The organism is Pedobacter sp. GR22-10, assembly GCF_026239715.1.
In the GTDB taxonomy this organism is placed as follows: Bacteria; Bacteroidota; Bacteroidia; order Sphingobacteriales; family Sphingobacteriaceae; genus Pedobacter.
The window spans coordinates 576,714-807,399 of record NZ_JAPIVR010000003.1 but is presented as its reverse complement, the minus strand read 5'-3'; the positions used below and the strand labels follow the sequence as shown (position 1 = coordinate 807,399).

Annotated in this window: 200 protein-coding genes and 1 tRNA gene (2 of these 201 only partly in view); 100 read left to right on the top strand and 101 right to left on the bottom strand. The window is 38.8% G+C overall.

Features of this window, described 5'->3' with window-relative positions; all coding sequences use genetic code 11:
- Both OQX64_RS16215 and OQX64_RS16210 read right to left on the bottom strand, forming a co-directional pair.
- Nucleotides 1-2,064 carry the 5' portion of a M1 family metallopeptidase gene (locus tag OQX64_RS16215; protein ID WP_265819550.1) on the bottom strand. The gene continues 312 nt to the left of window position 1, outside the view, so the window shows 2,064 of its 2,376 coding nt (coding positions 1-2,064); the start codon lies at nt 2,062-2,064; its stop codon lies off the left edge, out of view.
- A 9-nt stretch (nt 2,065-2,073) separates the two neighbouring features.
- On the bottom strand, nt 2,074-2,658 hold the full coding sequence (locus OQX64_RS16210; RefSeq protein WP_088301066.1) for a HupE/UreJ family protein: 585 nt from the start codon (nt 2,656-2,658) through the stop codon (nt 2,074-2,076).
- Nucleotides 2,659-2,862: 204 nt separating this feature from the next.
- On the opposite strand from OQX64_RS16210, the gene OQX64_RS16205 reads away from it, so the two are divergent.
- The 13 genes from OQX64_RS16205 to OQX64_RS16145 all read left to right on the top strand — a co-directional run bounded on the left by OQX64_RS16205 (nt 2,863) and on the right by OQX64_RS16145 (nt 13,384).
- The gene (locus OQX64_RS16205; RefSeq protein WP_265819549.1) at nt 2,863-3,369 is read left to right on the top strand and encodes a DUF6702 family protein; all 507 of its coding nucleotides are present in this window, start codon (nt 2,863-2,865) and stop codon (nt 3,367-3,369) included.
- Between the two features lie 133 nt (nt 3,370-3,502).
- The gene (locus OQX64_RS16200; RefSeq protein ID WP_265819548.1) at nt 3,503-4,801 is read left to right on the top strand and encodes a DUF7033 domain-containing protein; all 1,299 of its coding nucleotides are present in this window, start codon (nt 3,503-3,505) and stop codon (nt 4,799-4,801) included.
- A gap of 101 nt (nt 4,802-4,902) precedes the next feature.
- A complete protein-coding gene (upp, locus tag OQX64_RS16195) occupies nt 4,903-5,547 on the top strand; it encodes a uracil phosphoribosyltransferase (protein WP_265819547.1) in 645 nt (214 codons plus the stop codon).
- A 33-nt stretch (nt 5,548-5,580) separates the two neighbouring features.
- Complete coding sequence (locus OQX64_RS16190) at nt 5,581-5,898, top strand: low molecular weight protein tyrosine phosphatase family protein (RefSeq protein ID WP_265819546.1); 318 nt, start codon at nt 5,581-5,583, stop codon at nt 5,896-5,898.
- 33 nt (nt 5,899-5,931) lie between these two features.
- A complete protein-coding gene (locus tag OQX64_RS16185) occupies nt 5,932-6,630 on the top strand; it encodes a YjjG family noncanonical pyrimidine nucleotidase (RefSeq protein WP_088301071.1) in 699 nt (232 codons plus the stop codon).
- 21 nt (nt 6,631-6,651) lie between these two features.
- Nucleotides 6,652-7,170 carry a DinB family protein gene (locus OQX64_RS16180; RefSeq protein WP_265819545.1) on the top strand — a complete coding sequence of 173 codons (519 nt, stop codon included), beginning with the start codon at nt 6,652-6,654 and terminating at the stop codon, nt 7,168-7,170.
- 39 nt (nt 7,171-7,209) lie between these two features.
- Nucleotides 7,210-7,893 carry a hypothetical protein gene (locus tag OQX64_RS16175; RefSeq protein ID WP_265819544.1) on the top strand — a complete coding sequence of 228 codons (684 nt, stop codon included), beginning with the start codon at nt 7,210-7,212 and terminating at the stop codon, nt 7,891-7,893.
- A 29-nt stretch (nt 7,894-7,922) separates the two neighbouring features.
- Nucleotides 7,923-9,242: a flippase gene (locus tag OQX64_RS16170; protein ID WP_265819543.1), complete on the top strand. Its 1,320-nt coding sequence runs from the start codon at nt 7,923-7,925 to the stop codon at nt 9,240-9,242.
- Nucleotides 9,239-9,886, top strand: coding sequence for an FkbM family methyltransferase (locus OQX64_RS16165; RefSeq protein WP_265819542.1), 648 nt, complete (start codon nt 9,239-9,241; stop codon nt 9,884-9,886). The genes OQX64_RS16170 and OQX64_RS16165 overlap by 4 nt, the downstream gene beginning before the upstream one ends.
- Before the next feature lie 10 nt (nt 9,887-9,896).
- Nucleotides 9,897-10,658, top strand: coding sequence for a class I SAM-dependent methyltransferase (locus tag OQX64_RS16160; RefSeq protein WP_265819541.1), 762 nt, complete (start codon nt 9,897-9,899; stop codon nt 10,656-10,658).
- 78 nt (nt 10,659-10,736) lie between these two features.
- Nucleotides 10,737-10,883, top strand: a complete 147-nt coding sequence (locus tag OQX64_RS22465) for a GxxExxY protein (protein WP_265819633.1) — start codon at nt 10,737-10,739, stop codon at nt 10,881-10,883.
- Between the two features lie 93 nt (nt 10,884-10,976).
- A complete protein-coding gene (locus OQX64_RS16150) occupies nt 10,977-11,894 on the top strand; it encodes a sugar transferase (protein ID WP_265819540.1) in 918 nt (305 codons plus the stop codon).
- Between the two features lie 38 nt (nt 11,895-11,932).
- A complete protein-coding gene (locus OQX64_RS16145) occupies nt 11,933-13,384 on the top strand; it encodes an alpha-L-fucosidase (RefSeq protein ID WP_265819539.1) in 1,452 nt (483 codons plus the stop codon).
- Here the strand turns inward: OQX64_RS16145 and OQX64_RS16140 are convergent.
- A complete protein-coding gene (locus tag OQX64_RS16140) occupies nt 13,379-14,131 on the bottom strand; it encodes a class I SAM-dependent methyltransferase (RefSeq protein WP_265819538.1) in 753 nt (250 codons plus the stop codon). The two genes, OQX64_RS16145 and OQX64_RS16140, sit on opposite strands and share 6 nt — an antisense overlap.
- Before the next feature lie 135 nt (nt 14,132-14,266).
- Nucleotides 14,267-17,443, bottom strand: coding sequence for a S41 family peptidase (locus OQX64_RS16135; RefSeq protein ID WP_265819537.1), 3,177 nt, complete (start codon nt 17,441-17,443; stop codon nt 14,267-14,269).
- An 83-nt stretch (nt 17,444-17,526) separates the two neighbouring features.
- Here OQX64_RS16135 and OQX64_RS16130 point away from each other — a divergent pair, with 83 nt between their 5' ends.
- The 4 genes from OQX64_RS16130 (at nt 17,527) to OQX64_RS16115 (ending at nt 20,662) form a co-directional block, all read left to right on the top strand.
- Nucleotides 17,527-18,798, top strand: coding sequence for a glycosyltransferase family 4 protein (locus tag OQX64_RS16130; protein ID WP_265819536.1), 1,272 nt, complete (start codon nt 17,527-17,529; stop codon nt 18,796-18,798).
- A gap of 48 nt (nt 18,799-18,846) precedes the next feature.
- Nucleotides 18,847-19,158, top strand: a complete 312-nt coding sequence (locus OQX64_RS16125) for a PDDEXK nuclease domain-containing protein (protein ID WP_265819535.1) — start codon at nt 18,847-18,849, stop codon at nt 19,156-19,158.
- A gap of 1 nt (nt 19,159) precedes the next feature.
- Nucleotides 19,160-19,906, top strand: a complete 747-nt coding sequence (locus OQX64_RS16120) for a glycosyltransferase family 2 protein (RefSeq protein ID WP_265819534.1) — start codon at nt 19,160-19,162, stop codon at nt 19,904-19,906.
- Between the two features lie 195 nt (nt 19,907-20,101).
- Nucleotides 20,102-20,662 carry a type 1 glutamine amidotransferase domain-containing protein gene (locus OQX64_RS16115; protein WP_088301085.1) on the top strand — a complete coding sequence of 187 codons (561 nt, stop codon included), beginning with the start codon at nt 20,102-20,104 and terminating at the stop codon, nt 20,660-20,662.
- A 68-nt stretch (nt 20,663-20,730) separates the two neighbouring features.
- On the opposite strand, the gene OQX64_RS16110 is transcribed toward OQX64_RS16115, so the two are convergent.
- From OQX64_RS16110 to OQX64_RS16100, 3 genes are all read right to left on the bottom strand, one after another.
- The gene (locus tag OQX64_RS16110) at nt 20,731-21,774 is read right to left on the bottom strand and encodes a hypothetical protein (RefSeq protein ID WP_265819533.1); all 1,044 of its coding nucleotides are present in this window, start codon (nt 21,772-21,774) and stop codon (nt 20,731-20,733) included.
- Nucleotides 21,775-21,866: 92 nt separating this feature from the next.
- A complete protein-coding gene (locus tag OQX64_RS16105) occupies nt 21,867-23,060 on the bottom strand; it encodes a serine hydrolase domain-containing protein (protein WP_265819532.1) in 1,194 nt (397 codons plus the stop codon).
- Between the two features lie 72 nt (nt 23,061-23,132).
- Complete coding sequence (locus OQX64_RS16100; protein WP_265819531.1) at nt 23,133-24,008, bottom strand: lysophospholipid acyltransferase family protein; 876 nt, start codon at nt 24,006-24,008, stop codon at nt 23,133-23,135.
- 422 nt (nt 24,009-24,430) lie between these two features.
- Here OQX64_RS16100 and OQX64_RS16095 point away from each other — a divergent pair, with 422 nt between their 5' ends.
- The 5 genes from OQX64_RS16095 (at nt 24,431) to OQX64_RS16075 (ending at nt 30,238) form a co-directional block, all read left to right on the top strand.
- Entirely contained in the window at nt 24,431-26,872 is a 2,442-nt protein-coding gene (locus tag OQX64_RS16095) for a TonB-dependent receptor (RefSeq protein WP_322974970.1), read from the top strand.
- 254 nt (nt 26,873-27,126) lie between these two features.
- On the top strand, nt 27,127-27,756 hold the full coding sequence (locus OQX64_RS16090) for a thiamine phosphate synthase (protein ID WP_265819530.1): 630 nt from the start codon (nt 27,127-27,129) through the stop codon (nt 27,754-27,756).
- 74 nt (nt 27,757-27,830) lie between these two features.
- Entirely contained in the window at nt 27,831-29,123 is a 1,293-nt protein-coding gene (locus OQX64_RS16085; RefSeq protein ID WP_265819529.1) for a hypothetical protein, read from the top strand.
- A gap of 63 nt (nt 29,124-29,186) precedes the next feature.
- Nucleotides 29,187-29,747: a thiamine pyrophosphokinase gene (locus tag OQX64_RS16080; RefSeq protein ID WP_265819528.1), complete on the top strand. Its 561-nt coding sequence runs from the start codon at nt 29,187-29,189 to the stop codon at nt 29,745-29,747.
- Nucleotides 29,744-30,238 (top strand): GNAT family N-acetyltransferase, encoded by a 495-nt coding sequence (locus tag OQX64_RS16075; RefSeq protein WP_265819527.1) that lies wholly within the window; start codon nt 29,744-29,746, stop codon nt 30,236-30,238. Before OQX64_RS16080 ends, OQX64_RS16075 begins: the two co-directional genes overlap by 4 nt.
- A 93-nt stretch (nt 30,239-30,331) precedes the next feature.
- On the opposite strand, the gene OQX64_RS16070 is transcribed toward OQX64_RS16075, so the two are convergent.
- The 3 genes from OQX64_RS16070 to OQX64_RS16060 form a co-directional block, all read right to left on the bottom strand.
- On the bottom strand, nt 30,332-31,636 hold the full coding sequence (locus OQX64_RS16070) for a M20/M25/M40 family metallo-hydrolase (protein ID WP_265819526.1): 1,305 nt from the start codon (nt 31,634-31,636) through the stop codon (nt 30,332-30,334).
- A gap of 18 nt (nt 31,637-31,654) precedes the next feature.
- Nucleotides 31,655-33,487, bottom strand: coding sequence for a M61 family metallopeptidase (locus tag OQX64_RS16065; RefSeq protein ID WP_265819525.1), 1,833 nt, complete (start codon nt 33,485-33,487; stop codon nt 31,655-31,657).
- Nucleotides 33,488-33,566: 79 nt separating this feature from the next.
- Complete coding sequence (locus tag OQX64_RS16060) at nt 33,567-34,691, bottom strand: DUF4407 domain-containing protein (RefSeq protein ID WP_265819524.1); 1,125 nt, start codon at nt 34,689-34,691, stop codon at nt 33,567-33,569.
- A 124-nt stretch (nt 34,692-34,815) separates the two neighbouring features.
- Between OQX64_RS16060 and OQX64_RS16055 the strand changes: the two genes are divergently transcribed.
- Together OQX64_RS16055 and OQX64_RS22460 are read left to right on the top strand one after the other, a co-directional pair.
- Nucleotides 34,816-35,133 (top strand): rhodanese-like domain-containing protein, encoded by a 318-nt coding sequence (locus tag OQX64_RS16055; protein WP_088301097.1) that lies wholly within the window; start codon nt 34,816-34,818, stop codon nt 35,131-35,133.
- Between the two features lie 106 nt (nt 35,134-35,239).
- The gene (locus tag OQX64_RS22460; RefSeq protein WP_029281176.1) at nt 35,240-35,437 is read left to right on the top strand and encodes a DUF6358 family protein; all 198 of its coding nucleotides are present in this window, start codon (nt 35,240-35,242) and stop codon (nt 35,435-35,437) included.
- Here OQX64_RS22460 and OQX64_RS16045 read toward each other — a convergent pair.
- Entirely contained in the window at nt 35,415-36,446 is a 1,032-nt protein-coding gene (locus OQX64_RS16045; protein WP_265819523.1) for a dipeptide epimerase, read from the bottom strand. The two genes, OQX64_RS22460 and OQX64_RS16045, sit on opposite strands and share 23 nt — an antisense overlap.
- Nucleotides 36,447-36,555: 109 nt before the next feature.
- Between OQX64_RS16045 and OQX64_RS16040 the strand changes: the two genes are divergently transcribed.
- Together OQX64_RS16040 and OQX64_RS16035 are read left to right on the top strand one after the other, a co-directional pair.
- Entirely contained in the window at nt 36,556-37,692 is a 1,137-nt protein-coding gene (locus OQX64_RS16040) for a hypothetical protein (protein WP_265819522.1), read from the top strand.
- Between the two features lie 219 nt (nt 37,693-37,911).
- A complete protein-coding gene (locus OQX64_RS16035; protein WP_265819521.1) occupies nt 37,912-38,895 on the top strand; it encodes a hypothetical protein in 984 nt (327 codons plus the stop codon).
- Here OQX64_RS16035 and OQX64_RS16030 read toward each other — a convergent pair.
- The 3 genes from OQX64_RS16030 to OQX64_RS16020 are packed head-to-tail and all read right to left on the bottom strand — an operon-like array spanning nt 38,878 to nt 42,000.
- On the bottom strand, nt 38,878-39,492 hold the full coding sequence (locus OQX64_RS16030) for a rhomboid family intramembrane serine protease (RefSeq protein WP_088301101.1): 615 nt from the start codon (nt 39,490-39,492) through the stop codon (nt 38,878-38,880). The two genes, OQX64_RS16035 and OQX64_RS16030, sit on opposite strands and share 18 nt — an antisense overlap.
- Before the next feature lie 5 nt (nt 39,493-39,497).
- Nucleotides 39,498-41,237: a M14 family metallopeptidase gene (locus OQX64_RS16025; RefSeq protein ID WP_265819520.1), complete on the bottom strand. Its 1,740-nt coding sequence runs from the start codon at nt 41,235-41,237 to the stop codon at nt 39,498-39,500.
- A gap of 31 nt (nt 41,238-41,268) precedes the next feature.
- Nucleotides 41,269-42,000, bottom strand: a complete 732-nt coding sequence (locus OQX64_RS16020; RefSeq protein ID WP_088301103.1) for a hypothetical protein — start codon at nt 41,998-42,000, stop codon at nt 41,269-41,271.
- Nucleotides 42,001-42,059: 59 nt separating this feature from the next.
- Here OQX64_RS16020 and pepT point away from each other — a divergent pair, with 59 nt between their 5' ends.
- The 4 genes from pepT (at nt 42,060) to OQX64_RS16000 (ending at nt 46,155) form a co-directional block, all read left to right on the top strand.
- Nucleotides 42,060-43,313, top strand: coding sequence for a peptidase T (gene pepT, locus OQX64_RS16015; RefSeq protein ID WP_265819519.1), 1,254 nt, complete (start codon nt 42,060-42,062; stop codon nt 43,311-43,313).
- 112 nt (nt 43,314-43,425) lie between these two features.
- A complete protein-coding gene (locus OQX64_RS16010; RefSeq protein ID WP_265819518.1) occupies nt 43,426-44,292 on the top strand; it encodes an aldose 1-epimerase family protein in 867 nt (288 codons plus the stop codon).
- A gap of 149 nt (nt 44,293-44,441) precedes the next feature.
- Nucleotides 44,442-44,867: an ester cyclase gene (locus OQX64_RS16005; protein ID WP_265819517.1), complete on the top strand. Its 426-nt coding sequence runs from the start codon at nt 44,442-44,444 to the stop codon at nt 44,865-44,867.
- A gap of 196 nt (nt 44,868-45,063) precedes the next feature.
- Nucleotides 45,064-46,155: an acyltransferase family protein gene (locus OQX64_RS16000; RefSeq protein ID WP_265819516.1), complete on the top strand. Its 1,092-nt coding sequence runs from the start codon at nt 45,064-45,066 to the stop codon at nt 46,153-46,155.
- On the opposite strand, the gene cysM is transcribed toward OQX64_RS16000, so the two are convergent.
- From cysM to OQX64_RS22570, 4 genes are all read right to left on the bottom strand, one after another.
- Nucleotides 46,144-47,016, bottom strand: a complete 873-nt coding sequence (gene cysM, locus OQX64_RS15995) for a cysteine synthase CysM (RefSeq protein ID WP_265819515.1) — start codon at nt 47,014-47,016, stop codon at nt 46,144-46,146. The genes OQX64_RS16000 and cysM overlap by 12 nt on opposite strands.
- 5 nt (nt 47,017-47,021) lie before the next feature.
- Nucleotides 47,022-47,834 carry a serine acetyltransferase gene (locus OQX64_RS15990; RefSeq protein ID WP_088301109.1) on the bottom strand — a complete coding sequence of 271 codons (813 nt, stop codon included), beginning with the start codon at nt 47,832-47,834 and terminating at the stop codon, nt 47,022-47,024.
- A 290-nt stretch (nt 47,835-48,124) separates the two neighbouring features.
- Complete coding sequence (locus OQX64_RS15985) at nt 48,125-48,466, bottom strand: hypothetical protein (RefSeq protein WP_265819514.1); 342 nt, start codon at nt 48,464-48,466, stop codon at nt 48,125-48,127.
- A gap of 10 nt (nt 48,467-48,476) precedes the next feature.
- Complete coding sequence (locus OQX64_RS22570; protein ID WP_416240475.1) at nt 48,477-48,602, bottom strand: TerD family protein; 126 nt, start codon at nt 48,600-48,602, stop codon at nt 48,477-48,479.
- A 210-nt stretch (nt 48,603-48,812) separates the two neighbouring features.
- Between OQX64_RS22570 and OQX64_RS15980 the strand changes: the two genes are divergently transcribed.
- Both OQX64_RS15980 and OQX64_RS15975 read left to right on the top strand, forming a co-directional pair.
- Nucleotides 48,813-49,382, top strand: a complete 570-nt coding sequence (locus OQX64_RS15980) for a Crp/Fnr family transcriptional regulator (RefSeq protein WP_253249001.1) — start codon at nt 48,813-48,815, stop codon at nt 49,380-49,382.
- 106 nt (nt 49,383-49,488) lie between these two features.
- Nucleotides 49,489-49,878 (top strand): RidA family protein, encoded by a 390-nt coding sequence (locus OQX64_RS15975; protein ID WP_265819513.1) that lies wholly within the window; start codon nt 49,489-49,491, stop codon nt 49,876-49,878.
- A 157-nt stretch (nt 49,879-50,035) separates the two neighbouring features.
- On the opposite strand, the gene OQX64_RS15970 is transcribed toward OQX64_RS15975, so the two are convergent.
- From OQX64_RS15970 to OQX64_RS15960, 3 genes are read right to left on the bottom strand one after another with little or no spacing between them, the layout of a single operon-like run.
- Complete coding sequence (locus tag OQX64_RS15970; RefSeq protein ID WP_265819512.1) at nt 50,036-50,941, bottom strand: DUF4097 family beta strand repeat-containing protein; 906 nt, start codon at nt 50,939-50,941, stop codon at nt 50,036-50,038.
- A 20-nt stretch (nt 50,942-50,961) separates the two neighbouring features.
- Entirely contained in the window at nt 50,962-51,759 is a 798-nt protein-coding gene (locus tag OQX64_RS15965) for a HEAT repeat domain-containing protein (protein ID WP_265819511.1), read from the bottom strand.
- Nucleotides 51,752-52,312 carry an RNA polymerase sigma factor gene (locus OQX64_RS15960; protein WP_265819510.1) on the bottom strand — a complete coding sequence of 187 codons (561 nt, stop codon included), beginning with the start codon at nt 52,310-52,312 and terminating at the stop codon, nt 51,752-51,754. The genes OQX64_RS15965 and OQX64_RS15960 overlap by 8 nt, the downstream gene beginning before the upstream one ends.
- 891 nt (nt 52,313-53,203) lie before the next feature.
- On the opposite strand from OQX64_RS15960, the gene OQX64_RS15955 reads away from it, so the two are divergent.
- Nucleotides 53,204-55,996, top strand: coding sequence for a PAS domain-containing protein (locus OQX64_RS15955; protein WP_265819509.1), 2,793 nt, complete (start codon nt 53,204-53,206; stop codon nt 55,994-55,996).
- 57 nt (nt 55,997-56,053) lie between these two features.
- On the opposite strand, the gene yidD is transcribed toward OQX64_RS15955, so the two are convergent.
- The 11 genes from yidD to OQX64_RS15900 all read right to left on the bottom strand — a co-directional run bounded on the left by yidD (nt 56,054) and on the right by OQX64_RS15900 (nt 71,535).
- Nucleotides 56,054-56,359, bottom strand: coding sequence for a membrane protein insertion efficiency factor YidD (yidD, locus tag OQX64_RS15950; RefSeq protein ID WP_265819508.1), 306 nt, complete (start codon nt 56,357-56,359; stop codon nt 56,054-56,056).
- Entirely contained in the window at nt 56,359-56,595 is a 237-nt protein-coding gene (locus tag OQX64_RS15945) for a hypothetical protein (protein ID WP_088301117.1), read from the bottom strand. The genes yidD and OQX64_RS15945 overlap by 1 nt, the downstream gene beginning before the upstream one ends.
- 220 nt (nt 56,596-56,815) lie before the next feature.
- The gene (locus OQX64_RS15940) at nt 56,816-57,634 is read right to left on the bottom strand and encodes a glycerophosphodiester phosphodiesterase family protein (protein ID WP_265819507.1); all 819 of its coding nucleotides are present in this window, start codon (nt 57,632-57,634) and stop codon (nt 56,816-56,818) included.
- 3 nt (nt 57,635-57,637) lie between these two features.
- The gene (locus tag OQX64_RS15935; protein ID WP_265819506.1) at nt 57,638-58,924 is read right to left on the bottom strand and encodes a purple acid phosphatase family protein; all 1,287 of its coding nucleotides are present in this window, start codon (nt 58,922-58,924) and stop codon (nt 57,638-57,640) included.
- Nucleotides 58,925-58,947: 23 nt separating this feature from the next.
- The gene (locus OQX64_RS15930; RefSeq protein ID WP_265819505.1) at nt 58,948-60,420 is read right to left on the bottom strand and encodes a SusD/RagB family nutrient-binding outer membrane lipoprotein; all 1,473 of its coding nucleotides are present in this window, start codon (nt 60,418-60,420) and stop codon (nt 58,948-58,950) included.
- A 10-nt stretch (nt 60,421-60,430) separates the two neighbouring features.
- Complete coding sequence (locus tag OQX64_RS15925) at nt 60,431-63,883, bottom strand: SusC/RagA family TonB-linked outer membrane protein (RefSeq protein ID WP_265819504.1); 3,453 nt, start codon at nt 63,881-63,883, stop codon at nt 60,431-60,433.
- Nucleotides 63,884-63,980: 97 nt separating this feature from the next.
- Complete coding sequence (locus OQX64_RS15920) at nt 63,981-65,006, bottom strand: FecR family protein (protein WP_265819503.1); 1,026 nt, start codon at nt 65,004-65,006, stop codon at nt 63,981-63,983.
- Between the two features lie 92 nt (nt 65,007-65,098).
- Nucleotides 65,099-65,656, bottom strand: coding sequence for an RNA polymerase sigma-70 factor (locus OQX64_RS15915; protein WP_265819502.1), 558 nt, complete (start codon nt 65,654-65,656; stop codon nt 65,099-65,101).
- A gap of 69 nt (nt 65,657-65,725) precedes the next feature.
- Nucleotides 65,726-66,649: a glycerophosphodiester phosphodiesterase family protein gene (locus OQX64_RS15910; RefSeq protein ID WP_265819501.1), complete on the bottom strand. Its 924-nt coding sequence runs from the start codon at nt 66,647-66,649 to the stop codon at nt 65,726-65,728.
- A 78-nt stretch (nt 66,650-66,727) separates the two neighbouring features.
- Nucleotides 66,728-68,254, bottom strand: coding sequence for a RagB/SusD family nutrient uptake outer membrane protein (locus OQX64_RS15905; protein ID WP_265819500.1), 1,527 nt, complete (start codon nt 68,252-68,254; stop codon nt 66,728-66,730).
- A gap of 11 nt (nt 68,255-68,265) precedes the next feature.
- Entirely contained in the window at nt 68,266-71,535 is a 3,270-nt protein-coding gene (locus tag OQX64_RS15900) for a SusC/RagA family TonB-linked outer membrane protein (protein ID WP_265819499.1), read from the bottom strand.
- Nucleotides 71,536-71,836: 301 nt separating this feature from the next.
- Between OQX64_RS15900 and OQX64_RS15895 the strand changes: the two genes are divergently transcribed.
- The 10 genes from OQX64_RS15895 (at nt 71,837) to OQX64_RS15850 (ending at nt 82,268) form a co-directional block, all read left to right on the top strand.
- The gene (locus tag OQX64_RS15895) at nt 71,837-72,280 is read left to right on the top strand and encodes a hypothetical protein (protein ID WP_265819498.1); all 444 of its coding nucleotides are present in this window, start codon (nt 71,837-71,839) and stop codon (nt 72,278-72,280) included.
- Between the two features lie 8 nt (nt 72,281-72,288).
- Nucleotides 72,289-72,882: a cupin domain-containing protein gene (locus OQX64_RS15890; protein ID WP_172406486.1), complete on the top strand. Its 594-nt coding sequence runs from the start codon at nt 72,289-72,291 to the stop codon at nt 72,880-72,882.
- Nucleotides 72,883-73,007: 125 nt separating this feature from the next.
- Nucleotides 73,008-73,253: a DUF3253 domain-containing protein gene (locus OQX64_RS15885; protein WP_265819497.1), complete on the top strand. Its 246-nt coding sequence runs from the start codon at nt 73,008-73,010 to the stop codon at nt 73,251-73,253.
- 228 nt (nt 73,254-73,481) lie between these two features.
- Nucleotides 73,482-73,625 (top strand): hypothetical protein, encoded by a 144-nt coding sequence (locus OQX64_RS15880; RefSeq protein ID WP_265819496.1) that lies wholly within the window; start codon nt 73,482-73,484, stop codon nt 73,623-73,625.
- A gap of 8 nt (nt 73,626-73,633) precedes the next feature.
- Complete coding sequence (locus tag OQX64_RS15875) at nt 73,634-74,347, top strand: type 1 glutamine amidotransferase domain-containing protein (RefSeq protein ID WP_265819495.1); 714 nt, start codon at nt 73,634-73,636, stop codon at nt 74,345-74,347.
- 279 nt (nt 74,348-74,626) lie between these two features.
- Nucleotides 74,627-75,268, top strand: a complete 642-nt coding sequence (locus tag OQX64_RS15870; protein ID WP_265819494.1) for a hypothetical protein — start codon at nt 74,627-74,629, stop codon at nt 75,266-75,268.
- Nucleotides 75,269-75,913: 645 nt separating this feature from the next.
- Nucleotides 75,914-78,235 (top strand): TonB-dependent receptor, encoded by a 2,322-nt coding sequence (locus tag OQX64_RS15865; protein WP_265819493.1) that lies wholly within the window; start codon nt 75,914-75,916, stop codon nt 78,233-78,235.
- Nucleotides 78,236-78,267: 32 nt separating this feature from the next.
- A complete protein-coding gene (locus tag OQX64_RS15860; protein ID WP_265819492.1) occupies nt 78,268-79,245 on the top strand; it encodes a hypothetical protein in 978 nt (325 codons plus the stop codon).
- Nucleotides 79,246-79,251: 6 nt separating this feature from the next.
- A complete protein-coding gene (locus OQX64_RS15855; protein WP_265819491.1) occupies nt 79,252-81,021 on the top strand; it encodes an IucA/IucC family protein in 1,770 nt (589 codons plus the stop codon).
- Nucleotides 81,021-82,268 (top strand): MFS transporter, encoded by a 1,248-nt coding sequence (locus OQX64_RS15850; protein ID WP_265819490.1) that lies wholly within the window; start codon nt 81,021-81,023, stop codon nt 82,266-82,268. The genes OQX64_RS15855 and OQX64_RS15850 overlap by 1 nt, the downstream gene beginning before the upstream one ends.
- Before the next feature lie 115 nt (nt 82,269-82,383).
- Here the strand turns inward: OQX64_RS15850 and OQX64_RS15845 are convergent, their stop codons facing one another.
- The 5 genes from OQX64_RS15845 to OQX64_RS15825 all read right to left on the bottom strand — a co-directional run bounded on the left by OQX64_RS15845 (nt 82,384) and on the right by OQX64_RS15825 (nt 87,175).
- Nucleotides 82,384-82,995 (bottom strand): GIN domain-containing protein, encoded by a 612-nt coding sequence (locus tag OQX64_RS15845; RefSeq protein WP_265819489.1) that lies wholly within the window; start codon nt 82,993-82,995, stop codon nt 82,384-82,386.
- A 261-nt stretch (nt 82,996-83,256) separates the two neighbouring features.
- The gene (locus tag OQX64_RS15840) at nt 83,257-83,772 is read right to left on the bottom strand and encodes a hypothetical protein (protein ID WP_088301135.1); all 516 of its coding nucleotides are present in this window, start codon (nt 83,770-83,772) and stop codon (nt 83,257-83,259) included.
- 124 nt (nt 83,773-83,896) lie between these two features.
- The gene (locus tag OQX64_RS15835; protein WP_088301136.1) at nt 83,897-84,667 is read right to left on the bottom strand and encodes a glycoside hydrolase family 11 protein; all 771 of its coding nucleotides are present in this window, start codon (nt 84,665-84,667) and stop codon (nt 83,897-83,899) included.
- Nucleotides 84,668-85,242: 575 nt separating this feature from the next.
- A complete protein-coding gene (locus OQX64_RS15830; protein ID WP_265819488.1) occupies nt 85,243-86,403 on the bottom strand; it encodes an FAD-dependent oxidoreductase in 1,161 nt (386 codons plus the stop codon).
- Nucleotides 86,404-86,425: 22 nt separating this feature from the next.
- The gene (locus OQX64_RS15825; protein WP_265819487.1) at nt 86,426-87,175 is read right to left on the bottom strand and encodes a helix-turn-helix domain-containing protein; all 750 of its coding nucleotides are present in this window, start codon (nt 87,173-87,175) and stop codon (nt 86,426-86,428) included.
- A 451-nt stretch (nt 87,176-87,626) separates the two neighbouring features.
- Between OQX64_RS15825 and OQX64_RS15820 the strand changes: the two genes are divergently transcribed.
- Nucleotides 87,627-89,228: a hypothetical protein gene (locus OQX64_RS15820; RefSeq protein ID WP_265819486.1), complete on the top strand. Its 1,602-nt coding sequence runs from the start codon at nt 87,627-87,629 to the stop codon at nt 89,226-89,228.
- Between the two features lie 454 nt (nt 89,229-89,682).
- Here the strand turns inward: OQX64_RS15820 and OQX64_RS15815 are convergent, their stop codons facing one another.
- Entirely contained in the window at nt 89,683-90,837 is a 1,155-nt protein-coding gene (locus tag OQX64_RS15815; RefSeq protein WP_265819485.1) for a hypothetical protein, read from the bottom strand.
- A gap of 367 nt (nt 90,838-91,204) precedes the next feature.
- On the opposite strand from OQX64_RS15815, the gene OQX64_RS15810 reads away from it, so the two are divergent.
- From OQX64_RS15810 to OQX64_RS15765, 10 genes are all read left to right on the top strand, one after another.
- Entirely contained in the window at nt 91,205-91,384 is a 180-nt protein-coding gene (locus OQX64_RS15810) for a hypothetical protein (protein WP_265819484.1), read from the top strand.
- A 408-nt stretch (nt 91,385-91,792) separates the two neighbouring features.
- Complete coding sequence (locus tag OQX64_RS15805) at nt 91,793-93,232, top strand: tetratricopeptide repeat-containing sensor histidine kinase (protein WP_265819483.1); 1,440 nt, start codon at nt 91,793-91,795, stop codon at nt 93,230-93,232.
- Between the two features lie 10 nt (nt 93,233-93,242).
- Nucleotides 93,243-93,908, top strand: coding sequence for a response regulator (locus OQX64_RS15800; protein WP_265819482.1), 666 nt, complete (start codon nt 93,243-93,245; stop codon nt 93,906-93,908).
- A gap of 518 nt (nt 93,909-94,426) precedes the next feature.
- Nucleotides 94,427-94,633, top strand: a complete 207-nt coding sequence (locus OQX64_RS15795) for a hypothetical protein (RefSeq protein WP_265819481.1) — start codon at nt 94,427-94,429, stop codon at nt 94,631-94,633.
- A gap of 224 nt (nt 94,634-94,857) precedes the next feature.
- Nucleotides 94,858-95,967, top strand: a complete 1,110-nt coding sequence (locus OQX64_RS15790; protein WP_265819480.1) for a DUF4236 domain-containing protein — start codon at nt 94,858-94,860, stop codon at nt 95,965-95,967.
- Entirely contained in the window at nt 95,967-96,398 is a 432-nt protein-coding gene (locus tag OQX64_RS15785; RefSeq protein WP_265819479.1) for a DUF6804 family protein, read from the top strand. Before OQX64_RS15790 ends, OQX64_RS15785 begins: the two co-directional genes overlap by 1 nt.
- Nucleotides 96,399-96,419: 21 nt before the next feature.
- Nucleotides 96,420-97,748, top strand: a complete 1,329-nt coding sequence (locus OQX64_RS15780; RefSeq protein ID WP_265819478.1) for a hypothetical protein — start codon at nt 96,420-96,422, stop codon at nt 97,746-97,748.
- Nucleotides 97,749-97,759: 11 nt separating this feature from the next.
- Nucleotides 97,760-98,614, top strand: a complete 855-nt coding sequence (locus OQX64_RS15775; RefSeq protein ID WP_265819477.1) for a hypothetical protein — start codon at nt 97,760-97,762, stop codon at nt 98,612-98,614.
- A gap of 81 nt (nt 98,615-98,695) precedes the next feature.
- Nucleotides 98,696-98,905, top strand: coding sequence for a hypothetical protein (locus OQX64_RS15770; RefSeq protein ID WP_088301148.1), 210 nt, complete (start codon nt 98,696-98,698; stop codon nt 98,903-98,905).
- Nucleotides 98,887-99,414 (top strand): thermonuclease family protein, encoded by a 528-nt coding sequence (locus tag OQX64_RS15765; protein ID WP_265819476.1) that lies wholly within the window; start codon nt 98,887-98,889, stop codon nt 99,412-99,414. The genes OQX64_RS15770 and OQX64_RS15765 overlap by 19 nt, the downstream gene beginning before the upstream one ends.
- A 53-nt stretch (nt 99,415-99,467) precedes the next feature.
- Here OQX64_RS15765 and OQX64_RS15760 read toward each other — a convergent pair whose 3' ends face one another.
- Complete coding sequence (locus OQX64_RS15760) at nt 99,468-100,079, bottom strand: GIN domain-containing protein (protein WP_265819475.1); 612 nt, start codon at nt 100,077-100,079, stop codon at nt 99,468-99,470.
- 790 nt (nt 100,080-100,869) lie between these two features.
- Between OQX64_RS15760 and OQX64_RS15755 the strand changes: the two genes are divergently transcribed.
- The gene (locus OQX64_RS15755) at nt 100,870-102,582 is read left to right on the top strand and encodes an amidohydrolase family protein (protein WP_265819474.1); all 1,713 of its coding nucleotides are present in this window, start codon (nt 100,870-100,872) and stop codon (nt 102,580-102,582) included.
- Between the two features lie 10 nt (nt 102,583-102,592).
- Here the strand turns inward: OQX64_RS15755 and OQX64_RS15750 are convergent, their stop codons facing one another.
- The 3 genes from OQX64_RS15750 to OQX64_RS15740 form a co-directional block, all read right to left on the bottom strand.
- Entirely contained in the window at nt 102,593-102,799 is a 207-nt protein-coding gene (locus OQX64_RS15750) for a hypothetical protein (RefSeq protein ID WP_088301152.1), read from the bottom strand.
- A 378-nt stretch (nt 102,800-103,177) separates the two neighbouring features.
- Nucleotides 103,178-103,339, bottom strand: coding sequence for a hypothetical protein (locus OQX64_RS15745; protein WP_265819473.1), 162 nt, complete (start codon nt 103,337-103,339; stop codon nt 103,178-103,180).
- 267 nt (nt 103,340-103,606) lie between these two features.
- The gene (locus tag OQX64_RS15740) at nt 103,607-105,352 is read right to left on the bottom strand and encodes a diadenylate cyclase (protein WP_265819472.1); all 1,746 of its coding nucleotides are present in this window, start codon (nt 105,350-105,352) and stop codon (nt 103,607-103,609) included.
- A gap of 433 nt (nt 105,353-105,785) precedes the next feature.
- On the opposite strand from OQX64_RS15740, the gene OQX64_RS15735 reads away from it, so the two are divergent.
- The 4 genes from OQX64_RS15735 (at nt 105,786) to OQX64_RS15720 (ending at nt 109,991) form a co-directional block, all read left to right on the top strand.
- Complete coding sequence (locus OQX64_RS15735; RefSeq protein WP_265819471.1) at nt 105,786-106,880, top strand: hypothetical protein; 1,095 nt, start codon at nt 105,786-105,788, stop codon at nt 106,878-106,880.
- A 10-nt stretch (nt 106,881-106,890) separates the two neighbouring features.
- The gene (locus OQX64_RS15730) at nt 106,891-107,655 is read left to right on the top strand and encodes a hypothetical protein (RefSeq protein WP_265819470.1); all 765 of its coding nucleotides are present in this window, start codon (nt 106,891-106,893) and stop codon (nt 107,653-107,655) included.
- The gene (locus tag OQX64_RS15725) at nt 107,652-108,155 is read left to right on the top strand and encodes a hypothetical protein (protein ID WP_265819469.1); all 504 of its coding nucleotides are present in this window, start codon (nt 107,652-107,654) and stop codon (nt 108,153-108,155) included. The genes OQX64_RS15730 and OQX64_RS15725 overlap by 4 nt, the downstream gene beginning before the upstream one ends.
- A 207-nt stretch (nt 108,156-108,362) precedes the next feature.
- Nucleotides 108,363-109,991 (top strand): RNA-directed DNA polymerase, encoded by a 1,629-nt coding sequence (locus OQX64_RS15720; RefSeq protein WP_265819468.1) that lies wholly within the window; start codon nt 108,363-108,365, stop codon nt 109,989-109,991.
- A gap of 318 nt (nt 109,992-110,309) precedes the next feature.
- Here OQX64_RS15720 and OQX64_RS15715 read toward each other — a convergent pair whose 3' ends face one another.
- The 5 genes from OQX64_RS15715 to OQX64_RS15695 form a co-directional block, all read right to left on the bottom strand.
- The gene (locus OQX64_RS15715; RefSeq protein WP_265819467.1) at nt 110,310-110,930 is read right to left on the bottom strand and encodes a hypothetical protein; all 621 of its coding nucleotides are present in this window, start codon (nt 110,928-110,930) and stop codon (nt 110,310-110,312) included.
- 38 nt (nt 110,931-110,968) lie between these two features.
- Nucleotides 110,969-111,991 (bottom strand): hypothetical protein, encoded by a 1,023-nt coding sequence (locus OQX64_RS15710; protein ID WP_265819466.1) that lies wholly within the window; start codon nt 111,989-111,991, stop codon nt 110,969-110,971.
- A gap of 55 nt (nt 111,992-112,046) precedes the next feature.
- On the bottom strand, nt 112,047-114,818 hold the full coding sequence (locus tag OQX64_RS15705) for a P-loop NTPase fold protein (RefSeq protein WP_265819465.1): 2,772 nt from the start codon (nt 114,816-114,818) through the stop codon (nt 112,047-112,049).
- Between the two features lie 291 nt (nt 114,819-115,109).
- Nucleotides 115,110-116,066 carry an SIR2 family protein gene (locus OQX64_RS15700; protein ID WP_265819464.1) on the bottom strand — a complete coding sequence of 319 codons (957 nt, stop codon included), beginning with the start codon at nt 116,064-116,066 and terminating at the stop codon, nt 115,110-115,112.
- A 73-nt stretch (nt 116,067-116,139) separates the two neighbouring features.
- On the bottom strand, nt 116,140-117,519 hold the full coding sequence (locus OQX64_RS15695; protein WP_265819463.1) for a helix-turn-helix domain-containing protein: 1,380 nt from the start codon (nt 117,517-117,519) through the stop codon (nt 116,140-116,142).
- Between the two features lie 587 nt (nt 117,520-118,106).
- Between OQX64_RS15695 and OQX64_RS15690 the strand changes: the two genes are divergently transcribed.
- The 4 genes from OQX64_RS15690 (at nt 118,107) to OQX64_RS15675 (ending at nt 123,253) form a co-directional block, all read left to right on the top strand.
- Nucleotides 118,107-119,336 carry a hypothetical protein gene (locus OQX64_RS15690; protein WP_265819462.1) on the top strand — a complete coding sequence of 410 codons (1,230 nt, stop codon included), beginning with the start codon at nt 118,107-118,109 and terminating at the stop codon, nt 119,334-119,336.
- Between the two features lie 3 nt (nt 119,337-119,339).
- Nucleotides 119,340-120,353 carry a hypothetical protein gene (locus tag OQX64_RS15685; RefSeq protein WP_265819461.1) on the top strand — a complete coding sequence of 338 codons (1,014 nt, stop codon included), beginning with the start codon at nt 119,340-119,342 and terminating at the stop codon, nt 120,351-120,353.
- A 1-nt stretch (nt 120,354) separates the two neighbouring features.
- Nucleotides 120,355-122,175, top strand: a complete 1,821-nt coding sequence (locus tag OQX64_RS15680; RefSeq protein ID WP_265819460.1) for a metallophosphoesterase family protein — start codon at nt 120,355-120,357, stop codon at nt 122,173-122,175.
- A gap of 256 nt (nt 122,176-122,431) precedes the next feature.
- Nucleotides 122,432-123,253 (top strand): hypothetical protein, encoded by an 822-nt coding sequence (locus tag OQX64_RS15675; protein WP_265819459.1) that lies wholly within the window; start codon nt 122,432-122,434, stop codon nt 123,251-123,253.
- Between the two features lie 104 nt (nt 123,254-123,357).
- Here the strand turns inward: OQX64_RS15675 and OQX64_RS15670 are convergent, their stop codons facing one another.
- Both OQX64_RS15670 and OQX64_RS15665 read right to left on the bottom strand, forming a co-directional pair.
- Nucleotides 123,358-124,002, bottom strand: a complete 645-nt coding sequence (locus OQX64_RS15670; RefSeq protein ID WP_265819458.1) for a GIY-YIG nuclease family protein — start codon at nt 124,000-124,002, stop codon at nt 123,358-123,360.
- Nucleotides 124,003-124,455: 453 nt separating this feature from the next.
- Nucleotides 124,456-125,019, bottom strand: a complete 564-nt coding sequence (locus tag OQX64_RS15665) for a hypothetical protein (RefSeq protein ID WP_265819457.1) — start codon at nt 125,017-125,019, stop codon at nt 124,456-124,458.
- A 544-nt stretch (nt 125,020-125,563) separates the two neighbouring features.
- On the opposite strand from OQX64_RS15665, the gene OQX64_RS15660 reads away from it, so the two are divergent.
- The 3 genes from OQX64_RS15660 to OQX64_RS15650 are packed head-to-tail and all read left to right on the top strand — an operon-like array spanning nt 125,564 to nt 131,317.
- Nucleotides 125,564-128,560 carry a SusC/RagA family TonB-linked outer membrane protein gene (locus OQX64_RS15660; RefSeq protein WP_265819456.1) on the top strand — a complete coding sequence of 999 codons (2,997 nt, stop codon included), beginning with the start codon at nt 125,564-125,566 and terminating at the stop codon, nt 128,558-128,560.
- Between the two features lie 2 nt (nt 128,561-128,562).
- A complete protein-coding gene (locus OQX64_RS15655; protein ID WP_265819455.1) occupies nt 128,563-130,008 on the top strand; it encodes a RagB/SusD family nutrient uptake outer membrane protein in 1,446 nt (481 codons plus the stop codon).
- Nucleotides 129,998-131,317 (top strand): DUF3738 domain-containing protein, encoded by a 1,320-nt coding sequence (locus tag OQX64_RS15650; protein ID WP_265819454.1) that lies wholly within the window; start codon nt 129,998-130,000, stop codon nt 131,315-131,317. The genes OQX64_RS15655 and OQX64_RS15650 overlap by 11 nt, the downstream gene beginning before the upstream one ends.
- Nucleotides 131,318-131,341: 24 nt before the next feature.
- Here the strand turns inward: OQX64_RS15650 and OQX64_RS15645 are convergent, their stop codons facing one another.
- The gene (locus tag OQX64_RS15645; RefSeq protein WP_265819453.1) at nt 131,342-131,701 is read right to left on the bottom strand and encodes a hypothetical protein; all 360 of its coding nucleotides are present in this window, start codon (nt 131,699-131,701) and stop codon (nt 131,342-131,344) included.
- Between the two features lie 596 nt (nt 131,702-132,297).
- The gene (locus tag OQX64_RS15640) at nt 132,298-132,654 is read right to left on the bottom strand and encodes a hypothetical protein (protein WP_265819452.1); all 357 of its coding nucleotides are present in this window, start codon (nt 132,652-132,654) and stop codon (nt 132,298-132,300) included.
- Between the two features lie 184 nt (nt 132,655-132,838).
- Between OQX64_RS15640 and OQX64_RS15635 the strand changes: the two genes are divergently transcribed.
- The 3 genes from OQX64_RS15635 (at nt 132,839) to OQX64_RS15625 (ending at nt 134,916) form a co-directional block, all read left to right on the top strand.
- Entirely contained in the window at nt 132,839-133,678 is an 840-nt protein-coding gene (locus tag OQX64_RS15635) for a LytR/AlgR family response regulator transcription factor (protein WP_265819451.1), read from the top strand.
- Nucleotides 133,679-133,775: 97 nt separating this feature from the next.
- Nucleotides 133,776-134,324 (top strand): hypothetical protein, encoded by a 549-nt coding sequence (locus tag OQX64_RS15630; RefSeq protein ID WP_265819450.1) that lies wholly within the window; start codon nt 133,776-133,778, stop codon nt 134,322-134,324.
- A 73-nt stretch (nt 134,325-134,397) separates the two neighbouring features.
- Entirely contained in the window at nt 134,398-134,916 is a 519-nt protein-coding gene (locus OQX64_RS15625) for an SH3 domain-containing protein (RefSeq protein WP_265819449.1), read from the top strand.
- A 193-nt stretch (nt 134,917-135,109) separates the two neighbouring features.
- Here OQX64_RS15625 and OQX64_RS15620 read toward each other — a convergent pair whose 3' ends face one another.
- From OQX64_RS15620 to metG, 18 genes are all read right to left on the bottom strand, one after another.
- A complete protein-coding gene (locus OQX64_RS15620; RefSeq protein ID WP_265819448.1) occupies nt 135,110-136,084 on the bottom strand; it encodes a DUF5712 family protein in 975 nt (324 codons plus the stop codon).
- 2 nt (nt 136,085-136,086) lie between these two features.
- Nucleotides 136,087-136,650 (bottom strand): BfmA/BtgA family mobilization protein, encoded by a 564-nt coding sequence (locus OQX64_RS15615; protein WP_265819447.1) that lies wholly within the window; start codon nt 136,648-136,650, stop codon nt 136,087-136,089.
- 398 nt (nt 136,651-137,048) lie between these two features.
- Nucleotides 137,049-137,369: a hypothetical protein gene (locus OQX64_RS15610; RefSeq protein ID WP_265819446.1), complete on the bottom strand. Its 321-nt coding sequence runs from the start codon at nt 137,367-137,369 to the stop codon at nt 137,049-137,051.
- Nucleotides 137,353-137,670: a helix-turn-helix domain-containing protein gene (locus tag OQX64_RS15605; RefSeq protein WP_265819445.1), complete on the bottom strand. Its 318-nt coding sequence runs from the start codon at nt 137,668-137,670 to the stop codon at nt 137,353-137,355. Before OQX64_RS15605 ends, OQX64_RS15610 begins: the two co-directional genes overlap by 17 nt.
- A 146-nt stretch (nt 137,671-137,816) precedes the next feature.
- Nucleotides 137,817-138,572: a hypothetical protein gene (locus tag OQX64_RS15600; RefSeq protein WP_265819444.1), complete on the bottom strand. Its 756-nt coding sequence runs from the start codon at nt 138,570-138,572 to the stop codon at nt 137,817-137,819.
- 377 nt (nt 138,573-138,949) lie between these two features.
- A complete protein-coding gene (locus OQX64_RS15595) occupies nt 138,950-140,725 on the bottom strand; it encodes a reverse transcriptase domain-containing protein (protein WP_265819443.1) in 1,776 nt (591 codons plus the stop codon).
- 108 nt (nt 140,726-140,833) lie between these two features.
- Nucleotides 140,834-141,862, bottom strand: coding sequence for a BT4734/BF3469 family protein (locus OQX64_RS15590; RefSeq protein WP_265819442.1), 1,029 nt, complete (start codon nt 141,860-141,862; stop codon nt 140,834-140,836).
- Nucleotides 141,863-141,946: 84 nt separating this feature from the next.
- Nucleotides 141,947-142,720 (bottom strand): nucleotidyl transferase AbiEii/AbiGii toxin family protein, encoded by a 774-nt coding sequence (locus tag OQX64_RS15585; RefSeq protein ID WP_265819441.1) that lies wholly within the window; start codon nt 142,718-142,720, stop codon nt 141,947-141,949.
- Nucleotides 142,710-143,726, bottom strand: coding sequence for a type IV toxin-antitoxin system AbiEi family antitoxin (locus OQX64_RS15580; RefSeq protein ID WP_265819440.1), 1,017 nt, complete (start codon nt 143,724-143,726; stop codon nt 142,710-142,712). Before OQX64_RS15580 ends, OQX64_RS15585 begins: the two co-directional genes overlap by 11 nt.
- A gap of 209 nt (nt 143,727-143,935) precedes the next feature.
- Nucleotides 143,936-145,456 carry a hypothetical protein gene (locus OQX64_RS15575; RefSeq protein WP_265819439.1) on the bottom strand — a complete coding sequence of 507 codons (1,521 nt, stop codon included), beginning with the start codon at nt 145,454-145,456 and terminating at the stop codon, nt 143,936-143,938.
- A gap of 3 nt (nt 145,457-145,459) precedes the next feature.
- Nucleotides 145,460-146,506, bottom strand: a complete 1,047-nt coding sequence (locus OQX64_RS15570; RefSeq protein WP_265819438.1) for a nucleoid-associated protein — start codon at nt 146,504-146,506, stop codon at nt 145,460-145,462.
- A 583-nt stretch (nt 146,507-147,089) separates the two neighbouring features.
- Nucleotides 147,090-147,701 (bottom strand): GIN domain-containing protein, encoded by a 612-nt coding sequence (locus OQX64_RS15565; protein ID WP_265819437.1) that lies wholly within the window; start codon nt 147,699-147,701, stop codon nt 147,090-147,092.
- 145 nt (nt 147,702-147,846) lie between these two features.
- Nucleotides 147,847-148,611, bottom strand: coding sequence for a metallophosphoesterase (locus OQX64_RS15560; RefSeq protein ID WP_265819436.1), 765 nt, complete (start codon nt 148,609-148,611; stop codon nt 147,847-147,849).
- Nucleotides 148,612-148,946: 335 nt separating this feature from the next.
- Nucleotides 148,947-149,948, bottom strand: a complete 1,002-nt coding sequence (locus tag OQX64_RS15555; RefSeq protein ID WP_265819435.1) for a nucleotidyl transferase AbiEii/AbiGii toxin family protein — start codon at nt 149,946-149,948, stop codon at nt 148,947-148,949.
- Nucleotides 149,932-150,555: a DUF6088 family protein gene (locus OQX64_RS15550; RefSeq protein WP_265819434.1), complete on the bottom strand. Its 624-nt coding sequence runs from the start codon at nt 150,553-150,555 to the stop codon at nt 149,932-149,934. Before OQX64_RS15550 ends, OQX64_RS15555 begins: the two co-directional genes overlap by 17 nt.
- Nucleotides 150,556-151,369: 814 nt before the next feature.
- Nucleotides 151,370-152,641, bottom strand: a complete 1,272-nt coding sequence (locus tag OQX64_RS15545) for a site-specific integrase (protein ID WP_265819433.1) — start codon at nt 152,639-152,641, stop codon at nt 151,370-151,372.
- Nucleotides 152,642-152,953: 312 nt separating this feature from the next.
- Nucleotides 152,954-153,025: transfer RNA gene (locus tag OQX64_RS15540), tRNA-Arg, on the bottom strand.
- A 72-nt stretch (nt 153,026-153,097) separates the two neighbouring features.
- A complete protein-coding gene (gene metG, locus OQX64_RS15535) occupies nt 153,098-155,206 on the bottom strand; it encodes a methionine--tRNA ligase (RefSeq protein WP_265819432.1) in 2,109 nt (702 codons plus the stop codon).
- A gap of 40 nt (nt 155,207-155,246) precedes the next feature.
- Between metG and OQX64_RS15530 the strand changes: the two genes are divergently transcribed.
- Entirely contained in the window at nt 155,247-156,146 is a 900-nt protein-coding gene (locus OQX64_RS15530) for a S66 peptidase family protein (protein WP_265819431.1), read from the top strand.
- Between the two features lies 1 nt (nt 156,147).
- Nucleotides 156,148-156,555 (top strand): DoxX family protein, encoded by a 408-nt coding sequence (locus OQX64_RS15525; RefSeq protein ID WP_265819430.1) that lies wholly within the window; start codon nt 156,148-156,150, stop codon nt 156,553-156,555.
- 194 nt (nt 156,556-156,749) lie between these two features.
- Here the strand turns inward: OQX64_RS15525 and OQX64_RS15520 are convergent, their stop codons facing one another.
- From OQX64_RS15520 to OQX64_RS15475, 10 genes are all read right to left on the bottom strand, one after another.
- On the bottom strand, nt 156,750-158,240 hold the full coding sequence (locus OQX64_RS15520; protein ID WP_265819429.1) for a RagB/SusD family nutrient uptake outer membrane protein: 1,491 nt from the start codon (nt 158,238-158,240) through the stop codon (nt 156,750-156,752).
- A gap of 18 nt (nt 158,241-158,258) precedes the next feature.
- Nucleotides 158,259-161,426: a SusC/RagA family TonB-linked outer membrane protein gene (locus tag OQX64_RS15515; protein ID WP_088301204.1), complete on the bottom strand. Its 3,168-nt coding sequence runs from the start codon at nt 161,424-161,426 to the stop codon at nt 158,259-158,261.
- 1,087 nt (nt 161,427-162,513) lie between these two features.
- Complete coding sequence (locus OQX64_RS15510; RefSeq protein WP_265819428.1) at nt 162,514-163,881, bottom strand: RagB/SusD family nutrient uptake outer membrane protein; 1,368 nt, start codon at nt 163,879-163,881, stop codon at nt 162,514-162,516.
- Nucleotides 163,882-163,891: 10 nt separating this feature from the next.
- Nucleotides 163,892-166,897, bottom strand: coding sequence for a SusC/RagA family TonB-linked outer membrane protein (locus OQX64_RS15505; RefSeq protein ID WP_265819427.1), 3,006 nt, complete (start codon nt 166,895-166,897; stop codon nt 163,892-163,894).
- Nucleotides 166,898-167,152: 255 nt separating this feature from the next.
- Complete coding sequence (locus OQX64_RS15500; RefSeq protein WP_265819426.1) at nt 167,153-168,565, bottom strand: RagB/SusD family nutrient uptake outer membrane protein; 1,413 nt, start codon at nt 168,563-168,565, stop codon at nt 167,153-167,155.
- 11 nt (nt 168,566-168,576) lie between these two features.
- Nucleotides 168,577-171,552 (bottom strand): SusC/RagA family TonB-linked outer membrane protein, encoded by a 2,976-nt coding sequence (locus tag OQX64_RS15495; RefSeq protein WP_265819425.1) that lies wholly within the window; start codon nt 171,550-171,552, stop codon nt 168,577-168,579.
- A gap of 484 nt (nt 171,553-172,036) precedes the next feature.
- The gene (locus OQX64_RS15490; RefSeq protein WP_265819424.1) at nt 172,037-172,720 is read right to left on the bottom strand and encodes a hypothetical protein; all 684 of its coding nucleotides are present in this window, start codon (nt 172,718-172,720) and stop codon (nt 172,037-172,039) included.
- A gap of 64 nt (nt 172,721-172,784) precedes the next feature.
- Entirely contained in the window at nt 172,785-174,296 is a 1,512-nt protein-coding gene (locus tag OQX64_RS15485; RefSeq protein ID WP_265819423.1) for a SusD/RagB family nutrient-binding outer membrane lipoprotein, read from the bottom strand.
- Between the two features lie 11 nt (nt 174,297-174,307).
- Nucleotides 174,308-177,475 carry a SusC/RagA family TonB-linked outer membrane protein gene (locus OQX64_RS15480; protein WP_265819422.1) on the bottom strand — a complete coding sequence of 1,056 codons (3,168 nt, stop codon included), beginning with the start codon at nt 177,473-177,475 and terminating at the stop codon, nt 174,308-174,310.
- Nucleotides 177,476-177,886: 411 nt separating this feature from the next.
- Nucleotides 177,887-180,382 carry a M14 metallopeptidase family protein gene (locus OQX64_RS15475; protein ID WP_265819421.1) on the bottom strand — a complete coding sequence of 832 codons (2,496 nt, stop codon included), beginning with the start codon at nt 180,380-180,382 and terminating at the stop codon, nt 177,887-177,889.
- 83 nt (nt 180,383-180,465) lie between these two features.
- On the opposite strand from OQX64_RS15475, the gene OQX64_RS15470 reads away from it, so the two are divergent.
- On the top strand, nt 180,466-181,764 hold the full coding sequence (locus tag OQX64_RS15470) for a UDP-N-acetylmuramoyl-tripeptide--D-alanyl-D-alanine ligase (protein WP_265819631.1): 1,299 nt from the start codon (nt 180,466-180,468) through the stop codon (nt 181,762-181,764).
- Nucleotides 181,765-181,819: 55 nt separating this feature from the next.
- Here OQX64_RS15470 and OQX64_RS15465 read toward each other — a convergent pair whose 3' ends face one another.
- Genes OQX64_RS15465 through OQX64_RS15455 form a run of 3 tightly spaced genes read right to left on the bottom strand, consistent with a single transcriptional unit; the run spans nt 181,820 to nt 184,945 of the window.
- Nucleotides 181,820-182,314, bottom strand: a complete 495-nt coding sequence (locus OQX64_RS15465; RefSeq protein ID WP_088301213.1) for a gliding motility lipoprotein GldH — start codon at nt 182,312-182,314, stop codon at nt 181,820-181,822.
- The gene (gene ricT, locus OQX64_RS15460) at nt 182,283-183,794 is read right to left on the bottom strand and encodes a regulatory iron-sulfur-containing complex subunit RicT (protein ID WP_265819420.1); all 1,512 of its coding nucleotides are present in this window, start codon (nt 183,792-183,794) and stop codon (nt 182,283-182,285) included. The genes OQX64_RS15465 and ricT overlap by 32 nt, the downstream gene beginning before the upstream one ends.
- Nucleotides 183,795-183,796: 2 nt before the next feature.
- Nucleotides 183,797-184,945, bottom strand: a complete 1,149-nt coding sequence (locus tag OQX64_RS15455) for an ATP-binding protein (protein WP_088301215.1) — start codon at nt 184,943-184,945, stop codon at nt 183,797-183,799.
- Between the two features lie 196 nt (nt 184,946-185,141).
- On the opposite strand from OQX64_RS15455, the gene ruvX reads away from it, so the two are divergent.
- The 7 genes from ruvX to OQX64_RS15420 all read left to right on the top strand — a co-directional run bounded on the left by ruvX (nt 185,142) and on the right by OQX64_RS15420 (nt 190,071).
- On the top strand, nt 185,142-185,558 hold the full coding sequence (ruvX, locus tag OQX64_RS15450) for a Holliday junction resolvase RuvX (RefSeq protein ID WP_088301216.1): 417 nt from the start codon (nt 185,142-185,144) through the stop codon (nt 185,556-185,558).
- Nucleotides 185,559-185,566: 8 nt separating this feature from the next.
- Entirely contained in the window at nt 185,567-186,205 is a 639-nt protein-coding gene (locus OQX64_RS15445; protein ID WP_265819419.1) for an O-methyltransferase, read from the top strand.
- A gap of 64 nt (nt 186,206-186,269) precedes the next feature.
- Nucleotides 186,270-186,944 carry a glucosaminidase domain-containing protein gene (locus OQX64_RS15440; protein WP_265819418.1) on the top strand — a complete coding sequence of 225 codons (675 nt, stop codon included), beginning with the start codon at nt 186,270-186,272 and terminating at the stop codon, nt 186,942-186,944.
- 48 nt (nt 186,945-186,992) lie between these two features.
- Nucleotides 186,993-187,829, top strand: a complete 837-nt coding sequence (locus OQX64_RS15435) for a glucosaminidase domain-containing protein (protein ID WP_088301219.1) — start codon at nt 186,993-186,995, stop codon at nt 187,827-187,829.
- A 47-nt stretch (nt 187,830-187,876) separates the two neighbouring features.
- Entirely contained in the window at nt 187,877-188,635 is a 759-nt protein-coding gene (locus OQX64_RS15430) for a hypothetical protein (protein ID WP_265819417.1), read from the top strand.
- A complete protein-coding gene (locus tag OQX64_RS15425; RefSeq protein WP_253249003.1) occupies nt 188,632-188,955 on the top strand; it encodes a hypothetical protein in 324 nt (107 codons plus the stop codon). Before OQX64_RS15430 ends, OQX64_RS15425 begins: the two co-directional genes overlap by 4 nt.
- A gap of 93 nt (nt 188,956-189,048) precedes the next feature.
- Entirely contained in the window at nt 189,049-190,071 is a 1,023-nt protein-coding gene (locus OQX64_RS15420) for a DUF3078 domain-containing protein (protein ID WP_088301221.1), read from the top strand.
- On the opposite strand, the gene OQX64_RS15415 is transcribed toward OQX64_RS15420, so the two are convergent.
- Complete coding sequence (locus tag OQX64_RS15415) at nt 190,072-190,800, bottom strand: siderophore-interacting protein (protein ID WP_265819416.1); 729 nt, start codon at nt 190,798-190,800, stop codon at nt 190,072-190,074. It lies immediately after the preceding gene.
- Nucleotides 190,801-190,895: 95 nt separating this feature from the next.
- Here OQX64_RS15415 and OQX64_RS15410 point away from each other — a divergent pair, with 95 nt between their 5' ends.
- Nucleotides 190,896-191,885, top strand: a complete 990-nt coding sequence (locus tag OQX64_RS15410) for a helix-turn-helix transcriptional regulator (protein ID WP_088301223.1) — start codon at nt 190,896-190,898, stop codon at nt 191,883-191,885.
- A gap of 62 nt (nt 191,886-191,947) precedes the next feature.
- On the opposite strand, the gene OQX64_RS15405 is transcribed toward OQX64_RS15410, so the two are convergent.
- A complete protein-coding gene (locus OQX64_RS15405; protein WP_265819415.1) occupies nt 191,948-194,371 on the bottom strand; it encodes a DUF5916 domain-containing protein in 2,424 nt (807 codons plus the stop codon).
- A gap of 604 nt (nt 194,372-194,975) precedes the next feature.
- On the opposite strand from OQX64_RS15405, the gene ffh reads away from it, so the two are divergent.
- The 7 genes from ffh to OQX64_RS15370 all read left to right on the top strand — a co-directional run bounded on the left by ffh (nt 194,976) and on the right by OQX64_RS15370 (nt 202,017).
- Complete coding sequence (ffh, locus tag OQX64_RS15400; protein WP_265819414.1) at nt 194,976-196,316, top strand: signal recognition particle protein; 1,341 nt, start codon at nt 194,976-194,978, stop codon at nt 196,314-196,316.
- Between the two features lie 212 nt (nt 196,317-196,528).
- A complete protein-coding gene (locus OQX64_RS15395) occupies nt 196,529-198,067 on the top strand; it encodes a YifB family Mg chelatase-like AAA ATPase (protein WP_265819413.1) in 1,539 nt (512 codons plus the stop codon).
- Nucleotides 198,068-198,513: 446 nt separating this feature from the next.
- Nucleotides 198,514-198,924 carry a GxxExxY protein gene (locus OQX64_RS15390; protein WP_265819412.1) on the top strand — a complete coding sequence of 137 codons (411 nt, stop codon included), beginning with the start codon at nt 198,514-198,516 and terminating at the stop codon, nt 198,922-198,924.
- 278 nt (nt 198,925-199,202) lie between these two features.
- Nucleotides 199,203-199,538, top strand: a complete 336-nt coding sequence (locus OQX64_RS15385; RefSeq protein WP_265819411.1) for a hypothetical protein — start codon at nt 199,203-199,205, stop codon at nt 199,536-199,538.
- A 661-nt stretch (nt 199,539-200,199) separates the two neighbouring features.
- Nucleotides 200,200-200,571, top strand: a complete 372-nt coding sequence (locus tag OQX64_RS15380; protein ID WP_088301372.1) for a hypothetical protein — start codon at nt 200,200-200,202, stop codon at nt 200,569-200,571.
- Between the two features lie 113 nt (nt 200,572-200,684).
- The gene (locus OQX64_RS15375) at nt 200,685-201,254 is read left to right on the top strand and encodes a Crp/Fnr family transcriptional regulator (protein ID WP_088301229.1); all 570 of its coding nucleotides are present in this window, start codon (nt 200,685-200,687) and stop codon (nt 201,252-201,254) included.
- 85 nt (nt 201,255-201,339) lie between these two features.
- A complete protein-coding gene (locus OQX64_RS15370) occupies nt 201,340-202,017 on the top strand; it encodes a type 1 glutamine amidotransferase domain-containing protein (RefSeq protein ID WP_265819410.1) in 678 nt (225 codons plus the stop codon).
- A 62-nt stretch (nt 202,018-202,079) separates the two neighbouring features.
- On the opposite strand, the gene OQX64_RS15365 is transcribed toward OQX64_RS15370, so the two are convergent.
- Nucleotides 202,080-202,328 (bottom strand): hypothetical protein, encoded by a 249-nt coding sequence (locus tag OQX64_RS15365; RefSeq protein WP_088301231.1) that lies wholly within the window; start codon nt 202,326-202,328, stop codon nt 202,080-202,082.
- Between the two features lie 275 nt (nt 202,329-202,603).
- Between OQX64_RS15365 and OQX64_RS15360 the strand changes: the two genes are divergently transcribed.
- Entirely contained in the window at nt 202,604-203,986 is a 1,383-nt protein-coding gene (locus OQX64_RS15360) for an MBL fold metallo-hydrolase RNA specificity domain-containing protein (RefSeq protein WP_265819409.1), read from the top strand.
- 75 nt (nt 203,987-204,061) lie between these two features.
- Here OQX64_RS15360 and OQX64_RS15355 read toward each other — a convergent pair whose 3' ends face one another.
- Together OQX64_RS15355 and proB are read right to left on the bottom strand one after the other, a co-directional pair.
- Nucleotides 204,062-205,309, bottom strand: coding sequence for a glutamate-5-semialdehyde dehydrogenase (locus OQX64_RS15355; RefSeq protein ID WP_265819408.1), 1,248 nt, complete (start codon nt 205,307-205,309; stop codon nt 204,062-204,064).
- Nucleotides 205,310-205,414: 105 nt separating this feature from the next.
- Nucleotides 205,415-206,494: a glutamate 5-kinase gene (gene proB, locus OQX64_RS15350; RefSeq protein ID WP_265819407.1), complete on the bottom strand. Its 1,080-nt coding sequence runs from the start codon at nt 206,492-206,494 to the stop codon at nt 205,415-205,417.
- Between the two features lie 211 nt (nt 206,495-206,705).
- Here proB and OQX64_RS15345 point away from each other — a divergent pair, with 211 nt between their 5' ends.
- The 4 genes from OQX64_RS15345 to def all read left to right on the top strand — a co-directional run bounded on the left by OQX64_RS15345 (nt 206,706) and on the right by def (nt 211,371).
- Nucleotides 206,706-208,856 (top strand): S9 family peptidase, encoded by a 2,151-nt coding sequence (locus tag OQX64_RS15345; protein WP_265819406.1) that lies wholly within the window; start codon nt 206,706-206,708, stop codon nt 208,854-208,856.
- A 91-nt stretch (nt 208,857-208,947) separates the two neighbouring features.
- Entirely contained in the window at nt 208,948-209,400 is a 453-nt protein-coding gene (locus tag OQX64_RS15340; protein ID WP_265819405.1) for a hypothetical protein, read from the top strand.
- Nucleotides 209,401-209,425: 25 nt separating this feature from the next.
- Nucleotides 209,426-210,658, top strand: a complete 1,233-nt coding sequence (locus OQX64_RS15335; protein ID WP_265819404.1) for a M16 family metallopeptidase — start codon at nt 209,426-209,428, stop codon at nt 210,656-210,658.
- Nucleotides 210,659-210,810: 152 nt separating this feature from the next.
- The gene (gene def, locus OQX64_RS15330) at nt 210,811-211,371 is read left to right on the top strand and encodes a peptide deformylase (protein WP_265819403.1); all 561 of its coding nucleotides are present in this window, start codon (nt 210,811-210,813) and stop codon (nt 211,369-211,371) included.
- Between the two features lie 181 nt (nt 211,372-211,552).
- On the opposite strand, the gene OQX64_RS15325 is transcribed toward def, so the two are convergent.
- Genes OQX64_RS15325 through OQX64_RS15315 form a run of 3 tightly spaced genes read right to left on the bottom strand, consistent with a single transcriptional unit; the run spans nt 211,553 to nt 213,601 of the window.
- Nucleotides 211,553-212,191, bottom strand: a complete 639-nt coding sequence (locus OQX64_RS15325; RefSeq protein ID WP_088301238.1) for a hypothetical protein — start codon at nt 212,189-212,191, stop codon at nt 211,553-211,555.
- 52 nt (nt 212,192-212,243) lie between these two features.
- Nucleotides 212,244-212,489, bottom strand: coding sequence for a NifU family protein (locus tag OQX64_RS15320; RefSeq protein WP_088301239.1), 246 nt, complete (start codon nt 212,487-212,489; stop codon nt 212,244-212,246).
- A 35-nt stretch (nt 212,490-212,524) separates the two neighbouring features.
- Nucleotides 212,525-213,601: an Mrp/NBP35 family ATP-binding protein gene (locus OQX64_RS15315; RefSeq protein WP_265819402.1), complete on the bottom strand. Its 1,077-nt coding sequence runs from the start codon at nt 213,599-213,601 to the stop codon at nt 212,525-212,527.
- 131 nt (nt 213,602-213,732) lie between these two features.
- Here OQX64_RS15315 and OQX64_RS15310 point away from each other — a divergent pair, with 131 nt between their 5' ends.
- Genes OQX64_RS15310 through OQX64_RS15300 form a run of 3 tightly spaced genes read left to right on the top strand, consistent with a single transcriptional unit; the run spans nt 213,733 to nt 217,191 of the window.
- The gene (locus OQX64_RS15310) at nt 213,733-215,880 is read left to right on the top strand and encodes a transglycosylase domain-containing protein (RefSeq protein ID WP_265819401.1); all 2,148 of its coding nucleotides are present in this window, start codon (nt 213,733-213,735) and stop codon (nt 215,878-215,880) included.
- 57 nt (nt 215,881-215,937) lie between these two features.
- Nucleotides 215,938-216,486 (top strand): hypoxanthine phosphoribosyltransferase, encoded by a 549-nt coding sequence (gene hpt, locus OQX64_RS15305; protein WP_265819400.1) that lies wholly within the window; start codon nt 215,938-215,940, stop codon nt 216,484-216,486.
- 45 nt (nt 216,487-216,531) lie between these two features.
- Nucleotides 216,532-217,191 (top strand): phosphatidylserine decarboxylase family protein, encoded by a 660-nt coding sequence (locus OQX64_RS15300; protein WP_265819399.1) that lies wholly within the window; start codon nt 216,532-216,534, stop codon nt 217,189-217,191.
- Between the two features lie 82 nt (nt 217,192-217,273).
- Here the strand turns inward: OQX64_RS15300 and OQX64_RS15295 are convergent, their stop codons facing one another.
- The 6 genes from OQX64_RS15295 to OQX64_RS15270 form a co-directional block, all read right to left on the bottom strand.
- Nucleotides 217,274-218,452, bottom strand: coding sequence for a mechanosensitive ion channel family protein (locus OQX64_RS15295; RefSeq protein ID WP_265819398.1), 1,179 nt, complete (start codon nt 218,450-218,452; stop codon nt 217,274-217,276).
- Nucleotides 218,453-218,578: 126 nt separating this feature from the next.
- Nucleotides 218,579-218,926, bottom strand: coding sequence for a 50S ribosomal protein L19 (rplS, locus tag OQX64_RS15290; RefSeq protein WP_010600018.1), 348 nt, complete (start codon nt 218,924-218,926; stop codon nt 218,579-218,581).
- Nucleotides 218,927-219,063: 137 nt separating this feature from the next.
- A complete protein-coding gene (gene trmD, locus OQX64_RS15285) occupies nt 219,064-219,738 on the bottom strand; it encodes a tRNA (guanosine(37)-N1)-methyltransferase TrmD (RefSeq protein ID WP_088301245.1) in 675 nt (224 codons plus the stop codon).
- Nucleotides 219,739-219,785: 47 nt separating this feature from the next.
- Nucleotides 219,786-220,397, bottom strand: a complete 612-nt coding sequence (locus OQX64_RS15280) for a hypothetical protein (RefSeq protein WP_265819397.1) — start codon at nt 220,395-220,397, stop codon at nt 219,786-219,788.
- A 44-nt stretch (nt 220,398-220,441) separates the two neighbouring features.
- Nucleotides 220,442-220,969, bottom strand: coding sequence for a ribosome maturation factor RimM (rimM, locus tag OQX64_RS15275; protein WP_265819396.1), 528 nt, complete (start codon nt 220,967-220,969; stop codon nt 220,442-220,444).
- 128 nt (nt 220,970-221,097) lie between these two features.
- Nucleotides 221,098-221,658, bottom strand: a complete 561-nt coding sequence (locus tag OQX64_RS15270; protein ID WP_088301248.1) for a 30S ribosomal protein S16 — start codon at nt 221,656-221,658, stop codon at nt 221,098-221,100.
- A gap of 144 nt (nt 221,659-221,802) precedes the next feature.
- Between OQX64_RS15270 and OQX64_RS15265 the strand changes: the two genes are divergently transcribed.
- Nucleotides 221,803-222,324 carry a 5' nucleotidase, NT5C type gene (locus OQX64_RS15265; protein ID WP_265819395.1) on the top strand — a complete coding sequence of 174 codons (522 nt, stop codon included), beginning with the start codon at nt 221,803-221,805 and terminating at the stop codon, nt 222,322-222,324.
- An 83-nt stretch (nt 222,325-222,407) separates the two neighbouring features.
- Nucleotides 222,408-222,731, top strand: a complete 324-nt coding sequence (locus tag OQX64_RS15260; RefSeq protein ID WP_088301249.1) for a heavy metal-binding domain-containing protein — start codon at nt 222,408-222,410, stop codon at nt 222,729-222,731.
- Nucleotides 222,732-222,815: 84 nt separating this feature from the next.
- Here OQX64_RS15260 and pfkA read toward each other — a convergent pair whose 3' ends face one another.
- The 4 genes from pfkA to OQX64_RS15240 all read right to left on the bottom strand — a co-directional run bounded on the left by pfkA (nt 222,816) and on the right by OQX64_RS15240 (nt 226,863).
- Entirely contained in the window at nt 222,816-223,799 is a 984-nt protein-coding gene (gene pfkA, locus OQX64_RS15255) for a 6-phosphofructokinase (protein ID WP_088301250.1), read from the bottom strand.
- Nucleotides 223,796-225,484: a protein-disulfide reductase DsbD family protein gene (locus tag OQX64_RS15250; RefSeq protein WP_265819394.1), complete on the bottom strand. Its 1,689-nt coding sequence runs from the start codon at nt 225,482-225,484 to the stop codon at nt 223,796-223,798. Before OQX64_RS15250 ends, pfkA begins: the two co-directional genes overlap by 4 nt.
- A 144-nt stretch (nt 225,485-225,628) precedes the next feature.
- Nucleotides 225,629-226,078: a protein-disulfide reductase DsbD N-terminal domain-containing protein gene (locus OQX64_RS15245; protein WP_088301252.1), complete on the bottom strand. Its 450-nt coding sequence runs from the start codon at nt 226,076-226,078 to the stop codon at nt 225,629-225,631.
- Nucleotides 226,079-226,086: 8 nt separating this feature from the next.
- Complete coding sequence (locus tag OQX64_RS15240; RefSeq protein ID WP_265819393.1) at nt 226,087-226,863, bottom strand: biotin--[acetyl-CoA-carboxylase] ligase; 777 nt, start codon at nt 226,861-226,863, stop codon at nt 226,087-226,089.
- Nucleotides 226,864-226,907: 44 nt separating this feature from the next.
- Between OQX64_RS15240 and rsfS the strand changes: the two genes are divergently transcribed.
- From rsfS to OQX64_RS15225, 3 genes are all read left to right on the top strand, one after another.
- Nucleotides 226,908-227,282 carry a ribosome silencing factor gene (rsfS, locus tag OQX64_RS15235; RefSeq protein ID WP_088301254.1) on the top strand — a complete coding sequence of 125 codons (375 nt, stop codon included), beginning with the start codon at nt 226,908-226,910 and terminating at the stop codon, nt 227,280-227,282.
- Between the two features lie 27 nt (nt 227,283-227,309).
- Nucleotides 227,310-229,418, top strand: coding sequence for an ATP-dependent zinc metalloprotease FtsH (gene ftsH / locus OQX64_RS15230; RefSeq protein WP_265819392.1), 2,109 nt, complete (start codon nt 227,310-227,312; stop codon nt 229,416-229,418).
- Between the two features lie 94 nt (nt 229,419-229,512).
- On the top strand, nt 229,513-230,157 hold the full coding sequence (locus OQX64_RS15225; RefSeq protein WP_265819391.1) for a LutC/YkgG family protein: 645 nt from the start codon (nt 229,513-229,515) through the stop codon (nt 230,155-230,157).
- A gap of 1 nt (nt 230,158) precedes the next feature.
- On the opposite strand, the gene OQX64_RS15220 is transcribed toward OQX64_RS15225, so the two are convergent.
- A protein-coding gene (locus tag OQX64_RS15220) for a hypothetical protein (protein ID WP_265819390.1) crosses the window boundary here: on the bottom strand, nt 230,159-230,686 show its 3' portion. Its footprint extends 273 nt past the window's final position; the window shows 528 of its 801 coding nt (coding positions 274-801); its start codon lies beyond the right edge, outside the window; it ends in the stop codon at nt 230,159-230,161.

Here is a 230,686-nt window from a genome sequence, read left to right as displayed (position 1 = left end):
ATTACTAAAACTCAATTCGTATAAAAACTTGTTTTTATACTGGTCCTGCTCGGCTTCCGGTACGGTTGCCAAAGGCATTCCGGTTTCTACTTTGTTGGTAATTGTGGTATCTATACTCACCAAACCCCTGTCATACTTATAATAAAAATCTTGTGCCGCAGGGTTTTTATCCACATAGAAATTATTTTTTTTCTCTTCACGGTTTCTGATTTTGGAAATATCCTCAAAAGCATTTACAGCAGGTTTATCAATCTTCAACATGCGTGACCTTGCCGCCGGAACATCATTCGGAAAATCGGCCTTTGCAAATTTTACCGTATCGAGTGAGATGTCGCAAGGATCAGTTCCGTAGAACCAGCCTCTCCAGAACCAGTCCAGGTCTTCGCCACTGGCATCTTCCATCGTGCGGAACAAATCAGCTGGTTCAGGATGCTTAAAAGCCCATCTCCTGGCGTATTCTTTAAAAGCATAATCAAATAATTCTCTGCCCATAATCGTTTCACGGAGGATATTTAAACCCGTGGCCGGCTTAGAATAAGCATTGGGACCAAAACGGGCAATGTTCTCTGAATTCGTCATAATGGGTTCCAGCTCATCCTTAGGTAGTTTCATGTAATCTACAATCGTATATGCCGGACCTTTTTTACTTGGAAATTTGTTATCCCAGAGTTCTTCTGTTAAGTATTCCACAAAAGAGTTCAGTCCTTCGTCCATCCAGGTCCACTGGCGCTCATCACTATTGACAATCATTGGAAAGAAGTTGTGCCCAACCTCATGGATAATTACCCCAAGCATACCATTTTTAGTGCTTTCGCTATAGGTTCCGTCAGCATCTGTGCGACCGTAATTAAAACAAATCATTGGATATTCCATTCCGTTTGCAGCTTCAATACTTTGTGCAACGGGATATGGATATGGAATGGTAAAATCAGAATAAGTTTTTATGGTATGCGCTACGGCCCGCGTTGAAAATTTACTATATAAACCGTAGGCTTCCTTACCATAGAAACTCATACACATCACAGTATTATTATTGGCCTGAATTTTTTGCGGCATGGCATCCCAGATGAATTTACGGGAAGCAGTCCAGGCAAAATCACGGACATTATTTGCATTAAACACCCAGGTTTTTTTAGCAGTAGATTTTTTGGTTTCGGCCGTTTTGGCTTCAGCAAGTGTTTGAATTTCTACCGGAGCGGTGGCCGTTTTAGCGGCATTGTACCTGCTTAATTGCGCAGGAGATAACACCGCGCTGTAATTGATACATTCACCAGTAGCTCCTACTAAGTGATCTGCAGGAACAGTCATTTGCACTTTAAAATCACCGAACGTTAATGCAAACTCACCCCGGCCGGTAAACTGGTGGTTTTGCCAGCCCTGGAAATCGCTGTATACACATAAACGCGGGTACCATTGCGTCATGGTGAACAAATAGTTGCCATCTGCCGGAAAATATTCATAACCACCTCGACCGCCAACACTCATTCTATCTGTTATTTTATAATTCCAGTTGATGTTGAAAATAAACTTTTGTCCGGTTTTTAAAGCCACTGGCAAATCAACCCGCATCATGGTTTTATTGACCGTATACTTTAAATTTTTACCCAGGGCATCAGTCAGTTTGGTGATGTTAATGCCATCGCCGTTATCGGCCTGATTACTCAGCCGGTCTAAAGTTTGTGTTGTTCCGTAAGCCGGCATTTTAGTGGCATCCTGATAATTGGCACTTTTACTGGTGCTATGCTCATTTTCATCCAACTGCAACCAGATATAGGTGAGGGGATCAGGCGAATTATTCGTATAAGTAATGGTCTCTGCGCCCGTTAACAACAGGTTTTTTTCATCCAACTCACATTTAATATTGTAATCGGCACGTTGTTGCCAGTATTTTACACCAGGCGCACCACTTGCCGTACGCTGCTCATTCGGTGTAGGTAAAATAGTACCCAATTGCTCAAACTTATTTCCGTGATTACTTCCCGGATTGTTCTGAATGTTTTGAGCAATAGCCAGGCTTCCTGAAAAAAGCAACAGGCCAGATAATGTGAATAGTTTATTAATCATTCTTTTTAGTTAAAAGGGAATTCTCTCTAAAGCCATTTTTAAAGCCAGGCTAAACACGGCTGCTGATATAAACAGAACCCAGCTGATTCTCTTTATTTTGGTATAATTAAAAACGATAAAAGTAGCGGCCAGTATGATTAATACCATAAAAACCTGACCAGCTTCCAACCCGACGTTAAAGCCAAATAAACCCCAGCCAATCTGCTGATCTTTAGCCAGCATCATCCTGATGGAATTGGCAAAACCCATTCCATGCACAAGACCGAAACCCAATGCCAGAAAATAATTGATCCTTACCGCTTCCATTTTAAAATTCCTCCGGAATAAATTACTTAGCGCAGTAATCACAATGGTACAGGGAATTAAAAACTCTACCCATTTGCTTTCAAACCGGATCATATCCAATACACTTAACAGCAGGGTTGCAGAATGGCCAATGGTAAAGGCCGTAACCAGAATTAAAACCTGCTTAATATTGGTATAACTGTAAATGGCTACCAGGGCTAAAATAAAAAGCTGATGATCCAGTGCATCAAGGCTTATAATATGCGCCCAGCCCAACTTAAAGTAAAAGATAAAATCCTGTAACGGCATGAATAACTGGTTAATTATCGGAGCAGTATCATTAAAAATATAAAATTATCTTTTTTACGGCATAAATACATATTAAATACAGAAATTTAGATACCAAATTTGTTACGAACATGATTTGGCACATCAAATACAATAGCGATGATTTGATTAAACACATTATACCGTAACTTTGACTTTAATCATTTGTAATTTAAGATCATTTTCATGCTCAAATTGAAATACTACCTGTTCATGTTATGCTGTATTTGCATCAGTATGGGGGCAGGGTTGAAGCATCCGCTCCATGTGAGTACAACAGAAGTGAATTTTAACCCGAAAGAAAAATCACTGGAAGTTAGCTGCCGCATTTTTACAGATGATTTTGAATCCGTTTTAGCCAAACTCTACCACCAGAAAACAGATCTTTCCGCTCCTGCCATGAAAACAAAAATGGATGATGTGGTGAAGAAATATCTTTTAAGCCACCTTCAAATCAAGGTGAACAATAAACCTGCAGCTTTGCAATATATTGGTTTTGAAATTGACCATGAAGCGACCAATATTTACCTGGAGGTGAACAATCTCTCATCTTTCAAAACGGCTGAGGTAAACAACACTATCCTATACGATCAGTTTGATGATCAGATGAGTATTATCCATATAATCAATGGAAAAACACGTAAAAGCACAAGAGTATTATACCCTGATAAGACTTTTCAGGTAAACTTTTAATGGTATTTTTTGTATTCAATATTAAATAAACGTTAAATTACGTTAACTTTAATATCCCGTTTACATGATTTGTTACTGTGGGAAACACTATTAATAATCTTAATTACACATTATTCAATTTGTTTAAATAAGTATGCATTTAATCGTTTTCTCTGCAGTGCTGACGCCCCGGATAAAATATATCTTTAATTTTATATTTAAGGATATCCTCAGGGCCGAGGTTGAATTTACCGGAAACAGTCAGCATTTTCTGGATAGTGCCCATGCTAAAATCAGCTATGGCCAGGCACCACTTGCTGACGAATTATTTTTCAGTAGTTCTCATTTACTTTTTTCTAATAAAGTAGAAGAATTTAAAATGAAGACAGTGCAGTTTGGTCCATACCAGGTACCCTTTCCTGTAGAAAATTCACTTTTACCCTTTGATGTATTTGCCGCTTCCTTTTTTATCCTGAGCAGATATGAAGAATACCTTTATCAAAAGAAAACCACAGATGATTTCGGGGCCAACAAAAGTTATCAGTTTAAATGGAAAATGCTGGAACGTCCGGTGATAGATGAATGGTCGCTGATGTTAAAAAATATTATCCAGACCAGGTATCCGCAGTTTAAATTTTTTGAAAAGCAGTTTATACAACAGCCCACTATTAATTTTACTGTTCCAGTGAAGATTCCCAGGGGCTTTATTAACAAAACCAGATTTTTTATCAATAGCATTTCCAACAAGGAGAATACGTATCTAAGTGCCGGATTTGATCGTTTAACCGGCCTGGATGTTAACATTAAGCAGGTATTGCCAGAAATTGACATGCATTTGGCGTCAAAATATATTTCGCCTGTTTACTTTATCAGTTTCCCCAATATCCCTGATGATTATATCGGGATAAGTGATCTTTCCAAAATCCTGAACAACGGCACAGTGGGCTTATTAGGGCCCTGCAGCAATAATCAGCAGAAAGTTAGCAACGTTAAGGCAGGTGTATCCAGGCTCAAAAAAATGCTACCGGAGCAAATTAACCTGAGTAGTCAGCAACTGGAAGTACTCAAATTTCCGATATGTTATCTGAACCTCTTAAATAGTGCCGTCATTTCAGATTATTCTATGGGGTATGCAGAAACGCCAGGATTTAGGGCCGGTACCTGCACACCCTTTAGCTGGTACGATCTGCAACTGGAAAAAGTAACCGCCCTAAACGTAAAGTCATATTGCATTACGGATACGGCCCTTGATCAGTTGAACACGGATGAGATTAAAGAAATCATCGGAAACCTTGCCGAATCCGTAAAACTGGTTAAAGGAACACTTTTAAGCAGCTGGAAGCTACGTAGTCTTTCCAATCATCTGAAATATCAGAAACTGAACAAGGGTTTCAGATATTTATTGGAATTTGCCGGCAATCAGGCTCCTGCTTTATTTCAGCAGAAATCATAAATAATCAACTCCAAAAAACAATCAAACGCCTGGTTGGTATCTATAAAAGAGAAATTGATAAATTAGACAGCGATTACCCACGCTTAAATAAACAACCTTCTATGATTTTTGACCTCAGTAAAACTAAATCAGTAGCCAACACCTTTATAGCCGAACTAAGGGACGAAAATATCCAGAAAGATTCCATGCGTTTCCGGAAAAACCTGGAGCGTGTCGGAGAATTTTTTGCTTATGAGATCAGCAAATCGCTGAATTACGTGAGCAGGGAAGTGACCACCCCACTAGGCGTATCGCAATGCGACGTTTTAGCGCAACAACCTGTACTGGCTACCATTTTAAGGGCTGGACTACCTTTGCAACAGGGCTTGTTAAATATCTTCGACCAGGCAGAATGCTGTTTTATATCTGCCTACAGGAAAGTTGAAAAAAGCGGTGATTTTGTCATCCAGATGGACTATATTTCCTCTCCTGATTTAGATGGACGGGTACTGATTATGGCTGACCCTATGTTAGCCACCGGGCAGAGTATGGTGATGTGTTGTAAAGAACTGATCAACCGCTATAAAATTTCGGAACTACATATTGTGGCCGCCATTGCCAGTGCAGAAGGAGTGATGCATGTACGTGCGCACCTCCCGAAGGCCAGACTCTGGCTCGGTGCTATTGATGAAGAAATGACCAGTAAATCTTATATTGTGCCGGGGCTGGGCGATGCAGGAGACCTGGCTTATGGCGAAAAGATTTAATTTTTTAATGTTTCCGGCTTTAAATAAATTCTATTGAATATCTTTTTTGTTTGCAGTAGAAATAAATGGAGAAGTTTAACTGCAGAAACCATTTTTAAAAACCATTCTGATCACCAGATAAAATCTGCCGGAACTGAGCCTTCAGCCAGAATTAAAATCAATGCAAAACTGATTATTTGGGCAGATCTGATCTTTGTGATGGAAAAAAAGCATCGACAAAGGATGAGCGAACGTTTTCCCGAAGAAACGGATGGAAAAGAAATAATCATTTTAAGTATCCCGGATGACTATCAATATATGGATGAAGATTTAATTGAAGAACTGACCAGCAAAGTTTCAGATTATTTATAAACCAGATGATAAGTCCTACCTTTATTAATAATTATGCATCATCACAAAAAACACATCTTCTTCGACCTTGACCATACCATTTGGGATTTTGACCGCAATGCCGAAGAAACACTGAACGAATTGTACGAGACTTATGATTTAAAAGGTTTAGGCCTTCATTCCTGTGCTGATTTCATCCTCACCTATACCGAAAACAACCACAAACTCTGGACGGATTATCATCTGGGGAAAATCACTAAAGATTTTCTGAGGGCTGAGCGTTTTAGTAAAACTTTTATCCAACTGGGAATCAGTCCGGATGTAGTGCCGCATCAGTTTGAAGAGGATTATGTAAGTATTTCACCTACTAAAACCAATTTATTTGATGGTGCAGCAGATGTTTTAACCTACCTGAAAGAAAAATATACGCTACATATTATCTCAAACGGGTTCAAAGAAACTACGCTGACGAAGATGAAGCTTTCTAACCTTAATCCTTATTTTGAAAACGTTATTATTTCGGAGGATGTTGGGGTCAATAAACCAAACCCCCGCATTTTCGAATATGCATTAGAAAGGGCAAAAGCAAAAAAAGAAGAAAGTATCATGATTGGCGACAGTATAGAAGCAGATATTTATGGTGCTTTAAATTTTGGTATGGAGGCTATCTTTTTTAATCCCTTGGCAAAGGAAAAACCTGAAGATGTAAAGAAAGAAATTACGCACTTAAAGGACCTGGTTCATCTATTTTAGGGCTATTAAAGTAAATTAAATATGAATACAGCAAAAGTTAGGGTTTCTTTAAATCACATTATTGCCTCCTATATATCTAAATTATCTTCCTATACTGATGATATTTTTCAGCTTACACCACCTATTAGCGGCTGGAGTTACAGTGAAGTATATGTGCATATTTTCGATGCCAGCTTACTTTCTTTAATTGCGATGGACAATAGCATTACAGGAAAGGGCAAAAAGCAAGCCACCCATTTTATGGTGAAATTAATTCTGCTACTGGGCTCACTGCCACCGGCGAAGAAATATGAAGCACCCAAAATACTGGCAGATAGGGTAAGGAAAATTAGTAAAACTGAAGCCATGGATTTCATTATGGAATTTGAGACGGCCTTAGAGAAATACTACCCTAAAATAGCCACTGCAGATTTACAGCTGAAAACCAAACACCCGCGTTTAGGTTATCTGAATGCAAAACAATGGTTTAGATTTATAGAAATACACCTTAAACATCATCTCAAACAACTGGAACGAATAGAAAAGAGTTTTAAAGGTTAAGATATTTTAGCATATTTGATTAACCATAAAACGCTCACAATGAAGAACTTTGTTTACCTATCAGTAATTATTATTTTTTGCTCATGCAGTAATAAGCAAAAAGAAAGTAATCACACCATTGTTCAAACGCCTAATGGCCTGGAAGGCCTTCAAAAGAATGTTTCTTCACCTGCTGTACAGTCTGCCAAAACTAACTTAATCTATAATCCACCGCATGGCAAACCCGGCCATACCTGCACACTGGCTGTCGGGGCTCCACTTCAACAAACTGCAGTGGCACAGCCTCAAAAATCTATCAACAATACATCACCTGTAACCATTTCGACGCCTATAGCTGTAAATACTTCCGGAAAGAAATTAAATCCCAAACATGGCGAAACCGGCCACCGATGTGATATTGCAGTGGGTGCACCTTTGGATTCAAAACCAGCGGCAATTGCAAAGACAACAAATACCACCTCAACAATAAGCTCGTCAGCGCCAATAAAAGTAGCTAAAGGCATGAATCCACCGCATAGTCAGCCCAATCACAGGTGTGACATTGCCGTTGGTGCGCCTTTAAGTTCACAAGTTGTTCGGCCTCCGGCGGCAATAAAAACTTCTGAAGTTCAGCCAACTGAAAGTAAAATGATGGAAACCAGCCAGAGCGATGTTAAACTTAATCCCAAACATGGCGATCCCGGTCACCGATGTGATATCGCCGTTGGTGCACCACTCACCTAGTTAACGCTTTTTTTTACATCTTTGCGCTAATGAAATTACCTAGCATAAAAGGTTTTGATGAAGAGGCGTTTAACAAGTATTTAAAAAATACGGGTTGGTTGATGTTTGGTAAAGCATTAAGTTTGATTGTAAATCTATTAATCGCCCGGTATTTAGGTCCAATTTTATTTGGAGATTTAAGTTTCGGTTTATCTTTAGTTGCTATTCTGGCCGCCATAGGGGGATTAGGGCTAGATACCTTTATTATCCGCGAAATTATTCAGGAACCTTCCAGAAGAGATGAAATTTTAGGTACCTCTCTTGGATTACGCATGATCACCAATGGTGTATTAATTCCGGTTGCCATCGGTATTTATTTAATCAGTCATCATTTTTCTAAAAATCCGGGCGAACCCTTAACCTTGCTGATTGCCTTACTTGCTTTCGCCTCTTTCTTCAAATCGTTTAATGTAATTGATTCTTATTTTCAATCACAGGTACAATCCAAGTATGTAGTTCAGGTACAGAATGTAAGTCTCATCCTGACTTCAATTTTTAAAATCCTGATTGTAACGATGGGATTACCTTTAATTTATATTGTTTCTGCTTATATCTTAGATGCCGTGATTTTGGCGATAGGATTAATCATGACTTATCAGAAACGCGGGTTGAAAATATTAAACTGGCAATTTAATAAACAAAGGGCAAAATCATTGCTCATTCAATCTTCGCCATTAATACTTTCAGCCGTAATGGTTACCATTTATATGAAAATAGATGTGGTGATGTTAAAAAGTGTGGGCAGTAAAGCAGTAGGGATTTATAGCAGTGCTCAAAACCTAAGTGAGGCATGGTACTTTATTCCAAGTGCAATTGTTACTTCTGTATTTCCCGCACTGCTGAATGCCAGAAAAACAGATTTTTCACGTTACCAGAAACGGCTGGAGAATTTATATGATTTATTAGTTTACATCAATATTCCAATAGCAATATTCATCAGCTTTTTTGGTGCGGATATTATTCACATAGCCTATAGCGGTAAATACGATGGTGCCGGACCAATGCTTTCTATTCATATCTGGTCAGGTATATTTGTATTTTTAGGGATGGCAAGCTCTCAATATCTTATTGCAGAAGGGTATACCAAAATCTCTTTTTACCGTACCGCAGCCGGAGCAACGGCAAACATTCTGTTAAATTTATGGCTTATCCCTAAATTTGCAGGTGTAGGAGCATCAATAGCGACACTGATCGCCTGTTTTATTTCAACTTTTTATGTTTTATTAATTCCTAAAACGCGCCAACAGGGGATAATGATGTTAAAATCATTATTTTTGATCACCGCATTTCAAAAAATATTTAAATCTTGAGCACTTTAAAAGCATTAGCAGTACTATTGGCGAAGCCGAACAGGCTGAAAGCATTACTATCATACGGACATAAAGGCTACCTAAACAGCATTGGCTGGTTTACGGCTTTTGATCAGAAACAGGCCGTTGACGGCAAAGGCCGGGCATTACCCTGGGTAACCTATTCCTTCATCGATTTTATTAAGGGACGAATAACGAAAAGCCAGCATATTTTTGAGTATGGCTCCGGGAGTTCAACTATTTTTTATGCAGAAAGGGCCGGAGAAGTGACCTCTGTAGAACATGATAAAGGTTGGTTTGATAAAGTTAAAGGCACCAGTCCGGCTAATGCTGAGATGATTTTTTGCGAGTTGCACCGCGATGGTGAATATGCCAGAAAAGCGACGTTGCTAGACAAAAAATTCAACATCATTATTGTGGATGGTCGTGATCGCGTCAATTGCTGCAAATATAGCCTTAACGCTTTATCTCCGGATGGTGTAATCATCCTCGATGACAGTGAACGTAAAGTTTACCAGCCCGCACGAGAATTGCTTCAGGAAAACGGTTTTAAAGAAATTAGTTTTAGTGGAATTTCGCCGGGACTTTTTTACGAAAAAGCCACTTCAGTTTTTTACAAATCCAATAACTGTTTAGGTATTTAATCACCATCATATGTTAAGCGAGGAAGTCAAAACAGCATACGATAACTTTTACACCAACAGCGATGTTGCCTGGCGCATGTTGGGTGCGAAGTATAAGGCACAGAATATTGTGGAGGTTTGTAAAAGCATCAAGCCAAAAAAGGTACTTGAAGTTGGTGCGGGTGATGGAAGTATTCTGCATTTCCTGAACGACTGGAACTTTGCCCCAGAACTTTATGCCCTGGAAATCGCGCAAAGTGGCGTGGACATCATTCAGGACAGGAAACTTGTTCATCTTAAAGAAGCGCAAACTTTTGACGGTTATAAAATCCCCTATGCAGATGATACTTTCGATCTGATTATCCTGGCTCACGTATTAGAACATGTGGAACATGAAAGAATACTTTTGCGCGAATTGAAAAGAGTAGCTAAATATATTGTGGTTGAGGTACCGAAAGACTATCGCTTTGGTGTAGATATGAGGATGAAACACTTTCTGGATTATGGCCACATCAATATGTACACACCAACATCGCTTAGGTTTTTGCTACAAAGTGAGGGACTGGAAATTCTGGAAGATAAGGTCTCTATGACAGCTCCTGAAACAGTTAAATTCAATGAATTTATTAATAGAAAAGCACCAAAAACATTTGCTAAAAACCTCAAGATTGAACTGGAATATAAGATCAAAAAAACATTAGGGAACTTACTGGGCAGAAAAAAGCAGGAACAGTTCGCCAATGCTTATACCGTGCTTACCAAAAAATCAGATCAGAATTTACATATATTTTAGAATTCAACCTGAACATCGGCATTTTCTACCCTATAAGACATTGGGAGAAATATAAAGAAACCTATTTTATAGCCTGAAATTTTTCAGGCACTTCAAGTAGCACAGCTGTTAACTTATATGAAACTATTATCCGCCCCAATGGGCCTGATGATAAACTTCAATTGTATACCTATCTTTGATGGGCAAAAAACATATGTAAACGAAACATATGAATCAATTTATTAATATATTTTTGCATCAAACCAATATGATATTCAAAATTTAATCGGATAAAGGTTATCATTGAAGTGTTAATATAGGTACCGATAAAATCAACGCATGCAAAATCTTGCCCCAATTGCCCTTTTTGTTTACAATCGTCCACAGCATACCGAACGGACATTAAAGTTTTTGCAACAAAATGAACTTGCTGCAGAAAGCCGGTTATTTATCTTTTCTGATGGCGCTAAGACCATCCAGGATGAGGATAAGGTAGCAGAAGTGCGGTCAATGATAAAAAAAACTGATGGTTTTAAATCGGTTAAGATTTTTGAAAAAAAAGAAAACGCTGGCCTCGCTAACTCCATCATTTCCGGTGTGAGTAAATTGATCGCCGAGTATGGTCAGGTGATTGTTTTTGAAGATGACCTGGTCACTTCTCCGCATACCCTTACTTATTTCAATGAGGCCTTAAATCGTTATCGGAAGGAAGAACAAGTGATGCATATCGGGGCATACATGTATCCCTTAAAAACCAACCATCTTCCAGAGTCTTTTTTCTTTCGTGCAGCAACCAGTTGGGGCTGGGCCACCTGGGAACGCGCATGGAAAAATTTTGAACCTGATATTGATACTCTTATGAGCAAGTTCGATCATCAAAAAAAGACTGCTTTCTCTATTGATCATACCATGAATTTCTGGAAACAGATGCAGGAATTCAAGAAAGGCAAAAATAACAGCTGGGCTATCCGCTGGTATGCTTCTATTTTTCTGCAAAATGGCTTAACCTTAAATCCCTCACAATCATTGGTTAATAATATCGGCCATGACGGTACGGGTGTACATTCCGGCATCAACGACATTTATAATGTGATCATTAACCCCAAACCAATTTCTGAGTTTCCGGATGTAATTAAAGAAAACCAGGATGCCTATGAAACGATAAAAAATTTCCTGGCAACACGTAAAGGAAGTATCATAGTCAGGGCAAAACGCTTCTTAACAGAGAAGTTGGCACAATATTTTCCCCGGCGGTAAGCTATTTTTTGTATTTTAGAATAGTTAAACGATAAATCATGAGACCTATTTTTTTTATACTTTTACTTCTCTCTTTACATACTTTGGCTCAAACTCCACCGCAACCTTACGGAGCCTTACCATCAAAAAGGCAACTGGCCTGGCACGATGTAGAAATTTATGGCATCATGCATTTTACCCCAACTACTTTCGAAAATAAGGAATGGGGATTTGGAGATGCTGATCCCAAAATTTTTAACCCGACAGACTTTAACGCGGCACAGATTATCAAAGCAGCAAAGGCAGGCGGATTGAAAGGTATTGTTTTAGTCGCGAAGCATCATGATGGTTTTGCATTATGGCCAACCAAAACAACAGCTTACAACATTACCAAAAGTCCGTTCCGAAACGGTAAAGGTGATCTGGTTAGGGAAATAGCGCAGGCTGTACGTAAAAGTGGCTTAAAATTCGGCATTTATTGCTCACCATGGGATAGAAATAGCGCGCTTTATGGAACAGATCAATATTTAGCGCTCTATCAGTCACAGCTGAAAGAATTATATTCCAACTACGGCGAACTTTTTATGAGCTGGCATGATGGTGCAAATGGCGGAGATGGATTTTATGGAGGTGCGAGAGAGAAACGATCGATTGACAACACCACTTATTACGATTGGAAAAACACCTGGGGCATCACCAGGAAAATGCAACCCATGGCCAATATTTTTAGTGATATAGGTTTGGATGTTCGCTGGGTGGGAAATGAAGAAGGCCATGCCGCAGAAACCAGCTGGGCAACTTTTACACCCATGGCCCCAGATGGAAAAAGTGAAGCCGTTCCTGGCCAGGCCAATTACCCCCAAAGCCCTGAAGGGATCAGAAACGGGAAATTCTGGATGCCTGCCGAATGTGATGTACCTTTACGCAAGGGTTGGTTTTACCATCCTGCAGAAAAACCAAAAACGCCTGAAATGCTTTTTGATTTATACCTGAAAAGTGTTGGCCGGGGAGCAGGACTGGATTTAGGCCTGGCTCCTGATCCCCGCGGACAGCTTCATGATGATGATGTAATGGCTTTGAAAACTTTTGGCGATATGGTCAGGAATACCTTTGCCAATAATTTAGCAAAAGGCGCTCAAATCAAAGCTTCAAACAGCAGGGGCAAAAATTACTTTGCAGGAAAGCTATTGGACGGCAACAAAAATACTTATTGGGCAACCAATGACCAGATACATGAAGCTACGATTGAGGTTAACCTTAAAACGGCTAAAACTTTTGATATCATCAGTTTACAGGAATATATTCCGCTAGGCCAGAGAATAGCGGGTTATGACATTGAAATCCTGGAAAAAAGTACGTGGAAAAAAATCTATACCGGCACCAGTATTGGCGCAAAGCGATTAATTAAACTTGAGCAACCCGTTCATTCAAATAAAGTAAGAATCAATATCACAAAGTCGCCGGTTTGTATTACATTAAGCGAAGTGGGCTTCTATAAAAAAGCCTTATAGCGGCTTTTTAGCCTGAACAACAATATAAGGCGATAAACTTTTGCTCTCGAAAGGGATGATTTTGGTGAGCACTTTACCTGTTAACCACACTGCTTTTTTAAACAGCCTTACAACAGCAGGTTTCTGATTTTCATTTTCTAACCAAACACTAAAACGACCGAAATAACCTGATTCAATATCTTTTAGTCCGGCCTTTTCGCAAATGGATTTTAATAATTGCGGATTCATACTATTGATATTGTGTTTATCATAGTTTTCCCTATCAAAGTTCTTTTGAAACCAGCCGTTAACAGCATTAAAATTTGGTAAAGTAATAAATAGTATCCCACCAGGCTTTACAAAATTGATATGGCGGTTAATAATATCAGCCGTATCATTAAAATGTTCAATTAAACCACAACTTAATACCAGGTCATATTGCTGTGCAGGCTGGTAGCTAAACAAATCTGTTTCAATGATCTGAATATCTTTTTCGTCCAGTTCATTTTTTTTCAGTAATTCATTCACTACCGGGGGATGAACAAAATAGTCTAAAAGTGTGACGTCCAAGTTTAAATATCTCTTTAAAAATACAGCATAATAGCCTGGGAAACCACCCAGTTCAATCGCAGAATTGACCTGATTTTGTTCAACAATCTCTGTAAGCTGGCGATGGAACAAATAATTTTCAGGTAGCTGAACGGCAAGCCCTTTTTTACTTTCCCAATAATTTACCCAAAAAGCCCTGTCGGTTAATAAATTTGCCATATTATAATTCAATTCCGCTCCAAAGAAACGGAAAAGAATAGTAAAACTGAAAGGTAGTATGGCCAAATTGATTTATTGCACAATTGTTATGAGGCTATTGGGTGCAATAAATCAATCCGGCAGCACGATATTGATCTATTTCAAATCCTTTAAAATTTCTGCCACTGCCCGTTCCAGTTGTGGATCCTGATCAGCCAAGCGGTCTTCAAAGGTATTTCTCACTAAAATATCAGGTTTTACACCTTCACTTTCCAGATTTTTACCATCCATGGTATAACAGCCCCATGAGGGTAAACGATAAGAAGAACCATCTACCAGGCCTTTTGCTGAGGTGAAAATAATCCATCGGTAGGTTTCAGTACCGATAATTTTTCCGAGTTTTAATTGTTTAAATCCTGCGGCGGTCATCTCCGCATCACTTAATGACTGCTCATTAACCAGCAACACAATAGGTTTGGCTGCAGGTCCGAAATTACTTTGCGGGGCCAGTTTTCCACCACGGTATTTCCATTGCAGGTAAGGCCGTTGAGCGAGAAATTTTAATACTTCATCGTGCACATTTCCGCCTGTATTGTAGCGGAGATCAAGAATAATCGCCTCTTTATTTTCTTCCTGCGCAACCATATCAAGCAGGAAATTTTCCAACTCTCCGCCACTCATATTTTTCATGTATGAATAGGCAATCCGGTTATTCCCCCATTTATCCACATTCTTGCGGTTATTGCTGATCCATTCATCGTAAAGATTTCCCCTTAAAGTCCCGGCACTCTCCGGATGCAGATTGACAAAAACCTGCTTGCCTTTTCTATCAAAGGTTAGCGTCATTTCCTGATCCAAAGAAGGTTTACTGAAATAATAATCACGATCAATTTTTTCATCAACTTTAATTCCGTTTACCGCAGTTAAAATATCGCCGGGTAATATATTCACACCAAAGCGGTTTGCGTTGCTTTTGGCGGCGATACGCGTCACCTTAAATGGATTTTGCTGATCAAAGATGATTCCTGTTTCATTGGTGGTATAATTCAGGTTTTTGCGCTCTTCTGCTCCCGAACTATTAAATCCCATATGCGATGAATTTAATTCACCCAACATATCATTAAGCAGAATCCGTAAATCACTTCGGTTATTTACATAAGGCAAATATGTAGCATACCGGGTTCTCATTTTATCCCAGTCTACACCATGAAATTTTTCATCATAAAAATTTTCATCCAAACCCACCCAGGTTTCATAAAACATCTGGTTAAACTCTGCATTTAAATTGCGGGTGAATTTGTATGCCTGGTCTATTTTATCCAGCTTGTTGGATTCCAGATTGTATTTATTGATGACGCCACGCGATAATATAAAAAAACTATCGCCTGACTGTATAATTGAATTATCCCCACCATCTGTGATTTTTTCTGTTTTATTGGCTTCAAATGGCGCTAAAGTGGTGCGGTAAAAACCTGGTGCACCGCCTTCATGGTTGGAACGATAAAAGATATAGTTTTTATCTCCTTTTGCAAAAACATCCGTTCCAAACTGCCCTCCGAAACCTGGCCCTACCAGTTCAATCCGGTCTAAAATATTTTGTGTATTAATGCTGATTACATTATCAGGTTTAGGCGTTGGCTTAGATTTACTGGAATCAGATTTAACTTTTCCATTTTTAATTGTTTTTTCCAATGGTTTTACTTCGGCAGGCTTTGTTTCGTTAAACAAATCATCAAATTTATCAGATCGGTAAGGCTGGTCGTAATTGTTTAAAGCCATGCGGTATATATGCGCATCAAACATGCCCATCGGATAATTTGGTTTGGTACGGGCACTGGTAAAATAGATATACTTCCCGTCAGGTGACCAGGCAGGCGCCGTTTCTGTTACACCAGTGTTGGTAAGGTTAATGGTTTTATTATTTTTAATGTGGTGCACCAGAATGTCCTGCTCAAAATTTCTGTATACAGTGAACAATACATATTCATCATTCGGTGAAAAACTTGGAGCCGAATTTTGAAATGCCCAGAACTCATCTGTAAGCAAAGTTCTACTATCAAAAGTTTTCAGGTCCATTAATTTCAATTCGTTCCTGCCGCTCAGATACACCGCCATCGTTTTCGATTTATTGAGGCATATATCCCGGTTATTTGCTTTATCTTTAGTGAGCTGCTTGATTGTTCCTTTTCCGTCTCCGGTCATGCTAAACCAGTTTTGATAACCATTATAGGTTTGACTAAACAAGATTGTTTTGTTATCGGCAAGCCATTTACATTCCATTGCACGCTCGCCGCTATTGGTAATTTTGCGGATAAATTTTCCGTCGGCATCGCTTACAAACACTTCACCACGCGAAATAAAAGCAATCTTTTTACCATCTGTTGAAACATCAAAATTGGAAATATTGCCTTTAACATCATATTCCTGTTCCTTACTCAGCACCTGATTTCTTGATGTACTGATATTTACTTTTTCGACCTTTTTCGAAGCTACATCATAGGTATACAGCTGGTAATCCTTTTCAAAAACCACGGTAGTGCCATTTGCTGAAACAAAAGGCCGCTTAATGGAGGTTGCGAAACTGGTTAATCCTGTTTTCTTTCCGTTGATGAAGGTGTACAGGTTATATTCGTCATTCCCTTCATCAGACACAAAAAAGATGTTCCCCTTCTGATCAATGCTGGTCCAGAAATCTTTACCGATATAATCCGTATATCGCTGATAAGATTTTGTTTTCGGATGGTAAGATTGAATATCCGGATTGTATGCACCCTTGTAATGCTTCCGGTTTGGAAAACGGTAACTCTCCCAGGTATCATTAAAAAATAATGCCCCATCCGGAGCTTCGGCAATATGATGGGTAGTATTAAAATAATTTTCAAACAACCTGTTTGCTGTTCCACCATTGATGCTTACCTTATAACTCGAAAAAGAATTATACCTTCCTGAAGTAAAGTAAATGGTTTTGGAATCCCAGCTCCAGTTGTCTACTTCATCAGCAGCATCATTAAAAGTAAGCTGCTTAATATCGCCGCCAGCCAAAGGCATTACATAAACATCATGGTTACCAAACTGATTGGACGAAAAAGCCAGCCACTTGCCATCAGGAGAGATTTTGGGGTTAATTTCCTCACCCTGCATGGCTGTAATCCGATCGGCTACACCACCTTTTACCGGAACTTTCCAGATGTCGCCATCGTAACTGAATACTATTGTTTGCGCATCGGGCGTTAAAGCAGGAAATGAAGCGAAATAAGTTTGATTTTGCGCAAATGTTTGGCAGGGCAGCAAAAATGCCATTGCCGCAAGCGATTTCAATACGGTTTTGATCATGGTTTTTGTTTGTTGGCTTAAGAAATTTGAAATTACGCAACAGATTTTATATTCGTAAACAATAAAATGTATTTTTGATTGATTTGAAAGTTTTACACCTAAATACCTACGATGGAAACGGCGGAGCAGGAAGAGCCTGTTTGCGTTTGAGCGATGCTTTAAAAGCTAATGGAATTGACTCACAAGTTCTGGTGTATTATAAATTTGGACAAAATCCGCAAATTGATACTTTTTCTAAATCTCCTATACAAAAGGCTCAAGCTGTTTATAATATTTTATCCGAAAGGTATTATGCAAAATGGTTAAGTAAATCTGTAAAAACACCATTTAGTCTGCAGTGGTTTGGCCGATCAATTAAAAATCATCCGGCAGTTAAAAATGCGGATATTATTCATTTACACTGGATTAACCATGGTTTTCTAACACCTAAGTTTTTAACAGAACTTGATGAACTGGAAAAACCGATTGTATGGACTTTTCATGACAGCAATGCCTTTACAGGGGGCTGTCATGTTCGTTACGGGTGCGAAAACTTCCATCAGCAATGCGGCAATTGTCCGGTTTTAAAAATCAGCAATAAGGATGATATATCTCATAAAACCTGGTTGCGCAAACAAAAAGCTTACACTAAACTCAATTTCCATATTGTGGCACCAAGCAATTGGATGGCAAAATCAGTTAAGTTTAGTAGTTTACTTGGTACAAGAAAAGCATCCGTAATTCCCAATACCATTGAAACCAGGATATTTAAGCCCTATGTTAAATCGGAAGCAAAGAAAATTCTAAAAATCGATCCTGAAAAATTTGTGCTGATGAGTGGTTTTATGCCTTCTAAAAATGATAAGCATAAAGGCACGCCTTATTTAATTGAAGCTTTAGAAATTTTATCCCGGCGCCCCGGAATTGAAAAAGATAACTTTGAGCTGGTGATATTTGGCAATAAAGATCATGCTGAAATGCCGGAATTTCCTTTTAAAACTACTTTTTTAGGCACAATCAGCAATGACGATCATTTGGCAAAATGTTATTCTGCTGCGGATGCTTTTATTACGCCTTCGCTCGAAGATAATTTACCCAATACGGTCATGGAAAGCCTGGCTTGCGCCACACCTGTAATCGCTTTTACTACAGGCGGAATCCCGGATATGGTGAAGCACATGCAAAACGGTTACCTGGCAGAATATGAACATGCAGAAGATTTAGCCAATGGAATTGAATGGTTGTATCATCGCCCGAATAAAGAAGAGATTCAGAAAGCTGCGCGATTGAGCATTTTAACTCATTTTTCAGAAGAGGTAATTGCAGCTGAGCACATTCATTTGTATGAAACATTAATTGATTTACAGCCGAAGTAATCATAAGTTATGGAACTATCTGAAAGCCATATCAATAATGTCAAAGCTATGAAATCGGCAATTATTCAGCGTCAATATAGGGCAGCTGCACTGGTTAATAAAAAACTGTTTAAGCCTGAATATATAGGCAAAATGAGTTTTTATTTATCAGCTTTGGATGAGTACATTAAACAACCCCATCAACAGCCATCAATCGGGGTTATTCTGTGCAAGGAAAAGAAAAACAAAGTAGCAGAGTTTTCTTTCAGAGATTTTAGTAAAACCATGGGTGTTGCAACCTATAAAACAAGTACCGTTTTACCTGCGGCATATAAAGGTGTTTTACCTGATGTGGAAACCTTAAAAAAATTAATGGATTAGTATGCCTAAATTAACCATCATCACCATTGTATTTAATAACGTTCGGGATATTGAACGCACCATTAATTCTGTTTTAAATCAAACCTATAAAAACATAGAATATATCGTAATTGATGGAAAATCAACTGACGGCACTTTAGCAGTTATTGAAAAATATAAAATCAATATTGCTAAAATCATATCAGAAAAAGATAAAGGAATCTACGATGCCATGAATAAAGGCCTCGCAATAGCTACCGGTGATTACGTTTTATTCATGAATTCCGGCGATGAGCTTTATGATGAGCAAACGGTGGAAGATGTTTTTGACGCTGCACCCGGTGCAGATATCTACTATGGAGAAACGGAAATGTATAACGATAACTGGGAAAGTTTAGGCCGCCGGCGTCATGAAGCACCGGAAACTTTTAACTGGAAAAGTTTTCAGTTTGGTATGAACATCAGCCACCAGGCTATTTACATTAAACGAAGCATTACTGAACCTTACGACTTAAAATACAAATACAGCGCTGATATCGACTGGATTATAAAAGCAACCAAAAAGGCTTCTAATATTGTGAATGTTCACCGTTATGTGGCCAAATATTTAGTTGGTGGCATGAGCAAGAAAAAGCATCGGGAAAGCCTGAAAGAAAGATTTGAAATTTTCACGAAATATTATGGATTAATTCCAAACGTTTTAAATCATATTGTCATTGCAGGGAACTTAGCATTTTATTTTATAAAACACAGACGAACAAATGATTAACATCTGAAATATATCTAATTCTTAAGTTTTTTAATGATAATTTCCAGATAACTGAAATTAAATCCAATTCCTTTGTACTTTGTGTAATGGCCATTGTAGCTGACGACCAAAGAAGCATCTAACTTTAAATTTATAAAAACAAAAATTCCATTAATGTTGTCTTAAATACATCACTTATTTAAAACAGAAAAGATTATGGGACAATTAAGTAACCGCACTATTGCTGTACTTTCAGAAAGCGGATTTGAAGAAGTTGAATTAACCGAGCCAGTAAAGAGGTTAAAAGAAGAGGGCGCAACCGTTCACATCATCTCCTCAAAAAGTGGAAAAATCAGGGCATGGGATCAGGATCACTGGTCTATAGAAGTGGATGTAGATAAAACCATTTCAGAAGCAAATGCTGAAGATTATCATGGATTATTATTGCCTGGAGGAGTAATCAATCCTGACCAGCTACGTGTAAATGAAGATGCCATTGCTTTCGTGAAATCATTTTTTTCAGATGGGAAGCCAGTTGCAGCAATTTGCCATGGTCCGCAAACATTAATTAATGCAGAAGTAGTAGAGGGTAGAAAATTGACCTCTGTGAAAAACATTTCTAAAGATTTAATTCATGCAGGCGCGTTATGGAGTGACGAAGAGGTTGTGGTAGACCAGGGTCTGGTAACCAGCAGAACTCCTGAAGATTTACCAGCTTTTAACGATAAAATTGTAGAGGAATTTGCAGAAGGAGTACATGAAGGTCAGCATGCCTAAACGTTTTTAGACGCTCTTTCTAGATTCACTCAAAAAGCGGTTGGTAATTTTACCAGCCGTTTTTAGTTTTATAGCTTTACCTGCCTGATGATATTTTTGATATTCAGTTCAATTATATCTGTCATGTTTGTACACTTCAGATAATTGGTATCCTTAAAGTAATCACTCATACCTTGTTTCAAAACGGCAATATTTTCGGGCGTGGTTAATTCTTCTTTATTAGATACATCCCGAAGATCTGTCAGGCGATGTCGTTCGCTCCTGACCCGATGCACAATAGAAGACCGTTCTTCCTGCTGATATTGCAATACGGTTTTTTCGGTAAGCTGTTCCATACTCATTTTTACATAAGGTAGGTTCTCTTTAAAAAACTGCGGTAAATACACCTTCAGGTTACCTTCATAAAACTGCTGATCAAAATCGATTGCACGGATTCTAAACTGAATATCATCAAAATCAGGTGTGATTTGCACCACGAAGTTATAAGCCCTCATATCGCCCAGCAGCATAATCAAACAACGCTCGTTAAACTTTACAAATTCTTTGGCAATACGTGTTGGATTAAATTCCGGGGTATATAACTGACCCTTTGTAAACACATCTCCAGGAATGCCGGCGATATGTTCTTCTACCAGCGTATCACCATCAACCAGGTAATTGACCTGGTTTGGAGATAGAATTTCTTCCATTTCCAAACCATAAATACGGGAGGCATCGGCCTTTTTAATGTAGAAATAATCGTAAACATCATTCAGGCGGTTAACGATTCTGATCCGGAAGGGATGGGTATTTCCAAAAGTGCAATATTCAATTTTATCAATGTATTTATGTTCTACAATACGCAGGTTTCCTGATGCCTTCAGGTTGGCATAAATCTCCTTCAAGCCATTGTGTAATGTTTCAATCAGGTCTTGCGCATAAATCGGACCTTCCCAAAGCGAATCCTTTCCGAACTTATCCATTAAAGGGAAAGCTTCATTAAACTGCATCAAATCATGATAGCCAATGGGCAATTTGGCTTCACGCTGGTATTTGCGCAAATACTTTTGTAAAGCTGGTGTAACCGGAAAAATTGGTTTTTTTTTAAGGATTTTTACGTCTTCGTTTTCCATTCAGAGACAATGTAGCATTTTAATTTTTTTTACCACAGAGAAAACAGCGTAAATTTTACCTCTTTCTCTTCGTGAAACACCGTGCGCTATGGTTAATTCCCTCTCGAATAATGAAATGGCAAACCGGCCAAGTATCTGCTGATTTTCCGGTAAGGATAATCACCGGCACCATGCTCCGCAAACTGAACAATAATGGTTCTGGTTTTGGCATCTACATACAATCGCTGTCCCAGCATGCCCTCCGCAGCAAAATCGCCCTTCTCTCCTGTTTGCGGAATCCACCATAAGTGATGATGGGCTGATTTTTGCCAGCCTTTTGCAGATGCGGGTACTTCTTTCCCGATATCAATTGATTGTTCCACCCAATCTTGAGGCACAATCTGATTTTCCTTGTATCTTCCGCCGTTCAGGTATAAACGGCCCACCTTTGCCCAGTCAATGGCCGAGACCTGAAACCTGCTGGCGGTATTAACCAGGCCATTTTCCTGATCCAATCCCCAGCTTGCATCGTGCTCCGTCCCTATTTTCCTCCACAGTTTCTCTTCAGTATATTTTGCCAGTGTTTTTCCTGTTGCACGAACAATTACCCAGCCCAGCAAAATCGGATCGATACTTTTATACTTCCACACCGTGCCTGGTTTATTTACCAGTTTCACTTTCATCAGCTCCGCTTTCATATCACTCGTATAATAGTATTTGGCTTCATCCGAGAAAAAAGCTTTAATTATTCCGCCATAAGCATCTTTAAATCCCAGTCCCGATTTCATGTCCAGCAGGTTTTTCAAGGTAATATTTTTAAAAGCCGGATTAGCCTTTAATTCTGGAATATAATCCGTTACCTTTTGTGATAAATTCTGAACCTTACCATCTTTCAATGCCTGCCCCAAAAGAACCGAAACCATACTTTTGGCACCGGAAAATACTGTAGTTAAGGTAGTATCAGCATACCCTTCACTATATTTTTCATACAGGATGCTGTCATTTCTGATGACGATAAAAGCATTTAACTTCCCCTTTTTAAAATATTCACCAAAGGGAATGGATTGATGGTTGCCGTCGCGAACCTGAAGGGTATCGATGTCATTTCTCATTCTCTCTGCCCGAATAAAATGAAAGGCTGAATCGCTTTTATGAATCACTTCCTGAGGAAAAACTTTATAGGTGCTTGCATCAGGGGTACGATACCACAGCACTTTCAGCAGATACGGTTGCCAGATGAACAGGCAGGCAAAAAACAGCAGCAGAAAGCTAAACACATAAATGAGGGTACGTTTAAAAGTTTTCATGGATAATCCATTAGGCAAACAAATATAAACGATTAGTGCCTGTTCCTTTGTTCTGCCTGAAAAAATTTCTGTTTATGCCGCAGGCTTATACTTCCACCGGCGGTGGCTCCATAACCAGTAAGCGGGTTCTTCTCTGATGATTTTTTCTAAAAAACGGGTGTGCATTTCAGTAATCTCAAATTCATCTGTTTCCGCAGGATTTAAGCATAAGGGAACACAGTCTACTTCATAATATCCACGTCTTAAAACCTTTACCTTTAAATAAAAGATAGGCCGGTTTGTTCTTTTCGCAATCTTTTCAATCCCCAGCTGGATGGAGGCCTGTTGATGTAAAAAGGTGGTCCAGTAATGTGACTCATCTCTGGATGGTGCCTGGTCGTTCCCAAAACTAAACATGCTCGGTTTATTTTTGCCAGCAGCCAAAGCCCGCATGGTCTGGCGCATAGCGATGAGCTTATTCCCAAAGCGGCTTCTTACTCCTTTAAACCATCGGTCAAAAACCGGATTGCTCAGGGGCTTGTAAATTGGATAATGCGCACAGGGGAAATTCAGGCCAAGACCTAAGGTACCCCATTCCCAGTTTCCGTAGTGTGCAGAGCAAATGAGGATGCTTTCTCCCCTCTTTAAATAAGATAGAGCAAGTTCCTTATTTTTAAAGACAAACCTTTTTTCAATTTCTGACCGCGAGATGCGGCTCATTTTTACCACTTCAAAAATCAATGAAGCCAGATACCGATAATATTTCTTTTCAATATTGATGATTTCTTCAAGTGTTCTTTCCGGCAAGGCATTCTGCAGGTTCTCTCGGACAACTTTTCTGCGATAACCAATAATATGGTAAAGCAGCAAATAAACACCATCAGCCAGGACATATAAAAGGGATAGGGGGAGCAAAGACAATACACCCAACAGCAATATACCCAAATGAGAAACGTACTTATTGATCACACGAGATTAGTTGAAGCATAAAATTAAAAAGGGTCTAAAAAATTTATGCCATGCTAATGTTAGATTTAAAGTGCTGCTTTCAGTTTGAACTTCAACTGACAAAAAATACCGGAAGTGATTAATTTTACCTGGTTATTTTATAAATAATTAAATAATCGTTAACATATTTTTATACATTTGCGCCATCATTGGGGGTGCCTTGTTTGTTATAAACACAAAAACGGGCTGAGATCATACCCATTCTTAGGTAGAAGGCTAAAGCTGAAAAGGAAGAAGGTAAACCCTCTGCCTTTGAACCCTCCATCCCTCTACCTTAGATGCACCTGATCCGGATAATGCCGGCGTAGGGATTGGAGTTATGGAAGTTTAACTAAAATCGGGAGTACCCCTATTTCTGATGGGTTTAACTAAAACAAAAAACATTGAAGAATTTACTTTTTACCGCGCTTGTTGCAATGTTACCTTTTCTGGCATCGGCACAAAATGCCATTACCGGACAAGTAACGGATAACAATCAAAACGCCCTACCGGGTGCAACCATCAAAATCAAAAACCAGCGAACTGCGGTATTAAGCGATGCGGATGGCAATTATACCTTAAGTAATTTATCGAACGGGAATTATATCATTCTGGTCAGTTATGTGGGTTATAAAACGCAGGAAAAACCGATCACGCTTAATGGAAACAACGTATTAAATTTCACGCTGCTTCAACAAAATTTCCTGGCAGATGAGGTAATTGTTCGGGCCACACGGGCGAATGAAAAATCAGCTACCACCTATAAAAACGTAACCAAAGCCGAGATTGAAGAAAATAATTTCGGACAGGATTTGCCCTTCATTCTGCAGAACACACCAGGAGTGGTGGTGAATTCGGATGCAGGCGCAGGTGTAGGCTATACCGGAATTCGCATCCGCGGAAGCGATAACAGCCGGATTAATGTCACCGTAAATGGTATTCCCGTTAATGATAGTGAAAGCCAGGGAACTTTTTATGTTAACATGCCCGATTTTGCCTCTTCAGTAGATAATATCCAGATTCAGCGTGGTGTAGGTACCTCTACCAATGGCGCAGGTGCTTTTGGTGCCAGTTTAAATATTCAGACCACAGCCAGTGAAATGGAGCCTTACGCCGAGGTAAATAATACCTATGGCAGTTTCGATACCTGGAAAAACACGGTAAAAGTAGGGACAGGTTTAATCAATAATCGTTTTAGTTTTGATGGCCGCCTGTCAAGAATCAGTTCAGATGGCTATGTTGATAGGGGAGCCTCACTCTTAAAATCATACTTTCTTTCAGGTGCTTATCATGGCAATAAAGATTTGTTAAGGGTAAACGTATTTGCGGGATCGGAAAAAACCTATCAATCCTGGAATGGAATACCTGAATCAAGATTAAACAATGATGTTGCCGGAATGCAGGCTTATATAGAAAGGAATGGTCTGAATGCTGATGATGCTGCGAACTTACTAAATTCCGGCCGCCGGTATAACAGTTTTACTTATCATAATCAAACGGATAATTACTGGCAAAATCATTACCAACTGCTGTATGCAAGGCAATTTTCTGATCAATTCTCATTCAACGGGGCTTTGCACTATACAAAGGGAGAAGGATATTATGAGGAATTCAGGGCAGATAATAAGCTAAGTGATTATGGTTTAAACCCGGTTATCATTGGTCAGACAACCATAACCAATACAGATTTAATCCGTCGCCGCTGGCTTGATAATGATTTTTATGGGGTTACCTATGCCTTCAACTATGTACCACAAAAAAACTTAAACTTTACAGTTGGTGGTGCATACAATGAATATAAAGGAGCACATTTTGGACAGATTATCTGGGCGCAATATGCATCCAACGGAAATATAGACAGGCATTATTATGATAACGAAGGTTTTAAAACTGACTTTAATATTTACGGAAAAGTAAATTATAGTCCTATTGAACAGCTAAGCTTATTTGCCGATTTACAATACCGCAGGGTTTATTATGATATTTCCGGAACGGAGAATAAATTAAATACACTGGCCATTAATGATCAGTTAAATTTCTTCAATCCAAAATTAGGTGCCACGTATTTCATCAATACTGAAAGCAATTTATATGCATCATTCAGCGTAGCCAATAAAGAGCCCAACCGTGATGATTATGTAGATGCGGCGGCAGGTGTTTTCCCAAAACCGGAGCGCTTAAATGATGTTGAACTTGGTTACCGTTTCAAAAACAGCCGCTTCAACTTAGGTGCCAATGCTTATGGTATGTTTTATAAAAACCAGCTGGTGGTTACCGGAAAAATCAATGATGTTGGTGGTAACTTCCGTCAGAATGTAGATAAAAGCTACCGTTTGGGGATTGAGCTGGATGGTTCATATACCATTAATAAATCTTTCGCATTGAATGCAAATGCAGCATTCAGCAGAAACAAAATCAAAAATTTTACGGAATATTATGACGACTACGATAACGGTGGCCAGGTGGTTAATCATTATTCATTAACTGACATTTCCTTCTCACCCGCAGCCGTATTATTCGGCGAATTGGTTTACAAACCGGTAGCAGGTTTTGCCATTGCCCTGCAAAGTAAATATGTCAGCAAACAGTACCTGGATAACACGCAAAACAATAATAGAACAATTAATGGCTATTGGGTGAGTAACGCACGTTTAGGCTATAACTTTAAATTTGCAGGCGTAAAAAATGTCAATCTCGGTTTATTGGTGAATAATCTATTTGACAAAAAATACGAAAGCAACGGCTACACTTACGGTTATCTTTCAGGTGGAAGCAGGGTTACAGAAAATTTTTATTACCCACAGGCAGGCACTAACTTGCTGTTGAATTTAAATGTGAAATTTTAGTCTTTATCATTTTTTTAATTCTTTGCCCCATCAGTAATGTAAGAAAAAAATAAGATAGACTCTCAACTTATATTTTTTACATTACTGATCTAATCCATTTGCAGAGATGAGCTGGCAAACATGCTCCTGTCGGTTAATGCTGTTTGAAAAGATTAGCTGTTCAGCGTAATTGCCCTTATAATACTTTTATGTAGTTCATCCGATATATTCATACCTTCGGGTTTATACTTTCGCCCAACCTGAATCGCATCATTATGAAATACATTGAGAAACTTCAATATATCACGCACGACATTCCACAATTAACACATATTGAACAAGCCCAAATGGCTTGTGAGGCAGGAGCGAAGTGGATACAGTATCGCTGTTTAAATAAAACAGATGAAGAGCTTTTAGCAGAAATCAATGTTATTGCCGAAATCTGTGATGATTGGGGTACAACATTAATCGTGACCAACCATATTCATTTAAATGGCCTGACTGATATTCAGGGATTTCATATGGAAGATCTGGACGCAGATTTTATCGCCCTGCGCAAATTAGCAGGAAACGATATTACTTTAGGAGGCACTGCACATACCATTGAAAATATGCTCAGCTTGACTAAAGCAGGAGCAGATTATATCGGACTTGGTCCTTTTGCAAGCACAAATACTAAACCCAATGATTTTTCCCTTTTAGGCGTGGAAGGATATGCTACCATCATGCCACAGCTTGAATCTCTAAAAATCACTACACCCATTCTGGCCGTTGGCGGGATAAAAACTTACGATGCAGAAGCTTTAATGCAAACAGGCATTTATGGAATCGCCGTATCTGAAGCAATCTATTCTGCAGATGATTTTATTGAAGCTTATCAGGATTTTTACAACTTAGTTAAATAAATTGCTGTGAATTAACATTTTATAATTTGAAGCCAGTTGGATATTTTTTAGTTTTGGGATAAATCCTAACCAGCATGTCAGAAAATGTTTCTCAAACCAGCCCCCCCTGGAATATCTATACAAAAATCGCTTTCAGGTTTTTCTTTCTCTTATTGCCGCTTTTTATCATCCTAAACAATAACGGGGCTTTCCCATTTCTCTCGGGCATATTGCAGCTACCAAGCTTGGTGCTACATCATTTCATTCCGTGGTTTTCCAAACATGTCATCAATTACGATTACGATTTTACAATCACCACCAACGGCAGTGGTGATACCTCATATGATTGGGTATTATTGCTTTTTATATTTTTGGTTTCAGTAATCGGCTGTATCATTTGGTCAGTTTTCGACCGCAAACGTAAAAGCTACAATGCGGCCTATTATTGGCTCGTGGTACTGGTGAGGTTTTATCTGGCCTTTACCCTGATATTATATGGTTTATTAAAGGTAATCAAACTTCAATTTCCCGATCCTTCGTTAAACCGACTTTTACAACCTTTTGGCGATGCCTCACCTATGGGCCTTGCATGGACATTTCTGGGCTTTTCGAAAGGATACAATATCTTTATGGGTGTTGTAGAAGTTTCTGCTGTTTTATTATTGTTCCGCCGAACGGTAGTGGTAGGTGCCTTTTTATCCCTGGCGGCAACTGTACATGTTATGTCGATGAATTATTTTTTCGACGTACCTGTAAAACTGCTTTCAACCGCGCTTGTAGTCATGAGCCTTTTTATTCTGGCCCCTCATTTCTTAACACTGTACCGTTTCTTCATCAAATATGAAAGTCAGCAACTCAATAAAATGTACCGCCCTGCTTTTAAAAAGCGTTGGCTTTACATTTCGGCCTATAGTTTGAAATATCTGTATATCACCGCCTCAATGATTACTTTGCTGTATACTTTCATCCAACAAACCAAAACTTATGGCAGTGTGGCACCTAAAGCATTTTTATATGGTATTTATAATGTAGAAGACATGAGGCTTAACGATAAAACATTGCTTCCGTTAACTACCGATAGCATCCGTTGGAAACAAATGGTGATCAATTATACAGGTTATGCGAGGATAAAAAAGATGAATGATAGTACAGTTAATTTCACTACTGTTTTTGATCAGAAAAAGAAAGAACTGGTATTAAAATCTACCGCTAAAGATTCATCAAAATATGTGTTAAGCTACCATCTTATTGGAAAAGACAAGCTAGTTTTCTCTGGTTTAAGCGATCAAGACGCTATATCGGTAAGCTTTAAAAGGAAAGATCTTAACGATTTCAGGCTCATTAACAGGGGATTTCATTGGGTAAGTGAATACCCTTATAACCGTTAATCATTTTACCTGCAGCTGATTCTTAATATACCGTACTTAATGCGAAATTTATATCTTCGCATTATGTCATCACACCATATTGTAAAAGAAAAACAAGAGCCGGCTTTATATATAGATGAGCTTGGAAATTTTAACGAGGAGTTATTGGGCCAACTGTTGGAGTGGAGCCCAACATTGTTGGTTAATGGCGAAAGCTATGATAAAATTTTCTCGCTTGGGCTGAAAGTGGATGTGCTGGTAAACGGAAAAACAGAAGATGTACAGGAAGACACGAAAATTATTCAGGGCCCGGTTGATGCCTTAATGGTTGCCGTCAACTATTTATATGAAGAGAAATATCCGGCGGTTAATGTAATTGCCAAAAAATTTGATTTGGAAAAATTCGCTGGTTTCGAAGACCAGATTAACCTCGTTGTATTCACAGAAAAAGCGAAACATTACCCTATTAAATCTGGTTTTTCTGTATGGAAGCCCGCAGGAAGTGAGTTTCTGATTCACGGAAACCGATACCTGGAAGTCACCAATCTGACGCAGACAGAAGAAGAAATTTTTGTAGTGGTTAAAGATGGCTTCGTAGAATTTACTTTTTCAGGACAACCCATTTTTATCAGTGAACCCATATGATTACATTAAGAAAGGCCAAAGAACAAGATATTGAGATCATTCGGGATATTGCTGCAGCAACCTGGCCATCCACCTATCTTGAAATTATCGGCCAGCATCAGATTGATTACATGCTTGAAAAAATGTACAGTAAGGGGGAATTGTTAAAGCAATTGATGGAAGGGCATATTTTCTTAATTGCTGAGGATAATGAAACCCAATATGGATTTGCCGGTTATTCCATTATTGACCTTGAAGAAAAAATATACAAACTCCATAAGCTTTATGTGCTGCCATCAGCCCATGGTAAAGGTGTAGGCAAACTGCTGATCAATGAAATTTTCAATCAGGCGAAAGAAGCCGGAGCATCAGCATTACAACTGAATGTTAACAAGTATAATAATGCAAAAGATTTCTACCTGAAAGGGGGCTTTACCATCAAAGAATCGGTAAAAATTGATATTGGTGAAGGCTTTCTGATGGATGACTATGTGATGGAATACAAATTTTAGTCTTCATTAAAATTTAAAAGCCTCAAATTATAGTATTGAACTGATAATTTGAGGCTTTTTTATGGTAGGCTATTGAAACTAAAAACGAATATGCTATTTTAATTTTGGTATTCGGGTGGGCGTATCTATGCCATTTACAATGGAAGTTGCACTCTTGGCAATCGCCTTAATTGTTGATAAAATATTTTCCACATCCAGTGTGCTATACTCATCTTTCACGGTATGATAAAACTTATCGACATCAATCTGATCCGTACTAATGGTGTGTGCCGGCACGCCCAAAGCAGCTAAAGTTGCATTATCACTTCTATAAAAAAGATTCTGTTCGGTGTAGGGATCCGGATGAAAAGTAAATTCTGTGCCAGCTAAATTTTTCTGTAAAATCTTTCCAAAATCCGACTTATCATAACCCGTAATAAATGCGGTGTTTTTACCGAATTTAGAATCTTTTCCAATCATTTCAATATTAAACATGGCTACCACATCATCAGGATTTAATTTTTCTGAAAAATACCTTGCACCAAAACCACCGATTTCTTCAGCCGTAAAGGCCACAAAAATCAAGGTACGTTCATTATTTTTTTGTGTTTTATAATATTTAGCCAGCGCAATCATAGCTGTTGTTCCTGAAGCATCATCATCAGCTCCATTCGCAATGCTATCCCCATCTACTGTTTTAAGTACGCCTAAATGATCATAATGCCCGGAGAAAACAACTAGTTCTTTAGCTTTTGATTTACCTGGAATTACACCTGCAACATTGAACAATGGCATTTGGGTTACCTTGCTTTTAAAAGTTGCTGAAAAATCTGTTGCGGCATCTTTACCTAACACAAAAACCTGTACAACACTAGTCGTTGCTTTTATATCTTTTTCATCAACAGTTGTTGGCTTACTAAAATGGTCTCTATAGCGGTTAAAAAGATCTGCAAATTTACTGTCTATCAATACGATCTGATTTTTATTGGTATTCAGCATAGCCCTAAACTGAGCTACAAATGGTTTTTCAGGATCTAATTTAACAACTGTAGTGTTAGATTTATCAAGCGTAACACTTTCTGTGGTGATGCCCGTAACCATTAAATTTTCGGGGGCAATCTCTTTCCCATCAATTTTAATCGTTTTACTTACATTTGCAACCTGATATTTATAAAATGTCTGTCTAAAATTTTTTTCTCCTGTTAAGGGTTGAAGTCCTATCTTTTTAAATTCAGACTCGATAAATGTAGCTGCTTTATCTATACCTGGGGTAAAGGTTTCACGCCCCTGCATCTCATCACTGCTTAAGGTTTTGATCAGATGGTCGGTATATTCTCGGGTGATGATTTTATCAATGTTTTGTGCGTTGAGCTGTAAACTGGCCAGGCCAGCAAGCGTTAAAAAAAATATTTTCTTCATAAACTATATATTTTGCTGTTATTTAGATTTTACCTGCGAGTTTAACCAATTATCCCTGAATTTTTGCAAAGCCGGTGTTAATGTTCCTCCGGTTTTTTCAATTGTGATGATTTCCAAAGTGGGATTTTCTGTAAAAATTAACCGGGTTGTTTTTTCTTCACCACGATAAAGGTAGCTCACCGGAATGCTATCGCCAGGCTGGTGTGCTTCAGTTACATGATCCATATCGGCAATGGTTTTAATTTCTTTTCCATCCATGGTTAAAATAATATCCCCGACATCTAAACCTGCCTGGTAAGCGGGAGAACCGATTAAAGTTTGTGGTAAAACTACTTTGCCGTTTGTAAAATTTAACCGCCCGAAACCCGCATATGCCTTTCCGGGATTAGCTTTACGCAATACAAAACCAGCATGAAGCAAAAGCTTTGCGTAGTCATTTTTATCTGTTCCATAAACATACTGACTAAAAAAGTCCTTTGCAAATGCTTGATTTTTGGTCAGCTCGCTTAATGTTTTTTCCAAATCAGGAATAGTATAAGCAATTTCAGGCTTCCCATAAGCTTTCCAAAGTGCACGCATGTAATCATCAAGTGTGAGCTTAAATTCAGCACGTAAACGGAGATCGAGGGCTAAGGCCGTAGCTGCACCATAAGTATAGTAAGAAAGAAAAGTATTAGCTGCATTGGTTTGATCAATTGCCACACCGGCATCAGCAAATACGGCATAACGACTGGCCTGGATGGGTGAAAAATTCTTTGCTCCCGGGGTATTCAAAACTGAATTCACCATTCCGGTGAAAGCTTGAATAGCATTATCTACTGTTTTTAATCCGGATCTGGTGAGCAGTAAACCGCCATAATATTGTGTAAATCCTTCTGCCAGCCAAAGTTCATCACTCATATTCGAATGTTCAAAATTGAAAGGCTCCAGTGTTTTCGGACGAAGACGCTCTACGTTCCAGCTGTGAAAATATTCATGCGAAAAGGTGCCCAGCAAATTGGCCTCATAACCTTCAATTTTTGGCGTGCGCTGCACGATAGAAGTAGAATTCCGATGCTCCATTCCATCACCGGCATTATCCGGATATACATCATCAAGGAAGTAATAATTACCATAATCATAGCTAGGAAATTCGCCCCAGACGGCAAAATGTTCATCCACCATCTTTTTCAGCATTTCTGCATACTGGTCTATCGTTTGCTGACTATCGTTAGCATGTGCAATGAAGTGAATGGTCTGTATTTTCCCATCCTTGTTTTTAACTTCCCACTTGGCTGTTTTGTAATCCGCTATTTCTATCGGACTATCCATGAAATACTGGAAATTAGGCGCAAAATAAGTATCGTTAGCCAATGGTTTAAGCTGAGTGGCTACTTTCCATTGCGGTTTGTCTTTATAATCAAACTTTACCAATCTCGGACGATCATCCATTCCCACCGGAAAAGCAAAAGTTGCCGGAATATTCATGTGTGCATGTGTTTCATCGAAACCGGCATAAGTACCGTCAATCCAGTTGCCAAACAAGGTATAAGTAACTTTTACATGGTTGCCATGCGATGGAATTTCATACACATCACCGGCAGATTGTTTGATGATTAATGCCTTGCCATTTGCATCAAAAGCTTTAAGATGATAGATGTTTTTACCAAACTCATGTGTGGCATATCGCCCGGGAGATGAGCGGCTCATCCTCACGATTAAGTTTCCGGCAGGAACATTAGGAATGCTCATGGCGATTTCAGCTTCATGATGGATTGCATTTGGAAACGAAACGGTATAACTAATTTCATTTTGAGCGAAAACGCAAAGCGAAAGCACACTAAATATGGTTGTGCCTAAAAATTTCTTCATAAAAAAGGTTTGATGGGCTTAAATTACTAAGAATGCGCGAGCTAAGATATAAAATAATTAATAACATTTAAGCTGTTGGTTAATCCTGGTCCCAATCGTACTTTTCCAGATCCCGGTACGCTTTTCCTTTAATGATTTCTTTTCGTTTGGATGATTCTGCATCAACCCGGGTTTCATGAATGTTAGCGGCTACTTCAAAATGAAAATCCTTATCTTTTTTAGATTGATAAATGAACACATCATCGCCGTCAGCCGTGGCATAATCATAAGGTCCGCGGGCACTCATGAGTTTTACGAAAACAGGCAGGCATTCAAAAAAGACAAAAAGCAGGCCGATAAAAGTTACTGCGGTGGCGGTATTGTTATCCCGCGTGCCGTCTACATTAAATTTTAATTGTCCCAGGGCCCAGTTCCGATCAGCAAAACCCGCCAGATTAGCCAAACTATCCAGTTGCTTTTTGGTATACAGTTTTTCGGTAAACAAGCCGTCAAATGCCTTGCGCTGATCTACAAATGATTCCGATTTATTGATATTTGACCGTAATGAATCAAGCTCTACCTCCCGCTGTTTAATTTCTGCCTCTTTACGTTTTGCATAAGGTCCGTAGCCCATCACACCAGAAGTTTCTGTTGTTTTATTGCCAAAAATTTCGAAATTTAATTTCTGCCGGTCAGCCTTGATTCCTTTTTCCAGTGAATCACGTGTGGCTTTCTGCTGCTTGAGCCGTCCAAATTCTACCTGGTATTTATTTTCAAAAGCTTTATTTAAGGTGTCAATTTTAGATCGTTGCCCATTCAGGTAACTAACTTTTAAGCGTTCTTTTATTTCCTTATCAAAAATTTTAAGCTCGATGGGTCTGGAAATAACCACCCCGATCATGATCGCCAGTAAAATACGCGGTGTTGCCTGTAAAAGCTGCTTGCCTGTGCCGGCACTTTTGTTAAGGCTTGATACGATATACCGATCCATGTTAAAAATAGCCGCACCCCATAAAAATCCAAATATCAGCGCAAAAACAACGGCTAAGTCATCGCCTTTAAAAACAAAGTACATGGCGTAGCCACCAGATAAGGCAGCAAATAATCCTGTAAAAAAGATAGTGGCACCAATGCCTGTATATTTATTTTGCTCAGATGGATACTTTTCCAGTGTTGGGATATGCGCACCAGAACAAAACCAAAAGAAACGATTCAGCTTGTCCATTTTATTTTATAGTTAAACGCCTAAGGGTTAAAGTTGTTACAGACCAACATCAGATTATGTGGTATTTTTTTGATGTTAACCGTAAAATTGAATTCCCTATATTTGCACAAACACAAAAATCAAAATGAAAGAAATATCGGTACAAGAACTAAAAGAGAAAATCGACAATAAGGAAGATTTTCAATTAATCGATGTTCGTGAAACATTCGAATATGAAGTTTCCAACCTGGATGGTGAAAATATTCCACTAGGCGGAATTTTAATTGAAGCTGATAAGGTTTCGAAAGATAAACCGGTAATTATTCAATGCCGCAGCGGAAAAAGAAGTGCAGCCGCAGTGATGCAATTGGAAGCGCAATACGGTTATGAAAATTTGTATAACCTAAAAGGTGGGATTTTGGCCTGGCAAGAGGCTTTTGATCCAAATATGCCTGTATATTAAAATAATGAGTGAATTTTGAATGAGTGAATGAAGCAATCGCTGGGCAACTCGATCATTCTTTCACTCATTCAAAATTCAATCATTTCCTCATTCAATCCTTTACACTGTGGGTAAAAAATTCGCACTAAATATATTTTATAATCTGGCCATCATCCTTTCCATTTTTGGTTTAGTATGGTGTTACAATAATGCCAAATACCTCCCTGCGGGATTTTTAGTAGGTGTAGTTTGCTGTTTATTTTATTTTAAATATCAGTTAACCAAAGACATTCGAAAATCTTTTAAAGAAAAAGATCCGAAGTAACCCCCTGTAAGCCCAAGCCTGGCATATGCGTTAAAGTATACTTTCCTTCTTCAAAATCTGGGTCAGTAAATGGATTATTTTTGGTTAACCATGGGCCATCTAAATCTGCCCAGTTACAAAGTGGTGCCAGGGCAGCGGCGGCCAATGTGGCGCAACTGGTTTCACTCATGCAGCCAATTAACACTTTCATTCCGAAAGTACGGGCTTTCAAAATCATTTGATGGCCTTCATACATCCCACAACTTTTCATCAGTTTAACATTGATGCCATGATAAGCTCCCTTCAGTTTATCCATATCGCTTAAACGCTGTACCGCTTCATCTGCAAGTAAGGGAATCGGGCTGCGCGCTGTTAACCAGGCATTTCCATCGGGATCATTTTTATCCATAGGCTGTTCAATTAACACCACCCCCTGTTGATGAAGCCAATAAATCAGATCAATGGCTTTAATCCGGTCAGTCCAGCCTTGGTTGGCATCAACGTAAAGGGGAACATCTGTCATGCTCCTGATGGTTTGAATAATTTCCCGGTCATTATCCCGCCCCAGTTTTACTTTAATGACTTTAAACCGTGCAGCATCTTTTAACTTTTCACGAATCACCTCGGGCGTGTCAATCCCGATGGTGTAAGAAGTTACCGGCATTTTTAATGGATCTGCACCATATATTTCATAACAGGGCTTATTTAAAATCTTCCCGTTAATATCATTCAAGGCAATATCAATGGCGGCTTTAATAGCTGGCTGACCAGGTGCTACTTGGTCCAAATAATGAATAATTTCCTCAAAATTAAAAGGATGTGTAAACTGGCTCAGATCTACCTTTTTCAGAAAAGCCTGTGCCGTTTCATCACTTTCGCCCATATAAGGCACCATAGATGCTTCTCCATATCCCACCATTTCACCATAATTAATTTTCAACAGCATGATGGGGGTGCTGGTACGTGTAAATTTGGAGATCGAAAAAGGATACTTTAATTCTAATTCAAAAGGCTTGTAACTAATCTTCATGATCAATCGTCTTCTTAATATATGACTGGAAATTTTATCATTAAAATCTAATCATAGGATGAATAAACATTTGATTATATTCATCCAATAACTACTAAATGCGCTGTTTATGAAAAACCTTTCAAGATTACGGTATTTTATTTATTTATCCATCATCATTGTGTGTGGATGTACCACTGGAAAAAATGCCTTGCAAAAGGGCGATTATGATGCATCAGTTGCTAAAGCAGTTGGCAGATTACAAAATTCGCCAAAAAACAGCGAAGCCATGCAGGTATTAAAAACGGCCTATGAGCTGGCACTACAGGATCACCTCCGGAAAATTAATGAGGCTAAGCTATCCAATGATTTATTCAGATGGGAATCGGTGATGTATGATTACCAGAAAATCAACCAGCTGTCAGATGACATTTATACCTGCCCTGCTTGTTTAGTTATTATTCCTGCACCGGCAAAATATGTGAAAGAACTTGCCGATAGCCGTTATAATGCCGCGGCTGCCCGTTACAATTCTGGTATGGGTTACCTGAATGAAAACAATCGCCTCTCGGCTAAAAAAGCTTATTACGAATTTGAGAAAGCGCAAAACCTTCAACCCGGTTATAAAGATGTTAAAACGAAACTGGATGATGCTTATTGGGCGGCAGTTACCCGTGTGGTCGTTCAGCCAATCATCGTGAACAGGGGGCCATATCAGCTAAGCGGAGATTATTTCCAGCAACAAATCAATCAGTTCATGAGCAGTTATGCCCGCAATAAATTTGTGCTCTTTTATCCTGAAGAGCAGGCTACCAATGAAAAAATTGTTCCTGATCAGGTATTAAGTTTAAATTTTGATGATTTTGTGGTAGGCCAAACCTATGTAAAAGAAAGGGTAGAAAAACTGAAACGCGACAGTGTGATCATTGGCGAAACGAGAGATAAAAAACCTGTATACGGAACTGTAACTGCAACCTTAAGTATTTTTGAAAAAAGTATTTCCTCTTCAGGTTTATTGGATATGACCATTACAGATTGGCAGAGCCGGAAAATTATTAAACAGCAAAAATTTCCAGGCACTTTTGTCTGGAGAGACAGTTGGGCAAGTTATCAGGGCGATGATCGTGCACTGAATAAAAACCAATTGGCCATGACCAGAAGAAAAGAGATTCTTCCACCACCACCTGCAGCCTTATTTTTAGAATTTACCAAACCGATTTATAATCAACTGGTGGAGAATATCAGTTATTTTTACAATAATTATTAAGGCTATTCGTAATCAATGGTCAGCTTTCCATCATATGCAGATGCTTCATAACTCAGCATGGCTCAATTACATTAGTCATGCTCTCACACATCCTCCTAAACTTGATTCAGCATCTCTTCCAAATTACACAAAAGCGTGTTAAGACCATTCCATAGTTAGCAAATCACTTCGTAATCGCAGCGTTAAAATAAAACATCTTCTATAAGCCCTAAAAATATAATGTCTAATATTGTAGCGATGAATACTGGCTTATACAATCCCTTCCAACATTTTGATTTTTTATACAAGAAATGCTTTTTAAGTGGCAGCACTTTCAACTCACCTGTTATTCAGCTGCCACTTATTCCAAAATGGTTGCTGGCACAGGCTGGCTTAACCGGCGAAGAGCAGATTCAATTTTTAGATGAAAGTATCCGTTCTTACAATACACTGGTTATTCCGGCAAATAGTGAAGTGAATGAGCAATTCTTAATTCCGCTTGAAAATAAAATAGAACAGGCTTTTGCAAAGGGTTATGCCGGCGTTTCCACCTTAACAGAGCTGGAAATATTCAACTGGGTTGGTAAGTTTTTATATGGTTTTGTATACATCGAAATGCATGCTGCCTTGCGAAAGGAAATGACTGCAGATGGTTTAAATATGTCGCAATCACTGATGATGAAGTTTGCCAACCTCAATTTTATGTTGCAAAACCTCTACACCAGCATAGCGTTTGAAGATTTTACGCCATGGTCAATCACCGTGGTAAAACTTGAAAATAAAGAAACCCCCTTTAGCTTCCGCGATGAGATCAATACCCTTACTTTCTCACTAAAGTTTAAAGATTTTGGCATTGTGGCCTGCCTGCAGGATAACGGCACGAACAAACGTTTCCACCAGGAAATTATTAATGAAATTAGCGACAAAGCTTTAACGGCCGAACAATTTGAAGAATTAACCGCCCGTTTTTATTATTCAGCTTATCTCTTTAACCGTTTGCCGGAATATACCATTATGCCGGTGGAGGGTACCACCTACTTTGAAGCCATGCCACTACGCGGAAATATGAGCAAACCCTTGTTTGATGTTTGGCAGCACAAGGTTTATGCCCAGGTGCTGGAAAACTTCTGGAAACCCTGGGGTTATGTGCAGTTTGAAATTATCAAAGACCCCAATAATCCCATGAGCTTTTTCGAAAACCCTTGTTTACCTACCGCCGGATAGCGCAGCAATAAAATGCTGAATGATGCCGGGCACAAAAATCACAGTAAAGATCAACCCGGTTAGGGCCCCAAAAAAGTGTGCATCATGGTTAATGTTATCTCTGGAGTTTTTAGAGGCATACATACAATAAACCAGATACAATCCGCCAAAAATTACTGCAGGTATCCCAATCGGGATAAACATAATGTAAATTTTAGACATCGGATTATACAAGATATAACTAAAAAGCACCGCACTAATAGCGCCCGAAGCACCCAGGCTATTGTAATGAAAATCATCTTTATGTTTAAAAACCGTAGGTAAATCACTCAGCACTAAACCTAAAAAATAAAGTAAGCCAAACTGCCAGCTGCCCATCATTTGTTCAAGCGTAAAAGCAAAGGCATAAAAGGTAAACATATTAAAAAACAAGTGCATCCAATCGGCATGAATTAAGCCACTTGTTAACAAAGTAAAAACCTTATGCCCCTTAGAAACACTATATGGATGTAACATAAACTTTCCATACAAACTGTGATCGTAAAAAGCATAAAGGCTGGTAACAAGGGTAAAGACAAAAATGATGGAGGCTACAGGAGCCATGTTTAAGTATTCCATTTGGATTATTTTAAATTGAATTTTTCATTTGCCATTAACCTGGCTACCGGATACCGGTTGTGTGTTTTTTCGTAATAATCAGAATTTTTATAGACAAAATCAAGCTGGGCAGCAGCGTTTTTTGAAAAAGCAGTGTCAGCAGATTTCTTTTCATCTAATTTAGCCTTTAATAATGGATTGCTTTTTAAAAGTGCTTCAGCTGTGTCTTCAAAAACATAAGCAGAATAATGTTCCTTCATATCCAGAATGGAATCAAAGAAGTTCCAGTTAAAAAAAGAATCTGTAGCCTGCGGTTCCAGCGTTTCTACAATATACCGGTTATTTTTTTGATTGACGTATATCACCACATCACCAGCATAGTATTGAAGCGTTTGTTTCCTGAGGTTTATTTTCACTCCCGTATGCAAATAATGTCCTTCATAAGGCCTTGAACTCGTTTTAACATCTTCAATGTAATAACTTTCTACCTCTACTTTGGCATCGCTTTTAAGTTCCTGCATCTCCACGCCGTTCAGTTTCAAAAGTGCAATCACTTTGTCCCAGGCTTTAGGGATGATGTAAGCCAGTGGCTTCTGAACAGTAATTGCGGGTTCATACTTATTCCATTCCTGAATAGTTTTGGTGTAAGGTTTGCTTCTATCATAGAATAATCGGTTAAAGCCACTAACTGCACTTGGTTTTTGCCCGGCTTCGAAACCTTTAAAAGTGATATTATTCACTTCACTTTTGTTCAACTGCCAGGTTAAAGGAAATTCAAGTTGCCTGCTTACAAACTCATCTGCCCTTTGCTTGTTTTCCAGAATAAGTTTTGCATCACGCTGAATGATATCAATATAACTTTGAAGTAATTTATAGGTAGCATCAACACGCAAATCATAAGATTTTAACATATGTGTTTCTGGCATAAAACCAATTACATTATGCAGTGCAGCATATCCGGTAGAATATCTTGGGGATTCTATAAATCCGGTAATTCCGCTTTCAGGCGTTTCGCCAATTGAATTTACATAGGGAATCATAGGATAACCTTGTTTGGCCATGGCTTCATACAAACCTGGAACCAAAGTACTGGTTAAATATCCCGACAAAATGGTATTCAGCTTATCTTTCTGCGTCGGAATCAGGGTCATTACATATTGATAATCGGCTCCGTTACTGGTGTGGGTATCTACAAAAATCTCCGGCTTCCAGGTATTAAAAATCAGTTGAAATGCAGCTGAATTTTTAGAATCTGTTTTAATGAAATCACGGTTTAAATCCAGATTCTTCGCATTTCCGCGAAAACCATAAGCCAACGGACCATTCTGGTTGGCTCTGGAAGTTGAGGTTCTATTAAAACTCCCATCAATGTTATAGAGTGGAATGATACAAATAACCACATCTTTTGGGAGCTTGTTCCCTTTTAACAAATCCCTGCTCAGCATCATAGAAGCATCTATTCCTTCTGGTTCACCCGGATGAATGCCATTATTGATCAAGAGAACCGTTTTATTGCTTTTTTTAATGCTTACTGGATCAAAAACCTGATCTTTTGACAATACCAGCAGCTGTAACGGCTGACCAAAATCGGTATCTCCGTAGCTGAAAAGTTTTGCCTGTGGATACTGATCTGCCAGGTGCTTATAATATGCCAGGGCTTCCGGGTAAGTGGATGTTTGTGTTTTCTGACTTCTTTCAAATGGTGTTTTTTGTGCGTGGGCAAATAACGTGTAAAACAGCAGGTAAAACACAAAAATATTTTTCATGGAAAAAAGCTGAAAATATGGTGAAACAAACCTACAAAGTTCTACGATAAACTCTTGTGTTTCCGAAGAAGCACTTAACCCCTATGCTGTAGGTATTGTACGTATCTGGTGAATAATTTTTAAAATTAACAGATGAATCATCATATCCGTCTAAGCCTTCACCAAACGTGAAATTACTTTGAAGATTGAGATTGATGGCAAAACGTGCATAACCGTAACCATCATAGAAATAATAATTATATCCCAGATTTAAAGGCACCCAGAGGTTTGTTGTTTTATTTTCTCCGGGAAAGGGTCCGTATCCCGGATCAATAGCAGCCCACATAGGTTTGCGCCGAACAATATCGGCGATATTATTCTTAATTGCGCCAACACCAATGCCAACGTAAATTCCCTTAATATTATCAAGGAGCGTGCTTCTTTCAAAGTCGATCAACTCTCCAAGTGCCATTTTAAAATTGACGCTGAGACTGGTATAGTCATTTAAAAATTGCCGGTTATGCGGATCAGTATGAATATCTCCACCCTGCACTAAACCATATTGCCCCTCAAGTCCAAGCGATACAAAAGGAGTAAGGTAATGATTCACTTCTCCATATACTGTATGGCCCCAGCTGCCCTTTAATACATCTGTTTTAGAATAGTTTGGTCCGGCACCAAAACCAACAGACCATTTAAAATAATTAGATTGCGCAAAGGAATAATTAATCAGCAGGAAAAATAAAACAGTCAGGGCTGTAGACCTGGAGAGCTTGAATATCATGGTGTTTTTTTACAAAAATAATATGTTTATTGAATATTTATAACATTTACCTTTGAATTATGAGCAAATACATCAATTTAAACCAATCTTTACAACAGCGTTTTATACATTACGCAAAAATAGATACACAATCAGATCCGAACTCAGCTTCCTGCCCTTCCACATTAAAGCAGAAGAATTTAGGTGCCTTATTGGTTGAAGAATTAATAGCATTGGGCATTTCGGATGCAGAAATGGATAAAAACGGATATGTTTATGGAACAATTCCGTCCAACACTAAAAAAATACTGCCTGTAATTTTCTTTTGTTCTCATATGGATACCTCTCCGGATTGCAGCGGTGAAGGTGTGAAGCCAATAATCCATCACAATTACCAGGGCGATGATATCATTTTACCAGATGACCCTCATATTGTGCTTAAAATGTCTGAGCACAGGGACTTAAAACATCAAATTGGTAATGATATCATCACAGCCAGTGGTACAACGTTGCTGGGTGCAGACAATAAGGCAGGCGTAGCCGAAATCATGGAAGCGGCGAGCTTTCTAATGAAAAATCAGGAAGTAAAACATGGCACCATTAAAATCCTGTTTACGCCTGATGAAGAAATAGGCCGTGGCGTTGATCAGTTGGATGTGGAAAAACTCGGGGCAGACTTTGGGTATACCATAGATGGTGAAACACTGGGTTCTATTGAAGATGAGACCTTTTCTGCCGATGGTGCCACATTGGTCATTCATGGGGTAAGTACACATCCTGGTTTTGCTAAGGGAAAAATGGAAAGTGCCATTAAAATTCTTGCGGATATCATTGCGGCCTTACCAAAAGACACCTTAACTCCTGAGGCTACGCATCAGAAAGAAGGCTTTATCCATCCGGTAAGCATCTCCGGCCAGGTAGAAATGGCTGAAGCACATTTTATCATCAGAGATTTTACTGATGAAAAACTTGCGGCACATGGTCAATTTCTGGAAGCAACGGTAAAAAATGTGATCTCCAGGTATCCAAACACCACTTTTGATTTAGACATTAAGGCACAATACAGAAATATGAAGCAAGTGCTGGATCAGTTTCCGCAAATTGTTCAGTTCGGAATTGAAGCCATTGAGCGGGCAGGTGTTATGGCTAAAAAACAAAGCATTCGTGGTGGCACGGATGGTTCACGCTTATCTTTCATGGGTTTACCCTGCCCGAATATATTTGCCGGTGAACATGCTTTTCACAGTAAACAGGAATGGGTTAGTGTACAGGATATGGAGAAGGCCGTACAAACCATCATCAACATTGCCTCCATCTGGGAAGAGAAAGGGTAATGCAGTCTGAAGTCCAAAGTCTGGAGTCTATAGTAAGCAGTCGTGATATAAACGGACCTGGAATTTAGAAAAAAGATATTTTTTAGCATCATATTTGTTACTTTAGCACACCATGATCACTCTTGAAAACGAATACCTCAACGTAAATTTAGCAGCTAAAGGAGCAGAACTCCAGCGCTTATACAGTAAAGAAACCAAACTGGAATACCTCTGGAGCGGAGACGACCAGTACTGGGGTAAACATAGTCCGGTTTTATTTCCAATTGTTGGCGCTTTAAAAAACGACAGTTTTACCTATAAAAACAACACCTACCATTTACCCCGCCATGGCTTTGCCCGCGACCAGATTTTTAATGAGCAGAAAAACAGTGATACCGAAGCCATATTCACGTTGACCCAAAGCGAAGAAAGCCTGAAGGTTTACCCTTTTCATTTTGAACTGAGATTAAAATATCAGCTCATCGACAGAAAATTAATCCTCACTTATCAGGTAATCAATACAGGTGATGATGAACTTCTTTTCTCTCTTGGTGCACACCCGGCTTTTGCTGTCCCTAACAGTCCTAAAACAGATTATACGGATTATTACCTGGCTTTTAATGCAGATAAGAAACTTACCTATTGGAAACTGGACAATGGTTTGATTGCGAAAGAAACCGGAAGCATTGCGCTTAACGGCCATAAACTCCAATTAAAACATGAACTTTTTTATCAGGATGCTTTGGTATTTAAGGCCATGCAAAGCAATTGCATCAGCTTATTAAACACCAAAAACGATTATGGCCTGCATTTCCATTTTGATGATTTCCCCTTCTTTGGCATTTGGGCTGCAAAGGATGCACCTTTCGTTTGTCTTGAACCCTGGTGTGGTGTAGCAGATGATGTAGCGCATAACCAGGAACTTGCCCATAAAGAAGGAATTATAAAATTGAAGCAGGGCCAGCAGTGGGAACGATTCTGGGAAGTAGAATGTTTTTAAAAAGCTAAGCAGAGCCGGAATGTTCTGCTCAGCCTGTTTAAAAAGCCAACTTGAATATCATCTAATGCTACCTAACATGATTTTGAATTTCCGGAAACAACCATAAAACTATCCTGTTGTACTTAAAAGTTTCAGCAAGAAAATTAAATATGGATAATCAGGTAGAAAAAAATAAAGCCATTTGTAAAGTATTTTTGGATGAATTGTTTAACCAAAAAAATATAGATGCCATTGATCAGTTTGTGGATCATCATGTCAGTATTCAAAATCCATTTCCCGGACAAAGAACAGGAGCTGACGGATTTCGGGATATCAGCCAGATATACGGACTGGCTTTCCCTGATCTGAAAATCAGCTTTAACAACATTTTAGGTGATGCAGATCAGGTTACCTGTCACTTCACGCTGGAGGGTACGCACAAAGACCTTTTCATGAATGTACCGGCTACAGGTATCAAAGTGAGATATGATATCGTATATATATTAAAATTTACCAACGAAAAAATAACAGCACACTGGTCTTTAGTTGATGGATTAAGCGTGCTGCAACAAATTGGTGCCATTTCTCTTACTTAAGCAATGTAAAATGCTTTTATAGTCAATATACCCTAGAATAAATGGCATGTTCATGACCAGCAATAAGGCTTTAATACAAATTTGAAGCCTTATTTTTTTGAAATCAAAATTTTATATGCTTGCTGATTTGAATAAAACCATCAAATTGGTTATTCTTGCATTTGAGCCTGATTAAGTTATTTCCTTAAAGCTACAAATGAAATCCTTAACCTTACCCATACTTCAAAGCAGACAACATTTTCCGGTTCTTGATGGATTGCGGGGTGTAGCAGCACTGGCTATTGTTATTTTTCACTTTATGGAAATCGTTTTTACCGATTTTACCCAAAACATTATTGGCCATGGTTTCCTGGCTGTCGATTTCTTTTTCTGTTTATCTGGCTTTGTTATTGGCTATGCCTATGACAACCGTTTAGAAGAAATGGGCATCCTGGAGTTTTTTAAATCGCGGATCATCAGGCTTCACCCGCTGGTATTATTTGGTTCCGTACTCGGTTTATTTGCTTTTTTATTTGATCCCTTTGGCGGTCAACCCTTTATTTTCAGTACAGGTAAGATCATTTTGCTTTTTATCAGTTCGGCCTTATTAATTCCTTTTCCGGCGATGGAAGAAAGGGCTTTTAACTTATTTGGTTTAAACGCGCCATCATGGTCGTTATTCTGGGAATATGTAGCGAATATATTTTATGCTTTTATACTGGCCAGGCTGCATCGAAAGTACCTGGTTATTTTAGCCATTATCGCGGCCATACTTTTAGGCGTAGTGGCTTACCGGGCTGGCTCATTAATGGGCGGATGGGCTGGCGATAACTTTTGGGATGGTGGAGCCCGAATTTTTTACTCCTTCATCGCGGGCTTGCTGGTTTATCGCTTCAAGTGGACAATTAAAAATAATTTAGGCTTTTTTGGCCTTTCCATATTGCTCAGCTTAGCGTTCCTGATGCCTTTTTTTAGCTATAGCTGGCTAGCCGAATTAGCGGTGGTATTATTTTATTTCCCCTTAATCATTGCATTGGGCGTGGGCACTAAAGTGCATGAGCGCCTGACAGGATTGTGCCATTTTTCGGGCAAAATTTCCTATCCGTTATACATGACCCATTATTCAGCGATCTGGATGTTTAACCATTATTACAGCACCTATAAACCGCAGGGCAAAGAATTATCGCTGTTAATTATTGCGGGGGTAATGGTCTTATTGTGCCTCGCCTATCTTGCCATGGTATGGTATGATCTGCCTGTGAGAAAATACTTAAGCCGCAAAAGGATAAAAAGCGACTTACCCAAATAAGTCACTGCTGAGGTATCGATCACCCCGATCGCAGGTAATAAAAACCAATACACCAGACTCCAATTCCGAAGCTACACGAATGGCCGCTGCACAGGCACCACCAGAACTCATTCCTGCAAAAACACCTTCTTCTCTGGCTAATCTCCTCGACATTTCCACAGCTTCTTCCTGGCTGATATCCATTACACGATCTACACGTTCAGGCTCAAAAATTTGGGGCAAGTATTCTTTCGGCCAACGGCGGATTCCTGGGATGGATGAACCTTCTGTTGGCTGGCAACCCACAATTTGAACCGCTGGGTTTTGTTCTTTAAGGTATCGCGAACATCCCATGATGGTGCCGGTTGTACCCATTGAACTGATAAAATGTGTAATCTCTCCTTCAGTATCTCTCCACATCTCCGGCGCGGTAGTTTTATAGTGCGCCAGGTAATTATCAGGATTTGCAAACTGGTTCAGCAAAAAGTAACCCTTAGAAACACCTTTTTCTTCAGCATAATCACGACAGGCTTCTATACTTTCGAGCAAGGTCACCCGTGCACCAAAAGCTTCCATGGTTACTTTACGCTCGCGGGTAGAATTTTCAGGCATCACCAGCTCAATATCCAGGTTATATAATTTGGCAATCATGGCCAGTGCGATGCCTGTGTTTCCACTGGTTGCCTCCACCAATTTCGTTCCTGGCTTAATCTCACCACGTTCTATTGCACTGCGAATCATATTTAGAGAAGCCCTGTCTTTTACACTTCCGCCTGGGTTATTTCCTTCCAGCTTGGCATAAATTTTCACTTTTGGGTTAGGGCTGAGTTTACTCAATGCAACCATGGGTGTGTTCCCGATTAAATCTATAATTCCTGCCATAATGTTTAATTCTTTTCTTTTATATTTCTGATGGTGATGGTTGGTGAATGATAAACCAATGAATAAGGATTCACACTTTCCGTAAGCCATACATTTCCGCCAATGATGCTGTCATGCCCGATGGTGGTATCTCCACCCAGGATGGTGGCTCCTGAATAAATCACCACCCGGTCTTCTACCTTTGGGTGCCTGCTGCTGCCGGCAAATACTTTTTTCACACTCATAGCACCCAGCGTTACGCCCTGGTATAATTTTACATGTTCACCAATAACGGTGGTTTCGCCAATCACAATGCCGGTTCCGTGATCAATATAAAAGTATTCGCCAATTTCTGCCGCCGGATGAATATCGATCCCGGTTTTTGAATGTGCATGTTCAGTTAAAATTCTTGGAATCAGCCTGAGCCCCAGTACATGCAAGGCATGTGCAATGCGGTAAAGGCAAATGGCATAAAATCCAGGGTACGTGCGGATGACCTCAAATTCACTCACCGCCGCAGGGTCACCTTTATAAATTGCAGAGATATCAGTATGGAGTGTTTGATAAAGCACCGGAAGCTGTGCAAAGAAAAGTTCCGTTATTAAATTGGCATCACCAGGATTTTCTGGATGGCCAGCTGATGCGATGTTAAACAACTCAGATTTTAAGCTCTGGGTATAAATCACTAAATCAGTTTCACTTTCAAAGTGGATAATGCTATGCTCGGGATATAACAAGTCGACAATTTTGATGGCCCAATGCGCAATAACATCATTAGGTGGCAGATGGTTATCACTATTTCGCTTTCTAAACAGGTAACCGAAAAAATCGTCACTCATAAAAATACTGGTTAAATCTTAACACTAAATCCCTTTGTTTTGTAGCGTAAATATATCGATTAGCCTTTAGCTCTTCGTCATTTACTCATCAAAATGTTTACCCTCAAAAACCAGCATTTAGCACAAAGGTTATCCGCATTATGCATGGTGATACAACAGAAGTTCTATATAAAATCCCCCAATAAAACACGAACGATATAAATGACTTATTACCGTCATCGCCAATCAAAAAAGGTACTTCATCAGGAAATGATTAAACGGAGGGAATGGCGTGGCATTATAAAAATATTCTACTGATGCTGGTGACGCACAACTGTCGTAATATTTAATTCTTCCGGTTTTACAATTAGACCCGTAGAATCTACATTATTTTCATCAGCCAAGGCTTTGCCAGAAGGCTTTTCGTCCACAGCAGCAGCCTTTCCAGGATTTTTAACTGTTTCCATGCCTTCAGATAAATTTGCTGGTGAAAGAGGTAGGTAATACCAAAGGCCACCACCAATCAGCAATACCAGAAGCAAACCAATCATCCAGTTTTTGTTTTTTGGAGTCTCTGCTGTTTCGTTTTTAGAAAGATCAAATTGAGTTCTGGCTTTTGCCAACGGCTCATTTTTATTTAAATCAAATGACATAATTTTTATTTTAAGTATGCATATCTATTAAGGTTTGCAGGCTTCCGGTATGCGCACGGCCCATCGCTTCAAACTCCCAGCTGTCTCCGGAACGAAATAAGCGACCAAATTCCACCGCATCTTCATTCGCGTTAATAATCCTTTAATTTATGTAAACCCTAAAGTTTTACCAATCTTCATAATCTATGGAGATTGTTTTGATTTATGCCTCAAAAATATAGGAACTGTAAAACTCTTTTTTACGGGAACCCAGAATTGCAACGTTTTTCGTTTATCATAAATTCTTCGAACTATACGCTGGCGAAGAACAGGTCGCAATGCTTATCTTCGTTAATTAAATTTAACCATGCTTATATACGAAACGTTACGCATACACATTGAAAAACAAATTGCCTTAACAGATGAAGAGTTTGATTTTGTGCAACAGCATTTCGAAGTTAAACGATATAAAAAACATCAATTTATTATTCAGGAAGGGGAAATGGTGCGGTATTCTTATTTTCTAGTTTCAGGATTAACTAAACTGGTCCATCATGATGAAAGTGGTAAAGCACATATTGTTTCTTTTGCCATGGAAGATTGGTGGGAAAGTGATTTCCATGCTTACCTCACGCAAACACCAGCAATGCTTTCGCTGGAATGTATTGAAGATACGGTGGTGCTATGCATCTCTTTGGTAAATTATAGAAAGCTGTGCTCCCGACTTCAAAAAGTAGAATCTTTCTTTCTGGAGAAAGCACACTTCGGTAATATCGCCGCACAAAGGCGAATCTTATCGTTACTTACTGCTAACGCAAAAGAGCGTTATGAACAATTGCGAAGACAATATCCTTCTTTATTTCAGCGGGTTCCAAAATCCTTGCTCGCTGCTTATCTCGGCGTATCCAGAGAAACATTGAGCAGGCTGTCAGATTAGCGTGTGATAAACATCACAAAAAAATGGTGATGTCCCGCAACTGATCTTAATAATCATTCTCTCAATTTTGTGGTATAGCAAATTCGCTATAATGAAACAATTTGACATGGAAAAACGAGCAATAAATCCCTGGAATTGGCAGGATCAAAGAAATTATGTACAAGCTGTAGAAGTGAAAGCAGCGAATGGAACGTTGTATTGTTCAGGACAAACCGCTATTGATGCTGATGGAAAATCAAGTGATGCTGATATGGCTACGCAACTTACGCAAGCCATTGCAAACCTGGAACAGTTAATTACCTCGGCAGATTATGATTGCAAAAACATTGTCCGCTTAAATGTTTACCACACTAATATTGATGAATTTTTTAATAGCTTTCAGATCCTTCAAGATTGGGTGGTGAAACATGGTATTAAACAGGCCACAACAGTAATGGAAGTGAAAAGTCTTTTTGAAACCTTAAAGGTAGAACTGGAAGCCACTGTGGTAAAGTAGAAGATTTTACTGCCAGAGACAGTATCATACATTCGAAATGTCATCTTGAGCCTGCCGAAGGGCCTTTAAAAGAATTGCTTAACGGTATTCGGCAAGCTCAACATGACAAATTTTAATATAGAAGGCCTTTTGAATTTAATTAAACCTGTTATATCATCTATTTCTTTTCTCTGATGTAGATATTATTGTGGTTAGATTTAAGGATGAAATCTACTCCACCACCATTTATTTTTCCATTAAGTGATTCTGCATAATTCCCACCCTCATAGCCAAATACAGGAGCATTTTCATCCTGGTTTTCACTGTTGGCAGCTAAACTTTTGATGGTTAAAGCCTGAACGCCCTTTCCAATAGTTAGTGTTTTTACAGGTTGCCCTGTTGCATTCGTTTTCGGGTTAGAAGCGGGATTTATTGCAATTTTCAAGTCATCAGCTGCATAGATTTTGCCATAGTTACTGATCACTTCGAGATTAGCTTTTACAGAAGCAGGAAGCGCAATATCAACATGCCCATGCACAGATATAATAGAAATGGGACCTTTCAAATCAGCTGGAAATGACGCATCAACCGAGCCGTGTAAGGTTTTGATATTCATAGGACCGACATTGTTGGTTAATACAATATCATTTCCGGTTACCGCTACATCAATCTCTGTTTTCAAATTTTTAAGTGTAACTGTATCCTGATACATATTGCTGTTATTGGCAAAGGAAACACGGACGTTTCTTGGTAATTTGATGCTTAATTTTGGTTGGTTAGCCACGCTAACCGGATTTACATTAATATCATCTCCCCTTACGGTAACATCAAAACCCAAACCGCTATTATCTTTAAAACCAGAACTGTTAAATGCCTTTAGTCCTTTAGCACGCTCATCAACTTCCTCCTCTTCATTTTTAGGAAGAGAGAAAATAATTTCATTTCCATCGTAACCCTCTACCGTAACCCCGCTGATGTTGAGGTTCAGTTTTCCATTATTTTTAGCAAGCTTGTATTGTTTTTGTGCCGAGGCCGACAGGCCAGTGGTAAATAGGGCAAATAATAAGATCAAGTGTAGTTTCATATCTTTAGTGTTTATGTTGATTAAAATTTATTTTCTTTAAGCAGGATCTGGTAAACCTCATCTTTAACTGCCTCCAGTGTAGATGGATCATTCACAAGGGCGTAAAGCCGCTCATCAATCTTGACATTTTGCATTTTACCCAAAAGATTAACAAGTGAGAGTTGTAACATCGGATCATTCTGGTGATTGAGTGCGTTTACCAAAAGATTGGTAACATGTGTATCTTGCCTATATTTCTCCAACACACTCAATGCAGCCAAACGCACATTGCTGTTTCCGTCATGCTGAATGGTTGCAGCCAGACGATCAAGCATATCATAACTGATCAATTCACTTTTTTTGATGGCTAAAACAGCGGCCAACCGGGTACTTGATGAAGCGCTGTCGTTTAACTTTTTATAAAGCATCTGATCGGGTGAGGGTATGAACGGAACTTCTTCTTTGCTTTGATGCTTTTTTACATGAGAAGTTGTTTCATGTGCAGCAAACTGAGTCTGTTTTGCATTCTGGGTAACAGCCTTTACTAATGGCTTCTCAGCAATTTTTGGGTGTTTATTCTGCTTATTCAGGGCCAGGTGCTGTTCAGTTTTTTTAGTCTGTTGCGTACTATTGAAGAACCATAATCCAATAGTACATACCAGTAAAACTGCTGCTGCAGCCATCCAGCTTGCAGGTTTGATATTTAAAATACGGTGCTTTTTTACCATGGGTTCTTGAGCCAGACTGGCTTTAAATCCCGCCAGGTTAAACTGCGGAGCTTCCAGATGATCGAAATCTTCCCGGTGCTGCTCCACAAAATCTTTTATCGGATCATTCATAATAAGCTTTATCTTTTAGTGATACTAATATTCTTTTTTTTGCCCGATGGTACTGCGTTCTGACAGTAGATGGGGCCAGACCTAGTGTAAGTGCGATTTCATCCTGTGACATTTTTTCAAAAAGGTACAGGGTTAAAATTGTTCTGTACCCGTCCGAAAGCTCGTCAATACAACGCCTGACATCCTCAACACGGCTTTCAAAAATTTCATCTTCCCTGATGTCATAATCAGCCTCGGCCCTGAACTCATAGTTGTCCAGATCTGAAAACAGCAGTTTCTTTCGCCTGAGGTGCGAGATCGATTTATTGATCGCCATTCTCCTTACCCAGGCTTCAAAACTATTGATTTGCATTAACCGCTTCTGATCGCTAAAGACATTGCAGAAAGTTTCCTGCAAAATATCTTCTGCCTCCGCACTGTGCGCAACCAGCCGGCTAATGGAATTAAAAATCCCCCTGGCATATCGGTTATAGAGCCCGGTATAGCCCGCATCCTTGCCCCGAAGGCACATGGCAATCAATTCCTGATCAGATATGTTTTCTTTTTGAAGCAAGTAGCGTTTCAGTTAATTTTTAATTCAAGAAGTTTCTATTCTATCCTGAAGTCGCAATAGGGGAAATAATGTTGCATCTGCCCTTTGATTTATTTAAAAATAAATCAAAGGGTCTAAAATATTCCATAAATTACTGTTTAAAGATCGGTAAAATCATTCATTTTAAATAGATGATTACCAAGATAAGATGTCCTGTAGGCCTTTTAAATTGATCTTTCTGCATTTTTTAATGCGCAGCATTTTTCTTCAGCATCCCACACCGTTAAAAAAAATTAAAATATTTTCGATGCCAGGCAATAATGTATTAAAATGATCGTCTTTATATGGAGAGCGTTAATTTAGATTAAACGGGAGTCGTCTTTATGATGATTCCCGTTTTCTTTTGGATTCAATTTGAACAGGAGCTGTTGAGGCATTTCATGATTCAGTAATATTTAAGCTCTTGTTCTCACCCTAACGATCCGTTATACTCCTCAAAATAGATTATTTTAAAATTATTTTCAGTACCGGGCAATAATGTGTTAAAATGATCGTCTTTATATGGAGAGCGTTAATTTAGATTAAACGGGAGTCGTCTTTATGATGATTCCCGTTTTCTTTTTTTTACAGTTCTTTGGATTGAAGATTATAAAATCAATCACCAGCTGAAAAGAAGATTGGCATTGTGGGGATTGATCCCTTTTCGCTTTTGCGCGAAGGAGAATCTCCATCTTTCATCTGGCTTTATTGTCTTTTAAAAAAGCTTGAAGTAGCTATATTATGACCGATGCGCTTCACGAAAATCGCAATCAACTGCCGAATTGTTTTTAAGAAGTATTCCGGAAAAAGATCCGGATTGATGATATTTGCTTAATTTGCATTCGTTTTTTTGAGATTATTACCATTTAATATATGAGCAATACAGCCGCGAATCAGGATCGTTTCGGAGCCCTTGTAGCCGCAACGTCAGATGTTGTTTATCGCATGAGTCCGGATTGGGAGGTGATGTATGAACTTGATGGCCGGGGTTTTTTAAAAAGCACTTCTGAACCGCTTACAAACTGGCGGAACCATAACGTGCATCCTGCTGATTTGCAAATGGTAAATGAGGCAATATCCTGGTCCATTGCCACAAAATCAATGTTTGAACTGGAACACCGTGTTTTGCGTGCAGACGGAAGTACAGGCTGGACCATTTCCAGGGCTGTACCTATATTAAATGATGCGGGAGATATTTTGGAATGGTTTGGTGCTGCCAAAGACATTACGCTTCGCAAGCAAACAGAGCATGAACTTCAGCAGGCGAAAGAGCTGGCAGAGCAGCAACAGCGGCTTTATGAAACGGTAACATCTAATACACCTGATCTGATTTATGTATTTGGATTAGATTACCGCTTTACCTATGCCAATAAAGCTTTGCTTGAAATGTGGGGGAAGCGTTGGGAAGATGCCGTGGGCAAAACCCTGCTTGAGAATGGTTATGAACCCTGGCATGCAGAGATGCATGAGCGGGAAATTGATGAGATTATTACCACCGGAAAACCCATTCGGGGTGAGGTCGATTTCCCTCATGCGGCACTGGGTAACAGAACTTACGATTATATCCTGACACCCGTATTTGATTCCAGTGGTCTGGTCGTAGCTATTTCAGGGATTACCCGCGATGTTACACAACGCAAGCAACAGGAGCAGGAAAAATTCAGGTTGTCTGCCGAACTGGCTTTATTAAATGAAGCCGCTGAAGCAACAAACGAGGAACTTAATGCGGCTAATGAAGAACTTCAAACTTCCCAGAACAGGCTGAGCGAAGCCAACAGGAACCTGGAACTGATTTTAAATATGTTACCGGCCTCCGTGGTCGTCATCCGTGGCTATGACCTGGTGGTGGAATTGATTAATGAAAGTAACCTGAAATACTGGAACAAAAGCAAAGAAGAGGTCTTAGGAAAAAGGTTTCTGGACATATTGCCGGATCTGGCCGATCAGCCTTTTGCCGGCCAGCTTCGCAAAGTAATGGATACCGGCGAAGTCATTGATGTAAAGGAAAGCCCTGTACTGTTTACTATGCCGGATGGTACCATCCGCGAGACTTATGTAGACTATACTTACCAACCCCTTGCAGATGCTTTTGGCAACAGAAACGGGGTACTGGTGATGTCTTTTGAAATTACAGAAAGGATACTTTCTAAACGATTACTCGAAAAATACACTGCCGAACTTACCCAGGTAAATAAGTCGCTTTCTATCGCGAACAATAAACTGGCAGCCAGTGAGGCTCGATTTAAGTTTTTTATTGAGGAGGCACCTGTGGCCATTGGAGTTTTACATGCCAGGGAGCTGATTGTGGAAACCGCTAACCAGAAGATATTGGAAGTTTGGGGTAAAAGCCCTGAAATTATAGGATTACCGCTTGCTCAGGCACTACCGGAACTAAGTGGTCAGCCTTTTCTAGGCATACTGGATAATGTATTTATGACCGGCGTACCTTTTTACGCCAATGAAATCAGCGCCATGTTAAATCATGGAGGAGAATTAAAAGAAATCTTTTTTAATGTAGTTTACCAACCTGTAGTTGGACAGGATGGAGCCGTATCTGATATATTGATCGTTGCGACAGATGTGACAGAACAAGTTCATGCCCGCAGATCGATTGAACAAAGTGAGCAGCATTTCCGGAAACTTGCCGACCTGGTGCCCGCCAAGATTTCTAATGCTTTACCAAACGGCATGGTGACTTTCTCTAATCAGCACTGGCTGGATTTTACAGGAATGAGTTTTGAAAATCTTCGTGATTTTGGCTATTACCAGATCATGCATCCTGATGAGATTGCCTCCTTTAAAAAAGGGCTGGAAGTAGCAGCAGCTAATGGCACTCCACATGTTGCAGAAATGCGCTTTAAAGACAGAAATGGCAACTATATCTGGCATTTAAATATCTCATCGCCCATTTTAGATGAAGAAGGAAAGGTAATCATGTGGGTGGGATCTACGACTGATATTCAAACAATAAAAGAGGAAGAACAGCGTAAAAGTGATTTCGTAAGCATGTTAAGCCATGAACTTAAAACGCCGGTTACCTCCATTAAGGGGCATGTACAACTGGCTTTACGGTTATTGTCAAGAGAAACATTATCTCCATCATTACAAAAACTGAGCACCTCATTATCACGTATTGATGTACTGCTTTTGCAATTAACCGGACTCATCAGGGATATGCTTGACCTTAGCCGGATTGATGCCGGCAGGATGGATTTAAAGGTAGAACGTTTTGCAATTGATACATTGGTAAAAGAAGTGGTAGAAGATTTTCGCCTGAGCCATCAGCAATATGTTTTCCACCTGGAAACGGCTGCGAATGTATTTGTTCATGCCGACCGCGACCGGATCAGCCAGGTACTGATCAACCTGATCGCCAATGCAATTAAGTATTCTCCTAAAAGCAACCAAGTTGATATCGCTGTTTCCACAACTGAAAATGAAGTATTGATTGACATCAAAGATTATGGAATTGGTATTGAAGCAAAAGACCAGACCAAAATTTTTGAACGCTTTTTCAGGGTAGAGGGTCAGAATGAGAAATATTTCAGTGGTTTTGGAATCGGATTATTTTTAGCGCATAATATCATATCGAGGCATGGGGGTGAAATCTTACTGGAAAGCGAGCGGAATCAGGGCTCAGTGTTTACCGTGCACCTGCCGATATAGAAGTTTTACTCATGCATTTATTTAGTTTTTAGCAAAGCCCGATTGAATGGTTTACCTCTACAACTCTGTTTTATTTAGTAAACGGGACTGAAATTTTTTAGCTATTTCATGTTGTTGTAATTGATCACCATTTGGCAAAATCATATAATTTTGATCAGTAACAGGATTTATGATTACCTGATAACCGCCCCTACAATTTTGATATCGATAAGCAAATGCCTTTAGTCCTTTGAATAACCCCTCTGTTTTAGCCATTTGATAAACATGCCGGGAACAGCTTATTCTAAAAATACACCGGGGCTCTTGGTTTTTAGCCTTGAGCATCCAGTATATTTTAATTAAGAATAGCAGCAGAAATCTCATTATAGATTTTTCCCAAATACAACCATCTGATATGAGGCAAGATAACCTGGTTTTGCACCAAACCCAAAGCATCCGGGATCTGGTTGCACATAAGTAGAAACACTCTCCAACCTGATGTATATCCAGCCTTCGTTAAGATAGTGGTTGATAGTTTGCTCCAATTGTTCTGCTACTGCTACAGTAGTCTGCTTTTTATGATCTATGGTAGCGGTAAAAGGTATAACTTTATATTCCATATTAGTTGATTTACTGCGTATTGATTTGTTAAGATTCAAATGTAATACACCACATCAAGCCAATCTTACGGGTTTTCGTAACAAAAACCAGATAAAGAAAATGAAATAAATAAAACTATATGTTTTTAAAAAGAACATAGGTTTTATCTATATCATTAAAATTAAGTGATGACATTCCATTAAATATATCATGCCACCAATTAATCAACTGCTTATATCGCTACCTTATTTTGTTTGCTTTCAGGTATTCAATCAATGCCTTCGGATGATCGGTCTGTACACCCTGTATGCCTTTATTGATGGCATTTTTCCAATCATCAGGCATTTCATTGCTTTTTTGAACATCCAGAAATACACTAATTCCTAAAGATCTGATCACCGGTAAAAGATTTTCGGCCGGAATGTTATCCACAGCATCCAGAGGCATTTTGTCCAAAGCTGCTAATAATGCTTCCCTTGTTCTAATGGTCTTATTTAAACTGGACATTAAGGGCATTTTCGGCGCAATCTTTTTCCACGAACAGTATTGTTTCAGCTCATTAATGTAAACCAATACCTGATCTGTCATCCCTGCTTTTTCAATTTCCTTGTAAGCCAGACCTACATCCGCAGCTTTAAAATCAAGGTAAATATTGATCCTACCTTTGCAGGTTTTTAATGCATCAGCAAAGCTGGCGATCTGGTGCAGGCTACCATCTACCCCTTTTAGCGTAAGTTTTTTTATGGTTTCAAAATCAAGGTCCTTTATCAACCCCTTTCCATCACTCACCTGATCTACACGGTCATTGTGTAAAAGAACCAGTTGCCCGTCACGGGTAGTCCTGAGATCCAGCTCAACATAATCTGCACCCAGTAAAATAGCTTCCTCAATAGCAGCTATCGTATTTTCAGGTTTGTTGAGGTGGCTTCCACGGTGTGCAATAACGATAAAACCATGTTTTGATTTAGGCAGTGACTTTGCTACCTGTTGCGAAAAACAAGTGAAACAAAAACAGCTCATTAAGATGGCGCATAAGGCCAGTTTCTTTTTTGAGTTCATCTTTTATGGTTTTAAAGCCGGGTTCAAATCTGTAAATGCTGCTGCACGGTTTCTACTTGTCTTTTGCAATGAAAAAGCATCGAAAAGCTCACCGGAAGTTTTATAGGCTTCAAATTTAAGTTTATCGCCATCTACGTGAATCACCTGAAAAAGCTGGGTATTCTCTAAGGATACATCCATCCATTTGGCGCCATCTACCTGGTACATTTTAGGCCCTGCTACCGAAACCAGGTAAACTGGTCCACTTACATCCCGTCCGGATAAACCTCTGGGCAGGTTCTGCCCCCGGCTATAAGTATGGTCATGCCCCTGCAAAACCAGGTCAATGTGGTATTGATCAAATAGTGGCTTAAAGCGTTCTCTGAACGCCTTATTGTCCCGGCTTTTTGCCGTAGAGAAAATAGGGTGGTGAAAGGTGATCACCGTCCACAACTTCTTATTTTCTTTCAGTACTTTTTCCAGCCATTCATATTGAGCCTTGGCAGAAGCCTCATCTAGGATGATCATTTGCGAATCTAAGGAAATGATGCGTACGTCCTGATAATCTACATAATATACCGATGATTCAAGCCCCTTTGGTCCGTTGCCGGCAAAGGTGTATTGTACGCCCCAGTGTGGATCTAAAATGAGCTTTCGCTGATCGTCCCGTACATATTCATGGTTTCCCGGTGATGGAATACTTGGGATCATACCATTAATAAAACCACCACCATAATGCCATTCGCCCCATTCCTGATCATTATTAGAACGGTTGATTAAATCTCCGGTATGAATAATGAACCGTGCATCAGGCTGGTGAGAAAAAGCCTTGCGGATAACCCGCGACCATTTGGAACGGATATCATTTTGCGCATCGCCCAGGTATATAAAAGAAAACGGTTCATTTTTGGCTGAAGCTGTAGTAAACTGAAACCATTCGCTCCAGTGTTCACCTGAACCTACCCGATAGGCATACACCGTTGCTGGTTTTAGGTTAGTAAAAGTAACATGGTGATACTTGGCCGTTTCATAATTATTTCTGCCATTCAATACGGTAGAGCTGGCATCGTAACTTGTTATGGCCTTTTCTAATGCAGGGTTGGCATCCTCAGCTTTAATCTGTGCCTTTGAAGCCATGATGGTTGTATCAGTACGCCAGTTAACCGTTTGGCTGGTTGCCGGATCTCCCGCCCAGGTTAAAATTACACGGTCAGGGTATTGAGTTGGACTAAAGTTCTGGGCTGATAGTTTGGTTAGCACTCCGCTCGAAAGCAAGGTGATGATTAAAATTGATTTTATAAAGGATTTCATGTTGATTCTGATTAAAATTTAAATTATTTCAGGTACCACATTAGGGTGTACTGATTGTCTGTACCGAAAGCGGAGACAGCTTTCTGATAATTGGTTTTGTTCTTTGCGCTTTCCGAATCCGGATAGATGTAACGTTTAGGGATTCCTCTTCCGGCAGCCAGCGGACCAGTAACAAAAGCGGGATAACCTGTTCGGCGTTGATCAAACCATCCTTCAGAACCTTTAAACAACATGGCCATCCATTTTTGGGTAATCAGTTGCACGAGTGTACCATCGTATTTTACCAGTGGCTGATTGTAATAAGACTGAGCTGCTGTTACCCCATAACTGCTCATCGATTCTTTAATCGCTTTGTAGTACATGGATTCTGCCGTTTCTCCATTGAGCGTAATTTTACCTTTTTGCAGCGCTTCTGCCAGAATAAAGCACTGTTCGGCATAGGTTACCAGGCTGGCCTTTAATAAGGGATTAGCTGAACCTCCATTTTTCCTGAAGAATGAGGAAGAAAAAACAGAGACATGATCCTCTCCACCATTATAGGCCGATGGCGCATCAATGGCATTGGGTACGCCCACATATTTATTAAAATCTACGGTTGATCCAACCGTACTTTTTACAGGCTCTACCCAAACGGCCAGCCTTGGGTCATTTCGCTCCATCAGGCGATCTACCAGTTCCTTGCTCACTTTAGTTTTCAAATAGTCGAAATCAATCATGGCTAAAGGACCACCAGGCCAGCTATAAGTAGCCATGTTCCCCAGGTAGGCTATCTCTGCATTATCAGCACTGCTTTCAAAAATGGGAAATGCTGTTTTATCATTCACGATCTCCTGCATTTCAGTAAAGGCTGGCGCATAGTTTTTAGAAATGCGCAATAACATACGTAAACGCAGCGAATTGGCAAACTTTCTCCAGGCGAGGGCATTTCCTTTAAACATTACATCTCCCTTGGCATTAATCTCCTGTACATTACTTTTCAGCAAATTATTGGCTTCCTTAAGTTCTCTTAACAAATCGGGATAGATGGTTTGCTGCTGATCATATTCCGGATAAATCAGATTGGCTTCTTTAGATTTAAGCGCTTGCGAATAGGGAATATCTCCATATAAATCAGTTAGATAGCCAAAATTAAAGGCTTTCATAATTTTACTAATGGCGATATACTGGTTTTCTGATCGTTTTTGTGCGGTTTCTAAAAAAGTTTTATTCACGGCTAAACGGGCATAAATATCATCCCAGTCAACAGGACCCCAATCAAGCAGGTCGTAACCCGTATTGCGCACCAGTGTCAGGTATCTTGCTGCCGAAGCGGGTCTTCTGTCAACGGCATTTTCCTGGTAAGCGTAGGCTGTTGACACCAATACATCAGACATTAAAAACTCCGTACTGGTGGTTTCTGGCGCATTAGGGTTGGTATTGATCTTTTCAAAGTCTTTAGTGCAGCTTGCCAATAACACTGTAATGGCGAACAAAAGCGTTATATATTTAAATTTCATTTTATACAGATTAAAAATTACAACTTAGTTTACAGCCGAAGGAGCGGGTGCCAGGCAAGGTCCAGTGGCCAACCCCTAACTTAAAGCCTTCGGTAACACTCATGGTTGTTTCCGGATCATAACCCAATCCATTGGCTGTCCAGGTGTACAGATTCCTTCCGATCAGGGATATGGAAAGGTTACTGATGGGGAGTTTGCGGATAAGCTTTTGATGAAATACATAGGTTAATGAAGCTTCCCTGATTTTCAGGAACGACGCCGAATAGGTCAACCTTTCATAGTATTTATTATATGTATTGTTATAAAAATCGGCAGCGGCAATAATCATTTTGTTTTCGGTCAGGTTGCCATTGGCATCTGCGATATAACCCGGAATGATCATCCCATCATTGCGCTTTCTACCCTGCGAATCTGTCCACGGCAAGCCACCTGTTTGTGCATCCCTGCCTGCAAGGGTATTATCGGTTAAGCCTGCGTTAATCAGGCTTTTAACCACGTAGGAGTAAAAATTACCACCTTTGCGCCAGTCTAACAGCACATTTAAGGTGAAGTTTTTATAGCTAAAGGTATTGTTAAAGCCTACGGTAAAATCAGGATTATAGTTGCCTACTTTTATATATTCAGCATTGTTGCGGATATAATGCCCGGTTTTATCCAATAAGGCTGCTCCGGCATTGGGTCCACTGGTTACTTTAGTATAACTTGGTGTATAAAAGTCGCCAATTTTAGTTCCTTCTTTAATCAGGTAACGGATGTTATCACCATCGGCACTCCCCATGGAGTATTCCTTCAAACCTGCTGAAAGCTCAATCACCTTATTTTCGTTTTTCGTAAAGTTTACATTGGTTTCCCACTTAAAGGCACCATTAAAAGGCACAGCATTTAAACCAATTTCCCAACCGCTGTTTTGAATATTCCCGGCATTGATTAAGCGGTTAGAAGCACCGGAGGCAATGGTTGTTGGAATATTAATAATCTGGTTTCTTTTATTGGTTTTGTACCAGGTTACATCTATACCTACCCGACTTTTAAAAAAGCGCAGATCGCCGCCAAATTCATATGAGGTTGCAATTTCCGGTTTCAGGAAGTTATTCTTCAGGTTAAACTCAATGGTGGCCCTTTTTACATCGCCCCAGTCCTGGTTAAATGGAATGGTATTGTATAACTGATAGGGATCGGTATCACTACCCACTTGTGCCCAGTTAGCCCTTAATTTAATAAAGGAAATTGCATCAGATTTAATTTTGAACAGGTCCGTTACAATGGTACTTAATGATGCAGATGGATAAAAGTAAGAGTTGTTTTCGGCAGGTAAAGTGCTCGACCAATCGTTTCTTCCTGTTAAATCAAGAAAAACCATATCCTTAAATGAGACCTGACCTAAGCCATACAAACTGTTAATGTGCTTACGTGAATTGTATTGTGAATTCACAATGGTACCCGCCTGAGCGTTGCTAATGTTATATACCCCCGGAATGCTGAGGCTTTCTGTTTTCTGTGCCGTACTCCGGTTGGTTTGGCTCATCTGGTTGCCACCCGCCGAAAGACTGAATGACCAATTCTGGTTCAGCAGTTTCTTATAGCTGAGTAAAAAATCAGTATTTTGTTCCTTAAAAAAAGAATTGTCTACACCGTACCCGCCATATTTAAACCTTTTCGAACTAAAAGGGCGTTTGGTTTCATGCATTTCATTGTACAAATCCAAACCCGTCCGCACCATTAAACTCAGCTCTTTGGTGATATCATAAACGGCCTGCACATTCCCGGTCAAACGGTTTCTGTCGTACCCATTGGTGTGTTCGTAGGCAACAAAATATGGGTTATCAGAATCATCTGCAGAAAACTGTTCGATGTTTTCCCTTCCCGGTTTCCAGTAATTCTTCAGGTCGTTGATATTCATGTTTGGAGGAAGCGAGTACAACATCTGGGTAACACTTTCCCGGTAGGCTGATGGCCTGTTATCGCTCTGGTTATTTACATAGCCTACATTGGAACTGATTTTTAGCCTAGGATGCAACACATAGGTTGCAGAGAGGTTCAGGGTATTCCTTTTTAAATCAGTGTTGGGCACTATGCCTTTATTGATGAGGTTGGTATAAGATAGGCGGTAATTACCATCTGCATTTTTTCCACTAATGGCCATATTATTGGTGTAGGTGCTTCCGGTTTCATAAAAATCCTGTGGATTATTGCCATAGGATACCCAATCTGTAGCGATTGGTTTTCCATTGGCATCAAGCGGACTGTTCCATTGCAGATGCTTGGTCCCTACATCAAGCCTTGGACCCCAGGCAGAGGAGGTAGAAGAAGCTGGATCATCGGTATATTCGCCACCACCAAATGTATGTTGAAAGTGAGGAAACATCCAGGCCTGATCGTACATGGCGTTGGAGTTGAAGTTAATGCCCAATCCTTTTTTACCGGCCGAACCATTTTTAGTGGTAATGAGCACTACGCCACTTCCTGCCCTGCTGCCATAAAGTGCCGCAGCACTTGCACCTTTAAGGATCGTAATGCTTTCTACATCATCCGGACTAATGTCTGCAATCGGACTTCCATAATCAACCGATGAACGTCCAACTTCTGTTGTGGCACGGAGTGAATGCGCTACCGGAACACCATCCACCACAAACAGTGGCTGGTTATCTGTTGCGATAGATGATTGCCCTCTGATGGTGATGAATGCGCTTGCCCCGGGATCTGAACCTGTACTCACTACATTCACACCCGCCACTTTTCCTGCCAACGAGTTCACTACATTTACTTCTTTTACGGTATTCACATCGCAGCCCTTTACTGTAGCAATAGAATAACCCAATGCTTTTTCAGCACGTTTAATACCCAGGGCAGTAACGACTACTTCAGAAAGCGCTGTTTCATCAGGAATGAGGCTAATGTTTAATTCGGTTGCACCACGAACTGGGCTTTCTTTGGTCTGGTAGCCCATCATCCGGAAGATCAGCGTGGCTGAATTATCGGTTACATTCAGGCTGTAATCGCCGTTAAGGTTGGTGGTGGTAGTGTTGTTACCTGCCTTTTCTATTACATTTACGCCAGGTAATGGTAAACCTTTTTCATCGGTTACCTTACCTTTTACGCGCACTGATTTTTTGATAATGATCTGGTTTTTTTCGATCAGGTAGGTAAGTTGCAAGGGTGGCAATATCCTGCCGAGCACACTGCTTACAGATTCATTATCAACCCTTAAACTACTGATTTGCAAATGATCTATATTATCTTTATTGGTATAGACAAAATAGAGACTGGTTTTCTTTTCGATGGTTTTGAAAAGTGTAGTTAAGTTTCCTTGTTTAATGTTGATGCTTACTTTAACGTTTAGTTGCTGTGCATTTACGGGTGATGCCTGTCCTACAAAGAACATAACAGAGAGCATGATGTAAATAAGGGTAAAAAAACGCATGACGCTAAAAATTAATTGACCAGTCACTGCTGACTTTTTCATAACTTTGTTTGTTTTAATCTTGATGGGTTAAAATAAAATTTAAAATTTCTTAGCTGCGGCATGCGCCAACATGCTGCAGCTTTCTTATCGTTTGTATTTAATTACATTTACCTCCTTTTATATAAATCGTTTGTTTGTTAATGGTATAGTGAATATTAAATGTGAGCGCCAGCGTGCGCAACACTTCACTGATGCTTACATTGTTAAACTTTGCAGTGAGTTCACAGCTGTCGAATGACTGATCGGAAATGATCTTCACTGCATATTTTCTGGAGATGGTTTGAAATACCTCTTCCATCGGGGTTCTATCAAAATACATTTTGCCAACCCTCCAATCAACTGATGCCTGTGCATCTTCTACGTTCTGACACCTCAAGCGGTTGGATTTTAAGTCGTAAATTGCTTGTTGATTGGGCAATAGATGAACGGCAACTGATTGTTTACCTGCTGAATCTCTCGAAACTGCCACCTTGCCCGTCAGTACGGTTACTTCTGGCTGATTATTTTTCCAGGCACGGATATTAAAGCTGGTGCCCAGTACCCTGGTTTGAATATTCTGGCTCCTCACAACAAAAGGATGTGCGGGATCTCGCTTTACCTTAAAAAATGCTTCTCCGTTTAACTTCACCGTTCTGATGGCGGCATGTTTAAGGTTTTTAGGGAAGCTGATGCTACTGCCGGCATTCAGCCATATTTCTGAACTGTCAGGAAGCAATATGTTGATTATCTTGCCCGCAGCGGCTTTCTCGGTTATCCAGGTGATTGCGCTTTCTGAAACAGGTTGTTGTTTTTGATTCTTAAAAACGAAGAATACCAGTGCACCGGTTATTGCGGCAGCACTTGCCATGGTCAACCAGTTTAATTTTTTGATTGTTCTGGTTTTTGCAGGCTCCAACTGCTGTTTAATACTTGCAAAACTTTCCTGCCAAGAATGATCCTCGTGCAGAGTTGCTGTATCTTCCCACAAGTGCAGTGCCTGCTCCAATTGCTCCAGCCGATCGGGATCATTACCAGCCCAATCTTTAAGGTCTTGCTCCAGCAATTCAACTTCTAAATTACGCCCACCGTTACGCTCTTTTTCTGCTACATATGCAAGTACTAATTTCCAGGTTTCCTGATCCATTCTAATGCCTTTATACCTACAAGACAAGAATCAGAGCTGCACTACGGGCCGCAAGTTGTTAACGTTACATGAATAAATTGTTAAGGAGCAGCCTACCTAAATTCTGATTTGTTATTTAATACTTTTTGCTGAAGAAACTGAAAACCTTTTACCAGGTGGTCTTCTACAGTTCTTACTGAAATATCCAATAAAGCCGCTATTTCCTTGTAACTCAAACCATCAATCCGGTACAGGTAGAAAATCAGTCGCCGCCTTTCTGGCATCTGATCGATTAAAGCATAGAGCATGCGGTTCCGGTCTTTATTCTGGAAGCTTTGCGCCGGTGTTTCTTTAAGATCTGTTATTTCGGGTGTTTCATCTTCACCATCTATATGCCAGAGTTTTACCCTGGCTTTTTTATAGTAATTGGTTGAGGCATTTTTGACTGCCCGGAAAAGATAGGCCTTTTCGTTGGCGGGGATAAGATTATTTTTCCAGATGGAGATGAACACATCATTTAAGATCAGTTGTGCTTCTTCTCTGTCTTTTACCAGGTAAACTGCATACTTTTTTAAGGTGGGGTACATCCGGCGGTAAAGGTCTTCGAATGATTTTTCATCGAATACCTGTTCCTGAGCATCATTAGATCCGGCCATATTATTTTTGCCCATTTATTGTTCCGGCAACATGATCATAAGCAAATGAACCCCTTATAAATCCTTAAATCCAGAAGGAACATATTAAAAATGTAAGCCAGCCTTTTTTAAATAAAGAATCAATTCTGCCGGGCGATCGCTTTGCAGAATAGCGGGTTTCTTTTCAATAAGCCAGCCCCAGCTTTCTTTCTTTTTGTTTTCTTCTACGGCGAGGTCATCATCATGCCCCCCATTTAAGGAAGGCCACAAGCTATTTAGCCAAAGCACTTGTTTTGTAGCAATTTCAGGCAGCATTTTCAGGTTTTTCAAGGTATCGGTATCAAAAACAGGCTGAATAATACTTCTTTTATTGGGCTGGTAGCTTTTCATAATCGGGAGGGCATCAGTTCCTTTCATGTTCACCACCACCATCAGATACGCTTCTGCCGGAATGACCTCATGGCTTTTTAATTGATCAAAACTCAGGTTATCGCCTATATTTACAATGGTTTGGTTAAGGGTTTCCGTTTCCTGAAGAATCCGGAATACTTCTTTGAGGTGGTCATTTCCTTTATCCACATTGATGATGATTTTACCTTTTGCAGCCAGCATCATTTCTTTCAGTGTTGGAATCCGATGAGGGGTTGTTCTGCCCAGACCATTTTTTAACCTAAACTGTTGGATTTCGGCCAGCGTATAATCACTCACCTTTCCTTTTCCGTTTGTACTTCGGTCGATGGTTTGATCATGCATCACTACCATCTGGCTATCCTTTGTCATTTTAACATCGAGTTCCATGATGTCGAAGCCTTTTTCTATGCTGTTTAAAAGCGCCTGCATCGAATTTTCAGGTGTATTTCTCCAATCCCCACGGTGGGCGGCAACCAGTATTTGGTTATGGCCTTTACTGAATACGGCAGCCAGTTTCTGGTCAGGGTGTTGTGCAACGGCAGTCCGGGAGGATAGCATCAATATGCCTAATAAAAGCAGTGAACAGCTTCCTTTTTTAAAACAGGTTTTATAAGTCATTTTTTATAAATCTATGGAGATTGATAAATGGCGGCTGTTTTTCAGCCACCATTTAATTATCAAAATACAGGTAAACGATTAATAGCCGGGGTTCTGGTACATTTTTACCGGATCAAGCTTTACTTCATCAAAAGGAATCGGGAAGAATCTATCTTTAGTGGTTACGTTCGCCAGCTTGGCAATGCCGAAAGAAGATTGCGGTTTAGCCTTTAAATAGGCGGCCAGTTCGGTTGCCGTAAAATTCCTGATCAGATCAAACCAGCGCTGGTGTTCAAAAGCAAACTCTACCCTGCGTTCATGGAGAATGGCTAATTTTAAAGTAGGGAAAGCAGTGGCATAAGCAGCATTGGTTTTAGAAAGCGCATAATTTGGCATTCCGGCACGGGTTCTCACCATATCCAGGTATTGAATGGCTGCAGCATCATTTCCCTGCAGCATATTTACTTCGGCCAGCATCAGGATCACATCTGCATAGCGCATCAGGATCCAGTCGTTGCCACCATATCCGTTCGCTGTCGCCAATGAACTGGCATCACGGAATTTGGTAATGAACCAATCTTTCACAATAGGATCATTGGCATATTTTACGGAGAAATCTTTTCTAAGGTCCGAAGCTTCGTATTCATTAATTAAATCTAATGTCACGTTTCCACCAATACCGGTTGATACCTTCATCGAGTTGATGGTTTCGCCTTTGGCCTGGTTATTTGCGGCGATGCTGGAGCTGTAATTTACATCGCCTTGTTTATTGGCGATCTGGAAAATCAATTCTTTACAGGTTGTTTTTTTGTTTACATCAAACACATCCACATATGGAATTTCGGATAAATTTCCGAAGGTTTTCATATTATAGGCAGCCAAAAGGCAGGTATTGGCATTGGCCAGATTTTCAGCTTGATTGTTGGTAAGCGTTGCGGCCATAGTGAGGTAAACTTTGCCGAGGTAAGCATTAATGGCTGCTTTTGAAGCCCGGCCAATTCCAGCGGTTGGCTGAAAATTAGGCAGGGTACTGCTCAAGCCGTCTTTTAAATCGGCAACAATCTGGTTATACACCTCTGCTTCCGGAGCCCTGAACGTAGCAGCGGTTACCTCTTCGGTAGTGACCAGTTGTTTGGTGACCAATGGAACCGGGCCCCATTTGCGCACCAGTTCAAAGTACATGATGGCCCTTAAAAACTTCGCTTCGGCAATATAACTGGCTTTGGTGGCCGGATTGGAAAAAGAAACCTTATCAATATTGGATAAAATAACGTTGCTTCTGGCAATCGAATTATAAAGGGCCAGCCAATGTGTTTTTAAGTAAGAGTTACTGGGCAACACCGAAAAATCATTAAACTGGAAGGGTTCACCTGCATTACTCTGGTTATCGTTTCTTCCGGTATCATCAGAGCGTTCATCAGTAAACAAACCACTGTTCTCACCAATGGTATTGCTGCTTCTTAAGGCCTGATAGGCACCATTAACAGCAAGCGAAACATCACTTTCTGTTTTAAAATAATTGTCTACTGTTACGGCATTGGGATTATTTTGTTGCAGAAATTCTTTTTTACAGGCACTTAAGCAAACTGTAGCACCCAGGGCAGCCATTAAAATATATTTTTTCATTTTATTAGATTCTAGAAGGTCAGTTTAATACCAAGGTTATAGTTTCTTGCAAGCGGATAATTTCCATAATCTACCCCAGGCGTTAAGTTAGCACCGCCATTGTAGTCTACCTCAGGATTATAACCTTTATAATTGGTAACCGTGAAGGCATTATCTACACTGGCATAAACCCGAATGTTACTCACTTTAAGTGTGTTGGCAATGGTTTTAGGGAAACTATAGCCTAAAGTAATGTTGGTACACCTGAAATAAGATCCATCCTGAAGATAGAAAGAGGATAAACGGGTATTGTTACTTTGTGTTCCGGCACGTGAGGCCCTGTAATTTAAGCCGCTGCCCGGATTGGCTTCATTCCGGTAGCGATCTGCCACCTGGGCATACTGGTTACCCGAGCCTTCAAAATTGTACAGGTAATAATCCTGTCCATCCAACACCTGGTTGCCTTGGGAGCCATTAAATGAGGCCCTGAAATCGATCGTTTTATACGATGCATTTAAGGCGAAGCCATAAGTAAATTTAGGATATGGCGTACCAATAACTGTTTTATCCGCATCATTTACAATTCCATCACCATTGGTATCCTGAAAATAGAGATCACCGATTTTAGCCGGATTGGTGGTAGAGGCTGAAGGTGCTACCTTACCCAGGTTGTCTGCCGTGATTCGACCTAATACCTTGAAACCATAAAACATACCTACTGGCTGACCTTCCTGTGTAATGTGGGTCATGTAAGAACGTTCGGCACCATTGGTTAGAATGGTACTCGCACCGCCCATATCCAATACTTTATTTCTGTTCAGCGCAATGTTTCCACTCAAACCTAAACTGAAATCATGGGTTTGGATGATCCTTCCATCCAGCTGAATATCGAAACCGGTATTGCGAACTTTACTGTCTGCCAGATTCGTAAGGATAGAAGCACTGCCTGAAACAGCTGAAATAGGTTGATTAAATAAGAGGTTATAAGAATTACTGAGGTAATAGTTAGCCATGATAGAGAGACGGTTTCTGAACAAACTAATATCTGTACCAAAGTTATACTGTGAGGTAGATTCCCACCCCAGTCTCGCATCCTGGATTGAATTGGGCCAGATAGCCGTAGCAATTGCATTGCCAAACACTACGCCGCCGGGTGCACTCATTTGCTGCTGGGTTCTGTAATTTGGAATGTTGTTGTTTCCGCTTAAACCCCAGCTCGCCCTGATTTTTACGGTAGAATGTTCGCCCAGAAAGTTGTGGTAAAATTCTTCATCAGAAAGGTTCCAGCCCGCAGAAATGGAAGGGAAGTTACCATACTGATTTAAAGGTCCGAACCTGGAAGAGCCATCACGACGGAAAGTTCCCGACAAAAAGTATTTACCGGCATAATTGTAACTTACCCTTCCAAAATAGGAAAGCAAGGTATTGGTGGTTTTTGAGGCATTATCCAGGGCAAAAAAGCTTGGATCGGCACCTTTATCTGAAATCTCCCCGATATAATCATTCTGAAAACCTTTAGCCGAAACACGGATGCTATCACTTGTTGTTTTCTGTGCAGAATATCCTGCCAGTACATCTAATTTATGTTTTCCTATTGTTTTACTATAGTTCGTCGTAAATTCTGCCAGCTGATCTATCTGGCTCACTGTTCTGGCCACGGCATTAGCTGCCGTAACCGATGCGGTAGAGTATGGCGGGTTATTGCCATTGCTTAGGCTGGTTGGCAGATAATAATCATATTTCTCATTATAGGTTTGCGTACCCAGGTTGGCTTTAAAATCAAGACCGTCTAAAATTTTATAGGTGGCATTGGCATTATAGGTGCTTCTGCTTCCCTTACGGGTAATTTTTAACTGTTCTACAGTAGCCAGTGGGTTTTCCGGATTTTGGATCCCATATTGAGAAGCCAGTGAGGCCATGCCAAACTGGATGGGATTGCCATTGCCATCACGTGCCGGAAGATAAGGCAGATAGAGCAGGGCAGACATCATCGGACTTAAATTGTACCGGCCTTCCTGCACCTCACGGTTGTTATTTTGTGTATAAGACACATTTGCTCCTACATGCAGGCGTTCACTTACATTTCCGTCAATATTGGCCCTGAAGTTGATGACTTTCTGATTGGTATTGGTTACGATACCATTGTTATCCTGATAACCGCCGCTCATAAAATACCGAACATCTTTATTCCCACCGTTAAAAGAAAGATTATGACGCTGGAAAGCTGCATTTCGATACAATTCATCCTGCCAGTCGGTATTGTATTGTGCAGGAATGGCCTGCTGGGTAGAAAAATTATAAAGATCAGAAGGGATACTTACACTACTCCCGTTGCCCACATTCGCAATACGGGTAGCATTGGCATCGCCAAACATTGAATCATTCCATGTTTTGCCAGAATTGACCCATAAATCTTTATAGGCATTGTTCCGTCCGTCGATGAGTAACTGAATAAACTGATTGGCATCAAGCAGCTTAATTTTTTTAGCCAGCTGAGAAACACCGCCCTGCACATCATATTCAAAATGACCTTTCCCGTCCTTGCCTCTTTTGGTCGTAATCAATACCACACCACCCGAAGCTCTTGAACCATAAATGGCTGCAGATGCGGCATCTTTTAAGATGTCAATCGTTTCAATATCTTCAGGATTAATGGATACATTATTTCCTGAGGGATAACCGTCGATGACATATAAAGGATCTGAACTGGCATTAATGGAACCTACACCCCGAACCCTGATTTTGGTACCGGAATAGGGCGCACCACTGGTTTGTGAAACCTGTACGCCGGCTACCTTACCCACCAGGGCCTGGCCTATTGTTGGTGAAGTGAGGTTCATTTCTGAAGCCTTTACACTACTGATGGCGCCTGTAAGGTCAGATTTTCTTACTTTCTGATAACCAATGGCAACCACCTCATCCAAAGTATTATTGCTTTCCCTTAAAATTACATTTAAAGTTCTTGCATTGCTCACAGCCACTTCCTGCGTAGTGTAACCCACAAAAGCAAATACCAGTGTGGTCTCTTCCTGAACAGAAATGGTATACTTTCCATTCCCATCAGTTACTGCTGTTTTTTTATTTTTTTTATCGAAAATACTTACACCTGGCAAGGGCTGATGCTGTTCATCAGTAATGGTACCAGTGATCGTAAAAGCAGCCTGGCTTCTGGCCACAGTCAGATCGTTTTTATAATGGCTGCTGGCCATAACAGGCAAATTGCTCATAGCCAGTAATCCTATAGGCAAGAGCAATTTTCTGCAGGTTGGCTTTAAACCTGCAATAAAAGAAAATGATGTCATCTTTTAATCGTTAGTAATGATTTGTGTTTGGTTTGCTAGTATGGTAATGTTTAAAGGCATGTCGAGGCTGATTCACATAGGCATTCTCTTAATTAATAACCAGGATATTTCGAGTGCTTTAATGCCGCAAAGCTAGAGGTGTACTTTTAACACTATATATCTTTAATGTTAAGTCTGGAAGAATGTTTTGACCTCAAAACAGATTAAACAGCCACTGATTAAACTATTTTAAGAGGGAATGGAATAGCGCTGAAAATTTAGATTCGCCATTTTAACAAACTGTTTTCTCAACACATCAATTTTGCCTATATTTATCAAAAAGAAAATGCCCCGTTACCATCCAAACTGTGAGGAAGAGATCAGAAAGCTTATGCTTTTAAAAAACAATGACTGCCATAAAGCACTTTATGAAAGTTATTGTCCACTTGTTTATGGCCAGTTTTCAACTTTCTGCAGAGACCATGCAAAGGCATATGAATTAACGGAAAAGGTATTTGAAATCGCTAAAGCCGAGCTTGAAAATAACAGAATGATTAAGGGGAAGCTACTGGTCTGGCTGCTGAATATAGCCAGAAAGGTTTCCAGAGATTATCTTTTAGATTATTCAGTAAAAAAAAGCGATGACAACCGGTGCATTAAAAGACTGGTACTTTCAGAAGGTTTCAGCACTCAGGAGGCAGCCGGCATATTAGGAATCAGTATGCAGGAGGCGATCTTCAGCTTAAGACAACAACTAAAAGAATAATGCATCAGATGGAGTTAAATGAATTTTTAAACAGCGGTATGCTGGAACTTTATCTGATTAACACACTCCATCCCGAAGAGGTTTCTTTGGTAGAAAGCATGCGTAAATTATATCCCGAAGTGCATGCAGAGTTGGCCAAACTTGAATCCTTTCTGGAAGAAGATGCCATCCGGAATGCGGTAAGCCCCCATACCCGAATGGATGAAAAAATGGCGTTGATGTTTAACAACCTGGAGGCTGAACAAAACATGCAGCTTTCAGCAACACCACTTATTAGTGCCTTATCAAACGCCGATGCCTGGCTGGAGCTGGTTACACCATTATTGCCGGAAAATTATTCGGGCGAAAGATTCGAAAAACTACTCCGCCACGAAAATGGGGTAATGCAGGTGCTGGTGATTTCCGCTACCGATGTGGAAGAAGAGGTACATGAAAGCCTGGATGAAAGTTTCTTAATTTTAAAAGGAACCTGCATCTGTCATATTGGTGAACATTTCATTAACATGGGACCTGGCGACTTCATGCAGATCCCACTCAATCTGCCACACACCGTAACCATTACCTCCGAGTCAATAACAGCTATATTGCAACATATTAGTTAATAAAAACACGTTATGGGTTAACATGCTAAACATAAATAGCCTTTATAATTTCTTTGGCTTAATAAGTTAAGCGGAATATAAAACACTTTTCAAAGCAATCATCAGGTTTAATTGGTTAAACCCATATGCGACATCATACAGATATATCAGCTACCATTTTGCTTATGGCCGAGCAACGAGGCCCTGAAAAAAGCACCTGCCCATCTGAAATTGCCCGCAGGTTATATCCTGACGACTGGCGTAAGCACATGAAAAATATACGCGAGGTAGCTATTGGCCTGCATCAACAGGGCAAAATAATGATCACGCAAAAGGGTATGCCTGTTGATGTAGATCACATTAAAGGACCTATCCGCATTAAGATTGTCTGACCTTGGTATTATGCCACGCGTGACTTTTGTTAAATGCTCTTTTTCAAGACCTGAAGGCGCACTGTTAAGGCAGCTGGACCATGATTAACCTTCAGCCAAAAAAGGTCGTCCCTTACCGGAGCCTTTTTTAGTAAGCAAGCACGGCCATATTCAAACGCTCGTTCTTTTTAATATTCCCGAACCATTGCCTGTTAAGCTTTGTTATGATTTAAACTTAAAATGAAAAACATGAAAGATCCCGGAGAAAAAGATGAAAAGGCAACAGCTGAAAATGTCAATCCTGAGGTAAAGCCCCAAGAAGACGCTAATTGGAATGAACATCAGCAGATAGATGAAGAAGGCAATGAAATTGATGCAGAGGATATTAAATAAACAACACTATGAAAAAGATATTAATAGTATTGACCTCGCACAGCGAGATGGAAAATACAGACCATAAAACAGGCGTTTGGCTCGGCGAATTTACCGATCCGTACTATGAATTTATTGATGCCGGTTATCAGGTAACACTTGCCAGTCCGAAGGGCGGCAGACCACCCGTTGACCCCATGAGTGAGCTTACAGAAAATATTACCGGGTCTAACCGCAGGTTTCAGGATGACGAGCATGCTAAAGCGGCATTTTCGCATACTACCGTGTTGAATCAGGTGAATGCTAACGATTACGATGCCGTGTTTTACCCGGGTGGGCACGGTCCGATCTGGGATTTAGCTGTTGATAATAATAGTGGAATACTGATCCTTGATTTTCTTGATGCAGGCAAACCGGTGGCCGCTGTTTGCCACGGACCCGCAGCATTGATTAATGCAGACCAGCAAAGACCTGGTTTTTTAAAGGGTAAAAAAATCGCTGCATTCAGCAATACTGAAGAAACCATGGTAGGACGGAGTGGCAATGTACCATATCTCCTGCAAACCAAACTTGAAGAACTTGGTGCAGAAGTGAAAACAGCCCTTGTACCCTTCCTTTCGCATGTAGAAACAGATGGCTTACTCATCACCGGGCAAAATCCACTCTCCGCCGGACCAACGGCGAAAAGCCTGATTGAATTATTGTCAAAGCAGGAAGAGCAAATTGAAAGGATAGATTTATAAAACACGCTATTGAACTTTATCAATTAACTGAATTTTAAATGGGGCTGTCAAAAAATATAGAGATGGCCTCGTTTAAGCTTTATTAAATGAGGTCTATTTTCAACATATACCTGAAATATTTTGGACTTAAATTCCATTCTATACATCATCTTCTTCCAGTTCACTTAATCTACCTATAATCAGGTTTACCGGTAGATTAAGTGAAACTACTTCGAGCAAGCCGGGATAGAACAAAATTGATCTCTGTTTGTTAATTTGATCTAATCCTGATACAATCTAATGAAAAAAAACATTCTCATATTGCTGCTGTCTCTATTTTTTTGCGCCTGTAATCAAACTGATGAGCGTAAACATACAACAGAAAAAAAAAGCGAAACAGTTACACCTTCAGCGCAAACTAATGTCGTTACCAAACGGGAGAAATTGATTGGCGAAATTAAAACACTCATGCAGGCAATGGCTGAAAAGGATAAACCTGCTATTTTAGCTTATTTCAACTTTCCATTAGCAGATAGTTCAGTAAACTTTTTTGAAGTAGATCCCATTTTCGATGCTGCACGTAAAGCGAATAATGACAGAATTACAAAAGCAATGTTTGACAATTCTTTTGCTTCCATTTATCAGAAAACAGAAATGAGCGAATTTAAAAATCTCATTAAATTCCTGAAAATAAATAACCTGGAAAACCAGGACAGTGTCAATTACGACAATATAATTAAAGGCGATGGTTGTTATTATTTCTACAGCATATCGGTTGATCATCATGACGAGGTCACACTAACCTATGGTACCAATTCAAATGACGAGTACCGAAAATCACACCCGGATGAAGAAGAAATTTGCAGTGAATATGCCGTGGCCTGGACTTTCAAATTTGATGGTAAAGCATTGCACTTCCTTAAACACCGTATAGCGGGATAAAAGAAGGATTAATTTTAAATTGATCAGGCTTGCGCTACACGCCCTGCATTTAAAAAAACAGCATAATCAAAAACTTGATCCCGTTTATCATTTAGCCAAGGTCCAGAACAGATTAGGATTATTGGTTTTATTAGCTAACAAAATTTTACCCACCGATTTATTGATTGGTTGACTCATTTTTTGTGGTCCCTGCAGGATACCATCCCATGGGAGAAGCGCTACATAAGTTACCGCCTTGCCACATATCCAGGTTTCCGTATCTTACTGGCTTACTACGTTCCATTTTGCATCCGCATTCCATACCAGCGGCATTACCTTATATATGCCGATGAGATTGCCTTTTTCGCCCGTCATATAAGAATAGAAGGCTGGGTCAATCCAGATCCACTTGCTGAAGCCCTTACTTTAAAGCAAATTAATAACATGGCAGTTATCCAAATTGGTTTCCTCAGGCATACAGGTAGTAAACCTGAATGAATATCCATATACAGCATATTCATTCAAAACAATCGCCAGCACCCGATAACTCCATTTATTTTAATTCAACAAAACTTATGCTTTGATCTATCAAAAATATTACACAACTTTGGCTACTATTTTTATTCAGTCTAAATAACTGTAGTGTTTATTTTAGGTTAAATTTATATGAAAATTAAACTCGTACTTTTTTTAATGTTGATACCAGTACTGATGGTTAGGGCACAGAAACCAGCAACCATTACAGGAAAAATCACCACCAATGATGGCAAAGCCGCCACCGGTATTACCGTAAGTGTTCCGGGTACTACACTCGGAAGCGTGACGGATGACAAAGGTCTTTACAGGATCAAAAATCTTGCTTCAGGAAATCAAGTGATCCAACTCTCTGCTATAGGCATCCAAACTCAAACCAAGACTGTTAAAATTGAGCCTGGCGAAACCACAAATATTGATTTTGTAATCAGTGAGACCATAAAAGAGCTGGAAGAAGTAGCAGTTAGCGCACTCAGGGCACATAAATACATTTACAAGGAAAGTGATCAGGTTGCCAGAATCCCATTAAAGAATTTGGAGAATCCACAAGTGTATTCTGTTATTCCGAAAGAGCTTATCAGTAGTCAGTTATCGCTCAACAGCAAGGATGTAATCAATAATGCTGCTGGCGTAGTGGCTTATTATACACCGATTGGTACGGTAAGCGCCTGGATAAGGGGATTTGACACCAGAAATGCGATCCGAAATGGTATGGTTACCCAATACCGGGCAGAGTCTGATCCCATTAATATTGAGCGGGTTGAGGTGATCAAAGGACCGGCCGGCACGCTCTTCGGTTCCAGTGCCATATCATTTGGCGGCTTAATTAATAAAATAACCAAAACCCCAAATCCCATTGCGGCAACTGAAGTAGCCGTTTTTACAGGCAGCAATAGCTTAATGAGAATAACGGCCGATGTGAACACCCCCTTAAATGCATCAAAAACATCCTTATTCAGGCTAAATGCAGCTTACCACGCTGAAGATAGTTTTCAGGATATCGGGCGTTATAAGAGTATCAGTGCTGCGCCAAGTTTTCTTTATACAATAAACGACAGACTTACTTTCCTCGTTGATGCTGAATTTGCAGCGGTAACCAGAACACAGCAACCCTACCCGTCATTTGGCCCGAATACAACTTTTAAAAATTTCAGGGATATTCCAATTGGTTACAAAAAATATATTGGTGGTGATGATGTGGATGCTAAAACAACCATTTCTAATTTCTTTACCAAGGCAACCTACAAATTGTCTGATCAATGGGTTTCCTCTACCAACCTGAATTTTAGTAATGGTTATGTAGATTATGCCAATCAGCTTTATCCAAGATGGCTGACGGATTCTACGATGACGAGGAATATAGGAATGTATAGCGCACGCACACTTTCGTTCATTCAGTTTCAACAGAATTTTAATGGTGACTTTAAAATAGGCAAAATGCGTAACCGGGCCGTTATTGGTGCAGATTTTACCAGTACAATTACCAGGTTAAACTATGCGTATTTTAATTATGATACCATTAATGTGAATCAAAATTTCGCTCCGTTATTTGCCCAGCGTGCCAATGCCTTAATGGCCGCAAAAACACCAGGTCATTATCAAAACACACAAACCAATTACAGCCTTTATGCTTCTGACGTTATTAACCTAACCGATCGCCTGCTCGTGATGGCAAGTTTGCGACTGGACCAGTTTGTAAACAAGGCCAGTATCGAAAATAGTCTTCCGGTAAAAGATGATTATCAGCAAACGGCATTATCCCCTAAATTCGGATTGATTTATCAAATTGTAGATCAGAAAGTTTCTCTTTTCGGAAATTACATGAATGGTTTTTTAAATCAGGGGCCGGTTACCCAGCCTGATGGCGGCACACTCCGGTTAAAACCCAAGCAAGCCAACCAATGGGAAGGCGGTGTTAAAACAGATCTGTTAAACAAGCATTTGGGTTTTACCTTAAGTTTTTACGATATCAAAGTTAACAATGCCACTTATACCGACATCAATAATTTTAGCTTACAAGGGGGCACACAAAGAAGCAAGGGTTTTGAAGCAGAACTGAATGCAGAGCCTGTTGATCATTTTTATATTATATCCGGATATGCCAGGAACAGCAATAAATTTATATCTGGTACCCCCTCACTAATCGGGAAAAAAGTTGCCGGTGCGCCGGGTGAGGTCTTTAACCTTTGGATGAATTATCAGTGTGTGAGTGGCTTTTTGAAAAATTTTGGCGGTGGCTTTGGCGGCAATTACGTCAGCGAGGTATACTGGGATGCCGCGAATACCATTACCATACCCTCGTACACAGTGTTAAATGCCGCAATCAGTTATCATCAGCCAAGCTGGACAGCATCCGTTAAAATGAATAACCTATCTAACCAAAAATATTGGAACAGCGATGCACAACCACAAATGCTGAGGCAGATTATAGGTTCACTCGCTATGAAATTTTAAAAGACAAATTATACCTCAATCTACCGATTAACATGCGATTTAAAAATATACATAGTGTCCTCATACAGGAAAGATGTAAGGAACAAGGCATCAGTTGTGAACTGCTGGTGCCTGGAGATGAAGAAATTTTTGAACTTCAAAAAGGTGACCGTAAAATCTTCATCAACCGTGGCGTGTCTCCATATGTCAGTCATATGGCGGCTACCCTTTCAGAAAACAAGTTAGCAACCAATACCTTGCTTCAAAACCATGGAATTCCTATCCCTGAATTTATGTTTTGTGCTGACCTTCAGCAAGAGGCCATCTCATTTCTGGAACAATACCAGCCTTTGGTAGTTAAACCGTTTGACACCAACAAGGGCGTTGAAATCCACCTGAATATCTCCAATCTAAAAGACCTGGAACAGGCTTTTTTAAAGGTTAGAAAGGTAAGCAGCCATGCCATTCTTCAGCGTCAGGCTGCAGGTAAGGATTATCGGATTTTACTTATTGGAGATGAACTTGCCGGCGTATTATGGAACGAATGGGCTTATGTAACCGGCAATGGAAAAGATCAGCTGGAACAGCTGATCGAAACTGAAAATAAGAAAAGAGAAACGGAAGGTACGCCCGTTTATAACCGGAATTTTAAAATGCTTTCTCCGGTTCCCATGGAAGATGCAGGGCAGGCACTGGCATTGCAGGAACTAGACTTTAAATATGTTCCCGGCTATGGCGAAAAAATTTACATCAGCTATTGCGGAAATGGCTGGGCTGGTGCGTTAGCGATTGATCAAACAGAAAATATTCATCCCGATAACCTTCTCCTTGCCAAAAAAATAGCAGCGATAGCTGAAATTGATGTGATTGGTATTGATATCAGATGCGATGACATCGCAGTATCTTACCAGGAATCAGCCTTTGCAGTGATTGAGGTGAACATCCGGCCCAGTATGGTCGATCATGAGTATCCAACCGAAGGGAAATCCAGACGAGTAGTTTCACAATACCTTGATTATTTATTTAAATAAGCCATCATGAATCACTTAGCCCAACCATTACCTTCAACAGTTTTACCGCAAACTGAGACATCAGGATACGCTCAGGCTTGCCAGGAAGTGATGCAAAGACTGCTCTATGCGCTGATTCATGAGCATTCAGATCAGCGGCAGCTTGTTTTAACCACCACCAATGATCAGTTTAAAGTAAGGCGGATTGTTCTCCCTTCCAGTGGGGGAATTTTAACCTGCGTAGAAACCAATGAAAGGAATATTACGGTTTATTTATCAGTGGTATTGCTCAGAAATGATGGTGATTTAACGGAACTTGATGTGATGGCCCTATTGAACTGCATACTGGATTTATGGAAAACGGAAGAGGCCTGTAGCGAAAAAATAAGAGCAGAAATCAATAACTGTTTAGATCACCTCGCTATGGCATTTGATCATGAGGCAGCACATACTGATCAGATCAGCCAATGCATTAAAGCAGTAATTTTAGCAAAAAAATCTGTTTTTCAGCAGAGGGAAACACTTTTACATTCAGAAATCATACCCTTTAAAGGACATCCGATCCACGTGTGTGCCAAAACCAAAATGGGCTTTTCCAGACAGGATGTATTGGCTTACAGTCCGGAATTTTCACCGAAGGTTAATCTGCAACTGCTTGCCGTACACCGGTCACATCTGGTATGTTCTGATGAAATTGACATCTGGACAAAATACAGTGCTGAACTGTTATCACATAAACAAGCGAAGGATTACCTGATCATGCCGGTTCACCCATGGCAATACAAGCATGTTATTGCTCAGGCATATAAGGCACACATCAACAGTGGTGTTTTATTTAAACTTGAAGATGAGGCGATAGATGCCCTGCCAACTTTATCTATGAGAACAGCATTTTTACCAGCTACTCCGGGCCAGCCGTTTTATCATATTAAGGTTCCCATAAGTATTCAGGCTACCAGTGTTAAAAGATCCTTAACCCTCCGGGATTTGTATAACGGTATTGAATTCAGCAAAATGATTCCGGATATGATGCAGAAAATCCCCTCTATTGCGAACAAACGTGGGCGATTGATCAGTGATGTGTGTGCGGCACATTTTAAAACCGAGGGAGAAACAAATCCTGGTCTGTCTTTTCTTTTAAGAAATGATCCCGTTAACCATTGTTTACCGGGAGAAACCATGGTGGTCGCTGCGGCCTTAACCCATTCTGCTAAATTACATCCAACTCCACTTCTTTGTCAGTTCATCAATCAGTCTAAATTATCAGTAGAAATTTACCTGGATCAATTGATCGAAACCCTGTTAACTATGCCGCTGGAAGTATTTTTGTATAAAGGTATTGCCCTGGATTTGCATGGTCAAAATACCATGATTGTTTTTGATGAATCTCATCAGGTATGCGCACTGGCTTACCGTGATCTGGGGAGTGTACAAGTGGCAGACACATCACCTTCCTTTGATGGACAGAAACACCTTTTTTATGGAGAAGCCTCCACTTTTATGAACTATAAAGATACCGTTAGTGAATTGATGCACACACTTTTCAATAATCTTATCGGGGGCATCATCAGCTGTACAGCCAGCGCATACGCCATACCTGAACCGCAGATTTGGAGCAAAGTTAAAGAAACCAGTATACGTATTATCCAAAGTTGCACCGTACCCAACCAGCTAAAAGATGATTTATGTCAGCTGCTTTTTAGTCCGACGCTGATGATAAAACCCTTATTAAGAATGCGCATTGCAGAAAAAACGCTATACCAGGCCATTCCCAACCCGATGTTCAATATTAGCTGATGGCCCTGTTTCAAAATACAACAACAGAAAGTAATCCGGCAGCGCAAAATCGGTCAGGCACATTTTATAATAAGTTTCTGGTTTGTTCATTTATCGGCGCATTAGGAGATTACATGACCCTTTCTGCATTAGGATGGTATATTGTAGATTCAGTAGGTTCTGCAGAAGTACTGGGTTGGGTATTTTTTGCCAGAACTGTTCCCCGGTTTTTCATGAGCTTTGTGGGCGGTTATTTTGCCGATCGGATGGATCGTAAAAAGCTGATTATCGGGGTATATTCCGGATTAATGATTACAACAGGTTTGCAGATTCTGGTGATCTGGAACCTGTCTGGTTTGCACTGGATTTATATTGTAGCAGTTGTTTTTTTACGAAATGTTTTTGACAGTGCAGAGCCCAGTATCAGAAATGCACTATTGCCCGACATTGTAAAAAAAGAAAACATTGCAAAAGCTGTTGGCTTTTATGCTTCCAGTTTAAACCTGGCCGCTATTTTTGCACCGGTTTTAGCCGGATACCTGCTATCTGTCATGACCATTACCCCCTTGTTAATTGCCGATTTTTGTTTGCAGATCCCCTCTTTTCTGATTCTTTTTTTGCTTCCCGCCATACCCCTCCACCAAGATGCCGCTGGCAAGGGTATGGCAAAAAAAGGCTATATTTTTGCAATTTCTTACATCAGGCAATCTCCCGTTTTGCGCAATAGCCTGATATTAAGTGTTACCCTGATGTTTTTTCTTTTCCCATTTGGCGCAATGCTTCCGCTGCTGGTTAAAAACACACTCCAGTCAGATGCAAGATCATTCGGGATGATCAGTGCCACTGAAGCATTTGGGGCCGTGCTTGGCGGACTCTTACTTAAATATATTACTCAGGATCAATTGCTCCGGTTTTGGCCCTGGATGGGAATGCTTTCCTGTTTTTTCCTGTTATTATTGGGCTTTGCGGGTACTTCATTAGCTGTTTTACTTATTATTTTTGTTTTAGGATTAATGAGTCAATTATTCAGAAGCACAGGTCGGAGTATCTTTCAGCTCAACACACCCACAGAAATCAGGGGAAAAGTAATGTCAGTATTGATTTCAGACAGTGGAATCGTATCTCTGGGCATCTTATTTTTTACGCTGATCGCAGGTAAACTATCTGTTGGTTTTGTTTATAGTTTAATGGGCTGTTTTGGAATGATATGCTGTTTCGCCAGTTACATGTTTTTACTTAAAGTTAAGAACAAAAATCAGTCAAAATAGAAAAGGAAAATATTGATCTCAAGATACGGTTTAGGATACCGGTAAATCCTTTTACGCGGTATAATAAAAAAAGCTGCCCGGATGGACAGCTTTAATTCACTTTAAATATAGTGATCTATTTTGCTAAAACCTGCGCATTTTGTTCTGCTTCCATGATTGCCTGGGAAACAAAAGATGCAGATTTAAGACTGACAAAGTCTCCTAATTTTACATTTTTGATGTTGCTGGCGATCATGGTACTCTGATCGGCAGTACCATTTAATTTTAGTACCGCATCATCCTTAACAATGGTATACAAACTACCTGTTGTCGTTTTAATCTTCGCTGTAGCACTCTGATTCAAAAACAACTGAAGGTATTTTACATCGAAGTTATTGCTGGTTACCACCACCGATTGCCCGTATGCTTCAATTCTTTCCAAATCTTTTACAGTAATGTTCAGTATGACCTGATTGGTTTCCATGGAGTTAATGAACAAGGTTTTTCCATCAGTTGATACAAAGGTTTTTGCAGCGTCGTAGTTGCTGGTCCCCGATACATTTTGCTTATCACCCTGGGTTAAAATGATTTTTACATTCCCGCTCACCCATATCCTGTTGAATGTTGATAATGAAGCAGTTTTTATTTCTGCTTTAACGGGCTCAGCGGCAAAAGTGGCCATTACTGATGAAGTGAATACGACTGCTGTTAATGCTGCTGCGAATACTATTTTAGTGAAGGTTTTCATATCTTTATATTTTAAGTTTTTGCTATTGTTTTGTGATTAAGACGCAGCTGTCCATCAAACGTTGCAGGCAAAAACCCGATATTATACCAGTATCAGCAACCACTAGACCAACGCCTGTAATTTCTAGACGAACGGTTAGGAGAACATCACTTAAACTTTTTAATCCTCTTATGCAATACGTCTGAATTAAAAAATTTTCAAGCTGAACACCCAATACGACCGAACAAAAGCTATCCGGGGCGATAAAGATCAGTTACTCTTTTATTTGCTTTTTTTTAACAGTTCTTCATATGCAGGCTCCTCATGCCTTTCCATACCATCAGAAATCTTGATTCCGGCTTTCTCAAATTCGCGGATTAATCTTTTATCAAAACCTGCAATGTATGAAGCAAATTTTAAAGAATCCTTTTGTTCAGGGATGGTTTCAAAAGGAATATTCGGTTCTTTAAACCTGTGCAAAACGGCTTCCGTACTGTCGTTACCTTGCATAAGCACAGAGTCACCATAGTTTGCAATTTTGGCTACATATGGTTTGGTCAGGTACCTTAATGAATCATTCTCTATTTTATACGCAAGCTTGAACCGGCCAACCTTCTGGTTATAGAAAACTACATATTGCGAATCAATATCAAATTCACTATATCCATTTGCCATGGAAAATTTATACCATTTCCCGATAAGCGATTTTTTATTTCCATCTGTGTTTTTAGGCTTTGACGAATTACAGGCAGAGATGGCAAAAATGAAAAAAGCAAGAAAATAAAAGATGGATCTCATGATAACTAATTGTTAAATAACATTAAAAGATTTTTAATCCAGGTAAATGATCAGAAAGTACCTGAAGTACATCCTGCCAGGCTATTGCCAGGCAGGATGCGGTTGTGATTGCATTAAATACTGTCTACTGTGCCCAAATGGTGCAGTTAATATTGCCATTGGTATTCGTGCCCCATGTTTCCGAAACCATAATTGCTGGAATATTTAGCTGACCAAGCGTATATCCGTAGCTTTTCCATTTGTTGTAGTGGTTGGCAAAAGTAATTACACGATTTTGTCCGGGAGCAGCTTTTGTAACCCTTGAACTGTAAATCTGTCTGAAGCCATCGCCACCATCAATATTTTTACCTGTCATCCAGCGGGTCCATACGTTATAAGCTGTACCATCACTATCAAATGTACCCAGGAAAGTACCGCTGTGAGGTGAAACTGCACCCCAGGTTTCGTTTACGTAGTACTCATAAAAGGGGCTTCTGCTCCATCCGTACCAGCCAAAAGTACCACCTCCGGAGTTAGAATAAGCACTAAGGTTATACCCGATCTTGTAGTTTGCCGAACCTACCGAATAACCTTTACCGCAGGTAAAATTACCATTGAAACCATTCCAGTTAACGCTGTAATTTCCGGCGGCGCCATTTGCGTAATTAACGGTACCTGTAGCACCATCACTCTTCCAAAGCGACCAAAAGAAGCCATTATTTGTACCAGATTGATAGGATTCAGTAACTGCGGATTTGTCAGACGGCGGCGTAGTGGCAGTAACTGCAACTGCTTCGGGTTCCATCCTTGCATCTTTTTTACAGCCTGTTAACAATGCAGCGCTTGCAAGCGCAATAGTTGCAGCAACAAAGGTAACCTTCCTGGTTACACTTGTCAGTGAGTGTTGTTTTTTCATGTATGATTATATTGGTTAGAGATGCAAAGAAAATATATCTTCAACCGCAGCACCACTATTAATCATCAAATTTATGACACAAATGTTCATAAATCATTCAACAGTATTCGTTTTATGGAATTATAGCAACCTTAATCTAATTTTAATTACTTATTTATTTTATTAAATTTTATATTTTAAAATACAATATTATTCCTGATTTAACTTTTTTGATCTTGTTCTCAAAAATAGCATAGTGCATTTAAATATCCTAAAGGACAGTTAAATGGTATATGCATTATAAAAGATTGAGTTTATCATCCGGCCACATATGAGGCACATTAATGCAGAACCATGATATCAAAAAGGAAACGGTTACAACTGGAATGATAAGCCTAATCAAAACCAGAAAACATTAGCCTTAAAAAAACTTACAAAAAAAGAGTTAAAAAATTATAAACATTACATTTTTAATAAAATTTATACTACAAATAAAATAATTTTAAAACTACACTTTGATACGAGTGATTATTTACAAAAAAGACTGCCATTTAATATTAATTTATAGCATTTAAAAGGGCCTTTTTAAGTTTCCACTAAGTTCCGCTAAAGAAACTGGTCATAACAGACAGTGCATTTTCACTATGCATCCTTTCGCCATTTTCAAGAGATTCTTTTGCTTTTGAAGATGCTCTTTCCCGCATTTCGGTTTCATAGTGAGCGATTGCATGCCGAATATCATTATACTCCTCTGATAAGAGCATCTGGCTCAATTCCAGCGCATCTAGCATGGCCATATTTGCGCCCTCTCCGGCAAATGGCGGCATAAGGTGTGCAGCATCACCAATAATGGTCAGATTGGGCATGGCAGCCCAACTTTGGTTCAATGGCATACAGTTAATTGGTCTTACAATATAAGGCATAGCTGCATGCTCAAATAACTCCTGCCAGATTTCATTCCATTCGCTATATGCTGTTTTAAACCATTCAAGCATCTCTGATTTATCAGAAAAATCCAGACCACTCTTTTCCGCCCAGTGTGCTTCGGCTTTAAAACTGGCATAAAAACCAATTTCTCCATTCGATTTTTGTCCCATCAGGATATTCTGCTGATTTCCGAATGCCATGATCTTTCCGCCCCGCAGCATAGCCGAAATCTTCGGGACTTTTTTTTCAGCATCGTAGATATTGCCTTCAAGCATGGTAATACCCGAATAAAAAGCTTGAACATGGGTTAGATAAGGACGGATTTTTGAATTTGCACCGTCCGAACCGATTACAATATCCGCATATTCATTTGTGCCATCTTTAAAATTTAACAGCCAGCCCTCACCTTGTTTTTGCATGGATACAAATTGCCTGTTCCAAACGATGCACGCCGCATCTAAGGCATCAATCAGGATGCTACGCAACACGCCACGATCAATCTCCGGCCGAAAATGCTCCTCTCCAAATGCTTCTTCCTGTTTATTTTCGGCGTCGCTGAAAACAATCTCCGCCTGTTCATTGGTAATCGTAGTCTTATCCGCACCTTCCATATAATTTTTCCTGAATTCATCCAGTAAACCTGCTTCCCTTAATGCGGCCAGCCCTGAATGTTCATGTAAATCCACCGGAGATCCCTGCACCCGGGCATTTCTATCAACATCTCTTTCATACACTTTTACATTAATATTCTTTTGTTCTAGAAGTCTTGCCAGGGTCAGTCCGCCGGGACCACCCCCTATAATGGCTATTTTTTTGTTTTCTAACCGCATAATCGTTGTTTATACAGCAAAACTACTCCTCCTTGTAAACCAGGAATTGTAAAAAACGGTCGTTTTTGTTTTTATGGAGTTCTTTAGGGGATACCCCGGCAAACTGTTTAATTTCTTTAATGAAGTGCGACTGGTCGGTGAAATTAAGTTTTGGATAAAGCTCACCATTTTTAATATCACGAAGGGAAGCCTGAAAGCGAAGTATCTTGCAATACGATTTTAAGGAGAGCCCAAACTGCTGTTTAAAATAACGGTTGATCTGCCGTTGGCTCCAGAAAATTTCCTGGGCAAGCACACTGATGGAGATTTCCCCATTGGAAGAAAAAATCAGTTGAAATAACTTTCTTTTCCGCTCATCTATTTTTTCAGGTAAAATGGAATGGATTTTCGCTGTTATCTTTTTACAGAATCCTTCAAAATTGTTCAGGTCATTGCTGTTGATATTCCAGAAACCTGGTGGCAATATTTTCCCGGTATCCAACAGTTCAGCAATAGGAAAGTGAAACAAGTATTCTATTGCTAATGGATGAAAGCTTACAGAAAAAAAGCTATTCACCTCGGCATCAACATGTTTAGGCTTGGTTTCCAGTCCAAGCAAGGCAATCTGAAAATCAGCTTCACCAATTTTTGAAAATATCAGGTCAATTTTGCCATTGGGAATGATCACGGCCTGCTCTTGATTGGAGAAATTTTGCAGAGAGGAGAAACAATATACAAAATCACTGAGCGACTGATCCGGATAGCCTAGTTGAAAATGTAAATCGTTGTTCATGATGTTAACAAATGGTGATTTTCCATCCGCGTGTGCTCAAATTTAAATATTCGCAGTTAAAAAATCATGGAGAATTTCTGATACCATAGCAGTGCCTCTATTTTTAGGGATAGCCAGCTATTTCATTTAAGGCCCATGCCTGAAATCCTACTTAAATATATTTCTCGATCGTTTCAAAAATCTATGACCCCTGAACATTTACCACTATTTCTATTTTAAATCAAAGCACATACGATTAAGATTAAAACTACATTAGAAATACATTAATAATTACTTTAAAATACTTATAAAGTGCTTTTTTAATGTAATCAATTTGTAGTACCATTACTAAAATATTATATTGCCTGCTTAAAAATTTTGTAAAAGCATCTTTATTGGTCATCACAACTACAAACTGTTATTCATCTATTCGCAAATTCATTTCTCATATTTTTAAACTAAAAACCCTTTTATGAAAAAAAACTACCTTTATTCATTAACATTGACATTAAGCTTTTTTACATCTTGCAAAAAAGATCTTCCTAAAGATATCGAAGCATTAACGAAACCTGGTTCGCAGGCAACGATAAACACGATAACTGGTGTAAACAGTTGTTTCAACTGGGAAACCAATCCCTATGTAAGCCTGACAAATGGCGAAACCCGTATTCTTCCATGGTATAATGGTGCAACCACACAAATACCTGATTTCATTTTAAGTGATTACAAAAAAGAGGAGGGCTGGGAGCTATTATATAATTTTTTAAGCGGTACCGAGAATGGTCAGAATTATTTGTTTTTTTATAATAAGTTTACCGGTATCATTCGTACTTATTACTTTTTAGCTGATGATGTCACAGCTGGAAGTAACGGTATGTGGGGACTTAGTTTTACCAGTCAGAATGCATTGCTTAATAATGTGGGCTATTTTGCCACCCCGATTAATGAACTAAGCCAAGATCCATTGGCAATATCAAGCAATTTAAGTTTAGATGCGACTACAAAAGGAATTTCACGCGGCTGGAATGCATTTGATACCGAAATCACATATGACCCAGATGCTGCTGCCAAAATAATTAAAATGCGTGTATTTTCTACCACCAGTAATATTTCTCAGGTTAGCTTATCCGGTGATGTGCAGCTAAGCTCAGCCGGAACAATCGTTAGCGTAGGGACGAAGAACGGTTTACAGGACGCTGCTAATTCTGCAGCAAAATCTGGTGGCGATGCAGCAAAAGACTACATCAAAAGCAAAGTAAAATCTGATAGTTCATCATTTATAAAAAAAATATTTGGCAGTGCCGCAAGTGTTGTGATCGGTGGCGGAGTAAAAGAGATTATAAACGCCGGCATCAATTTATTATTTGGATCATTCATAGGCAAAAAATCAGAAACAACATCGACTACCCAAAAAATAGAATTTAAAACCAATGGTACCATCAACCTGCTTGGAACAATAAGTTCAACATCGGCCAATAATGTATCATCAATTGCAGGCCTTTATACTCCCGGTACACGTCCAGACTTGAGTAATTTCCTGCTTCCTTGTTTTGATAAACAGCTTGGTGTTTGGAACCTGGAAAGTAAACCTGTTTTATTAACTTCCCAGCAAGCTACCGGAGGTAATCACCTGCCACCAGATGACGACCTCTATCAAAGACATTATTTCTTAGACCCCAGTTCAATTAAAGTGAAGATCAACCCTGATCTATTACCGGAGATTGAATCTTATGAAGTTAGTACGGATTTGTTTTATTATGATCAATTTAAAGGAAACAGTAACTGGAATAATTCTGTAATGACAGGCCTAATTACTGGCGGGATTTTAGCTTACCAGGACGAAGCAAATAAATTTTACCAGGTACAGCATGGTTCATTCACAGAGAACATCAGAGGCCCTATTCCGGTGCCTGGTAACCCAAATGAGGATAATGATTTGCCTACTATAACTGTTGGTGGTTTTAATAAAAACTTTGTAGTAAAAGTAACAGTTACTATAATACCGAAAACAGGGTACGATAAAACCCCTATTGTAATTACCAGGTCTTACATACCAGATTATCAATATTTCTAAAAATATAAAACGGAGGACAGCAATAAATTGCTGATCCTCCGTTTTATATACTCAATTTTATCCTAAATATTCCATTGGTTAGGCGCTATTATAAAATCCTTTCAATAAAGACAAATTTAAAGTTCAGCCATATATTAATGTCCTCTTATGACTTTGTCGATCTTAGCAATTAAATGTTGGCAGAAAGCGGATTTCACGAGATGGGGAAAATCATTAGGATGGAAAAATCAAGGTTGTTTTTCGAATTGCTTTCGCACTAACAATTATACACATACATCAAAAAACAAAGATTAAGAAATCCTTTTGCACTTCCATTTAGCAGAACGCCAATTGTATTGATTATACAAATGAATTCCAGCGCGTGCCATTGCTCAAACTGGGTAGCCATAATTTGAGTAATAGAACTCCCGCTACGTAAATACAATATAAAATGCACTAAACATTCTATCATTAATTACATGGCCAAAGAGCCTTCGGTTTGTTCAGCTATGGGCTCTTCCGCTAATGGCAATACTGCTTGCGTATCCTGCGCTCCAGAATCATCTTTTGTTATGACTTCTTTCTCTAGCTTACTCACCGCAAAGCCGCAAAGGCTTATAAAAAAAGCGGCACATAAAAACCATGCTAACCGGGCATTCCAATAGCGGTAATTAGACGTGTACTTGGTTAAAATGGTATTTGAAAGGGGTTTGAGCACTCTTTGTGTATCTAAAGGATATGCACCGCTATCCGTGAAAAATTCATGATTTTTTACAAAACCTTTGTACCATACTTTACCTAATGAGTAGCTGGTTAGGGTATCTGCTAGGTTAATCTTCCTTTGACGCTGTAACTTTTTAAGATTTAATGGGATTATCGTAGCATTTGCCATTTGCGTACCGCATTTTACCGGCTCGTAATGATCTTCATTCCAGTACATACATCCTTCATCTGCTTTTGGCATCCTAGGAGAAGGGATGTGAGTTTCCCATGCCACAAAAGAAGTGGTACCAATAAATAGGAAAAGGATACAGGAGATGGTGATATAGCGGGGTGAAAATTTTGGTACATAAACCGGCTCCTTAGGTTGTTCTGGTTGAGTCGCATCTTTACCATTGCTTCCACCAGTGGGCCTACCTATAATAACAATTGGTGGAGGCGGCGGTGTAGATATAACATCAGGTACTTTAACATCTCCGGTAGGCTTAGGAATAATTGGCTTAGTTTCTTCTTCTGGCTTTTTAGCTGCTTCCTCAAAAATAAATTTTAATTCTTCTTCGCTAAGTTCTCTCCATTCATTGTAGGGTGGAAAATCTATTAACCAGGCAAGAAGCTTAACCAGTCCTTCATCCCTTGTACTTCTTCCTTCTACCATAAAACTTACCAGCGGTCTGAATTTGTCCAGATTGAATCTTTCTATACTTCTCACCTGATCATCAAATTGGTTTCGGGGATCGAAAATAGACCTAATTAAATCTTTGTCTTTCTGAGTGTTTTTTCTCAAAAAAACCTCAACACATTCTTTCCTTAACTTTTCTCTGCCGGGTTGATCAAGATTAAGCGTGAGCCGCTGGCTTTTTCTTTTTACATGATAAAAATCTAGTAGGGATGATTTATACTCTTCAAACATTTCTTTAAAAATTTAGCGTAAAAATAGGGGTGGAATTTCCGGAAACTTTACGGTTTTCCGGAATTATAATGGAAAGAAGGGAAACATCAGAATGTATTGATAATTAATCTTTTGACTCACCCCATATTTGTATCGTTGATCAGCACAGGTGGCGATTCATTATCAAAGCTAAATAAAAAACTGATTAATAAAAAGAGTAGAAATCGCGGTCGTTAGTAGCCGGTTTGGGAAGCAGTTACTAGCTCCCGCGACAGACGCTCATCACTTCCCAAAAATTTCAGAAGGCCTTCTGATTTACAACCGTAGCAAACCCCTCGCATGGTGCGAGGGGAACTACACAGTATTTCATTTCTAAAATTTTTGAATCATGTTTTTACCATATTTTATTGCCATATTATTAGGCTTTGTAAGCCCATCGAATACTAATAGCAACTGTACCCACAATGGCGGTACAACAGTAAGCACCAACAACAATACGCCTGGCGACCCAGGAGACCCAGGTGACGATGGTACTGGTGGAGACACAGGACAAAATCCTCCAAGGTAATATCTTTAAGGAAGATGGCCACTAGCCATCTTCCTTTTTTTTATTTCAAAAACAATTATACTGCTTACAACTTGAATAAACATTAAGAAAGTTTAAACGAATAATTAATCAGATTTAACACAATGTATCTGATAATAAAAACATTAAATAATAAGAGCTTTTTTTGTATTTTCGAATAAAAAAATACCTCCCTTGAAACTGCTCTCATCACTTATCCTTCTCTTATTTCTATTTTCTTGTTCAAAAAAAGAAAGTATAAAAAAGAAATTTCATAATCCATATTACGATATAGCTAAAAAATATCGTAACAATAGAAAACCAGATAGTGCCTTCAGAGTATTTAATCAAGCGAAAGAATTTGGACTAGAAAATAAAGATAGTTTAAGTACAGCTAGTAGCTTAATTAATATGGCCATATTGCTAACAAATGCAGGTGATTATTTCGGAGGCCAGGAAACCTCAATAGAGGCTAATAAATATTTGAATGAAAGTGATACGAGTCATCATTATTATCTGGGATCTAATTATAATAATTTAGGCATTGCCACGTACAATTTAAAAGATTATGATAATTCACTAAGACTATACGATTCTGCGATCAAATTTTCTGATGATTCCTTAGATACTTATATGTATCTAAATAATAAGGCTAAGGTTTACCAAGAAATAAAGGATTATAAGTCATCACTTAAAATCTATGATCAGATTTTAGCAAAAACGTCTAAAAATGAACAAGAATATGCCCGCGTATTAACCAATATTGCAAAAACGAAATGGCTTGAAAATTCTCAATACGATCCAGTTCCACAATTTTTAAAATCGCTACAAATTCGAAAAAAAGAAAATGATTTATGGGGGCAAAACTCAAGTTATGCAAATCTTGCAGACTATTATATCCAAAAGCAATCAGATTCTGCCTTATTTTATGCAAATAAAATGTATAAAGTAGCTAAAGAAATAAAAAGTGCAGATGACCAACTTGAAGCTCTACAAAAACTCATCAAACTAAGTCAACCCAAAGAAACTAAACATTTTTTCAATGTTTATGAAAAATTAAACGATAGTGTCCAAACCGCCCGTAGTGCTGCCAAAAACCAGTTTGCACTGATCCGTTATGACACGGAAAAAAGCAAAGCCGATAATTTGGTGCTGCAGAAAGACAATGAAGGCAAAAGGTATCAGATCATCATCCTTATTATTGGTATTCTTTTAATCATTATCGCCGGTACCCTTTGGTACAAAAAGAGAAAACAAAGATTAGAGCTCCAAGCTCAAAACACCATCCGCGAAAACAAACTCAAAACCTCTCAAAAAGTGCATGATGTAGTTGCCAATGGATTATATCGGATCATGAGTAAACTAGATAATCAGGAGACCCTAAAAGACAATCCTATTGTTAACGAGATAGAAGAACTTTATGAGCAATCGCGTGACCTCTCCTATGAAAAACCAAAATCTAAAAATCAGGACTTTCAAGACAAAATATTTGAGCTGTTAAAATCCTTCGCTTCCGAAAATACCAGGGTAATACTGGTCGGGAATTCGGCCACATTGTGGGAAAAAGTTTCTGAACAGGCCAAAGATGAAATAGAACATATCCTTCAGGAGCTGATGGTCAACATGGGCAAGCATAGCCAGGCAAGCGATGTGGTGATCAAATTTGAGCAGGTGCAGCAAAAAATAAACATTTTTTATACCGATAACGGTATTGGCATAGCAGGTAAGCCACAACCCAAAAATGGCTTAACAAATACGGGAACCCGTATTGATGCCATTAGTGGTACAATTATCTTTGATACCAAAGTTGAAAAGGGGCTTAAAATCCAAATCTCTTTTCCGGTTTCCTAATTGTATTAATATGTTTAAAAGAATACTTATTGCCGAAGATCAAGAAACACAGAATATTTCGCTGCAGAGAACATTGGCCGACCTGGGTGCAGAAAAACCCGAATACGTTTATTATTGTGATGATGCACTGACCTGGATAAAAAATGCGTCCAAAACAGATCAACCCTACGATCTGTTGATTACCGATCTCTATTTTGAAGAAGATCATAACCGGCAAAAAATTGCCGGGGGTGCCGAACTCATCAAAGCGGCAAAAGAAGTACAGCCTAATTTAAAAACACTGGTATTTTCCGGAGAAAGTAAAACGGCGGTTATCAATATGCTATTTAAAGAAATGAACATTGATGGTTATGTCCGAAAAGCCCGTCACGACGGCCAATACCTCAAGCTGGCCATCAATGCCATCCATAACCATAAAAAATACCTCTCGCCCGATTTAAAGCTGGCCAGAAAAGAAAATAATTCACACGATTTTACAGATCTGGATATTGCCATCATCTCCCAACTGGTGGAAGGCACACCTCAAAAAAACATTCCTTATTACCTGCAGGAAAATGATATAAAACCCTCTGGTCTCAGTAGCATCGAAAAACGCCTTAACCTGATGAAGGAAGTGCTTGGTTTTTCTAAAAATGAACAACTGATCGCTTATTGTAAAGACATGGGGATTATTTAGTTAGTCTTTCAGTCCTAAGTCTTCAGTCTGAAGTCATAAGTCAATTGATCTAAGCTTAAAAATCCCCTCAAGTTACGTCATTTCGAGCGGGCCCAAGAGCATTGGCTGCAGCACAGTCGAGAACCACGTAATGCTCAGCGAAGCCAAATCTATTTTATAGATCTCTCCACTTCGCATTGCTCCGGTCGAGATGACGATCATTCTATTGGATTTGCTAATTTTAAAAAACTGAGTGTGCGCTGTGATATGCCGCTGTAAATCTCTATGGCTAAAAAAAGCTAATGTTTGATAGTTTAGCATGAATAATCGCTAAGCTCTCAAACATGAACGATTAAAACATCAATCTATCCTAAAAAGATTGCTTCGGCTCCTTCAGTCCGGCCTCTGTCTTGCGAGATGACCATTTCGAACGCAGTGGAGAAATCTGATCAGAAAGAAACTTTTAAATTTTGCTTTACGGTTTTCCTTTAGGAAAAAAATTCTTGCCGCCTTAGGTTTATTGTCTAAAATAATTTAAGATGAAAAAGTATTATGTAAACAAAAATGCCCAAAGTAACGGCGATCATGAAGTTCATGATGAAAATTGTACTTACTTACCTTCCAGTGATAACAGGAAGTATCTGGGTGAATTTTCTTCATGCAAGGGTGCAGTAACAGAAGCGAAAAAAACTTATAGCAAATCAAATGGTTGCAGAACATGTTCCATAGACTGCCACACCACCTAAAACTGATATCGCTTTAAGTGTTTAAAATTGCAGGATTGTTTCCTATTCATTTTAAGAATAAGAGGCAATCCTTTTTTAGTGTTTATATTCCAATTGAAAAAACATAATCACCTGTAAATCAAGCTTTAGATTTTTTATAAATAGTTTATCGTTTTACGGTTTTCCGTAAGGAAAGCCTCTTTAAGCTACATAGTTTTGGAGTATCAAAATTAAAAAACATCAAAATGGCTTGGAGCTTTCATAAACGAATTAAAATTATCCCAGGTGTTCATTTAAACTTAAGTAAAAGTGGCATATCCACGTCCATTGGGGTTAAAGGGGCAAGTATGACTTTCGGAAAATCGGGGACTTATCTAAATACTTCTCTTCCGTTTTTAAATATTAACAACAGACATAAACTGTCGGGTTCAAACACTACTCCCGATAGCTACGATCACGACGCGCCCCTACATCTTTTTGGGAATATTTTTAGCGCAGATGTGCAGGAGATAACCAGTCAAAATATGGCAGGGGTAAAAGAAGCCATCCTTTTGGCCCGGCAACAAAGAAAAGAGTTAAAAAGTGATCTGCTAAACATTCAGACAGCATTGGGCACTTCAAAAATGAAACTGATTTTAAGTTACCTATTCCTTTATGGGTTGATAAATAAAACAATACCCAAAAATTTGAAGCTCAATATTGAGGCACAAAAAGAGGCTATAAAACAAACTACAGATCTGATTGATCACTGTTACGTGAAACTAAATGTAGAATTCGATTCAGAAATCAGAGAAAAGTACGAACAGCTAATTAAAGCATTTAAAAATTTAACTACCTCGCATAAAATTTGGGATGTAACCAATGCACACTTTCAAGACCGTGTTGCTGCGCGTTCATTGGCCAGCACTATTGTAAGCAAAAGAGACGTAAAGTTCTCTTTTAAATCGCTTACTGAGATCAGGTCGGATGTTGAAGCACTTTATTTTGAAAATGCAAATGGCGCAGATTTATACTTCTACCCCAGCTTTATCATAATGTACGCTAACCAGAAAGATTTTGCCATCATCGGACTTGATGAAATTAATGTACAACAAAGTTATGTGCGGTTTACAGAAACAGGAACGGTACCCCGCGATTCGAAAGTTATTGACAAGACTTGGGCAAAAGTAAATAAAAACGGCACACCGGATAAAAGGTTTAAAGGTAACTATCAAATTCCGATCGCCAAATATGGACAGATCAACCTCCGTACAAATACAGGCTTAAATGAAGAGTACGAATTTAGTAATTATGAATTTACAGAAGCATTTAGTCAAACATTTAAGGATTACCAAGCGACAATAAAATACCGTTGATGAAACAGATGAATGAAGATAATAAGGGTATAATTACAGTAAGGTTTATAGGTGTCATCTGTGCCATAGCATGTTTTATCGCGATATTAAGATTGCCGATAGGGTATTACACCTTTCTCCGGGCCATCATTTCATTAGGGGCATTGATATTCATTTACAGCTGGATTAAGCAAAAAAAATATTCCTTAGCCATCATTTTTGTTCTCGTGCTTATCCTTTTTAATCCCCTATTTCCCATTTACCTGCATAGAAAAAGCATCTGGATCCCATTGGATATCATCACCGGACTATTGTTTTTAATTATTGCTTTTTATAAGAAAAGTGAACCTGAAAAAAAAGAGGAAAAAGCGGCTGAAATTTTACCCGTTCAAAAAACATACCCCAGAGACCGCATTGTTTCGGCAAAAAGAAATACAATAATCACATCATAAATCAACCCAAAACTTAATGTTATGATTGCCCAAATAGAAGAATTTTTCAACCCAAAAACAGCTGATCTGGCTCAGGATGGAAATATAAAAATTAAGGATCCGGTTACCAATGAAACAGAAGAGGTAAGAAAGAGAACCTACCACGAAGCTGGCTTTAGGGATGCATCTAGAAACAGTGGCAGCCCTTTGGCACTCTCGATATGCTTAAATGCCATTTATGCCAAGTTTCAAAATGAAGAAAAGGAGTTGGTAGAAAAACAGCAACTGGCGAAAGAACCCTATATCAGTGAGCAGAAAACTAAAGAAACCGAAATCAAAACACTGGTCATCAGTAAAGAAAGTAAAGAACAGCAGATTACCAAGGTAGAAACTGAGATCAGGACGGTTAAAGATAACATAGAAGAACTAAAATTTGAGATCAACGACCTGCCCAGAAATCCCGAAAAATACCACATCAGTGCTTCAAAAGGTGCTTCAAGTAAGTTCTGGATTGGCTTGATCATCCTGATGCCTTTAAGCCTGTATTTATTTACCTTTTATATTTCTACCTCTTATTCTGCCTTTTTTAAACCCTTTGATGCCAATAGCACCATCATTATGAATGTGCTGGATTCGAAAGCTTTTGAAAAGGCCTGGCAGGATGGATCACTGGAAGGTGCATTTGTAACCTTTATTCCCTTTGTGTTTTTAGGTTTGGGTTATTTGATTCACATGTTTGGAGAGGTTAAAAGTGCGATAAACTATATTAAAGTTAGTTTACTGTTACTTACCACCTTTGTTTTCGATGCCATTTTAGCCTATCAGATTGAAGAAAAAATATATGAATTGAATAGAACTGTTGATAGCCAGGATTTTAATATTGCAATTGCTTTTAGCAAAATCCAGTTCTGGGGAATCATCTTTGCAGGTTTTGTAGTGTATCTGATTTGGGGTGTAGTGTTCGATTTTATCATGAAAGAACACCGGGAGAAAGACAAAATCAAACACGAGCAACTGCGTAGAAAAAAAGATATCCAGATTCATCAGGATAAAATAGCCGATATTGAAATTCAAAAGGCAAAATTGCTTGAGGAACTTAGCGAAATCAAGAAAAGTTCGCTGGAGGCACAGGGAAGGGTTACTGCATTGCAACAGATAATCGATGCTGTAATTATACCAACGAAGGAGTACGTTTTATATGCTTCAGAATATATGCAGGGATGGATCACCTTTATTAACCAAAAACTGCATATATCTCAATATGAAAAAAGTACGCTCGAAAGTGAGTGTATTACCTGCTATCATGAAAACCTTAAACGTGTAGGGGCCAGTGAAGATTCCCAAAATGCGGTTTATACTACTACGTTATAAAGCCCAAGATCATGAATTTAAAATTATCGAACATATTGCTGGGCATCTTAATGACCAGTGTTTTTGCAACCGAGGCTAAAGCCCAGCCTGCGAAACAGAACCTTAATATCAGCTTTTTACTGGATTTATCTGATCGGATTGATCCTAAAAAGAATCCTGGGATTTACCAACGCGATCTTCAGTATATTAAATCAGTACAAAAGTCCTTTATTAATCATGTTAGAGGAAAAAAGATGCTGCTGTTAAAAGACCAGATGCAGGTTTTCTTTAACCCCATTCCTAAAATTACAGATATCGATCAATTAAGCCAGAGTTTAAAGGTCGATTTTAATCCTAAAACCAGTAAAAAAGATTTCCTGAATATAGATAAGATTTATACCGATAACCCGACTAAAATTTATCAGCGTGCCATTAAAGATGGAAACTATGTAGGCTCCGATATCTGGAGATTTTTTAAAAGCAATGTGCAGCAATATTGCATTAAACCACAACATCGAAATATTTTAGTCATACTAACCGATGGTTATATGTACCATAAAGACAGTAAAATTGAAGTAGCAGGAAAAAGTTCTTACATCACTCCACAATTTCTACTGTCAAAAAAACTTGTTAATGCCAATTTTCCTGCCATTATGCAGAAAAACAATCTTGGTTTTATTACCTTCCCTTATAATTTGAAAGGGCTCGAAATAATCGTTTTGGGCATTAAGCCATCCGTTAATAACCCTTACGAGGAAGATGTGATTAAGCAATATTGGACAGATTGGTTTAAAGCGATGAAAGTGGAGAAGTTTGAACTTCGGATAACCGATTTGGCCTCTAGTCTGGAACCCGTAATTAACAATTTCATCCAGGGAAAGCCTTAAATAATCATTATTTTTATACTTAATCATTCGTTTATAAACAGGCAATTAATCCTGTAATTTTTCTTAAATCATCCCTTCATCATGAAAACACTCTCTCTACTTATCCTCTTCTTTGCTAACATGACCTGCAAAGAAACCCTTACGGTATACATCTGCAACAGTCCGAATGCCAAAAAATACCATAATAATTCAAAATGCCGCGGTTTACGCAATTGCACTTACAGGGTTATTTCCATTGATATCGAAAAAGCAAAAAAAGACGGCAAAACACTATGCGGCTGGGAAAAGTAAGCCTGCTGCTATTGTTGCTCACGCTTCAGGCCTGCTTTATCCAGCCAGGAGGAAATAAAGGCATAAATTATAGTAATCTTGTTTTTACAGCCAAAGTTATCCGCATTTTAGATGGCGATACCATGGAAGTTTTATATCAGGATTTTCCCATTAAAATCCGGCTGGCCCACATTGATTGCCCCGAAAAAAGACGCTCACAACCTTACGGTCAAAAAGCAAAAAAAGCCCTGTCAGATTTATGTTTCGGACAGCTGGTGGAAATACAGGGCCAAAAATACGACCGCTACAAAAGATTAATCGCGGTGGTTATTAACCATAAAAAACAGATAATCAACCAGGAAATGCTGAAGCTGGGCATGGCCTGGCATTTTAAAAAATACTCAACCGATCTTTTATATGCCCGGTTAGAAATCACAGTCAGGAAAAACAAAGTGGGTTTATGGCAGGATAGCAGTGCCATAGCCCCCTGGGAATGGCGGAAATCAAAAGCGCCATTGCCCAGAAAATAGGGTTAGCGTAAAAGCCGCCCAATAGGCAGCTTTAGCTATTTGATTGATATTTTTTATTTGGCTAACACCATTGCATTTTGCGCTGCCTCCATCATCGCTTCAGAAGCATATGATGCAGATTTAAGACTGGCAAAGTCTCCTAATTTTACATTTTTCATATTGCTGGCGATCATGGTACTTTGATCGGCAGTACCATTTAATTTTAGTACTGCATCATCCTTAACAATGGTATACAAACTGCCTGTTGTCGTTTTAATCTTTGCTGTAGCACTCTGGTTCAAAAACAACTGAAGGTATTTTACATCGAAATTATTGCTGGTTACCACCACCGATTGACCGTATGCTTCAATTCTTTCTAAATCTTTTACAGTAATATTCAGTATGACCTGATTGGTTTCCATGGAGTTGATGAACAAGGTTTTTCCATCAGTTGATACAAAGGTTTTTGCAGCGTCATAATTATTGGTGCCCGATACATTTTGCTTATCACCCTGGGTTAAGATGATTTTTACATTCCCGCTCACCCAAATTCTGTTGAATGTTGATAATGAGGCAGTTTTTGTTTCTGCTTTAATGGGCTCAGCGGCAAAAGTGGCCATTACTGATGAAGTGAATACGACTGCTGTTAATGCTGCTGCGAATACTATTTTAGTGAAGGTTTTCATATCTTTATGTTTTAAGTTTTTGCTATTGTTTTGTGATTAAGACGCAGCTGTCCATCAAACGTTGCAGGCAAAAACACGGTATTATACCAGCATCAGTAACCGCTAGACCAACGCCTGTAATTTCTAGACGAACGGTTATGAGTTATCTGGCCTGATTTTTTTAAATCCAGCCTTTGCGGCTACACAGATGTTTGTCATCGGCTTTCAAAAATGTGGTGATGTTTATTTATTTGCCTGTTTCCGGATGATGAATAGTTTGGTTTCCTGGTATATCAGACTATACCCGATCGGGCATATTAATTGGTATTTTGTATGCTCCTACCCCTAAGGATATGAACATAAGTAATCCATTATCAATATTTGTAAAAACACAACGTAAGCTAGTCAAACGCTCAAAGAAAGAATTACATTTAAAGCTAGGGTAGGCCTTTATTTTCTTCAGGGACTGGAACAAATAAAAACAGCCTTTAAAGCTAGATAAGACTAATCAAGTAATGAATTATTTATGGCAACCTCTTCATCTGCCTCATACTGCTACATTTCTTTGAATTTAGATTTGCAAAGGTATCTGGATAAAATAATTCTCTTTACAATGAACACAGTATCCTTGATGGATATACACGCATAGGTATGACTTTACTTCACTACTTTTCGCCTACCGAACGTTCCTGGGGTGAAGCTGTTTTACTCGCCTAAGTACAAAAAATGGTTTTTTTTTCCATTGTCAGTCATTATAAGTATTATTACAAGTATGACACAGACAAGGAATTACAGCTTACTGATAGTTTTCATGCTCAGTTTCACGATTTATTTACCCTTCGCGGCAGCTCAGGTAACACAGAACTATCAGGTGTATAAACTCGAAAATAAAATCGGCACAGAAAAAGTTTCCATTGCGGGAAGAACTGACAACACTGCTGTTAATATCACTATCCGTACCGTAGACCGTGGTCAGGCTTTAATGCTTACCGCTACACTAAAACCAAATGCTACTGGCACAAGATATACCTCCATCGGACAAACGTCGCGTTTCAAGCAAGAAAAAATAGATCAACTGTATTCCGCCAGCCAGGGTTTTCCTTTGAGCCAGAACGGCTCTATAAAATTGAGAGAAATGCTGATTGATTATTGGATTAAAGCAGCACGTCCTGCCTTTGTAAAATCTGCATTAGATGGATCCGCTATCCGAATCAGTGAAATAACTGACATGACAGATGCATATAAAATAAGTGGATGGAAAACCTTTCTGATCAACAATGGCATGGATGAGATATTCTGGACAGATGCGCAGGGTAAAGCTGTTTTTTTAACCACAATAGATAGTGAAGGTGACAAGAGAGAGGTGATTGATGAACGGTATCTATCGGCATTTACCAAGCTCAATCAACAATCAACACACCATTTGCTACAGGCCTATACAGATAACAGTGGCATCTCTGCCAAAAAAAATCCTGCAATTGCCATTTTAGGTGGAACAATCATTGATGTTACCCACCATGGCGATCTGCAAAATAACACTATGGTGCTGATCATCAAAGGAAAAATAGACTATGTAGGAACCATTAACAGGTCGCTAATTCCACCGGGAGCACGCCTGATTGATGCAACCAACAAATTCTTGCTTCCTGGTCTGTGGGATATGCATGCACACATATTTCACCCGTCTTATCTTCAGCGGGAGTTACGCTCAGGAGTAACTTCAATCAGAGATATGGGTAATGAGTTTGATTTTGCAAAACAGCTGATGGATATGGTTAGAAAGGAATCAACACCAGCCCCCAACTACTATGCCGCCGGGCTTTTGGATGGCAAGTCACCAGCCACACTGGGGACCATGCTAGCCACTAATGAAAACGAAATCAAAAAAAATATAGGTGCCTACCATGATGCTGGTTTTAGGCAGATAAAAGTATACAGCAGCATTAAAAAGAAAGACTTTAACAGTATTGTGGAAGAAGCCAAACAGTATCATATGGATGTTGTAGGGCATTTACCAACAGGCTATACGGTAAGCTACTTTATTAATAACGGAATGCGGAGTATCAGTCACATCAATTATTTCATGAACAGTATAAACTGGTCTTCCAGTGATCTGAAAACAGCTAATCAAAGTCTGCTGGACAGCATGAGATCGCATCATACCTTTTTGGATCCCACATTAAATGTTTACCAGTTGGCGGGAAATAAAAAAGTGGCCTATTACCAGAAGCTTGTTAAGCTCTTTGCCGATAACCATATCCCAATCGTGGCCGGAACAGACAATGAGGGGACTATTGCCGATGAGATTCAGAATTATATACGATGTGGTATAAGTCCCCTTAATGCGATCAGGTCTGCAACGATCATCCCCGCTGAAGTAATGGGTGAAGCGCAAAAGAGCGGAAGCATTAGCCAGGGCAAAGATGGCGACATTTTGATTCTTGATGAGAATCCACTGCTCCATATCAATACCTTGCAACACATTCCTACCATCATCAGGAACCAGTTTGTGATCACCAATTGAATCATCGCGTTTACCTATTCAGGGTATTGCGAAGTATCCCGGTCATGATGCTTACTTTAGCCATCTCAACTTTACACCTATACTGATGGTTGGCTTTCAGTCCATTATGAATATCATTACTTTGTTTAGGTAATGAAAGCTTAATAAGCGCCGAATCTCCCGTCATCCTGAGCGATTTAACATGCCCGTCAAAGCTTAGCCTTTTATCATCCAGCATGGTAAAATGAATTGATGTACTCCGACGAAACCAGAACAAGTTTTATTTAAATAACTTTCTGACTAACAATTACTTGCAAAACACAAATTCGACTCACTAACTGTCAAAATGACTATTTTATACTCAAATGTTACCATTCAAATTTACGAAATAAATTGAATTATTACAAAAGAAGAGATAATCAACCTTTTCAAAAATAGATATGTCAACAATAAAAGAATAGCCTGTTTAGAGGGGCGTGGGGCCAAAGTTGTATTCAAAACCTCATTTTTTTTCCACCCATCTGTTGTGTAATCCAATCATGTGCCTCTGAAATTATGGGCTTGTGTATTCCTTTTAAAAACTTTTCTGGAAGTCCTCTACGAGCCGGAACCTTTATCAGTTCAGCATATAGTTGGTTTTTGAGAACATTCTGGATTGCGCTATTGCCCGTATATTGATTTCTACATAGCCCCGTATGCGCATCACATCCTTCTCTTTTGGGTTTTCATCTCCGGTAAGCCAGTCGACTTCCAGCATGCACCCTGTGACTCTTGCCAAAGCTATTGAGAAGTTTACGCCAAAGGATTTTCCTATTGCTTCATCAATGCCTCTGGAAATACTTTTGATTTATTATTGGTGTTTGATTTCATATATATCTAATGATTTTTAAGTAGTTAAAAATTAGTTTTAGTTATCTTAACAACACGCAGCAGACTCTAGCGCTGTTCAGGAGCTTTTCTTGTTATTGGCAACGCACTCCCAGCATACCCATTATTTTTTTTAAACATATCAAATCAGCGGTTAGAAAATGTATGGATTTATTATCTATTCTTCGATATAATATGTATTGTTCATTTCTCCAGAGGGGGCAAGTTTATCATATTCGACAAGCATTTTATTGGCTTCCAGTATTGCGGGATTTAATCGATCAGTTTCTGAATTAACAATATTACATTCCTCTTTAGTAAGATAGAATTCCGATGCTTTGAAAAAGTCCACTAGTTCGTAATATCGTTGTACATCGATTTTTTTTATTCCTATTTTCATGATCTCATTTATTGCATGGATGATGGTCGACCGCTTAATCTTTGCCCTCAGACTGGGGATAAAATTGATCATTCCGTCCTCAGAGATGATGACAATCATTGCCGGCTTTTTAACGGTATCCAGATACCTTACTGCGGAGTTAAATCTAGCGCCGCGTGAAGCATCTCCTTTATTGCTCGCTTTGCCATCCAATATGAGCCCAATAGCATGGCAGGTGCCCTCTGTATCGATCATAACTGCTCCATCAATAGCGGTAATCGTATTGAAAAAGCTGCCATCCAGTTTGACTGGATTTAAACGGAAACCCTGCTTACCCAGTCTGACTGCCTCCGTTTTGGCCTCGCTGCTGATTACCAACATCGTCCCGTGCTTTTGTGTTACAGCCGATTCGATCAGTTCCCAGATAAATTCAATATCACCCGCTCTTATTCCATTAAATATTCGTAAAATATCTCCTTCAAATTTTGCCTTGTCCATTCGTTCCTTCGGAGTGCTCGGTTGCATAAAGGAAACGCTCATTAGCGGATTGCCATCATGTGAAAGTTCCCAGCTATAATGCCTGGAGAAGTTTATCTCAAATATAGATTCTTCTTTATGGTTATATTTTCCTTTTTTCTCGCATAGCACATATATTTCATAAGCATCCGAAAAGATCATCGAATGGGAATCCGTTATCTCAAGGAATTTTCGGACTTTTCTGAAGTCACTTATTTTTATAGGTTCAGCCAATTCAAGCAACATTTTGATATTTTTATGCCCCTTGGGTGCGATAAGTATTTTTCCAATACCTTCTGCTCCCTCATATTTAAGAGAGGATATAGTATTGCATGCGTTATATAATCCACCAAGAGATTGGTAGTTGGCGCCTGCCTGTGCAACGGTTCTCATGAAATCCTCTGCTGTCAAGCGGAAAATTTCGTCTGCACCACGGTTCATTGAATCAGCTCCAGGATCTGGATGATAGAGACTCTCTGTACAACATGCGAGGAATTCATATATCAAACTATCCAATAATGAAGTTCTGATGGTATATCGTTCATTAAAGACGGTTTTTGTCAGCGAATAATGGTTGGCTAGCGCATTTTTGCTGAGTTCGAGAACAGTAAATATTCTATATCCATCCAATTTTGCTGAATATGATATAAAAAATGATCTGTCCTTGTACAGATTTTTTCTGTTAAGGATATTTAAAATTGCCTGCCGGTAAGATTTAAGTGTAAGCCGGCGATCTTGATTCTGCTGTGCAACTGGGTGTGTTTGAAAGAGCGTACCTTCTTTGTCAACACTTCGAAGGGTTTTTGCAATAGTATCTATATTTTCAAATTCGGACACAGGGTAGTCCTTTTGTTCAGGTTCAATGCATATCGAATGACGGTCGGGAATATTGTCCTCTAAGAGCCCGATCAAAAAAAGTTTTGGTTTTAGTTCTGGATCGACTTGGTTAAATATGTCAAGCGCAAGTCGTTTGGCGGAAGCCGTGAAAAAATCCTGATAACCCCACATGAAATATTCGATTGTTGTCATAATGTTAATTTTTCAGAGAAGCCTACAAGTATGATATTCCTGTGCTGACCGTTGCAACAGTAAAATGTTCCTTCAGTGAGTCTTGCTCAAAAAGGGTATTGCGGGAAGCGTTTGAAAAAGTGATAGTTTTTCGTTTCATCGAAGAGCATTATTTTTCGCTAATATATTATAAGACCAAACCTGATCCAAATTTTTATTTAGTACATGCCTGCTAGCTATCTTTGTAAGAGCAAAAAACCTCGAAAATGGGGGCGTAAACTGTCTATCGAAATAGGCGTACTTGAATTTTTGATGGAAAAGATTATCGGACCAAATGCATCATATGTATGACATAAAGAAGCTAGGATTTAGATATCTGGAGAGAAATAAGAACTGTCGCTAAAATGATTACGATGTAGTTTCATTTTTTTATTAAATTCTTATCTTAGGAGTTATGATACGCTCCAATTTCTTTCGCAAAAAGGGACCTGACAGTAGGCAGCTTAAAAGGTTCATTACCGCTATTTCAGCAAATAAAAAGCAATACATCCAGGCTCTAGGACTAAAATCTGAACAACTTACAATTGCCACACTCGATCAAATGATGGAAAATGCAGATGATGTTGTCGATGGTGTCATAAAAGTTGAGATGATTTTCAATAAATTATTCTTCGGACTGTTTAATTCTTTGGTAATTAAATACAATGACAGGGGCGCTGTTCGCCTGATGTTCTACGATCAAGTTAACAACCATCGTTTCATACTTGAACTTTTTTCTTTTTTGAGGGAAATTTTAGGACAGGGAATTGTTGAAGATGAACGGTTTACAACTTTTAATGATGTCGGCAAGGTCCATGAGCTTGCTATGGGGCGGTATCAATCTGCAAAGGATGAAATTTTACATCTCTGGCACGTGGATAATTTTACCGTCGCGCTAAACTATAAATTGGACCCATTAAGACAGCTATTGCTTTCTTTTACTCTGTTACCCGAAAAGGTTACCGACCTAGCGGTCAGAAACAATGGAACTCTTATTTCTTCGCTCGGTTTTCCTCCTAGGTTATTTGATTACTCTGATCCTTTAACAAGAACTCCAGTTTTCGATGGAGAGGAGATTAAATTTATCGACTATGAATTTGTACTCGAAGAGCTGGAGTTTGGGGTTTTTGACCGGGTAATGGTACGGCTTTTCAGTGATGAGCCAGAATACAACACGGAAATTCAAACACATCTTACCTATTTTTCGACAAAGAAGCCAGCTATGCCTTTGATCCTAGATCTTATCGATAGCCTTAATGCGATTTATGGGATGGACGATTTTGGTAGCCTTGGCCTTGAGTTACATAATATTGATGATATCGGGAATAACCTGTACTGGTCAGGCAAATCATGGTATTTAAATACAGCTCATCAACCCTGGAACCTAAATGATGAGACGCAAAACGGCCTGTACCAGATCAGCTTATCACAGGATCCAATGGAGCATGGTTTGGTGCTGCATGTGTTGGGGTATAATAATATGGAAAAATTTGAATTGAGATTGATCTAATATATAAGTTATGGAATTAAAATTTAGTCAACGGCTAAAAGATGTTGTCACAAACTCCCGCCTGGAATGCATACGGTTGGGGTATGACGAAATCAGTGCGGAAATGCTTGTTTTGGGGATGATCCGGAATGCTAAAAAGCCTACTACACCGATTATAAATGGAGCGGTTTTATCACTTTCAGATATGCATATCGATGAAAGTAAATTGGAAAAATTTCTGCTCGATAAAATCGAAAAGATTAGTAAAAAGGTGGATGTTGCACCAATTGGCAACATAACACTATCCAAACCTGCGGAGTTGATCTTAAAAAAGAGTCATCAGATGGCCATCAGGTTTGGGGAGCGGGGGTCTATCGACACGATCCATTTATTGGCGGCATTTCTTGAGGCACTTGATTTGACCGAAAAGAACGATTATGAGCAGAGTATTGGATTGAATATGGCTTTGCTGAAGGCAAATATCATATTTGATGATCTTAACGGAACAGATACAGATTCGGTGGAGAAAGTTGATGATCAGCTGGTAAGATCCAGGGAAAATATCGAACGTTTAAAGGACCTTTCTAAAAAACTGCGTGAGCTTAACCTTGATTCGGAGAAAGAACCAGCTACTAAACCGCTCTCAATGGTCTTTGACATGGAAGAATATTCGGTCGAGGAAATAAAGGAAATTATTGGTCTTGTTGCGAGATTATACCATACACAATCTGGCGACCATTTAGTAATCAAGGGTATGAGTCAATTTGAAACTGTCCAATATTTAGAATGTGTATGATGGAGTTTGAAGGAGAAGGAATCGAGAAAAAAACATTTCTAAAAGTTGAAGTTGAAGGACAGAAAGCAAGTGTGTGGGAAAGTGCAAAGGGGAAATTAATGGATTTGATGACTAAGTTGATGGATGCGCAGATCAATTCATACTCAGATTCGACCGTTCGCGAAGAGCTTAAAAGAGCAGGTTCAAATGTCATCGAATTTGCCAATGCAAAACTTCAACGTCCCAGTTTAGAAAATATCAAATTGCAGGCGGAGATCGAACTGATGCTTAAAAATTCGGCAAAGGTTGATGCGGAAACAAGGAAGGTCAACGCTGAAGCCGAAGCTGTCGAATTGGCTAATCTTGAGCAAAAACTGAAGATTGTAATGGGAGCAGCAAAGATGATTGCTATGGGAGAACGTAATCAGGAGGCAATATTGTTCTGTAAGGACATGGAATCACTTTTGGGGCAGTTTACCAATTCCAATCTACTGGAAAAAGGTGAAGATTTAAATATTTGATTTGGGAGTCTTTCCCAAAACTTCCATTCATGGTTCATTTTCGTAGTAGTGACTGTCAGATATGGATCGGTATTGTTGAACAATTTACATTATATAAAGTAATTTATGAATATTGTTGAGTGCTTTCTGTTAAAGCATTAAATCAAGAATAAGAATCTGATAACAAATTCTATGGGGTTACAAATGAATTTTAATTGATAAAAGTAAATGAGTCAGGCAACTAATATCCGTGATGGATTGCTGAGAAAGGGTTTTTTCCCAGAAGTCCTGCCACCTTGTTTCGACAGCTCGAATCTTGCGAGAAGTTTTAAAGGGCTAGTAACTTCCTTGGACGCAAAACGGTTTCATAAGCGATCATCAGGCTACATCAGGTATAGTGGCACCAAGCACGACGGGAATAGACGGTACTACGGCACAGTGAACCCAGTTCCTTATTTTTATATCTGCCAGTTCATAGGTAAAAAATGGAATGTTTTTACTGACAAGCTAGACCATTCATCTTTTGGCTTGAGTACATATAGTCTTGGGGAGGCATCCGACGACAGGGCATTGATTATTCCTGCCCTAAGTGAGATCTCCCCTAAGATGTCCGCGAAAATAAAATATGCGCCCTACATCATTAAAACGGATATTGCACAGTTTTTCCCGAGTATTTATACGCACAGTCTGTCGTGGGTAGCTCATGGAATAGAAGCTTCTAAAAAAGACACGGCAAGAAATTCCCAGATAAATTACTTCAACAATCTTGATTCCTATATACAGCAATGTCAAAATGGCCAGACCAGGGGAGTTGTCGTCGGTCCGGATGCCTTTAGGGTTCTCGCCGAGTTCATCGCTTGTGAAATTGATAAATCACTTCAGGAAAAGGCCGCTGATTACATTATTGGTGGTGTTAGACATGTTGATGATTTTTATATCGGTGTGCGGTCTGAAATGGATAGTTCAATAGTTTTATCGCATTTGAGGGAAATTTTACAAAATTTTGAACTTCAGATTAATGACAACAAAACAAAATTAATCTCTGGCTTGTATCCCACGGACGATATATGGGCACAGGAGTTACGGCATATTAGCATTGATCCACGTTATTATCAAGAAGTAACCAGGTTTAATTATATTTTGGATAAGGCGTTCGATACCAGTCAGATGTCCGGATCTCAGAGTCCGATGAAGCTCGTCTTGCGGAGACTAGATAAAGAAAAATGCTATCAGGACAGATCCTGGCCTGAAGTTGAGCCTAAGCTACAGCGGATTTTATATCACTTTCCGCATTGCTTGGATTATTTATGTCTATTAATAGCAAAAAGGGTTGCTATTAACAAGTCTATAGATAGCGAAAACTGGAAAAGCGTGATTGAGTTGGTTCTCGATAAAGCGATTGGCGCGAACCACCATCATGAAGTGCTATGGTTGGTATGGTTGGCATTTGTATGTCATATACCGTTATCTGATCTTCTTATCAAAAAACTTGCACGAACAGAAAACTCTCACATATTGGCCATTTTGATTGCAGGTAATCAAGCAGGATATTGCCATGTTAAATCATCCATCAAGTTGGGAAGCCGACTTTCTACTGATGATGAAAAATGGCTGCACCACCTGGTGGCTCGGTCAACAGGCTATTCAGGGGCTCGGTTCTCCGGTGGCTATGCAGAGGAATTTGAACATTTGGTCGCAAATAGGATAAAACTTATTGATTTTAATAAGCACATGACCGTTGTCGCACGGAATGAAAAAGAAGCCATAAGTCGTTCGAAATATGGCTACGATTCACAGGAAGACTCAGAAGATGAAGATGATTTTGATCTTGATATTTTTGGTGATAATCGGTGGTAAGGACTTTTGGAATTATCCAGATCACAAAGCCAGTTTCTCAAATATTTCAAACTAATACTTACGGATCCCCCTTAGCAGGCTTACTTTGCCGAATGAAATTGCAATCGGATTTTATAGTGCCGGTTTTTTATTTCTGGTCCTGGGATACCCAAACTGGGCAACAGGCCTGCGAGCCCGCCTTGGGACTTATTTGCTACACCTATTTTCAATGTTATATCAAAAGTGGTCCTGAAGGTGAACGCAACATGTTTTATCAGGTAGAGAAAGCAAATTGCTTTCCTAAGTAATGTTCACTATCGATGAAAAACTGCTATTGTCTTACATAGGGCTTACTTCAGGGTTCTTGAGGTTTTTCCGTACATGAAGCACCTCTGCGTAAATCGTTACGATCTGAAGAATGATTACCATTGCAAAAAAGCTCGTCAGTACAAAAGTAATCAGTATCAGATGTGGGGTGACCTCGTAGTACCATGCTGGCATTAAGCCTAAAATGCCCCTCTCATGGGGTAGGGTCTGCAGAAACTGGAATAGTGAGGCGATCAAAAAGCCCAGCCCGCCAATAATAGCTTTTTCACCCGTTTCATTGATCTGTTCGGTTTCAAATGCGTAATCTTTTGGATCGAGGCTTCTGGCCCAATTGAACATCAGTGTTGCCACTCCAGCGAAAAGTGCAAACCCAATGTTGGTCAGGTTAAGGTATTTCCCTGTATTGTCACTTGCTAAAAGATCACCTAGTGAAAATACAGAAAGAATAAGTAAAGGAGCAATGGTCACAATGCTCAATAGCAGGATTATTCCTTGTAAGAAAATTTTTCTTAAGCCCGCTCTTTCTTTTCTAAGTTGCTTAATCGTTTTTGCTGAACCATTATCTGGCCCTTTAGTTTCAATGCTATCGGCTTCTGAAGCATCTTTTTGAGCTATATCTTCCTTGTTAGTCATATTTATGATATTTTGATGATTGTTAATCCAGGGGATTTTTACTCCCAGGTTTTCTTATCTAGCTGCTCGGCGATCCATTTGGCATCGAATGAACTGGGAATACCATCAATATGATCCCTCAGATAGAATTGTCTCGGCCCCATAATACCATAACTTGATTTTTTAATGAAATGGGTCTGGAATATTTCCTCGAACATATGGAATTTAACCTCTCCCTTGTTCCCCCATCCCTGTTCAAGAAAGAATCTCTCCAAGCGTGCTTTCATCTCATCCGTTAATTCCCCCTTTAGGATTTCATATTCTACGATTCCAGATCCGTTTAATCTAGGGATGACCATGCATTTGGTTTCTGCAATATATCTGATGGCTTTGTTCTTGTATAAACCGATATACCGATGGCTACTTTCATTGGTATGAGGGCGGTTGTAATATAATTTGTACTCGATATTGTCGGATTCTGAGGAATTTATTGCTGGAACATACATTCTTAGCTGGGCATCATCAAGAAGTCCCGCATTATCGATAAAACCCTCATAATCATTGATGAACTCTTCAAGCTCTAGTTTGTGGCGTGTTTTGGTGTCCTCAATCACCTCTCTCACTGTTCTGATCAAGCTGTAAAAAGTGTGGTCGGAATAAATCGTCCTGCCGGGTGCTTTCAGTTCACTGTCGTATTCGCTCAGTTTTATGATAAAATCCTGCCTACGTTTTTCCCTGATCCCACTTTTGGATAGGGTAAGCAGGATCCGGATTTTCTCGTTGTCGAAATGGCTTACATATTCTTCCTTACCCCAGAAGTTATTATCCCAGAGTTTGGTTTCAAGTACAAGTTTGAAGCTCTGCTGCTCGATAATGCCATCCGGGATTCCCTTGCCTCCGGTGGATTTCTGTTGCGAGAAAGAGGGGCCGATAAACAGGTCTGTCGAATCCGTTAACGCGTTAAGCAGCTTTTCAAAAAAGCGTTTATCGATCAGGTTGATCCTGCTCAATAGTAGCAAGGTGTTGTTTGTGGCAAAGTTTTCCCGGCTGGTATACCTAGAGAAAAAGTGAATATTGTCCATTGAAAGCGTGAAAAGGTTAATTGGTGATAATTTTTAGGGATAATTGTAATGCAATTTAATAAGCAATGACCAAATTGAGAACTTTTAGAAGCTCTCTGTAGTCTACAGTATCGACCTTGGTATCTGCTAGAAGAGCAATCTCTGAAACTGTATTTTTTGCTTTTAATATAGTTGCCAGATGAGTCTCTAAAGATTGGTCTTCAGTTGTTAACGTGTATTTGATAATCAGCTTTGTTACGATCATCGAATTCTCTATCTCAATCCAAATATTAGTCCTTTTTAGTGATCGATATCTTTTCTCCAATAAATTTTTAGCGATTAGATAGCGGTAATAGAAAATTCTGATCTGACGCGGGGTTGCATCTGTGTATAGACTGGTCGCGTATCGCAATATATCGACTTCTTCTGGAGCTAATCTACCTTTATTGATCTGTGCATTGGATGGTTCTAAGGGTTTTGAACTATCGATATACTTAGAGTGGTAATCTTCCTCGAGGTATTGTTCCATCTCCAATTGCTCGTTATACTGTGTTTCCTGGTGTACCTCGATCTCATGGTCAATCAGGGCCTGCCTAAGATTATCACTCATTCTGGATTCTTCATTTTTCCATTCTTTTTCAATTATTTTTTCCAAGGATTTTAATGATGCGGTTTCATCACGATCGGCTTTTGTAAGTGAGAGAATGAAGTCGTCCCTTTCTTCCATAGAAAGCACTCCAAGCTTGATGCCCGAAATAAAAAGCTTATCCATGTACTCTTCTGTGATTTTATTCAATCTTTTTCGATGCTCTTTCTCATCTTTTTCCTCGATGGACAATAAGCTGTTGTATTTGTTTTTGATGGCTAGTTTTAATATCCGCTCATCCACGGCGGCGACGATAACAATCCTTTCAGCAATCTGAATATCTTCCAGTAAAACCCTGAGTGCATCGATAATCTGGATGACCTTGGTTTCGCTACAACGATCAATATCATCTATAAACAATACTATTTTTTTATGCGCAGTCAGTTTTTCGGGAATCCAGCATTTTAGTAGTTGCGATGTCTCTTTCTGTATTTCTGCCTGTAACCCCAATTGATCACTGAAAGAGTGTTTAGTGGTATACTTGTTGAATATTTCATTTGCTTTTGAGCTATAATCCTTTTTTAACGACTTTATAATCGCGAAAATAATGACAGTTGTTGCTGCCGGAAATTTTAATATATCATAATAACTATTTTTAGACTTTAGGCCAGTCGGCAGAAATGAATCGATGATTAAACTTGCAACGATACCTACAAAAGTTACCCCAAGAAGCTTTAGTATTGGACCGACCTTGTGGCGCTTCCAATTTAGTCGTAAGCGCCGCCAAAGGGATTTAATAGACTTCTTGATAAGCGACTTATCCGTTTCGTCGTCAAAATACCTTTCTACAAGCTTCTCGTAAAGGTATGCCCAGGTCGCTGGTGTGTCCTGATATTTCCATGCGTGAAAATCAACTTTAATAAATTTATCCGTCTTAACAAGCTCTTTCCATATGAGATCCATTAAAAAGGTCTTTCCCCGGCCCCATGGCCCGAAAATGCCGATCATAGAGCCTTGTTCCCCGGGAATAATCTCAATGATCTGGGAAAGCTCCTTGGCAATTTCATCTGCAGCGAGGACCGGATCAATATTTTTTTTATCCCTAAACCTGATTTCACTCTCAGATAGGTGTGTTCTGGGGACCTGAACTGGTTCAATTGATGTTTCAATCCCGCTGTCCATAAAAACCTGTTTAAAAACTTTGGAGTTGTCTGCGTAGTCCAGTATCCTAACAGAATTTTTCTGCGGATAAGTTCTTTGGGCCAATGCTAGAATGGTTTTCAATGAAGATGGATTTATATATCGCCTTAAAAGAGCTACATTTTGGATCTTATTGGTAGCGATAGCAAAATTCATCCTGATGATAACAAGTATGTTAATCGAATTTTGTTCGCTGTTGAAATCGTCGAGTATAGCTTTGACTTCTTCCTTAGGAACCCGTGAGTGAATTACTGCTGAAACCAGCGAACCACTTATCTCATTCAATGCTCTTGAAACCGCTTCTGCATGTACTATTCCTGGAGAAACTATTAAGGTTTTACCGCTGGTGATCCTTTCCAAAAGGTCTTTGCAGACCGTGTTGATATAAGCTTCGAGCGCGACATTGTCCTTGATTTCAAAGATTTCGGATTCATCGTCAGTAGTTCCATTTAAAAGTTTCCGCACCGAAAGTTGCATCTCATTCAGCCCGAGGCTTATGTTCTGTATCTGCATTGGCGCAAGCCGACCATCTTTTATTGCCTCCGCATAAGAGTAAATAAAACTGGGGTGGCCGAAATAATCGGAGGGAACATTATCGTTTGTAAATGCTATCTGTGGTAAGTCTTTGAACCTGGTCAGGGCTTTGAAAAGTTGTTCAGAAACTTTCGGATTGATCTTTTCAACCAAGAGTAGGCAGAACTTTGGACGACGGATAAAGTCCAATGCGCCCTGTAAATCTTCAAGTTCTTTTTCGGTCAGTACCATAATTGCGGGAAGCTCAGATTCACGCTTATTGGTCAGATCAAGGATTGGAAGTGGTATATGCTCACTAAAAACTTGGATCATCTGTTCTTTTATCGCCCTATTGGTCGCGATGACCAGTATCAGATCACGTTTTTCCAGATTTCTGGCAATATTTTCAAGGAACGCCGTAACGATAAGTGTTTTACCAGTTCCGGGAGGCATAGAAATAAGCGTTTTTTCTTTGCCTGTTTGGAAACTATGATTGAGGATTCTCAGAATTTCACTTTGGCCACTTGCCAGTAAATTAACATTGATCATGACTTAAATTGGGGTATCTGAAGAAAACTGAGCTGAATCCTGAGATGAAAACATTTGTGCATAAATTGTAGGGGTTTGGAAATGGCTTTTGACCCATCCGTTGCATTATTCGAGGCCATGTGGATTGCGTTAAGTGTTCAAATATAACAATGTAGCCAATTCATCCAAAAAAGAAAAAGCTTTGACAGGCAGCTTGCTTGGAAAATGCATCCAATATGAGTCCAGGTCTTTAAGCAGTGATGGGTAGTGTTACCAATCCTGTTATCCCTTGCAGAAAAAACGTGGGAAAGCTTAATAATTTTCATATTCAGCATGGTTTTCCAAAAAATTCTTATAAAATCCGATGTAATCGTTTTTCGTAGTTTTTACCGGTATTACCTTAACATGTATTGCTTCTAATATTTCTATTTTATCCTTTTTTTCATTCCAGCAAAATTCAGGGATGATCCATCTGATTGTATTGGGAATTTTGATGTTTTTCCTTAACAATCGTGCCCTGAAGTTCAGCAAGAACCATAAATGGTTTTCTACGTATTCGAGCCCGAATCCTATAATGTCTATATCCCGGGTATAAAAAAGATGCACCCAGTTTTCCTTTTTCGAATTATTGTTGGCATCCGTAATAAGGTTAATCAGGCCTTTTCCATTGCTGCTTTTGACCATCTGATGCACCTTTTGCAGATAGTCTGAATATTGTTCGAAGCCGATGAGGATCGAGGCTTCGGGATAAAACTGCTTATTGCCCGTATAGCCGGTGTTCACCTCACCATGTATGTGCCATACTTTTGTTTCATTAATTTGGTTATATCTAAAAAGGCTATATTTTGGCGTCTTTTGATGTTTACCCCTCGTTCCGTCGTATGTATCTTGTAAACATTTCTCAATGCAATAGTCATAATTTGTAGTTAGAAAGTGCTGGTATTTGTCACTGTTGACAAGATTGGCTACAGCTTCATGTGGTTCTAGCTCACTAGCCTTAAGGGCCAGTAACTTCTTTAGGGAATGAATGTTTGTCTCAATATCGCCCTTATGGTGGTTGATGGCATAAGCCATTTCCTCGAACAACAGAGTGTTGGATTTACGGTCATCATCAATGTTGACCTTTATTTTTAGCTCATCAACAATCAGTTTTAATAGCCCTTTCCATCTAAGTGATCCATCGTGAAGCTGGTTAATGCCATTTCCGAGAAAAAGATATCGTTCCTGTTTATTATAAAATTGCGAAAGGGTTGAATTTTGTGTAGGCATGACTGGTTTGGTTTTAGATTAAGTTATCTTTGCAATTCAAACGCGCTGATGTATATTCTTTGCTGCTAGTCTTTTAGTTGGTCTGCAGCACTCCAAATTGATTATAATAGACCTCATCGCAAAAACAGATCATTTTTTTGAATAGTGTGTTTCGTTTGAAACCTGGCTTCGCATTGATTCGCCCAATAAGGTCCATAAAGTATTTTTTGTTTTGTAGAAGACAATCCTCTCCAATATTGGACAGGGCCTCGATCAGCAGGGTCGTATGATCATTCAAAAGCTCATCTGTTATAGGCCTGAAGTTGACTAAGGTGTTGTAAATCAATGTTCTTTTAGCCTTACTCGCCGCAGACGCTGGTTTGGAGTATTTTTCCATTGTAACTTTTATGTTAGCTTCATCTATGCTGCCATTATCTATCTTTTCTTTTATGTCGTAAAAAATCACCCCTTGTTTTCCATAGTTATACCTGCTCGCAAGCCTCTCTTTTATTTTATCAAACGCTCTTGGATTGATTTCTTTATTATCAAAGGAACTTAAGTATTCTAACGTTTTTGATGGGTCATAACCTAAAGCCCTTACAAAAAAATGAACCGGAAAATAATGGCTTGCCAGCGATAACTGCCTTTCCAAAACCAACTCCGGAACATCACATTCACCTTTGGCGAAATAGTTGATAATATCTTCTTCATAGATATTAGATAACACGGTTTTTTCAATGAACTCAATATTTCCCGTTTCGATTTCTCCTTTTATAACGTATGCGGGTGATCCTTCTTTTTCGACGAACTGTCCAAGCTTTATAATATTGATGTTTTCCAAGATTTTCTCATCAAGGATAAATTTTGGCATCTGCGGCCCTCCGTCAATAATACCCGTCTGAACATCGAGTATTGCAGCATTGTTTCCGACCTCGATCAGCTTGGAAATATTACCCATCATGCTTTGTAGTCCATTTGCAATTTCTTCATTTAAGATTCGTCTTAGGTCAGCTGATAAGATTTTCGTTGTTTGGGCAGGATACCTGTAATAAATTTCGCCAAGTTTGTGAACGTCAGCATCAGTTTTCATGATTATTGGCTTACTAATGGCCCGCTCAATTTCAAGGAATCCGACAATTTTTCCCAGAAAGGCTTTAGTTGAAAATCTATATGTGAAGCATCCATCCAATCCCGAGTTTATCGTCGTACTGAAATATCTGTTATCTAAATTGGCTTGTTCAGCTTTTATTCCAATGATTTCATTGTTGTCTGGCGCAATTCCAAAGATAATTGTTCCGCCAATATTATTTGCAAAACCGGATATTGTTCTTAAATACTGTTTGTCTATCGAATCGGACTTGGTGTGCAGGCTTTTTTTAAATTCAATCTCGCTACTTTCCTCAAGTATGGTTTTTAGGTAAGGTGAGGTTACATCCAGCGATTTTTCGAAAAATTCTACAATATTTTGGGGCATTATATAAGTGTTTGGATTTATTAACAGTTAAAGCTGTCCATTGGCGACTCTTCATAGTTTGCACCCTAAAGAATTTCAATAAAGTTATCAAATAGTGAGACCATTACATTAGGGGAAACCGTAATTACTCAAAGGTGAGTATCAATATTTAAAGTTTTTAAAAATTACCATTGGAGCATTGCTGTGGACAAACTATCCTGTCTATCGAATATCTATGAGTTTAACCGGTTTTGTCCCCCAGCGACCTACAGTCTACGCCAGAAAGGTGTTTTTTTTGTGCCTTTGAAGAAACGTTGTGGATTACGCAGGACTCTGCTGCAAATGGTCTGATAGTGTAATATGTTTCTGCTTTTATCTCCCTGTAAAGGTGTAGATAGTGAAGAGGAAAAATCATTGCGTTTTTACTGTTTATATTTTAGGTTAAGAATTACAGATAATGAAATAATCGCAGTAATTTCTTAAGTTTGATAAAACGCTCCGACATGACTATAACAAAACATAAGAAAATCATCAGCTTCTTCTATTTTAAAGGATTGATGATTTCAAGTATACCCAATCCTCAAGTGTTTCATTAACTAATTTTCAAGGTGCTTGTAGAAAATATCATACACTTAGATTCTGCGGATCAGAAGCCATTTACTTCGTACCGGTTTTACAACGAACTTTTAAGTGATTTGAATGAATATTATCGTTCTGATTATTACAAAGGATATGCTCCGGTGATTTCTCTGGATCGTTCTCTTCGGATCGATCCAACTGTTTTGCCGCTTTTAATGGCGTTGGGGGCTTTCCTTAAAGAGTTTCATAAGCAGAGCATATCGCTGCAGATGGACAATGACCTTAGTTCAAATGGAATCATCAGGTTTTTGCAGCAAAGTGATTTTTTGCACATTGTTGGCGATCATGATAATCCGAACTGGCCGACTGCCAAAAGAATTTTCAAATTCGGTAGAGAGACGATTGGTCAGTTTAGTCATAAAGGGGAAATGAGACCTGATCATAAAATACACCTCTATAGTAAAAATGATCCTGGGTTAAGACTAATCAATGTGATCGAAGATGGGGAAAAGCGTAGGGATGCATTAATTGAGCATTTTTCTTTCCAGGCAACTTCGCATTTTGAAAACCTGGTGGATGATCTAGGAACGGACGATTTTATCAAAAACCAGTTTGTGCAGATTATGTCAGAACTCATTACCAATGGTATTTTTCATTCCGGGTCAGATGTCTACATGATGATGTTTAATAACCGATTTAAAACGAGTTGCTCGATAGCCGATATTGGGGTGGGGTTATATGATACCATCATGGTGAAAGAAAAAACTGCTTATTATAATCCTGGTGGGCTTATGGAAATATTAGGCCAAAAGATTACGGTGAGTATGGCGCCTGTAACAAGGCGATGTGCTTTCTCAATTTTCGAGACCTTTTATTATTCCATGTTAAAGGATCGGCAGGGGATGTTCGATCTGATGCTTAAAGTGGTCATCAGGTGCCAGGGCTATTTTAGGCTACATTATGACAACGTTCAAATTATTGTCTCTTCGAGAATGTTAAACGAACTTGCTATGCTTCAGGAAATCAGGACTAAGATATGGCGTTGTCATTCGAGGTTTTTGCTTAATCCCGGCTCATCTGGTGATTATCACAGTCAAATGCTCTCTTTCTCTACTGAAGCCCGGAATGCTATTATCAGTTTGGCGGAAAGCATATTCAGAAATTATACGCAGGATGTCCAGTTTTCTGCCATACGGATATTTAAAGTAAGATTTAAGGGAGTACATGTTGAAACTGAAATACCAACAAACGTAAACTAGGCTATGGTGATATCAAAAATTATACATCAGGATTGCCTGTACTTCAATCTTCATGCTGAACAATCTTTCACAGGAAGTTTTCTTGCGGACAAGGGAGATGCAGGTATTAATATATGCGAGGGAATTTTTGGTTCTGAATTGACAATGGAAACCTTGGATAATATCCTTGCTTCACTTTCTGGCTGTCCGGAGTACCGTGCTGTACTGGACTTTACTGGCATTCGCGATGTGCAGGCTAATTTATTTAAAGTGATCATTGAGCTTACTAAGCTGGTAAAGCAATTGGCTTTTGTAAATGTATCCGATAAGATTATCGAAAAACTAAATCTTGGTTTTTTTATTAATGGAAATGAGTTAGTTGAAGGCGTCTATCCTCTTGTTGTTCTAGCTACAGACGCACAATCTTTCGAAATAGCCGATCCGCTTTCATTGTTTAACGACAAATTTACTGAATTGTTGGTTGCGAACACCTTAGATAACCTGGGCGATAAGGCTTTTAGGCATAATAGTCCAGTATATGTACCAAAGTTTATTGATGTAAAGGGAATGATCACTTCGGATCCTTCATTTTTTACTTATATCATTTACCACATGGCGGTTAAAATCCACCAAAAAGAAGATTGGAGCGCGCCTGGTGATAAACCCATTTTGTTCTGTCAGAATCTAAATGGTTCTTATATCTGCTCGATACTTTCCAGGTTTTTGAAATGGGATATGCTTTCTATGGATCATATCGGGCCGGCTAATAAAGTATACAGTAGTATTGGAAATAAGATTCGTTCTGAAGCCCGCTACCTGGTAATTTCTGATGTGATTTGCCTAGGTACAGAAATCAAAATCTGTCAGAATATTATCAACTATTCTGGCGGCAGATATTTAGGTAATGCTTGTGTAGTAAAAATTGAAACACTTCTTGTTGAACATCAGGATAAAAATTCTATCAGTGTTTTTAGCATAACCGAGGGCAATAATCCTATAGACTTTAAAATTTTAACTGCATTATCATTACAAGCTTAACATGGCTGATCGAATCATCATACACCTCTCCGATTTGCACGTGAGTTATCATCGTGATAACAATGGCGTGCCATTGAATAAAGTTGGCTCAAATCTTTCTACAGATTCAAAGCTTACGGACAATAATAAGTATGCGGAGCAGTTCTGCAAGTTAATACAAGAAGAGTATCCAGATGCTAAGAAATACCTGGTGATTACTGGAGACATTGCAGATCAGGCTAAGCCGGAAGAATACCAAGCCGCTGCAATCTTTCTGGAATCCTTAATTGAGCAACTGAAACTGGAGCGTTCGGATTTACTGATAATTCCGGGTGACCATGATATCAATCGACTTAGTCTTCAAGTTGCTTATCTAGGTAGCGATAAAAGCAAACCAGCCTTTGAAATGAATGAGGCGAAGTTCAGCGATTTTTCGAAATTCTATGCTGAGGTGCTAAAGATGGAGTTTCCGGTTGATAATATGGTTTGTCAACATCTTGTATTAGAAGCTGAAAAACTATTATTGGTTGGGTTGAATTCAAACGCGATGATCGGCGCTCACAATGGCTTGGGGTACATCCATACAGATAAACTTTCAAAAGAGTTAGCGGAACTGGAGAACAAATTTACGGAGTATTCCAAAGTGGCATTTGTCCATCATAATCTTGATGGACAGTATGAAAATAAAAAAAGTGGACAATGGGATGCTACCAATAAGGTAGATTTAATCCAGGTATTTGGGCAATACAAATTTAATGCGGTTTTTTACGGAAACGAGCATACACCGGCATCTAACCGTGAAAACAACTTGTTATATATATCCACTGGTTCTTTTGCCAAAAATGATGCAACAATTGGTTTTAGGGTTTATAAAATTGAAGCTGAGAACGGCGGACTATCCTTAAGCAATACCCGTTATTCGCTGATAAATGACAACGCGAAAACTGCCCCAAAATGGGGAAACTGGTCTCCGGTTATCATTCGTGGTGCAAATGAGAACCTGCCGGAAATTGAACTCCGCAAGCCTTTGGCTATCGTCGCTGCAGCCCCGCCGCAAGATATATTCGGGAATGCCGATCTAGTTAAAGAAACGGTCGAAAAGATTGAAGAAGTAGTTGAAGAATCTCAGGAAAGTGCTGAAGCCGAAAAGGAAGCCTCTGCTGGTGCTAGGGCACCTGAGTTAAATTTTGAAAATTCCTATTCGGATAAAATCTTTAGTATTATCAAAGAGAAAAAGTTATTTCTCTCTGGTCATTTCCATTGGAGTGATTCTTCTAAGGCCCACAACTGGATAAATGTTCCTGTTTTTTTATCAGATATGGAGCATCTCCAGCTTGCCCAGAAGGCAGTTTATGAGGTGGTTATGGGAAATGACTTGAAATACGATTTCGTGTTGGGGTTGGGCATTGAGGGCAATATTCTGGCGACTTACACCGCACTTCGATCAGGAACCACTTATTCTTATCTGCCTTATTCTTACCGTTATCAGGACCATGCAGTGTATGAAAAAAATATACATCTTGAAAATAATGGAAATTATTTAAATGTGCTTGTAATTACAGATGTAATTAATAACGGCAAAACGGTAGAGAGGCTTATTGCCGCCGAAACGGATTTTTTTAAAGATGTTAAAAGCATTAATGTGGTCAGCCTATTTTATACTGGTGATCCGCTGACGAACCCGTTGAATTGTGATGAAAAAACAAATGTTAGAAATTTTTATGTCACCCACATGAAGGTAGAGAAATGCCCTTATGATGAAAATTTTAGAAAGACATGCATGATTTATAGAGAGAAAATGGATTGCGTGCATGAGTTTTACGATGCTAATAAAGAGAATTAACTGGATTTTTAGACTTTGAAAATGAGTATCAAATGAACTGATAAATTGGTTCTGAATACTTATTTTGTTCGCTGCAATTATATAGTTATAAGTCATGCTTAAATGGCTTTAAGTATACGTTTTAGCGGATTATCTATAAACAGTTAATCAAATAATAAATTTTTATCGAAACCATACCCAATGACATATAAATTGCTCTATACACTCAAAAGAATATTTAAACTTATTTTAGAGAATCCGATACTAAACTTAATCTATGAATTTTAAGACTCAAAAGATTGATAGTTTACCGGATAAGTTTAATGCAGTCAATAGAAGCATTCAAAATGTCGTTAACGAACTTATCCATTCTTGGGATGATGATAGCCGTTTTGATATGGTAAAAAAACTCAAATCTGAGTTTGATGATATGCAGGTAATACTCAAAGCGTTTTATGTAGAGGTGAGATTAAATATACTTTTGTTGGATGATAAGCAAAAAGGAATTTATAAGGACTATTGTGTGATTTCATTTAAGCTCTTCAATGAACCAATAAGTGCTGAAAAAATAGAAAAAAACCTTCGCAATGAGTTTGGAAACGGTGCTTTGTCTGTTGATGACATTTACTATAACGCGGATATGGCAGTATCTCATGACATAGGATTTTACGAAGTTAGTAATTATATTTTATGCTTTGCAACATTATTAAACTATTATTACGCCTCTATTAGACGTGTAGTTTATTCTATTCCCTCAGCGACGATCAATGATACAGATCTGGTTTCGATGGATCAAAAGAAAAATACCATTTCCCAAAAGGCACTTGTATTGCACTATCTGGTAAAGGATAAAAAACTAAGCCTGAATAAAATCAGTCAAGATGCCACAAAGCAAGCCAAGATCCTTAGTTTTCTTTTTGATAATGGGTATGAAAATGTAAGAAAGGCATTAACCGGTATTCAGGAATCAACTAGTGATCGGCTTAAAATTGCGAAAAACGTAGAGATTGTAGCTTCCTTATTTGATGAGCTAGGGGCGGAATTTGAAGGCGTTAATAAGCTGATTGTGAAAGATATGCAAGCAACCAATAAAAAGTAGGGGTTACCCCTGGACCCACCCCTGCATCATTTAGTATTCATTTTTGTAAGACTAATTTTTACAAGATGGAAATACATTTTTTTATAGATCACATAACTCTTAATTTAGGGAGCATAATTACGCTCATAACAGGAATCATTATACCAGCAATCAAGTATTATAGGAAAAGGTATCAACAGAAACAGCTGGTTGAAACGAAGCAAAAGAAACATACAACACGAAACGATGAGAATTAACGAATAAATTCGCTCAAAGAATATTTCGGAAAAGGGATTTGTAGTACTATTCGGGATACTATCTGCAAGAGAAGCTTTTTCGGTATCCTTGTTATCTTTGATAGCCGCCATATCTTTTAACGTAAGTTTAAACCATTCGCCACAAATATATTTATCTTTACACTTTTGATGAAGGCTGGTTTCTGTTTGGGCATTAGCTTCCCACACAGCAATCATGGTGATCTCTGGTTCTTCGCTCTGTAGTGTTTTCTCGCCGTATTGTGGTTTTTTGCTCTTGCCGATCTTGATTAGCTTGGTTTTGCTATTAAACATGAGATAAATAAAGTTATTTTCAGAAGTGGGAATTGCCTGTAGCATATCCCAGAAAATATGTTCATAGCAATCAAGATATTTTAGCATTGGGGCATAAATGATACCTCGGCTGCTTTTTACAGCTAATATAGGATTAGGATCGTTGGTATGCTTTTGGAGTTCAATGGGATCGATCGTATAAAAGCCCAATTGCTCAGCCATACTGCAAGTTTTTCCTAAAATGTGTTGTAAACTACAAATACGTCCATATTAAAGCATTCTGCTATGTATTGTGAAAAAGCTAAAAGGATTTCATCTCTTTTATCATGTTGGATGGTCATTTTTATTAAGTATCCTTTTAAGTCGCCCTTTCTATTAATATAGTAAGCTGATAATAAATGCCTTCATTTTCATCAAATTATAAGATTGATCATATCAAAATGATTCAATTAGATTAGATACTGCGTTAAATAAGCAATTAAAAAGTGAAGTTTCCGCTTTTGACCTGTATATTTTAATAAGTTTTTTTATTTATTTTATTAAATGTAGGGAATTCGGACCCGGAGATATAGATGCTTTAGTCTCAAAGTTGAATGATTTCAGCTTTATGATGAGTTTATCTACAAATCGTAATATAAGTCAGTCTACTACACATTTCACAAAATATTTAAATGTTTATTTCCAAAAGACATCAACTATTCTTTTTCCAATTTCCCCATCACGAAGTTTAATTGGACGTTTTTCATTTTTCAAAACTTTCTTCTGGACCAGGTATGTTAGAGTCTGAGATAATTGCTTACTGGTATATAATTTTCCCTTTTTAGTGAACACTTCTCTAATTTCCCAAATAAATTTCGGAGTTGAAAAAAAGTCGTTACTACGAATTTCATTCTCTATAAATACTGAAGATTTTCTGGATTCTTGGGTCGCCGAAAAGTATTCCGATACATTCTTAAAATTGCTATAAAACTCCTGTAACTCTGTCGCCTTCCTAATACTCTGAGGGATTTTATAATCCAATTTTAACAACATCCAGCCCTCTAGTCCAAATTTCCTAGTTAACTTATCGGCTGTTTTTCCTGTTAAGGTCCTATTTCCATTTATAATCGCATAAAGATGACTGTCTGAAACTTTTGTAAACTCAACCATTCCTGGCAATTCCAAGCCAGCAATTTTCATCAGTTTCTTAATACGCGTACCTAATGCTTTTGAATACTCTTTCTCGTCATCAATAGTCATTCTCAAAAAGAAGAACTATTTTATCCTAAAAATTATTCAAAAGATTTTGTTTTATAGGACAAATAATTAACTTTACTTATCGGTTTTTAACTAAAAAAAGATTAACTCATTTATTTAAGTAAAATAAATAGGCAATTGAATTTTTGAATCTTGAGCGGAAAATGTAGGAGTTTTTTGTGAGCCCAAGGTACAGGAGTTATTGCCCATTTACTATCTTTGCAGATGGTGATGGGCTCTCCTTGTATATGCTCACGGCTTTCCTACAAGCTTCCGCAATATATTAAGATTGAGCTCATCATTATTTGCTTGATTATCTAGATTTCATTGTTCAAGTGTTCTACCAGGACAATGAAAGCAAAATCCACACATCTGTTCGAGCACCTTATTTCTTTGGTGATCTGCGCCCCCGAGTAGCTCTATAAAATAAGGCAGGGAACCCTAATGGTTAATGATAGAAATAGACTAGGTTCTTTATAATGCTCGCTGCCTTATTTTTTTTCTCCTTTTTAAGGAATATCTATTCTAAAATCAACTAACCAAATTCATGAAAAAAACGATAAACATAGTCGTAATGGCTTTGCTATGCCTAAATTTTTGGGCCGAAGCACAAACTGTTCCGATAAAACTCGCCGGAACCGTGAGGGATAAAGCGGGGAAGCCTATTCCCGGTGCAATTATAAAAACCTCTGAAAAAAAAAGGATAACTTTCACAGATAAAGATGGAAAGTTCAGCTTTACGGTTGACAAGCCAGATGGAATCCTTACCATAAGCAGCATTGGTTACCAGACTGTTAATACGCCTTATGGGCCAAAATTAACGTTGGATATCATCTTGAATGAAACAGCAGGATCCCTTGATGATGTAGTGGTGATCGCCTATGGCACAACGACTAAAAAGCTGAACACTGGCGCTATCGGAAAGGTAAGTGCTTCAGAAATCGCGCTTCAGCCTGTGTCAAATCCGCTAAGTGCACTACAAGGCAGGATACCAGGACTTGCCATCACACAAAATAGCGGCATCAATGGTTCTGGACTAAAGGTACAGATTAGAGGCCAAGGATCGCTGATGCAAGGCTTTGAACCGTTATTTATTATCGACGGCATTCCCTTTTCCCCAGGCAACAATTCTATCAACACCGTTACCAATGCAACAGGAAGTAACGGAGTGAGTCCCTTCAGTACCATCAACCCTTCGGAAATTGAAAGTGTTGAAATCTTAAAGGATGCTGATGCGACATCAATATATGGTAGCCGCGGAGCCAATGGTGTAATTCTGATCACGACAAAAAAAGGTGTGGCAGGTAAGAGCAGATTAAACCTGAATATCTACAATGGATATAGCCACATCACCAGAACAATGGATATGCTGGCAACAGAAGATTACCTGAAGATGCGAAGGGAGGGTTTTAAAAATGACGGGCTTGCCATGACGAATGCAAACGCCCCCGATCTCCTGTTATGGGACCAGACCAGGTATACCAATTTTAAGGATCTTCTGATTGGAGGAAATGCAAAAACCACCGACGTACAGTCATCGATAAGCGGTGGGACCGAGAAAACCAGGTTCCTGATTTCCGGAGGCTACCATGGAGAGACTTCTGTATTTCCTGGTGCACAGCGTGACGATAAACTATCAGGCCGGATTAGCCTGAATCACCGCTCAACGGACGAACGCTTTAGTCTTGATTTTAGCGGCGGGTTTTTATATGACCGCAATAAGATGAGTTCGGGCGATCTTACCGCCTATGTCAATATGCCACCAAATATGCGATTATACGATGATGCAGGCAACCTGAACTGGCAAGAGGGCGGCACTTTTTTTGGCGGGGCAATTACCAACCCTTTGGCCGCAGCCAACAGACAATATACCGGAAAGTTCATTAACCTTACAACAAGCGTTAATATGGCCTACGAAATCTTAGACGGACTAAAAGGAAAGGTAAGCCTGGGGTACAATAGCTTATCTGGTAATGACCAGGCGCTTAATCCTTCAAGTTCCATAAATCCAAACTCAGGAACACTTCCTTATTCCAATTTTGGTCGGTCATTTCTAGGCAGCTGGGTTGTCGAGCCGCAGCTCGAATATATCAATACCTTAGGCAAGGGTAAATTAAACATCCTTGCCGGGGGGACCTTACAGAATACAAGTAGTAGCACATTGAGCGTATCCGCACAGAATTACAGGAATGATATCCTGCTGTCCTCAATAGCCGCAGCCGGGAATGTAACCACAAGCAATAGTGATTACGCTTACCGCTATACGGCCATTTATGGAAGAATCAATTATAATTTTGCGGATAAATACCTCATTAACCTGACGGGAAGACGTGATGGATCGAGCAGGTTCGGACCGGGAAAGCGTTTTGCAAACTTTGGCTCCCTTGGAACGGCATGGATATTTACAGGAGAGGATTATATAAGGGAAAAACTATCCTGGCTTAGTTTCGGAAAGATAAGGGCCAGCTACGGCACAACAGGTAATGACCAGATTGGGAACTATAAGTTCCTGGATACCTGGACGAATTCCAGCCTGCCTTATCAGGGAAATGCCGGGCTCCAGCCTTCGAGCCTGTATAATGCGGATTTTTCCTGGGAGACAAACCATAAAGCTGAAGTGGCACTGGAGCTAGGGCTGCTAAAAAACCGGATCATGCTTAGCGCCGCATACTTTGTAAACCGTAGCGGAAACCAGCTGATCAATTATCAGCTGCCCATACAAACAGGCTTTACCTCGATTCTTAGAAACTTCGATGCTGTGGTGCAGAATTCAGGAGCGGAAATCAGTCTTGAAAGTACCAACTTTCTGAGTGGCGCTTTTAAATGGACCTCTAATGCAAATCTTAGCATTCCAAAAAACAAGCTTGTGAAATTCAGTGGCCTTGATCGCTCCAGCTATGCCAATACCTATATCATCGGCGAACCACTTTCGGCAAAAAGAGTGCTCGAATACCTTGGGGTAGATTCATCAAACGGAATTTACTCCTTTCGTGATGTAAACGGCGATGGCTTATATGACGCTTCTGATAGAATTCTGGTAAGAAATACTCAGCCTGATTTCTATGGAGGCCTTCAAAACAGCTTTTCCTATAAAAATATCAAGCTGGACATTTTCCTGGAATTCAGAAAACAGACCGGATATAACTACTTATATACCCAATCGACCTTCATCCCGGGCTACTTTTATTTCAACCAGCCCGCTATTGTACTGGATCGGTGGCAAGCTGTTGGAGACCTTGCAGATATTCAGCGTGTCGTAGCCTCTGGCGGTAGCGCTGCTTATGCGCCAGCAGGAAGTTATTTACCGGCTTCAAGTGCAGTATTTAGTGACGCATCTTTTATCAGGCTCAAAAATGTATCCCTGACCTATGCCTTTGCGGAGCGATGGGTGAAAAAGCTCAAACTGCAACAGCTGAGTATATACGTTCATGGTCAGAATTTACTAACCATGACAGGATATAAAGGAGCAGACCCGGAAAGCCAGAATCTGTTTGTGTTGCCACCCTTAAGGACAATAACCGCTGGTTTACAATTAACACTATAATTATGAAAACAACAGTAATTAAAACATACCCAGGGCCTATTTCCCATCTTAGGCGCTTGCTTTTTGGGAGCCTGCTATTAACCGCTTTTTTATGGAGTGCATGTGAAAAGCTAATTGAGGTGCCAAAGGCAGGAAATCTGATCCTGAGCAAAGATGTATTCTCTGGAAATGAGACCGCAACATCAGCGGTGATGGGGCTCTATAGCAAGATGGTGACGCTAAACCTGAGCATGAGTAATGGCGGGCTGAGCGTCTATTCCGGCTTGTCGGCGGATGAACTGCTCAATCCTGCGCAGAGCAGCAGTTATGATCCTTTTTCGGGTAATATGCTGCTTTCTTCAAACGGGATAATCAGCAATAACATCTGGAGCACGGCATACCGCAACATCTACCAAGCAAATGCCATCCTGGAAGGGCTGGCCTCCTCAAACTCATTAAGTACAGCAACAAAAAAACAGTTAACCGGTGAAACCCTTACCATTCGGGCATTTTATTTATTTTATCTGGTTAATCTTTTTGGTGATATCCCTCTTACGCTTACAAGCAACTTTGAGCAGAACGCAGTGATGCCACGAACGTCATCAGCCATTGTTTACGCCCAGATTATTAAAGACCTTGAGGAAGCTAAAGTTCTCCTAACTGCAAATTACCCGAGTAGTGCAAAAGCAAGGCCCAATCTATTCGCGGCCAGAGCACTTTTGGCCAGGGTTTATCTTTACAGCCAGCGATGGGCTGAGGCAGAGGCTGAAGCATCTTCAGTAATATCCTCCGGTTTATATAACATGGAGCCGGACCTAAACAAGACCTTTCTGAACACCTCAAATGAAACCATCTGGCAGTTGGTAAGGGAAACGGCTAATACAGCAGAAGCAGCCATTTTAATCCCGTCTTCTGGTATTGTTGTCCCTCCTCTTGTGATCAGGGATAACCTGCTAAATGAATTTGAAGCAGGAGATCTTCGAAAAAGTAGGTGGTTGTCCAGCAATATTGTCAATGGTGTAAGTTATAGTTATCCATACAAGTATAAGATTAGGGCCAACTCCACGGTAAGTGAAAGTCTTATTGTCCTGCGCCTGGCGGAGCAGTACCTGATTAGAGCGGAAGCGCGGTTAGCCCAGGACAACCTTGGTGGGGCGGTCTCGGATCTGAATATGGTTCGAACCAGGGCTAGGGCAACTGCAACTCCTGCCATAACAAACCCACTCCCTAACCTTTCTACTATACTGACTAAAGCAGAGCTGACTGAGGCGATATTTCATGAACGTCAGATTGAACTTTTTTGTGAGTGGGGCCATCGATGGCTTGATTTGAAAAGAAGCGGCAGAGTTGACCAAAAACTTACTGGACTTAAGCCAAACTGGAAACCTTTCATGGCATTATATCCCATTCCTTTTCCAGAAACGCAGACCAATATTTTTTTAACCCAAAATCCAGGATATGAAAATTAGACAAATTAAAATAGCTAAAACCCAACATTTAATTGTCCTACTTTTAATGTTGGGTTTCTTTCCACTGCCAAGTATGGCCCAAGCCGCTTTAAAAAAAGGCGAACAGATTCCGGATATAGTGATTCAAAATATTTATAACTACCCTAAGAAAGCGTTTGACCTTGGCAAGATTAGAGGAAAGTTGATCATATTCGATTTTTGGAGCCCAAGCTGTATTTCCTGTTTAAAGTCGTTTCCAAAAATAGATTCCCTGCAGCGACTCTTCGCAGATGAGGTAACGATTGTGCTGGTTAACAAGGAAAGTCTTGATTCAACAAGAAAGTTTTTTGAGACCCGCAAATTTCTTTTCAGGCCACAGATTCCTTTTGCAACCAGTGATGTCACGATCAACAAATTATTCCCGAATCGGGCTAATCCTGCCTATGCGTGGATAGACGGAGAAGGGAAGTTTCACCAGATGACCAATGAACTTACGGCAGCATCCATTCGTCGCTTCCTTGCCGGAAACAAGGTGAATTTAGAAGATTACAGGGAAAGGCGTAAATACTTGACATCTCTTTTTGACAGGGAATATGAGCCTAGCGTAATTAGCTATTCCTATCTTTCAAAAGCGATTCCAGGGGTGAATTTCAACGGCTCGATAGGAAAGAATGGGTTATCATTCCATAATTATGACCTCATGAATTTATACAGGGAAGCTTTCGGGGAACAGGGGAAATACGATTTTTCCAAGAAATGGAATATTGTATTAGACATGAACAATACTCAACGATTTATTTCACCTAAAGAGGAAGAAATGGCTCACGATTGGAAGAGAAAAAATCTATACAACTATGCACTGCTGTTACCGGAAAATACGGCGGAAGAAAGGTTCAGTATGATGCGTTCCGATCTGAAGCGATATCTTGGATTTGATGCAAGGGTAGAAAAAAAATTGATCAGTAGTATGATTTTAGTAAAGGCAGGAAACATGGATAAGCTAAAGTCTAAGAAAACAGGGCCTTCTAATTTTAGGATGTCTGATATCCGGACCAGTCAAATTGATTCGGTTAGGAGACTGATCAACCGTCCTTTTAAGACTTTTTCAAATATTCTAGGCTCATGGGTAGCGCTCAGACTAGAAAAGCCATTTGTGGACGAAACCGGTTATTCAGGAAACATAGACATTGAATTAAACGGAAATGCCGTTGATAGTTTTAATCTGGGAAAAATCAGAGCACAATTAAAGCAATATGGGCTAGACCTTGTTGAACAGAAAAGGCCAATTGATGTCCTGGTAATAAGGGAAATAGGGGTGGTGAAGGAATAACCATCCATTACCACCCCTTAATCATTAATTACTAAACCTTACGCGATGGTCGTTGTCCGCTGGAGCGGGAGCAACATCATCAATCGTCTGAACAGTTTCGTAGCCTCTGATACAATCAGCAGCAGTCTGATCCTCACAAGAGGTAAGGGGATTGCTGCCACCAGGCATAGAATCATCCTTTGTCTGAGGGGTACTGTTAAGCTGCGCCTGTAATGTACCCGAAGAACTGATCTGATACCAGTACAGATTTGGCTGTACTTTCTTGGTATTGGCACTACTATTTGATGGTTTAAACGCAAAAGCTAAACCCATAATTGCAACTAGTGCAAAAGAAAACATAGCTCCAAGCCATGTTTTTTTAGTATTAAATGATTTGGTATACATACCGATATTGTTTAAATTTAAAATGATTTAATTATGGTCGCCCTTGTGGCGGGCATTCCGAAAAGGACTGTTCAGCTTTGGACAGCCTTTTTCCTTTTATCAGGCCTCACGGCCTCGCCGGGAACAGCGCATATTTGCGAACATGTGGAAAATAAACAACTACTCTCTTTTGGGCGTGGGACATATTGGGCTCACTTAATGCAGGTGAACCTAATTTTACTTCTACATTAGCTAGACGTTTCTTAATCATTTTGAGGATTAGCGTTGCAAGCACAGAAAGGCCGGTTCGGAAAATTATTTCCGGTATCCGTTCAATCCATATAGCTACCCTTAAAGTTTTCATAATTCCTGTCTTAACTAAAATTTACCCTTTGCAATAACCTGGCTGTTGCATGCCCATTTTGAAATATACGCGCTTATCGCTGCGCCTGCGTCCCCTGTACAAAGTCCGGTCAAAACTTACGAGCACCTGCCGGTTTCCGCACCAATAACCTAATCAACTTCTGGGCAGATTATCTTAGCGCTTTCTACTTAACGCCCGGGAAGGGCGGCTGAAAACAGGTGCTACCCACCATATTTCAATATTTTTTCCCAAATCAATCGGGCCTGCTTTCTTTATTGGGACGCCGTCTTTTCTCTTGCTCAAGCTTTTTGAGGAGCTCTTCCCTCTTAGCAGCACAAATAATGACACTCTCACGCTCCCGTTGATAGTGCATGACCTGTGTATTGCCTTGACGGGCCAGGGTTTCCAATCGCAGGTCTGTTATCTGATCCTCACATGTGCAATTTTTCTGAGGGAATAGTGCTGCCAGTCCAACGCCAATGATAACTGCGATAATGCCAAAAAGGCTTTGATAAACTTCTCCGCGTTCCGGCTTTTTAAATCTCATCCAAAGAAATTTATACTCTTTTTTTTCAGGGCCTGACGGCTGTTCATTAAAATCATTGTTCATTGCCTATCGGATTGCTTGAATAAATTTAGGCCTATCCTTTCAGAAAAATAGAGGCAAAAAGGACGTTTTTCCGTCAACTGTATCAATTTCAGAGGTGAACTGTCCCTCACTTTGATGAATTGCCCCCTATGACTGGTCAATAAAAAGGTCTTTTTGTATTTTTATGAAACTAATAAGGCAGTTTATGCATAGCAAGAAATCAGATGGCAAAAATCTTCCAGATTATTTCAGCTTTGGCTGGATGATGCTGATCTCGCTATGCATAACGCTTTGTTTAAACTGGCCAACTATGAACTCACGGTTTTGGCATACCTTAACCCAAGATTGGTATCACATTGCATGTGCGAATACATTTGCAACCGTTTTCATCATGATAACCTTTACCAATATTTTCACAAGTTATCTGGATTCAAAGTGGCTCTGGGAGAAAGATTTATGGAAAAGGCTTGTTTTTCAGATTCTATTAGGATTTATGGCACCTATACTGATCTGTTATTTTTTCAGTTGGGTTTCTTTTTATTTCCTCAACGTCAGTATCAGCTCAACAAGGTATATCCGGAATATGTCCAGCTTACTTGTACTCATTTGTATCATGATCAATCTCCTACATATGGTTTATTACTATATGTATAGATCTTCGGAATGGCTAAATAGTACGGCTGGAAAACCAAAACCAGCGCCGGTTTTGTATCTATTTATTCCTGATGGGAAGGGAGAGAAGAAAATTGCAACCGCAGCTATTGCCTATATCTATGTAGAAAACGGGACAACCTATATCCAGCATCATAATAGTGAACTTGATGTATGTTTTATAGCTTTAGAGAGTCTCTATAAAAAACTAGACGAAGCATCCTTTTTCAAAGCAACAAGAAGTTATATTGTCTCTTCTGCGGCGGTAAAAGGTTATGTAAAGATTCCACACAAAGGCCTTAAAGTAAGACTACAACCAGAAACCCCAGAACCTATAAACGTCAGCCGTTCAAAAGCCCCTCGATTTATAGACTGGTTAAAAACAGACTCTTAGTAAAGTTTGCAAGGGATTCATCACAACTTTACGGAAACCCGTAATGATGTCTTTTTAGTTTCTCATACCTTGGCTCCTATTAATTCAAATCAGAAATATGAGCACAATTTTTACAAAATCAGTAATGTCTACCGCACTAGTTACTTTAGCCGTGATGATGCACAGCTCCTGTAAGAAAGCAGCGCAGGAAACTGCAAAGGAGCAGGAGCAAATTCCGGTAGTTTTTTCTTATGAGGTGACCTGTGATTACTGTAACATTTCCTACATCGATGCAACCAATCAGACCAAAACGGTAACGAGCAACATAGGCAAATGGACTTATAAAATTGAGAAAAAGGTTTCCTTTGATCTGAAGTTAAGCGTTTCATCAATCATTTCAAGTTATCAGACCATCCAGGCTTATATCTTAAAGGACGAGGAAGCGGTATACGGAAATCTCGGTTATAACCGTGCGGATCTTTCCTATAACACCGTTTCTGGAAACGGTACCTCAAGTTTTGGCAGTTTTGTTTCCACCACCCCAACCGGCGGGAACAGCTCAGGTGGAACCACCGCGCCAACCTCTTCAGTTTGCGGGGCAAAAAACAAGACCGGAGGCTATTGCAAACGGGTGGTTGTCGGAGGTGGCAGATGCTGGCAGCACTAATAGACTGCCCAGGCGTATCTTCATTAACATTTTACTTTAGCAACGTTTATATCGTTATATTAAAACGAAAATCATGAAAGCATTTATTTTGTCAATAGCACTGATGTGCTGTTATTTTCTTGGCAATTGCCAAAAGACATCTTCACTTGGCACAGTCAATGAAAGCAAGCTAGGAAGATGCACCGGTTCGGCTTATTGTTCGGCGTGTAAAAACTGTTCCCGCTGTGCCCACTGCGGGAGTGGAGGCACCTGTGGGGTATGCTCATCTGTTGAATCGCAAACCCCGGTATTCTCTAGCCCCCGCAAAAAAGCATCTAGCTACAGTCCGAGATCATCTGCATCTGGTCAGCAGAAAAAGCAATCCTTCAGTGCTGAAAAGAGCAATATGAAAAGTTACGTTTCTGAATCTTTATCCGCGGTAAAACTTAAAGAAATCAGTCTTCGCTCAGGGCCAGGATTATCCTATCCCGTTATAGAAACGCTTAAGCGCAACCAAAAAGTAAAACTGCTTGCAAAAAAGGGAGAGTGGGTAAAGGTGAAAGTCCTGTCCTCTGGAACTACAGGTTATTGTAATCTGGCAGGAATAAACTGATATCATGTCCGAATAACCTCTAAGCTTGCTAGTGCGAGATAAATTCATTTTTATTTATCTTCGTTATTTTTTTCCTGTAGAAGCTAAAGCGAAACATGCTGGGATAGTGCAACCGGGGTTTCGCAGGCCGCAAGGCGCGACGGGATTTCTCTTTCATACCTTTTGATTTCTTATAAAACTATAGTCATTCCTCTCAACGCTGCATACCCTGCTGTTGTTGCCTTGCTTTTCTCCTTCTTCGCTTTTCTGCTTCTTCAATAGTATCAGACGCGATATCCGGAATATATAATGGCTCCATCAAAACTTCCAAAAATTCGCCTACGGTTTTACCGGTAGATTCGAGCATGTTGCCAACAGAAGAAAAAATTCCCTCAGCGACACCTAAAGCAAGTTGATTAACCAAAGACCCGCTCTGGTAATTTTTCAAAGACGCCTCTTGCAAAATGTCGAGCTGCTCCCTTTGCTGCAAAGTGCCGTTCTTTAAAATATTGGCATAGGCCAGCGTATCTTTCAGGTTGCGCGCAAAGCCAAACTGTTCATCAAACAAACGCTCGCCACATTGCTTAAAAGCCATCCGGTCAAACTGACCCATTTTTCTGGAGTGCTCAGCATTTCTGCCTTTCGAGCTGTTCATAGGGCTCAGCTTTATTTTATTGCTAATATCCCTGCGGCTGACGATCACCTGTACATGCAGTTGGTTCCCGTTCTTTTTTTCTCCACGTTTACGGCTACCATCTTTAACCGCTGCATCCTTATGGCTGTAGTACCGGTTGTGCTCAACTTTCCCAAACCAGAGCAGATCCTTATTACTGTTTATCCCAGAGCGTCTGAAATTCCTGGCATATTCATCCATTACTTTCTCTGTATATCCTTTCAGCACATTTTTCATATCAGGATCCCCAACCGATTTCCTTAAATGCTCCAGTTCTTTTTGGCTTGGACTGATATTGATCAGGAAAAACTTCGCCTCATGCCGCCCCAGCTTTGCATTGTTTCCATCCAATGCCCTGCGTACTTCATACGCCTCCACATCCTGCCGGTTTCCGTTGAACCATAGCTCCGGCTGCTTAAGCTCCTCCGTCCGGTTCTCCTTTTCCAGGTAATTCACCAGTCCACCACTGCTGTCCTTATTACTGGCTTCCTTATTGTCCGTTATATTGATGTACATGGTTATAAAAGATCAATCTGGTTTTTGGTTATCCTAATCAGTTCCTCTTTCTCTTTGGCTGAAGTCATCATACTGAAAGCATCCCTGCTTTTGATATAAGTGCCGAGTATGTAGTGGAACCGTTTTTTAAGCTGCTCACCTGTAGATAGCATCACCAGGATTTTTTTGAGCACTTCATCAGTATTCGATAGTTTGCTGCTGTAATTTTTGCCTGCTAACAAAAGTTCATTTTGTCCACTGGCCAGGGTAACGTTCTTTTTCTCCAATTCCCTTAGAAGGTTATTGATGTCCCGCTGGTTACCTGTCATCCGATCCACCTCTCTTTTTATTGGAATAAGCAGGTCATTTTCCTGGGTCTTGATAAAACCGATGTAATCCTTGTGCTGCCTGAGCAGCGTATTCTTTAATAGCTCATCATTGATATCAAGCGGATCTTTCTTACTCCTAAAGAAGTAATCCACCATCTGCGCAAAAACCAGCCGGTTCGGACGGCCAAGCTTTTGCGCGATCCTGTCCATTTTAAGCGCAGTCTGCGTATTATATTTTATGGTTCTTAAAGTTTCCATTTCAGCTCTTCGTTGTTCGTTAAGTAACTTATTATGTATATCACAATATATATTGCCCTATCGATATACAGCTATTTATGCATATACATATCTGTATATCCCAAACCCTCACCAGGGTTCCTTTTTCTTTAACCTTACCGCCTCCAGCGGCTAAGAGAACCCCTGGAGGGTTCTCCAAACAGCCTTTACGCTAGCGTAAGGCTAAGATGGTGAGGCTCTGCCCAACCACCGCTTGCTCCTTTTTCTAGAAATGAAAAAGGACCTTTTGCATGTTGCTTTAACCCCTCAGAGTTTTTTAGTGGGAGACCGATCCCAACAGATCTCCCATAAGAAATATTCGAAAAAACTATTTTAAAATGTTCAATTATTATTTGCACTCACAAACTACATAGTCGTCCTTAAGATAAATTGCAGCTCAACACAGCTTCGTCTTCCAGGTTCCAGGATATCCGGCTTCCAAGAAAAGGATTATAGGACGGGCTGTAAAAGATGTATCCAAAAACCTGAAGTTCACCAATACACTTGTGATAGGTCGAGGTTGAATAGATCTTGGATGAACGCATCAGCTTGCTCCGGCTCACCTGAAAAGGGTGAGTCAACCCAGAATTTTCCGAGGCAAAAATCAGCGCAGCCAAAAGACTCACATGAAAGGCAGAAAGCCTTTGATCCGCCTGAATCCGGTCTTTAAGATAATCAAGGTTTTTATTTACGCTCCCCATGCGCCTCCCCCTGAAATAATCGTTTAACAACCGCATTTTCAGGCGTACCGTTACCTAGTATCCGCCTGATATCCTCACGGCTAAAATATACAATACGGCCAATCTTGGTAAAGGGCAGTTTGCCGCTCACCCGTAAGTGCAGCAGGGTACCGGCAGAAATTTTCATCAGCTTCCTAACCTCAGAACTTTTGAGGTACTCATCCGGCGTTGCCGTTTGGAGCGGAACAATTTTTTTGATCTCTTCGATCAGCTCGCTTTTTAGTTCAAGCAAATCGCTTTTGGTTACCAGGTCTAAATTCATGTCTCTTAAAATTTAATGATCAATGCTCTCCAGCTAGCCATAACAATAAGCTATCTATTTGGAGATTTCACATCAAAAGTGAGCACAGGAACATGTAATCAGATGCCCAATGGAGGTGTTTGGGCATAGCTGCGCTTTAAAATAGGCTAATGTTGGTTTGCAGGCTTAACCGGAACAATAGTAAAAGCTCGATCCTTATCGGAAATAAAAATATATTTAGAGGAGTCTTCAGAAGAAAAATAATTCTGGGCAGTTGCCAGTGGTATCGGCTTGTCTCCATGCACAAAATTTTTGGCAACCATTTTATACCATGGGCTATAGCCTTGAGTGGTCATGAGCCTTTTACCATTTGGCAGCATCAGTTTTTGAAACTGACGCATGAGATCCATAAATGACGCTAAATTCCCACTGTTGATTACTATTTTTTCACTCGCCTCATACTGCAACATTTCATTGAGCTGAGCCTTTAAATCTGCTAAGTCAGCTTTGAGCAACGCAATTTCCGAATCTCTTTGGCTCAGCATCTTTTCTGTCGAATTATTTACATTCCACTCATCAATAGCATGTAAAAATTTTTGGAAGGCTTCTAATTTATCAAGGTTAGCGGAGTGAATCTCATAAACGGATCTGAACGGATCCTTAGCGGAATAAAAATTAATTCTTCTATGAATGCTGCGGTTTACCTTGCGAAAGAAAGCTTCCTTTCCATCTGGATTCCGTAGCAGATAATGCTTAAGGTGAAAATCGTAAAACTCTTTGTATTCACCATCAGGCAGACTGTAAAGTTTCAGGGCAAAGAAATTATCCTCTAATTTTCTATTGGAAAATATTGGGTTACCTATCTCATATGGATGTGGAGAAAAATCAAATCTCCCCCGAAATTTAAAAAAACGTTCCGCCATGATAAATTATGGAGTGGGGTTCCCGTTCAGTAACCAGACAGGGAACTGTTAACAATTGATAGCAATATACAACTATTCAAGTCTGTGGGCAACTTCTGGATGTCGCCATTTCTAAATTTGTTTTTAGGATTGCAAACTATTGACTGGAATACAAATATTATTAGAAAAGATGTTCAATGAAATCTAGTTCTATCCTTTATAGATTATAAATAATTTAATTAGTCAGGTGGTTTTTACCCACATTCAGTATATTGCTTAGATTATATGGGCCATATAATTACAAACCAGAAAAAAAGCCTATCCTTCGATAATCTTTCTGATAGACAATGTCGTTTTCAACCAATCTACAGAAACTATGGGAAAGACATTTCATATATCTACTTAACAATATCTCTTTCTTTAAGGTGATTCTTCAAGGTTTGATAGTAATAGCTAAAAGGATAGCCATAATAAATTGGCTCAGTGGCTTTTGCCTTTTTTTTGTTATTCTGGTCGTCCTTTTGTTCACCATTCCCCATTTTCGAAATCTTATTTCGCAATTTCATTAATAGCCTATTTCTGCTTGAATCTAGTCTTTTGAGCTGAATTCTTGAATATTTATTGTCTGTCAATAGTCGATACCCACTTGTCCAACACATTTCATTTTTTAACCCTTTGAAGTTCCAAAGATTAGCTCTACCCACCGACATACCTATTAAACGATTAGCCACAGATTCATAGATTTCATTTTCACTACTTCTGCATTTTGGATCCTTTAAGATAAGTTTAAGATCACCAACGACCTTATACTGTTTTTTCATCTCTTTTAGCAAGGAGCTTTTTCTCACTCTCAAATGCCCTTGATAGTGTATTTCATAACCAACGAAGCCTATCCAGGGAGAGCCTATCCCTCGGTCACTTCCCCATAGATAACAACTCTTGGATTTTTCAGCCCAAAAGTCTCTAGATTTTGCATATGGGGTAGAAACCGGATGGTGGACTACCAATTTTTTTGAAGTGATTCCATGAAGATAATCATTAAAGGCCATTGTACACTTTCCCTGATCAGGGTGAATAATTAGCATATCATCACAGAATCTCACATAGAGTAATTTGCCATCTTGATGCCGCGTTATCTTTTGATCAATTGCATGTAAGACTACATTAGCGATTAATCCTGATAGCGCTCCACCCTGAGGTATTCCTATTTTAGCACTTGAAATTCGCTTATAGTAACCATTGGATGACAGTTCGTTTTCTACCCATGCGTAGTTCCCATTTAGAATTTTGGATTTTTTAAAGTGTTGCTGGTCATTATTCAATGGAAGTACACTGTGGTTGAAAGTATATGTATCAAGATAATCGTATAGAATACGTTTTGCATTTTTGATATCCTCTACGGGATATGCTGATAATAGTTTACGCTCGAAGAATTGTCTGAAATTTCTTTTGATCAAAGTATGGTTCACAGTATCAAAGAATTTCTTAATGTCACATTCAGCTACAAACAAGCTATCTTCTTTGTGATTGGCTCTATATTTTAAAATATCCTCTACTGGCTCATGGTGGGTAGGGCACATTTCGTTACCATTTATCATTCGTTTATATCGAAAAGCGTATGATTGTTCGATGAATAATGGATCGAATATAGCTGTTAAATACCTGTTGGTGATACTTAAGATAATCTTGTCTTTTAGTCCGAATGTCGCAATTGGCCTGCAAATGTTTTGTTCAGTCAAGCTAGGTTTATCGTCCTTAAGTTTAGGAATAATTTTTGGCGCACCAATTTTGTGCCCCCCTTCATGTATTGCCTTCTGTATTTCCTTGATAAAACTCTTTAACCGAACCAAAAAATCTGCAGACAGCTCATGTTTTTCATAATATCTAATAGTTGCGTGTAGTGAAATTAAGGTCTTTTCACTGCTGCTTCGAGCACAGCCCTCCTTAAATCGTTTATGTTGTAAAACAGTTTTCCATTTCTTCCTAGACGGAAAAAGGCTACAAAGCAATTCCTCATTTTTGGTAGGATCTTTTTTGTGGTAATTTTTGTGTGAACTTTTTGTATGTAGGTGGATTAAGTGGTCTTTATTACGTTTATGTGCCAACTTTACCCTCATTTTGCAAAGAATTTCTAAAATGGCCCTATCAGAGGAGAAATCTTTAAATGCTAGCATAAAGAAAAAAATTGAGGTCCCTGAAAAATAAATACTGAACTATTGGAGCGCCTCCCAACTTTGTCGTGCACAGAATGACAGTTAATACTTGCGACTGATATCCCAATTTCATGAGATCACTTCCACCTTAGGTACCTCAACCTCCTTCTTGTAGCCAACCTGTTTTGCAAAATAGACTACTGTGGCAAATCTAAACTTTCCCATTGAGTTCGCAAAACAATAATTTATCATATCCAGGCATCCTTGTTCGCTGAACTTCTTACCATCCATTTTAGAAAGAGAAAAGAAATACTTTAATCCTAACTCATAGGTAAATGTATTCGCTAACGCATACCCAATTTGATACCAGTTATTAAAGCTGCTAGTGATGGAGAGCTCTCTCTTATTTAAGTATCTAATAATGTCCTGCATCATGGTGCGGTCCGCTTGTTTATTCTTTCCTGCAGGGTTGAACTTTTGATTCGCCGTCGGCTCTGCAAAATAAGTGTAGTTTACGGTCTGGACAATGTTCCTAATTGTCACTGCTTCGGTTTCGGTGTAAGTTACCAGAAAGGACTGAAATTTGCTGCTAATTTCAAGATCGGGATCATATGAGAAGAAACATAATCTAGTCACATCACTTCCGCTTGTATCAATTTCAATTCCATATTTTGCTTGAATATATTGGTATACTTTTCTAAAACCATAAGTGTGGCGGAAATTAAAATCTTCAACAGGAAATTCGTTGTCAAACTCGAAATGGATCAACCCTTTTAATCCCACTTTCGACGGTGATTCCCAGCATGCAAATATATAAGGGTCGTTAGCGAACTGATTTTTAAGAATAATCATTTGCTCACTAGCCAATTTATCTATGTCCAGAACCAGGATTTCATTATATGAAGATATTGAAGTCCTAGTTCTTTTGCTTTTAAAGTCAGCTGAAAAAGTAACCGCAGGAAGCATTCTTTTTTCCAAATCATATGACTCCTTATCGCCAGCCTCAAGATAGCTGCGAAGCTTACTGATGATAGGCTGGTAGGAACCATTTTTAATCATTTTCAAACATTTTCCAATTGGAATATGATTAGTAATCCCGCTCCAAGCGTTTTGCTGAAAGGATGTATCTAAAGAAAGTAGGATTTGAGAGTCCGTCATTTATAGAGCGTTAACGCAGTTAATTTAGATAAAATAATCATAAGGCCAATAAATCAATAGAAATTTTATTTATTTTCTTTTGATTTAACCATCATTCATTCCATCGAACATCGCCATCCATCTCGACGTTTCCCTTTTAGCTAATATTTCCATTACTCGCTTTTTTAGTTCCGCAGACCCCTTAAGCATTGCTTGCATCTTTCTTCCGATAAGTCTGGCACAAACAAGCCGAATATAATCGTTTTCTGTCGTTTCATATAGTTCCATGATATCTCCATGATTCATATAGATATCATCGTCATAAAGCTCGAAATAGGTTTCGATGATGTGTTCGATATCAGTTATATCTTTGGTCCGTTGTGGCCGATCGTTATTTGCGATAAGCTTTAGTAATATAATTCCCTCCATGGTACATACTTTTACAATTTGACCGTCACCTAACTCAAAGTCCTTAACAAAAGGATATATCTCCATAAAACCAGGCATATTCAGAATAAAGGTTGGATCCGTAAGCTTTACATTTCTATTCTCGCCTTCAATTTCTCCAAAGGGTAATAAATCCACTTCAAGACCCTTTTTATATATCAACTTGATCGCTTCGGTTTCATGTGATTCAAAGAGGCCAGTTGCAACCAATGCAGCTTTAACCTGATTATATTGTCCTTCGTCGCTGATTGTAACCGCTAAATCAATATCGTTAGTGCCTCTTTTCGAAAATAGTTCTTCATTACTAGAAAGATTTATATCTCGAGCTACTGCTCCAACTAAATAAAAATCGATGTTGAACTTGGCGAATATCGCCTGAAGCTCCTTTAGCATCTCTGCGACCAATGGCGCAAGAATTGGGTTATCTAACATATTTTTCTTTTAAACGCATTGCAGTCTCACGGTTTCTGCTATCAAAACTGCTAATCAATTCAGCATAAGCCAATAGGGGCGGTACTGTATCCTCATTTGTTGCAAATATCGATTCATTCCAAAAGGGTCTTAGTAATTCTACCTCGCCATTAGTATCAGGCACTATCCGTAGCTTTCTCATCAATTCATACCTGTCCTGAGTGGAATAAATCGTATAAACTTCAGGAGAAAGATATCCAGTTAGTATAGCTCCCGCAGTCTCTGCCCCCCAGTATATCCCAATATCAGAACCAGCGTGGCTATGCCAGTTTTCCCTATCCTCTTTTTTACTAAAACGGAACTTTCCTATCAATTGCTTCGGTCGTAAAACTAGCCGATACATGTCCGCCCATTTATCTATCAGCATCATCCGGTTTTCCAAGAACAAAGTTTCCTGTTTTCCCTTAGCCCCCATAATTACATAGCCTTCTCGTTTTAACTCAAAAATAAAGTTTCCAATATTTCCCAAGGCTACACCAGATGTATAGGCAATATTTCGATAAGATGAATTCAATAAGCTTTCATCCATTAGAATTGCAAAGAGAAATTTCATTCCAGATGGTGCCCAAAGTTTTGTTTCCTCACTGGTTTTCAACGGAGTGCTTTTTTGATCACTGATATATACATAAATACCGCGCGTCTCAATATAGCAGTTCCCCGAGATCTCCAGATAACTAATGCCATGTGCCCTTAACTCATCTTTCATCGGGGCAGGAATATATTTTGAAACTATCACCATTTTCCTATCTGTTGCTTTCTCTCTGCTCAGGATATTCGGCAATGCAGCAGTTCTAAGTTCTGTTTTTATATCAACTTCCAAAATATAACTTTGTTGTCCCTTTACTATCTCGATAATCGCATCAGCTGCTTCATATTTCTTATTTGATATATCCAGTACTCTAGCCTCAATTCCTGTTAGCTGATTAAGTTTTTTTAATGCGGGAAGTAAGATTTGCTCTTCTTTCATGTTCACTATATTTGATTGTTCATGTTTCATGAACAATCAAATATAGTGAACGGTTATCTTTTTTCAAAAGTTAATTATAATAATGTTCAATAAAAAGCATCGTTCATGTTTCATGAACAGCGCGTTTTATTGAACGCACGTTGAAACAAAGAAGTTTTTCAACAACTCGTTAAATAACGATTTTGGATAAAAGCCTAAACATAAAAATCTTAGAAAGGAAGGTTTGGATAGTTAATCATTACACTACTTATTTCAGCTAATTTCTCATTTATGAAATACATTATTATGAATAAAAATATTGCAATTAAAACGATACTCCACAGAATCGTATAACTTTTTATTTTTTTGGTGATAAATTTAACATCCGCTTCGAATTCTTTATCCTCATTTAAAATACGCCTTATATCATCTGTATTAAGAAGGTCTGTGTAACGCTCCTTGAAATTAAGATAACTACTTTTGTAGCGACTCTTTTGTTCATTAGCTTCAGCTTTTGAAATGAGCATATATAACAAAGATATACCTAGAATGATCAATGAAAATATCGTACTATAGGTGACAAAATTCCCAGAAGTGGTGGAAGTCCCTAATACCTTTATGGCTATAATAGAGGAAAATAATGTTAACACTGATAAAGCACTTTTCTGAAAAGTACTTGCAAAACTCTCAACTATGGAGTTTGCTCTCTTATTATAATCAATCAATTGATCTGATAACTTGTTTCGAATCTCAATGTACTGTTTGATATTTTGTTTTTCATATACTTTGTAAGCGGACAAAATTGAGCTGAACATATTGCCGCTAAACGAAAGATCATTAGCCGTGTTGAGATGCAATGAAACTATATTTCTAGCTAATCCCAATTTATCATTAAGATTTCCTGACTGATAGATCCAGTTGTAGATATCTGTATATTCATTGATATATGAGTCTATTAAAATTGAAGTAATATCAACTGCTCCATCAATACCCTTATACCCATTCAGACGGAACGTAAGCTTATTTTCTGAAAGGTGAGTAATGTCAAAAATAGAGAATATGATCAAGGTAAATTGTATTCGCTGAATGATCGTTTTCAATTCGGACTCGAGATCTGGAGAAAAATCAAAATCTTCCGGGATAACCATCTTATCCGATAGCAATGTCGCATGTGTAGATGACTTTATATTTGTGAGCCGGTTGAGCCTAGTTTCTTGGTTAACAGTGAATGTAACAGCTTCTTGCTCTAAGTTTGTAAAAGCCAGCGATCCTGACTTAAAAGTCTGACTAATCTGCTTTGAAATGAACACAATCGTCTCATATTTAGCTATTTTTTCAGAGAAAAAGGATAGCAGATCATAAGTAGTGAAGCTCTCCAGATATGTGGCAAAGTCAAGGAGAGAACAAATAGATAAACGATTGGTTATGACTTGCTTTCTGATCGAGATCTTGATAGTTATTGGTGTGCCAGTTTCAATGCCACGCATACTGACTTCAAGGTTTGCCTTGAAAACTGGAAAGTCAGACGGTTCAAAATAGGTCACATCATCGTCAGCGTCATCAATATTCACATAAAACGAGATGGAATCTCTGTTCGAGAATAAGCCTATGCAATCATTTAATTTTTGTTCATTAGGAATGTCTATAGTTTCCAATGTATATTTCTGCTCAAAAAAATCGAAATCCTCATGGGATGATGATAGCTGGAATTTTGAGCTGAACAATTCAATTAAAGGAACACAAACTGCCATAAACTATTTTTGGGTTTTATTAAAGGCATCGTAACCAGCATCACTTCTGATCCTAATGTATTTTAACTTATGATGGATTTCTGGAAAAATTGTTTGTTCAATGTTTATTTCATCCTTGATCACAAGATCAATGTCCTCATTTAATTTCACCGAATATTTAATTTTAGCAGTAATTTCAGAGGGCTTGAGATCGAACCGCTCATCAAAAGAGAACTTTTCGGGCAATTCTTTTATTTTGATTTTTATGTTCTCTACATTCACTTTATCAGGACGTACGGGTTCGTAGTTTTCAAAACAATTTTCGATAAATTTCTCGATCGTAAATTCCTGACTTGTTCTGAAATACCTGATTGCGCTATTTCTTAAGTAAGTATAATCTGCTGGAGAATCTATTTTAATTTTGGATAGAACTTTTGTATCAATGATGTTAAATGCAGTTTTGGTATTGTAGACATCATCCCAAAGCTGGTCAAGCTCCAGAAAATCGTCCCACCAATAAGTCGCGCCTTTACTGTTCAAGTCATGGACAATGGTATCTACAATAGTACCCTCATCATCAAGAATAAACTGCGCTGAGCGAAAAATTCTTCGTTTAATGGGATATCCGCTATTGAGTGTAAAGTTGATCTTGTCAATATATTCTAAATCCTCAACTTTGCAAAGAAGCACTTTCTTTACTCCAAGATCCTCAATGGTTGAGATGATTAATAGCCCCTCATTGATCTCTCTATTCATTCTTGCGATTTTTTCCTGCACATTCAATTCTTCCCGAAGTAGCCTTGATGGAATTATACCGTCGAAAACTGCACCTGCATCTTTCAAAACCGAATAAATTGTAGCTACAACTTCAGTATTATTGCTACGGAGCTTAAATTTCCTACCTCCATTTGCCTTAGATACTTCACTCACACAGCCTCTTATATAGGTATAGAAGTCCGTAGTGACATCGGGCATTTCGGTTGAAGATATTTTGCTTTGTGTAAGATCAATTTTAAAAATTGAGGTTTTGATTAGTTCTAATTGTCTTTCTTCTAAATGTCTTTCTTCCATTTGAATTTATTTTAAAATGCCTAAGAGTAGCCATAGGGAGACCTTAAGATTAGTGGGTATTCATTATAATTAAGTCAATCGTTTGCAAGCCAAGTAAATATAACCGTTATTTTATTCAACTACATTGGACATGGTTTACGAAATTTACTCCATTTATAGACCACATTTTTAGCTCTTTATCTTCTATCATTTTTGACGATTTCGGATTTCAGAGTTTCTCGATAACGTGATTAAATAGTGTTTTCATCTTTAATTAGAATGAAGCTAATGTAAGTAATTTATATATAGCAAATTACGGGAACCCGTAACACAATAATTTATGCTGTTATTCTGATAGTATCACAGTTGCCAAAAGTAAAACACTCTGCGGTTTGAGTAGCCTATGTCTGTGCTTATGCTTTAAATTAGCTTAGCCAATAGAAAGATCCTGTTACCAAAAGAACGAATCCATTTTCTTGAGCTTGCTGTCATAAAATGGCACAGGGGAAATATTTTTAGAATTAATAGTAATGTCTAAATAAAAAGATTTTTTCAAAAAAAAAGCCACCCAATGGGCAGCTTCAACTTATCTGATTGATATTTTCTATTTTGCTAAAACCATTACATTTTGTTCTGCTTCCATGATCGCTTCAGAAGCATATGATTCTGATTTAAGACTAGCAAAGTCCCCTAATTTTACATTTTTCATGTTGCTAGCAATCATTGTACTTTGATCAGCAGTACCATTTAATTTTAATACGGCATCATCCTTAACGATAGTATATAAACTGCCTGCTGTAGTTTTGATCTTAGCTGTAGCACTTTGTCCTAGAAATAACTGTAGGTATTTTACATCGAAATTATTGCGGGTAACCACAACCGATTGACCATAAGCTTCAATTCTTTCCAAATCTTTTACGGTAATATTTAGTGTTACCTGACTTGTTTCCAATGAATTAATAAATAAGGTTTTTCCATCAGTTGATACTGAGGTTTTTGCAGCGTCATAATTGCTCGCGCCCTCTACATTTTGTTTGTCACCTTGGGTTAAGATTATTTTAACGTTCCCGCTTACCCAGATCCTGTTGAATTTTGATAATGAAGCAGTTTTTATTTCTGCTTTAACTGGCTCAGCGGCAAATGTTGCCACCATTGATGAAGTTAATACTACTGCTGTGAATGCTGCTGCGAATATTGTTTTTGCGAAGGTTTTCATATCTTTTATATTTTAGGTTTTTGCTATTGTTTGTTATTAAGACGCAGCTGTCCATCAAACGTTTCAGGCAAAAAAGTCGTATTATACCAGCGCTGGTAACCACTAGACCAACGCCTGTAATTTCTAGACGAACTTTCACCAACTCTTAAATCTCAATGATCAAATCTTTCTCATAGCCATTATACTTCTCATTCAAATAGCCATGTGGATTACAGATAATTTCAGTGTTACCAATAGTATATCTAGTAGGCGTGTGGATATGGCCATGAATCCAATACAAAGGCTGATGCTCCAAAATCACATCTTCAAGGTTTGAAGCATAGGCAGATGACAAGATATCATCTCTATAAAGCTCGGGTATTGATTGCAGGCTAGGTGCATGATGGGTAATTACCACATTCTTATAACCGCGTGATTCTTTAAGACTTTTTTGTAGCCAAGATTTTGATTTCTGGTGAATCTGATAGGTATCTATTGTTCTTAACTTTGAATAAGCTGGATCTCTGCGTATCTGCACATAATCGTTCATTTTGGCTTGACAAATAATGCCAGACTCCACAGGATTTCCATATAAGGAAAAATCCGTCCACATAGTTGCACCGTGGAACCTTATGCCCTCAAACTCAACCATATTATTTTCAAGGACATTTACATTTGAGTTTTTGGATGCTTCAAGTATTTTGTTGAGTGTCTTCGGGTACGATCCCTTGTAATATTCGTGATTACCCAATAAATATATTACCGGTTTATCAGGGATGTTTCGCTTTACCCATTCTATTCCTTTTGTCCCCAGGTTTGTATCTCCAGCCAGGATAATGAGATCAGCATTGCTAAAATCCAAATCTGAGATTCCAAATTCTTGATGTAGGTCGCTAATTATCTTTATTTTCATTTCTTTAGTTGATAACATTCGAATATATTATGGTTTTTCAGACAGAAATTGTTCCTAACGTTTTCACAAAAAAGGATGACTGCATTCGATGTATGATGATTGTTATTTCAAACTTAATCAACATAAATGATTGAAATAACAATCATTTAGCTAATCACTGTTTATCTAAAAAATCAATTGGCTTATAAGTAATTAGGTATAATCGGTGCACTGACACGCAAATTCAGTTTACCGAAACGGAGAATTACGGCGATCATCGCCGAAAACTCCCATTTTCGTAAACCAAAATCCAGCTGGTATGAATAAACCTTAAAACAAAAAAGCAGGCAATTTATCCTCCTGAAATAAAGAAATTATTTTACATCTCGGAACCTTTTGGTCAGTTCCTCCATACGTCCGATCAACTTTTTAAACGTTTTCGAGTCACCATAGATCATACTTTCCTGCATGGCCTTATAATCATTTTCCCAAGCTCCCAATACCTCAACCGGTGGAATAAAGCTGATATCCTGATACCCATGTTTTTCGTAACCGATTCCTCGGATCACATTGAATTTTGCCCGATGTTCCACTATTCCCTTGTATAAATCCTTATCTTCCAGCGCCTGTTTACCATGCTCAGTATCCATAATCCTATCCAGATCATATAGATGTCGCGACATTCTTTCTGTTCTTATCTTTTCAGCAGGCTTACAAAATTCCTCATGTAGGAGAAAAACCTTTTCCAAAAATGTACGCGCTGGCAGAACAGTAAGCACGCTGAACGGTTCCCCAGCTATGTTAAAATCGCCCAAAGCCTGCGAAATAATCGGGCTGATTTCCCTTTGCTCTGAAGGCTCTTTTAGCGACCTGGCACCAATCTCGATCAGTACAGCCTCTTTTAAATAACCGCCTCTTTCTAGTACGGACTCGTAATACAGCTCCAGTACCTGAGGATCCCGGTCAGATTCTGTCGTTTCAGCCACTTTTAAAGAAAATAGATCTGCAGGGATGCCCAAATCGAGCAACTCCTTTTCCAACCCGTCTTTAAATTCCCCTGAAATAAAGGCACAGGAAGCCTTGCGCAATTCTTTAATCTTGGAGTTACTCAGCTCTTCCCCAAAACCCAGTACCGACCGGTCAATAACCAGATCGATATCTTCGGAAAAACGCTCGATCAGTTCCCAAGATTTACTTAAAGAAGTACCGCCTTTGAACACCAAATGATCCGACCAGGGAGTCCGGAATATCGCATACAGCGCCAAAGTTACCCACCAATCCTTTTCTATCGCATAAGCGGGAAGACCAGTCTTGTTACTGGCCAGTCCCAATAATTCTTTCTGACGTTCAGCCGTTGATTTAAGCCAGTTTATCATTTTCTATCGATTTAGAGAGTTCATTCAATATCACCGCAATCCATGCCGGTGCTAATTTAGCATCATGTTCAATGTTCCTGTTATCTTCATCCTTCAGTACCAACTTCAAACGGTCTAGCACCTGGCTATCCACATTCTTCTGACCCAGTTCTGAAAGCGCCTGTATCACCAGCGTACTGATCTTTCCTTTAGTAGCCAGCTTCTTTGCCGTTGTAGGCTTAAAAGTAATCCGCTGCTTTCCGATCTTGATTTTCCTGGGCGCACCATCTGTCAGATAAGTAACATTCATCGGCACCTGCGTAGTCAGCCTCAGTTTATGTAAAGCAGCAGATCCTGTAGGAATAATCCTCGCATGATCACGCCTAGCAATACTTTCCGCTATCTCCTCAGTAGAAGGGTAGAGGCTACCAAAAACAGGATCAATCTTCGGATACAAATAAATTCCATGCGCAAGCCGTTCCAATACATGATCCCTTTCGAGCCTGTACAGGCTGCTCCTGATCGCATCAGCACTACCAATATCCGAAAAGTCGGTTGGGAAAAACAGCTTTCCGCGTTTATTCTTTATTATCTTGTTAACTATCTGATTATGTGCTGAATATTTCATGTTAAAATGAATTATTTTGCCACAAATTTATGAAATATTTGTGACACTTTATACTAGCTTTTTTTGGCTCATAAGAAGAATGATTGACGTATAGGAATAAGTCATGGCCCATCTTTGATGGGCCATGACTATACAGCAAGTGCCTTTTATACTGTTTACCGAATGGCAACAAAGTTGCCATTCGGTAAACAGTAAGCGAATAAAGGGCATAGAGATCCCTTTAAAAAGGCTTATTTTTTAAAATTTTTGGATTTTCTTCGAAGATTATCAAAGATAAAAACAAAATATAAATAATCAAAAAAAACTTGCTTATAATCAGCCACTTAAGTCTACTTAATACTCGCACTTCCTAAATCTGTTGGAAATTTGATTGGGCCCGTTTTTTCTCTTAAGTTGCCTTGCTACCATAATACCTCAAAACACTATAATTATAAAAACTCACAGTTGCCATAAAAATGTTCCCTAAAAAGATTACACCATGAACTATATTTTACTCAAAAAAAAGAATCTAAATTAACATTGCTTCAATATTCAAAGCCTATAACAGCTACATAGCTAACAATCTAGCTAAAAAGCTTAATAACCTTCACATCACCATCATCTCCTCTTTATCCTTCTAGAAGTTTCTCCTGTAATGCAGACATCTTAATACCAGTTTAAAAAAACATAAAAAGTAATACTATTAGTATAATAATTATTTATTTTTTAAACCCTTGTGTGAAAATTATCTGACTAGTGTTGATACAAATACTGGCAATTAGATTAAGATTGACAAGACAAATTACAACCGATTTCCGTTTACATTGAAAGCAATTTATCTAAATAGCTTCATAACTTTCATATCACCAGTATCTTCTTCTTCCTTATCTCGGTCTAAAAGTTTCTCCTGTAATGCAGACATCTCAGTACTAACTTTAGTATCGATAACCTTCGCATAATGCTGTGTTGTTTTCAAGCTATTGTGGCCAAGCATTTGGGATACGGTCTCAATCGGAACACCATTTGAAAGCGTAATAGTGGTTGCAAAAGTATGCCTGGCGAGATGATAAGTAAGCACTTTAGTGATGTTACAAAGATCGGCGATTTCTTTCAGGTAACCATTTGTGCGTTGATTAGTGAGCACCGGCAACGCGACTTTTCTCCATCTGCATATCCTGTGATTCTTATACCTGTCAAGAATTACTTTCGCCTCATCCAACAAGGGGATATGACAGGGTGTTTCCGTTTTCTGCCGTTTGATGAATATCCATAAATTACCGTCATCACCCTTTGTAATCTGATCCGGGCGAAGTTGCTTCACATCTATATAGGAAAGGCCTGTGTAGCAACTGAAAATAAAAATGTCACGAACGATATTTAATCGCTCAAGTGGAAATTTCCTGTTTTTGATCCTATCCAACTCTTCCATATTTAAAAAAGTCCTTGCCTTAGCTTTAGCAGTATTGCGATAATTTAAAAATGGATTACCAACAATCCACCCGGCACCCAGGCAATACAGCATGATTTTTTTCAGGTGAACAATATATTTCCGGGCAGACATTGCATTATTTCCTCGATCTATTCTAAGAAATAGCTCATAATCGGTGATAAATTTAAAATCTACCTTTTTGACGTTAATGTCCTGAACCTCATATTTGAGCTGAAGAAATTGTTTAACATGTCTGATGGAACTTTGATAGGTTTGAAACGTGCTATAACTGTATCCTTTACCAATCAGTTTTTCCATATTGTCATTGTGCTTCTGATAAACTCTCAGCAGGCTATGGTTAGATGTATTCTTACCGGTAAGATGATCCCGTAAGATCACCGCTGTCACCTCATCTTCCTTCTCCACAAGAGAGGTATGAAATCTTCGAACTTTTGAGGCCAGCGTGTCCAGATAATCATTAAGTTCCCGGATCTCCTCGCGCAGGCCAGTGCCTTTTCCTTTAAGCGCGGACCAGAAGCTGGGAACAATTTCCCTGCCGACAGAATATTCCGAATGTTTTCCTTTCACGGTAATCCGTAAATAGATGGGCATCATCTCGCCCTTGATAAAATTTTTTGGTCTTTTCAGATAGAATAAAAGATGAAAATTGTAACTCATAATGATACATTTAAAATTAAACAAATGTACATTTGAGCCAGTGAGTCATCAAGATGTTCGCCAGTCGAACGAGCTGTAAATCAATATCTTACAAAATAATCCAGCACCCGAACATTTCGGAATAATTCTGGTTTTGATATTTCAATCAATTTACTGACTTACAGTGTTTTACAAAAAAAAGTCAATTTTCGACTCACTAAAATTAACCATTCAGAATGGTCGAAAACGAGTCTTAATGCGTTATAAAAACCAAAACAAAGTCTTGAAAATCAATGATTTGCACGACAATGTTCTGGTTTGAATCTAAGGAAGTGGTCCCGACGAGAATCGAACTCATATCTAAAGTTTAGGAAACTTCTATTCTATCCGTTGAACTACGGGACCAAGTAATTTTAGATTTGCAGAATTACGATTTTAGATTTACAAATGCAAAACCTAAATCACAATTATTAACAATTATCTGATTACACTACCTGCTTCAAATTTTTCAGCAGGTGCCACAAAAGTAAGTTTTCCTTCTGAATTTTCCGCCATCAAAATCATACCTTGTGATAAAATACCTTTAATTTCCCTTGGGGCCAGATTGACAATAATGCTCACTTGTTTGCCTATAATATCTTCTGGCTTGTAATGTTCTGCAATGCCTGATACCACGGTGCGCTCATCTATACCCGTATTTACCGTTAACTTTAACAGTTTCTTTGTTTTCTCCACTTTTTCTGCAGCAACAATGGTGGCTACGCGAATATCCATAGCAGAGAAATCATCAAAATTAATATTTTCTTTTGCTGGTGTAGCTACGGCGTTGTTGGCGGCATTTGTTGATTTGCTATGGTTGAGTTTTGCAATTTGAAAATCAATCTCCGCATCTTCAATTTTTTCGAACAACAGTACAGCCTCACCGATATCATGTCCGCGTTTAATTAGATTTACTGAACCCGCATCATCCCATTCGTTCCCGCCATTTTTCAGCATATTCATCAGTTTCTCTGCCGTAAAGGGTAAAAAAGGTTCAATCAAAACCTGAATGTTAGCCGCAATTTGAATAGAAAGGTGTAAAATGGTACGTACCCGATCCTCATCCGTTTTAATCAATTTCCAGGGTTCAGTTTCTGCCAGGTATTTGTTTCCCAAACGGGCCACGTTCATCACTTCTGATAAAGCCTCCCTGAAACGATAATTTTCTATTGACGCAGAAATTTTAGCCGGATAGCTTGCCAACTCATCAATTACAGCCTGATCTACTGGCAAAATTTCCATACAGGTGGGTACGCTTCCATTGAAATATTTATGGGTAAGTACCATCACACGGTTAACGAAATTGCCCAAGATGGCAACCAATTCATTGTTATTCCTAGCCTGAAAATCTTTCCAGGTAAAATCATTGTCTTTGGTTTCAGGAGCAGTTGCCGTAAGCACATAACGTAAAACATCCTGTTTACCTTCAAACTCACGCAAATATTCATTTAACCATACCGCCCAGTTTTTTGAAGTGGAAATCTTCTGCCCTTCCAGGTTTAAAAATTCATTGGCCGGCACATTATCTGCCAGGGTATATTCACCATGCGCCATTAACATGGCCGGGAAGATAATACAATGAAAAACAATATTATCTTTTCCTATGAAATGAACGAGTTTGGTTTCATCACTCTTCCAATACGCTTCCCAGCCACATTTATCGCTTTCGTAATTACTAATGTAATACTCTTCAGCCTTCGGATTCCAGACATCCAATTTGGCATAATTACATAATTCCTTCGTGGCTGATATGTAGCCAATAGGTGCATCAAACCAAACATATAGCACTTTACCTTCCGCGTCTCGGAGTGGCACACGCACACCCCAGTCTAAATCTCTGGTCATGGCACGCGGCTGCAAACCAGCATTTAACCAGCTTTGGCATTGCCCATATACATTTGGACGCCATTCTTTATGGCTTTCAATATAAGCCCTTAGCCTTTCTTCATATTGATCTAAAGGCAGGAACCAGTTTTTCGTTTCTTTTAGAATGGGCTGATCACCAGAAAGTGTAGATTTTGGATTAATCAGATCTGTGGCATTAAGCGTAGAACCACAATTCTCACACTGATCGCCATAGGCATTTTCATTACCACACTTCGGACAGGTACCGGTAATATAGCGATCGGCCAAAAACTGTTTGGCTGAAGGATCATAATACTGTTCGGTAACTTCTTCTGTAAAAACACCCTTATCATACAGCGTTTTGAAGAATTCGGATGCAGTTTGGTGATGGGTATGGGATGATGTGCGGTGGTAAATATCAAAAGAAACCCCAAATTCTTTAAAAGAATCTCCGATAATTTTATGGTATTTATCTACCACTTCTTGTGGTGTGATCCCCTCACGTTTGGCTTTTAAGGTAATGGGCACACCGTTTTCATCAGATCCGCAAATAAACTTAACATCGCGTTTATTTGATCTCAGGTAACGGGCGTAAATATCAGCAGGGATATAAACACCTGCCAGGTGACCGATATGAACTGGTCCGTTGGTATATGGAAGTGCCGCAGTTACGGTATATCTTTTTATTTTACTATTATCCAAAACAATTTTTATTAATTTGGCAAAGATAAGTGTTTTGAAGATGATTAAACAGCCCCCATATTTAAAAAAAGGAGATAAGATTGCCCTGGTATGCCCGGCCAAGAAATTACCGAAGTCCATTGATGAGGCTATAGCGATTTTAAGCAGCTGGGGATTGGAGGTTATTATAGGTGAGAGTGTGTGTGCCAGCCACCATCAATTTGCCGGAACGGATGAGTTAAGGACTAAAGACATGCAGCAGTTTCTGGATGATCCGTCTATCAAAGCCATTATTGCAGGCAGGGGAGGCTATGGAACCATTCGGATTATTGATGAGCTGGATTTTACTTCATTTAACTTAAACCCTAAATGGATTATCGGATTTAGTGACATCACTGTTTTACTGTCACACATTATGTCGCAATGCGAAGTGCAGTGCATCCATGGACAGATGCCTTATACTTTTGAAGAAAGTACACCTGAAGCAATTGATTCATTAAAAAGAGCTTTATTTGGCGAGCAACAGACTTATCAATACAAAAGTGAATTTCCAAATCGTACCGGCGAAGCCACTGGCTTGTTAATTGGCGGAAACTTAACCTTACTCGCCATGTTACAGGGCTCTGTTTCGGAGATGGATTTCGACCATAAAATATTATTTCTCGAGGATGTTGGTGAACATGAATATAGCATTGACCGGATGTTGCGCATGCTTAAAAGAGCTGGCAAACTGGCCCATTTAAAAGGCTTGGTTATAGGAGCTTTTAATGAAATAGCAGCTGAAAAAATTCCATTCGGACAAACAGTGGAGGAGGTGATCTGGGATATTGTTCAGGAATATGATTATCCGGTTTGCTTTAACTTTCCAACCGGGCATATTGATCACAACCTGGCGATGGTTCTGGGCACTGAAGTGAATTTGAAAGTAGAAAACAATAACGTTCAATTTAAATATTTATAACATGGCAATTTTAGATGGTTTAGGTAAATACCGCAATACCGGTTTATTGATTATGCGCATAGGCATTGGCATTATGTTTATTGTTCACGGCTTTCCGAAACTGGCTGGCGGCCCTTCCGGGTGGGAGCAACTGGGCGGCAGCATGAAAGTAGTAGGCGTAAGTTTTTTACCCACCTTCTGGGGATTCATGGCCGCTGTTGCAGAAACCTTCGGAGGCTTTTTATTAATAGTTGGACTATTTTTCCGCCCCGCTTGCATAGCCTTGGTTTTTACCATGATTATTGCTGCACTGGTTCACTTTGGCAGAGGCGATGGATTGAGTGGTGCCAGCCATGCGATAGAGTTAGGCATGGTATTTTTCAGCTTAATTTTTATTGGCCCTGGAAAGTATAGCGTGGATAAGAAATAATGGCACGCCCTTATCATAAATAAGCTGCTGAGGATTGAGTTTAAAATCTAAACAGCGCGCACGTATAAAAAGCCACAGGCATCGTTCTTCCTGTAGTTTTGCTAAATTATGTAATTACACCAATGGTAGGGCATATAATGATAAAGGGGTGGAAACAAATGTTTCCACCCCTTTATTTATTTTAGATTTTATTGTTAAAGTGTATTTACCAATGGATTAGTGTTTAACTCACCAATTGGGATCGGGAAAGTGTAACGCTGATCGGTAACCGGAATGGAAGCACCAGCACCGAAAGATGGAATTGGAGCTGCTTTTCTGGCCAAATCGTTGTATCTGAATCCTTCAGCTAAAAGCTCAATTCTTCTTTCTTTAAGAATTGCAGTTTCTAAAGCTGTTGGCGTAGTTAAGGCACCGTAAACATAGGAAGCATCAGAACGTGTACGTACAGCTTGCAACAATGCTTTTGAGCGAACAAGATTACCACCCGGAGCCAGTGCTTCTGCTTCAGCAACATTTAACAGCACTTCTGCATACCTGATAATCGGCACAAAATCAATGAAGGGAGATACAGCACCATATTTAATAGGATAGGAATGAAGTACACCGGAAATGGTGGCATCCTGAGTGAGCTGAGATTTACGGGCATCTGTTGTTGGCCAGGCTGGATCTACATAAATACCCGCTCCGGTTTTATTTAAAGAGAACTCCAGATTTCCATTACCAGCCCAGCTATAGTAATATCCTAATTGATTTTGTGTTCCCGGCGCGTTCGTATCTGCCATAGGGAAAGAGAATATCGATTCAGACGTTGTAAATGGTGCAGCAAAAACATTCACCACACTCGCCTGCAGTGCATGAGCAGTTCTTGCTGAATTGGTAAATGGCGCGGATTGCGGAACCAGCTTATTGCCTTCCTCAATCACTTTCGCATAATTACCCATGGCTAAATATACACGTGTTTTCAAGGCTATAGCGCTATTTTTATGCGCACGCGTAGTCCGCAATAAGGGAGTGCTATAAGTATCTGGCAAACCGGCTTCTGCTTCATCAAGATCTTTTAAAATCTGCGTATAAATGGCTGCAACAGTACTGCTTTTTAAGGCATTATTGGCCAAAGAAGTTTCAGGAGTTAAACGCAATGGCAAGCCTCTTGAAGCACCGTTATCAACAATATAGGGTTTTGCAAAAATCTGGATCAGTGCAAAATAATTCAACGCCCTTAAAAATTTTGCCTCTCCTGCATAGTTTGCGTTTAATGCAGGGGTTAAAACAGTACTGTTTTTAATTAAGCCATCCAGGAAAAGATTGGCCCTGTTAATGGTGAGGTATGCTTGTGAAAAGAAACTGGCCACATAAGTGTTCGTAGCGTTATTTGTGCCCTGATATACATCATAACCCGTTACACTATTACCGGTTCTGTTAACAAATTCTTCGGCTCTGATATCATTATAGATCAGGTATCTTCCGCCAAATAAAGAACCATTTTTTGAAGAGGAATAAAGTCCGTTAATTTGGCCTAATATTCTCGTCGGATTAGCAAATGCATCCTGATCAGGAAGCGTTAGTTCCGGAGTCTTTTCCAGGAACTCTTTTTTACAGGAAGAGATGCTTCCAACTAAAGGAATTGCAAGTATAGCCGCAGTAGCTAACTTCAATTTATATGTTTTGATATGAAATAATTTCATGAATATGATGATTAATGATTATAAACCTAAACTAATGCCAAATGTAAATGATCTGCCTTGAGGGATGGAGTTACGCTCTACACCACTTGCTAAATTACTATTACCATTGGTCGAGATTTCCGGATCTACCCCGGTATAGTTCGTGATCAAAAATGCATTATTTACTGAAGCATAAACCCTCGCATTACTGATGCCTGATTTACCAAAAATGCTCTTAGGGATGCGATAACCGAAAGTTGCAGCCTGAAGGCGTAAAAAGTCGCCTTTTTCTACGTTGGCATCAATTGCGAAAGATGATCCATTTGAAACATTATCTCCATAAACTACTCTTGGAATATTAGTCTGCTGACCTGGAGTTGTCCAGGCATTTAACACTTCTGTTGAATTATTCCAAACACGCTGGTCTAATAAACCAGCACGAGAGCCATTGTAAATATAATTACCGCCAGAAAATGTAAACATCAGGTTAAGATCAAAATTACCATAGTTAAACGTATTGTTGAAACCACCGTACCATTTAGGGAGTGTTCCGCCAATTACCTGTGCATCTCCTGCCGGTGATGGCGCTTGAGTGCCATCCAGATATGTCCATGCGTTTGCACCACCAAAGTGTTGATATTGAACTTCACGTCCTGCAGCATTAATAAAGATTCTTCTTCCATTTGCAGGATTTACACCATTTGTTCTTACGGCATAAATACTACCAATTGATTCACCTACTCTAGTAACACTTGCAGATTCTAAACCGCCCGTAGTACCGATAATCTGTGATACGTTGGGATCTAAAGCTGTAACTTCATTTTTAATAGTTGTGAAGTTTAAATTGGCTGTCCATGAGAATTTATCTGTTTTAACAGGTGTACCGCCCAATGCAAATTCGAAGCCCTTATTATACATCGAGCCAACGTTCGCAAGAATAGTACCTTGCGGATCATTCGGGATACCTTTCGATAATGCCTGAGGAACATTTAACAATAAATTATTAATGTCTTTTTTGAAGTAATCTGCTTCGAAGGTTAACCTGTTATTAAATAAGGCAAGGTTTAAACCAAAATCTAACTGGTTACTGGTTTCCCACTTAAGCTCTTTATTACCAGCCTGTCCAAAGATCCATGCAAAAGGTGTAACGCCATATAAGCCTGGACTATAAGTAGTATACTCACTATAAGCCGGAACATTCGCATTACCTACGCGACCATAACTTGCCCTGATTCTTAGCGAATTTACCGTTTTAGCCAGTGATGAATTTTTGAAGAATTCTTCTTCGGAGATTGTCCAGCCAACTGACCCTCCACCAAAGTTACCCCACTTATTTTCTGAAGACAAGGCCGAATTACCATCTCTTCTAAAGTTACCGCTGATGTAGTATTTTCCTTTATAGTTATAACTTGCGCTAGCCAGGTATGCCTGAAAAGCAATTTCATTAATACCATTTCCGCCGGGTACATTTGTAGTGTAAGTACCCTGAAATTGATTAAAGAAAGTTGGATCACCTAATCCCTGGCGAACAGCACCCCAGTTTACTGTTCTGGTATTTTGTACATCGTTACCAACAGTTAAGTTTAAATTATGTACGCCATCAAATGTTTTAACATATTGAAGGGTGTTAATCCAGTTCCAGTTATTTCTTCTGGCGGTATTATTATAAGCATAACCGTTATAAGAATATCCGTCGCCCTGAAGGGGATTCCAAAATTGAATATTTTCAGTATTGGCTCTTTCCCAAGAAAAATTAGATCTGAAATTTAAGCCTTCCAGAATTTTAAAATCGGCACCGAGATTGGTTAAAAACCTGTTATTCTCTGAGCTGTTCACATCCTTATCTACCAATACGGTAGGGTGTGCCCATGTACTGGTAATGAGGTTAGCTGCATTTCCGACATTATTGGCAGAAATATTATAACCACCATTAGCATTATAAACGGGAACGTTTGGTGCAATGGCTATGGCAATACGTCCTAATCCTGATGAATTAAAGGCTGCACCCGGAGCCGAACCACTGTTTGGTGCCCTGTTAATGCTGTTGTTATAATTCACATTCATGCTTAAACTTAACCAGTCAGTAGCTTTGTGAGTGGCATTCAAACGAGCAGAGTATCTTTTAAATGTATTATTTTTAAGGAAACCGTCCTGATCTGATAATCCACCAGATAAATAATAGGTTGTTTTTGCTGTTCCTCCGCTTAAAGTAACATTATGGTTTTGTGATTGAGCGGTTCTATATACCTCATCGTACCATTTGGTATCAACAAGTGATCCATCTGCATTATAACTTGGGAAGAAACTCCTGTTACTGGCATCTCTTTGTGTAGCAGGCACTGCATTTGGATTTAAAACCAAAGCATTTGCAACTGCCGTATTTTTACTATCAATATATTGCTGCGCATTCAAAAGTTCTGGTAAACGAACGGCATTATTTACGCCATACCAGCCATCGTAAGTAATTTTAGCATCACCGCTTTTTCCTTTTTTCGTGGTGATCACCAATACACCTGCTGCAGCCCTTGAACCATAAAGTGCTGTTGATGCCGCATCTTTCAAGATATCGATCGTTTCAATATCAGCAGGGTTGATATCACCAAGCGGATTGTTTGTTGCTGAGTTGGCAGATGCATCAGTTGTTGGAAATGGAATTCCATCAACAACCACTAAAGGAAATGAACTTAAAGAGATGGAGCTTACCCCACGTACCCTAATCACAGGTGGGTTGTTTAGCAAACCATTTGGCTGGATAATACTAACCCCTGCTGCCTGGCCTGTTAATCCTTGCACGAAACTTTGAACGGGCTTATCTTTTAAATCATCTCCCTTTACACTCGCTGCTGACCCGGTAAAATCTCTCTTTTTTGTAACACCATAACCGGTTACAACAACGTCAGTTAGTGTTCTTGAATCGCTTACCAAAGTCACATTTAGTGTACTTCCAGATCCAGTGCTACGTGTTTGGCTTGTGTATCCAATATACGTAAATTCTAAGGTAGACGTACTGGCAGATACACGAATACTGTATTTACCATTTGCATCGGTAGTGGTTCCTCCAGATGCGCCTTTGATTTTTACACTTACACCAGGAAGTGGCATTCCGTCTTCCTTTCCTGTAACCGTACCAGTAATTGTTCTTTCTTGCGCCATTGCAGTACCTGCAACGAAAAGCAATATGAACAAACTTTGTAGAAGTTTTTTCATAAATTAGTTTAGTTTAGTTAATAAGAGCACAATATAAAATTTAACATCCTGTAAAGCAAATTTTACAAACAAATTTTGTTTTGTAATATTTAGAGCAAAAACTGCGAAGAACTAAAAAAATTATAGCTAATAGCCCCAAAAAAGCAATTATTATAATATTAGGCTATAAATAAGATCAATTTTAAAATTATTTTTTAACTAAAAAGATACATTTAAATTAAAATGAGATAAAAGAAAAATTGTTATACAGATTCCGGATGATATGAAAACATCATCATTAATTAAAAATCTTGTTTGTATTTGGGATAAAAATTATTGAATTTATCATAAAACTTATTGAAAAAGCTACAGTAAGCGTTTTTATTTATCATTTCCTAAAAAATACTTGCTGTAGCTTTTTACGCAGTTATTGCAAACCATTTTTGCCATAGGTGGCTAGCTCAGGGAAAATTTCCTCAACGATAGCAAGGCTTTATTTGTAACATTAGCTATCAGCGAGCTATTTGCTAACATCTTGGTGCTGTTGGTCTAAATAGCATTATTCTAATTTTGATGCCATAAATATAAACTCCTCCAGACGGAGAGCAGGCCTTAAGCAGCATTATTTAAATGACTTTTCCAAACATAGTTTTAAGCATTCCTTCAGCCTAAAAATGATGATTGTGACCAGGGATTACTCCAAGAATTAAGCCAACCAAATGAAAGAAACATTATCTACGGGCCTTAATAAGCATATGAATAATTATTGATAACTCCACATAGGAACCAAGACTGAAGTAATAATATGGAATGACAATTGGAAACACTACGAATATGATAGGAATACTGCAGTAGGTCGATGTTGATTTCGTCAACGATATTATCCATTCAGATGGTATCGCCCTCAGGCATTTAACTTGTCTAATGATAAGAAAAAACATAAACAGGTACTGGGAGTAATGTTTAAGTTTTTTACCTTATATCACCTATCCTCTTTGTTAGTAAAGAATATGAAAATCAAATATCTAAATCAACAATAAAAATTAAAAAACAAAGCGCCTGATCATAATAATGACCAGACGCTTTGCTTTTGCTTTAATTCATCAGATTAGTTATAACCTGGATTATTTGGTAGTAGCAAATCGTTGGTTGTAATTGCATCCTGAGGAATAGGGTATAATTCATCATTTATTGAACGTCCCTTAGCCTCTAAAAATACTGTTGCCATAGATTTTGCTGGATTTGTAGCAGATGGGGTTCTTTTCATATCCATCCATCTTGTTCCCTCAAAAGCCAATTCAACACGTCTTTCTTTTATAAATGCCTGTAAGTTTGCAGAAGCTAATGCAGCAAGACCTCTTTTAGTTCTTACATCATTAATTCGTGCCAAAGCAACTGCATCTGTAGGATTGTTTGAAATCATTAACTGTGCTTCACCAGATGTTAAATACATTTCTGAAATTCTGAAAATAGAGAAAGGTAAAGCACCATTACCCGATGGATCCTGGTATTTTTTGCAATACCAGCCTGGATTTGCTGTAGGTGCTGAAACCTGCTGAATGGAAGCAGCTTTTCTAGCATCTCCTGCCTCATAGGCATCAACTAAACTTTGATCAACTGGTAATTCTGCACGGCCACCACCTGGCATTGATGGGTGTTGTAAGAAAAAGTCAAGAGACTGTTGCGCCTCTGTGGCTGTGAAATTCAGTTTAAAAATATGTTCCGTTGAGACATATGGAGTAGTGAATATCGAAGCATAGTTTGAAGTGATCTGGAACTTACCTGAATTGATTACTTCATCGGCAAATTGTTTAGCTAAAGGGTAGTTTTTACGAATTAAGTAAACACGAGCCAATAGCGCTTTGGAAGCCTGGATTGATGCGAATTTAGCATCTGTAAAGTCAGTTCCTGCTGCAATACTCGCCTGTAAATCTGAGATAATCTGAGCATATACCTCATCTTGAGATTTCCTAGGAACCTTAACTACATCTCTGTTAAATACAATAGGTACCGGACCAAATATGGTTACTAATCTATAATAAGCGTAAGCCCGTAAAAAATAAGTTTGAGTTAAAAGTGGCTTTGCAGTTGCTTCCGGTATTGACCCGCTTTTTAAAATCTCCAACAAATCATTCGCTTTTTGAATAATGGCATATGGCCCTGTGAAGTATCTTGCAACTAGCACGTTATTGGTTAATATCGCGTTATTATTTACCTCGCCGTGTTGGAAAAAAGTTGCTCTGTAAGTCAAGTTATCTGCAGATAGATCTTCTGTAGCATAACTTAAATAATAGTATGATGTGTTACTTCCAACTTGCAGGGCATCATAGATACCATTAAGTAGTTTTGGTGCTTCTGCAGGCCCTACAATTTCAGGCGAAAGAGAAGCAACCGGATTAACATCTAACTGTTTCTCGCAAGACGAAAAAACCGTTAATCCAATAGCCATTACGGCAAAAATTATTTTATTTTTCATATTATTAATTCTATAAACCAATATTAATACCGAAAGTATAGGTTTTGAACTGAGGGATACTTCCTTGATCTACGCCTGTGTTACCAACTGTGAATTCTGTAGAAACCTCTGGATCAAAGCCTGAATACTTCGTAAAGGTTAATACATTGTACCCTGTTGCATACACCCGAACATTATTCAAATGTAGTTTGGTCGTTATCGATTTCGGCAGATTGTAACCTAAAGTCACATTTTTTAATCTTAAATAACTTCCATCCTCCAAAAATCTAGATGAACGTTGTGTATTATAAGTACCTCTAACACCACCAACTGCTCTAGGATACTTAGAATCCATGTTGGATGGCGTCCATCTATTTTCATAAACTTCACGTAAGATATTAGTTGCAGGAGAAGTAGCAGATACCACACCGCCTAAACTTGCCCAACCACCTGTACCTTCAGCACCTAAGTTATAAATATCGTTCCCATATGAATATTGGAAGAAGATGCTTAAATCAAAGCCTTTGTAAGCGAAGTTATTTGTGATACCACCATAGAATTTTGGCAATGGATTACCTAAAAACTGACGATCATCGCCTGTGATAGTACCTGTACCGTTTGTATCTTCATAAATCATATCACCAGTATTTCTATCGACACCTAGTGATTTAATTAAAAAGAATGCACCTAATGGTTGACCAACTGCTGTTCTCGTTGCAAATGACCCATCAATAGGCTGGTCATTATAAAGAGCAGTCACTTTATTATTATATGTTGAAAGGTTTAATGATGTATTCCATTTAAAATCGCCAACGAAGTTTTTACTTGAAACCTGAAAGTCGAATCCATGCCCTTCAAGACTACCAATATTTTCTAAAATGGTGTTAAATCCTGTAGTACTTGGAATTGGGCGGTTAAGCAATAGATCTTTAGTTTTCTTATTAAAATAATCAGCAGAAATATCGATCCTATTATTGAATAAACCAATTTCCAATCCTAAATCGAATTGATTAGTAGTTTCCCATTTTAAGTCTGGACTACCGATTGTACTTAATGCAAATCCTGGAGTATCATTATAGTTAAAACCTCCACCAATTAATCTTCTTGCAGTGAAGTTTCCAATACCTTCCTGATTACCGGTAGACCCATAACTTGATCTTAATTTTAGGAAGCTGACCACTTTATTATCTTTAAGGAAATCTTCTTCACTGATGATCCATCCACCTGAAACTGACGGGAAATAACCATATCTTCCTTTTTGAGGAATTTTGGAAGAACCATCTCTTCTAATCGATCCTCCTAAAAGATATTTACCGTCCCATGCCATATTTAATCTGGCTAACATGGATTCGATTTTGAAGTAGGTTAAACTAGCTGTTCCACCAGTAATCTGTGCTGCAGAAGTAACATATGGCGTTAAATCTGACGGGAAATTTGATCCGTCTACTCTGTTATTTGACTGATTGTTCCATTGAAATTCATAAACACCAGTTGCATCAATATTTAAACGGTCATCGAACAGGTTTTTATTATAAGATAACGTTTGTGTAGTAAGATAATTTTCCGTTTGAACATAACCCGATGTTCCGGACCCGTTAGATCCCTGACCTGAAAGTGAAGTAATCGGGTTATAAGTACGTTGATCTAAATAAGTATAATCAATACCAACAGCAGATCTGAATTTTAACCCTGGAAGAATTTTAATTTCAGCAAAAGTGGAGTTGAAGATATTAGACAGGTTTACATAATTCACAGATTGGAACATATGTAAAGGATTATTATAGTCGTTAGCCGCAAAGGTACCATCAGCATTGTAAATTGGCTGATCAGGTCTTGCAACTAATGCACGAGGAAATGGTGAATAAATGCTGTTATCAACCGGTGATTCTTGTCTGTATGAACGAGAAATAGCTAAATTACTTCCAACCTTAAGAAAATTAGTAATGTCATGCGTAACATTTGTTCTTAACGCATAACGTTTAAAACCTCCGAAATTTAATGCACCATCCTGATCAAAATAGTTTAAAGAAGAATAAAATTGTGTTTTTTCTCCTGCTCCAGAAGCAATTGATAATTGAATATTGTTAGTTCTTGAGTTTTCCCTCAAAATTTCATCCAACCAATTCACATTTGCTGTAGGATTGTCAATTTGTGCCTGTGTAAATAAAGTAGCCAAGCCAGTATTGACTCTGGCTTCATTATACATTTGCCTGTATTCCGATGCATTTAATAAATCACGTGTTTTAGTCAGAGACTGCGCACCAGTGTATGCTGAAACACTGATTGTTGACTTGCCACTTTTATTACCACCTTTAGTTGTGATTATTACAACACCATTGGAACCACGAGACCCATAAATTGCTGCTGAAGCCGCATCTTTTAATACGTCTACGGAAAGGATATCTTCTGGATTAATGTTTGCCAAGGCAGATACACCTGCTCCGGCACTGCTGGGAGTAGTACCGCTATTACTTGGTAAAATCACACCGTCCACAACATATAGAGGGTTGTTACCGGCGGTGATGGATGACCTTCCACGGATATTAATGGCAATTGGTGCACCTGGCCTGCCTGACCCAGAAGAGATTTGCACACCAGCCATTCTTCCTTGTAAGGCTTGGGCTACGTTAGGGACAGGTTGCTCTTTAAGCTCTGCTTCACCAACACTTACCCGCGCAGATGTAACATTTCTTTTTGACTGAGTACCATATCCTACCACTACAACATCAGTAAGCGCTTGCGCATCCTCTGCCAATGCTACATTTACAGTATTTGAATTTCCAACCTGAACGGTTTGAGATTGATATCCCAGATAAGAAAATTCTAAAGATACTGCTGTTGATTGTGTTACCTCCAGAGAAAATTTCCCTCCAGCGACAGTAACAGTACCTTTTGGCGCACCCTTGATTTTTACATTTACCCCCGGAAGAGGTAATCCATCTCCTTTAGATGTAACTGTACCAGTGATTGTCCGTTGTGCAAATGCCGAAAACGACATCAGCATTAACAAGAACAAACTTTGTAAAAGTTTTTTCATGAATTTAAATTAGTTTATTTGATTAATTGAATTAAATCGCAAATTATAACTTATATAAATACAATACAATCTTTTTAAAAGCTTAAAATGATTTAGCATACAAACCAAAGCGTATTTGACCTTCACGTGACATTACAACAAGCATGTGAGTTGTAGTATAATAAAGACTAAAAAATTAGTTATCATAGTTAATTCCATAAAAAAACACCAACTCTCTATTGAAAGTTGGTGTTTAATAAAAGATAATTCTTATAGTTAGTATCCGCTATTTTGTTGTCCTTGTAAACCAGGGTTATTATCAATTTCCCTCTGAGGAATTGGCAATATGGTTTTAGCACCGCCAAAAGCAGCAGCAGGGTTTCCATTTCTTAACGGAAGCCTGTTTCTAAGCAAATCCATTCTACTGTGGCCTTCAAATGCCAATTCTTTCCGACGTTCAATTAATAACGCGTCTATTAGTGCCTGTTGACTGTTAGCTGCTTTAGGAGCGAGACCAGCTCTAGCTCTAATTCTTGTATTTAGAATAGTAATGGCTTCAGCACTTGGCGTTGCGTTTTCATGCGCTAGTGCTTCAGCCAGATTTAAATATACTTCAGTAGTACGGATTACCGGGGAATTATCAGAATTATTTACAGCATCTGGGAATTTAGTTGTAAATAGGTGAGGTAATCCATCAGTTGCTGTACCAGTAACTTTAGCTGCATATCGTTTATCATTTGCTTCAGATGTAAAGGCACTAACGAGATCATCAGAAAATGGCGCATCACCACGTCCACCTAAAGCAGCAGGGTTATAGTATGCTGCCCAGCCACCATTACCAGTCCTACCATTATCAATTGCACTATTCTGAATAGTGAAAACATCTTCATTGGTATTTCCGCTATAAAAGCTATAGTCAGCTGCTAAATCATATATGCCTTGACTTAAAGTATTTCTTGCAGCCGTTTCAGCTTTTGCCCACTCCTCCCTGTATAAATACAGTCTTGACAATAGTGCATATGCAGCACCTTTAGTAGCACGGCCGCGAGTTTGCTTTGCATCACCATATTGTACCGGAAGCACTGCAGCAGCATCATTCAGATCAGAAATAATCTGTGCATGTATTTGATTAAGGGTACTTCTAGAAGGATACTCTATTGTTCCTGTAAAATCTGCAAGTACAAGTGGCACCGCAAGGTTTGAGCCTGAACTCACTTGATAAGGTTGAGCAAACAGATTACACACCTGGAAATATGACAGTGCACGTAAAAACTTAGCTTCTGCTGTATACTGTGCTTTCTCTTCTGCACCTAGACCCGGTACATCATTAATCCGGGCAATCACTTTATTTGCTCTTGTAATTACCTGGTAATGTAACTGCCAAATACCTGATACATTGCTATTAGTAGATACTCCTGAAAAATTATTTAATTCTTGTAATGTTGGAAATGTACCCACAAAATCTACATTATTGCCCATATAATCTCCTATTACTTGTGGCAAACCACCATAAAAGTCAAAGGTTTGAGCAGTACTATAAATACCTCTAACAGCACCAAGTGCGGTAGTAGGACTTTCAAAAACAGCCTCATCTGTTAAATCTTGCTGAGGCTCCTTTACCAATTCTTTTTCACAGCCAAACATCGATAACACGATGGCCGAGGTTAATATATAATATCTTAATTTCATTTCTCTAATTATTAAAGTCCAATATTTACACCAAAGGTAAATGATTTAGCCTGTGGCAATGCGAAGAAGCTTTGACCAACTATAGAATTTGATGCACCATTTGCCGAAATTTCTGGATCACCTCTAAACTCTTTGTTTTTAATTGTCCAGATATTTTGTGCAAGGAAATAAACTCTGGCACTTGAAAATATCTTAGTCCTTTGTAAAAACTCTTTTGGAAGATTGTAACCAAATGTTAAGTTCTTTAAACGAAGATATGAACCATCCCTCAATTGAGCTGTAGAAGCTTGTGCATAGGTAGTTCTTGTTGGGCTGTTTAACGCAGGTGCAAAAGCATTATCACCTGGTTGTTTCCAATAATCTAACATTTTGATGCTTTTGTTGTAAGAAGCCGAACTGAAGTTATCAGTAAAAGTAAGACCATCAAGATATACGTCATTTCCATATGTAAAGTTGAAAAATGCGGATAAATCGAAATTCTTATAGGTAAATGTATTGGTTATACCACCTTGAAAATCCGGATCTCCCTTTCCAACGATTACGCGATCAGCGGAAGTTGGAGTTGTGGTTACAGTACCATCTTTCTTCAACCATTCTGCATTACCCGTTTGCGGATTAATACCATTATAACGGATTAAATAAAATGAATTTTTCGAATAACCGGTGATTGCACGTTGAACACTGTTACCTTGTACGAAATTACGTCCGTCCTCATCTGGATTTTGCGGAAGCGACAATACTTTATTTTTATTAAATGCGATATTGAATGAAGTTTTCCATGTAAAATCACGAGTACTGATATTATCAGAATTAATCGAAAACTCAAAACCCCTATTTCTTAATTCACCAACATTTTGACTTCTTACATCATACCCAGTTGTATAAGGAAGAGGAACATCCAATAGTAAACCTGTTGTATTCTTATTATAATAATTTACTTGTAAGCTTATTGCGTTGAAGAATCTGGCAGATAAACCAATATCGAATTGTGCAGTTTCTTCCCAACTTAAGTCAGGATTTCTTACAATATTCGGAGTCAAACCAGCTTCACCATTATAATTTGATCCACCGGCAAATGTACCAGCATATCTGTTAAATCCAATGTTATCATTACCAGCGGTACCATAACTTGTCGTTAATTTTAAATTTTGAACAATTTTATTGTCTTTGTTGAAGAAAGCTTCGTTTGAAATTAACCAACCTCCTGAAACAGCATAAAAATTACCGTATTTCTTATTTGGACCAAATCTTGATGAACCATCTCTTCTGAATGAACCCTCTAATAAATATTTTTTATCATAATCATAATTTAAACGGGCAAATTGCGACTCTAATGCCCAGTCATAAACTAATTCTGATGCAGTGATTGGTGTAGATGCCGAACCAATATTTGGTAGTGCATCACTTGCAAATCCTGAACCTTCTACTAAAATTTGTGTTAAAGTAGCTGTTTCAAAACTATAACCTAATAACGCTCCAACAGTATGCTTTCCGCCAAATGTTTTGTTATAATTCAAAGTATTTGTAGTAAGCCATTTTTCATCTGTATTATGTGTTCTATATCCATAACCTCCTGGAGTGATTACATCAGCATCTCTGTATTTCTCATCAATACTATAATTATCGATACCAAAATCAGTTTTAAATTTTAGGCCATCAATAATTTGCCATTCTGCAAATGCATTACCAACGCTCCTGTTTGAGAAGTTTTTGTTAATTCCAGTTGCTTCCATAGCTACTACATTACCAACAAAACCTGTACTTTGAAACTGCCCATCCGGACCATATGGTGTGACGTATGGGATTTGTAAATATGCGGCTGTTAATGGAGCAGATGTACTATTTTCTGCACCGATACGATTCATATCTACACGTGAAAGGCTATAGTTTAAGCCGAAGTTAATCTTATCAGATAATTTATGAGTTAGGTTCAGTCTGCCGGATAATCGTTTCAAATCGTTTCCAAGTGTATAACTACTTTCATCACCATAGGTACCGCCAATAAAAAACTGGGTTTTTTCATCACCTCCAGCCGCACTGATATTTGCGGTATTAATTTTTCCTGTTTTAACAACAGCATCTAACCAATCATAGCTAGTAGTTGGGTATGTTGGAACCGTTCCATTATTCGCTCTGATATAATCTGATCTGAACTGCCTGAATTGATCAGCATTCATCATTTTTTCAAGAGATGTTGGGGAAGAGAAGCCATTTTGATAATCCGCATTGATTCTTGTTTTGCCAGAAGCACCTCTTTTAGTGGTAATCAATATCACACCATTAGAACCTCGTGATCCATAAATGGCAACAGCAGAAGCATCCTTTAATACTGTCATACTTTCGATATCATTTGGGCTAATATTAAGCAAAGGATTCAATCCTGAAGATGCACCTTGTGTTTGGGTATAATCAGCACCGTTAGAATTTAATGGCACACCATCAACCACATATAAAGGTCTTCCACCTGCACTTAATGATGAACCACCCCTAATTGTAATCTGTGCTTCAGAACCTAAAACTCCTGATGAGTTAACCATATTTACACCTGCAGCCTGCCCTTGTAGTGCTTGTTGAGGTGTTTGAATAGGCATATTTTTAAATGAATTCGAGTTCACAGTAGCTGTAGATTGGGTAGTTAACGCCTTACTTTGCTGGCCATAACCAACAACAACAACATCTGTTAATGTTTTAGAATCAGTTACCAAAGCAACATTTAATATATTACTTGCAGAAATTGCCTGATCTTTAATTACATAACCGATGTAGGTAAATTCTAACGTAGTAGATCCAGAAGGTACGCTTACAGAATACTTTCCATTTGAATCAGTTACTGTACCTGATTGAGTGCCTTTTACTTTTACCGTTACTCCAGGAATTGGTAATTTGTCATCCTGTGAAGTTACCGTACCAGTAATTGTTCTATCCTGAGCCATTGCTGTAAATGCAATAAACATGAGGACAAACAAACTTTGTAGAAGTTTTTTCATGAAATTTGTGTTAGTAGATATTTAATTTTTAAGGGAGCAAATCTAATGTTGTTGAAATAGTATTTAACATTATTTAACAACAGCCAGGAATAAATGACAAATTATTGACAATAGTACGTTGTTGAAAAAACAAATTTTGATTTAAACGAACTCTATTAATCTTTCAAATTAAGAAAACTAATTGCTGAAAAGAAAGACATAATGCAATATTCTAGCCCACTAATACAAAGTATCACTTAAGCCATAAAGCTAATAAAGGATTCCGAAAAAAGAGTTGAAAGTTAGATTTAGAACACATTTATATACATGTTTGCAAATGCGAAGCACATTGCACTATATCATCTGATATAGTTTTAAGCATAAGTTAATTATACTAAAATCTTATTTTACACTCTCTCGCCATGAATAAGAATGATGAAAAGATACATAAATTTGATTAGATACATCCGATTAAATATGATCAGAACTTATAATTTTCGTCAAGCTATAATAAACTATTATAGAAATTGAAAATATGAATTAAGTCAACATCTTTTTTTAAATCCAAATCATTTTCTTTAATATAAGCTAAAATTAGAGGGGCTTTCTCTCCAAATGCTTGTTGAATAGATTTATTATCTCGTTTAAATTCGACAAGAGTATTCTTAGCAAAGTAGTAATATTTTATTCTTTCAATAATTGATTTTGTGGTAACAGCAGAATTATATTCTCTATATTGTTCGATATGCTTAACATTTTTCTTCGCCAATTTAAAGGTACCATCATAAAGAATTTCATAATAACTTTTCTCTGTTGAACCTTTAAAAGGCTCAAAACCGTTTCTAAATAAGGAGGATTTTTTTAAACCATTAAAACTGTAGTCAATTCTAAACTCTATAACCGGCACAGCAAACCCAAGTTCTTTTCCATTAATATCTTTATATATTACCTCATCTTCTAGCTGATCATATTTAAGCTCAATGTCGTTGAAAATCTGACCATTAGCTTGTTTAATTATTCCTTTACTCCAGTTATCTACAAAATATGGCGTACCTTTAATATCATTATACACTCGGGATCGGAGTGGCATCCCCATAGATTCTTTTAATCTAAAAAATTCCTGGCTATAAACATCACTAGTCAATATTAACAGATATAAAATGATTGCTGACTTATAAATTAGTTTCATATCATGAATAAATAAAAAAGGAGCTTTATATAAAGCTCCTTTAAATTTAATAAAAATATTCTAATTATAGCTTATCCCACCACATCCTATTATTGATACTGTTATTTGACCATCCTTGTTGTGCCAATGCAGCATTATAATTAGCTCTATTGGTCGTCTGATCGGCAGTTGGATAACCAACTCTTCTCGGAAGATTTGTGCCATTTTGCGAATTAGGACCTGGAACCAGTGCCGGGAAACCAGTTCTTCTGAATTCTGTCCATGCTTCCCACCCATCTAAATATAAAGCCACCCATCTTTGGGTTGCTATTTGCTGTAATGCAGTTGTAGGATTGTAAACAATGCCTGTAGCCGTTTTAAATGTAGGATCAGCTACACCATATTGAGTTAAAGAGGCATCTATACCTGCGTTATAATATGTTGCAGCAGTTGCGTCGCCTCCAGCGGTCCATCCTCTTTTAGCACCTTCAGCCAATGCAAATTGAACTTGTGCGCCGGTGAAGATATAAGCTGGTGATCCAGCAGCACGTAAAGTCGAACCTATACGACTGTAAGCATTTGGAATATTTACCTGTACCTGAACACCAAATTGCAATCCTATAACTTGATTTCCAGCTAAAACCTCACCATATACAGGAAGTCTTGGATCTGTACCTGTTCCATTATTTTTCATTTGATCAACCAAAGTTTTACTAATCGCAAAATCATTACGATTCGATATGCTATAATTGTTATACCAAGGATTATAATTGTTTGGATCACCTCCATCAAATTGGTAAGTTAAATTCTCACTCGCCGTAATTGGTGTGGCCGCGATTGCAGATACAAATTCTGTAGCTGCAAATTCTCCTGTATTAGGATAAACCTTCGAAAGTCGCAATGCCATCAAAAGACGCTGTGTTGCGGCAAATTTCTTCCAAGTATCCATATTACCATTAAACATTATATCACCTGTTGGACCTGCGCCACCATCCATTTGTGCAACAGCTTCTTTAAGCTCCTTGAATAAATCTTTATAAATATCTTCCTGCTTAGAGAACTTAGGTGTAATATTTGCACTGTTCAATGCTTCAGCATACGGAATATCACCCCATCTATCAGTAATTTTCCAAAATACATACGCTTTCATAATTCGAGCTACTGCAATTTGGTTCTTTAAAGATCCATTTGAAGCTGGATCGGCTTCTGGAGCCCCTGCAGTTGCAAAAGTGATAACTTGATTAAGATTTTTTAAAATCTCTGAATAAAAAGTATAATAGCTTGGATTTAATGTACTTCCGGCATCATTAAAAGGAGAAACAGTTAAATAAGGCCCTTCGGAAAGATGCTGAGCAAAGATTGCTCCGCTAGATGACAATGTTGTAACAGCTGCAGTATTAGCCGAGGGCTGAGTAGTCGACTGATCTCCTCTAGCCTGAGTTTTTTGCATTGCATAGGTTAATAATGCCTTAGTTGCAGCCTTAGAAACCTTAGTTTGATCGACATTAGTATCACCAAAATCTCCAAACTTTTTACAGCCTGTGGCTAACATGCCAAAGCCAACTACAAGCAGTATATATTTTTTAATATTTTTCATGTTTATAAAAATTAAAGTCCAACTCTTAAATTCAGACCAAATGTACGCGATGATGGCAATTGACCGCCTTCTTGCCAGAAATTCTCAATTTCCGATGGATCAACACCATATTTTTTACCAGGAGCTGCAATTAACCATGCGTTTCCAACTACAAAACCTAAGTTTGCAGATTTAAGGAAACCTGTTCTAGCCAAAACTTTACTAGGCAAATTATAACCCAATCTTACTTCTCTTAATTTTAAATATGATGCGCTAATCATGAAAAGCTCTCCCGAACCTGTTTGCATACCATCATAAAATGCTGTGCTTGCACTTACATATCTGTTATTAGGTTGCCCATTCGCCAATACACCGGCAAACTTATAACCACCCCCTTGTGCAACTGGTAGTCTCCAATCAATACCTTTATCATTTAAACCCACTGTTTCCTGCGATAGACCACTACCCATATTAAATGCCCGAGTTGTTGAATTAAATAATCCGCCCTTTTGAAAATCTAAAGAGAAGCCTAAATCAAAATCAAAAACTCTTAATGATGAATATGCACCACCATTGAATTTCGGACGGGCATATCCTACAAATTGATTCGTTGTAGAAGTTGGTAAGCCACTTGCAGCGATGATAACATTCCCGTTTGCATCACGGTTCCAGGTACGTCCTAAAATATAGCCCCATTCTTCACCTTCACGAAGGTTCAATGTATTTCCAAAAAATGTACTGGTTTGATAAATTACATTTGTTTGATTATCAGTAATTTTATTTACAATGGTTTTTGACTTACTAAAGTTTACAGTTAGATCCCAACTTACGTTTTTAGATTGAACAGGTGTTCCTGTTAAACTAAACTCGAAACCTTTATTCGTTAAATCACCTGCATTAATTAAGTTAGTTGTGTAACCTGTTGCACCATTTAATGTCACTGCTAAAATTTGGTTTTTATTTTTGTTCACATAATAAGCAAAGTCCAAACCAATTCTATTTTTTAAGAATTTCATCTCTGTTCCAATTTCAAATGAATTGGTTTTTGCAGGAATTATTCTGCCATCTCTAAATTCATTGCCAATAGCTAAAGATGGATTGGTTCCATAAGCAGGTGAAGTATTATATTGAAGATTAACTCTATAAGGATCTACATCAGAACCTACCTGAGCATATGCGAATCTTAACTTTCCAAATGAAAGGGCATTTTTAACGCCAGCAGGCAAAAACTCTGAGAATACAAATGACGTAGATATTGAAGGGTAAAAATAAGAATTCAAATCTGGAGCGAAAACTGATGACCAATCATTTCTAGCTGTAATGTCTAAATAAAGAAAGTTTTTATATGCCAATGATGCTTTACCGAAAACACTTCTTACTTCTTTTTCATAATAGTCGTTAATGGTAGTTGGTCTTGCTAAGGAAGCTGCAATATTGAAATAGTTAGGAAAACTTAAGCCCCCTGCTGTTGACATATCTATTCTTTCTCTTTTTTCATGACGAATATTACCTGCAGCTAATGCATTTAACGTAAAGTCACCAAACGTTTTATTATAAGTCAAATTTAACTCATAGTTGAATTCAGTATCTGTCCAGTTTTTTGTCTTAAAATAATCCTGTTGTAAGCCACCTGTAGCCATACGCTCGTCCCCAGATTCATTGTTAATGTTTCCTCTTAAGAAACCTGCTAACGCTAAACCACTACCTAGATCATATTTTAATCCCAAGTTACCAACCAATCGGTTATTTCTTTGTGTTCTATAATTATGATTAACCACCCAAAAAGGATTATCCCAGTATTGAGGAGTAGTAATGGATTTAAGGTCACCTGTTCCATTTGGATTACCAATGTTCCATGATGTTACCGTACCATCAGCTAAAATCTGATGATCTCTTAGATAGTTCATATCCAACTGACGCTGGAACCATTGATTAAAACCTTGTACAACATTTAATCCATCGTTACGATAAGTCTCATATGGCTGACCAATTCTATTTTCCTTTGCAAATTGAATATCTGTAGAAACAGTTAATCTTTTACTAACATCAAACGATCCGTTAACATTTAATATGTTCATAGAACGGTTTGCATTTTCTTGTACAAGAGATCTCGTTTGGTTTGTGTAACCCACACGAAGATTATAACCTTCTCCACCAGTTGTAAATGCAATACTGTTATTGTAACTACCGCCAGTTCTTAAATAATCTTTAATGTTATTAGGCTGGGCAGTTAAAGGGACTAACTTGCCAAAGTCTTCTCCAGGATACCAGCTGTAATAAGGACGGTACAAAGAGCCATCGATTTTTGGACCGAAACTCGCATCTGCGCCATAATCCAGCATATTTTGACCATTAAAAGCTGCCCAAGAAGCTGGATGAATTGCAGGGTTATAAACAAATTTTTCAAATTGACCCGTATAACCCCCAGCATATTCATTCTGGTAATCAGGCAATAAAGATGTTTTTTCGATAGCAACACCTGAATTTATCTCAATTGATGTTCCTGCTTTTCTACTCCCTTTTTTACTAGTGATAATTACTACACCATTATAAGCACGTTGACCATATAGGGCAGTTGCAGCAGCACCTTTAAGGACAGTAATACTTTCAATGTTGTCCATGTTGACATTCGCCTGATCTGCAGGAGTTCCATCAACCACAAATAATGGCTGCCCTACAGTAAAACCATTAATTCCACGAACAATAATGGAAGCATTATCAAATGATGAGCTTGGAGAACCATTTAACTGAACACCAGCAACCTTACCTGCTAAAGCTGTGCTGATATCAGTATTTTTTGCAATAGTTAATTTTTCACCCTTTATTTCAGTTGCAGCGTATCCTAAAGCCCTTGCTTCTCTTTTCTCTCCTAAGGCAGTTACCACAACTTCAGATAATGAAGTAGCGTCAGCTATAAGAGAAACATTAATTGTAGTTGCCGAACCAATTGTTTTTGTCTGAGTAGTAAAACCGATCGAGCTAAATATTAATGATGTAGCAGATGCTGGCACTCTTAAAGCAAATTTTCCGTCTGCACCAGTTACAGCACCACCCGAGGCACCGGGAATTTTAACACTTACTCCTGGAATAGGTAATTTGTCATCCGTGGAAGTAACTGTACCACTGATTGTTCGATCTTGAGCAATTGCTGTTACAGCAAAAAACATAAGAATGAACAAACTTTGTAGAAGTTTTTTCATAATTTAATAATAGGTTAGTTAATGATTAATGATTTTTCTAATCTAAGAATTGAAAATCACTAAAGAAAATTTATTTTAACATTTTTTAACATTGTTAAAACAACAACAACAACCCAAACAACACACTGATAAACAATAACTTATAAATCAAAAAAGTTACTTAAACGTTTTACTTACTGCAAAAACACTCCAATAAAAAAGCAATTAAACCTTAAAATACACTAGATTTTTATCTAAAAAATCTATTGTAAGCAGAATAAATTTTCTTTGTGGTCCAAAAAAAACCAAAATCAGCAGGACATATTGTACAATTTACACTTAGGCACCATAAAAATAAAGCCTGAACGAATTTAAATTTATAAAATTATCAGAAAAGACTGTTTTTAAACTGTAAAGGCAGGGTAAAACCAGTTAGTATCTGCAAAATACCACATTACTAAAAAGCGTTTTTCCGCTTTCCCAAAAATTTCTGAATAAAGGATCATTAGCCAGATAAACCACTGTTCCCCGTCCAAAATTCTGTACACCGATCAGCAATCCTGATTTTAACTCCTCCCGCACTTTTTTACCCACTACCCCGGCCATTAAGCTTTTATCATTTAACAGGCCAACATTCCAGCCTTCTGCAAATGGTTCGTATATTTTTCGATCGGTTTTTAAGGTATAATAGGTTTTCCCCAAGCCATATGCAAAAGGATGGGTAGGATCAAAGTTCACCTTATAGATGGCACCTGGAATTGCAAATTCGTAATCATCTTTGTCCTTATCCTTAAAAAGCAGTTTATTTGGTGCTGGCTTTTCATCTTTTTTAGCCATTACTTCTTTCTTTTTAATCTCAAATCCTTTTTTATCCAATACACTTTCAATTGCATCTTCCATCAAAATCAGTTTACCCCCCTTATTCAACCAGGAAGTTAAGCCGTCTCCAATAAAAGCACTGTAACTACCATCAGGCAGGATCAGGGTATTCACTTTATTGATATCTAAATTGTTGATATCTTTAGCGGTTATAATGCATGCAGCAAGATTGAGATCATGTTCCAGGTAAAACCAAACCTCACCAAAAGCCAGTGAAGAGACTTCATTTCCTGAAACAATAGCTACTTTTGGTTGCTTCAGGATAGGATAGACGTTCGATCCAAAATCTTTTCCTTTCTCTACAAATCCACTGGTAATGCCCATCACAGGCTTATTAAGTTGTCTGGCAACCTGTACAATTTTTGCCCTTAAATCTTTCACAGATCTTTCATTTTCTGTCCGGAATACGATTAATGTCCCGGCAGGATATTCCTTTCCTGAAACGGTAAAAGGTTGGTCGGCCTGGCGGACTTTAATATTTTCCTTCTGCAAACCATTTAAAAGCTGCGCATCTTCTGCTGCTCCCCAGGTAAACAACCAGGCCAGAGGTTTTTCTATATCATTTGCCACCTCTTCAGCAAGGGCCGGATCAGGATATTTTCCCTTAAAGTTTTCCTTACTTGCATAGCCTTTTAAAGCATAAACATATGGCAAAGCCCAGGCAGTAATATCATAAGTATTGGAATCCGTCACCAGCGTCTGTGGTTCCAGTAAAACATTAGCCAGCACTGATCGTTGCTGCTGCAGGTTTACAATTAAATCATTCCTGCTTACCGTAAAATTTTCTTCTTTCTGCGTATCATAATCGTATCCTTTTCCTGATTTTTCACCCCCGTAAGCAAACTCAATTTTATTCTTTTTTAATAATTCAGCCAATTTCATTTGACGAGATAAATTACTGGCCTTAATGACAAAGGTTTTATACACCCCCGGGATGCTGGTTATTTCATGCTGAAAGTATTTTTTATATTCTTCCAATAACCTGTTATGATTTTGAGAAGCAACTTCTATGGTAGACATGCCGGTGGTAAAATGATGCGCAATCCTATCTTTTAAAGTTAGTGTATCACCATCATTGGTAACAACAGATAAACCAGCCCTGATCCCTCCCTGCTCATAGGTCATTCCGATGGAGCCATTATATAGCGGATAAGTGTCACCATAAGAAGGGTATAACAAGTCGAACCGTTCTTTTGTAAAATATGGCCAGCCCTGCTCATCAAAATATTTAGCATTGTTCTTTCCTACAATGACCTGAAAACTTTTTTGCCAGGGTGTGATGTCCTGATGCACCGGTTCTGCTGCCGGAGCAAAGTAATAAGGCTCATTATAGCCCTGTTCATGAAAATCTACATGTACCTGCGGCAACCATTCATTATACAAGGCCAGCCTCTGCTGACTTTCAACCTGTGTCTGCCAGGCCCAATCCCGGTTTAAATCAAAATAATAATGATTGGAGCGTCCTCCTGGCCAGGGCTCAATATGCTCCCTTGCCGTAGGGTCTGAATTAGGTGTCTTACCAACTACACTGTTAAAATAATTTACATACCGATCCCTTCCATCCGGATTTAAGCAGGGGTCAATCACGACTACCGTATTTTTCAGCCAGCTTGCAGCCTGTTGATTGGTGCCGGATGCCAGGGCATAAAGCATTCTCATTGCTGTTTCGGTAGAATTAGCCTCATTGCCATGCACATTATAACTCAGCCAGGTAATTACAGGCTGGCTGCTTAAATTAATACTATTGGCTGCGCCAGATGCCAGCTTTAAATTATTTTTTTGGATCTCATCTATCCGGGCTATATTATCTGCAGAAGAAATTACCGCAACCATTAAAGGCCTGCCTTCATTGGTTTTGCCGTAATTAATCAGCTTTACGTTTTTAGGTGCTGCAATTGCAGTTTGCCTGAAGTATTCGGCTACTTTATAGTGCGGGGTAAAATGTGACCCCAGCTCATAACCCAAAAATTCATCCGGCGACTTTACCTGGGCCTTAACAACAAAGACGGAAGCTATAGTAAAAAATAAGAGGATAAGGCCTTTCTTCATAGAGGAGATAAATTTATCTAATATACTAATTTGTTATTTGTTGCGATGAAAGCTTAATTTTACAGTAAATTTTTATGAAAATCATGATTACCACTGAAAAGTTATACAGCCATTACCAGAAAAACCCCAATATTTCTACAGATACCAGAAACATTACTGCAGGTTGCATCTTTTTTGCATTAAAAGGCGATAACTTTAACGCAAATGAATTTGCAACCCAGGCGATTGAAAAAGGTGCGGCTTATGCAGTGATTGATGAAGAAAAATTTGCATCTGACCAATGTTTATTAGTGGATGATGTACTTACCGCACTTCAGGACCTGGCCCGCTATCACCGGCAGCAAATAAACATCCCCGTAATTGGTTTAACCGGCAGCAATGGCAAAACAACCAGCAAGGAGCTGATTAATGCGGTACTATCAGAACAATACAAAACTTTTGCCACCTTCGGTAACCTGAATAATCATATTGGCGTACCGCTTTCTATCTTATCCATTACAAAGGATGTGGAAATTGCGGTGATTGAAATGGGCGCCAATCATCAGAAAGAAATAGAATTGCTTTGTACCATTACCCAACCTACGCATGGCATCATTACCAATGTGGGCATGGCCCATTTAGATGGCTTTGGCGGATTTGAAGGTGTTAAAAAAGGCAAGGCAGAACTTTATGCTTATCTTAAAGTGCATAACGGCTATACTTTTATCAACCGTGACAATGCTTACCTGATGGAAATGAGTGCAAAAGCCGGCCTAAACAAACTCATTTACTACGGTACTGAAAATGGAAATACCATTAAGGGAAGCTTAAAAAGCAGTGACCCTTTCATTGAAATCGATTGGACCAATCATGACGTCGCTTCAACTGTTAAAACAAATTTAACCGGAAGCTACAATTTCGAAAATATCCTGGCAGCAATCTGCATCGGCGACTTCTTTGATATGAGTCCTGATCAAATCAACACAGGTTTAGCAGGTTATCAACCTAAAAACAACCGTTCCCAACTTACTAAAACAGAAAAAAATAAGGTGATTTGCGATTTTTATAATGCCAATCCAAGCAGCATGTCTGCGGCACTGGGTAACCTCTCAGCCCTAACTGCTGATCATAAAATCGCAATTTTAGGCGACATGTTTGAATTAGGGCCAGAGTCGGCAAAACAGCATGAAATTATTGCCACACAAGCTTCAGAAAGTGGAATTGACGAAATTATATTAATTGGGCAGGATTTTTATGCCTTTAAAAATGAAATTACCGCTACCTTTTTTCAAACTCCTGCAGAAGCCGCCACATATCTTCAGGAAAAGCAAATTAAAAACAGCCTGGTATTACTAAAAGGCTCGAGGGGTATGAAACTTGAAAGCTTATTGCAGCTTTTGTAAAATAAATAATGATCTGATCAAGTTCGTGAAGAAACGAACCTGATTATGCCCTCGCTTAGTTTTGGCTTTCTTCCACTAAAATGCCCAAATCTACTACTTCCAACAAGGGATTATCCCGCATGTTCTGCTCAATTTCAATACTAAACTTTCCATTTGTCGGAAAATGGAAATTGGTTTGCATCGGAAGTGTATAGCTGAAGATATTTCCTGACCCACTCCCCAGCCATTCCCCGTCATTTTTGGCTAGTTTATATTGATAACGCCTGGTAATGACCTTTTTTCCGGTGTTGAAATGAGCCAGAATAAAAATATTTGAATATTTGTAATCAGCAGTGTGTCTCAGCTTAAAATAGATATTATAAGGCTTGGCATTGTCCTTTATTTCGAAGGCATTAACAATATGGTTTCTATAGGTCCACTTTCTTTCCGGAACTTTAACATTCGAATCGATAATACTGGAAGTACAACCCAGAAAAAGGGATGCACCAAGCAGGAAAACAAGTAAATAAGCTTGTTTTTTATTCAGCAGCAGGTTTATTTTCTGAACCATTATCTTTTCTGCGGTTATTGTTTTTCCGGCGGTTGTTCCTGTTTTTATTTTTGCTTTGCTCTGGTTTTGTACCATCCACAATAGATTCTCCCTCGGCCTTTACAACTGGCTTTGGTGGTTTAGGATTGTTGCCCTGTGGCTTTGGTCCGTTAACATGCTGGGGTTTCTGAACAGCTTGCTGTGGCTTAATACCTGCATTTTGCTGTACTTTAGGCCCGTTTTGCTGAGGTCTGTTATTTGCCTGTGGTTTCGGATTTCCTTGATGAGGTTTAGCATTGGCCTGTGGGCTTTTATCCCCGGCAGGAATCCTTTCTCTTCTGTTCTGGTTGCTGTTTCCTTTGTTTTTCTGATTGCGGTTCTGGTTATTTTTACCTTTTGAACGTTCATCCAACCGGGTAAGGCTATCCTGCCCAACAACATTTTCGTAGTCAAAGGATTTCTCTACCACAACAGGAGCAGCCATCTGAACGGCTTCTTCTTTTAAATTAGGTGCCTTTTTCCCTGCCTTGTTCATGGCCATGATTTCTTTTACGCGGGCTGCTTTAACCGGAATCCAGTTTTCATCACCCTGGTAACTAAACCACATGATCTTCTTAAAAATATCCGTCTTTTGATGACGTGCATAACCTGCTTCGGTATCTAAGTTTTCAATACGGTCAGGAATATCCTTTAACGCATCCAAATAAGTATCCAGCTCATAATTCAGGCAGCATTTTAACTTTCCGCACTGGCCGGCGAGTTTCAGGGTATTTAAAGATAAGTTCTGATAACGGGCTGCAGCCGTTGAAACCGTTTTGAAATTGGTGAGCCAGGTAGAGCAACATAATTCACGCCCGCAGGAGCCAATTCCACCTAAACGACCAGCTTCCTGGCGCATTCCAATCTGGCGCATTTCAATGCGGATACGGAAACTTTCGGCCATTTTCTTAATCAGCTCCCGAAAATCCACACGTCCGTCGGCGGTGTAAAAGAAAGTGGCTTTCGTTTTATCTGCCTGATAATCCACATCACTGATTTTCATCGATAAACGCAGGTCTAACGCAAGTTTGCGAGCCTTATGCATGGTTTCCCATTCCATTTCTTTCGCTGCATTCCATTTTTCTACATCAGCTTCGGTAGCTTTGCGGTAAATCTTTTTTACCACCTGATCCATCGGCGTCTTTCTACGCTTCATTTGAACGCGAACCAGTTCACCCGTAAGGGAAACATGCCCCACATCAAAACCACCCGTTGGTCCTTCAACAGCAACCAGCTCCCCAATTTCGAGGTAGATGTTATCATGGTTTAAGAAAAATTCTTTACGAGAGCCCTTAAATTTTACTTCTGTAACCTGAAAAGGTTTATAATTGGAGGGCATATCCAAATTGGACAGCCAATCGTGCACTTCCATTGTCTGGCATCCACCGGTACCGCATGAGCCATTACTCTTGCATCCATTAGGGGTGCAACCACCACCTGTTGAACAACTTCCACATCCCATAACTAATTGTATATATATTGAGTCCCCGCAGGGAGCGTTTTAAACTTGATAATTTTTACCAGTTGTAAAGATACATCTAAAAAGAGAATTTTTGGGTTTGCATTCCTTTCAATGTGATAATGCGCCTTTTCCAATTCACTGATGATGGCTTCTGCCATAGGTAAACTGAGTACATGTGTACTTAGTTTTTTTGCCGTATCCAATGTAAGCGGGGGTAATTTCACCAGTTCTTCTGCTCCACTGATGATCAGACAGCATTCACGTAAATAATTCACGCCATATCTTAAAAAATTCTTTTGGTTCTCTCTTCCCCATTTTGCTGCCACATCGGTAAAATCAATTAAATCAGGAACCTTATTGCCAAAGCCCATTCTTAACCAGGCCGTAAAGGTACCTGAACTGTCATTTTGAGTATCTGCAGCCAGGGCTTTTGCCTCAATTAAATTTCCATCGGCTAAAAAGGCATAATCAATGGCCTGATGTTCAGTTAAACCGCTGTTTTCTAACAGATAGCCTGAAACCTCCTCATTACTCAATTTCGGGATTTTGACAATCTGTGTTCTGGAAAGAATAGTGGTCAAAATCTGATCCTGGCTTTGTGCTATTAATATAAAGAGGGTATTTGCAGGCGGCTCCTCAATTAATTTAAGTAAGGCATTTCCTGCTTTATCCAGGTATTCGGGCAGCCACATAATTAAAACCTTTGTTTCGGCTTCGAAAGCTTTATAGCTCAGTTTTTTGATGATATCATGGCATTCTGCAATGGGGATATTGGCTTGCTTGTTCGCAGCATCCAGTTTAGAGCGCCAGATATCCATATCGAAATAAGGATCATGCAGAAACATATTCCGCCACTCATCCAGCACATCTACAGCCACTTTTGTATTGGCTGAAGCGAAAAAAGGATAAGAGAAATGTAAGTCAGGGTGAATGAGACGTTCATATTTTCTGCAACTCGAACAATCTCCGCAGCTGTCCTGTTCATTTTTATGATGGCAGTTGATATATTGGGCATAGGCCACAGCCAGCGCTACGGCACCAGCGCCTGCAGGCGATAAAAATAACTGCGCATGGCTCACCCGGTTTTCCCTAACCGTTTGTACCAACTGTTGCTTTATTCTTTCCTGACCAATAATTTCTTTAAACTGCATTTGGTGGCAAAATAAGAAATAGATACGAGAATCACACATTTGTCATGACGAACTTGTTTCACCATCCCTTTTTTGAAATTAAAAAGACACATCAAATGCAAAGTTTAGTGATTATTTCAAAAACCTTACCTTTGGATTTTTAATTTTAACATGGCCTTTATGCGCAATGCAAACCGCCATCTGTAAAAACTAGTTTATGGCCCGGATTCTGGCTTTTGATTACGGAACAAAACGCATCGGTATTGCTGTTACCGATCCGCTGCAGATTATTGCAACCGGCTTGGATACGGTACATCCAAAAGATGCGATTGAATACCTTAAAAAATACCTGGTGGCAGAGCCGGTAGAAGCTTTTGTTCTTGGAGATCCAAAACAAATGAATGGAACGGACTCAGATTCCAAACAACATGTTAAGGGTTTCGCTACATTGCTCAAAAAAGCTTTTCCTACTATTCCGCAGCATTGGGTTGATGAACGTTTTACTTCAAAAATGGCACATCAGGCCATTATGCAAAGTGGCTTAAAAAAAATGGACAGGAGGGATAAAGATCGCGTAGATACCATTGCCGCGACCATCATTTTACAATATTTTATGGAAACCAACCGTTTATAACCGAATACATGAGCCTCATAAACGACGATTTACAAGATCTTTTAATTCATTATTGCGAGCCTGAAAGCCAATTGCTGCAACAAATAGACCGTGAAACAAACCTTAAGGTTTTAATGCCACGCATGCTTTCCGGACACTACCAGGGCAGGGTGTTGAGTATGCTGAGTAAAATGATGGCACCAAAGTGCATCCTGGAAATCGGCACCTTTACGGGCTATGCGACCTTATGCCTCGCAGAAGGCTTAACCAAAGATGGGATTCTTTATACTTTGGATATTAATGTTGAACTGGAGGATATGGTACGGCAGCATTTCGCCCAATCGCCATATGATAAACAGATTAAATATATCCTGGGTGATGCCACTAAAACAGTAACTGATTTAGACGAAACCTTTGACATTGTATTTATAGATGCCGACAAGAAAAATAACGGTACTTATTATGATTTAATATTTGACCAGGTTCGTCCGGGGGGGATTATCATTGTGGATAACGTATTATGGAGCGGCAAAGTACTTCAGGATAAGCAGGATAAGGATACGAAAAACATTACAGACTTTAATGACAAAATAGCTGCAGACAAACGCGTGGAGAAATTAATTTTACCCGTACGAGATGGCTTGTTTGTCATCAGAAAGCTGGATTAACTATATAATTGTTTAAAACGGGTTAACTACACAAAATATCAGTTAACTGATTAACCAGAAGAACATGAAAATCATATTTACATTTTGCCTCCTACTTTTTAGTGTAATTATTATTAAAGCACAAGATACAGATGAGTATATTTCCGAACATGTAGAATGTGCACAAGAACTCATGCATGACCATAAAATACCGGCCAGTATTATTCTGGCGGTGGCTATTCATGAATCGGCAGCGGGAAACAGCAGGGTAGCGCAACACCTGAACAATCATTTTGGGGTTAAAGGCCCTAACAACAATGCCGAAATTCATTCGGCCTACCGGGATTATGCAAGTGACGAGGATTCTTACAATCACTTTGTAGAAATCATGGAAACACGTGCACCATTTAATAGCCTGTTCGACAAATACGATCAATATGATTATAGAGGCTGGGCCAGGGGCATTCAAAGATCTGGTTATGCACAAAGCCGCACCTGGGCAAGTCAAGTCATTAACCTAGTTAAAAAATATGAGCTTTATCAGTATGATGACCGCCCTGCAGATTATATTGAACCTGTTCATGCCAAACCCCTTTACCACCACAAAAAAAGGCATGTATCTTCAAGAAGATATATTGTAAAAGCTGGTGACAATTTAAATCTGATTGCCAAAAAGAAACATACAACGGTTAAAGCCATTATGAAAAAAAACGGCCTGAAAAGTATTAAGCTAAAGCCAGGACAAAAAATTAAGTTATAATCCCCCCGAGATAGCATTGCCCAAATCAATTAATCCCTGATCATTACCATGAAATTCAACTTCGTATATATTGCTTTTGCCGTATTGATTTTAAGTTCTTGCGGAACACGTAAATATTCCAAAAACAATAAACAGATTGAAAAGGCGGCAAACAAAGCCAATAACAATACTTATAAAAGCTATAATACCTTAAGTTATATAGACGAATTTAAAGCTGTTGCCGTAGAGGAAATGACTGCTAACGGAATCCCTGCAAGTATAACCCTGGCGCAGGGCATCCTGGAATCGGGCAGCGGAAACAGTGATTTAGCCAAATATGCCAATAATCACTTTGGAATTAAATGCACTTCGGAATGGAAAGGAAAAAACTATTTCCGTGATGACGACCAAAAAAACGATTGCTTCCGGGTATATAAAGATGCCCGCGAATCGTTCAGGGATCACTCTGAATTTTTGAAGCGGAAGCGTTACAGTTTTTTATTTCAGCTGGATAGAAATGATTATAAAAGCTGGGCCCAGGGTTTAAAAACGGCCGGTTATGCCACCAATCCAAAATATCCTGATTTATTAATCGGCGTGATTGAAAAATACCAGTTGTATCAATACGATCAGCCGGAAAGCGAAAAACAAAAAATTGCCAGGGAGGATCGTGTTTTTACTGAAATCAATCAGAACATCCCAAAAGAAAAAGAAAAGTTTGCTCCGGTTGAAACCCCGCCGCCAGGCGCCAAACCCATCATAGCAGACGGCACTTATACGGTGGTTAAAGGTGATACTTTATATAATATTGCAAAAAGATTTAACCTGACTGTGGATGAATTGAAAATGCTTAATGAAATAACCACTGACAGTATCAGACTTGGCCAGGTGCTTAAGGTTAAATAATGTTAAGCCAGAACATTCCGCACAGGATATTTGTAGTTTTGTAACTCATGAAACTTTTTGCTGCCTTAATATTTTTAGTACTCAGCTTCTTTTCGATGCTTACTCATGCACAAACCAAACCTGTGCAGGGCCTCGTTATTGATAAAGAAAGCAAACAGCGTTTGGCAAAAGTTTATATCTATAACCTCCGCACCGGTGATGGGCTGTATAATAATACAAAAGGGGAGTTTAGTACCGCAGCCATTCCCGGCGATACACTTGTAGCCGCTCTTTCAGGATATGGTGTAGATACATTGGTTTTTCACGGTCAGCCGACAGCCTATTTTCAATTGAAATCTTTGGGCATCAGGTTAAGGGATGTGGTTATTCAGCAAAAAAGGTTAACTCCACAACAGCTTTACGAAAAATCGGTTCAGGAATACCGTTATCAAACCAAAAAAGGCAGCAGCAAAGATCTGATTAATCTGGGAACCGGAGGTGTTGGCTTAGGTATTGATGCCATTTATAATTTATTGAGTAAACAGGGTAGAAATGCCCGTCATCTTCAGAAGATACTGGAAAAGGATTATCATGAAGATTTAATCAGCTATCGTTTTAACCCTAACTTAGTGCAGCAGGTATTGGGCATAAAAGATACAGAACTGATTGATTTCATGCAGCAATACAGGCCTACGTACCAGTTTGTACTGGATGCCGATGATTATTCCTTTAATATATTCATCAAAAATGCCTACAGGAGTTACCGCCTGAATCCCAAAGCCTTACAATTGCCGGAGTTACCAAAAATAACAATCGAGAAACTGTGAAAGCACCCATTTTGATTGTAAAAAACTTACCCGCGGCAGGCATGGCTATTTTCCCGTTTATACTGCTCAAAAATGAAAGGCTTAAACAGGACCAGGATATCATTAACCATGAAAAAATCCACCTCCGGCAACAGCTGGAATTATTGATTTTACCTTTCTATATTTTATACCTGGTTAATTATTTAATTAATTTCATTCGGTATCAGGAGCACCGTAAGGCCTATTTAAGCATTGTTTTTGAAAAGGAAGCCTACCATTATGAATCAGATATAAACTATCTTAAAAAACAGAACTGGTATGGATGGATAAAGCTGCTGTGATGTTTGGCTTTTAAGTACAAAATTCATCATTAACCCGTGATTCATTCTCTTAAAACTTTTGATCTATAATTTTTTTCGTTTTCTTTGTAACCCATGAAGAATTGTTTAGCTGCCCTAATCCTTATTCTAAGTATCTGCTCTATAGATTTATATGCACAGGAAATTGACACTATTCCGATCAATACGAAAGACCTGAATATTAAATTAAAACGGAGTCCGTTACCGAACAGGCAGGGGCCTTTAAACTTCGAACCGGTAAAAATCCCCCCTTATATTGTTAATGCAAAAGTAAATTATTGGAAAACCACCACATCAATAGGAATAAACGTTAACCAGGCGCAGTTCAGCGATAACTGGAAAGGTGGTGGTGTAAACTCAGTTGCGGTTGGAGGTTTATTGAACTGGAAAGCAGAATACAATAAAAATAATTATAGCTATGTGAGTGAAGTGATTTTACAATATGGCAAAATCAAAAATAAAGACCAGCTGCAAAAGAAAACGAATGACAGGATTTTCTGGGACAACAAAGCATCATTTCAATTATCTAAAAACTGGTATTTCTTCGGTTCCATCAACTTTGAATCGCAATTTGATAACGGTTTTTCTTATGCTACCGTAAACGGGACTGAAACCGCTACACTGATTTCGAAATTTATGGGCCCGGGTTACTTAACCGAATCTATCGGTTTCGAATATAAACCATCCAAATATTTTTCCACCCGGTTTGGTACCGGTACAGCGCGTCAGACCTTTGTGTTAGACCAGGAGCTTTTTAATGACCCGGACCCCACTAAACCACCTAAAACATCGGTATATGGGGTTGACTATGGTAAAACGTTTAAAAATGACCTTGCCTTCCAGATCGTATCTGCATTTGACAAAGACATTTTCACCAACACCAACCTGAAGGCCCGTTATGCAATGCTTATTCCTTATGAAGATTTTAGATGGGGTAGAATTGACCATAGACTTGATATTGCCTTAACAGCTAAAATCAATCGTTTCATGAACACCAGTTTAACCGGCATTGCCCTGTTTGATGAAGATACCGGCACCAACAGGATACAAGCCAGTCAAACCCTGGCATTAGGCTTTGCTTTTGTTTTTCCGAGGTAACTAGCCTCCGGTTTTGCCATTTTCCCAATAACAGGTGGTTTGGATTTGCTTGTGATGAACCCCCATCTCTTTGAGATACTTTTTAAATTTCTGAACAGATTTACCTCTACCCGTAAGATAAAAGCTTGCCCCTTTCCACATTTCCCAGCATTTGGGATGCATGTTTTTCATCCATTCTATGGCATGTTCTGCCGGGGAAATCATATTTGAAGGTACTACGTCAATCAATAACCCCAGCTGTGCCAAAGCCTGATCATTTTCTTCGTTCATTTCTAAAATACCGAAGTATTCCTGTGCCAAATCCTGCGCGGTTTTACCAAAAGATTCATACAAACCGATGCTGGTTTCATCACCAAAAAAGAAATGCTGGTTGGAATCGAAATGATACTTTACTTTAGCCTGATCTGCAATAAGTTTAACGTGATCGCCCATTTTTATATTTTCCGCCCAGTTGCTTCCTGCACCTTTCCGGTTTAAAAAAAAGATAATCCGGCAGGTCCCTGTTTCCTGATCAAAGTCAGAAAGGGTATAATGTCTGTATTCGTTTGCATTTACCCTAAACAAAACCTCTTTTCCGGGGATGAAATCCATATCTAAAAAATCTCCCTTAAATGTGATTGCTTTAATATTATTGCTGAGCATCCTGGTATCAGCCACTTCAACTTCAAATATCTTGTTGCTGATTATTTTTTCCATTGTATCAGCCAGCCATGATGGTAATTTCGGCATCGTGTAAATTGTTTAGTAACTTTAAACAAAAGTAATGGTCAAATACTGAATGCATTTTACATCAAAAGGATTAAAACTTATATGAAAGGGATTTTATGTCTTTAAGTATTTACGATAAATCAAACCAGCAATATGTTGTTAACCATATGATTGATCAGGCCGATATAAACCAGCCATTGGTTACGGAGCGAAAAGAGAAATTTAGCTTTCCTTTTGGCGATGCAGAATTTGTACAGATTGCTTTCTCAGGTATTTTTATTGTTTATGGGGATGTTTTGGTAAAGGAAAACCAGTTGCGAATAAAGTCTTTTGATGATGCGGAGTTGGTAGAGCTTCATTTTTCAATCAAGGGAGGGGGCATTTTAGAGAATTTTCTAACCAAAAAGAAAATAGCCATGAAAGCCAATCAGCATAATATTATTTACACCCCACATTTTGATGGAATTGCGAAGTTCAATACGGATAGATCACACAAATTTTTTGAGGTTCATTTTCGCCGGGATAAATTTGTGGATCTAACCAGTGATAGCAGTTCCCTGTTAAAGAGATTTGGCGACACCATCATGAACAATAAACCCATGGCAATTTCCGCTGATAATCTACCCATCAGCATAGCCATGTATGCCTGTATCAATGATATCATGAACTGTACCTTTACAGGTGGCCTGAAGTTATTGTTTCTGCAATCGAAGTGTGTTGAGCTACTGGCACTGCAGGCACAGGCATTTGAGTATGCAAATAAAAGATCAGTGACAAAGACTTTAAAATCAGATTACGATAAGGACAGGATTTATTATGCCAGAGAGTATTTGCTTCAGCATGCCCATCATCCGCCATCTTTAACCGAATTAGCGAAGGCTGCCGGGATTAATGAGTTTAAACTAAAAAGGGGCTTCAAAGAAACCTTTAACCATACTGTTTTTGGTTATTTAAGCGACTATAAACTGATGAAAGCAAAGGCACTCTTAGCTGATCATCAGTTAAATATTAAAGATATTTCAGATCAATTAGGCTATTCGTCCGTTCAGCATTTTAGCCATGCATTTAACAAAAAATTTGGGGTGAGTCCGGGCAAAGCGAGGTAGGCTGGTTGGAAATCCAAAATCCTTAGTCGCGAATATTTAAACGATGATCATCTGAAAAAAGTTCAAGCCTTCTTCCTCTTCTTCTTCAGGTCCAAATAATCCACAAAATATAACACCTTAACGGATAGGCTGTTGTTTTGGGGCGCATTTAAAATTCCGCTGAGGTTTTTGTTATACCGCTGCCTGTAAAAATTATCGGATGTTTCTGCAGCATCTTTATAAGAAACGGAAAGTGTACTTCCGGGTGCAAACTGCCAGATGTAAATCAAATCGATATTAAATACATTATAATTGCGATCCATACCATTTAAAGCCGGCCCCTCGTAATCAGTTAAATGTCCATCCGGTTTCAGCAGGTAAAAATCCTTGTTTCTTCTGTCGCTCCAATAATGTCTGAGCACAACGGTTACCCCCATTAAGTTGGTAAAAGTGTATTTGGCATCAAAAGAATTCTCAACGGTTCTCCTGTCATATTTAGAAAAGATGGCCTGACTGTTCTGATTGGTTACCCAATTTACATAATTATAGTTCGGATTGAAGCTTAAATCAAGTCCAAATGCCACCTGATCATTTAGCCTGAAGTTTTGAAACAGATAGAAGTTGTAAGATTTACCTGCAAAAAGCTGCTGTTCCTGGTAGCGGATATTCCCGCCAAAATTATAGGCCTTTGCACGATTTGGATTAATGTAAAGCGCCAGGCCAAAACTTTCCGGTGCTTTATAAACCTGGCCATTTCTGGCTTCATAGAAATCATTCCTCTTAGCGTCATAATTTACATTCAGTTCTGCCGACCATAAATTTTTAAACCGTACATAAGATCCCGTTTCTATGCCGAGGCTTTGATAATCGCCAGGAGTAGCTCGCCTGGAATAGGTCATATTGAACCAGTTTTGCCATTCATTATACCATTTACCAGGTTTAAAAACATTATAACCCAGCCCAATCCGCTGATCCAGAAAGTTGTTGTTGGTAAAAAATCCCATGTCTGAGGGATTAAACTGATCATCCGCATATACCTGATTATAACTCCAGGTAAAATTTCCGCTTTGCTTTCCAAAACGAAGGGTATAGCTATAGCCCGTATGTACTTCTTCGCCTTTCAGATTACTCATTTTACCATTCCCATTGATAAAATATTTGTTCCCTTTGCTATTTAAGTTGAGTAATAAAGCGGTAACATTCGCATCATATGCGCTTCCCTGCCGTAGCACATTGGTATTGATAAACGTTGCAGAGCTGTTGTTTTTTAATGACTGATCAAAAACCAGTATATTATAATTGGTTAAGGGTTGTGTTTCTACCTGTCGAAGGTTACCTTGTGCATCTTCCACTTCTGTTTGCATGCTGTTGGTGATTGCATTAAAAATTCCGATTCCTAAACCTTTAGCCGTACGCCCTGAAATTTTAGTGGCGTTTAAAACCTTTGCTTCGGTCTGGTCTTTTACAACTTTGTCGGTTCCATTAATTCCACTAAAATCATGATAAGCCGGAATTGAGCCTATACGCTTGGAATAAAATAAATCGCCCTTATTAAACAATTCTGTACCTTCTGTAAAGAACTGCCGGTTTTCATTAAATTTAACTTCAAAGGGCGTCAGGTTTAAGATGCGGTTATCAGACTGCACCTGACCAAAATCAGGCACCAGTGTCATATCCAGCGTAAAACTGTTATTTATACCATACTTTACATCCATGCCACCATTAAAGCGTGATGTGGTATTCTTAACACCTGGCAAATTGGCCGGGTAGTGGTTGATATAGCCTGAAACATATGGCGAGAATGAAAGCCGCAGGGGTGGTTTGATGTTTTTAATGCCTGTAAAAAGCCCTTCCTGGTTAATGAAGCCATTTACTTTGGGATCTACAAAATTCCAGAATGATTGTGTATTGGTTCGCTGAATGCGCCGGCTAAAATTAATTCCCCAGTTTTGAATGTCCTGGCTTGAAAAGCGCAGTGCCGAATAGGGGATCTTCATTTCGCAGGTCCAGCCTTGCTGATCAATTTTAACAGCACTTTCCCAAACCGCATTCCAATTGGGATCTTCATCGCCTACCTGCGAGTATTTGGCATCGAACTGAACACCTGCAGCAGTAACGAAAAATCCGTTTCCATTCATTTTATCATAAAAAGGATCTAAAATAACCGAGATAAAATCGGCATTTCCAATCTGATCCCTTGAAACCAGTTCATGTGATACGCTATCCGGATGATCGTACATCCGGGCATAAACATAAATGGCCACATCATCATAAACTACTTTCACTTCCGTACGCCGGTCTTTCGCTTCAACCCTCCCCGGGACAGGGCGAATTTCAAAAAAATCTGTAGCAAAAGGTACATTATTCCAGCAGGCATCGTTTAAAATGCCATCAATTTTGGGTGTTTCAATTGTTCTTACCGCTTGAAGTTCCTTTTGTTTAGCAGGATTCTGGGCAGCACAATAAGCATAAAGAAATATAAAAATAAGGGAGAACCAGCGTTTCATCGATTTAGTTTAGTTAAGCATAAGACCAACACCATTACAAAATGTTGCATCAAAAAAAATTAGGTGGTGTTTCAGACCGAAGAATGATTGCCTAACCGCTCCTTTTAATTAATCTGTACAACATCAAAAGGATTTAAACTGCATTGAAACGGATCTGATCCACACTGATTTTAGCTGACATACAACAGCATAACCGTTTCTACGGACTTTTGACGCACTTAAGCCGGGGTTTCGTCGGACTTATGACAATTCCACCCGAGCAAAGTGCAACTTAAATAAGGCGAAACAATGAATAAAAGCTCCATCTGTAGTGATGCAGGCCTTCATCAGCCCTTAAGCGATCAAACTGCAGACTATTTAATTAATGAATCGGCGTGGATTGAGTATAAAGCAGTTCTGACAATAGTTGTTTAAATATAATTTTTATAAGGTATAAATCAGGCAATGGAAGTATCTCACCTATGCAAGGATAGATGTAAACATTCATTTTTAAAAAGATTTTTGACTTTGAGTTGCAGAGATTTACAATCAAAAATTGATACATTTGCTTTTCATTAAAAAGTAGCCTCTACCTTCAGGTAAGAGGCTGTTAGCTTATAAAAAGATGTTTGATAATTTACAGGACAAGCTAGACAGGGCATTTAAAGTATTAAAAGGACAAGGCAGCATTACGGAAATCAACGTGGCAGAAACCATGAAGGAGATCCGTAAAGCTCTATTAGATGCCGATGTTAACTATAAAACCGCTAAAGCATTTACTGATGATGTAAGGCAAAAAGCATTGGGCCAGAACGTGCTTACCGCCGTTTCACCGGGTCAGTTGCTTACCAAAATCATGAACGATGAACTTGCTGCCTTAATGGGCGGGGAGGTTAAAGAGTTAGATACTAAAGCAAATCCAACCGTTATACTAATTGCTGGTTTAAATGGTGCAGGTAAAACTACTTTCGCCGGTAAACTGGCTTTACATTTAAAAGGAAAAGGAAAAAAGCCGCTATTGGTGGCTGGTGATATGTATCGTCCTGCAGCGGTAGATCAATTGGAGGTTTTAGGAACTTCAGTAGGTGTATCTGTTTATGCCAACCGTGAATCTAACGATCCTGTTGGTATTGCTTTGGAAGGTATTGCACATGGTAAACAAAACGGCAATAATGTGATCATTATTGATACTGCCGGTCGTTTAGCGATTGATGAGTCGCTGATGGATGAAATTTCGGAGGTGAAGGCAAAAACCCAACCACACGAAATTTTATTTGTAGTGGATTCAATGACTGGACAAGATGCCGTGAATACTGCAAAAGTATTTAATGACAGATTAGACTTTACCGGCGTTGTTTTAACCAAACTGGATGGAGATACCCGGGGGGGTGCTGCACTATCCATTAAATCTGTTGTAAATAAACCCATTAAATTTATTGGTACCGGCGAGAAGATGGAAGCACTTGATGTGTTTTATCCGGATCGTATGGCCTCCCGTATTTTAGGTATGGGTGATGTGGTTTCTCTTGTTGAACGTGCACAAATGCAGTTTGATGAGAAGGAAGCAGCTGAACTGCAGAAAAAAATCCGTAAGAATAAATTTGATTTCAACGATTTTTACAGCCAGATTCAGCAAATCAAGAAAATGGGTAACATGAAAGATTTGATGGGTATGATTCCGGGCGTAGGCAAGATGATGAAAAATGTGGATATCCAGGATGATGCATTTAAATCTATCGAAGCCATTATCAACTCTATGACACCATTTGAGAAAGAAAATCCTGATGCCATTCAGCAAAGCCGCCGTTTACGCATTGCCAAAGGTTCAGGAAACAAGGTAGAAGAGGTGACCAAACTGATTAAGCAATTTGAAGACATGCGCAAAATGATGAAGCAGTTTTCTAACCCCGCAGCCGCAGCCGCAATGATGAAAGGCATGCCGAAAATGCCGTTTGGAAAAAGATAGGCATAAACTGAAAGCTTAAAGCAAAAAGCGACTACAGGATATTAAATATGTACATCCCGATCAGAAATGGTTGGGATTTTTTTATTAAAGGGGGAGATTGCCTCAGCTGATTAGTTTCCGAAAATTTATAAATTAAATATTTATTTCTATATTAGAATCCGATTATTCATCCCCGAATAACATAACATCCCGTTTTATTTTTACGATAATTCATGCTTGTAAAAACTTACGGAAGCGCTGTTTTTGGCGTAAATGCACTCACCATTACCATTGAGGTCAGTATCAGTGGAGGCAACAAATACTATATGGTTGGTTTGCCCGATAATGCCGTAAAAGAAAGTTTACAACGGGTGGCAAGTGCCATCAACGTTGCTGGTTTTCGGATGCCAAAACAAAAGATAGTGGTTAACCTTGCACCCGCTGATCTTAGAAAAGAGGGTTCGGCATATGACTTACCCATTGCTATTGGCATTTTAGCGGCTTCCGGTCAGATTCCGCCAGAAGAACTGGAAAACTACTTCATCATGGGTGAGCTTTCATTGGATGGCACCATCCAACCCATTAAGGGCGCTCTGCCTATTGCCATCCAGGCGCAGGAAGATGGTTTTAAAGGTTTTATTTTGCCAAAACAAAACGTATGCGAAGCAGCCATTGTTGATGGATTAATAGCCTATGGTGTTGAAACCTTATCGCAGGTAATCGCGTTCTTCAATAAAAGTATGCTTCTTGAACCGGTTAAGATTAATACTCAAGAAGAATTCCTTAAAAACATTGGCAATTATGAACATGATTTCGCAGATGTTAAGGGGCAGGAAAATATTAAAAGGGCCTTGGAAATTGCCGCCGCTGGCGGACATAATGTAATTCTGATTGGTCCTCCCGGAGCAGGAAAAACCATGCTGGCAAAACGCTTACCCACTATCTTACCTCCATTAAACCTACCAGAAGCGCTGGAAACCACTAAAATTCATTCTGTAGCCGGGAAACTTTCTGCAGCCGATGCACTCATGACTGTTCGTCCCTATCGGTCGCCACACCATACCATTTCTGATGTTGCTCTGGTTGGCGGCGGAATCAATCCTCAACCGGGAGAAATTTCTCTGGCACATAACGGGGTATTGTTTTTAGATGAATTGCCAGAGTTTAAACGAACTGTTTTAGAAGTAATGCGGCAACCCCTGGAAGACCGTAAAGTAGCCATTTCTAGGGCACGCTTCTCAGTTGAATATCCTGCAAGCTTTATGCTGGTGGCTTCCATGAATCCATGCCCTTGCGGTTTTTATAATCATCCGGAAAAAGACTGTGTTTGCGCTCCGGGTGTTGTACAAAAATACCTTAGTAAAATATCAGGTCCGCTTTTGGATCGCATCGATTTACATGTGGAAGTTACACCTGTCAATTTTTCTGAGCTGGCTTCATCCCGTGAAGCGGAAAAAAGCGAACACATCCGGAAACGGGTTATACAGGCCAGAGAAATTCAGGATCAACGCTTTGCTGGCAAAGCAGATTTGCATTACAATGCACAAATGAGCCCGAAAATGGTGCGCAAAGTTTGTCAGATCAGTGAAGCAGGAACGGCGCTGCTAAAATCAGCCATGGAAAGTTTGGGTTTATCTGCCCGCGCATACGACCGGATTTTAAAAGTAGCCAGAACCATTGCAGACCTAGATGGCAGCGAAAATGTGGCGCTAGAGCATTTGGCAGAATCAATTAATTACAGAAGTTTAGACCGCGATGGATGGGCTGGGTAAACAATTATCATGAACAGCGCAATATACATGGTTTAAACTTGAAATGGTGAGCATCCGATATCGTAAATCCATAAACTCAACATATTATCATTTACAAAACAAATCTGTATGACCTCATGGCAAAGAATAATAACCATATAGGAATATAGCACATATAGCAAAATCTATAAAAATGATTATTTAAGATAATCTATATGAATTAAATGCCTATATGGTCTAAAATAAACATACTTGGACCATATAGCAAATCTATAAAACCAATTATTTAAGATAATCTATATGAACTTAATGCCTATATGGCCTAAAATAAACATACCTGGACCATATAGCAAACCTATAAAACCAATTATTTAAGATAATCTATATGAACTATACGGTTCAAAAATAAATACGGTTAACATACATACTAAGAAATAAATGAAATTCATATACTACTAATCCAAAAAATGACTAAAACATATTTACGAGAAATAACCTATAATGTTATCGGTGCAGCAATAGAAATTCACAAAGCCCTTGGACCTGGCCTATTAGAAAGTGTATATCATGAGTGTATGAAACACGAACTGATGCTTAGAAATATAAACTTTATAACTGAAGTTTCAATGCCCGTAAGGTATAAAGAAATAGAGGTGGCTGCCTATTTAAGGTCTGATTTGTTAATAGAAGGCTGCCTGGTGGTTGAAGTAAAAGCATCAAAAACAATAGAACCTATTTTTGAAGCCCAGGTATTAACCTACATGAAGTTATTAGAAGCGCCCCAGGGATTGATCATAAATTTCAATTGTGTCAATATTTTTAATGATGGACAAAAAACTTTTGTTAACGATTTTTACCGAAACTTAGATGATGAATAACAACTCTAATGATAATGCCTATCCAGACATTAACGAAATCAATAATTGCTTACATTAACAATAAATGACTATTTTCATCCAACAAACGCTCGCTTATGAAATGGTGCCTATATGCATCATGTATAATTCTTCTTTCCAGTTGTGTTTCATTAAAGCAAACAAAACAAGATGGAATCAGAAAAATTTCTGACTTAAGCGCCTTTAATGGCAATTATTCCAATAAAATAAATTCTTCTGATTCAGCTAACTCACTATGGAATCAATTAAGTTTAAACCATATGCCCGCATTTAAAGCCGAAGGTGAGAGAATTGAGCTCCAGGCCATAGGTAAAAACAAAATAAAGGCAATATTATTCTTGGATGGCAAACAAAAATCAGAACTAGCTGTGAAAGGCAAACTCAAGAATAATTACTTTGTATCTGTCCATAAGCGAACCATTATCCCGATTCCATTTATTTTTGGGAAATTTAAAAACAACCAGTTTCAACTGGCATTAAGTGAAAATAATGCACTACAGGTAGACAAGTTAAATAATCAATGGGGTTGGGTCTTTATCTTTCTAGCTAGTCACGATCAAACAAAGCATTACGAATATAAATGCCTGTCAAAATGAAATGACTGTATGACATCAATTTTTCAACCAATCCCAAAATGGAAGGCTCCACTGCTGGTAGGAGGTTAAAATATCTCAATCGAAGCAATATTTTTATATGAACCAATTGATTATTATAAATCCCTTGATTTTCGCTCCGCCTGTATTTTTTTAATATTTTGAAAATTAACGATCAAAACCGGAAGTAATACGATAGCTATTACTGTTGATGCCGTGAAACCTCTTTTAAATGATAAAGATATATATTCAAAAAAGAACAATAGCAATAACGTACCAGCAAGTAAATAAATCACAGCACTTAAATGTTTTTCATTTTTAAGTTACTCCTTATCACTCATTTCAGTAAATTTATTTCTACTCATTTTAAAATAGCGGCTTCGTTTCCTGATTTCTCTACACAAAACTAAACAGTTTGCCGAATTAATTCAATTCATTGACCATAATAAAAATTTCATTTTGAAAATTTTAAAGAAGCAAACAATCATCAGTTAAAAACATAATAAACAGCTATTTACACATAAAAAATAAAATTTAAGTTTAATCCTTTAACAGATAACACCAACCCTGAAAAAAATCTTTTGGCATAGTGGTTGTAAACAGCCTGTTACATTTAAACAGATTCTGTAGATTATTTTTCCAGATTCAAATTGAAAAACATTTTATGAAAAAGACAATCCAAATTTTCAGCATGCTATTAATAGCATTAACCGTGATGGTTTCATGTAAGAAAGATACTGACCCGGCAGACAAAGATTTCTTTGTAGGTACTTACAGAGGCAGCGTATCTTACACAAAAGACGGTAACCAAATTACCAGTACTGATGGTAAAGTTACCGTAACAAAAGTTAATGATACTTACAGCTTCTTTTTCGGAAACAACATTCCTGATATTACAGGTGTTAAATTTCAGGAAAGTGGTAATACCTACGTAAGTATTGGTACCGGTGTAATTGGAATTACCATTGATGCCAGTAGCCTAAAAATTGGCGTTTCCAATACAAATGGTACCTGGACGGCCAACTGTACCCGGTAAGATTTTAAAGAAGCATTCAAGTCCCGACAAAAATCGGGACTTTTTCTTTGCCTTAATATTTTAAATGCGGATATAACACCAAATCAGATTCTAAATTTATTTAGATTTATAAAATGAGTGTTGAATTAAGAAAACATATTGAAGAAATTGTATCGCTTACTGATGAAGAATTTGAACAGATTAACAGCTACTTTAGGTTCAGACAACTAAAAAAACATCAGTATTTAATTCAGGAAGACGAGCAGGTAAATAATATCTATTTTGTAATCAGCGGACTTCTAAAAGCCACATATAATGATGCAAGCGGCAAAGAATACATTATTCAGTTTGCAACAGAAAACTGGTGGATTTCAGATTTTCAGGCTTTTTATAATAACGTTAAATCAATTACCAATATCAGTTGCCTTGAAAATGTAGAACTGCTTTACATCTCCAAAGAAAACCTGGATAAAATATGTAAAGAGAACCATAAAATGGAGCATTTTTTTAGAATAAAAAATAGTTCTGGTTATGTAGCGCTGCAACAAAGAATTCTTTCTTTGCTTACCACCAATCCGAAAGAACGCTTTGAACAATTCACCTCCCAGTATCCTCAGCTGGGGCAACGTTTATCTAAAACGATAATTGCAGCATACCTTGGCATTTCAAGAGAAAGCCTGAGCAGACTTTCTTCAAAAGTGTGATTTAATGCACAAAAAAATTGTGACTGAAGTCCTGTGCCAGGGATAAACTTTGCCTTAAATTTGAATAACATTAAACATTAATGATATGAGTAAAAAAGTTTTATTCGTGCTTACGAGTCACGACGAATTAGGAAATACAGGTAAAAAAACAGGTTTTTGGTCAGAAGAACTGGCAGCTCCATATTATGCATTAGCAGACAAGGATGTGGAAGTTATATTGGCTTCAGCAAAAGGCGGTCAGCCACCAATTGATCCAAAAAGTGAAGAACCTTCGTTTCAAACTGATCATACGAAAAGAATGGATAACGATACTGTTCTTTTAGATAAACTAAAAAATACAATTCCATTGGATGAAGTAAAAATGGAAGATTATGATGCCGTATTTTACCCTGGCGGTCATGGTCCGCTGTGGGATCTGGCAGAAAGCAGTACTTCACAAAAACTAATTGTTGATTTCTATACCGCAAATAAACCTGTTGCCTTTGTATGTCATGCGCCTGGTGTATTGAAAGATGTGAAAGTGAATGGTGAATATTTAGTTAAAGGTAAAAAAGTAACAGGCTTTACCAATACTGAAGAAGAAGGTGTACAATTAACTCATGTGGTACCTTTTCTGGTAGAGGATACGTTGATTAAAAATGGCGGAATTTATTCTAAAATAGAGGATTGGAATCCCTACGCTGTTGTAGATGGTTTATTAATAACAGGCCAGAATCCGGCTTCATCAGAAAAAGTAGCAGAAGAATTATTAAAAATGATTTAAAAGCTAAATAGCTATTCTACTGGTTGCCGGCTTAGCAACCAGTAGAATATTCAAGCTCTTTATCATTCCTCTTCCTCATCTTCTTCTTCCGGTACATATTTTTCAATGGCCTGCCCAATGGCATTTACCTCTTCATCTTCCTCAAAAATGGGAAGTTCTGTTTTATAATCCATTTTCAACCAAATGGAAGAAGTATCTTTTTGAATCTGAATATATTCTCTTCCATCTTTAAATATGGTGTAAGAGTCATTTCCTTCTGGGAAAACAGAATAATTTACCGGGCCTATTTCGATATCAAATGGTTCTTGCATTACTGAAATTTTTCTACAAAGATATAGGTTTAAATAGGAATATCAGACTTCTGTTCAGGATTTGAAAAGGAAGATTAGATTTTAACAAGAGATGCAGCTCCACTATTTTTCAAGCCTTATCTGGTTTTTAAGCCATAAAAATTAATCACGGTATTCGTGCTTATGTTAAAATTATAGTGTCTGCAAATCTTCGATTTAAAAAATTACTTCTCACTGCTTAAAAATTCCAGCTTTTGTATTACTTTACACCAAACAAAATACCGAAAGATTAGAAGATGAAGTTAACGTTTTGGGGTGCGGCGCAACAGGTAACAGGAAGTATGCACCTGCTGGAAGTTGGGCATTATAAGATATTGATAGATTGCGGATTGGATTATGAAAAGGAAACTTACCAGGAAGACAACCAACAATTCCCTTTTGACCCGACCAGTATCAACCTTGTGATTTTAACCCATGCACACATCGACCATTCTGGTAATTTACCGACGTTGGTACGCCTCGGTTTCGATGGTCAGGTGCTTTGCACGGCACCAACAGCTGATTTATCTGCTATATTATTATTCGATTCGGTAGAACTTTTTTTAAGGAAACAGAGTAGAAAACCACGCACAAAAAGGGGTAATTTCAGCGGACCAAAACCCTTATACCTGCATAAACATGTGATGGATACAATCGATCGATTCGTAACCATTGCCTTTAACAAACCTTTCAGAATTAACGGCGATATCAGTTTAACATTTATCCCTGTAGGGCATTTATTGGGTGCCGCTGCAGCCATTTTAACCATTAATGACAAGGGAGAGGAAAAGAAAATAGCTTTCTCTGGTGATATTGGCCGGGAACACTATCCGGTACTGGTAAAGCCAGAACCCATCCCGGCAGTTGATTATTTTGTGTGTGAAGCTACTTATGGTGGCCGTTACCACACCAAAGACCAGACACTGGAAGAAAGGTTGGTAAAAGAAATTGAAGAAGCCTGCATCAAAACACCCGGCAGATTAATTATCCCTGCCTTTAGTATCGGAAGGACACAATCACTGGTTTTTGCTTTAAATCAGATCTTCACTAAAAAGTTATTGCCCCCGGTTCAGATTTTTGTAGATAGCCCCATGGCGATACAAGCAACGGATGTTTACCGTAAACACCATAACCTGGTGAATCAGGAGGCAAAAGATTTTTATAAAACCATGGGCGATGAATTTGAATTTGAGCATCTGGCTTACGTTCAAACGATGAAAGAAAGCAAGGATGTTTCCAATTATTTCGATCCCTGCATCATTATTTCTTCTGCCGGAATGTTAGAAGGCGGGCGTATTCAGGATCACTTGTACTATAATATTCAAAATTATTACTGTACCATTCTTTTTATTGGCTATTGCGCCAAAGGAACACTCGGTTATAAACTTTTAAGTGGCGCTCCAATCGTCAGGATTAAAGACCGTGAAATGATGGTTTATGCCACTATTCGTCAAACCGATTTACTAAGCGGCCACGGAGATCACGACGATCTGATGCGAACAGTGAAGCAAACTGGTCAGCCAAAAAAGGTTTTTCTGGTGCATGGTGAAGATAAAAGTTTGAAGAGCCTGTCTGCTGCTCTGCAGGAAGATGGTTTTGACGTAGTGGCACCGGAAAGAGGAGCGGTATTTGAGATTTAACCGGCTCAATGGTTCATTGGGGATCAGCCTCCATCTTCCGGACTATCCTCATCAGCTAACCGTTTCCGTCTTATCCTATTTCCTCACTTGTCCATCACCTCTGACCACCCATTTATAACTTGTTAATTCTTCCAAACCCATCGGGCCGCGGGCATGGAGTTTTTGTGTGCTAATGCCAATTTCAGCACCTAATCCAAATTGGGCACCATCGGTAAAGCCGGTAGAAGCATTTGCATAAACGGCAGCTGCATCAACCAGATTTAAGAAATTTGTCATGTTTTCTGCATTTTCAGAGATAATGGCTTCGCTATGTTTAGAACTATAATGAGCAATGTGATTAATCGCTTCATCAAAATGATTCACTACTTTAACCGCCATTTTTAAGGATAGAAATTCTGTACCAAAATGATCTTCCGTAGCGCGGTTTAGCAGGCTTGATGGATAAGAAGATTGTAGCATCTCAAAACTTATTTCATCTGCAAAAAGCGCTACTTTTTTTTCAGCCAGTGGCATTAAAAGTGCTGGTAAATCATTTAGTCTGTTTCTGTGAATCAACACACAATCTAACGCATTGCATACACTCACTCGTCTGGTTTTGGCATTTAAAATAATGGCTTTTCCTTTCTCTAAATCTCCTGATTCATCAAAATAGGTATGTACAATGCCAGCACCGGTTTCAATAACAGGGATTTTACTATTTTCCCTTACATAATTAATTAAAGACTGACTCCCGCGTGGAATTAATACATCCACAAAACCTCTGGCATTGAGCAAAGCCTCAGTGGCGGATCTCTCGGCAGGCAATAAGGTAAGCACATCAGGATTAATTCCATGCTTTTTTAACACCATCTGAATTACTTTTGCCATGGCTAAATTTGAAGATTCAGCATCACTTCCACCTTTCAAAACAGCAACATTTCCCGTTTTAAAACACAATGAAAAAACATCAGCAGTAACGTTCGGTCGGGCTTCGTAAATGACACCAACCACACCTAACGGAACGCGGATTTTTTTAAGGTTTAAGCCATTATCTAAAATTTTCTCTGATAATACTTCATTTAGCGGACTAACCAGATTCACCACATTTTTAATATCGTTGGCTATATCTAAAATCCGTTGAGATGTTAGCTTCAGTCGGTCATATTTAGGATCGTCAACAGGCATTTTAGCCAAATCCTTTTCGTTTTCCTGAAGGATGATTGATGTGTTTTGGATTAAAGTCTCCGCTACATCAGAAAGAACCGCATTCACTTTTTCTTTAGATAGATTAATAAGATGGCGTGCTGCTTTCTTAGCGTTTTCGAAGTATATGGAGTAGTTCATTTTTTTAGTATCAAGTAGTGAGTATTAAAACTTGCTTTTTTAAAACAGCAATCTAAAGACTTATTTAACGGCCAAGTGCGCTAAGTTTTTGCTTTAGCCTTCAGCTTAAATTACCGAATAAAAATAATCATAATGCACCAGGGCTTTTTGTTTTTTCTGTCCGATTCTTTCCCTTGCTTTATCCGAGCTGTATTCTGCAATGCCCAATCCAATTAAGGCATTTTGCTCATCCACAATTTTAATCACATCGCCTTTTAAAAAATCAGTTTGAATCTCTATGATTCCAACAGGTAATAAGCTTGTAGCCTTCCCAGAGGTCAGAACCATTTTTGCACCATCGTTTAACTTAACAATTCCAGTTGCAGCGGTTTCTGAGTGTGCAATCCATTTTTTCTTACCGGATTTACTTTTTTCAGGCACAAACCGCGTATGGATCAGAGTGCTATTTAAAAGTGAAGTCAGCACATCATCTTTAGTGCCATTGGCTATATGAACGTTAATCCCGAGCTTAGCTACCTTTTGTGCCATCGTAGATTTGGTAATCATTCCACCCCTGCCAAATTGTGATTTTCCGGTTTGAATAAACGAAGCCAGATTGGAAACTGTTCCCGAAATTTCTTCCATAACCTGCGAACCTCCCAGCTTCGGATCACCATTGTAAATTCCATCTACATTCGACAAGATAATCAAGGCATCAGCACTTAACATCGAAGCAATTAAACCTGCCAGTTCATCATTATCCGTAAACATTAACTCGGTTACCGACACTACATCATTTTCATTAACAACGGGAATAACATCATTCTGCAGCAAAATTTGCATACAGTTTTTCATATTTAGGTAATGCGCCCGGTCACGAAAATCTTCTTTTGTTACTAAAACCTGGGCACATTTTATTTGATGGATGGCCAAAAAATTAGAATAAGTATTAATCAGTTTTACTTGACCAATCGCCGCTAATAGTTGCCGGGTGGTTACGGCGTCTTGCTTCTCAGAAACTTTAATTAAGCTTCTTCCAGCTGCAACAGCACCTGAAGAAACTAAAATAACTTCAATGCCTAACTGTTTAATCGCTGCCAGTTGATCCACCAAATGATTGATTCGCGCTTCATCAGGTAATCCATTTTCTTTCGTAATTACATTCGAACCGACTTTAACTACTATTTTTTTGTACCCTAATTTCATGACTACATTAATGCCTTATGTTTGGCAATTTAACATCAATTTTTCTAAATCAAGATAATTATCTATAGGCTTGATGGATTTTTACAAAAACGATAATTAGCTTGAAGTTGCGCTTTTGCATTCGACTAACTACTGTACCGCCGAAGAACCAATGACCATTGAACTAATGAACAATTTCCTTAAATTGCAATCACCTAATCCTGAACCAAACATGAAAAGTATTTTACCCGCCCTGATTTTGCTTAATGCAATTTCAGCTTGTAATCACCCGCAAAAGAAAGAAATGGAACCTATAAAATGGCCTGATGTAAAGGCACCAGTGGCGGAAATCATTCCGCACAAAAGAATAATTCACGGCGATACTGTTGCAGATAATTATTACTGGATGATTGATTACTTTAAAAAAGGGCCGGATAGCACGAAAGTGGTCAATTATCTAAAAGCTGAGAATAAATACCTGGAAGAGATGATGAAGAGTACGGATGCTTTCCAGGCTGATTTGTTTAAAGAAATGAAAGCTAGGATTAAGGAAAAAGATGAGTCTGTTCCTGTTTTCAGGAATGGATATTTTTATTATTCCCGAACAGAAGATGGTAAGCAATACTTTAAATACTGCAGAAAAAAAGGCAGTTTAACCGCTCCTGAAGAAGTACTTTTAGATGTTGATGAAATGGCAAAAGGCCATGCTTATTTCAGTGCAACAGGTTTTAAAGTTAGTCCGGATAATAAATTGCTGGCATATGGCGTAGATCAGGTTTCCCGCAGGCAATATACCATTCAGGTTAAAAACCTCGAAACAGGCGAAATTTATAAAGATGCTATTACCAATACCGAAGGTCCGGGCGCCTGGGCAAATGACAATAAAACTTTGTTTTATACGGCTAAGAATCCGGTTACACTGTTAAGTGAAAAGATAAAAAAACACACCCTTGGCACCAGTGAAAAAGCCGATGTGGTGGTTTATGACGAGAAAGATAATACCAATTATATCGGTGTAGGTAAGTCTAAAAATGGTAAATACATTTTTGTAGCCTCGCAGGGTACCTTAACCTCAGAATATAAAATGATTGATGCGGATCATCCGGAAGCTGATTTCAAGGTTTTCGCTGCCCGATCTAAAGATGTTTTGTATGATGTCATGCCTGTTGATGGAAAATTTTTAATCCTGACTAACTGGAAGGCAAAGAATTTCCGGCTGATGGAATGTCCGCTGGATAAAACGGAAAAAGAAAACTGGAAGGAAGTGATTCCACATCGTGCTGATGTATTATTGGAAAGTGCGGAGGAATTTAAAGATTATACCGTGCTATCTGAACGCAAAAACGGATTAACGGAATTGCGTGTGTTGAAGAAAAATGGTGACGATTATTACATCAAGTTTGACGAGCCGGCTTATGATGCTGGAGTAGGTGCAAACCCGGAATACAATAGTAAAACCTTGCGTTATTCTTACACCTCCCTAACTACACCAAGTTCAGTTTATGATTATGATTTGGAGAAAAAAGATCAGCGACTGATGAAACAGCAAGAGGTTGTAGGTGGTTACAATCCTAAAGATTATGTAACAGAACGAATTTTTGCAACCGCAAAAGATGGCACTAAAATTCCCGTTGCCTTAGTTTACAAAAAAGGTTTTGAGAAGAATGGTCAATCGCCATTATTGCTTTATGGTTATGGCTCATATGGCTCAAATTCTGATGTCTATTTTTCTTCCGTTCGCTTAAGCCTTTTAGATCGGGGTTTTGTTTTTGCAATCGCCAACATTCGCGGCGGGCAAGAAATGGGCCGCCAATGGTATGAGGATGGTAAACTGATGAAAAAGAAAAACACCTTTACTGACTTTATTGCTGCAGGTGAATATCTGATTGATCAAAAATACACTTCCAAAGGACATTTGTATGCCAATGGAGGAAGTGCTGGCGGCTTATTGATGGGAGCGGTTGTAAATATGGCACCAGATTTATGGAATGGTGTCATTGCGGATGTTCCTTTTGTAGATGTAGTTAACACGATGTTGGATGAAAGCATTCCATTAACCACGAATGAGTTTGATGAATGGGGCAATCCGAAGAAAAAAGATGCCTATGCATACATGAAAAGCTATTCTCCTTATGAAAATGTAGCGAAAAAGGCCTATCCAAATATGCTGGTGACTACGGGTTTGCACGACAGTCAGGTACAATATTTTGAACCTGCAAAATGGGTAGCCAAATTGCGGGCTATGAAAACAGATCAAAATGTGTTGTTCCTTAAAACCAATATGGAATTTGGACATGGTGGTGCATCTGGCCGTTTCGATTATTTAAAGGAAGAAGCATTGGGATATGCTTTCTTTTTTAAACTGGAAGGGATTAAGAAGTAATAACAATATAAAAATTGAGTGAGTTGAAAAATTAATGGTTCTTTAACTCGCTCAGCTTATCCTTTTCATGTATAATATAAAAAACTCCCTAATGAATGCTAAATTAAAACCGCTTCAAATGATTCACCTGGCATTATGCTTTTTTGTCTTTTTATTTGCTATTGTAACTATTTTAATTAACAGAAATCAATTGTATTTTGATGCCAATCCGGCGAATACTGCACCTTTCAACCCCATATTTCCAATTGTAGGGTTAATTTCGCTCTCCGTGAGCATTATTGCATTTAAAAACTTACTTGCAAAAATAGATCAGGCTGCCGCTGTTGATTCAAAAATAAATCAATATCAAACGGCTTTTATTGTGAGTTCAGCATTATTAGAAGGAGGTGCTCTTTTTAATCTTGTAGGCACTTTTGTATCACAAAATGCATTCTTTTTAATTTTTGCCGCAGTGAACCTAATTTTCCTCATTCGCAATCGGCCTACCAAAGATAAATTGATATCCGCTTTACAATTGCAATATCCGGATACGGAAATATTGTAGCAATTAGCCCTATCTTTGCCGGTCAATGGAATACAATGTTCACACTTTACCGAATGGCATTCGCTTGTTGCACGTGCCATCGGCTTCAGCCATCTCACATGCCTGTATCATCATCAACACCGGTTCACGTGATGAGGCTGAACATAAGGCCGGCCTGGCACATTTTATTGAGCATTTAATTTTTAAACGCACAGAAAAACGCAGTACCAACCAGATTTTAAACCGCCTGGAAAGCGTTGGAGCTGATTTAAATGCTTATACCACTAAAGAATACACTTGTGTACATGCTTCCTTTTTAAATCCCTATTTAGACCGGACGCTGGATCTTTTTAATGATATTATCTTTCATTCTACCTTCCCGGAAGAGGAAATGGATAAGGAGAAAAGCGTGATTCTGGATGAAATTGCATCTTACCTGGATCAACCTGAAGAAGCCATTAACGATGATTTTGAAGATATGCTTTTTGCCGGTCATCCGCTAGGCAATAATATCCTGGGCACTACGGATTCTGTTCAAAATTTCACCAGGGAAGATGTGATTGCCTTCAGGAAGGCGAATTACCGCACCAATGAAATCGTTGTTGCAGTGATTGGAAATTATAGCTTAAACAATGTGGTTAAAAAAGGAATTAAGCACTTTGCGGATGTTGAAGAGAACACACCGGCAAAACATCGGGCAAAGCCAGTTCTTTTAAAGTCAGTAACGACTACGATTTACAAACCCATTATGCAGGCACATTGCATCGTAGGCACTCAAACTTATTCTACTTATCAGGACCGCAAAGTTGGCCTAATGCTCCTGAATAATTATTTTGGCGGTAATGGCATGAGTTCTGTCTTAAATTTGCAAATCAGGGAGAAATATGGAATTGCATATACTATTGAATCAAATTTTTCACCCCTAAGCGATACCGGAATCTTTTCTATTTATTTCGGAACAGATAAAGAAAAACAGGAAAAAGCTTTGGCACTGATTTTTAAGGAAATTAAAAAACTAAAAGAAAAGCCATTAAATGATCTTCAATTACAAAAAGCCAAAAACAAATTTATTGGTCAGATTGCTTTAGGAGAAGAGAACAGAATTGGATTAATCATTTCAATGGCCAAAAGCTTAATTGACCACGATAAAATTGATTCGCTTGAAACCGTTTTTGAAAAAATAAATACGGTAAATACAAGGCAGATTGCAGAAATCGTCGATGAGGTTTTAGACATAGAAAGGCTTAACATTTTTACTTTCTCGCCGATAGCGGAATAATTGTTATTTTTGTACCATTAAGTTTTATTGGCCTGTCACCCTGAAACTCGTGGAAGGATAGACAAACAAGCCGGTCTTCGACAGGCTCAGACTGACAAACCGTTGAAATTAATAGCCTCAGGCTTAATCGTCTGAATGAAATATATTACATCATGAAATTACCTATAGTTGCTTACGGGGATCCGATTTTAAAAAAGATCGCAACCGATATTGATCAAGATTATCCAGAACTGGAAAAGCTGATTAGTGATATGTTCGATACCATGTATTATGCAAATGGTGTTGGCCTTGCTGCGCCACAAATTGGTCTTCCAATCCGTTTATTTATTGTAGATATCGGGGAGGATGAAGATGGAACACCTGGTTATAAAAAAGTATTTATAAACGCAAAAATCGTGGAAGAAACAGGCGAGCCCTGGATGTTCAATGAAGGCTGTTTAAGTATCCCGGATATTCGTGAAAATATTTCACGTAAACCCAATATCAAGATAAATTACCTGGATGAAAATTTTGTAGAACATACCGATGATGTGGATGGAATGCCAGCCCGTGTGATTCAGCATGAATATGATCATATTGAAGGCAAACTATTTACCGATAAAATAAGTGTGCTGCGTAAGACCATGCTGAAAAGCAAACTGGATGCCATTGCAAAAGGAAATATCAAAACAGATTACAAAATGAAGTTCCTGAATAAGAGCAAAAAAAGATAAATGTTATGGAAGAGGGAAAATGGAAACGTTTTCCCTTTTTTTATTCATTCCGTCATTGCAAGGCACGAGGTAATCTCAATCGCAAACAGATTGCTTCGTCAGCTGAAAAAGCCTCCTTGCCATGAAGATTTGTCGATTTTGAATGTCCAGGCCTACAGACTCCGAACTTAAGACTCAAGACTTAATTCTCACTTCGCTTCTTATCGCCGTCAAAAATCTGCTGCATTAATTTACCCCAGGCAAAAGGATTTAATAATGGGTTGGTTTGCACCATGTTTTTATTAACCATCCTGTCGAAGTTGTACCGGTAATTCTGACTGCCGATTTCCTGTCCGTCACGTGGTAAAGTCTGGATCAAACCATCTATCGATGAACGCGAAAGATTCTTTTTGGCTATCGCCATATCATCATCAGCCAGTTTCATCGATAGAAATTCCCGCGTAAATTCTTCTGTAGTTGCCCACGGAAAAACACGAACAGAAGGTAAATCAATTACGTTGGATTTTAACTTCACCATGATCGTATACTTACTGTCTGGTGTACCCTCCGGAATTATAGTAGAGAATTTTTTATAGCCAATGGCTGTGAATAAAATAGTGTCGCCAGGATTCACAACAAAACTAAAATAACCACGGTAATCTGCGGCAACCCGCTTGCTTTTGGCGGAGAGATCGGTAATGGTTACGTATGGGATTACATTTGAACTATCGATATCGGTAATAATTCCTGAAAATTGGATAAGTTTTTCCCCGGCCGGCTTCTGTTGTGCAAAAGTAGCAAAGGAAAAAAACAAGCAAATCAGGGTAACACAATATCTCATTGAGACAAAAGTAATTTTAATAATAAAACTTCCTTGTTAAATATTGTTAAAGCTATTCCTGCTCTGCCATGTTTACAGCAACGACTGAAGTGATTTGCGGTACAGCTTTCATTATAGCCTGTTCAATACCCGATTTCATGGTCATGAAACTCATTGGACAAGAGCCACAGTTGCCCAATAACTTAAGCTTTACTGTACCATCAGCTGTAATTTCTTCAACAGAAACATCACCTCCATCAGCCTTTAAATATGGCCTGATAGTTTCCAATGCCTGTTCTACTTGTTCTGTTAAATTCATTATTGGTTATTTAAAGATATAAAAATAGTAATTTTTTAGCAATTCGCCATTTGCGCATTATTGATGGATATCTGCTGTGCAATTTTACTGGCAATGTTTCCAAATATAACATCCAGCAAAGGATTTTGGTTTAAAGCAACCGGCTTACCATGGTCTCCGGCTTCTGAAATGCTTTGAATAATCGGAATTTCACCTAAAAATGGCACATCAAATCTTTCTGCTAGTTTTGTTCCGCCTCCCTTACCAAAAATGTAATATTTATTTTCCGGCAATTCTTCCGGCGTAAAATAAGACATGTTTTCTACAACCCCTAAAATGGGAATATTGATCCCGGGCATCTGGAACATGGCCAGCCCTTTATGCGTATCAGCCAGTGCAACCTGCTGCGGTGTAGTAACCACAACAGCACCTGATATAGGAAAACTCTGTGTAATGGTGATGTGGATATCTCCGGTACCAGGAGGAAGATCTACAATTAAATAATCCAGTTCGCCCCAATTCGTATCATTAAAAAGTTGCTTTACCGCATTTGAAGCCATTGGTCCGCGCCAGGGCACCGGCTGACCAGGATCTGCAAAAAAACCAAGAGATAAAATCTTGATGCCATATTTCTCAACAGGGATAATTTTTGTTTTTCCATCCGCCGTTTCTTCAGCACCTGGTTTTGCATCAACTAAATCAAACATCGTAGGCACTGACGGGCCATAAATATCGGCATCGATTAAACCTACCTTTGCACCATCCCTGGCAAGCACTACAGCCAGGTTACTGGATACCGTCGATTTACCTACACCTCCTTTGCCGGATGAAACCAAAATAATGTTTTTGATGTTATCCAATGAGGATGAATTTACAGGCTGTGTTACCCTTGAAGTAACATTAATGCTGATTTCAGCAGTTGCTGACACAAAATGTTTAATCGCGTTAGTACAGGCATTTTTGAGCATCTCTTTCATCGGGCAGGCCGGTGTGGTGAGCTCCAGTGTAAAGCTTATATGTTGATCAGTAATTTTTAAATCCTTAATCATGTTTAGGGTGACCAAATCTTTTTTCAGATCAGGATCCTCTACATTCTTAAGGGCATCTAAAACTTGTTGCGGGCTAATTTGCATGGTATTAATTTAAATTCAAAATTAACAAAACATCGCTACAAATACTTTTATTTAGGCTTTTAAACTGTAATTTTAACACGAAATAAACATTTAATTGTTACGTTTAAGCAATTAACCATTTTAACGACTATATGCGAATACCAAAAATCAAGATCCCTAAAAAATATTTAAAAATCGGAGCCTGGGTTTTAGGTGTTTTTTTAATTGTTTGCATGGCTTTAGGTGCCGTTGCCTATAGCAAAAGGGAAGCGCTGTTAAAGAAAATGATGGCTAAAGCTATTGCCAAAGCTGACCGGGATTATGGACTGGAAGTTAAAATCGGCTCTGCCGGATTTACAGGTTTGAGTACCGTAAAAATGACGGCGATTTCTATTGTACCTAAGGAGCGGGATACGCTTTCCAACATCGGCGAATTAAGCGTTGGGGTAAAGCTTCTTCCTTTAATATTTGGTAATGTCAAACTATCAGAAGTAAAAATGAGTAATGGATTTGTCAGTGTAGTGCTGAAGGATTCCACCACCAATATCGATTTTATTTTAAAGCGTAAGAAAAAGGACAGTACAGAAAATAAAGGCAAATCCAACCTGTCAGAAATTGCCAATAATATCCTTAACCAGGTTTTATACAAAATCCCTGATGATATGGATGTAAAAAACATGGTTTTTAAGTTTAACGATCATGATACAGCTAAACTAAGTTTTGCTACGGTTGCTGTAATTGATGGTGGTGATTTAAAATCGACCATTAACGTTAACCAAGGAGAATCTACCTGGCATATTGATGGTTATGTAAATCCGGGCAGCAAAGAATTAAGCTTCACCGCTTATGCTGACGGGAAGAAGCTGGAATTGCCTTATCTGAATAATAAGCTTCATGCCAAGTTGAGTTTCGACACCCTTCAAACGGAGCTAAAAAACGCAAAATACAGTGGTAATGATTATAAAATTTCCGGTTCATGGTCAGTTAAAAATATGCTGATTAACCAGCCAAGAATCGCCTCCAACGATATTATTGTTCAAAGTGCAAAATTAGACGCTGATATTTTAGTAGGTCCGAATTACATTGCATTAGATAGCAGCTCTACGGCTTATTTAAAAAATGCTGAAATCCATCCCTTTATCAAATATACTTTAGGGAAAAACAAAATCTACGAACTCAAACTTAACGCTCCTGAACAGGATGCACAAGCGGTTCTGAACGCCTTTCCTCAAGGTTTATTTGAATCCCTGGAAGGCTTAAAGGTACAGGGCAAGGTAAAATACAATCTTAATTTTTATCTGGACACCAAAATCCCGGATAGTGTTCGCTTTAATTCAACATTAACACCTGTTGATTTTAAAATTACAAAATGGGGGAAAACAGACCTGCAAAAAATTAACAGCCCTTTTGTTTATACGCCTTATGAATATGGCAAACCCATGCGTGATATTACCATCGGCCCCGCTAACCATAACTTTACACCATTAAATCAGATTTCAAAAAACTTTATCAATGCCGTGTTAACAGCAGAGGATCCATCCTTTTTTACGCACAATGGTTTTGTAGAAGAATCTATCCGGAAATCAATTGCCGTAAATTATAAGGAAAAGAAATTTAAAAGAGGGGGAAGCACCATCAGCATGCAGCTGGTTAAGAATGTTTACCTCAGTCGCCAGAAAACACTTGCAAGGAAAGCTGAAGAAATTCTCATTGTATGGCTTATCGAACATAATCACCTGGTAAGTAAAAACAGAATGCTGGAGGTTTATTTCAACATAATGGAACTGGGAAAAAACATTTACGGCATTGGAGAAGCATCAAGGTATTATTTTGGTAAGCAACCAGCCGACTTAACGATTGGTGACGGGTTATTTTTGGCCAGCATTGTTCCGAAACCAAAAGCAGCCATGTACAAGTTTATGGCAGGTGGCGGTTTGAAACCTTATATGTTCAACTATTTTAGGTTTATGGGAAACATTATGGCCAGGCGGGGTTTAACACCCGCTGACACTTCTGGTTATGGATTTTACAATGTTCGTTTAAGAGAGGGTTTACGCCAGTACCTGGCACCAGATACTTCAGCTGTGGATACTTCAGCATTTGATGGCGACGATGATGAGGGAATGCCGCCAGTGATCATGCAGGATAACAATAAAAACCTTTTCGATCGTATTTTTGGAGGGCGTAAGAATGATACCACAACCGTTAAACCTGCAGATACCACCAAAACCAGAAAACAGTTGAGACAGGAACGCCGAGAGCAGCGCAGGCTGCAGAAAGAGCTGGAGAAAGGATTGTAAATCAGCTGACAATTCACAATCAACTCAACTTTAATACATTAAACATCACCAAAGAGCATGCACAAAATACAGGTAGAGGATAAAGAATTCGAAATCTTTTTAGAAAATGAGACCATTAATAAAAGGATTCGTTTAATGGGCATTCAAATGAATGTCGATTATGAAAAAAAGTGTCCGTTGTTTATTGGTGTATTAAATGGAAGTTTTTTATTCCTGGCAGATCTCATCAAGGAAGTTGACATCCCCTGTGAGGTGGCATTTATGCGTGTGGCATCTTATGAAGGTACCTCAAGTTCCGGTCAGGTAAAAGAATTAATCGGCCTACCAGAAAATATAGAAGGCAGGGATATAATTGTCGTAGAGGATATTGTGGATACAGGCTTAACACTCACATATATTTTAAAAACCATAAAAGAGAAAAATCCGGCATCAGTAAAAGTAGCCTCACTTTTACTTAAACCTTCCGCTTTAAAGTACGAAATGGAAGATTTAGCCTACATTGGTTTTGAAATTCCAAATGAATTCGTGGTAGGTTACGGATTAGATTATAATGGATTGGGAAGAAACCTGATCGATATTTACAGGGCTACCGGGCATAATTTTTAATTGGATTAATTTATTTTTCGCACCTTTGCGCAATATTTTAAGATTATGACCATACATAAGGAAGGCTATACCACTATTGCCCTGACCATTTTACTGATTTTTGTGATCAACGCTGTTGTTGATTATAAATACTACGACATCACCTGGTTGCGTTGGTTCATTTATATTTTCTCCGCTGCCTTATTTCTGATTGTCCTGCAGTTTTTCCGCAATCCCAGCCGCAGTTTTTCCAATGGTGAAAACCTGGTGATCTGCCCTGCCGATGGGAAAGTAGTGGTAATAGAGGAAACTGAAGAAGGCGAATACTTTAAGGATAAACGTTTACAGGTTTCCATTTTTATGTCGCCGGTAAACGTACACATTAACCGGAACCCGATTTCGGGTGTGGTGAAATTTTTTAAATACCACCCGGGGAAATATTTAGCCGCCTGGAACCCTAAATCATCAACGGAAAACGAACGCACCACTACGGTGGTGGAACACAAAAATGGTACACCGGTTTTATTTCGTCAGATTGCAGGGGCGCTGGCCCGTAGAATTGTATGGTATGTAAAAGAGGGTGATCAGGTGGTACAGACTGAACAATTTGGATTTATTAAATTTGGATCAAGAGTGGATGTTTTCTTACCTGTTGGAACCAAAGTGAATGTTGAACTTAACCAGGTGGTAAAAGGCGGTATCACTACGCTGGCTACTTTAAGTTAATTAAATAATACATTTCTATAAAAACCCTGGCTGGCTTAATGCCACACCGGGGTTTTCTTTTATTCAGGCAGCGGAATTAATCTTAATCTGTAGTATCATTACCCACTTCCTTTTCTGCGCTGGCAACCGGCACAATGTGGTCGCTGATTAAACGTTGGGTTGGATAAGCAAAATCTGACTGATTGCGCATCACAATGTCCATAATTTCAAGGTTAATTTCCTGGCGGATATCTAGAAAGGCATCATTATTCAGTATGGTAACAAAGTAGTTGATTTCTACAATTAAACCAGAATCACCAAAGCTTTTAAAAGAGGCTGTTCCATCTCCGCTTGTTCCTTCATGTCCATTAATGTAAGATTCAATTTCAGTTACAATCCGCCTGACAGATTCTGCCTTTGTTTCATAAGTTAAACCGATAGTAAAGGCTACTTTTCTGGAGTTTCTGAGTGAAAGGTTTTCTAAAACACCATCAATCATACCACGATTGGGTATTGTAGCCATTGTCCGTTCTGAAGTACGTATCCTGGTGCTCCTGAAGCCTACTTTTTCTACCGTTCCTTCCACGCCGTCTACTTTCACCAAATCACCAACCACGAAAGGTTTATCCAGAAAAATAGTAAATGATCCGATCAGGTTTTCCAGACTTTCTTTTGCGGCTAATGCGATAGCTATACCACCAATGCCTAAACCGGTAATCAGCGTGAGTACGTTTACTTCAAAAACAAAGCCTAAGAGGGTAAAGAAGCCTATAAAGATCACAAGTGTCTTTAACAATTCCTTAAGAAAGGGCACTAACTGGTCATCCGATTTATTATTGGTAAATGATGCTTTGTACAACAGCACATGGCTAATAAAATCGATAATTCTCAAAATAATCCAGAATATGGAGAGAATAATCAGAAAAAGAAAAATCCGGTCAATACAATCTCCTAAACTTACTGGTACAGCTATTTTCATTTTCCCAACAAGCTTACGGTAATGAAATATAGCCACTTCAAGGGGATGCCTTAATTGATTGATCGCCAGGTAAAGTGTGGTCAGTTGAATGAGTAAGGAGATGGGCTTAATTAATAAAGCCACAAAAGCATCATCGTGTGATTGCTGCGAAAAGTTTCTAAACAACTTAAATAAAAGCTTGCTTAACAGCTTTGAAATAATTCTTTTTAAGATAATCCCTAAAAATAATATTGCACCAAACAGGCAATAAGCCATTACGGTATTACCCCAAAATACCTGATCGAAAAAGGCTGCATCTAACATATCCACAAATTTAATCCATATGATGGTTATTCACCTTTATTAATATTAACCTGATGGTTAAAATATCCTAAACAAAAAAACCTCCACGAAATGAATCGTGGAGGCTATATCTTATAATAAAGAATATTATTTTCTCAAAGATTTGATACGAGCAGCTTTACCAGTTAAAGCACGTAAGTAGAATAATTTCGCTCTACGAACTTTACCATAGCTATTCACTTCAACTTTCTCAATGTTTGGAGAGTTAAAAGGGAAAATACGCTCAACACCAACACCGTTGCTGATTTTACGAACGGTGAAAGTTTCGTTAGCACCCGCACTGTTACGTTGGATTACAACACCTTGGTAAATTTGAACACGTTCTTTATTACCTTCGCGAATTTTATAGTGTACGCTCACTGTATCGCCAGACTTGAACGCAGGAAAATCTTTTTTCGCGATGGCCTGCTCTTCAACAAATTTTACTAAATCCATGATTTTAAGCTATTAAATCGATATTTCAACCCGTGAAATTCGGATTGCAATATTAGGGATTTTTTTTCAATTAAAAAAACTAATTTTATTTTTTCCACAATCTTTTAGAATTCCACATTAACCCTGTGTAAACTCTTCTATTCCAAAAGGTCAGGCCGGCGCTGCCTGGTTCGTTCCAGCGCCTGTTCATGCCGCCATTCATTCACTTTTGCCTCATGTCCGCTTAACAAAACATCAGGTACTTTATGGCCTCGCCAGTCTGCCGGGCGGGTGTAAACAGGTGCATCTAAAAGCTCACCCTGAAAACTATCAGAAAGGGCAGAGGTTTCATCGTTCAAAACACCCGGTATTAAGCGCACCACAGCATCAACAACTATTGCGGCAGGCAATTCCCCGCCACTCAAAACATAATCGCCTACAGAGATCTCGCGGGTAACAAATACATCACGGATTCTTTGATCAATTCCTTTGTAGTGGCCGCATAAAATAATGATATTTTTCTTTATAGAAAGTTCATTTGCGGTGCTCTGATTTAAAGTGACACCATCCGGACTCATAAAAATGACCTCATCATATTCGCGTTCAGCCTGAAGCTTTTCAATACAGGCCGCAAAAGGCTCAATACTCATCACCATTCCGCTGCCGCCGCCATATTGATAATCATCTACGCTTTTCTGTTTACTTGTAGAATAGTCGCGCAGATTATGCACAACAATTTCGGCTATGCCCTTTTTTTGTGCCCGCTGTAAAATGGAATGGGCAAAAGGACTTTCTAATAATGCCGGAAGAACAGTTATAATATCGAAACGCATGGTGCAAATATAAAGTTTTGAATCGGGAGTTTTGAAACTGCGGCAGACTAAACCGTCCACTGATCGTGAATCACCGCAACAATATAATAAGTGCTTCCTTGCTTTTTAAATACAAAACGCAGGCTTTTCCAATCTAGCCCTTTGTACTTTTCGTCAGTACCTTTAAAGTAATATTCTGTAAAGTGAAGCTGCGGGTAACTTTCTTTTAAATTATTGATGGTATTGCCCTGGCCGATAATGGTGTCATAGCTTTTCTTATCTGCATTTAAATAATCTGCATCATAAATAAAGTGCTCTAAATAAGGCTTAACCTTCATTTTAATGGCTTCGCCGCTACCATCAAAGTGGCCCCAGGTAAGTGTCCAGTTTTTATCAATGGCTTCTAAAAAATCTTTTGCCAATACATGTTTATGGGTTTGATCGATAAAGCCATATGGTGAAAATCTGACTCCATCAACCGGATGAAAATGGGAGGCAAATGCTGTATAGTCTTTATTTTTTAAGGCCTTTAAAGCACTTAAAGCTACCGCTTCAATCGTGTCTCTCTGGCTCTTTACGGGTCTTGTTTTTGCTACCTTGTTATGGTCTTCAGGCTGCTTATTCTGGCTGCAACTTACCAATAGCCACACCGCAGCAACAATAATAAATAAACGCTTCATAATGGCTAAACGATAAAGAAAACAAAAACTGATAAGCCTGAGCTTTATGTTGCCAGGTAAACATCCAGCAGGCCTTCGGGTAGATCTAAATTTAAGATTTTTTCTTCATCATCAATCTCTATAATAAAGTCTTCATTTAAGGGAAAAAGAATCTCAGTTTCCTGATACATCACCGTTGCCACGAATTGCTGCGGATATTCATTTACTTCTAAAATTTCACCGAGTTTGCCCATTGTTTTATCAATGGCCATGAAACCTCTTAAATCTGTATAGAAAAACTCACTTTCATCACGCTCGGGCTTTTGGCTTAAGGGCAGATATAATTTTTTCTTCAACAAAGGTTGTGCCTTATCAATATGATCAACATCATCAAAATTAAAATAACCCGTTTTATTTGCTTGTAATTTCGACTCCGCTACAAAGTAAGGGACAAGCTTTCCATTCATGTCTGCAAAAACAACATCAAATTCAAGCTGCTCGTATTCATCAAACTCAAAGAATACTTGTACCTCTCCTTTTAAACCCCTGGTTTTCGTAACGTAACCTACATAAAATGCTTCTTCGTGTTTCATTCCTTAAACTCATTGTATTATCGTCATTGCTTCGTACTTCGCAATAATGATATTGAATAAAAAATAGCTTATATAAAAATAGCGTTCCGAAATTCGGAACGCTATTTTTTGAAACAAAATAATTAAAATTATTCTGCTCCTTCTTCTTTAGTAGCTTCTGCTGCAGGAGCTTCTTCAGTTGCTTCAGCTTCAACAGCTGGTGCTTCTTCTTCAACAACCTCTTCTGCAACTGGTGCATTTTTAGCTGCAATTGCTGCTGCTCTGTCTTCTTTTTTCTTAGCTTCTGCTGCTAATGCCGCTTTACGCACATCTGCTTTAGAAGTAGCTAAACCTTCAGTTTTACCAGAGATTTTGCCAGCTTTAGCATCAACCCAGGCAGCAAATTTCTCGTCTGCTTGTTCTTGTGTTAAAGCACCTTTTTTAACACCACCTTCTAAGTGTTTTTTGTATAAAACACCTTTGTAAGATAGGATAGCACGAGCTGTATCAGTTGGTTGTGCACCACTGTTTACCCAAGCTAAAGTTTTTTCGAAGTTAATTTCGATAGTAGCAGGATTGGTGTTTGGGTTATAAGAACCTAAACGCTCAATGAATTTACCATCACGTGGAGAGCGGGAATCTGCTACCACAACGTGGAAAAAAGGCTTTCCTTTTTTACCGAATCTTTGCAATCTGATTTTAGTTGCCATTTCTTTTCGTATTTATGTATTCAACATAGTTCCCGGAGCTACATACTGCGGGGCTGCAAAGATAACTAAAATACTGTAAATTAAAAACATAGTTTAATATCTTTATTTTCAGGAGATTTGGCTCAAAATTTTTGCACATCCCATATGAAAAAAATTGCGATTGACATGGATGAAGTAATTGCTGACGCTGTTGGCAAATTCATTAAACTATATAACCGGGATTATAATGTTCCGCTGGATTTGAAAATCGATGCCGGAAACGAAATTTTCCATCATGTTCCTCAAGAGGTAAATCAAAAATGGTTTGAATATATTAATGAGCCTGGTTTTTTTCGTGATTTAGAAGTAATCACAGATAGCCAACGTGTAATTAAAGCATTGCAGGAAAAATACGATGTTTATATTGTTTCCGCAGCCATGGAATTTAGAAATTCTCTAGTGGATAAGTATGACTGGCTGGCTGAACATTTTCCATTTATTGACTGGCAACACATCATGTTCTGCGGAAATAAAATTGTAAATACAGATATCATCATTGATGACCGAACCAAGAACTTCATCAATTTCCCTGGCCGTCCTTTATTGTTTACTTCTCCGCATAATTTACTGGTTACGGAATATGAACGTGTAAACACCTGGGAAGAAGTAGCAGGCTTACTTCTTTAATTAGTACTGCTAAAATATAACTGATTTAAAAATACATGTAACATTTTAATGGTAAAATATTCTAATATAGAAAAAATCAAGCTATGTTAGTAACCACAACGCCTACAGTGGAGGGCAGAAGAATTATTAAATATATCGGCCTGGTTACAGGTGAAACCATAATCGGCGCAAATATTTTCAAGGATTTATTTGCAGGTATTACAGATATTGTTGGAGGACGATCAAGTTCATATGAACGGGTTTTGCGTGAAGGAAAAGATACCGCAGTGAATGAGATGCAACAATATGCTGCTGCTTTAGGTGCAAATGCGATTGTTGGTGTCGATTTAGACTATGAAACGGTGGGCAGCGGCGGAAGTATGCTAATGGTAAGCGCCAATGGCACAGCCGTTATTTTAGAAGATTAAGAGATTGCTTATAGCGAAACTAAGCAAAAACAGAAAGTCTTTCCGGTGCGGGAAAGACTTTTCTTTTATGGTATATGAGGCAAACTAGAAAGATAAAATATCAATCAGCTTTAGCCACTTCGAACTTACTTTTTCTGCATCAATATGCTTAATGGCATGATCAAAAGGTGTAAACACAATCTCCCTGTTCATTTGTCCAACCATTACACTTCTTTCACCGTTTATTAAACCCTCCACTGCGGCCACGCCTAACTGGCTTGCCAATACACGATCCATACAGGTTGGTTTTCCGCCACGTTGAATATGCCCTAAAACAGAAACTTTCGTATCGTAATGAGGGTATTTGGCCTGCAGAATTTCGCCCACTTTAAATGCACCGCCATTATCGTCACCTTCGGCAACAATAATAATTTTAGAAGCCTTATCTTTTCGGCTATGTTCTAATTTATGTAAAATATCATCGGCATTCATATTGGCTTCTGGGATCATGATGGCCTCGGCACCTACGCCAATACCACTCCTCAAGGCAATTAATCCCGAATCGCGTCCCATTACCTCCACAATAAAAAGTCTGTCGTGAGATTCTGCAGTATCTCTGATCCGGTCAACCGCATCAATTACAGTGTTAATGGCAGAATCATAACCAATCGTGAAATCAGTTCCGGCTAAATCGTTATCAATTGTTCCGGGCAGGCCAACAATAGGAAAATCAAACTCTTTAGCAAAGACATTTGCCCCTGTAAATGTTCCATCTCCACCAATCACAACCAAAGCATCAATTTCTTTTTCTTTCAGGTGCTGATAAGCTTTTTTTCTTCCTTCTACTGTCCTGAAAGCTTCACTGCGTGCTGTTTTTAGCATTGTTCCGCCACGTTGAATGATATTGGCCACAGATTTTCTATCCATTGGAATACAATCATTGTTGATCAATCCCTCGTATCCACGGATAAACCCGGTTACTTCTATATCATAATAAATGGAGGCCCTGATTACAGCCCGGATTGCGGCATTCATGCCTGGCGAATCTCCGCCAGAGGTTAAAACACCAATGTTCTTTATCTTACTCATTTGTTTTTGTTCTGGAAAGCTGCCTTTCCGCTGTCTAAAAATTTAATGTAATTTTCAGGTTCATAATCAGCTCCCTGTGGTGGAACAAGAACATGTCCATCGCCATCAACAATCACATACTGTGGCTGAGAATTGCTGTTAAATGTTGCTGCCTGAAAATCACTCCATTTTTTACCTATCGTATTTATCTTTTTTTTGCTGAATGTTGAAACATAATGTTCCGAAACAGGTAGTTCCGTTTTATCATCAACTACCAATTCAGCCATTACAAAATCGTTCTTAAGTCTTTTGGCAACTTCGGCATTTGACCAGACATTATTTTCCATTTTCCGGCAATTTACACAATTCCAACCCGTAAAATCTATTAAAACTGGTTTGCCAAGTTCTTTAGATGCCTGTTTAGCTTGTTCAAAATCATAATAAGGATCAAACCCTTTAGGTGTTAAACGATGAAAAAGTTCTGCATACTTTTTCTCTTTGATTGATGTTTTAGTCTCTGTAGTGGGTTGTGCGGCTGTTAAATTATTCAAATCGAAATCCTGCGTTGCGGTAGGTGGTAAAAAAGCACTAATGGATTTTAATGGTGCACCCCACATTCCCGGAACCAAATAAACGACCCAGGCAAAGACTAATATGGCCAAAAACGTTCTTGGAACAGATAAATAAGGCAGATCACTATCGTGCGAAAATTTAATTTTACCCAATAAATAAATCCCCATCAAGGTAAAGATGGCAATCCATATGGCCAAGAAAACCTCTCTATCTAACAAATTCCAATGGTAAGCCAGATCTACATTTGATAAAAATTTAAAAGCAAAAGCCAGTTCAATAAATCCCAAAACTACTTTTACACTGTTCAACCATCCGCCAGATTTTGGCAATGATTTCAATAATGAAGGGAACAAGGCAAATAATGCAAATGGAATGGCTAAAGCAAATGAAAACCCAAACATACCAACCGCCGGGCCTAATCTATCACCTTTTGATGCCGCATCTACTAATAAGGTACCAATTAATGGTCCGGTACAGGAGAATGAAACCAGGGCTAAACTAAAGGCCATAAAAAATATACCCATTAGGCCGCCTTTATCAGATTTTGCATCAATTTTATTAACAAATGCACTTGGCAAAGTAATTTCAAATGCGCCTAAAAAAGATGCGCCAAAAACAACCAGCATTAAAAAGAAAAAGGCATTAAAAATTCCGTTAGTAGAGAGTGCATTGAGCGCATCAGAACCAAAGGCAATAGTTACCAGCATGCCGAGGGCAACATAAATAACAATAATTGATAAGCCATAAATTATGGCCTGACCGACAGCCTTGCTTTTACTACCTGCCTTTTTAGTAAAAAAACTTACCGTTAGGGGTAGCATTGGGAAGATACATGGCATTAAGATCGCTGCAAATCCAAATAACAATCCTTTGATGAAAGTTTGCCAGAGCGTTAGTTTCTCTTCATCTCCAGCTTTTTTAACTGCAACAGTAGATTTAATAGTATCCTTTTTAACCGAATCTTTTACAATTTTATTAACAGCACTATCCTGTGCCGAGCCTACCTCGGTAAATACCATATCATCTGGTGGTGCCACAGTCGTTGTATCTTGATTAACGCTGGCATAAACCTTAGCAGCAGGCAATGTCATAAACATTGTAGCTGTTAAAAACAATATAAAAAACTTTTTCATTTGTGTGTTTGTGTGTTTAGGCCGTGAAATTAAGCATAATTTTTATAAATGATAAGCCGGGAAGTGGTGATGACAGATAGATTTTACTTTAAAACGAAACAGTCCCGATTTTGTCGGGACTGTTTCTAAGTTTCTTATGATCAATTATTTAACCGGAATACTAAATTCAATCTCTTCCGGAGGAAGGCATTGCTTATCGTTACAAACCATAAATTCTACTTTACCCTTAACTGTTGTGGCAGCTTTATTTAGTTTAATCTTTTGTTGAAAAATCACCGATTTTTCAAAATAGCTCACATTCATTTTAAAAGTATCTTCATATTTCACAATGGCTTTCGGCTCAACCGGTTTTCCGACTAATGAAAAATCTTTAGAAGGAGAAAAAGTAAATGTTGTTTTTACGGGGCCGCCATCCTTCACATTCTGCGAATAAATATGCCACCTGTCTTCTATCGTTGCCTTTAAATATAGAACGGCCTCTGTTTTACTGATTTTTTTTGCGGCATAAGACCAGGTTACCGGTTTTTCAATTTGAGCAAAGGCTCCTGCAATGGTAAATAATACCAGAGATAGTACAAGTGTGATTTTTTTCATTGTGTGTTTTATTTTGTGTGTATAAATTCTATTTCTTTAAAATTGAACGTTTTCTGTTCTTTCGCAGTATGCATAATTAATCGGCCACGTTCATCTACCCCCATAATTACGCCTTCAAAAACTTCTCCGTTTGCAAAGTAAGATGCCTTAACATCATAATGGTATAATTGGCTTAGGTAATTTTTATGTAAAATATCATAACTGCCGGATTTCAACAGGAGGTAATATTTTTCCATAAAGATGGAAATTTTTTGTAAAATGTTCATCAAATCAGTTTCCTTTTGTATGATCTGCATCAGCGAAGTAGCCTTGTTACCTATACTCTCTGCAAAAATTACCTGGTTGATGTTCAAACCAATGCCAATAACAGAAGATTTAATTACAGCACCTGTCAGTGTGTTTTCAATTAATATTCCGCCCATTTTTTTATTGCTGTAATAAATATCATTAGGCCATTTGATTTTTACCCCCTCAGCTATAAAATCACCTAAAGCTTCTCTTACAGCTAAACTAACTGCCATATTTAAATAAAACTGTTTATTAAGGGGTAAGAATGCGGGTTTCAGATACAGGCTCATGCTGATATTCTTACCGGGTTCCGTTTGCCAAACCAGCTGTTGCTGTCCTCTTCCTGAAACCTGATTATCTGCCATAATAACAGTACCTTCAGCTAATGGCTCGGATTTTGACAACAGATCCTTTAAAAAGTTATTGGTAGAATCAACCTCTTTTAATTTGATTAAATTTTGACCAACAAATAGTGTTGAAAAAGTGTTATTTTGCAAGTGTTGAATTTATAATATAATAATTCCAAAATTAAAGCATTTTAATGGTAAAAAAGAAAATAGTAGCCCTTTCTACTTACCTTTCTGAGTTAGCTGTACAAGGCATACAGGAAAAAAAAGGAGAAGATATAGTGCGGTTAGATCTTAGAAATATTCACACCTCAGTAGCTGATTATTTTATAATTGCAAGTGCCAACTCCGGCACTCAGGTTAAAGCAATTGCAGATAGTGTAGAAAAAGAGATATTTAAGGCCACTCAGGCCGACCCAAGACATAAAGAGGGTCAGGAATCTGCAGATTGGATTATTCTTGATTATTTTGATGTGGTTGTGCACATTTTTAAAACTGAAAAGCGCCACTTTTATGGCATAGAAGAATTGTGGGGAGACGCTGAAAGTACAAATTACCAAAGCGCATAACCTGTTAGAACCATTTTGAACAAGACAATGAACGATAATCAGAATATAAACGACAATAAAAAAATAGGAAGAAAAATACCAAACATTCCTAAAAAACCACAAAAAGGACCAAAGTTTAATGTTTTCTGGATTTATGCAGCAATCATTATAGCTGTTATCGCTGCCCAGTTATTATTTTCTGGTGATGGTGGCAAAAAAGTAGATTACCCGGAATTTGAAAGCAAAATGCTTTTAACCGGAGATGTTGAACGTTTAGTGGCTTACCGGTCAGAAGATTTGGTTAAGGTTGAAGTTTACATCAAACCTGAAGCCCTGAAAAATAAACCTGAATATAAAAAATATAAAAGCACGGGTACTTTTTCTGCAGTAAACACCGGCCCTACGGTATATTTCAATGCGGGTACAATGGATGGTCTGGATAAGCAATTAGCCGAATCTCAGAAAAACCTGCCTCCCGGACAAAAACCAATTCTAGCTGAAAAAGATAGCCGCAGCAATCCTTTCATGGGTTTACTGGTTAATATTGGTCTTCCCTTATTGCTTTTAATTGGATTCTGGATTTTTATGATGCGCCGTATGGGCGGCGGAGGTGCTGGCGGAGGTCAGATTTTCAGTATCGGTAAATCAAAAGCTACTTTATTTGATAAAGAAAGCCAGGTAAACATCACATTTAATGATGTAGCTGGTCTTGAAGAAGCGAAACAAGAGGTGATGGAAATTGTAGATTTCCTTAAAAACCCTAAAAAATACACGAACCTGGGTGGTAAAATACCTAAAGGCGCATTATTGGTTGGTTCTCCCGGCACAGGTAAAACCCTATTGGCAAAAGCCGTTGCAGGTGAAGCGCAGGTACCTTTCTTCTCTTTATCTGGTTCAGATTTCGTAGAGATGTTTGTAGGTGTTGGTGCATCACGTGTAAGGGATTTGTTTAAACAAGCCAAAGACAAGGCGCCATGTATCATCTTTATTGATGAGGTTGATGCCATTGGCCGTGCACGTGGTAAAAACAGTGTGATGGGCGGAAACGATGAACGTGAAAATACCTTAAACCAATTATTGGTTGAAATGGATGGTTTCGGAACCGATTCAGGAATTATCATCCTGGCCGCAACCAACCGCCCGGATGTACTGGATTCAGCACTTTTACGTCCAGGTCGTTTCGACAGGCAGATTTCTATCGATAAGCCGGATTTAGTTGGCCGTGAGCATATTTTCAATGTTCACTTAAAACCAATTAAAACATCCGAAGAAGTAGATGCTAAAAAACTATCTGCACAAACCCCTGGCTTTGCCGGTGCAGAAATTGCCAATGTTTGTAATGAAGCGGCTTTGATTGCTGCGCGTAGAAACAAAGAACAGGTTGATATGCAAGACTTTCAGGATGCCATTGACCGTGTGATTGGTGGTTTGGAGAAGAAAAATAAAATCATCTCTCCTGAAGAAAAACGAATAGTTGCATATCACGAAGCAGGTCATGCCATTGCGGGCTGGTTCTTAGAACATGCCGATCCATTGGTTAAAGTTTCGATTGTTCCGCGTGGCGTAGCGGCATTAGGTTATGCGCAATATCTTCCGAAGGAGCAATTCCTATACACCACTGAGCAATTAATTGATGGTATGTGTATGACAATGGGTGGCCGTGTGGCTGAAGATATTACTTTTGGCAAGATTTCAACTGGTGCACAAAATGATTTGGAGCGTATCACTAAATTATCATATGCTATGGTAAGTATTTATGGTATGAATGAAGCAGTAGGAAATGTTTCTTTCCATGATCCACAGAACGAATACAACTTTAACAAACCCTATTCTGAAAAAACATCTGAACTGATTGATGTAGAGGTTCGTAAATTGATTGGCGATGTGTATATCAAAACCAAACAATTATTGCTTGACAAACAGGATGGCTTAGAAAAACTCGCGCAAAAACTCCTGGAAAAAGAGATTTTATTCCAGGCAGATCTGGAAGAAATTTTAGGCAAGCGTCCTTTTGATGCCCGCACAACTTATGATGAATTTGTAAACGGAACCGGAGACCAAAGTCCGGCCGCTGAAGGACTTATTCATGATGGTGTAAGCGATACCGATATCAATAAAGAAGTGAACGGATTAAATCCGGCAGCAGAAAAAGAGTAATGGTTATTATGCGTTAAATTGCATATCAACACAATTATACATATGTTTGAACCCTTGAGCTTTGATAAGTTCAAGGGTTCATTTTTTTATTCCAATGAAAGATAATACGACAGCGAAAGAGCAGATCTTAAAAAAAATAAGAAAAGCACTTTTAGAAAAACGTGAAAATCCATATCCAAATTTAGAGGAAAGTCCGTTGTATAAGAAAAATGCAGACGAACTTGAAGTTTTATTTGCTGAACAACTTACAGCAATATCTGGTAATTTTATTTTTTGTGAAGATGGGATCGATTTTTTTGAAAACATGCTTCAATTGGCTGATCGATTTAAATGGCGTAAAATCTATTGCTGGGAACCAGAACTTCAGGATTTTTTAGCCAAATATGAGTTTCCCTTTTATCAGACGGATAAAGATTTTGAACAGGCTGAAGTGGGTATTACACTCTGCGAAGCCCTGATTGCCCGCAACGGAAGCGTAATGGTAAGCAACAGTGGTGCCGCTGGCAGAAGATTAAGCATCTTTCCACACCATCACATTGTGATTGCGAAAACCAGCCAGTTGGTTTTAGACCTGAAAGATGGTTTTCAGTTATTAAAAAATAAATACGGTAATCAGATTCCTTCCATGATCAGTAACATTACCGGCCCAAGCAGAACCGCAGACATCGAAAAAACACTGGTTTTGGGCGCCCACGGTCCGAAAGAGCTTTTTGTTTTTATGATTGATGATTTGAGTTAATTTAATTGCTCACATATCCCTTGCTCTTAGCTGTATACTTTAAAAAGCCTACGGCTATTCCTGCTCTAACCCAGGCGTAACGATCTTTAAAATAAATATTGTAGGGATCTTCGCCATAATATCCAACCGCGAGACTAAAGGCCGTTTGTCGCATAAAAAATGGCGAATAAAATCCTGAAGCTTCTGCATTTAACCTTCTCTTCGTTGCAAAAAAATTATAATTATCATATTTATTAACTGCGTAAGAAATGTCTAAATTCCAGCGAAATCGTTCTTTGTTAAGATATCCACTATTTGTTTCCTGAAGTTTCCCTTTATTTTTTGCTGTAAGCAAGATATCATTTTCGGTGAACAAATCTTTAAAATAAACATAAGTGCGGTATGAAAAGTTATAGCTGATTCTACTAAAACCATAATCACCTTTTAAAATGGGATTATAATTAAAGATCTGATTTTTAAATTCAAGCTGATGATTTATAGAGGTCCAGGTGGCTAAATCATCATGGTCTATTTTACCCCAATTATATCT

What these genes read in the sequence shown, in the direction of transcription:
- OQX64_RS15685 (WP_265819461.1), top strand. Translation starts at nt 119,340, where the DNA reads ATGGTGATATCAAAAATTATACATCAGGATTGCCTGTACTTCAATCTT.
- OQX64_RS15395 (WP_265819413.1), top strand. Translation starts at nt 196,529, where the DNA reads ATGCTTGTAAAAACTTACGGAAGCGCTGTTTTTGGCGTAAATGCACTC.
- OQX64_RS16150 (WP_265819540.1), top strand. Translation starts at nt 10,977, where the DNA reads ATGCAAAATCTTGCCCCAATTGCCCTTTTTGTTTACAATCGTCCACAG.
- OQX64_RS15660 (WP_265819456.1), top strand. Translation starts at nt 125,564, where the DNA reads ATGAAAAAAACGATAAACATAGTCGTAATGGCTTTGCTATGCCTAAAT.
- OQX64_RS15920 (WP_265819503.1), bottom strand. Translation starts at nt 65,006, where the DNA reads ATGGATCAGGAAACCTGGAAATTAGTACTTGCATATGTAGCAGAAAAA.
- OQX64_RS15480 (WP_265819422.1), bottom strand. Translation starts at nt 177,475, where the DNA reads ATGAAAAAACTTCTACAAAGTTTGTTCATTCTTATGTTTTTTGCTGTA.
- OQX64_RS15855 (WP_265819491.1), top strand. Translation starts at nt 79,252, where the DNA reads ATGAATCACTTAGCCCAACCATTACCTTCAACAGTTTTACCGCAAACT.
- OQX64_RS15300 (WP_265819399.1), top strand. Translation starts at nt 216,532, where the DNA reads ATGACCATACATAAGGAAGGCTATACCACTATTGCCCTGACCATTTTA.
- OQX64_RS16055 (WP_088301097.1), top strand. Translation starts at nt 34,816, where the DNA reads ATGAAAGAAATATCGGTACAAGAACTAAAAGAGAAAATCGACAATAAG.
- OQX64_RS15640 (WP_265819452.1), bottom strand. Translation starts at nt 132,654, where the DNA reads ATGAACAATGATTTTAATGAACAGCCGTCAGGCCCTGAAAAAAAAGAG.
- OQX64_RS15930 (WP_265819505.1), bottom strand. Translation starts at nt 60,420, where the DNA reads ATGAAATTTAAATATATAACGCTTTTGTTCGCCATTACAGTGTTATTG.
- OQX64_RS15375 (WP_088301229.1), top strand. Translation starts at nt 200,685, where the DNA reads ATGAGTGTTGAATTAAGAAAACATATTGAAGAAATTGTATCGCTTACT.
- OQX64_RS15335 (WP_265819404.1), top strand. Translation starts at nt 209,426, where the DNA reads ATGGAATACAATGTTCACACTTTACCGAATGGCATTCGCTTGTTGCAC.
- OQX64_RS15780 (WP_265819478.1), top strand. Translation starts at nt 96,420, where the DNA reads ATGATTGCCCAAATAGAAGAATTTTTCAACCCAAAAACAGCTGATCTG.
- OQX64_RS15720 (WP_265819468.1), top strand. Translation starts at nt 108,363, where the DNA reads ATGAGTCAGGCAACTAATATCCGTGATGGATTGCTGAGAAAGGGTTTT.
- OQX64_RS15680 (WP_265819460.1), top strand. Translation starts at nt 120,355, where the DNA reads ATGGCTGATCGAATCATCATACACCTCTCCGATTTGCACGTGAGTTAT.
- OQX64_RS15740 (WP_265819472.1), bottom strand. Translation starts at nt 105,352, where the DNA reads ATGACAACAATCGAATATTTCATGTGGGGTTATCAGGATTTTTTCACG.
- OQX64_RS15900 (WP_265819499.1), bottom strand. Translation starts at nt 71,535, where the DNA reads ATGACATCATTTTCTTTTATTGCAGGTTTAAAGCCAACCTGCAGAAAA.
- OQX64_RS15915 (WP_265819502.1), bottom strand. Translation starts at nt 65,656, where the DNA reads ATGGGCAAAAATAATATGGCCGGATCTAATGATGCTCAGGAACAGGTA.
- OQX64_RS15850 (WP_265819490.1), top strand. Translation starts at nt 81,021, where the DNA reads ATGGCCCTGTTTCAAAATACAACAACAGAAAGTAATCCGGCAGCGCAA.
- OQX64_RS15695 (WP_265819463.1), bottom strand. Translation starts at nt 117,519, where the DNA reads ATGCCCCAAAATATTGTAGAATTTTTCGAAAAATCGCTGGATGTAACC.
- OQX64_RS15320 (WP_088301239.1), bottom strand. Translation starts at nt 212,489, where the DNA reads ATGAATTTAACAGAACAAGTAGAACAGGCATTGGAAACTATCAGGCCA.
- OQX64_RS16010 (WP_265819518.1), top strand. Translation starts at nt 43,426, where the DNA reads ATGATCACTCTTGAAAACGAATACCTCAACGTAAATTTAGCAGCTAAA.
- OQX64_RS16040 (WP_265819522.1), top strand. Translation starts at nt 36,556, where the DNA reads ATGAAAAACCTTTCAAGATTACGGTATTTTATTTATTTATCCATCATC.
- OQX64_RS15805 (WP_265819483.1), top strand. Translation starts at nt 91,793, where the DNA reads ATGGCCATATTGCTAACAAATGCAGGTGATTATTTCGGAGGCCAGGAA.
- OQX64_RS15700 (WP_265819464.1), bottom strand. Translation starts at nt 116,066, where the DNA reads ATGCCTACACAAAATTCAACCCTTTCGCAATTTTATAATAAACAGGAA.
- OQX64_RS15485 (WP_265819423.1), bottom strand. Translation starts at nt 174,296, where the DNA reads ATGAAAAATATTAAAAAATATATACTGCTTGTAGTTGGCTTTGGCATG.
- OQX64_RS16110 (WP_265819533.1), bottom strand. Translation starts at nt 21,774, where the DNA reads ATGGAAAACGAAGACGTAAAAATCCTTAAAAAAAAACCAATTTTTCCG.
- proB (WP_265819407.1), bottom strand. Translation starts at nt 206,494, where the DNA reads ATGAAATTAGGGTACAAAAAAATAGTAGTTAAAGTCGGTTCGAATGTA.
- OQX64_RS15575 (WP_265819439.1), bottom strand. Translation starts at nt 145,456, where the DNA reads ATGGCAGTTTGTGTTCCTTTAATTGAATTGTTCAGCTCAAAATTCCAG.
- OQX64_RS15655 (WP_265819455.1), top strand. Translation starts at nt 128,563, where the DNA reads ATGAAAACAACAGTAATTAAAACATACCCAGGGCCTATTTCCCATCTT.
- OQX64_RS16030 (WP_088301101.1), bottom strand. Translation starts at nt 39,492, where the DNA reads ATGGAATACTTAAACATGGCTCCTGTAGCCTCCATCATTTTTGTCTTT.
- OQX64_RS16175 (WP_265819544.1), top strand. Translation starts at nt 7,210, where the DNA reads ATGAAGAACTTTGTTTACCTATCAGTAATTATTATTTTTTGCTCATGC.
- OQX64_RS15990 (WP_088301109.1), bottom strand. Translation starts at nt 47,834, where the DNA reads ATGAGTGACGATTTTTTCGGTTACCTGTTTAGAAAGCGAAATAGTGAT.
- cysM (WP_265819515.1), bottom strand. Translation starts at nt 47,016, where the DNA reads ATGGCAGGAATTATAGATTTAATCGGGAACACACCCATGGTTGCATTG.
- def (WP_265819403.1), top strand. Translation starts at nt 210,811, where the DNA reads ATGAAATTACCTATAGTTGCTTACGGGGATCCGATTTTAAAAAAGATC.
- OQX64_RS16070 (WP_265819526.1), bottom strand. Translation starts at nt 31,636, where the DNA reads ATGAAGAAAATATTTTTTTTAACGCTTGCTGGCCTGGCCAGTTTACAG.
- OQX64_RS16045 (WP_265819523.1), bottom strand. Translation starts at nt 36,446, where the DNA reads ATGAAGATTAGTTACAAGCCTTTTGAATTAGAATTAAAGTATCCTTTT.
- OQX64_RS15420 (WP_088301221.1), top strand. Translation starts at nt 189,049, where the DNA reads ATGAAGAATTGTTTAGCTGCCCTAATCCTTATTCTAAGTATCTGCTCT.
- OQX64_RS15390 (WP_265819412.1), top strand. Translation starts at nt 198,514, where the DNA reads ATGACTAAAACATATTTACGAGAAATAACCTATAATGTTATCGGTGCA.
- ruvX (WP_088301216.1), top strand. Translation starts at nt 185,142, where the DNA reads ATGGCCCGGATTCTGGCTTTTGATTACGGAACAAAACGCATCGGTATT.
- OQX64_RS16025 (WP_265819520.1), bottom strand. Translation starts at nt 41,237, where the DNA reads ATGAAAAATATTTTTGTGTTTTACCTGCTGTTTTACACGTTATTTGCC.
- OQX64_RS15365 (WP_088301231.1), bottom strand. Translation starts at nt 202,328, where the DNA reads ATGCAAGAACCATTTGATATCGAAATAGGCCCGGTAAATTATTCTGTT.
- OQX64_RS15565 (WP_265819437.1), bottom strand. Translation starts at nt 147,701, where the DNA reads ATGAAAACCTTCGCAAAAACAATATTCGCAGCAGCATTCACAGCAGTA.
- OQX64_RS15980 (WP_253249001.1), top strand. Translation starts at nt 48,813, where the DNA reads ATGCTTATATACGAAACGTTACGCATACACATTGAAAAACAAATTGCC.
- OQX64_RS15295 (WP_265819398.1), bottom strand. Translation starts at nt 218,452, where the DNA reads ATGTTAGATGCAGCCTTTTTCGATCAGGTATTTTGGGGTAATACCGTA.
- OQX64_RS15765 (WP_265819476.1), top strand. Translation starts at nt 98,887, where the DNA reads ATGCGGCTGGGAAAAGTAAGCCTGCTGCTATTGTTGCTCACGCTTCAG.
- OQX64_RS15890 (WP_172406486.1), top strand. Translation starts at nt 72,289, where the DNA reads ATGGAGTTAAATGAATTTTTAAACAGCGGTATGCTGGAACTTTATCTG.
- OQX64_RS15580 (WP_265819440.1), bottom strand. Translation starts at nt 143,726, where the DNA reads ATGAAAGAAGAGCAAATCTTACTTCCCGCATTAAAAAAACTTAATCAG.
- OQX64_RS15625 (WP_265819449.1), top strand. Translation starts at nt 134,398, where the DNA reads ATGAAAGCATTTATTTTGTCAATAGCACTGATGTGCTGTTATTTTCTT.
- OQX64_RS15410 (WP_088301223.1), top strand. Translation starts at nt 190,896, where the DNA reads ATGTCTTTAAGTATTTACGATAAATCAAACCAGCAATATGTTGTTAAC.
- OQX64_RS15715 (WP_265819467.1), bottom strand. Translation starts at nt 110,930, where the DNA reads ATGACTAACAAGGAAGATATAGCTCAAAAAGATGCTTCAGAAGCCGAT.
- OQX64_RS15630 (WP_265819450.1), top strand. Translation starts at nt 133,776, where the DNA reads ATGAGCACAATTTTTACAAAATCAGTAATGTCTACCGCACTAGTTACT.
- OQX64_RS15435 (WP_088301219.1), top strand. Translation starts at nt 186,993, where the DNA reads ATGAAATTCAACTTCGTATATATTGCTTTTGCCGTATTGATTTTAAGT.
- OQX64_RS15905 (WP_265819500.1), bottom strand. Translation starts at nt 68,254, where the DNA reads ATGAAAAAATATATTTTAATGGCTGCCCTGGGTGCTACAGTTTGCTTA.
- OQX64_RS15970 (WP_265819512.1), bottom strand. Translation starts at nt 50,941, where the DNA reads ATGAAACTACACTTGATCTTATTATTTGCCCTATTTACCACTGGCCTG.
- OQX64_RS15225 (WP_265819391.1), top strand. Translation starts at nt 229,513, where the DNA reads ATGAAAGATAATACGACAGCGAAAGAGCAGATCTTAAAAAAAATAAGA.
- OQX64_RS15880 (WP_265819496.1), top strand. Translation starts at nt 73,482, where the DNA reads ATGAAAGATCCCGGAGAAAAAGATGAAAAGGCAACAGCTGAAAATGTC.
- OQX64_RS16065 (WP_265819525.1), bottom strand. Translation starts at nt 33,487, where the DNA reads ATGAAGAAATTTTTAGGCACAACCATATTTAGTGTGCTTTCGCTTTGC.
- OQX64_RS15620 (WP_265819448.1), bottom strand. Translation starts at nt 136,084, where the DNA reads ATGTACATCAATATAACGGACAATAAGGAAGCCAGTAATAAGGACAGC.
- trmD (WP_088301245.1), bottom strand. Translation starts at nt 219,738, where the DNA reads ATGCGTTTCGATATTATAACTGTTCTTCCGGCATTATTAGAAAGTCCT.
- OQX64_RS15615 (WP_265819447.1), bottom strand. Translation starts at nt 136,650, where the DNA reads ATGGAAACTTTAAGAACCATAAAATATAATACGCAGACTGCGCTTAAA.
- OQX64_RS15770 (WP_088301148.1), top strand. Translation starts at nt 98,696, where the DNA reads ATGAAAACACTCTCTCTACTTATCCTCTTCTTTGCTAACATGACCTGC.
- OQX64_RS15940 (WP_265819507.1), bottom strand. Translation starts at nt 57,634, where the DNA reads ATGAACTCAAAAAAGAAACTGGCCTTATGCGCCATCTTAATGAGCTGT.
- OQX64_RS15665 (WP_265819457.1), bottom strand. Translation starts at nt 125,019, where the DNA reads ATGACTATTGATGACGAGAAAGAGTATTCAAAAGCATTAGGTACGCGT.
- OQX64_RS15360 (WP_265819409.1), top strand. Translation starts at nt 202,604, where the DNA reads ATGAAGTTAACGTTTTGGGGTGCGGCGCAACAGGTAACAGGAAGTATG.
- yidD (WP_265819508.1), bottom strand. Translation starts at nt 56,359, where the DNA reads ATGAGATTTCTGCTGCTATTCTTAATTAAAATATACTGGATGCTCAAG.
- OQX64_RS15860 (WP_265819492.1), top strand. Translation starts at nt 78,268, where the DNA reads ATGCGATTTAAAAATATACATAGTGTCCTCATACAGGAAAGATGTAAG.
- OQX64_RS15790 (WP_265819480.1), top strand. Translation starts at nt 94,858, where the DNA reads ATGGCTTGGAGCTTTCATAAACGAATTAAAATTATCCCAGGTGTTCAT.
- OQX64_RS16140 (WP_265819538.1), bottom strand. Translation starts at nt 14,131, where the DNA reads ATGGCAAATTTATTAACCGACAGGGCTTTTTGGGTAAATTATTGGGAA.
- OQX64_RS15835 (WP_088301136.1), bottom strand. Translation starts at nt 84,667, where the DNA reads ATGAAAAAACAACACTCACTGACAAGTGTAACCAGGAAGGTTACCTTT.
- OQX64_RS15595 (WP_265819443.1), bottom strand. Translation starts at nt 140,725, where the DNA reads ATGCTAGCATTTAAAGATTTCTCCTCTGATAGGGCCATTTTAGAAATT.
- OQX64_RS15845 (WP_265819489.1), bottom strand. Translation starts at nt 82,995, where the DNA reads ATGAAAACCTTCACTAAAATAGTATTCGCAGCAGCATTAACAGCAGTC.
- OQX64_RS15585 (WP_265819441.1), bottom strand. Translation starts at nt 142,720, where the DNA reads ATGTTAGATAACCCAATTCTTGCGCCATTGGTCGCAGAGATGCTAAAG.
- OQX64_RS15455 (WP_088301215.1), bottom strand. Translation starts at nt 184,945, where the DNA reads ATGCAGTTTAAAGAAATTATTGGTCAGGAAAGAATAAAGCAACAGTTG.
- OQX64_RS15825 (WP_265819487.1), bottom strand. Translation starts at nt 87,175, where the DNA reads ATGAACAACGATTTACATTTTCAACTAGGCTATCCGGATCAGTCGCTC.
- OQX64_RS15590 (WP_265819442.1), bottom strand. Translation starts at nt 141,862, where the DNA reads ATGACGGACTCTCAAATCCTACTTTCTTTAGATACATCCTTTCAGCAA.
- OQX64_RS15875 (WP_265819495.1), top strand. Translation starts at nt 73,634, where the DNA reads ATGAAAAAGATATTAATAGTATTGACCTCGCACAGCGAGATGGAAAAT.
- ftsH (WP_265819392.1), top strand. Translation starts at nt 227,310, where the DNA reads ATGAACGATAATCAGAATATAAACGACAATAAAAAAATAGGAAGAAAA.
- OQX64_RS15945 (WP_088301117.1), bottom strand. Translation starts at nt 56,595, where the DNA reads ATGGAATATAAAGTTATACCTTTTACCGCTACCATAGATCATAAAAAG.
- OQX64_RS16005 (WP_265819517.1), top strand. Translation starts at nt 44,442, where the DNA reads ATGGATAATCAGGTAGAAAAAAATAAAGCCATTTGTAAAGTATTTTTG.
- OQX64_RS16105 (WP_265819532.1), bottom strand. Translation starts at nt 23,060, where the DNA reads ATGAAAACTTTTAAACGTACCCTCATTTATGTGTTTAGCTTTCTGCTG.
- OQX64_RS16085 (WP_265819529.1), top strand. Translation starts at nt 27,831, where the DNA reads ATGTCAGAAAATGTTTCTCAAACCAGCCCCCCCTGGAATATCTATACA.
- OQX64_RS16000 (WP_265819516.1), top strand. Translation starts at nt 45,064, where the DNA reads ATGAAATCCTTAACCTTACCCATACTTCAAAGCAGACAACATTTTCCG.
- OQX64_RS15345 (WP_265819406.1), top strand. Translation starts at nt 206,706, where the DNA reads ATGAAAAGTATTTTACCCGCCCTGATTTTGCTTAATGCAATTTCAGCT.
- pepT (WP_265819519.1), top strand. Translation starts at nt 42,060, where the DNA reads ATGAGCAAATACATCAATTTAAACCAATCTTTACAACAGCGTTTTATA.
- OQX64_RS15605 (WP_265819445.1), bottom strand. Translation starts at nt 137,670, where the DNA reads ATGAATTTAGACCTGGTAACCAAAAGCGATTTGCTTGAACTAAAAAGC.
- upp (WP_265819547.1), top strand. Translation starts at nt 4,903, where the DNA reads ATGATTTTTGACCTCAGTAAAACTAAATCAGTAGCCAACACCTTTATA.
- OQX64_RS16075 (WP_265819527.1), top strand. Translation starts at nt 29,744, where the DNA reads ATGATTACATTAAGAAAGGCCAAAGAACAAGATATTGAGATCATTCGG.
- OQX64_RS15925 (WP_265819504.1), bottom strand. Translation starts at nt 63,883, where the DNA reads ATGAAAAAGTCAGCAGTGACTGGTCAATTAATTTTTAGCGTCATGCGT.
- OQX64_RS16060 (WP_265819524.1), bottom strand. Translation starts at nt 34,691, where the DNA reads ATGGACAAGCTGAATCGTTTCTTTTGGTTTTGTTCTGGTGCGCATATC.
- OQX64_RS15645 (WP_265819453.1), bottom strand. Translation starts at nt 131,701, where the DNA reads ATGTATACCAAATCATTTAATACTAAAAAAACATGGCTTGGAGCTATG.
- OQX64_RS15910 (WP_265819501.1), bottom strand. Translation starts at nt 66,649, where the DNA reads ATGACTTATAAAACCTGTTTTAAAAAAGGAAGCTGTTCACTGCTTTTA.
- OQX64_RS15465 (WP_088301213.1), bottom strand. Translation starts at nt 182,314, where the DNA reads ATGGTTCAGAAAATAAACCTGCTGCTGAATAAAAAACAAGCTTATTTA.
- ffh (WP_265819414.1), top strand. Translation starts at nt 194,976, where the DNA reads ATGTTTGATAATTTACAGGACAAGCTAGACAGGGCATTTAAAGTATTA.
- OQX64_RS15560 (WP_265819436.1), bottom strand. Translation starts at nt 148,611, where the DNA reads ATGTTATCAACTAAAGAAATGAAAATAAAGATAATTAGCGACCTACAT.
- OQX64_RS15260 (WP_088301249.1), top strand. Translation starts at nt 222,408, where the DNA reads ATGTTAGTAACCACAACGCCTACAGTGGAGGGCAGAAGAATTATTAAA.
- OQX64_RS15325 (WP_088301238.1), bottom strand. Translation starts at nt 212,191, where the DNA reads ATGAGATATTGTGTTACCCTGATTTGCTTGTTTTTTTCCTTTGCTACT.
- OQX64_RS15865 (WP_265819493.1), top strand. Translation starts at nt 75,914, where the DNA reads ATGAAAATTAAACTCGTACTTTTTTTAATGTTGATACCAGTACTGATG.
- OQX64_RS16120 (WP_265819534.1), top strand. Translation starts at nt 19,160, where the DNA reads ATGCCTAAATTAACCATCATCACCATTGTATTTAATAACGTTCGGGAT.
- OQX64_RS16170 (WP_265819543.1), top strand. Translation starts at nt 7,923, where the DNA reads ATGAAATTACCTAGCATAAAAGGTTTTGATGAAGAGGCGTTTAACAAG.
- OQX64_RS15385 (WP_265819411.1), top strand. Translation starts at nt 199,203, where the DNA reads ATGCCCGCATTTAAAGCCGAAGGTGAGAGAATTGAGCTCCAGGCCATA.
- OQX64_RS16145 (WP_265819539.1), top strand. Translation starts at nt 11,933, where the DNA reads ATGAGACCTATTTTTTTTATACTTTTACTTCTCTCTTTACATACTTTG.
- OQX64_RS15670 (WP_265819458.1), bottom strand. Translation starts at nt 124,002, where the DNA reads ATGGCTGAGCAATTGGGCTTTTATACGATCGATCCCATTGAACTCCAA.
- OQX64_RS15430 (WP_265819417.1), top strand. Translation starts at nt 187,877, where the DNA reads ATGAAACTTTTTGCTGCCTTAATATTTTTAGTACTCAGCTTCTTTTCG.
- OQX64_RS15245 (WP_088301252.1), bottom strand. Translation starts at nt 226,078, where the DNA reads ATGAAAAAAATCACACTTGTACTATCTCTGGTATTATTTACCATTGCA.
- OQX64_RS15510 (WP_265819428.1), bottom strand. Translation starts at nt 163,881, where the DNA reads ATGAAAAATAAAATAATTTTTGCCGTAATGGCTATTGGATTAACGGTT.
- OQX64_RS15760 (WP_265819475.1), bottom strand. Translation starts at nt 100,079, where the DNA reads ATGAAAACCTTCACTAAAATAGTATTCGCAGCAGCATTAACAGCAGTC.
- OQX64_RS15520 (WP_265819429.1), bottom strand. Translation starts at nt 158,240, where the DNA reads ATGAAATTATTTCATATCAAAACATATAAATTGAAGTTAGCTACTGCG.
- rsfS (WP_088301254.1), top strand. Translation starts at nt 226,908, where the DNA reads ATGGTAAAAAAGAAAATAGTAGCCCTTTCTACTTACCTTTCTGAGTTA.
- OQX64_RS15830 (WP_265819488.1), bottom strand. Translation starts at nt 86,403, where the DNA reads ATGCGGTTAGAAAACAAAAAAATAGCCATTATAGGGGGTGGTCCCGGC.
- OQX64_RS15955 (WP_265819509.1), top strand. Translation starts at nt 53,204, where the DNA reads ATGAGCAATACAGCCGCGAATCAGGATCGTTTCGGAGCCCTTGTAGCC.
- OQX64_RS15610 (WP_265819446.1), bottom strand. Translation starts at nt 137,369, where the DNA reads ATGGGGAGCGTAAATAAAAACCTTGATTATCTTAAAGACCGGATTCAG.
- OQX64_RS15505 (WP_265819427.1), bottom strand. Translation starts at nt 166,897, where the DNA reads ATGAAAAAACTTTTACAAAGTTTGTTCTTGTTAATGCTGATGTCGTTT.
- OQX64_RS15965 (WP_265819511.1), bottom strand. Translation starts at nt 51,759, where the DNA reads ATGAATGATCCGATAAAAGATTTTGTGGAGCAGCACCGGGAAGATTTC.
- OQX64_RS15735 (WP_265819471.1), top strand. Translation starts at nt 105,786, where the DNA reads ATGATACGCTCCAATTTCTTTCGCAAAAAGGGACCTGACAGTAGGCAG.
- OQX64_RS15725 (WP_265819469.1), top strand. Translation starts at nt 107,652, where the DNA reads ATGATGGAGTTTGAAGGAGAAGGAATCGAGAAAAAAACATTTCTAAAA.
- OQX64_RS15785 (WP_265819479.1), top strand. Translation starts at nt 95,967, where the DNA reads ATGAAACAGATGAATGAAGATAATAAGGGTATAATTACAGTAAGGTTT.
- OQX64_RS15545 (WP_265819433.1), bottom strand. Translation starts at nt 152,641, where the DNA reads ATGAGTTACAATTTTCATCTTTTATTCTATCTGAAAAGACCAAAAAAT.
- OQX64_RS15310 (WP_265819401.1), top strand. Translation starts at nt 213,733, where the DNA reads ATGCGAATACCAAAAATCAAGATCCCTAAAAAATATTTAAAAATCGGA.
- OQX64_RS15370 (WP_265819410.1), top strand. Translation starts at nt 201,340, where the DNA reads ATGAGTAAAAAAGTTTTATTCGTGCTTACGAGTCACGACGAATTAGGA.
- OQX64_RS16180 (WP_265819545.1), top strand. Translation starts at nt 6,652, where the DNA reads ATGAATACAGCAAAAGTTAGGGTTTCTTTAAATCACATTATTGCCTCC.
- OQX64_RS16020 (WP_088301103.1), bottom strand. Translation starts at nt 42,000, where the DNA reads ATGATATTCAAGCTCTCCAGGTCTACAGCCCTGACTGTTTTATTTTTC.
- OQX64_RS15635 (WP_265819451.1), top strand. Translation starts at nt 132,839, where the DNA reads ATGCATAGCAAGAAATCAGATGGCAAAAATCTTCCAGATTATTTCAGC.
- OQX64_RS15650 (WP_265819454.1), top strand. Translation starts at nt 129,998, where the DNA reads ATGAAAATTAGACAAATTAAAATAGCTAAAACCCAACATTTAATTGTC.
- OQX64_RS15315 (WP_265819402.1), bottom strand. Translation starts at nt 213,601, where the DNA reads ATGCAAATTAGCCCGCAACAAGTTTTAGATGCCCTTAAGAATGTAGAG.
- OQX64_RS15775 (WP_265819477.1), top strand. Translation starts at nt 97,760, where the DNA reads ATGAATTTAAAATTATCGAACATATTGCTGGGCATCTTAATGACCAGT.
- OQX64_RS15795 (WP_265819481.1), top strand. Translation starts at nt 94,427, where the DNA reads ATGAAAAAGTATTATGTAAACAAAAATGCCCAAAGTAACGGCGATCAT.
- rimM (WP_265819396.1), bottom strand. Translation starts at nt 220,969, where the DNA reads ATGAAACACGAAGAAGCATTTTATGTAGGTTACGTTACGAAAACCAGG.
- OQX64_RS15675 (WP_265819459.1), top strand. Translation starts at nt 122,432, where the DNA reads ATGAATTTTAAGACTCAAAAGATTGATAGTTTACCGGATAAGTTTAAT.
- OQX64_RS16080 (WP_265819528.1), top strand. Translation starts at nt 29,187, where the DNA reads ATGTCATCACACCATATTGTAAAAGAAAAACAAGAGCCGGCTTTATAT.
- OQX64_RS15600 (WP_265819444.1), bottom strand. Translation starts at nt 138,572, where the DNA reads ATGGCGGAACGTTTTTTTAAATTTCGGGGGAGATTTGATTTTTCTCCA.
- OQX64_RS15475 (WP_265819421.1), bottom strand. Translation starts at nt 180,382, where the DNA reads ATGAAGAAAGGCCTTATCCTCTTATTTTTTACTATAGCTTCCGTCTTT.
- OQX64_RS15415 (WP_265819416.1), bottom strand. Translation starts at nt 190,800, where the DNA reads ATGCCGAAATTACCATCATGGCTGGCTGATACAATGGAAAAAATAATC.
- OQX64_RS15490 (WP_265819424.1), bottom strand. Translation starts at nt 172,720, where the DNA reads ATGAAACTAATTTATAAGTCAGCAATCATTTTATATCTGTTAATATTG.
- OQX64_RS15500 (WP_265819426.1), bottom strand. Translation starts at nt 168,565, where the DNA reads ATGAAATTAAGATATTATATATTAACCTCGGCCATCGTGTTATCGATG.
- OQX64_RS15380 (WP_088301372.1), top strand. Translation starts at nt 200,200, where the DNA reads ATGAAAAAGACAATCCAAATTTTCAGCATGCTATTAATAGCATTAACC.
- OQX64_RS15405 (WP_265819415.1), bottom strand. Translation starts at nt 194,371, where the DNA reads ATGAAACGCTGGTTCTCCCTTATTTTTATATTTCTTTATGCTTATTGT.
- OQX64_RS15265 (WP_265819395.1), top strand. Translation starts at nt 221,803, where the DNA reads ATGAAAAAAATTGCGATTGACATGGATGAAGTAATTGCTGACGCTGTT.
- OQX64_RS16210 (WP_088301066.1), bottom strand. Translation starts at nt 2,658, where the DNA reads ATGCCGTTACAGGATTTTATCTTTTACTTTAAGTTGGGCTGGGCGCAT.
- OQX64_RS16200 (WP_265819548.1), top strand. Translation starts at nt 3,503, where the DNA reads ATGCATTTAATCGTTTTCTCTGCAGTGCTGACGCCCCGGATAAAATAT.
- OQX64_RS15280 (WP_265819397.1), bottom strand. Translation starts at nt 220,397, where the DNA reads ATGAAGCGTTTATTTATTATTGTTGCTGCGGTGTGGCTATTGGTAAGT.
- rplS (WP_010600018.1), bottom strand. Translation starts at nt 218,926, where the DNA reads ATGGATTTAGTAAAATTTGTTGAAGAGCAGGCCATCGCGAAAAAAGAT.
- OQX64_RS15250 (WP_265819394.1), bottom strand. Translation starts at nt 225,484, where the DNA reads ATGAAAAAGTTTTTTATATTGTTTTTAACAGCTACAATGTTTATGACA.
- OQX64_RS15355 (WP_265819408.1), bottom strand. Translation starts at nt 205,309, where the DNA reads ATGAACTACTCCATATACTTCGAAAACGCTAAGAAAGCAGCACGCCAT.
- OQX64_RS16115 (WP_088301085.1), top strand. Translation starts at nt 20,102, where the DNA reads ATGGGACAATTAAGTAACCGCACTATTGCTGTACTTTCAGAAAGCGGA.
- OQX64_RS15515 (WP_088301204.1), bottom strand. Translation starts at nt 161,426, where the DNA reads ATGAAAAAACTTCTACAAAGTTTGTTCATATTGCTTTTCGTTGCAGGT.
- OQX64_RS15550 (WP_265819434.1), bottom strand. Translation starts at nt 150,555, where the DNA reads ATGAAATATTCAGCACATAATCAGATAGTTAACAAGATAATAAAGAAT.
- OQX64_RS15705 (WP_265819465.1), bottom strand. Translation starts at nt 114,818, where the DNA reads ATGATCAATGTTAATTTACTGGCAAGTGGCCAAAGTGAAATTCTGAGA.
- OQX64_RS15820 (WP_265819486.1), top strand. Translation starts at nt 87,627, where the DNA reads ATGAAAAAAAACTACCTTTATTCATTAACATTGACATTAAGCTTTTTT.
- OQX64_RS16135 (WP_265819537.1), bottom strand. Translation starts at nt 17,443, where the DNA reads ATGATCAAAACCGTATTGAAATCGCTTGCGGCAATGGCATTTTTGCTG.
- OQX64_RS15870 (WP_265819494.1), top strand. Translation starts at nt 74,627, where the DNA reads ATGAAAAAAAACATTCTCATATTGCTGCTGTCTCTATTTTTTTGCGCC.
- OQX64_RS15530 (WP_265819431.1), top strand. Translation starts at nt 155,247, where the DNA reads ATGATTAAACAGCCCCCATATTTAAAAAAAGGAGATAAGATTGCCCTG.
- OQX64_RS16125 (WP_265819535.1), top strand. Translation starts at nt 18,847, where the DNA reads ATGAAATCGGCAATTATTCAGCGTCAATATAGGGCAGCTGCACTGGTT.
- OQX64_RS15445 (WP_265819419.1), top strand. Translation starts at nt 185,567, where the DNA reads ATGAGCCTCATAAACGACGATTTACAAGATCTTTTAATTCATTATTGC.
- pfkA (WP_088301250.1), bottom strand. Translation starts at nt 223,799, where the DNA reads ATGAGTAAGATAAAGAACATTGGTGTTTTAACCTCTGGCGGAGATTCG.
- OQX64_RS16205 (WP_265819549.1), top strand. Translation starts at nt 2,863, where the DNA reads ATGCTCAAATTGAAATACTACCTGTTCATGTTATGCTGTATTTGCATC.
- OQX64_RS15470 (WP_265819631.1), top strand. Translation starts at nt 180,466, where the DNA reads ATGATTACCACTGAAAAGTTATACAGCCATTACCAGAAAAACCCCAAT.
- OQX64_RS15440 (WP_265819418.1), top strand. Translation starts at nt 186,270, where the DNA reads ATGAAAATCATATTTACATTTTGCCTCCTACTTTTTAGTGTAATTATT.
- OQX64_RS15800 (WP_265819482.1), top strand. Translation starts at nt 93,243, where the DNA reads ATGTTTAAAAGAATACTTATTGCCGAAGATCAAGAAACACAGAATATT.
- OQX64_RS15810 (WP_265819484.1), top strand. Translation starts at nt 91,205, where the DNA reads ATGTTTTTACCATATTTTATTGCCATATTATTAGGCTTTGTAAGCCCA.
- OQX64_RS15730 (WP_265819470.1), top strand. Translation starts at nt 106,891, where the DNA reads ATGGAATTAAAATTTAGTCAACGGCTAAAAGATGTTGTCACAAACTCC.
- OQX64_RS15525 (WP_265819430.1), top strand. Translation starts at nt 156,148, where the DNA reads ATGGCAATTTTAGATGGTTTAGGTAAATACCGCAATACCGGTTTATTG.
- hpt (WP_265819400.1), top strand. Translation starts at nt 215,938, where the DNA reads ATGCACAAAATACAGGTAGAGGATAAAGAATTCGAAATCTTTTTAGAA.
- OQX64_RS15340 (WP_265819405.1), top strand. Translation starts at nt 208,948, where the DNA reads ATGAATGCTAAATTAAAACCGCTTCAAATGATTCACCTGGCATTATGC.
- OQX64_RS15840 (WP_088301135.1), bottom strand. Translation starts at nt 83,772, where the DNA reads ATGAGATCCATCTTTTATTTTCTTGCTTTTTTCATTTTTGCCATCTCT.
- OQX64_RS15985 (WP_265819514.1), bottom strand. Translation starts at nt 48,466, where the DNA reads ATGTCATTTGATTTAAATAAAAATGAGCCGTTGGCAAAAGCCAGAACT.
- OQX64_RS15935 (WP_265819506.1), bottom strand. Translation starts at nt 58,924, where the DNA reads ATGAAATCCTTTATAAAATCAATTTTAATCATCACCTTGCTTTCGAGC.
- OQX64_RS16185 (WP_088301071.1), top strand. Translation starts at nt 5,932, where the DNA reads ATGCATCATCACAAAAAACACATCTTCTTCGACCTTGACCATACCATT.
- OQX64_RS15710 (WP_265819466.1), bottom strand. Translation starts at nt 111,991, where the DNA reads ATGGACAATATTCACTTTTTCTCTAGGTATACCAGCCGGGAAAACTTT.
- OQX64_RS15975 (WP_265819513.1), top strand. Translation starts at nt 49,489, where the DNA reads ATGGAAAAACGAGCAATAAATCCCTGGAATTGGCAGGATCAAAGAAAT.
- OQX64_RS15755 (WP_265819474.1), top strand. Translation starts at nt 100,870, where the DNA reads ATGCTCAGTTTCACGATTTATTTACCCTTCGCGGCAGCTCAGGTAACA.
- OQX64_RS15750 (WP_088301152.1), bottom strand. Translation starts at nt 102,799, where the DNA reads ATGCTGGATGATAAAAGGCTAAGCTTTGACGGGCATGTTAAATCGCTC.
- OQX64_RS15570 (WP_265819438.1), bottom strand. Translation starts at nt 146,506, where the DNA reads ATGGAAGAAAGACATTTAGAAGAAAGACAATTAGAACTAATCAAAACC.
- OQX64_RS15815 (WP_265819485.1), bottom strand. Translation starts at nt 90,837, where the DNA reads ATGTTTGAAGAGTATAAATCATCCCTACTAGATTTTTATCATGTAAAA.
- OQX64_RS15495 (WP_265819425.1), bottom strand. Translation starts at nt 171,552, where the DNA reads ATGAAAAAACTTCTACAAAGTTTGTTTGTCCTCATGTTTATTGCATTT.
- OQX64_RS16035 (WP_265819521.1), top strand. Translation starts at nt 37,912, where the DNA reads ATGTCTAATATTGTAGCGATGAATACTGGCTTATACAATCCCTTCCAA.
- OQX64_RS15885 (WP_265819497.1), top strand. Translation starts at nt 73,008, where the DNA reads ATGCGACATCATACAGATATATCAGCTACCATTTTGCTTATGGCCGAG.
- ricT (WP_265819420.1), bottom strand. Translation starts at nt 183,794, where the DNA reads ATGGGATGTGGAAGTTGTTCAACAGGTGGTGGTTGCACCCCTAATGGA.
- OQX64_RS15270 (WP_088301248.1), bottom strand. Translation starts at nt 221,658, where the DNA reads ATGGCAACTAAAATCAGATTGCAAAGATTCGGTAAAAAAGGAAAGCCT.
- OQX64_RS16090 (WP_265819530.1), top strand. Translation starts at nt 27,127, where the DNA reads ATGAAATACATTGAGAAACTTCAATATATCACGCACGACATTCCACAA.
- OQX64_RS16160 (WP_265819541.1), top strand. Translation starts at nt 9,897, where the DNA reads ATGTTAAGCGAGGAAGTCAAAACAGCATACGATAACTTTTACACCAAC.
- OQX64_RS15555 (WP_265819435.1), bottom strand. Translation starts at nt 149,948, where the DNA reads ATGATAAACTGGCTTAAATCAACGGCTGAACGTCAGAAAGAATTATTG.